Genomic DNA, 230,686 nt, shown 5'->3' with positions numbered 1-230,686 from the left:
CTGTTCCCATGGTCATCGCGCTTCCTTAATGTGTTTATCGAAAAAGCCGATCACCCGTTCTATCAGGCGCTGGGTGAGTTGGCGCGTCTGACGCTGGCACAGTGGCAATCACAGTTATTGATCCCGGTAGCCGATAAGCCTTTGTTTCGTTAATTTCGTCACAGGCAGGATGCATACTGCCTGTGGTGCATCCTGTTGCGCACGCTGAGCTTTTGCTTCTGTTGTTAAATAGCCGCAAAATAAAACGTCTGAAACTTCCTCTCTGGCCACACATGCATCATTTACATGCTTATCCTGACCTGCGCGCCATGTTCCGCCGTCTGCTGATCGCCGCGTTGATTGGCGTCCTTGCTGCGCTGGCCGTCGCAGGATTTCGTCATGCCATGCTGCTTCTCGAATGGTTGTTTCTGAGCAATAACACGGGGAGTCTGGTCAACGCTGCGACAAACCTTTCGCCTTTAAGGCGTATGCTGACACCTGCACTCGGCGGTCTGGCGGCTGGATTACTACTGTGGGGCTGGCAAAAATTTAACCGTTTACGCCCACAGGCTCCCACTGATTATATGGAAGCTCTACAAACCGACGGACAATTTGACGTCAGTGCAAGCCTGGTGAAATCGCTGGCCTCGTTACTGGTTGTCGCCAGCGGGAGCGCTATCGGACGCGAAGGTGCCATGATTTTACTGGCGGCGCTGGCGGCTTCCTGCTTTGCTCAACGCTTTACCCCACGTACAGAATGGAAGTTATGGATTGCCTGCGGCGCCGCTGCGGGTATGGCCGGAGCCTATCATGCCCCGCTGGCGGGCAGTTTATTTATTGCCGAAGTGTTGTTTGGCACGCTGATCCTCGCATCACTGGGACCGGTAGTGGTGTCCGCCGTAGTCGCATTACTCACCACCAATCTGCTTAGCGACAGCAATGCGCTGCTGTATACCGTTCACCTGTCTCGGGAATTGCATACTCTGGAATACGTTATGATTGTCAGCACCGGTCTGGCTGCTGGCATCTGCGGACCGCTCTTCATGTGGCTGATGACCACCAGCCATAATGGTTTTTTGCGCTTAAAACTCTCGCCGCCGTGGCAACTGGCGCTTGGTGGGTTGATCGTTGGCCTGCTTTCATTGCTCACGCCTGCGGTCTGGGGTAATGGCTACAGCGTGGTGCAGTCATATTTACTTTCGCCACCGCTGCTGGCCGTAGTTAGCGGGATTTTTATCTGCAAATTACTGGCGGTGCTTGCCAGCAGTGGATCCGGTGCGCCAGGTGGCGTGTTTACGCCAACGCTGTTTGTCGGCTTGTCGGTGGGCATGCTGCTGGGTCAGGTATGGGGATTATGGCTTCCGGGCTCAGATGAAATTGCTATTTTGCTGGGCTTAACGGGGATGGCCACGCTACTGGCTGCTACCACGCATGCACCAATAATGTCGACCTTGATGGTTTGTGAAATGACCGGGGAGTATCGCCTGCTCCCCGGATTACTGATTGCCTGTGTCCTGGCGTCGGTGCTGTCGCGTACGTTACGCCACGACTCTATCTACCGACAGCACGCTGCCGAGCATTGACAGACGGATGTACTGCGACAGCTCACGCTGCTCTGCACGAGGCAGATAAGGCAGTTCACCGATAAGCGGGGCAGGTAATTTTTTACCCAGCACATCAATGATTTCCGCATAATGCGCCAGCCCCGGGTTGATTCGGTTCGCGACCCAGCCAATCAGCGGCAGTCCGTCGCTGGCAATCGCCTGTGCGGTGAGGATGGCATGATTAATACAGCCTTCCTGGATACCCACCACCATCAGCACCGGCAGTTGTTCCTGCACCACCCACTCCGATAACGGACGCAGATCGTTCATCAAGCTCCGCCAGCCTCCGGTGCCTTCCACGACAACGTGATCGACTTTTTCGCTGAGGCTTGCGAGACCGTTGGATAACAGGGTGTAATTGACCGGACCACTATGCGCTACGCTACTTTCGTCTTCGCTGAGCGCAATCGGGTTGACCGCTTCGTAAGGCAGTTCGATAGTGGACACGCTTTGCAGCACCAGCGCATCTTTGTTGCGCAGACCTTCGGGCGTCTCTTTGCTGCCTTTGGCTACAGGTTTGTAACCCGCAACGCTTTTACCCCCTGACGCTAACGCTTGTAGTAATGCGCGGGAAACCACGGTCTTCCCAACAGAAGTGTCTGTACCTGTAATAAAGAAACGCTTCAGCATCACTAACTCCACCGTTATGCTTTGAAAATATAAGTCAGGAAAATAAAACAGTGGAGAAAGTCTAAGGTATGACGACCAGGATCAGCTTGAGATAGCGCAATTTTTCGTACGACAGTTAAAAAATGTTAACCCTGTAATAGACGAATCAACAAAGAACCGTTATACATCGCGTCCTTAACGAGCGCCGCCCCCGCCATCGTCCCCTGATTGGTAAACTGCGTACTTTCAACGACTATATGCTGACTGTAAGCCGGAAGTGCCTGCTGACGAATGCTGTCAGCGATGGTGGGGAACAAGATATCTGCCGCTTTACTGAGCGGAGACCCAATCAATATCTTTTGCGGGTTGAACAAATTCACCATGATGGCAAGAATTCTGCCGACGTGGGTCCCGACGCCGCTAATGATATCTTTCGCCAATAAATCACCCTGCATTGCCGCCAGACACAGTGCGTCTACCGTCAGCGGTTGTCCGTGTAAAGAAGAACTCATTGACTGCTTCAAGCGCACCTGCGCCAGTTCGAGCACGCTGTCGACGCTGGCGATCGTTTCCAGACAACCATGGTTACCGCAGTAGCAGCGTTTACCGTACGGATCCACCTGCGTATGGCCAATTTCCACCAGGCTACTGCTGCCTGCATGCAGTAAATGACCGTCAGTGATTACCCCGGCACCCACGTTATGATCGATCACCACCTGAATGACGTCGCGCGCACCACACGATGCGCCGAAAAGCGCCTCAGCCATGGTCCAGGCGCTAATATCATGCTGAATATAGACCGGTACGCCAGTATGGTTCTCAAGCGCCTGGCCCAGCGGCATCTCTTTGACATCTTCGTAAAATGGCATGCGATGCACGATACCGTTTTCAGTATCAATAATGCCGGGTAAGGTGATGGCGATGGAGGTTAAGCGTTCCAGCTTTTGTTGGTGGCGGATGAAAAACTGGTCGACCTGGGTAATAACACGTTCCAGAAGCGGTGTTTCACTGACCAGCTCCATTTCAAGGCAATCTTCTACCACCAGTTTGCTGCTCAGATCGCGCAGTGCCAGAAAGATCTCGCCGCGACTGATACGGATGGATAAATAGTGCCAGGCTTCCGTTTCAACAACCAGCCCAACTGCCGGACGCCCGCGGCTGCCCGCTTCCTTGATTTCCAGCTCTTGCACAAGGTGCGCTTCGAGCATTTCGCGGACAATTTTAGTAATACTGGCAGGCGCCAATTGCGCCAGGCGAGAGAGATCAATACGCGATACCGGACCCAGCTGATCAATCAGGCGATAAACCGCGCCTGCATTGGTCTGCTTAATTTGATCGATATGCCCAGGCTGACTATCAGCAACCACCACTTACTCCCTTTATTTTCGCGCTCCGAAATAATCTGCGGGCTATGGTGAAGCACTTCAATGGCTCCCGTCAACTTTTTACTTAGCCTTGTGATTTACTGCACATTTTCACTCATTTTTAAACTAAATTAATCGCCTGAACGGCCGCTAGCAGCTGCTCACGAAAGCGTTGCGCGGCGTGACTTTGCTCATGATGCTTTGGCCACACTAACCACATTTCCGAGACAGCATCTTCTTCCGCTATCGGGATCCAACACATTTCATATAGCTGCACCCGTTTAAAAGAAGCAGGAAGTATAGAAACCCCTAATCCTGCAGCCACCAGCCCGATGATAGTCATCGCTTCGCCAACCTCCTGCGCAATCGTCGGTTTTAATCCATAGCGACGCATCAGGCCAAGAATATCGTCATACAACCCTGTCCCCACATGGGGGTCAAAAAAGACAAATGGCTCATTCGCCAGCTCGGCCAACGTGACCACGGGTTTTTGCGCCAACGGATGCGCGCGTGGGATCATCGCCATCAGTGGTTCATGCAGAATGATTTCACGCTCCAGTGTTTCCGGAAGCTGCGTATTGCGCAGAAGTCCCAAATCCAGCGTCCCTTCATTGAGCGGGGCAATTTGCTCACGTGTGTTCATTTCGCGGGTTTGCATATGCACTGCCGGGTAGCTTTGACGAAACAGAGATAACGTATCTGAAACGGCTTTGATAAACGGCGCCGACGACGTAAAGCCGATACGCAATTCCCCTGCTTCTCCCAAATGCAAACGCTCAGCCCTGGCGGCGGCTTCATTAACCAGCCCGAGGATCTGCCGACTGTCTGCAAGAAACTGCTTTCCGGCAGAGGTCAGCGCCACGCTACGGTTAGTTCGGGCAAGTAACCGGGCGCCAACCTGCTGTTCAAGGATCTGGATCTGCTGGCTTAGCGGCGGTTGCGAAATGTTTAATCGTGCTGCCGCCCGACCAAAATGCAACTCTTCGGCAACGGCCACAAAGTAACGTAAATGACGCAGTTCGATATTCATATTTTTAAAATATTATTTGAGATTATTAATATATTAGACAGAATATTGTGATTTTCATACTCTTAAGGCTGGTCCTGTAGACGTAATTGGATGAGCAAGGATTTCAAGTGAGCCGTACAACAACTGTCGATACCGCGCCAACAAGCGATGTTGATGAACAGATAGTTACCCCGCCGGATGGTTTTATCAAACGCGGAACATCCCCATTTATGCGTGTCACGCTGGCGCTGTTTTCCGCCGGACTGGCGACTTTTGCCCTCCTCTATTGCGTACAACCCATACTGCCTGTGCTTTCGCACGAGTTTGGTGTCTCTCCTGCCAGCAGTAGTATTTCGCTCTCCATTTCAACGGCGATGCTGGCGATAGGGTTACTGTTTACCGGTCCACTTTCAGATGCTATTGGCCGCAAGCCGGTGATGGTTACCGCACTGCTGCTCGCCTCTTGTTGTACGCTCCTTTCAACAATGATGACCAGCTGGCACGGTATTTTAATCATGCGGGCGCTGATAGGACTTTCACTGAGCGGGGTCGCGGCGGTAGGGATGACCTATCTGAGTGAAGAGATTCATCCTAGTTTCGTCGCCTTCTCAATGGGCTTGTATATCAGCGGTAACTCGATTGGCGGTATGAGTGGTCGCTTGATCAGCGGCGTGTTTACCGACTTTTTTAACTGGCGTATCGCGCTGGCGGCGATCGGCTGTTTTGCCCTTGCCTCTGCGCTGATGTTCTGGAAAATCCTGCCGGAATCTCGTCATTTCAGACCAACGTCGCTGCGCCCGAAAACGTTGTTTATCAACTTCCGCTTGCACTGGCGCGACAGAGGCTTGCCGCTGCTGTTTGCGGAAGGTTTTTTACTGATGGGATCGTTTGTCACGCTGTTTAATTACATCGGCTACCGCCTGATGCTCTCTCCGTGGGAGCTCAGCCAGGCGGTTGTCGGTCTGTTATCTGTGGCGTATCTGACCGGGACCTGGAGTTCGCCAAAAGCAGGTTCTATGACCACTCGTTATGGCCGTGGCCCGGTAATGCTCTTTTCAACTGGCGTGATGCTGGTTGGACTGTTGATGACCCTGTTCACATCGCTATGGCTGATCTTCGCCGGGATGCTGCTCTTTTCAGCCGGTTTTTTTGCCGCGCACTCCGTAGCAAGCAGCTGGATTGGACCACGGGCAAAACGCGCTAAAGGCCAGGCTTCTTCCCTGTATCTGTTCAGCTATTATCTGGGATCCAGTATTGCCGGTACGCTCGGCGGCGTATTCTGGCACAGCTACGGCTGGAACGGCGTGGGCGGATTTATCGCCCTGATGCTGGTGCTGGCGTTGCTGGTCGGCGCACGTTTGCACCATCGTCTGCACGTATAATCCCCGATGCCCGGATTCCGGGCATCGCCTTTATGAATCAGGTAGTAACGTCTGGGCTCCCATTTGCAGAGCAATAACCGTCCCGTTCATCACTATATGCAGCATGATCGGCATCAACAGGCCGTTGCTTTTCAGTCTGGCGATGATCAAAACCTGCGACACAAGAAACAACATCAGCAACGTCCGTAGATCCACATACTGCGTATGCATGATGGCAAAAATGACCGATACCACCACTGACGACAGCCAGGTTTTATTATTGAACCAGTACTGGAACGCGTTGAATAAACAGCCTCTGAAAACAATTTCTTCATAAACTGGCGCAATAAATATCAGAGTCAACGTAGATAACCACAATGCGTAACTACTTAAAGATATTTGGCTGGTCACCCACGCTTCGGTTTGTCTGAGACCCAAAATCAATGGCAGGATAAGCTGAATAAACAGCAGCGCCGCAAACAAAATGGTAAACCACCTGGCGTTGAAAATGCCTTTGCCCAGCCCCTCTCTTTTTCTGAAGAAGAAGTAATACAGCGGAACCAGCACAACAAATTCCAATGCAAACAACAGCGGGAAAAGTAGCCCTTTGGCAAGCAGGTCCTGACTCGCGGGGAAAAACAACGGGGTAAACGTGAGGCCAAACATCAGTAAAAACATTGAAAAGCAGCCAGCTACTGCTTTGGTCCTGGCGATATACAGGTTGTCGGCATCCTGTGACATACAATCTCCTTGCGCTCATCGAAGATAAGTTGATGAATTACCGATACATGATAAAAATTCTCATTATCACTGACAACCTACCAACTTTTACGCAATGCCCATTGGGGCAATGCCAAAACCCTCTTTACTCCGGAACTTCACCGTCAACTACTCAGGGGAGAATCCGCCAGCGGCAACGAAAAACGGAAGCAGGCCCCTGCCGTTGAGCTAACCAGGCTGATATCCCCTCCATGCAGCTCGAGCATTCTACGCACGATCAGTAAGCCCAAGCCGCCGCGCTCAGCCCTCTGCTCACGGGGAACTAACGCGGTCGGGCGCTGAAACAATACTTCTCGCACAGCTTCTTCTACCCCAGGCCCGCTGTCCTGCACTTCGGCTAATAAACGGTCTGCATCACGCCAGACTTTTAGCCGCACTTCACCTCCGTCAGGCGTATGACGGATAGCGTTATCCAGCAGATTCGTCACAACTCTTTCTATCATCGATAAATCGGCATTCACCAGCGGTAACGGCCCCATTACGTCAAGGTGCAACTGCAAATGACGCGTGGCAACAGGGAGATCAAATTTCTGTGCCACATCCTGGATCAATTCACCAATAGCAAAACGTTCACGCTGCGGTTTTATACCGCCATGCTCCAGTCTTGCCAGCTCAAACAGCTGTTGTGACAGATGACGAACTTTATGTCCCTGGCGCAGCGCGATACTAAGATAATGCCGGTTTTCCTCCGGCGTCATCGTATCGGCTTTCAGCGACAGCATTTCCAGATACCCCAGCAATGAAGTCAGCGGCGTGCGTAAATCGTGCGAAATATTGGCTATAAACTCTCTGCGCTGACGATCGCTGTCCGCTAATAGATCCCACTGCTGCGCAATTTTCTGCGCTAACTCGATAAACGCATTGTTCAGCAACGCAATTTCATTTGCCGGGGCCGGATCGGGATTTTTTTGCGCCAGCTGTTTGATGACGCTAATGCTGTCCTGTTCCAGTTTGACCACCTGCCCAGTCAACCTTTTCACTGGATTCGTCACCCATCGCCACACCAGAAAACCTGCAATTCCGCCGGCTAATAAAACCAGTATTAACGTCCAGGCCACGGTATTCCAGAGCGTTTTTTGCCAGGCGGTATTCGCCAACATATTCAGATCTTCGCCCTGCAGAATAATGTACAAATAGCCATGCAGCTCACCGTTATATAAAACCGGCGCGGCGCTGAATACTTTTTGCTGGCTGCTGCGCGGATCGTTGCCATATACGGGCAACGCATCTGAGTTAAGGAAATCCTGAATCGGCTGCACGCTAATTTTCTGCCGCTGGATATGCCCCGGCGGTGCGGCATCAGCGAGTATTTCACCTGATGGTGAAACCAGATACAGCTCCACGCTGGGGTTGAGCGTCATCAGGTGATTAAACAATCCTTTTAAGGTCTGGCGATTAACCTGCCCGCTGGCATCAATAAGCGACTCACTTTTGACAATCTTGCTCGCCAGCTCCAGCGAGAGCCTTTGCACCATCGCGTCGCCATATTGTTTGCTACTGCGAACCTGGACAGCACTGACGGCAACCGCACAAATCAGCATAATGGCGGTAAAGACCAGAGTCAGACGCTGGCTCAGCGACAGGCGATAAATCATGGCTGATGCTCCGCATTAACCGCAGCAAGCTTATAGCCTCGTCCCCAAACCGTGAGAATAATTTCCGGCTCCGCAGCATCCTTTTCAATTTTGGTCCGCAGACGATTAATATGACTGTTCACCGTATGCTCATACCCTTCATGCTGGTAGCCCCACACCTGATCTAACAGCGCCTGGCGCGAAAAGACCTCGCCTGGATGACGGGCGAAAAAATAGAGCAGATCGAATTCTCGCGGTGTCAAATCGAGGGATTTACCATGCAGCCGAACTTCCCGGGCTAAAGGGTCAATCTCTACGCCATGAACGGTGATAATCCCCGCCTCCATACGCAGGTTCTGACTCATCGCTTCCTGACGGCGAAACAACGCCTTCACCCGAGCCATCAACTCCAGCACCGAGAAAGGCTTGGCCAGATAATCATCGGCCCCCATTTCCAACCCCAATACACGGTGCGTTTCGCTGGTCCGGGCGCTGATAATAATAACGGGCAAATAAAAACTCATTTGGCGAATGCGACGACAAATCTCCAGCCCGTCGACACCTGGCAGCATCAAATCGAGGATAACGGCATCCCAAACGTGTTTCTCCAGTTGTTCAAGCGCTCGCGTGCCGTCCGCTTCATGAACTATCTCGTAACCCTCATCCTTCAGGCTAAGCTGCAAAAGTGAGGCAATATCGCTGTCATCTTCCACCAAAAATATCTTTTTCGCGCCTGCCATCAGTGTCATCCCCCTCTCGTCGTGCTGAAAGCTTACCTCAGGCAAGGGGCGGAAGTTATCACAAAATTTTTAACTTTTCGTGAGGATCCAGGGATACGCATACGCGCAGTATGTCGTTATAGACACACCAGGCATCAACAGGGAAACGTCGCTTTGTTTTCCTTAACATGAAAATAAAAAGGAAAAGTTATGCAGAAAAAACGTCCACTTCGGGAAGCTGATGTTACAGCCGAATCAGTTTTTTTTATGCAACGACGACAAATCCTCAAAGCACTTGGGATAGGCGCGGCGGCGGCCACGCTGTCTTCCCCTACACAGGCTAATTTGTTGGATTGGTTTAAAGGCAACGATCGTCCACCAGCACCCGCAGGCAAAGCGCTCGAATTTACAAAGCCCGGGCGCTGGCAAAACAGCCTGCCTCTGACGCCAGAAGAGAAGGTGACGGGCTACAACAATTTCTATGAATTTGGTCTGGATAAAGCAGATCCCGCCGCCAATGCCGGTAGTCTGAAAACCGATCCCTGGACATTGACGATCAACGGTGAGGTCAACAAACCTTTAACCTTGGATCATGATGCTCTGACCACTCGCTTTCCGTTAGAAGAGCGTATTTACCGGATGCGTTGCGTTGAAGCATGGTCGATGGTTGTGCCGTGGGTCGGATTTCCTTTGCATAAATTATTGGCGCTGGTTGAGCCAACAAGTCACGCCAAATACGTCGCCTTTGAAACTCGCTACGCCCCTGATGAAATGCCCGGCCAGAAAGATCGCTTCATTGGCGGTGGGTTAAAATATCCCTATGTTGAAGGTCTGCGTTTGGATGAAGCCATGCATCCGCTAACACTGCTGACCGTAGGCGTATATGGCAAAGCATTGCCGCCGCAAAATGGGGCGCCGATACGCCTGACCGTACCCTGGAAGTACGGCTTCAAGGGCATTAAATCGATAGTCAGTATTACGCTGACGCGTGAGCAGCCACCGACGACCTGGAATATGTCAGCACCGAATGAATACGGTTTTTACGCCAACGTAAATCCGCAGGTCGATCACCCTCGTTGGTCTCAGGCTACTGAACGGTTTATCGGTTCGGGTGGCATTCTTGATGTGCAGCGACAGCCCACGTTACCTTTTAATGGTTATGCCGATGAGGTGGCATCGTTATATCGGGGTATGGATCTTCGGGAGTATTTTTAGTGAGATTGACCGCAAAACAGATAACCGGCCTGAAAGTGCTGCTGCATCTCGCCGGTTTTTTACCCCTGCTATGGCTCTTTTGGGCCGCGCAGCATGGCGGGTTGGGTGCCGACCCGGGAAAAGATATCCAGCACTTTACGGGTATTACCGCGCTAAAGTTTTTGCTTGCTACTTTGCTGGTATCCCCGCTTGCACGCTACGCAAAGCAGCCTTTGTTGTTTCGTACCCGGCGGTTGTTAGGTTTATGGTGTTTTGCATGGGCCACACTGCATATGGCCAGCTATGCTCTGCTGGAACTGGGTATACAAAATCTGGGATTGTTGGGTCGTGAACTGGTTTCACGCCCATGGCTATCCCTGGGCATGACCGGTTGGATTATCTTATTCCTGTTGACGTTGACCTCCACGCAAGCCGCGCAGCGTAAAATGGGCAAACGCTGGCAAACATTGCACAACTACGTCTACCTGGCCGCCATTTTGCTACCGCTGCATTACATATGGTCGGTAAAAGTGTTGTCACCGCTCCCTATTATCTACGCCATCTGTTTTGTGGTTCTGTTGGCTTTTCGCTATAAAAAACTTTTACGAAAAACCAGGTATAAAGGTGTGTTTATGAAAAGTGAGTGAATCACGGTAAACTTCTTAACCACACCTAAACAGAACGAGAACAAAAAATGAGTAGCAATGATAATTACCATCAGCTCACCCGCACGTTCCAGCGGCTATCTCGCTTCTCCCACCTCTCGGCAATCGCCAGTTGGGACATGTTTACCATGATGCCGTCAGGAGGAAGCAAAGCCCGCGGCGAAGCGCTGGCCGAGCTGAGCGTGCTTGAACACCAACTGTTAACCGATCCGAAAGTGGCAAGGTGGATCTCCGCAGCGCAACAGGCAGACCTCAACGATGTAGAACAGGCGAACCTGCGCGAAATGTCGCGACTGCATCACCAGGCATCCCTGCTGCCGGAATCGTTGGTAGAAGCAAAATCACTTGCGGGAAGCCGCTGCGAGCATGCCTGGCGTAGCCAGCGACCGGCAAATGACTGGGAAGGATTTTCCGAAAACCTGAAAGAGGTTGTGAAGTATAGCCGCGAAGAAGCCCGACTGCGCGCAGAAGCTAAAGGGTGTTCGCCGTATGACGCGTTACTGGACATTTTTGAACCGGGAATGACCAGCGCGCAGTTGGACAACCTTTTCGCGGACGTTAAAAGCTGGCTACCCGACCTGCTAAACAAGGTAGTGGCAAAGCAATCTCAACAGTCGCTCATCGCCCCGGTAGGCCCCTTCCCAACAGCTGTACAGCGAGAGTTGGGTCTTGAAACAATGGCACAGCTAGGTTTCGACTTTACCGCTGGTCGGCTGGATATCAGTGCACATCCCTTCTGTGGCGGCGTACCAGAAGATGTTCGCATTACCACCCGCTATGATGAAAACGAATTGCTCAGCGCGCTGTTTGGCGTGATCCATGAAACCGGTCACGCCCGCTATGAGCAAAATCTTCCGCGTAACTGGTCAGGGCAACCTATCGCTCTGGCACGTTCCACCGCCATTCATGAGTCCCAGAGTCTGTTCTTTGAGATGCAACTGGGACGCAGTAAAGCCTTTCTGACACGGTTAATTCCTGCTGTAACGCGCTACTTTGGCGATCAGGCTGCATTTGAAGAAAGCAATTTCATCGCCTGGAACCAGCAGGTCAAACCCGGGTTTATCCGTGTTGATGCCGACGAGGTGAGCTATCCCGCTCACGTGATCCTGCGTTATGAAATCGAACGTGCGCTCATTAATGGCGATATTGAAGTGGATGATATCCCGGCATTGTGGAATGAGAAAATGCAGGCCTGGCTGGGGCTGTCAACGATCGGAAACTATCGTAACGGTTGTATGCAGGATATTCACTGGACCGACGGCGGCTTTGGCTACTTCCCTTCCTATACCTTGGGCGCTATGTATGCGGCGCAGTTGTTCAGTGCCGCTAACCACGCATTACCTGATTTGAATCAGTCTATTGCGCAAGGTGAGTTTGGTCCCCTGTTTGACTGGTTACGTCAGAACATCTGGCAGCATGGCAGCCGTTTCACAACTGAACAGCTTATTACCCAGGCCACCGGAGAGCCGCTTAGCAGCCGTTATTTCCGCGCCCACCTGGAAGCCCGCTATTTGTAATCTCATACCGTGAGTCATTGTACATATCGTTACACGCCGATACCAATGACTCACGGAAGCCCTGTGATTACAGCGATATAGTTATTTCAACGGCCCCGCAGTGGGGTTGAATGAAAAACCAAATCGAGGGTATGAGAATGAAAAAAGTATTAGCTCTGGTTGTTGCCGCTGCTATGGGTCTGTCTTCTGCTGCATTTGCTGCTGAAACAACTGCTACAACCGCTCCGGCTGCTGCAGCAACCACTAAAGCTGCGCCGGCAAAAACCACGCATCATAAAAAACAGCACAAAGCAGCACCGCAGAAAGCACAGGCTGCCAAGAAACACGCTAAAAAATCCACCACAAAACCGGCTGTAGAACAGAAAGCACCAGAGCAGAAAGCTCAGGCTGCTAAAAAACACACCAAAAAAGCTGCAACCAAACCAGCTGCAGAACAAAAAGCGCCAGAGCAGAAAGCTCAGGCCGCTAAAAAACACACCAAAAAAGCAGTAAAACACGACACTGCTAAACCAGCAGCTCAACCTGCAGCATAACGCATTTGTAGTCACTATGGCGTCCCCCACGCCATAGCATACGGCGCTAGATCGACCTGATGTAGCGCCGCCTTTTCGGAGGGTAAAATGGTGTCACATTACCGCTTTGAGTTAATTCTTATTACGCTGATAATTTGCGCCATCATCGCCATGCGTTTTTATCTTGCCTGAATGTAGTTATCTGATTTTACTCCCACTTTCACGTCGTCCCGTCTATAGTATTAACTGAGGGTTTGCTGTTAATAATCATAATTCCCCACCAGAGCGTGATATGCATAAAACCATTGCTGTATTACTGGGTTCACTTTGTTTACTTCCTGTTGTTGCACATGCGGACAAGCCTGCAACGGACAGCGCTGAAGCAGAAAATATAAAAACGCTGTTTTTTGGTCATGACGATCGCATAAAGGTGACTGACCCTACACAATCGCCGTGGGACGCTATCGGGCAACTGGAAACCGCCAGCGGTAACCTGTGTACCGCCACGCTCATTTCGCCACATCTGGCCCTGACGGCCGGACACTGTTTACTCACCCCCCCGAAAGGTAAGCCGGACAAAGCCGTCGCATTGCGCTTCGTGTCTAAAAAGGGTCTCTGGCGCTATGAAATCCACGACATTGAAGGCCGGGTTGCGCCCTCACTTGCCAAACGTTTAAAAGCCGATGGTGATGGCTGGATAGTGCCGCCTGCCGCAGCCCCGTGGGATTTTGGTCTGGTGGTGCTGCGTAATCCGCCGTCTGGCATCACACCGCTGCCACTGTTTGATGGGGACAAAGACGCGTTAACCGCGGCGCTAAAAACTGCAGAGCGTAAAGTCACGCAGTCGGGCTATCCGGAAGATCATCTGGACGACCTGTACACACATCAGGATTGTGTGGTGACCGGCTGGGCGCAGAATACCGTCTTGTCACACCAGTGCGACACGCTCCCGGGCGACAGCGGTTCGCCATTGATGTTGCAGACAGAGTCTGGCTGGCAGTTGATTGGTGTGCAAAGCTCCGCTCCAGCAGCCAAAGATCGCTGGCGGGCAGATAATCGCGCCATATCCGTGACCGGTTTTCGCGAGAAGCTGGAAGCGTTAGCGCAGGAATAACACATGCTGCCCGCATTAACGGGCAGCATGGATATCAGGCAAGTTTTATCATTATCATTCCGGCCAGCAGCAGTATCACGCCGATCCAGCCCTTATTATTCAGACGCTGACCAAACAGCACCCAACCTGCCGCTAACGTCGCGGCAATACCGAATCCGCCCCACAAGGCGTAGGCAACAGAAAGGTCAATACCTTTTACCGCCTGCGACAGCGCGCTAAAGGCTGCTAACACGGCAGCTAACGACAGCACGCCATAAATCTTGCGGCGAAAACCATCGGAAAATTTCAAAAAGACGTTAGCGACGATTTCCAGCACGATGGCCATACCCAGCCAGGCACCGTGAACCCATTCAAACTGTTGCATGGGTCACCTCTTTGCCCGGTTTAACAGGCTTTCGGGTGCCGGATTTAATCAGCACAATGCCGACCACCAGTGAAGCCAGTCCTGCCACCTTCAATGTGGACAAGGTTTCGTCAAATAACAGCACGCTAAACAGCGTAATAAATAAAATACCGATCCCTTCCCACAGGGCATAGGCCACACCAAGGGCAATTTTTTTAACGGCAAAACTGAGAAAAATATACGATAAGGCGATCATTACCAGCATTAAAATAAAGCCCGAATTACCATGGCCGACGCTTGCCCATTTCATTGAAAGCGTACCAGTAATTTCAGCCGCGATGGCCAGACCTAATAATATCCAGTAAAACATGATGCTTCTCCTGCTTGAGAATATAGTCCTTTGGGCCTACTGCATGCAGTAAACCAAAAAATAAAATTAGTTAGCTCAGCGCACAGCGCCAGCTCAGGCAGAAGAAGGGACTAAAGCGCGTTGCGCCAGTGTTGCTCACCCGCAAGCAAGAAAGTGGAAGAGGTACGAAGAAGTGAAGGTAAACGCAAAAACATCCTGAACATATTGTCCATAATATTACAATTATCCGCAGTGTTGCTTCTCATCATCGCGGATGATAATTGTCCTCGGTAGTTAAACACAGATGATTTGTATCATAGCTTCAATACGAACTCAAAGTCTTTTCACTTCTTTACCTGCCCCGTTTGATTTTTGTTATAACGGCTCGACGCAAATCACACTATTATTCAGATTCAAAAATCAAAAACGCAGGAATACATATGGCGAAACCGATCATCACGCTTAACGGTCTAAAAATAGTCATTATGCTGGGCATGCTGGTTATCATTCTGAGCGGCATTCGCTTTGCCGCAGATATCATCGTCCCCTTTATTCTGGCGTTATTTATAGCCGTTGTGCTGAACCCCGTGGTGCAGCGGATGGTCAAGATTCGCATACCGCGCGTATTTGCGGTGTCATTGCTCATCGTTATTATTGTAATGCTAATGGTACTGCTGTTAGCGTATTTAGGTACATCCTTAAATGAGCTTGCGCGTACGCTACCGCAATATCGCTCTTCACTGGTTATTCCACTAAAAAATCTTGAACCATGGTTACAACGCGCAGGGATCGGCGTTTCCGTGGATGAGCTCGTCAAATATATCGATCCAAACGCGGCAATGACGCTGGTGACCAATTTGCTGGCGCAGCTTTCGAATGCTATGTCATCGATCTTTTTACTGCTACTGACGGTAGTTTTTATGCTGCTGGAAGTACCGCAACTGCCCAACAAACTAAAACAAATGATGAGTCGCCCCATTGAAGGTATGGCGGCGATTCAACGCGCCATCGACAGCGTCTCTCACTATCTGGTGCTTAAAACGGCAATCAGCATTGTGACCGGGTTGGTCGCCTGGGGCATGCTTGCTGCATTGGATGTGCGCTTTGCCTTTGTCTGGGGATTACTGGCCTTCGCCCTGAACTACATCCCTAATATCGGTTCGGTATTGGCGGCCATTCCCCCTATTGCTCAGGTGCTGGTATTTAGCGGCCTTTACGATGCGCTGGTGGTTCTGGCAGGCTATCTGGTCATCAACCTGGTATTCGGGAATATCCTCGAGCCGCGGATCATGGGGCGTGGACTTGGACTATCTACGCTGGTGGTTTTTTTGTCGTTAATCTTCTGGGGCTGGCTGCTCGGCCCTGTTGGGATGCTGCTTTCTGTTCCGCTAACCATCATTGTGAAAATCGCGCTAGAGCAAACCAATGGCGGTCAAAGCATTGCGGTGTTACTGAGCGATCTCAACAAAGAGTAAAATGCAAAACGGCCTCCGCAGAGGCCGTCTTAGTTTTCACTGACGATTACAACGCTTTCAGAATCGCATCCACGCTGGCTTTGGCATCGCCAAACAGCATATGAGTGTTTTCTTTAAAGAACAGCGGGTTCTGCACACCAGCATAGCCCGTGTTCATCGAACGTTTGAACACGATGACGTTCTGCGCTTTCCATACTTCAAGCACCGGCATACCGGCGATCGGGCTGTTCGGGTCATCCTGCGCCGCCGGGTTTACCGTATCGTTGGCACCAATCACCAGCACGGTATCGGTATCGGCGAAATCATCGTTGATCTCGTCCATTTCCAGCACGATGTCATAAGGGACTTTGGCTTCCGCCAGCAGTACGTTCATATGACCGGGCAAACGCCCTGCTACTGGGTGAATACCGAAGCGCACTTTGATGCCGCGTGCGCGCAGTTTCTCAGTGATTTCCGCGACCGGATACTGTGCCTGAGCCACTGCCATGCCGTAGCCCGGGGTGATGATCACGGAGTGCGAGTTCTTCAGCATTTCTGCTGTGTCTTCCGCAGTAATCTCACGGTGCTCACCGACTTCTTCATCTGATCCAGTAGAAGAACCGTCAGAACCAAAGCCACCTGCAATAACGCTGAAAAATGAACGGTTCATCGCCTTACACATAATGTAAGACAGGATCGCACCAGAAGAACCGACCAGCGCACCGGTAACGATCAGCAGATCGTTGCTCAGCATAAAGCCCGCCGCCGCCGCAGCCCATCCTGAATAGGAGTTGAGCATTGAAACGACCACCGGCATATCCGCACCACCGATGGAGGCCACCAGATGCCAGCCAAAAGCCAGTGCAATTATGGTCATCACCAGCAGCGCCAGAACCTGCAGGCCCACGCTTTCGGTACGGACAAATACCACCAGCAGCAGGAAAGAAACAACCAGCGCCGCCAGATTCATTTTGTGACGATTCGGCAGCATCAGCGGTTTAGAGGAGATCTTGCCGCGCAGTTTGCCAAAGGCCACCACAGAACCGGTAAAGGTTACCGCACCGATGAAGATACCCAGGAACACTTCCGTCAGGTGAATGTTCACCAGAATCGGCTCCAGGCCCGTGTCGTGATACAGGTAGCTGTTGAAGCCCACCAGTACCGCTGCCAGACCAACGAAGCTGTGCAGAATTGCCACCAGCTCCGGCATCTCGGTCATCTCAACTTTTTTCGCCAGACGAATACCAATCGCGCCGCCGATGATCATCGCCACCAGGATCCACGCAACATTGCCGGTATCCGGGCCAAAAATCGTGGCAATCAGCGCAATCGCCATCCCGGCGATACCGTAGTTGTTACCCTGCTGAGAGGTTTCGTGTTTCGAAAGCCCCGCCAGACTAAAAATAAACAGGATAGCGGCAACAATGTATGCAGCTGTAACTAATCCTCCAGACATATGTTACCCCTTAGTTTTTCCGGAACATTTTCAGCATGCGCTGAGTCACGGTGAAGCCACCGAAAATATTAATGCTGGCAATAAGCACCGCGATAAAGCTCAGGAAACTCACCCAGCCACCCTGGCCAATTTGCAATAACGCCCCAACCACGATAATCCCTGAGATAGCGTTAGTCACAGACATCAGCGGAGTATGCAACGCATGTGACACATTCCAGACCACGTAGTAACCCACCACGCAGGAAAGCGCGAACACCGTAAAGTGACCAAGGAACTCTTTCGGCGCAACGTCGGCGAGCCAGCCAAACAAAATCACCACCAGCGCCATCAGTGCATATTTGCGCCACGGAGAGACAGGTTTTTTCTCTTCTTTCGGTGCAGGTGCGGCTTTTTGCGCAGCCTGCGGCTGAGCAGAAACCTGGATAGGTGGCGCAGGCCAGGTGATTTCACCCTCGCGAACCACCGTGACACCGCGAACAACCACGTCGTCAAAATCGACGGTGATATTGCCGTCTTTCTCTTTGCACAACAGTTTGAGCAGGTTGACGAGGTTGGTGCCGTAAAGCTGGGAAGATTGCGTTGGCAAACGGCCAGGCAGGTCGGTATAGCCGATAACCTTCACCCCGTTCTCGGTGGTTGTCACCTGATTAGGCACGGTATATTCGCAGTTACCGCCGTTTTGCGCGGCAAGATCGACAATTACGCTGCCCGCTTTCATCGAATCGACCATTTCACGGGTGATCAGTTTCGGGGCCGGTTTGCCCGGGATCAGCGCAGTGGTAACAATAATGTCGACGTCTTTCGCCTGTGCAGCGAAGAGTTCCATTTCGGCTTTGATGAACGCCTCGGACATCACTTTGGCATAGCCATCACCGCTGCCCGCTTCTTCTTTAAAGTCCAGTTCAAGGAACTCGGCGCCCATACTCTGCACTTGTTCCTTCACTTCCGGACGGGTATCAAAAGCACGCACGATAGCGCCCAGGCTGTTTGCCGCACCGATCGCCGCAAGACCTGCCACACCCGCACCAATCACCATGACCTTGGCAGGTGGAACCTTGCCTGCGGCGGTGATCTGGCCGGTGAAGAAGCGACCGAATTCATGTGCAGCTTCAACAATAGCGCGATACCCGGCGATGTTCGCCATTGAGCTCAAAGCATCCAGCGACTGTGCGCGCGAAATACGCGGCACGGAGTCCATCGCCATAACTGTCACGTTTCGCTCTGCAAGCTTTTGCAACAGTTCAGGGTTTTGCGCGGGCCAAAGAAAACTCACCAGCGTCGTGCCCGGATTGAGTAACGGAATTTCCGCCTCCTCCGGCGCATTGACCTTCAGGATGATCTCTGACTGCCAGACTGCATTTCCATCAACAATTTCTGCGCCTGCTTGTACAAACGCCTTATCGTCAAAACTCGCCAGTTGACCTGCACCGCTTTCAACCGCGACGCTGAAACCTAACTTAAGCAGCTGCTCAACCGTCTTCGGCGTGGCTGCAACGCGGGTTTCATTGGTTAACCGTTCTCTTGGTATGCCAATTCGCATAATGTTCCCTTCCATCTGTAATTATGATGATGGTTTATCAATGTTCGCACGAGGCATGCGCGCACTCTCGAGAGAGGTCAGTGTTACCTCAATAAAATAAAACAGTAACAAACTCTGTATAACCTACTGAAAATGACGCCTGTGATCTAGCGCCAAAAAACAGTATTTATTATGAAATTCGCAAAATAGAGATGAATCGAACCTCAGACAGATAAAATGCCCTAAAAATAGCCCACAAAGGCTGATAATTCGCTTAAGCGAAGCGGCAAAACATGATTACGTACCTGCCAAAAACAATTAATTAACATTAAATTAACTTATGAAATTCAACTGCTTTATCAGTTTTGGTCACCAAACGCCGAATTTTTCGGCATATCACAAAATGTTATCGATGTTGTTAAGCCAGGTGGCACGATGAGTGAAAAATGACGCAGACACTGACGCAATTTAAATGCAATAATCAGCGACGTTTCTAGTCAATAACAATACCAGTACCTGGTTTGCGCAAGGCGAAGGATTATTTTTATGAAGCTTAAGAACACTCTCCTGGCGTCCGCACTTATTTCTGCGACTGCTTTTTCTGTCAATGCAGCGACAGAATTGACGCCGGAGCAAGCGGCTGCCCTGAAACCCTATGACCGCATTGTGGTCACCGGTCGTTTTAATGCTATCGGTGATGCAGTTGCTGCCGTATCACGCCGTGCAGATAAAGACGGTGCAGCCTCCTTTTATGTTGTTGATACTTCAGATTTTGGCAGCGGCGGTAACTGGCGCGTTGTTGCCGACGTCTATAAAGCTGACGCTGAAAAAGCGGAAGCGTCAAAAAACCGTATCATTAACGGCGTTATGGAATTGCCTAAAGATCAGGCCGTTCTGATTGAACCTTACGATACCGTTACGGTACAGGGTTTCTACCGTAGCCAGCCTGAAGTAAACGATGCAATCACCAAAGCTGCGAGAGAGAAAGGTGCATATTCCTTCTATATCGTGCGCCAGGTCGATGCCAACCAGGGCGGCAACCAGCGTATTACCGCATTCATCTACAAAGCTGATGCGAAAAAACGCGTCGTGCAAAGCCCTGATGCAATCCCAGCAGATTCTGATGCCGGACGCGCCGCATTAGCAGCAGGTGGCGAAGCCGCGAAGAAAGTTGAGATCCCAGGCGTTGCGACTACCGCTTCTCCGAGTGCTGAAGTCGGTCGCTTCTTCGAAACGCAATCCACCAAAGGCGGACGTTACACTGTCACGCTACCGGATGGAACCAAAGTTGAAGAACTGAACAAAGCGACCGCCGCCATGATGGTACCGTTCGACAGCATCAAGTTCACCGGTAACTACGGCAACATGACGGAAGTTTCTTATCAGGTAGCAAAACGCGCTGCGAAAAAAGGCGCGAAGTATTATCACATCACCCGCCAGTGGTCAGAACGTGGTAACAACGTGACAATCAGCGCCGATCTGTATAAGTAATACCCAATGTATTATCAGGTCTACAGTCCTTGTAGACCTGATAATTTCGCGCAGTTCTGCTCCCAGACAAAACAAAAACAGCAGTATTAAGACAACTTTTCACACTATTAGTCACAAATCTCTCTATCCCCATTGCATGCATTCTCTTCTCTCCGTAAAATCCCGCGCCTTAGTGGCTTTCACCATTTTTATGCGGTTTGCCAAAATAATTATTCTCTCACTCTCGTTTTTGTAACTGGATACAAATGGAAAAGAAATTGGGTCTGAGCGCACTGACCGCGCTGGTTTTAAGCTCAATGCTCGGCGCTGGCGTTTTCAGCCTGCCACAAAACATGGCGGCAGTAGCCAGCCCGGCTGCATTACTGATTGGTTGGGCGATTACCGGTGCGGGTATTCTTTTGCTCGCCTTTGCCATGCTGATCCTGACGCGTATCCGTCCTGAACTGGATGGCGGTATTTTTACCTATGCGCGTGAAGGTTTTGGCGAGCTGATTGGCTTCTGCTCCGCGTGGGGATACTGGCTGTGTGCCGTTATCGCCAACGTTTCGTATCTGGTCATTGTCTTCTCTGCACTCAGCTTCTTTACCGACACGCCTGAGTTACGTCTGTTTGGCGACGGTAATACCTGGCAGTCGATTGTGGGCGCATCGATGCTGCTGTGGATCGTACACTTCCTTGTGCTGCGCGGTGTGCAAACGGCAGCCAGTATTAACCTGGTCGCGACGCTGGCGAAATTACTGCCGCTGGGTCTGTTTATCGTGCTGGCGTTCATGCTGTTTAAGCTCGACACCTTTACTCTCGATTTTACCGGCGTAGCATTGGGCGTTCCCGTCTGGGAGCAGGTCAAAAACACCATGCTCATCACCTTGTGGGTATTCATCGGTGTGGAAGGCGCGGTGGTGGTTTCTGCCCGTGCCAGAAACAAACGCGATGTCGGACGCGCCACGCTGCTGGCGGTACTTGCCGCACTGGGCGTTTACCTGCTGGTCACCCTGTTGTCTCTGGGCGTTGTCGCACGTCCCGAACTGGCGGAGATCCGTAACCCGTCAATGGCCGGTCTGATGGTTAAAATGATGGGATCATGGGGCGAAATTATTATTGCCGCAGGTCTGATTGTTTCCGTGTGTGGTGCCTATCTAAGCTGGACGATTATGGCGGCGGAAGTGCCGTTCCTCGCCTCCACGCACAAAGCGTTTCCGCGCATTTTTGCGCGACAGAACGCGCAAGGCGCGCCATCGGCGTCGCTATGGCTGACCAACATCTGCGTACAGCTCTGCCTGGTGCTGATCTGGCTTACTGGTTCCGACTACAATACGTTATTGACTATCGCCTCAGAGATGATTCTGGTGCCCTATTTGCTGGTCGGCGCATTTCTGTTAAAAATTGCTACCCGTCCGATTCATAAGGCTGTCGGTATCGGGGCGAGTATTTATGGCATATGGTTATTGTATGCGTCAGGTCCGATGCACCTGCTGCTGTCCGTAGTGCTGTATGCGCCAGGACTGCTGGTTTTCCTTTATGCCCGTAAAACGCACGCGCATGAAAACGTATTAAAACGCCAGGAGATGGCGCTGATCGGCCTGCTGCTTGTTGCTGCTGTGCCGGCTACCTGGATGCTGATGGGGTAACGTTATACCCATCGTTCGCGACATATGGAGATTACGATGGGTAAAAAAAACCCTTTGCCAATTCTTATCACCGGAGGTGGTCGTCGTATCGGCCTCGCCGTCGCATGGCACTTTCTGAACCAAAAACAGCCAGTTATCGTCAGCTACCGTACGCACTATCCTGCCATTGACGGCCTGCGAGAAGCGGGCGCGATTTGTATCCCTGCTGACTTTTCCACGGATGAAGGCGTGCTGGCCTTTGCTGATGAGGTCAAAGCTCAGACGGATGGCTTGCGCGCTATTGTGCATAATGCCAGTGCCTGGCTTGCAGAAAAGCCTGGTACACCGCTGACCGATGTGCTGTCAGCCATGATGCAGATTCATGTCAATACGCCCTACCTGCTCAACCATGCACTGGAAGGATTGCTACGCGGTCATGGACACGCGGCCAGCGATATAATCCATTTTACTGATTATGTTGTGGAGCGCGGCAGCGACAAGCACATTGCTTATGCTGCCAGCAAAGCGGCGCTGGATAATATGACCCGCTCGTTCGCGCGCAAACTGGCACCGGAAGTGAAAGTGAACGCGATTGCCCCTTCACTTATCCTGTTTAACGAGGGTGATGATGCAGAGTATCGCCAGCAGGCACTGAACAAATCACTGATGAAAACCGCACCAGGTGAAAAAGAAGTCATTGATTTAATTGACTATCTGTTAACCAGCTGTTTTGTCACCGGACGTAGTTTTGCCCTTGATGGCGGGCGTCATCTGCGTTAGTGCAGTTTGATCCAACAAAAGATCAGCAACCACGCGCTCAGGCCCCAGCACACCACTGATCCGCCGAGCGCAACGGGTAAGCGCATAAATCCGGTGAAATACCACAGTGAAACGAGGTAGACAAAATAGGGAATAATCGACCACATGCTGAATATGATGGTTGTACGTAACGCCTCGATCCCACGTTCACTGGCCACGATATAGTGGGCAATCAACGCAAACGTCGGGAACAACGGAATTAATCCGGCAATATAGTAATTCTTTGTTTTCGCCAGCAAGCCAATCAACACCACCACCAGCGCACCGAGCGCCGCTTTTATAACGAGTCCCATCACTCTGCCTTAACACATCAATAACATCAGCCCCTAGCATAACGGAAGCGTTCTTGTTTAGAAAAGATTAATGGAAGGAAAAACCAGGGCGGTGTATGTTGGCGTTTTATATTCAAAAATTAATGATATGAACACCATCGTATTTGTTGAAGATGATCCCGAAGTTGGCTCACTGATTGCAGCCTATTTGGCCCGGCATGATATTGAGGTTATCCTTGAACCTCGTGGTGATTTGGCCGAGGAGAAAATCCTGCACGTTCAACCCGATCTGGTGTTATTAGATATCATGCTGCCGGGCAAAGACGGGATGACTATCTGCCGAGATTTACGCGGACGCTGGCAAGGCCCGATTGTCCTGCTCACCTCGCTGGATAGCGACATGAACCATATCCTGGCACTGGAAATGGGCGCCTGTGACTATATTCTGAAAACCACGCCGCCAGCGGTGCTGCTGGCTCGCCTGCGTCTGCACCTGCGTCAGAATGAGTACTCAACCCAGTCTAAAGGCATTCAATCGGCGACCATCACACCGCACACAACGCTGCGCTTCGGCACACTCACTATCGACCCAACCAACCGCTCCGTGCTGCTCGGCGGCGAGCAAGTTTCCCTTTCCACCGCTGATTTTGAATTACTGTGGGAGTTGGCAACCCATGCCGGGCAGATTATGGACCGCGATGCGTTGCTGAAGAACCTGCGTGGCGTAAGCTATGACGGCATGGATCGCAGCGTAGATGTCGCGATTTCCCGGTTACGCAAAAAACTGCTCGATAACGCGACTGAACCTTATCGAATCAAAACAGTGCGCAATAAAGGTTATCTCTTTGCACCCCACGCCTGGGACGACGAGCCACAGAAGTAATGCCACCGGGCCGATCTCATCGATCGGCTGGATTATTCACAATACGTTACACTGTCACTTAAAATCGTCTACAGAACAGGCATACAAACGCCATCCGACGCCGTTCCACACTTTTTGTGTGGCTGTTACCCTCCCCCCTCCCTATAATCCGTCGCGGTCCTGAACCCTTATGGTTCATCGGTTTTTTCGCACTAACAAAACTCTTTCCGGCATTTCAGGTGCTGAATGAGGCAAGAGGCTACAATATGTTCGTTTCGCTCGCGTATATCGCGTTCTTTTTGGTTTGTTCATGGGCAATTTTCAGAATCAACCAAAAAAGTCACTCTCTTTCAAAAAGCGTCTTCATCGCTATTTTTACGGGTGCCGTTATCGGTTTATCCCTGCATCTCATTGCTGCTGACGAAAGAAAAACAGTTATCGACTGGTACAATGTTATCGGCAACGGCTATGTGAATTTACTGAAGCTGGTTGCGGTACCGCTGATTTTCATCTCTATTCTCTCAGCCATTAATAAGCTCGAAAACAGCGCTGGCATTGGGAAAATGTCGTTAACCATCGTCGGATGCATGCTCTGTCTGGTAATGATTGCCGGTTTTATTGGGCTGTTGACTGCGCATGTATTATGCCTGGACGCCAGTGCGTTTGTTCATATGCAGTCCACGCTGACGGCAGACGATGTAAATAAAACAGCCGCCATTTCACTGCCTAAACTGGTTACATCTCTGATCCCCACGAATATCTTCCTCGATCTAACAGGGGCCAGAAGCGTTTCCGTCATTGGCATTGTTATTTTCACCCTACTTGCCGGCGTGGCATTATTAAAGGTCAAACAGGACGCCCCGCAAGAAGGTGAAAAATTAAGTGCTGGCATTAACGCTATCCAGATTTGGGTGATGAAAATGGTGCGTATCGTTATTGCTCTCACCCCTTATGGTGTGATGGCATTAATGGCAGGCGTATTTTCCGCGTATCGATTTGAACAATTTGCCAGTCTGTTAGGCTTTATTGCTGCCTGTTACCTTGCGATTCTGATGATGTTTATCGTCCACGCACTGATACTGGTTCTGAGCGGTAATAATCCCGTTCACTATTTTAAAACTGTCTGGCCAGTTTTAACCTTTGCATTTGTTTCACGCAGCAGTGCAGCATCTATTCCACTGGCTATTTCCGCACAAGAAAAATTTGGCGTGCAAAACACCATTGCCAATATTGCGGCTTCATTCGGCTCCAGCATGGGTCAAAATGGCTGTGCAGGGATCTATCCAGCTATTATGGTGGCGATGATTGCTCCAACAATTGGTATTGATCCGCTATCAGTACATTTTTTGCTCGCCATGCTACCTGCGATTGCGCTGGGTTCTATTGGGGTGGCGGGTGTAGGCGGTGGCGGAACATTTGCTGCGCTGATCGTCCTTTCAACACTGAACTTCCCGGTCGCGCTGGTGGGGATTTTCATTGCTATCGAGCCTGTCGTCGATATGGCCAGAACGGCATTAAACGTGAACGGTTCGATGATGTCTGGCGTGCTGGCTAACAGGCTCCTGAAAAAGAGTGCTGAAAAACCACAACCCGTGAACGCGAATTAGTCAGTCCTAAAAAGATCAAAGCCTTCCTGTTGCTGGAAGGCTTTCTTTTGTGTCAACTAAACGTCAGCCCGTCGTATTTTTTCCAACGGTAATTTACGGCAGAGATAATCCAGCAGCCGATAAAGACGCCAATAATCACAAAACCGACATTCCCCATATGGTCACTTAAATTGCTGACGGTATCCCACAAACCACCCTGAAGCGAAAACGCGTCAGAGAGAAGCCCCAGCGCCTCCAGTCCGCCAATAAATAGCGCCACAATCACGGAAGTCCCGGTAATGGTCATATTGTAATAGAGCTTGCGTTGCGGCTTATTGAACGCCCATCCGTAGGCCTCAACCATCAGAATACTGTCGAGACAATCAATTAACGCCATACCGCAGGTAAACAGCGCCGGGAACACGAGAATTGACCAAACAGACATGCCACTGGACGCGCTTGAAGCAGAAATTCCCAGCAAAGAAATTTCAGTGGCGGTATCAAAACCCAGACCAAAAAGAAAACCGACAAAATACATATGCCAGTCTTTGCCTACCAACCGAAACGCTGAGCGGAAAAGCCAGTTCAGAGGACCTGAAACTGTAATGTCTTCCGTGGTGCCATCGTAAGTACCGGTGCGTTTAAGATGGCGGAATGCCTTCCAGACCTGGCAGAAAATAATGAGATTAATGGTAGCCAGAATCAGCAAAAACACGGCAGAAACCGTAGTTCCTATCAGACCGCCGACATTCTGAAACCATGCCATATGTTGCTTAAACACGCTGGTGGTCAGTGCAATGCCAATGCTTGCCAGTACCACAATGGTGGAGTGCCCCAAAGAAAACCAGGCTCCCGTCGTCAGGGCGCGTTTTTTCTGCTGCATGAGTTTACGTGTAGCGCTGTCTATCGCGGCGATATGATCGGCATCGACAGCATGGCGCAAACCGTAGCACCACGCAATCAGACTCAGTGCAAGCAATGACGTGTTGTTACTAAACGCGGTGAAAGCCCACAGCCACGCCACGATGTTTGCCCCGATGAGTAAGACCATCAACAAAAGAATATTCGGGCGTTTTTTAAATAATGAAAACAATGCGTTCATTGTTTCCCGCCAATTAAATTTGAGCTAAACAACACACCACCACTCACTGATTAATTAATATAACGTTTATCAGGCTAATGATAACTCTTAAGAATTACTAACCCAGTGTCGTAGATCAAAGTTGATTATCACCTGAAGCAAGTTCCGCCATCGCTAGCTCCGCAATACGCAGAGGTACCGTTGCGCTGTCCCCCTCTTGCAGAAACCAGACGGACGACAACCCACACCAGGCAACAATCCACATCAGCAAACGTTGCCGTTCAATTCTTGCGATTTCAGACACAATGTTGACTCGTTGTGTGAATGTTTCCGGCTCAATGGCAACAGGTCTGGTGGGTTCGGCAAGATCAGGGTTAGTAAAAATATTGGCGTAATCAAAGCCACGCTCGCCCAGCAGCCCTTTGGGATCGATAGCCAGCCATCCTCTCGTTCCGAAATCAAGAATATTGCCGTGGTGTAGGTCACCGTGTAATACGACTTCATCATGGGGTGAAGATAGCAGTACATTTGCCACCGCTGCACAACGCGTCAGGATACCGCCATGCTTTTTCGCGGCAGGAGCCAGATCGCTAAACCAATGGTGTAGAGGTGTTAACGCTGGCGTAGACGCATTCCGGGAGAAATGGAGTCTACTGGCAGCATGGCAAATAATGCGACAAGCCTGCGCATCGTTACCAGTCCAGGACATGTCCGCTAAAGACCCTGTCCCTGTCGCACGTTCCAGCAGAATCGCCCCTGCTGCATGAGCAAGTACTTTCGCTGCGCCATTTCCGTTCCACCAGACCATGAGTTCACAGCCGATCCGTTCACTGTCATCGTCGGCGATTTTAAGTATGGCTTTCTGACCGTCCCTGATGACCACTACAGGCAAAAGCTGTGATGTGTGTGTTTCAACCGGTTCACCATCTGGAGTGAGTCCCCAACGGTTGAGCCAGGTGTTGAACAGGCGATTTTCCAAACAATATCCTCATTTTTCTCTGGAAGATGGTAACCAAAAGGATCCGTATCGGCATTATTCCTGTTTTCTTTTGGGTGAGCTACAACCTCCCACAGCCGTCATCACTGACTTAACGGGTTGAGCACTAACAGGCACATCCTTGTGTATCTGTGTGCCATGCTGACTGTGTTCGGTAAATAAGGAGGACACGATGATCACGTTATGCAAAACCTGTGGAACATCCTATGAGGTAACTGGTGCCCATCCGGAACAGTGCGATATCTGCCAGGATGAACGCCAGTATGTCCCTGCGAGCGGACAGGAATGGGTCGATTTTACCGCCCTGTGTGCATCGCATACAAATAAGTGGAAGCAACACGACAGTACTCTCCTCAGCATCCGCACCGTTCCTGATTTTGCAATTGATCAGCGCGCGTTTATTCTGCGTACCTCTGAAGGCAATATTTTATGGGACTGCATTGCCTCGCTCGACGATGCCACAAAAACGCTAATAACGTCCCTTGGCGGGCTTAAGGCTATCGCGATATCGCATCCTCATTACTACACCACCATGCAGGACTGGGCTGCAGAATTTAACGCACCGATTTACCTTCATGCCAGCGACAGAAGGTGGGTAATGCGCGACAGCCCGTGGATTAGATTCTGGGATGGCGACACCATTGAGTTAACCCGTGACGTCACGGTGATACGTCTCGGCGGACACTTTGCTGGCGGCTGCGTCCTGCACTGGGCGCGTGACGAAGGCGTGGTGCTTTCCGGCGACATCGTCCAGGTTACGCCAGGTGCGCATGCCGTCTCTTTTATGTGGAGCTACCCTAATATGCTACCGTTGCCAGCTGCAACGGTCAGCAACATTACCCAGAGACTGAGTACAGTGAAATTTAAGCAACTTTACGGCGCATTTGCAGGAAAAGATATTACGCAAAATGCCGATGAAATTGTGCGGCGTTCAGGTGAAAAGTATATTTCCTGCCTCAGATAAACCGGCAGTTTATTCACCAACCAGACTCAGGAAGGTAAAAATGGATAGAACTGATAAACCACGCCCATCACAGAAATACTCACTATCACACTGATAATGAAGTAGGTTTTGAAAGGCTGCTTTTGTGTTTTATGGCGAAAGATTTGTTGACCCGCTATCGCGCCACCCCATCCGCCCACAACGCCAAACACCAGCAATGTGGATTCCGGCACTCTACGCCAGTCCTTGCGTGCCGCCATTTTGTCCACGCCGTATAACAGCAACGTCAGTATGTTGGCGAGTAGAAACCATATGACAAGAGGGTGAGCGGTGAAAATGCAGCCGATCGCTGCAAAAATGAGTAGCGAATAACAACAGCGATTGAGATTCATATTTTCAGTCACAGCACTTTTCAGGAAGTTTCGTCACCCATTATACGCAAGGTCAGTCATCCCTGCCATGGGTGAGAATACCCCTTTTACTATTATGCCTATATCCCCAGAAATAGCGGAAATTCTCTGGTCTGCGGCGTACCTAACAATTCAAACAAGAGAACCGTTTTCATTATTCAGAACAAATGGTAATTTATTAAATCCAAATGGAGAAATTGTTCTGGAGTCGCAGGGATGAGAAAATACTCATATCCATATTTGTTTTTTGTCACCGTCTTATCTCTCGGCGCAATTTTTCTTTTTTACTGGTGGAAGGTAACGATATACAGAGCGACTTTTCTCTACCCGCTCACATCCAAATACCTCATACTTATTTCTCTGGCAGTGTCATTTTTAATTACCTTATTTCTGGTAGGTAATGGGATAATGAAAAAAAGTCCCTTCCAAACTTATCTGAAATTATTTGGTAGCATCAGCATTGTCATGGTGCTGTTTTCAGTGATCACAGTTATGGCGATAACCTGGTTCATTCCAGGTGTCCCCTCGTCCTATACCGCTCCATACACCTACTCTACAGGAAGTTCTAAAAGCTGTTCGGGGGCTGATGTTGACGATCCGGATCTCGGGACTAACATCAGAATTTGCTATCCCGAAGGTAACTACGAATATAACAACACAATCTATGTTGAGAAACGAAGTAACCTTTTAGGTGCGGTCGTAACATACGCCAGAACAACACCATCCCGATTTTGATTAACTTACCGCGTACAAAGCAATGCGTTATCAAGCGAAAGGTCATTTCGCCCCCGTAGGGGCCATAAGAATGCAGAAAAGAGTTATACAGTGTACTCTGCCTGGATAAACACGCCAGATGGTGATCAGATAACCTTTCTGCTCCCACGCATCGGCGGATACTGCTGTGCCCCTTTTCCCCTGAGGGACACGAGAACTCGCTAACTTATTGAGCGTTCGGTGATTTTTATGAAGAAACTGTTTGTGCAGTTTTACCTCCTGCTGTTTGTCTGCTTTTTGGTGATGACCCTGTTGGTCGGCCTGGTATACAAATTCACCGCAGAACGCGCAGGCAGACAATCGCTCGACGATTTGATGAAAAGCTCGTTGTACCTGATGCGCAGTGAACTACGCGAAATCCCGCCACGCGATTGGGGTAAGACGCTGAAGGAGATGGACTTAAACCTCTCATTTGACCTGCGTGTTGAACCGCTGAATAAGTACACACTGGATGCCCCAACCATGCAGCGTTTGCGCGAAGGCGATATTGTGGCTCTTGACGATCAATACACTTTTATTCAACGCATTCCTCGCAGCCATTATGTGCTGGCCGTCGGCCCGGTTCCTTACCTTTATTTTCTTCATCAAATGCGCCTGCTGGACATCGCGCTGATGGCGTTTATTGCTATCTCACTGGCCTTCCCGGTACTGATCTGGATGCGTCCACACTGGCAAGAAATGCTAAGACTCGAATCCGCCGCACAACGTTTTGGTGAAGGACATCTGAGTGAACGCCTTCATTTTGACAACGGTTCCAGCTTTGAGCGCCTGGGCGTAGCGTTTAACCAAATGGCCGACAATATCAATGCGCTGATCGCCAGTAAAAAACAGCTCATCGATGGTATTGCCCATGAGCTTCGTACTCCGCTGGTACGTTTACGTTACCGGCTGGAAATGAGTGATAACCTCACCGGGCAGGAATCTCAGGCGCTTAATCGTGATATCGGCCAACTGGAAGCGTTGATCGAAGAGTTACTGACCTACGCCCGCCTGGATCGCCCGCAAAATGAACTGAAGCTCAGTGTACCTGACCTGCCTGTTTGGTTGACAACCCATCTGGAGGATGTGCAAAGCGTGAATCCTGGCCGTACGGTGCACTTACGTCATCTCGAAACTGGCGACTACGGCGCGTTGGATATGCGCCTGATGGAGCGGGTCCTGGATAATTTGCTGAACAATGCCCTGCGCTATTGCCAGTCTACAGTGCAAGCCAGTCTGCTGCTGAACGGCAATCAAGCCACGCTGGTAGTGGAAGACGACGGTCCCGGTATTGCACCAGACGCTCGCGAACAGGTTTTTGAACCGTTTGTACGCCTTGACCCCAGCCGTGACCGGGCAACCGGGGGTTGTGGGCTTGGGTTAGCCATCGTCCACTCAATTGCTTTGGCTATGGGGGGGACGGTCGTCTGTGATGAAAGTGAACTTGGCGGCGCCCGGTTTACTTTCCGTTGGCCCGTCTGGCATAACATTCCCGAAATCTCAGCTGCCTGACCTTTTCTGCTCGGTGGTCAGGCGGCGGAGGTTGTGCTATAAAAAAGTATGTTGTAACTAAAATGGTAAACCTATGGCCCGTTACGATCTTGTTGACCGCCTGAACGGCACCTTTCGCCAGATGGAACAAGAACTGGCACTTTTGAACGAAAACCTGTTGCAGCAGACGCTGCTGATTGCGCGCGTATTCTCGTTACCGGAAGTGGTTAAAGAGGCAGAGCATGCCCCTCTGCAGAGCATTAATGTTAAGCAGCATTTAGGCAAAGAGGCTGAAGCGCTGGCACTGCTCCATTACCGTCACCTGTTTATTCAGCAGCAGTCCGAAAACCGCAGCAGCAAAGCAGCCGTCCGCCTACCGGGTGTATTGTGCTATCAGGTTGATAACGCGGCGCAATGTACTCTGGAAGAACAAATCCAGCGTATAAACCAGTTGAAAACCACCTTCGAGCGCATTGTTACAGTGGAATCAGGGCTGGCGCCGGCAGCACGTTTCGAATGGGTGCATCGTCATCTGCCAGGGCTGATTACTCTGAATGCCTATCGCACGCTAACCGTAGTCCGCGATCCGGCCACCCTACGATTTGGCTGGGCTAATAAGCACATCATTAAAAACCTGAAACGCGATGAAGTACTGCAGCAACTGGAAAAAAGCCTGACGTCACCGCGCAGCGTACATCCCTGGACACGTGAAGAATGGCAGGCGAAGCTTGAACGCGAATATCAGGATATCGCTGCCTTACCACAGCAGGCCCGCCTGAAGATTAAAAGGCCGGTAAAAGTGCAGCCTATCGCCCGCGTCTGGTACAAAGGAGAGCAAAAACAGGTGCAATATGCCTGCCCGACGCCACTGATTGCTTTGCTTAATAACGACAACGGTATGACCGTACCGGATATCGGCGAGTTACTTAATTACGATGCCGAAAACGTTCAGCATCGTTTTAAACCTCAGGCGCAGCCGTTGAGATTGATTATTCCCCGGCTGCACCTGTACGTTGCGGATTAACTGCCGGGCCGCATGCTGCCAACCATCAGCTCCGGGCGTACCCAACTGTCGAACTCCGCTTCGGTTAGATATCCCAGCGCCAGAGCGGAGGCTTTTAAGGTCAGCCCTTCTTTATGGGCTTTTTTGGCAATTTCAGCCGCTTTATCGTAACCGATATGGGTATTGAGCGCGGTCACCAGCATTAGCGACTCGTTGAGCAGTTGATCGATTCGTTCACGATTAGGCTCAATCCCCGTCGCGCAATGTTCATTGAAGCTTTCCATACCGTCCGCCAGCAGGCGTACCGATTGCAGGAAGTTGTGGATGACCATTGGTCGATAAACGTTGAGCTCAAAGTTACCTGACGCCCCGCCCATGTTGATGGCGACATCGTTGCCCATCACCTGGCAGCAAAGCATAGTCAGCGCTTCACACTGGGTTGGATTGACCTTGCCCGGCATGATCGAGCTGCCCGGTTCGTTTTCCGGAATTGAAATTTCGCCAATACCACACCGGGGACCGGATGCCAGCCAGCGTACATCGTTGGCGATTTTCATCAGCGACGCTGCCAGTCCTTTTAGCGCGCCGTGAGCATGAACCAGGGCATCGCAGGTGGCGAGCGCTTCAAATTTATTCGGTGCGGTAACGAACGGCGCACAGGTGATGACCCGCAGTTCATCCGCAACCCGGCGGGCGTATTCGGGATGAGTGTTCAGTCCGGTACCTACCGCGGTTCCCCCCAACGCCAGCTCCGCCACGTGTGGTAAGCTGTTTTCAATGTGTCTGAGGTTATGTTCTAGCATTGCTACCCAGCCGGAAATCTCCTGGCCAAGCGTAAGTGGAGTTGCATCTTGCAGATGTGTACGACCAATTTTAACGATATCGGCGAAAGCGTGGGACTTATCACTGAGCGTTTTGGTCAACACATTTAATTGAGGGATCAGTGATTTACGCAGCGCCAGCAGTGCGGCAACGTGCATTGCGGTCGGGAAGACATCGTTCGAGCTTTGGCTTTTATTGACATCATCGTTGGGGTGTACTTTTCGCTCCATCCCCCGCACGCCGCCCAGCAACTCGCTGGCCCGGTTTGCCAACACCTCGTTCATGTTCATATTGCTTTGCGTGCCGGACCCAGTTTGCCAGATGGCCAGCGGGAACTCATCGCGGTGTTTATCTGCCAACACCTCATCTGCAGCCTGCATAATAGCCCTGGCTTTATCCTCCGCCAGCAGCCCAAGATCCTGGTTAACCTTTGCCGCGGCGCATTTAGTCAGCGCCAGCGCATGGATCAACGAGACCGGCATTTTCTCCGTAGAGATACGAAAATGCTCCAGTGAACGTTGGGTTTGCGCGCCCCAAAGCTTATCGGCAGGAACATCTATCGTCCCCATTGAATCATTCTCGCGGCGTACCGTTACCATTACCTGCTCCTTACATTAACAATTGATTAGGTTATGTTTCGACATTGCCCACTTGCGTTGGTCTTATGAGTATTAACGAGGATAAAACTGTCGTTTGGTGGTTCGTGCGGTAAAAAAAACCGCCCCGAAGGGCGGTTGACGTTACTTAACGCAGCGTGCGCACTGCGACGTCTGAATTTGCTGGAAGAAATCATTGCCTTTGTCATCCACCAGGATAAACGCCGGGAAATCTTCCACTTCAATTTTCCAGATGGCTTCCATCCCGAGTTCCGGGTATTCCACGCACTCCAGACTCTTGATACTGCCCTGGGCCAGCACCGCGGCAGGGCCGCCAATACTGCCTAAATAGAAGCCGCCATGTTTATGGCAAGCATCGGTCACCTGCTGGCTACGGTTGCCTTTCGCCAGCATAATCATGCTCCCGCCTGCAGACTGAAGCTGGTCAACATACGAGTCCATACGTCCGGCCGTGGTTGGGCCAAGCGAACCAGAGGCGTAGCCTTCCGGCGTTTTTGCCGGACCGGCGTAATAGATCGGGTGATCTTTAACATACTGCGGCAAACTTTCACCGTTATCCAGACGTTCTTTCAGTTTCGCATGCGCAATATCTCGGCCAACGATGATTGTACCGTTGAGTGACAGACGCGTAGAGACCGGATACTGCGACAGCTGAGCCAGGATCTCTTTCATCGGACGATTGAGGTCAACGCGTACCGCTTCGCCCTCTCCCGCCTGGCGCAGCTCTTCCGGTATATATTTGCCAGGATTATGTTCCAGTTTTTCGATCCAGATACCTTCACGGTTGATCTTGGCTTTGATATTTCGATCGGCTGAGCAAGAGACGCCCATACCAACCGGGCACGACGCGCCGTGACGCGGCAGGCGGATCACGCGGATATCATGCGCGAAGTACTTCCCGCCAAACTGCGCACCCAGCCCCAAATTCTGCGCTTCAATCAGCAGCTCTTTTTCCAGCTCCACATCACGGAATGCCTGCCCATGTTCGTTACCTTCGGTCGGCAGCTCATCGTAGTATTTAGCCGAAGCCAGTTTCACCGTTTTCAGCGTAGCTTCCGCTGACGTTCCGCCGATCACAAACGCAATGTGATACGGCGGACAAGCCGCAGTACCCAGCGTACGCATCTTTTCAACCAGGTAATTTTTTAATTTGCCCGGCGTGAGCAGCGCTTTGGTTTCCTGGTACAGATAGGTTTTGTTCGCCGAACCGCCACCTTTGGCAATACACAGGAATTTGTATTCATCGCCGTCGACGGTATACAAATCAATCTGTGCTGGCAGGTTGGTGCCGGTGTTCACCTCTTTATACATATCCAGCGCTGCGTTTTGTGAATAGCGCAGGTTGTCTTCGATGTAGGTGTTATAGACGCCTCGAGCCAGCGCCTCCTCATCGCCACCACCGGTCCAGACACGCTGACCTTTTTTACCCACGATAATCGCGGTTCCGGTGTCCTGACAGGTCGGCAAAATGCCTTTTGCCGCGATGTCAGAGTTACGCAGAAATTGCAGGGCCACATACTTGTCGTTTTCGCTGGCCTCCGGGTCGCGCAGAATATCGGCTACCTGCTGTTGATGTGCGGGACGCAGCATAAACGACGCATCATGAAAGGCCTGACGAGCCAGCAGGGTTAAAGCTTGTGGCGCGACTTTAACAATCTCCTGCCCTTCAAATTCGGCAACAGAGACATAGTCGCTGGTCAGCAGATAGTATTCGGTATCATCCTTTTTGAGGGGGAAAGGATGCTGATAATGAAAGGGTTTGTTTGACATTGTGCTCTCACTTACTGCTCGGTCTGGTTATTCTCTGGGCAGATGTTCCGTTGCCCTGCTTCCCTGCCGCAGATCCGGTTGTAGAAGGAAGGGCTGTCTGCAACCGGAATCTCTCAGGGTATTAAAAGCGAGTCTCCATATCCTACACATTTTTTTAACAAAAACTGAGACAAGTACGACTTTTTACATGTGCAGGTTACTTCCCTCAGGGTTTCTTGGTTTAATAGCCGTAGAAAATTCCACATTGAAACAGGGCTTGATAATGCAAAAACTCATCAACTCAGTGCAAAACTACGCCTGGGGAAGTAAAACGGCGTTAACGGAACTCTATGGCATTGCCAACCCCACTCAGCAACCGATGGCTGAGCTGTGGATGGGTGCGCATCCGAAAAGCAGTTCGCAGGTTCTGGGCGCTGACGGCCAGACGGTTGCTCTGCGCGACGTTATCGAGCACGATAAATCCGCACTGCTGGGCGATGCCGTTGCGCAGCGTTTTGGTGAGCTGCCCTTCCTGTTTAAAGTGCTCTGCGCTGCACAACCGCTTTCGATTCAGGTTCATCCTAACAAGCACAACTCTGAAATTGGATTTGCCAAAGAAAACGCCGCAGGGATCCCGATGGATGCGGCTGAGCGCAACTACAAAGATCCTAACCACAAACCGGAACTGGTTTTTGCTTTGACGCCTTTCCTGGCGATGAACGCATTCCGCGAGTTCTCTGACATTGTTGCATTGTTACAACCCGTCTCCGCCGCACATCCGGCTATTGCGCATTTCCTGGAAGAGCCGAGTGCAGAACGTCTGAGCTATCTTTTCGCCAGCTTGCTGAATATGCAGGATGAGGAGAAATCCCATGCGTTGGCGATCCTGAAATCAGCGCTGAACAGCCAGCAGGGTGAACCCTGGCAAACCATCCGTCTGATCGCCGACGTCTACCCGAACGACAGTGGGCTCTTCTCCCCGCTGCTGCTCAATGTGGTGAAACTCAATCCAGGCGAAGCTATGTTCTTATTTGCCGAAACCCCGCACGCTTACCTGCAAGGTGTGGCGCTTGAGGTGATGGCTAACTCGGACAACGTGCTGCGTGCCGGACTGACGCCAAAATATATTGATATCCCGGAACTGGTCGCCAACGTGCAGTTTGTCGCCAAGCCAGCAAACCAGTTACTGACCACGCCGGTTAAGTCTGATGGCGAACTGGATTTCCCGATCCCGGTTGACGATTTTGCGTTCTCCCTGCATGAGCTTACTACCAGTGGCGCAGATATCAGCCAGCAAAGTGCGGCCATTTTGTTCTGCATCGAAGGTGAAGCTGTACTGAGCAAAGGCGAGCAACGTCTGGTTCTGCGACCGGGTGAATCGGCCTTTATTGGCGCGAATGAATCGCCGGTTAACATCAGTGGCGCAGGTCGTTTAGCCCGGGTTTATAACAAGCTTTAGCAAGATACTGATATTTTTAACAACTCTTGCTAAGCTGTAGTGAGTTAAAGACATGTCACTCCTCCAGGCGTCTTAAAACGCCTGGTTTTATTTTATGGATATCGAAATGAAAAAATCGCTGGTAGCTGCGGGTGTGGTGGTTGCGCTGGGTATCGTCTGGACGGGCGGCGCCTGGTACACAGGTAAGAAACTTGAAACGCATCTCGCCGAGATGGTGACGCAGGCAAACGATCAGTTAAAACGTTTCTCCCCTGAGGCGGGTATTGAACTGAGTTATCAAAACTACCAGCGCGGGGTGTTCAATAGCCAACTGCAATTGGTGGTGAAACCAATAGCCGGGCAGGCAGATTCCTGGCTGAAACCGGGGCAAAGTATTGTCCTGGATGAAACGGTGGATCACGGTCCCTTCCCACTGGCCCAACTGAAGTCACTGAATCTGGTTCCGGCTATGGCCTCCGTGAAAACGACGCTGGTGAATAACGACGTTACCAAACCGCTGTTTGATATTGCCAAGGGTGAGTCGCCATTTGTCATTAACTCCCGTATCAGCTACAGCGGCGATACCCGTTCCGATCTTTCCCTTAAACCACTGAACTACGAGAAAGGCGACGAAAAAGTAGCCTTCAGCGGCGGGGAATTCCAGTTTACCGCAGACAAAGAAGGTAACGCTGTCTCGCTGACAGGCAATGCGCAAAGCGGCGTGGTCAATGCGGTCAACGAGTATGACCAGAAAGTACAAATGACTTTCAATAATCTGAAGACTGAGGGTTCCAGCAGTATTGCCAGCTTTGGTGAGCGCATCGGCGACCAGAAATTGTCACTCGAAAAACTGTCGATCTCGGTCGAGGGCAAAGAGTTGGCGGTTCTGGAAGGCATGGGTATCGATGGCAAATCCGATCTGGTTAACGACGGTAAAACTGTCAACAGCCAGCTGGATTACACGCTGAACAGCCTTAAATTACAGGGCCAGGATATGGGTAGCGGTAAGCTGACGCTGAAAGTTGCCCAGATTGACGGTGAAGCCCTGCATCAGTTCAGTCAGCAGTATAGCGCCCAAACCAAGGCGCTGATGGCGCAGATCGATGTGGTACAAAATCCTGAGCTTTATCAGCAAAAAGTCACCGAAGCTTTCTTCAATGCGCTGCCGATACTGATGAAAGGCGAGCCGGTTATCACCATTGCCCCGCTGAGCTGGAAAAATGCGAAAGGTGAAACCGCATTTAATCTGTCACTGCTGCTAAAAGATCCGACAGCAAATACTGAGGAACCACAAACGCTGGCTCAGGAAGTGGATCGTTCGGTCAAATCACTGGATGCCAAGCTGACGATTCCGGTCGATATGGCGACTGAGTTCATGACGCAGATCGCCAAAATTGAAGGCTATCAGCAGGAGCAAGCGGCCGATCTTGCGAAGCAACAAGTGAATGGCTTGGCGGCAATGGGCCAGATGTTCCGTATTACAACGATGCAGGACAACGTCATCGGCTCCAGCCTGCAATACGCAAACGGACAGGTTACGTTAAACGGACAAAAAATGCCGCTGGATGAGTTTGTTGGCATGTTCGGTATGCCTTCTCTCGGCGAACCGGATGCCCCGGCTATCCCGCAACAGTAAATACGCGTGACAACAGGCCCGATAACCGTGTGTTTATCGGGCCTTTTTTATTTGGCCACCACCAGACGGGCGGAAAGCGTCAGGTTACGCGAATGACCATCATCGTGCCCAATGCGCTGCAGCATGCGCTCAGCAAGGGTATATCCCATTTCACGCGCAGGCGTGCAGGCCCAAATAATGGGGATATCGTCCAGTGCATTTTCCGCTACATCGGCAAATCCCGCTAAGGAGATCTGCTGTTCGAAATAGCGATCTACGCCAATTTCACCACTCTGACGCCCCGCTCTCATCAGGCCAAACCAGGCGCCAACGGCAATGGTTTCGTTGTAGCACACCACTGCGCTGATCGTTGGGTTACGACGTAACAGCGCGGTTACCTCCTCTGCGGCCTGCTTCTGGCTGGATGAACACTCCAGCACCCAGTCGCTATGAAACGGTAAACCATACTTTAGCAACGTCGTACAATAGCCGCCGACACGCTCTGCGCGAGTCAATGAGGAACTCTGCCCCCCCAACCACGCTATTCGCTGATGTCCGTGGCGGATAAGATGTTCAACCAGCAATTGCGAAGCCTGCATGTTGTCAGGTCTGACGGTGTCGACATCATCCAGGTAGCTTGCCCGAGAAGCAAACACCACCGGTATCCCCTTATCGGCGGCCAGTTGTTGTAGGTCGTCGCTACTGCCGGCAGCCCCGGCGATCACCACACCATCAACCCCTTGATTTAGCAACATAGCGAAACGCTGCGCGAGCTGTTCGCCATCTTTGCCACCATGTAATAAAAAGACCATGCGCCCCTGCGTTTCTAATGCTTCCGTCAGACCCGCCGTCAACTCGGCGTAAAACGGCGTAGAAAGATCGCGCACAATCAAACCAATGACCCCGCTCTGCCCGCCACGCAGCGCCGATGCCTGGCGATTACGCACAAACCCGAGTTGCTCAATAGCGGCATTCACGCGTTCGCCTGTCGCGGATGAAATACGACCTTTTCCACTAAGCACCAATGAGACAGTACTGACCGAAACGCCCGCGGCCAGCGCAACATCATGGATGGTTATTTTTTTGGCTATAGCCATAAAAACGGAAAACTCCCTGATAACGTGACGGATAAAACGTTTTATCAATCACTTATATTTATACGCCCTATTATCGTTCGATAATGTGATTTATACCGCACTAAAATTAGGTAAAACGTTTTATCTTCTCGCCATCATTAGTCAGCTAGCTTTTACGAGGAGTCGTTTGATGACGACGAGAACTACACCAAAAATAACGTTATGGGAATTTTTCCAGCAGTTGGGCAAAACCTTTATGCTCCCCGTAGCGCTACTCTCATTTTGCGGGATCATGTTGGGGATCGGCAGCTCGTTAAGCAGCCATGATGTCTTAACACTGATCCCGGCATTGGGTAATCCGGTACTGCAGGCCATCTTTACCTGGATGAGCAAAGTAGGCTCATTTGCGTTTAGTTTCTTACCGGTGATGTTCTGTATTGCCATACCTCTCGGCCTTGCTCGCGAGAACAAAGGCGTAGCGGCATTTGCCGGTTTTGTTGGTTATGCGGTCATGAACCTTGCCGTCAACTTCTGGTTAACCGCGAAAGGTATCTTACCTACCACGGATGCCGCGATCCTGAAGGCCAACAACGTGCAGAATATCCTGGGGATCCAGTCGATCGATACTGGGATCCTCGGTGCTGTTATTGCCGGGATCATCGTCTGGATGCTGCATGAACGTTTCCACAACATTCGTCTGCCGGATGCGCTGGCTTTCTTCGGCGGCACCCGCTTTGTGCCTATCATCTCCTCGGTGGTGATGGGGCTGGTCGGGCTGGTTATTCCCCTGATCTGGCCGGTTTTCGCCATGGGCATTACCGGGCTCGGCCACATCATCAACAGCGCGGGAGAATTTGGCCCAATGCTGTTTGGTACCGGTGAACGTCTGCTGCTGCCGTTTGGTCTGCATCATATTCTGGTGGCGCTCATTCGCTTCACCGAGGCTGGCGGCACGCAAGAAGTCTGCGGTCACAGCGTGAGCGGCGCACTGACTATTTTCCAGGCCCAACTGAGCTGCCCGACAACACAAGGTTTCTCTGAAAGCGCAACCCGCTTCCTGTCGCAGGGCAAAATGCCTGCGTTCCTCGGTGGTTTACCGGGGGCAGCGCTCGCTATGTACCACTGTGCTCGCTCTGAAAATCGTCATAAAATTAAAGGGTTATTAATTTCCGGTCTTATTGCCTGTGTGATCGGCGGTACCACCGAGCCCCTTGAGTTCTTATTCCTGTTCGTTGCCCCAGTTCTGTATGTGATCCACGCCCTGCTGACCGGTCTTGGCTTCACTGTGATGGCAGTGCTTGGCGTCACCATCGGTAACACCGACGGTAACCTGATTGACTTCGTGGTGTTCGGCATCCTGCATGGACTCTCTACCAAGTGGTATCTGGTCCCTGTTGTGGCGGCGATCTGGTTCGCGGTGTACTACGTCATCTTCCGTTTCGCCATCACACGCTTCAATTTGAAGACACCAGGTCGAGACGTCGAAATTGCCAGCAATATCGAAAAAGTAATGGCTGGAGCGCCGGGTAAATCCGGTTACAACGTCCCTGCCATTCTGGCGGCGCTTGGCGGTGCGGAAAACATCGTTAGCCTGGATAACTGTATTACCCGTCTGCGTTTGTCAGTGAAGGATATGTCTCTTGTGAATGTACAGGCACTGAAGGACAATCGCGCCATTGGCGTAGTGCAACTCAATCAGCATAATCTTCAGGTCGTTATTGGCCCACAGGTCCAGTCAGTGAAAGACGAGATCGCAGTTCTGATGAACACCGTACAAGCTTAAGGACAATGATATGTTTGATTTTTCAAAGGTTGTGGACAGGCATGGTACCTGGTGTACTCAGTGGGATTACGTTGCCGACCGTTTTGGTTCAGCCGACCTGCTGCCATTCACCATCTCCGATATGGATTTTGCCACCGCACCCTGTATTCTGGAGGCGCTGACTCAGCGCCTGTCACATGGCGTGTTGGGTTACAGTCGCTGGAAAAATGATGAATTTCTTGCGGCGATTAGTCACTGGTTTCTATCGCGTCATGATACCCAAATCGATCCTCACTCGCTGGTTTATGGCCCCTCGGTCATCTATATGGTATCGGAGCTGATCCGCCAGTGGTCTTCTGCGGGTGATGCGGTGGTGATTCATACGCCGGCGTACGACGCGTTTTACAAAGCAATTGAAGGTAATCAGCGCGTGGTGCGCGCTGTCGAACTGGAAAAACGCACTGACGGTTGGTACTGCGACATGGCCGCGCTGGAGAATGCCCTGTCTCGTCCAGAGAGCAAAATTCTTTTGCTCTGTAGCCCACAAAATCCGACGGGCAAAGTGTGGACGCATGATGAGCTGGAAACCATGGCAGAACTGTGTCAGCGCCATGGTGTAAAAGTTATTTCCGATGAGATCCATATGGATATGGTATGGGGGGATCACCCACATATCCCCTGGAGTAACGTCGCGCGTGACAGCTGGGCGCTGCTCACTTCCGGCTCAAAAAGTTTTAATATTCCGGCACTGACCGGGGCTTACGGAATTATTGAAGACGCTCAAAGCCGTAACGATTATCTCAGCGCATTAAAAGGTCGCGATGGTCTTTCCTCACCAGCAGTTCTCGCGCTGAGCGCACATATTGCCGCCTATCATCAGGGTGCAAGCTGGCTTGATGCGCTGCGGGATTACCTTACCAGCAATCTGCATTACGTCGCCCGCGAGCTTAATGCCGCATTCCCCGAACTGAACTGGCAGGTTCCGCAATCCACCTATCTGGCATGGATTGACCTGCGTCCGCTCAACATTGATGACCACGCATTGCAGGAAGCGCTCATCCACCAGCAGAAAGTCGCCATCATGCCCGGATACACATACGGCGAAGAAGGACGCGGTTTTGTGCGCCTGAATGCCGGATGTCCACGATCCAAACTTGAAAAAGGCGTTCAGGGGTTGATTAACGGCATACGTTCTGTACGCTAATAAAGTTTGCGCAATGAAATTATTCATTGCGCAACATAGATTTTTATCCCGATTTTTTCTTATAATACGACGCACTTTACCTAAATACACGAGTGCGACCATGATTGATACTTCCCTCCCCTTGACCGACGTCCATCGCCACCTTGATGGTAACATCCGTGCCCAAACGATTCTGGATCTGGGTCGTCAGTTCAATTTAACGCTCCCGGCACAAACGTTGGAAACGCTGATCCCTCATGTGCAAGTGACATCCACTGAGCCAGATTTAGTGAGTTTTTTATCCAAGCTCGACTGGGGCGTGAAGGTACTGGCCTCGCTGGATGCCTGTCGCCGCGTGGCATTTGAAAATATTGAGGATGCAGCACGTAACAGTCTGCACTATGTAGAATTACGTTTTTCACCAGGCTATATGGCGATGGCGCATCAACTCCCGGTGGCAGGTGTGGTTGAAGCCGTCATCGCAGGCGTGCGCGAGGGCTGCAAGACCTTTGGCGTCGAAGCACGCTTAATTGGCATTATGAGCCGTACTTTTGGCGAAGCCGCCTGTCTGCAGGAACTGGATGCGCTGTTAGCCCACCGAGATCATATTACGGCACTGGATCTAGCCGGTGACGAACTGGGATTCCCTGGCAGTCTGTTCCTGTCCCATTTCAACCAGGCACGCGACGCCGGCTGGCATATTACCGTGCATGCGGGCGAAGCCGCGGGACCAGAAAGCATCTGGCAGGCCATTAAAGAGCTGGGCGCTGAGCGTATTGGTCACGGCGTTAAAGCCGTTGAAGATCGTGCGTTGATGGATTACCTCGCCGAGCATCGTATCGGCATCGAATCCTGCCTGACATCAAACATTCAGACCAGCACCGTTGCCTCACTAGCGAACCATCCGCTGAAAACGTTCCTTGAGCATGGCGTTATTGCCAGTTTGAATACGGACGACCCGGCTGTTCAGGGTGTGGATATTATTCACGAGTACACCATTGCCGCACCAGCTGCAGGCCTAACGCGCGAACAGATCCGCCAGGCGCAAATCAACGGTCTGGAAATGGCATTCCTGAGTAACGAAGAAAAACGAGCCTTGCGCGAGAAAGTTGGCGCAGCGTAACGGGTAAAGTGCTGAATGGCGCTAACGCTTATCCGGCCTACGTTGGTTTTCATTGTAGGCCGGATAAAATGCCTGAGCATCTCCATCCGGCATTAGTCCAATCAAGCAAGGCACAGCGTCGAACGATGTTTCGCAGATTCGATACCCAGCTCAATCAGCTCCATAATTTGGATAGCCTGTCTCGCCGGTACCGGGTTTTCACCGTTACCGTTTAGCGCATCACGAATGCCAGCATAGTACGCCGGATAGTTGCCTGGTACAGTAAGCCAGGTTTCTTCAACCTGCTCTTCGCCTTCTACTCGCGTCAAAACGCCATCGCGCATATCATAACCCCAGTCTTCCTGTGGTAGTCGCTCGCCATTTTTCAGACGCTCTTCCTGCGGGTCAAGACCATACTTCACATAGCTGCCACGCGATCCGTGCACAATATAACGGGCCGATTCTGCGGCAGCGAGCATGGTGCCATGCAGGATCACACGACGCTGCGGATACGTCAGGATGGCATGGAAGTAATCCGTCGCCTGCGCGCCCGGACGCAACTGGGCCAGATCTACCGTCAGGCTGACGGGCAAACCAAACAGATTAATCGCCTGATCCAAAAGATGCGGTGCTAAATCGTACCAGATACCGCTTCCCGGACCGCCCTGTTCACGCCAACGGTCACGAACCTGCGGGCGGAAACGATCGAAATGGGATTCGAAATACGCCACCTCTCCCAAAACACCATCCGCCAGCAGAGCTTTCAGCGTCAGAAAATCACTGTCCCAGCGACGGTTATGGAACACAGACAGCACGCGCCCGAGGCTGCGCGCCAGCGTATCCAGCTCACGAGCTTGTGACAGTGTCACAGTAAAAGGCTTATCAACAACCACATGTTTGCCCGCTTCCAGCGCAGCTTTCGCTAATGGAAAGTGTGTGTCATTAGGCGTGGGGATCACAATCAGGTCGATATTTGGATCGTTAAAAAGATGCTTAGGCTCAGCAACAACCGCCACCGTAGGCCAGTCTGCCTTCACTTTTGCTTCATCACTACTGGAAACTGCAGCCAGTTCCAGGCCCGGCGTGCCCACAATCAGGGGGGCATGGAAGGTTTTACTGGCATAACCATAGCCAATTAGCCCAACGCGGATGTTGTCATTCATGTTATTGCCTCTCAATTCAGGACTGACCTATTTCACACCATACCTTGCAACGTCTCAATAGTTTAATAACCTTTGCGCTACAAAGGTTGCTTTTAACTTAAGTCAAACATATGCCACTTATGCTTAACTTGCAGCGAAAAAGAGGGAGAAATCGTTCCCAACCATCTTGCTGTATTAATGAGAGATTAGTAACATTTGCAGCCTGTGTTTATGGATAAATCAAAGCAAATGTCATCAGTAATGAATCGTCTTATTGAATTAACAGGTTGGATTGTTCTCGCCGTCTCCGTGATCCTGCTGGGTGTTGCCAATCATATTGACAATTACCAGCCACCAGAGCCCGTTGCGGCAGTGCAGAAGAAATAAGCATCCGCAACCTTTTATTGCCCGGCAATTAACATTGGTAGTTGCAGGGTTTGCCGGTAAAAGATCGCTTTCTGTCAAAAAAAGCGAATTATGCCGCATCCCGCTCCGCTGCATATTGCCAGCGATCGCTAAGCGCGTTACCCTTGCCGAAGACGCGCATAGCGCCTGCTTTTTCACAGGTATGAACACTCTTCTTACATTTGCACGTAAATCCGCTTTTACCTGTGCACGTTGTTTATTTTTATATTTTCTACTCCGTTGGTATTATTTTATTAATATGGATCTGCATTTATGACTGTTCAGGATTACTTATTAAAATTCCGCAAAATCAGTTCACTCGAAAGTCTGGAAAAACTTTTCGACCATTTAAACTACACGCTCACCGACGATAGCGACATGATCAATATGTACCGTGCCGCAGACCATCGCCGTGCGGAGCTTATATCCGGAGGCCGTCTGTTTGATGTTGGTCAGGTACCTAAATCAGTCTGGCATTACGTGCAATAGAGAAGAAAGTAGCGCTCAACGTTAAAAGCTTTATAATAATCGCCCCAAAATGAATGGCATGATTGATTGCGCGCGTAAAACTGGAGAAGAGATGACTACCACACCGGCACAACGTATCGGAGGCTGGCTACTTGGGCCACTGGCCTGGCTGTTAGTCGCGTTGTTGAGCGCTTCGCTGGCGTTATTACTTTATGTCACTGCGCTGGCAACACCGCAAACCTTCAAAACGCTGGGTGAGCAAAGTACAGCAAATTTGCTGTTATGGGGCGTCTCCTTTGTTACCGCGATCGCCATGTGGTATTACACACTGTGGCTGACAATTGCGTTTTTCAAACGCAGAGCCTGTGTGCCCAAGCATTACATTCTGTGGCTGCTGATCTCCGTGTTGCTGGCGATTAAAGCGTTTGCGTTTTCACCTGTCCCAGACGCTTTTGCGGTGCGCCAACTGCTGTTCCCATTACTGGCCGCAGCACTGTTGGTGCCCTACTTCAAGCGATCGCAGCGCGTTAAATCGACGTTTGTGAACCCGTAATAACCCTACAGTTAACCTGTTGTCGCCTGTTGTAGATTGTCAGATAATAGGCGGCTTTTTTATTTCAGGCCGAAAAATGACTGATTACCTGCTGCTGTTTGTCGGAACTGTACTGGTCAATAACTTTGTACTGGTCAAGTTTCTGGGCCTCTGCCCGTTTATGGGCGTTTCCAAAAAACTGGAAACCGCAATGGGTATGGGCCTTGCCACGACGTTTGTCATGACACTGGCATCCATCTGCGCATGGCTGATTGATACCTGGATCCTAATCCCGCTCAATCTCATCTATCTGCGCACGCTGGCTTTTATTCTGGTTATCGCCGTCGTCGTGCAGTTTACCGAAATGGTTGTGCGCAAAACCAGCCCTGCGCTGTACCGCCTGCTGGGGATCTTCCTACCGCTGATCACGACTAACTGCGCAGTGTTAGGTGTGGCGCTGCTGAACATCAACCTCGGCCATAACTTTTTACAGTCGGCGCTATACGGTTTTTCCGCCGCCGTCGGCTTCTCGCTGGTGATGGTACTGTTCGCCGCGATCCGCGAACGCCTCGCCGTGGCGGACGTCCCGGCGCCGTTTCGCGGGAATGCGATTGCGCTGATTACCGCTGGTTTAATGTCATTGGCCTTTATGGGCTTTAGTGGTTTGGTGAAGTTGTAATGAATGCTATCTGGATTGCCGTTGCCGCAGTGAGTGTACTGGGTCTGGCGTTCGGCGCTATTTTGGGGTACGCCTCACGACGTTTTGCCGTTGAAGATGATCCGGTCGTGGAGAAAATTGATGAAATTCTCCCGCAAAGCCAGTGTGGGCAGTGCGGCTATCCGGGCTGTCATCCTTACGCTGAAGCGATCGGCTCTCAGGGTGAAAAAATTAACCGTTGCGCCCCCGGTGGCGAAGCGGTGATGTTAAAAATTGCCGCCCTGCTGAACGTCGATCCGCAGCCTATTGATGGTGATGAACAAGACGTTACGCCGGTGCGTATGCTGGCGGTCATTGATGAAAATAACTGTATCGGGTGCACTAAGTGTATTCAGGCCTGCCCGGTCGATGCGATCGTGGGCGCGACCCGCGCCATGCACACGGTAATGAGCGATCTCTGCACTGGGTGCAACCTGTGTGTTGACCCGTGTCCGACGCAATGCATTGAATTACGCCCGGTAGCCGAGACACCCGATAGCTGGAAATGGGATTTAAACACCATCCCTGTGCGCATCATTCCCGTGGAACAACATGTTTAAGTTATTCTCTGCATTCAGAAAAAATAAAATCTGGGACTTTGATGGTGGCATTCATCCACCAGAAATGAAAACCCAGTCAAACGGAACACCGTTGCGACAGGTTCCGCTGGCACCGCGTTTCGTTATTCCGCTGAAACAACATATTGGTGCGGAGGGTGAACTGTGCGTAAACGTGGGTGACACCGTGCTGCGTGGTCAGGCATTAACCCGCGGGCGTGGCAAAATGCTTCCAGTCCATGCGCCAACATCAGGTACCGTGGTTGCCATTGCCCCGCACTCCACCGCACATCCTTCGGCACTGGCTGAGTTGAGCGTTATCATAGACGCCGATGGCGAAGACCGCTGGATTGAGCGAGACGGCTGGACCGATTACCGCTCCCACAGCCGGGAAGAGCTGATTGCGCGTATTCATCAGTTCGGCGTCGCCGGGCTGGGTGGCGCAGGTTTTCCCACCGGCGTTAAACTGCAGGGCGGCGGAGATAAAATTGAAACGCTGATCATTAACGCCGCTGAATGCGAGCCGTACATTACAGCAGATGACCGCCTGATGCAGGACTGTGCGGCGCAGGTCGTTGAAGGGATCCGCATCCTGGCGCACATTCTTCAGCCACGCGAGATCCTCCTCGGCATAGAAGATAACAAGCCGCAGGCAATATCTATGCTGCGCGCGGTGCTGGCTGATTCACACGACATCAGTTTGCGCGTGATCCCCACCAAGTACCCTTCCGGCGGGGCTAAACAGTTAACACAAATCCTGACTGGCAAGCAGGTTCCCCACGGTGGACGCTCCTCAGATATCGGCGTATTGATGCAAAACGTCGGAACCGCCTATGCAATTAAACGTGCAGTAATTGACGGTGAGCCGATCACCGAACGTGTCGTGACGCTTACCGGTGAGGCCGTCAGCCGTCCGGGCAACGTCTGGGCGCGTTTGGGCACGCCGGTTCGTCATCTGCTCAACGACGCGGGCTTCTGCCCTTCCGCCGACCAGATGGTGATTATGGGCGGACCGCTGATGGGGTTTACGCTGCCATGGCTGGAAGTCCCGGTGGTGAAGATTACCAACTGTCTTCTGGCCCCCTCTGCCAGTGAAATGGGTGAAACGCCGGAAGAGAAAGGCTGCATTCGCTGTAGCGCATGCGCCGATGCCTGTCCGGCGGATCTCCTGCCACAACAGCTTTATTGGTTCAGTAAAGGGCAACAGCACGAAAAAGCAACGGCCCACAATATCGCCGACTGCATTGAATGCGGTGCCTGCGCCTGGGTATGCCCAAGCAATATTCCGCTGGTGCAGTATTTCCGCCAGGAAAAAGCCGAGATTTACGCCATTAGCCAGGAAGAAAAACGAGCCGCTGAAGCGAAAGCACGGTTTGAAGCCCGACAGGCGCGCCTTGAACGTGAAAAAGCAGCGCGTCTTGAACGCCATAAGAGCGCCGCTGCTCAACCGGCGGCCAAAGACCATGATGCCATTGCCGCCGCGCTGGCTCGCGTAAAAGAAAAACAGGCTCAGGCGCTGCAGCCGGTAGTAATTCAGGCAGGTGAAAAACCTGACAATAGCGCAGTGATTGCCGCACGCGAGGCGCGTAAGGCGCAAGCTCGTGCTTCCCGTAAGGAAAATTCGCCGCAAAGTGAAGGCAGCAGCACGGGTACAGATCCGCGTAAAGCTGCCGTCGAAGCGGCAATTGCTCGCGCCAAAGCCCGCAAGCTCGAACAGCAGGCGGTACCGGAAACAGCCGAGCCGGTTGATCCACGCAAAGCCGCCGTGGAAGCGGCCATCGCCCGCGCCAAAGCCCGCAAGCTCGAGCAGCAGGTGGTACCGGAAACAGCCGAATCGGTTGATCCGCGTAAAGCCGCCGTGGAAGCTGCAATCGCCCGCGCTAAGGCCCGCAAGCTCGAGCAGCAGGCGGTACCGGAAACAGCCGAATCGGTTGATCCGCGTAAAGCCGCCGTGGAAGCAGCCATCGCCCGCGCCAAGGCCCGCAAGCTCGAACAGCAGGCGGTACCGGAAACAGCCGAGCCGGTTGATCCACGCAAAGCCGCCGTCGCGGCCGCTATCGCACGCGCTCAGGCAAAGAAAGCCGCACAGCAGCAGGTTGTTAACGAGGAATAAATGGTATTCAGAATAGCAAGCTCCCCTTATACCCATAACCAGCGCCAGACATCACGTATCATGATGTTGGTGTTACTTGCGGCATTGCCGGGAATCGCCGCACAGCTGTGGTTCTTCGGCTGGGGTACGTTGTTCCAGATAATTCTGGCCGCCATCAGCGCTATCGCAGCCGAAGCGGGCGTGCTTAAACTGCGTAAACAACCCATTGTGCCGATTTTAAAAGACAACTCTGCGTTACTCACCGGGTTGCTGCTGGCCGTGAGTATTCCCCCGCTCGCCCCCTGGTGGATGGTGGTATTGGGCACGGTATTCGCGGTTATCATTGCGAAACAACTGTATGGCGGTCTCGGTCAGAACCCGTTTAATCCTGCCATGATTGGTTACGTCGTGCTGCTAATCTCATTTCCAGTACAGATGACCAGTTGGCTGCCGCCGCACGAAATTGCGGCTACAGTGCCTGGGTTCTTTGACGCGCTGAACGTTATCCTTAGCGGCCATACCGTCAGCGGTGGGGATATGAATACACTGCGTATGGGCATTGATGGTATCAGCCAGGCAACGCCTCTCGATACCTTTAAGACATCACTGCATGCCGGGCATACCGTTGAACAGGTGATGCAATACCCGATTTACAGCGGTGTGCTGGCAGGCGCGGGCTGGCAGTGGGTTAATCTTGCCTGGCTGGCGGGTGGTATCGTTCTGTTATGGCAGGGGGCGATTCGCTGGCATATCCCGGTTAGCTTCCTGCTGTCGCTCGCCGTTTGCGCCACTCTGGGATGGTTGTTCTCACCTGAGTCACTCGCGTCTCCTCAGTTACACCTGCTTTCCGGCGCAACCATGCTGGGTGCATTCTTTATTCTTACCGACCCCGTTACGGCCTCGACAACTAACCGCGGCCGCCTGATTTTTGGCGCACTTGCGGGGTTGTTAGTATGGTTGATTCGCAGTTTTGGCGGTTATCCTGACGGTGTAGCCTTTGCTGTATTACTGGCAAATATCACGGTTCCCCTGATTGATTATTACACCCGCCCTCGCGTGTACGGACATCGCTAAGGACTCCCAATGCTGAAAACGATTCGTAAACACGGTATTACGCTGGCGCTGTTTGCTGCTGGTTCAACGGGATTAACCGCGGCAATCAATCAATTAACCAAGTCCACCATTGATGAACAGGCCGCGCTGCAGCAAAAAGCACTGTTCGATCAGGTGCTGCCTGGCGATCGCTACAATAATAACTTGTCTGAGAGCTGTTATCTGGTCAATGCGCAGGCATTGGGCAAAGGTACTCACCGCGTGTATATTGCCCGCCAGGACGACCGTCCCGTTGCAGCAATTCTTGAAGCTACGGCGCCAGATGGGTATTCCGGGGCGATTCAACTGCTGGTCGGTGTCGATTTTACGGGTACCGTGTTGGGTACGCGGGTAACCGAGCATCATGAAACCCCGGGACTGGGCGATAAAATCGAACTGCGACTGTCCGACTGGATCACCCACTTTAGCGGCAAAACGATCGCTACGGGTAACGATGCCCACTGGGCTGTGAAAAAAGACGGCGGCGACTTTGACCAGTTTACTGGCGCAACCATTACGCCGCGGGCGGTAGTGAACGCAGTAAAACGCGCCGGTTTGTATGCGCAGACGCTACCCGCGCAGCTTCCTCAACTTAGCGCCTGTGGAGAATAAACCATGAGCGAAATTAAAGACGTTATTGTCCAGGGGTTATGGAAAAATAACTCCGCGCTTGTGCAGCTACTCGGGATGTGTCCGCTGTTGGCTGTTACCTCTACCGCCACTAACGCGCTGGGGCTGGGGCTCGCGACGACGCTCGTTCTGACGCTGACCAACCTGACGATTTCGGCCCTTCGTCGCTGGACTCCGCCTGAAATCCGTATTCCAATTTATGTCATGATCATCGCCTCCGTGGTGAGTGCGGTGCAGATGCTGATCAATGCCTATGCCTTTGGCCTGTATCAGTCTCTGGGCATCTTTATCCCGCTGATTGTGACCAACTGTATTGTTGTTGGCCGCGCAGAAGCCTTCGCCGCCAAAAAAGGCCCTGCATTATCCGCACTCGATGGTTTTTCCATCGGTATGGGGGCGACCGGCGCCATGTTTGTTCTGGGCTCGCTGCGTGAAATAATTGGTAACGGTACACTGTTTGATGGCGCAGACGGTTTGTTGGGTAACTGGGCCAAAGTATTGCGCGTTGAGATCTTCCATACTGATACGCCGTTTCTGCTGGCCATGCTGCCACCAGGCGCGTTTATTGGTCTGGGCTTGATGCTGGCAGTTAAGTACCTGATTGATGAGAGAATGAAGAAACGTCGTGCCGAAGCGGCTGTCGCGGACAGTCCGGCTGGTGAAACAGGGAATGTCTCATGAACAAAGCAAAACGTCTGGAAATACTGACTCGCCTGCGGGATAACAACCCGCATCCGACAACCGAGCTTAATTTTACATCGCCGTTTGAACTGCTGATTTCGGTCTTGCTATCCGCTCAGGCCACCGATGTCAGCGTCAATAAAGCGACGGCTAAACTATACCCCGTCGCCAATACGCCTGCTGCGATGCTGGAGCTCGGAGTTGAAGGTGTTAAGTCCTACATCAAGACAATCGGTTTGTTTAACAGCAAAGCGGAAAACGTAATTAAAACCTGCCGCATTCTGCTGGAACAACATAATGGTGAAGTGCCTGAAGACCGTGCTGCGTTAGAAGCTCTCCCCGGCGTTGGGCGCAAGACGGCTAATGTGGTGTTAAATACCGCCTTTGGCTGGCCCACTATTGCCGTAGATACCCACATTTTCCGGGTATGTAACCGGACACAATTCGCCCCAGGTAAAAACGTCGAGCAGGTAGAAGAAAAGCTACTGAAAGTCGTACCCAGTGAATTTAAAGTCGATTGCCACCACTGGTTAATTCTTCATGGCCGCTACACCTGTATAGCCAGAAAGCCACGTTGTGGTTCCTGTATCATCGAAGATCTCTGCGAATTCAAAGAGAAAGTCGATATCTAATGCTGCCGGGGCATCCTCTTTGCCCCATACATACATAACGTTTAGTTATGCACTCCCCAATGTTTCTTTTCCCGACAATGATGCCATTCAATTGCTCAAATCTAATGCAATATTCTTGTTAATTAACACCTGAGCAGGTTAATCGTTTTTTTAGCAAAAGAAATTTCTATCTATACGTGATCCAGATCATCCAGCTAACACAATGTTAATAAGTTTTTATTTTTTAGTTAAGATGACAATTAGATGACCTAACTGCACAGTTTCTAAACAAAACATTACACTGCCTATTTTTCAGATAATGGCCTATATCACTGGATTCAACCTTAAATAGCAGAACATATCGCCACATTGCGGTTTTAGCGGTGATTAAACAGTGTAAAAATCTGCCATTTTACAAATGAAGAAATTTAACGCTAGATAACATTTCGCGGCCCCGACGATTTCACCAGTTATGATATATGTAACAGATTATTACAAACCACTTGTCTGAATGGTCAAGATAGTGAACATTACTTGCCGTTTCCCCTCCCACTATAACAATCGGACGGATGAACTTGACTCATCACGTACCTGAACACCCCCGTTGATATGGGATGTAAAAAAAGAGGTAAAAGTGTCTACTGCAAACAATAAACCAACAGAAAGCGTAAGTTTAAACGCCTTCAAACAACCAAAAGCGTTCTATCTCATTTTCTCTATTGAGCTGTGGGAACGTTTTGGTTATTACGGCCTGCAAGGGATTATGGCCGTCTACCTGGTTAAACAGCTGGGTATGTCAGAAGCGGATTCCATCACCCTTTTCTCGTCCTTTAGCGCCCTGGTGTACGGTCTGGTTGCCATTGGCGGCTGGTTAGGTGATAAAGTTCTGGGAACAAAACGTGTCATTATGCTGGGTGCCGTTGTCCTGGCCATCGGTTATGCGTTGGTAGCATGGTCCGGTCACGATGCGGGTATCGTTTATATGGGCATGGCGGCTATCGCGGTCGGTAACGGCCTGTTTAAAGCAAACCCATCCTCCCTGCTCTCTACCTGCTATGCCAAAGATGACCCGCGTCTTGATGGTGCATTTACCATGTACTACATGTCCGTCAACATCGGTTCATTCTTCTCTATGCTGGCAACGCCATGGTTAGCTGCGCGTTACGGCTGGAGCACTGCGTTCGCGCTGAGCGTCGTAGGTATGCTGATTACCGTTGTTAACTTCGCATTCTGTCAGCGCTGGGTTAAACAATACGGTTCTAAACCTGACTTTGAACCAATCAACTTCCGTAACCTGCTGCTGACTATCGTTGGCGTTGTGGTTCTGATCGCGATTGCGACCTGGCTGCTGCACAACCAGCAGATCGCACGTATGGTTCTGGGTGTAATTGCTATCGGTATCGTGTTTATCTTCGGTAAAGAAGCCTTCACCATGAAAGGTGCTGCGCGTCGTAAAATGATCGTCGCCTTCATTCTGATGCTGGAAGCGATTATCTTCTTCGTGCTGTACAGCCAGATGCCGACCTCACTGAACTTCTTTGCGATTCGTAACGTTGAGCACTCTATTCTTGGCATTGCTTTCGAACCTGAACAGTACCAGGCGCTGAACCCCTTCTGGATCATCATTGGTAGCCCAATCCTCGCCGCTATCTATAACAAGATGGGCGATACCCTGCCGATGCCGACCAAGTTTGCGATTGGTATGGTTCTGTGTTCCGGTGCATTCCTGATCCTGCCGCTGGGCGCGAAATTCGCTACCGATGCGGGCATCGTTTCCGTTAACTGGCTGATTATCTGCTATGGCCTGCAAAGTATCGGTGAGCTGATGATCTCCGGTCTGGGTCTGGCAATGGTGGCACAGCTGGTTCCGCAACGCCTGATGGGCTTCATCATGGGTAGCTGGTTCCTGACCACTGCCGGTGCAAACATCATCGGTGGCTACGTCGCTAACATGATGGCTGTACCAGAGAACGTGACTGACCCGCTGATGTCCCTTGAAGTCTACGGTCGTGTGTTCCTGCAGATTGGTGTTGCGACGGCTGTTATCGCTGTTCTGATGCTGCTGACGGCTCCGAAACTGAACCGTATGACTCAGGATGACGAAGCCGATGAGAAAGCCGCTAAGGCCGCGACAGCGTAATTCTCAGGGAAACTCATTTTCAGGCCGCTAACTGTTGTTAGCGGCTTTTTTTTTGCATGAGGTAGCACTACCATACGATATACCTCAGCCAAAAGGAGTTACCGATGAAACTGTTCTACAAACCGGGCGCTTGTTCTCTCGCTTCCCACATCACACTTCGTGAGAGCGGTAAAGATTTCACGCTGGATGGTGTTGATCTGATGAAGAAACGTCTGGAAAATGGCGATGATTTTTTCGCGGTAAACCCAAAAGGGCAAGTTCCCGCACTGCTGCTGGATGATGGTACGCTACTTACCGAAGGTGTCGCCATCATGCAATACCTGGCGGACAGCGTGCCAGACCGTCAGCTCCTTGCCCCTACCAGCAGCCTCTCCCGTTACAAAACCATCGAATGGCTTAACTACATTGCGACAGAACTGCATAAAGGTTTTACGCCACTGTTCCGTCCCGATACGCCGGAAGACTTCAAGCCAACCGTTCGTGCGCTGCTGGAGAAAAAAATGCAGTATGTGAACGACTCGCTAAAAGATAACCAATGGATCTGCGGCCCGCGCTTCAGCATCGCCGATGCCTACCTGTTTACCGTACTGCGTTGGGCCTATGCGGTTAAGCTGAATATGGCAGGATTAAGCCATATTGACGCGTATATGGCGCGTATGGCTGAACGCCCGGCGGTTGCCGCGGCGCTTAAAGCAGAAGGGTTAAATTAATTGTTGCTGCCGGGTGGTGCTTGCGCTTGCCCGGCCTACAGCTAAAAATATGCCCGATAAGCGTGAACGCCATCGGGCATTGATTACAACTGCGTTGCGCTGAAGTAGTGCTCAGGCTTCGCGATGCGATCCTGCGCGGCCACCACCTGCAACTCATACTCGTGCATCTCTTTGGTGGCGATCATCACTTCGTACACTGCCGCAGTCACATGCTCAAGCGCCTGCTGTAAAGACGCGCCCTGTAACAGTTTCACCAGCAACAAGCCACTGGTAACATCACCCACACCAACCGGTTGACGTGCGCCAAAATCGACCAGCGGGCGACTGATATGCCACGCCTGTTCAGCGGTGACCAGCAGCATCTCGAAACGGTCGGTGCTAATACCTGCGCGTGCCAGATGCTTCACCAGTACAATTTCAGGTCCCTGAGCGATCAGTTCACGCGCCGCCGCAACAGCCTCATCAACATTGTTCACCGCATGCTCGCACAGAATTTCGAGCTCAACCAAATTCGGGGCAATAATGTCACTAGCCGGAAGTGCATGACGTACATGAAATTCCGCCACACCCGGAGCTACGATACACCCCTTTTCAGGGTGTCCCATCACCGGATCGCAAAAGTATTTTGCCTGCGGGTTGGCCGCTTTTACTTTACGTACAATACCCAGAATATGCTCGCCCTGTTCAGCTGAGCCAAGATAGCCGCTCAGTACTGCGTCACAGGTCTGGAGTTTATCAATATCAGCAATGCCCTGGACAATTTCAGTCAGATGGCTCGGCAGCATAACGCAACCGGTCCATTTGCCATACTGCGTGTGGTTTGAAAACTGGACGGTATTCAACGGCCAGACGTTTGCGCCAAGACGACGCATCGGAAATTCTGCTGCACTGTTGCCCGCATGGCCAAAAACAACGTGGGACTGGATGGCGAGGATATTCTTCATTTTACTTATCACAACCCTGAAAAAATAAAGGGGCGTAGTTTCCCACGCCCCTGCTAACGCAATCTTACTTCCAGCAAATCAGACAATAGTTCTTCTTGCCACGGCGCAGTAAGGTATAGCGCCCGAACAGGATATCACTCTCCTGGAAGAAATATTCCGGATCGGACTGCTTCTCACCGTTGATGGTCACCGCGTTAGACGCAATGGTCTTACGGGCCTGACCGCGAGAAGGTTGCAGCTCGGAGTCTACCAGCGCCTGCATCAAATCGGCACCTTTATCCATCTCGATCATCGGCACGCCATCCTGCGCCAGCTGTTCGAAATCTGCTTCACTCAAATCGCTGAGATTGCCATTGAACAAGCTTTCGGTAATGCGTTTTGCCGCGACCAGACCTTCTTCACCGTGAACCAGACGCGTAACCTGTTCGGCCAGAACATACTGGGCACGCGGCGCTTTACCGCTGTTTTTATCTTCTTCTTCCAGCGCATTGATCTCTTCAATATCCATGAAAGTGAAGAATTTCAGGAAGCGATAAACGTCCGCATCGGCGGTGTTGATCCAGAACTGGTAGAATTTGTACGGACTGGTTTTCTTCGGATCCAGCCACACTGCGCCGCCTTCCGTCTTACCGAATTTGGTGCCATCAGCTTTAGTAATCAGTGGTACGGTCAGACCAAACACCTGATTCTGGTGCAGACGACGGGTCAAATCGATACCCGAAGTAATGTTACCCCACTGGTCAGAACCACCAATCTGCAGTGCCACGCCGTGCAGCTTATTCAGGCAGGCAAAGTCATAACCCTGCAGCAGGTTGTAAGAAAACTCGGTAAAGGAGATCCCCTGATCGTCACGGTTCAGACGCTGCTTAACCGCTTCTTTGTTGATCATCTGGTTAACGGAGAAGTGTTTGCCGATATCACGCAGGAAAGTCAGTACGTTCATACCGCCAAACCAGTCGTAGTTGTTCGCAGCAATCGCCGAGTTGTCGCCACAGTCGAAATCGAGGAACGGTGCAACCTGTTTGCGGATTTTATCCACCCACTCCTGCACAGTGTCTTCGGTATTCAGTTTACGCTCGGCGGCTTTAAAGCTCGGGTCACCAATCAGACCGGTTGCGCCACCTACCAGTGCGACAGGCTTATGGCCTGCCTGCTGGAAGCGTTTCAGGCATAACAATGGAACCAGATGCCCCAAATGCAAGCTGTCAGCGGTAGGATCGAAGCCGCAATAGAGCGCGATCGGGCCTTGCGCCAGTCGCTCTGCTAACGCTTCCTCGTCCGTCACCTGGGCCACCAGCCCCCGCTCTTGCAATTGTTTAATCAAGTTACTGCTTGCCATCAAAATCTCCATGTATAAAACGACTGCACCTTTGCCGGTACACGACTTTTCGCCTGATGCGAAAGAAACATAGAATAAAGCGCCGGATTGATCAGCACCAGCGCTTAAAACAAGAAATTTGCATCTTTAAGGGGCCAGGCGATCAATTTTCCACGCGTTATCTTCGCGTTGGTATAAAAAACGATCGTGTAAGCGGTTTTCACCACCTTGCCAGAACTCCATTTGCTCAATACTCACGCGAAAGCCGCCCCAGAAACTGGGCAGTGGAACTTCTCCTTGCTGAAACTTCTGCTTCAGTTCGAGAAATTTACTTTCGAGAATACCACGAGCTGAGATCCTGCTGGATTGCTTAGAGACCCAGGCGCCAATCTGGCTGTCGCGTGGGCGACTGTGGAAGTATTTCACTACTTCTAACGTGGAGAGACGCTCAGCCTTACCGATCACCATCACCTGTCTTTCCAGCGTATGCCAGGGAAATAAAAGGCTGATGCGTGGGTTTTTCTCGATCTGATGCGCCTTACGGCTGCCAAGGTTGGTATAGAACACCAGCCCTTTGTCATCATAATGTTTGAGTAACACGATACGCTGATACGGCTGGCCATTTTCATCGACGGTCGCAACGACCATCGCGGTGGGATCGGCCAGTTTGGCGTCACAGGCTTGCCCCAGCCAGCGCTCAAACAGCGCAAGGGGTTCGGCGGGAAGATCGCGGCGGCGAAGACCGCCTTTCGTGTATTCACGGCGCAGATGCGCGATTTGCTGCAATTCGTCGTTATCAGACATGATCTTGGGCTACGGATTGTCAGTGGGTGACGCTATTGTGCGCCGCCCAGGTGAAAATCTCAACGCTTCGGGTTCTGTAACTGACAGTTATTTAGCACAATTCTGTCTCGTTTATAGACCGTTGCCTCGTCGCCTTTAGACCAGAAAACGTAGATCCCATCGGTATAGCGCGCACCTGATGCCGACACGCCCTGTTTGAGGTTCAATAGCTGATTATCATAAACAAAGCTTGCCGTCTGGCGGGTATTGTTCAGCTTGACGGTAAGCGGTTTTTCGTCGCAGCGGTATTCGAGCGTATCCGTTTGCATACGCTCAACAAATTGGTTGTATACGCTACACCCGCTAAGCAGTACCGGCAGACACACTAACAATAGTTTTTTCATAGCCATATCCTGAAGACTTTCCTGGTCCCGGAGGGTAATGGAACCCTCCCTAATATCCCTAGTTTACCGGCATACGGTGCTGAATAATTTCAGTTAACTCTGAGTTCGTGGGTTAGCAGGATAAATCGCCCCTAAAACGCTCGGCTCTGATGCGCCAGTCACAGAAGGCAGATTTCCAGGTAATCCGGCCAGTGTCCGCCACGCCAGCCAGGCAAAGGCTAACGCTTCCATATCATCGCCGCTGATCCCGGCTTCATCCGTTGAGGTGACCTCTGTTCCCGGCAATAGTGCCGCCAGACGCATCATCAGCAGCGGATTACGGCTTCCTCCACCGCAGACCATGAGCCGTTCACAACCGCCGCTTAGCAAGACCTGCTCTGAAATGGTCACCGCGGTCAGTTCGGCAAGCGTCGCCTGCACATCCCGCGGACTAATCCCCGGGAACTGCACCAGATGACGTTCTATCCAGCCATAATTAAAATACTCACGACCAGTGCTTTTCGGCGCAGGCGCGGAAAAATAAGGGTCGTTAAGCATATTTTGCAGTAACGGCAGGATAACCATTCCCGAAATGGCCCACTGCGCATCTTTGTCGTAAGGTTGACCGCATTGCCGCCAGATCCAGGCATCCATCAGCATATTGCCCGGCCCGGTGTCGTATCCGCGAACGGGTTGTTGCGGAATAAGCAGAGACAGATTGGCAATCCCGCCGATATTTAACACCATCCGCCGTTCCGTTGGATGTGCCAGCAGTGCCTGATGAAACGCGGGAACGAGCGGTGCACCCTGCCCGCCAAGTGCAATATCACGTCGACGAAAATCGCCGACTACGGTTATCCCTGTACGCGCAACAATCTGGTTGTTATCGCCAATTTGCAGCGTGTGTGGCGCAGCACCGTTCGGTTCATGCCACACGGTTTGCCCGTGGCAACCAATCGCAACGATATCCTGCGGTTTCAATTTTTCTTGCGCCAATAACGCATTCACCGCCTCAGCAAATAAATAACCGAGCTGCGCGTCCAACTGACCAAACTGAGAAAGTGTAAGCTGCTGCCCCTGGCAGATATCCAGAATCGCTTGTTTAACATGAATGGGGATGGGCCAGGTCAGACTCGCCTGCTGCGCAACCATCGTTTCATCTATTGTCGCCAGCACAACATCGACGCCATCAAGGCTGGTTCCAGACATTACACCGATAAAACGGCCCGATTTCATAGGTCATCCTTTTAAGCAAATTAGCCTTGACACTCAACCATAAAGTGTCGACTAATGCCATGCTTCCTTAATGATTTTTGGTGGCTAATCATTACAATGATCGTTTAATTACATCAATTACATGAATGATTCGTTTATACTCGGTTGATCCGATTTCGGTTAAGATTTTCATATTGTTCCAGTAGAACATGTGATCTTAGGCTCACAAATGCCATATAATTTAACCATGAAGGGTGCTTTATTAGCGTTTCGTGGTGACAAAGGAGATTTGTAAATGATTAAACGTGTGCTGATTGTTTCATTAATGGGCGTATCTTTAGCGGGTTGCGTTAACAATGATAGCCTTTCAGGTGACGTGTATACCGCATCCGAAGCGAAACAAGTTCAGAACGTTACCTACGGTACGATTGTTCATGTTCGTCCGGTGCAAATCCAGGGTGGCGATGACGCAAACGTGATTGGTGCTATTGGTGGTGCGGTACTCGGCGGGTTCCTCGGTAACACCGTCGGTGGCGGTACGGGTCGTTCATTAGCGACGGCTGCAGGCGCAGTTGCCGGTGGCGTAGCGGGTCAAGGCGTACAAGGTGCGATGAATAAAACCCAGGGTGTGGAACTGGAAATCCGTAAGGATGATGGTAATACCATCATGGTGGTTCAGAAACAGGGTGCGACCAAGTTTTCAGCCGGCCAGCGCGTTGTTATGGCTAACAACGGCAGCCAGGTTACCGTGTCTCCACGCTAATCAAATTCACGTGTGGTCAGCCCCTGGCCACACGTCATTTTTTTGCTTCAGCCCTGTGACTGCAGCTCAATAATATTGTGTTCCAGCCTGGCGACCAGTTTAATCAGCAGATCAATTTCCTCAGCTGAAATCCCTTCCAAAATTTCTCCACGCGTCTTGTTGATAACCGCTTCCATATCAGCGATCAGCGGCTCTGCTTTTTCTGTCAGTTTAATTCTCTTTGCCCGGCGATCGCTGGCGCAAGTCTGTCGTGAAATGAGTCCCTTTTCCTCTAACTGGTCAAGCGTACGTACCAACGAAGGCTGCTCGATGCCAATCGCTTTAGCCAACTGAATCTGCGATTGATCCGGCGGCAACTGATGAATGTTGTGCAGCGTAACCCAATGCGTCTGCGTCAACTCCAGAGGTTTCAGGCGATGGTCAATCAGAGCACGCCAAATGCGCACCAACCGTGCCAGATCAGAACCTAATGGCGATTCCAATTTCATCTCCTTATAATTAGCTTGCTAAGTTATTGTGCTGATTTTAGAATAGTGTGCAGCATTTGTATTCCCAAAACAAATGTATTGCCAAATTTGCTTACCGGCTGACATTTTTTCAGACATTATGCGTTACGGAGACTCATTGTCTCTTTTTTGCTAAACCTATAGCAATGCTCTCTTCCGCCAAGGATTTTGCCCGTGAAGTTTATGTTTAATGCAACAGGATTGCCCCTACAAGATTTAATGATCGGCGCATCTGTCTACTTCCCTCCTGTTTTCAAGGCGATTGTAGCAGGATTTATTCTCTGGCTGGTTGTTCATCGCCTACTGCGCGACTGGATTTACTCTGGCGAAATCTGGCATCCCTTGTTAATGGATCTTTCACTCTTTACGCTTTGCGTATGTCTGGCCTTTGTTATGCTGATAGCGTGGTGATTATGTCGCTTAAAATCGTTAAATACTTCTCCACTATTATAGTCGCTGCAATCGCAGTTTTCGCCGGATGGTGGATGTGGAATTACTATATGCAATCGCCCTGGACACGTGATGGCAAAGTGCGAGCAGAGCAGGTCAGCATTACGCCACAGGTGTCAGGTAGCATTAGCGAACTCTATATAAAAGATAACCAGTTTGTGAATAAAGGCGATGTCCTTTTTATTATCGACAAGACGCCATTTCACATTGCTGAACTGAATGCGCAAGCGCAACTCGCAAAAGCGCAGTCTGACCTGGCGAAAGCCAATAACGAAGCCAACCGCCGCCGTCATTTATCGCAAAATTACATCTCAGCCGAGGATCTGGATACCGCAAATCTCAACGTGAAAGCCATGCAGGCGAGTGTTGAAGCAGCAGAGGCCAGTCTGCGTCAGGCACAGTGGCAATTGACGCAAACGGTGGTCAAAGCCCCCGTAGCGGGCTGGGTCACCAATCTTTCAACCCGTCCCGGAGACTACGCTTCAACCGGGAAACCTCTGTTTGCTCTCGTCGACAGTCACTCTTTTTATGTAATGGGGTATTTTGAAGAAACTAAGTTGCGCCACATTCGCGAAGGTGCACCTGCCCTCATCACGCTCTACAGCGGTGATATAAAGTTACAGGGTCACGTTTCCAGTATTGGTCGTGCTATCTACGATCAAAGTGTGGAAAGTGATTCCGGCCTGATTCCAGATATCAAGCCCAACGTGCCGTGGGTGCGTCTGGCGCAGCGTATCCCGGTACGCATCGAATTCGACGCCCTGCCGCGGGATGTCACGCTGGTATCAGGTACAACCTGCAGCGTATCCATCGGCCAGCGTAAATGAAACTACCCCGCCTGACACCTGGCAATTTGCCGTGGTTTAAAGCCACGGCGGCACAGTGGCGTTATGCGCTGCGTAACACCATTGCGATGTGTCTGGCGTTAACTTTTGCTTATTATCTGAATCTGGACGAACCCTATTGGGCGATGACCTCAGCGGCGGTGGTCAGTTTTCCCACCGTTGGCGGGGTTATCAGCAAAAGTCTGGGGCGCGTGGCGGGGAGCTTACTGGGTGCCACCGCCGCATTGATTATTGCCGGTCATACCCTTAATGAGCCGTGGTTGTTCTTGCTGAGCATGTCGGTGTGGATCGGTTTTTGTACCTGGGCCTGTGCGCATTTCACCAATAACGTTGCCTACGCCTTTCAACTGGCAGGTTATACGGCGGCAATCATTGCGTTTCCCATGGTCAATACCGTGGAAATTACGCAGTTATGGGATATCGCGCAGGCACGCGTGTGCGAAGTCATCGTCGGTATCTTGTGTGGCGGTGTGATGATGATGATCCTGCCCAGCACCTCCGATGGCATCACGTTACTGACTGCATTGAAAAACATGCATTCACGTTTACTGGAACATGCCAGCCTACTCTGGCAACCAGAAACCACGGACGCCATTCGCACAGCCCATGAAGGTGTTATCGGTCAGATTCTTACCATGAACCTGCTGCGTATTCAGGCGTTCTGGAGCCACTACCGTTTTCGCCGACAAAATGCTTTGCTCAATTCGCTGTTGCATCAACAGTTAAGGATGACCAGCGTGATTTCCAGTCTGCGCAGGATGCTGCTGAACTGGCCTAATCCCCCGTCCAATACCCGGGAAATTATCGAGCAGTTGCTCAGCGAACTGATAAAATCAAATGCTAATAGCTACACCGTTGCACGTATTATTGCCCCACTGCGACCCGTCGATGCACGCGACTATCGACACGTCGCCTTCTGGCAACGACTGCGTTATTTTTGTCGGCTCTACCTGCGCAGCAGTCATTATCTGCATTTACTGGAAAATGGCGTTACCGCCGAGCGTATTAATATCGTCCGCACGCCGGGGCTTGCCCGTCATACCGATAATGCGGAAGCTATCTGGAGCGGGTTACGTACGTTCTGTACTTTGATGCTTATCGGCGCATGGAGCATTGGCGCACAATGGGAATCAGGCTCTGGCGCCCTCACGCTCGCCGCCATCAGCAGTGTGCTGTATTCCGCCGTTGCCACGCCGTTCAAGTCGCTTTCTTTGCTGATGCGCACACTGGTTCTGCTGTCGCTGTTTAGCTTTGTGGTTAAGTTTGGCCTGATGGTGCAAATTTCCGACCTCTGGCAATTCATTCTTTTTCTCTTCCCGCTACTCGCCACCATGCAACTGTTGAAGCTGCAAATGCCAGCCCTGGCAGGTCTTTGGGGGCAACTGATTGTATTTATGGGTTCGTTTATCGCGGTGACCAATCCGCCGGTATATGATTTTGCTGATTTCCTGAATGACAATATGGCGAAAATCGCTGGCGTGGCGCTGTCATGGCTGGCCTTCGCCATTCTGCGGCCCGGTTCGGATGCACGGAAAAGTCGCCGCCATATTCGCGCCCTGCGCCGGGATTTTGTCGATCAGCTCAGCCGACACCCATCACTCAGTGAAAACGAATTTGAATCGCTGACCTATCATCACGTCAGCCAGCTCAGCAGCAGTCAGGATGCGCTGGCGCGACGCTGGTTATTACGTTGGGGGGTCGTATTGCTGAACTGCTCGCACGTGGTGTGGCAACTGCGCACCTGGGAGGCGCGTTCGGATCCGCTGGCTCGCGTCAGGGACGTGTGTATCTCTCTGCTGCGCGATGTAATGAGCGAACGTGGCGTCCAGCAACGACCACTGAATGCCACGCTGAGTGAGCTACAACGCATTTGCGATGCGCTTGCCCACCATCATCAACCTGCTGCACAGGAGTTATCGGCATTGATCTGGCGGCTACACTGCTCGCTTTCACAACTCGAACAGGCGCCACCGCCGGGCACTCTCAGTAGTTGATTATTTGATAACACCACAGGCGTAGCGCGCTCCGCCACCGCCAAGCGGTTTCGGTTGATCGGACATATTATCGCCGCCCACATGGATCATCAGCGCTTTGCCTTTAACCTCATCGAGCGTTTTGAGGCGCGGCGCAATGACCGGTGTTGTAGCGTTTCCGTCGTTATTCACCACCAGCAGCGGCAGGTCACCCATATGACCTGCGCCTTCCGGGCCTTCGTGTTTGCCGGTTTGGTGCGGATCATAATGGCCTCCAGCCGATTCCGCGGCTGAGGCTTTCCCTTCTTTAATCGCCGGTTGGCAGCTGCCGTTCATATGCACATGGAAACCATGTTCTCCCGGCGGCAACGCTTTCAGATCGGGCGAAAACTCCAGCCCCTTTGCGGTTTCAGCAATAGTGACCGTACCAATCGCCTGGCCAACGCCTTGCGACGTGACCAGATTCATCGTCACTTTTTCTTCAATGGCAGCCTGCGCACCTGCACAGGCGAGTAGAGTGATGATGGCCAAACTCAAACGCTTCATAAGACCTCCGTCCAAAAGGTGTCTGATTGTTAAGTGTAAACCAGTGACACAATTTTGAACGGAGATGCACCAAAAACGCGATTAAGGTACGTCGTAACCCAGTGCCGCTTTACGAATGCGGAACCATTGCTGGCGAGACATGTTCAGCGTCTCAGACTCAATGGCGGCGCGTACGCGCTCTATTTTTCCTGAGCCTATAATCGGCAGCGGCTGAGACGGCAAACGTAAAATCCAGGCGTACACCACCTGTTCAATAGACTGCGCGTTTAGCTCTTCTGCGATCGCGGCAAGTTCATTTCGTAATGGCTGGAACGCATCGTCATTAAACAAGCGACCGCCGCCGAGGCAGGACCAGGCCATTGGACGAATACGCAACTGTTGCAGTTGATCTAAAGTGCCATCCAGCAGGAGCGGCTGATGTACCGGAGAGATTTCAACCTGGTTGGTCGCCAGCGTAAACGGCAGACGCGATTGCAACAATGAGAACTGTGCCGGGGTGAAATTAGAGACACCAAAGTGACGCACTTTGCCACTGTGGTGCAATTTTTTGAAAGCGTCGGCGACGTCGTCAGCATCCATAAGCGGATCGGGGCGGTGGATCAGCAACAGATCAATATGATCGGTCGCCAGCAGCTTCAGCGATTCTTCCGCACTGGCAATAATATGCGCGCTGTCGGTAATGTAATGGCCCAGCGCATTTTCCGCGCGCGCCGTCGTCGCGATCCCGCATTTGGTCACAATCTGCATTTTTTCACGCAAATGGGGAGCCAGTTTCATAGCCTCACCAAACGCCGCTTCACACTGATATCCACCGTAGATATCGGCGTGATCGACGGTGGTCACGCCCAGATCCAGATGCTCTTCAATAAAGCTGACTAGCTGGCGCGCGGACATATTCCAGTCCATCAGGCGCCAGTACCCCATCACAAAGCGAGAAAATTCCGGGCCTTGCGGCGCAATAGTAATACGCTGAACCATAGCAGCTTCCTTTTAAGTGAATGTGCCTCGAGTATACGCAATTACGCTTTTAAAAGAGTGAAGGTTGTTGCGGTTCTTCCGAAGGGTTGGCTTTGTTCGCACGTAATTTACGCATCAGGCGCTGACGACAAAGCCGTAGCACTTCCTGCTTTTGGGCATCGCTCATCTTTTGCCAGTTAAAACGCTCATCCCGACTGCGAAAACAGCCACGGCAAAATCCGCGTTCGTCAGACTGACATATTCCACGGCATGGGCTCTGGACGGGGAAAAACTCCAGCTGTTCGGCCACATCCCCTCCTTTAGTAAGATTGATATACTTATTGAAGACGTTAACTGAATTTCTCGCAAGCGCTATTGCATTAGACCGACTGGTCTATTACACTCCTTTTCATGAACAAAATCACTGAACACGATACACGCGAACATCTGCTGGCGACTGGCGAACTGCTGTGTATGCAGCGCGGCTTCACCGGCATGGGTTTAAGCGAACTACTGAAAACCGCTGAAGTACCCAAAGGTTCGTTTTATCATTACTTTCGCTCTAAAGAAGCGTTCGGTGTCGCGATGCTGGAACGCCACTACGCGGCCTATCATCAGCGACTGGCTACACACTTTGATACGGGTGCGGGAAACTACCGCGACCGCATTCTGGCCTACTATCAGGAAACCCTGAACCAGTTTAGCCAGCACGGCATTATTAGCGGCTGTTTAACTGTAAAACTGTCTGCCGAAGTGTGCGATCTGTCAGAAGATATGCGCACAGCGATGGATAAAGGCGCGCGGCACATTATTGTGCTGTTAGCGCAGGCGCTGGAGAAAGGTCAGGCCAACCATTGCCTGTCTTTTGTTGGCGAGCCGTTACAGCAGGCGCAGGTACTGTATGCGCTGTGGCTTGGCGCCAACCTGCAGGCCAAGATTTCTCGTAGCGCCACTCCGCTGGAAAATGCGCTGGCGCACGTTAAAAACATCATCACAACGCCTGCCGTTTAACAGGCGTTTTTATTTTCCTTATTACTAGACGACCGGTCTATTCAGGAGTGCCACATGTCATCTGAAAAACTGTTTTCCCCACTGAAAGTGGGTGCCATTACGGCAGCAAACCGCGTATTCATGGCGCCACTGACGCGTCTGCGCAGTATTGAGCCTGGCGACATCCCTACTCCGCTGATGGCCGAGTATTACCGTCAACGCGCCAGCGCGGGTCTTATTATCAGCGAAGCGACGCAGATTTCCGCACAGGCGAAAGGTTATGCCGGAGCACCCGGCTTACACAGCGAAGCGCAAATTGCCGCATGGAAGAAAATCACCGCTGCCGTACACGCTGAGCAAGGTCATATTGCTGTCCAGTTGTGGCACACCGGACGCATCTCTCACGCCAGTCTGCAGCCAAATGGTCAAGCTCCAGTTGCACCTTCCGCGATCAGTGCTGGAACCCGCACCTCGCTGCGCGATGAAAACGGCCTGGCAACGCGTGCCGATACCTCAATGCCACGTGCGCTGGAAACCGAAGAGATTCCGGGCATCGTTAATGACTTCCGTCAGGCGATAGCCAACGCGCGCGAAGCGGGTTTCGACATGGTTGAACTGCACTCTGCCCACGGCTACCTGCTGCACCAGTTCCTGTCGCCAACCTCTAATCAGCGAACCGATCAATACGGCGGTAGCGTCGAAAATCGTGCGCGTCTTGTGCTGGAAGTGGTTGATGCCGGTATTAAAGAATGGGGTGCCGATCGTATTGGTATTCGCGTCTCCCCGATTGGCTCATTCCAGAACGTTGACAACGGTCCGAACGAAGAAGCCGATGCGCTGTATCTGATTGAACAATTGGGCAAGCGTGGAATCGCTTACCTGCACATGTCTGAGCCGGACTGGGCCGGTGGCGAGCCGTATTCCGATGCGTTCCGCGAAAAAGTTCGCGCGCGCTTCCACGGTCCTATCATTGGTGCTGGTGCCTACACCCCTGAAAAGGCAGAAGCGCTGATCGAGAAAGGTCTGATCGACGCCGTTGCTTTTGGTCGTGCCTATATTGCTAACCCGGATCTGGTGGCGCGTCTGCAACGCAAAGCGGAGCTGAATCCACAACGTGCTGAGAGCTTCTACGGCGGCGGCGCGGAAGGTTACACCGACTATCCTACCCTCTAACGTCACAATCTCCGTTCTGCCATTGATAGCGGCGTAACAACGCCGCTATACTAAAACAACATTTTGAATGTATTAGCCATTTTCGAAGGGGAAAAAGATGCGTTTACTCCATACCATGCTGCGCGTGGGTGACCTGCAGCGTTCCATCGAGTTTTATACCAACGTGCTGGGCATGAAGCTGCTGCGTACCAGCGAAAACCCTGAATACAAGTACTCTCTGGCTTTTGTCGGCTACGGTCCTGAAACCAGTGAAGCCGTAATCGAACTGACCTATAACTGGGGTGTCGACAAGTATGAGCTGGGTACTGCCTATGGCCATATCGCCCTGAGCGTAGACAACGCGGCTGAAGCCTGTGAACGTATTCGCCAGAATGGCGGTAACGTAACGCGTGAAGCGGGTCCGGTAAAAGGCGGCACCACAGTGATTGCGTTCGTTGAAGATCCGGACGGCTATAAAATTGAGCTGATCGAAGAGAAAGACGCCGGGCGCGGCCTGGGCGACTAACCTCCCCTCGGGCGCAGATCGTCTGTGCCCGTAGTTTTATACTCATCATTTTGCCATAATACGCGCTGCAATTTTCCCGTATTAAGAGACCCAGATGTCCGATAACGCTCAACTTTCCGGTCTGTGTGACCGTTTTCGTGGTTTTTATCCTGTCGTCATTGATGTCGAAACCGCAGGGTTCAATGCCAAAACCGATGCGCTGCTTGAGATTGCAGCCATCACACTGAAAATGGATGAACAAGGCTGGCTGATGCCGGACACGACGTTACATTTCCACGTAGAGCCGTTTGAAGGCGCGAATCTGCAGCCGGAGGCCCTCGCCTTTAACGGTATTGACCCGAACAATCCGCTACGCGGCGCGGTCAGCGAATATGACGCTCTGCATGCCATCTTCAAAATGGTGCGTAAAGGCATTAAAGACAGCGGCTGCAATCGGGCAATCATGGTGGCGCATAACGCTACGTTCGACCACAGTTTCATGATGGCAGCGGCAGAACGCGCCTCGCTGAAACGGAATCCGTTTCATCCGTTTGTCACCTTTGATACGGCGGCATTAAGCGGTCTGTCATTGGGGCAAACGGTGTTGTCAAAAGCGTGCCTGGCGGCGGGAATGGAGTTTGACGGGAATCAGGCACACTCGGCACTGTATGACACCGAACGTACGGCCGTGCTGTTTTGCGAAATCGTTAACCGCTGGAAACGTCTCGGTGGTTGGCCTCTTCCCGTGCCTGAAGAAGCATAACGGCGACATAAAAAAAGCGACCATTTCAGGTCGCTTTTTTACTTCTGCTGATATTACTCAGCGTCCGGCTCTTCGGTTTTGTATTTCGCAGCTGTTTCTTTAATCAGCTGCTGCAACTCACCGCGCTGGTACATTTCGATCAAAATGTCACAACCGCCAACCAGATCACCATCAACCCACAGTTGTGGGAAAGTTGGCCAGTTTGCGTATTTCGGCAGTTCGGCGCGAATATCCGGGTTCTGCAGAATATCAACGTAAGCAAAGCGTTCACCACAGGCTGACAGCGCCTGCACAGCCTGAGCGGAGAAACCGCAGCTTGGCAGTTTAGGAGAACCTTTCATGTACAGGAGAATCGGGTTTTCAGCGATCTGGCGCTGGATTTTTTCGATAGTGGTGCTCATTATCTTGCTTCCTTAAACTTCTTTTACGGCAGTAGTCTGACATTGTAACGGGTCAGACAGGCAACGGAAAATAACATTTTCATTACGCGTTATTATTTTATCCCCTGACGCTAAAAGTTGCATTCATAATCTCACTTATCCCCTTCAAACATGTGGTTTTGATTATCTGTTCACCAACTCCAACGTTAATTGATGTTTTTTTTTGCGGTCGGTTACGAAACATAGTTTTAAACAAAAAAAGCTATTAACTTTCCCTCTTTCTATAGATTAGAATCGTCAAGTTTTGAAAATCACACGCAGGCACGATAGACCTGCCTTACCAGAGGACTGCTCAGTGGCGCGGATAAACCGAATCTCGATCACGCTCTGTGCTTTACTTTTTACTACACTGCCCTTTACGCCTATGGCTCATGCTTCCAAGCAAGCCAGGGTGACACCTACCAATTCTCACACCATCAAAACGGTAGATAAAAAGAAAAGCGCAACAACCAGCCAAAAAACAACAAAGACCAGCAAGAAAACGGCGACAAAAACCACCAGTAAAACCAGCACCAAAACCGCTTCCTCTTCTAAAAAACGCACTGCCACTTCGGCAAAGTCGACTAAAACTGCAAATCGTCGTGGTAAAACTGCCGTAGCACAAACCGCAGCTGTTACCTGGACTGAAAAATGCACACCGCGCAAAGGTCATAAACCACGCTGCGTGAAGGTGAAAACCACTGCACCAACTACGCTTGCTGACGCCCATAAAGTGAAAGTGCAGAAAGCGACTAAAACCGCTATGTCCACCTTGATGAACCAAATCGGTAAACCTTATCGTTGGGGCGGCACCTCGCCAAGAACCGGGTTTGACTGCAGCGGTCTGGTTTATTATGCCTATAAAGATCTGGTGAAGTTCCGCATTCCGCGTACCGCGAACGAAATGTATCATCTGCGTGATGCAGCACCGATTGAACGTGGCGAACTGAAAAATGGCGATCTGGTCTTCTTTCGTACCCAGGGCCGCGGAACGGCCGATCACGTCGGCGTCTACGTCGGAAACGGTAAGTTTATTCAGTCACCGCGTAGCGGGCAGGAAATTCAAATCACCTCTCTGAGCGAAGATTACTGGCAGCGCCACTATGTGGGCGCTCGTCGGGTAATGACGCCAAAAACAATTCGCTAAAAACTTACCCTACAGAACACACTGTAGGGTAAGTTCTTCTTTTGCATAACCTTTCAATTTGCTACCCTATCCTTACTCACAATGAGGCTATTGTGTGTACTCAATATAAATAATAAGGAGAGAAGCAATGTCGTTTGAATTACCTGCATTACCGTATGCCAAAGATGCTCTGGCACCGCACATTTCTGCTGAAACGCTGGAATATCACTATGGCAAACACCATCAAACCTACGTGACCAATCTGAACAATCTGATTAAAGGCACGGCGTTTGAAGGCAAATCACTGGAAGAGATCGTTCGTAGCTCTGAAGGCGGTGTATTCAATAACGCAGCACAAGTATGGAACCACACGTTCTACTGGAACTGCCTGGCACCAAACGCAGGTGGCGAACCAACCGGTAAACTGGCCGATGCAATTGCCGCCTCCTTTGGCAGCTTTGCAGATTTCAAAGCGCAGTTCACCGATGCCGCTATCAAAAACTTCGGTTCTGGCTGGACCTGGCTGGTTAAAGGAACTGATGGCAAACTGGCTATCGTCTCCACCTCCAACGCAGGTACTCCGCTGACCACCGACGCGACGCCGCTGATGACCGTTGACGTATGGGAACACGCCTACTACATCGACTATCGCAATGCCCGTCCTGGCTACCTGGAACATTTCTGGGCGCTGGTGAACTGGGAATTTGTTGCGAAGAACTTCGCAGCATAAAAAAGATAACGCAGAAGGGCTTCCTTCTGCGTTTTTGCATTAATTCGTGGTCGTGAAAGCCTCTTCTGGCTGTCTTCTTGCGGAAATAAACACCAGCAGCAGCGCAAGACCCGCCACAATCGCCCCCATCACTGGCACAAAACTGTAGCCCAGGCCGCCTGATATCACCGCCCCACCGGCCGCTGCACCCAGAGCGTTCCCCAGATTAAACGCGCCAATATTGACTGACGATGATAATCCAGGTGCTTCACTGGCAACGCGCATCACACGCATCTGCAACGGTGGAACGACCGCGAACGTCGCCGCGCCCCAGACCACCATACTGATCGCCGCCCCCAGCTCATTACTCGCAAGGAAAGGAATGGCCAGCATAATAACCATCAGCAGCAGTAAAAAGCCTTTCAACGTACCGTTGACTGAACGGTCAGCAAACTTGCCACCAAAGTAGTTACCGATCGAGAAACCAATGCCTATCAACACCAGCATCCCGGTAACAAATGCCGGAGTGGCATGAGTGATAGTATGCAGAACCGGCGAGATGTAGGTATAAAGCGTGAACATCGCCCCAGCACCCAGTACGGTAGTCAGTAACGCCGACAACACCTGTGGGCGCATAAGTACCGCCAGTTCGCTGCGAACATCCGGGCGCTCTCCCGCTCCCCCCTTGGGTAAGGAGAAGAACAGGCTGACCATAGCAATGACGCCCAGACCCGCAGTGGCCATAAATGACATGCGCCAGCCGATGGTTTCACCAAGCCATGTCGTCGCCGGAACGCCGCCAATATTGGCGATGGTTAACCCCATAAACATCGTTGCTACGGCGCTGGCCTGCTTATGTTTGGGTACAACACTGGCAGCAACCACTGAACCGAGACCAAAAAAGGCCCCATGGTTAAGACTGGTCAAAATACGCGATAGCATTAGCGTGGTGTAATCCGGCGAGATAGCAGAAAGCACATTACCCAGCGTGAAAATCGCCATCAGGAATATCAAAGCATTACGTCGCGCGCGATGAGACAGCAGCAATGTCATCAGCGGTGCACCTACCATCACACCTACCGCATAGGCGCTGATCAGCATGCCGGCCGCCGGAATCGAGACATCCACACCTTTGGCTATGACGGGCAATAATCCCATTGGCGAAAATTCGGTGGTGCCAATGCCAAACGCTCCGATCGCCAGCGCCAGTAAAGGATAATTGAGTTTCATATTGCGACTCCGTAACGTCGAGCCGTGGCGCGACATAAAATAAGAGTCAAAAGCATGACATTGATCGCAAAATTAATAAAGTTAACAAAATTGCAAAAGACTTTTGCTAATTCGCAAACAATAGAAGAGATAGACGAGCGGAAAGAGTGAGGGAGAGCTAACTCCCTCGGGGGAAATCAATGCAGCGCTGCGGTCAGGCCACCCGCGACGATCAAACCCAGAACAATAATGGTAGTCACTAACGAAAATTTCAGATCGGTGCTCATCAAGTTTTCTCCTTTTTATTCCCACACAAAAAGTGATATTGCGCATTTTTACACACTTGAAAGCAAAAATCTCTCACGATTTATATTGATAACTGCTTTTAACTCTTCCCCTTTTCGTTAAGATCAGACAAAATTCCACGCTTACTTGATTAGCGTACCGGCCATTGACCCCTTCCTGACGTTCCGTGTCGTTTTCCCGGCGTGCCGCAACCCTTACGTTGCGCTAAGGGTGTGTAAAGGCAAACGTTTACCTGGAGTATTCTCAGGAGCTTAGGATATGGTCTGGAGTGAGATGTAATGGCAACAATTAAAGATGTAGCGAAGCGAGCAAACGTTTCCACTACAACCGTATCACACGTAATTAACAAGACGCGCTTTGTCGCGGAAGAAACGCGTAATGCTGTCTGGGCAGCGATCAAAGAACTGCACTATTCTCCGAGCGCAGTTGCCCGCAGCCTGAAGGTGAATCACACCAAGTCTATTGGCTTGCTGGCGACCAGCAGCGAAGCGGCCTATTTCGCAGAAATTATCGAAGCCGTGGAGAAAAACTGTTTCCAGAAAGGCTATACGCTGATTCTGGGTAACGCATGGAACAGTCTCGAAAAGCAGCAGGCCTATCTGTCGATGATGGCGCAAAAGCGCGTTGATGGTCTGCTGGTGATGTGTTCTGAGTATCCGGAGTCGCTGCTTTCGATGCTCGAAGAGTATCGCCATATTCCGATGGTCGTCATGGACTGGGGCGAAGCTAAAGCCGACTTTACCGATACGGTCATTGATAACGCCTTCGAAGGCGGTTACATGGCGGGTCGGTATCTGGTAGAACGCGGTCATCGTGAAATTGGCGTGATCCCAGGTCCAATGGAACGTAATACCGGGGCCGGGCGTCTGGCGGGCTTTATGAAAGCGATGGAAGAAGCGCTGATTAAAGTGCCTGATAACTGGATTGTCCAGGGCGATTTCGAGCCTGAGTCCGGCTATCGCGCCATGCAGCAAATTCTGTCGCAATCGCATCGTCCGACCGCTGTCTTCTGCGGTGGCGATATTATGGCGATGGGTGCGCTGTGCGCCGCTGACGAAATGGGTCTGCGCGTACCACAGGATGTCTCACTCATCGGCTACGACAACGTGCGCAACGCCCGCTTCTTCACGCCGGCCTTAACGACCATTCACCAGCCGAAGGATTCACTAGGTGAAACGGCCTTCAACATGCTGTTAGACCGTATCGTGAATAAACGTGAAGAGTCACAGTCTATCGAGGTGCATCCACGTCTGGTTGAGCGTCGCTCCGTTGCCGACGGTCCGTTCCGAGATTACCGCCGTTAAGCCTGTTGTGCGGGAGTCTCATCTGGCTCCCGCAGCCATTCCTTGTTCAACGTTTCACTATCCCCTAAATAGTCCAGCAGCCAACTCAATGCCGGTGACGTATCGTTCTGCTGCCATGTCAGACAGCATGCAGCATCAGGAAAGGGGTTCTCCAGTTGCAGCGCAACCCACTTGCCGCTATCGATCCACGGCTTGGCAAAATGCGTCGGTACCATGCCAACACACAGCCCTGCTGATAAGCAGGTAGCGGATGATTCCCAGTCAGGCACCACGACGCGTTTTTGGTTATCCAGCAGCCAGGTAATACGCTTTGGCAGCGTACGGGAGGTATCTTCGCGTACCAGTGACGGCCAGTTGCGCAACGTATCATCACTTAGCGGTCCGGGCATTGACGCCAGTGGATGATGGCTGGCTACCACGCAGCTCCAGCTCAGCATTCCCATATCGCGGAAGGTATAGCGCCCCCCTACCGGAATCGCCTGTGTGGCACCGATGGCCAGCTCCACGCGTCCATCGGACAGCGCGTCCCATACGCCGTTAAACACTTCCTGAAAAACTAACAACTCCACATCATCAAAGTGACGGTAAAAATCCACGATCATCTGTCGGGTACGATCCGGGCGGACAATGTTATCGACTGCGATCGCCAGCTGTCCGCGCCAGCCGTTGGCAATTTGCTGGCATTGCTGGCGCGTGATCTGCATTTTTTTGATAACAGAGCGACCTTCTTTTAAAAACCATGCCCCGGCAGGCGTTAATTCCACATCCCGATGGCGTCGCTCAAAAAGTGGTACCGCCAGCCACTCTTCCAGTTGGCGCACAGTGTAGCTTACCGCCGAAGGTACACGGTGTAACTCCTGCGCGGCCGAACTAAAGCTACCGTTACGCGCAACCGCATCAACCACTTCAAGTGAATATTCCGACCACATATTCTGCCTGCAAAAATTTTGAAATCAGTAAGCAAATATTAGCGTTTCACAGCGAGAATTACACTCACTACACTCAGCGGCATTGTTCTACTGCTAAAAAAAGAGAAATGATGATGCAACCTGGGAAAGGGTTTTTAGTCTGGCTGGCGGGCCTTAGCGTGCTCGGCTTTCTGGCAACAGATATGTATCTGCCCGCCTTCGCCGCAATTCAGTCCGATCTGCAAACGCCTGCATCTGCCGTCAGCGCTAGCCTGAGCTTGTTCTTAGCTGGTTTTGCCGTCGCACAACTGCTGTGGGGACCGCTCTCTGACCACTATGGTCGCAAGCCTATTTTGCTGCTGGGTTTATCTATCTTCGCACTGGGCAGTCTGGGCATGCTGTGGGTTGAAAACGCCACAGGCCTGCTGGTACTGCGATTTGTTCAGGCCGTTGGCGTCTGTGCAGCATCGGTTATCTGGCAAGCGCTGGTTACCGACTATTATCCTTCACAAAAAGTAAACCGCATCTTTGCCACCATTATGCCGCTGGTCGGGTTATCACCTGCCCTCGCCCCGTTATTAGGTAGTTGGATCCTGGTACATTTTTCCTGGCAGGCCATTTTTGCCACCCTGTTCGCCATTACTCTGATTCTGATGCTTCCGGCGCTGCGTTTAAAGCCTACAGCTAAAGCACGCGATGACAGCCAAGATAAACTGACTTTCGCCACCTTGCTGCGCTCGAAAACTTACCGTGGAAACGTGCTGATTTATGCCGCCTGTTCCGCGAGCTTTTTTGCATGGCTGACGGGTTCCCCGTTCATCCTTAGCGAAATGGGTTATAGCCCAGCGGTAATTGGTCTGAGCTATGTTCCGCAAACTATCGCCTTTTTAATCGGTGGTTACGGCTGTCGTGCTGCGCTGCAAAAATGGCAGGGTCGTCAGCTGCTGCCCTGGTTACTCATTCTGTATGCCTTCAGCGTTGTGGGCACCTGGGCGACCGGCTTTATTCATCATGTCGCATTGGCTGAAATCCTGATCCCATTCTGCGTTATGGCGATTGCGAACGGCGCAATCTACCCTATCGTTGTCGCGCAGGCATTACGCCCTTTCCCACAGGCCACTGGACGCGCTGCCGCATTGCAGAATACGCTGCAACTGGGTTTATGCTTCCTGGCAAGCCTTGTCGTTTCCTGGTTGATTGCTACCCCGCTGCTCACCACTACCAGCGTTATGCTGACCACGGTATTGCTGGCTGCTGTGGGTTACAAAATGCAATCGCAGAAAACTGACGCCCCGCAAACAGATGACCGCGCGCAAATTGCCCACGGAGAGTCTCACTAATAATTGTCGCGGGCAATTAATTAGCCCGCTAAGAATTATCGGTTGAATCGTCAAAAATTCAGGCCTATACTGATTTCCGGATGTTAAAAAAACGATAATTTTTATGTGTTAACGGGAACAAGAATGTTCCCGTATTCCCACGGATGGTCTTTTCGGCAAGGGTTCCTCCCTTCCTCTGTTCTACGTCGGATTATAGATTCACGGATTAATTCCGTGAGATTTCTCACAAAGCCCAAAAAAGCGTCTACGCTGTTTTAAGGTTCTGATCACCGACCAGTGATGGAGAAGCTATGAGTTCATCGTGTATAGAAGACGTCAGCGTACCGGATGATGACTGGTACCGCATCACCAATGAATTATTGAGCCGTGCAGGCATTACCATTAATGGTCCGGCACCGGCGGATATTCGCGTAAAGAACCCCGATTTTTTCAAACGAGTATTGCAGGAAGGATCGTTAGGGTTGGGTGAAAGTTATATGGATGGCTGGTGGGAATGTGACCGGCTGGATATGTTTTTTAGTAAAGTCCTGCGCGCCGGTCTTGAAAACCAACTCCCCCGCCACTTCAAAGATACGTTACGAATTGCCGCTGCTCGCTTGTTCAATTTGCAGACCAAAAAGCGTGCATGGGTTGTCGGCAAAGAACATTACGATTTAGGCAACGATCTCTTTACTCGCATGTTGGACCCCTATATGCAGTATTCCTGCGCCTACTGGAAAGATGCCGACACCCTGGAATCTGCCCAGCAGGCGAAGCTAAAAATGATTGCTGAAAAGCTGCAGTTGAAGCCAGGGATGCGGGTGCTCGATATAGGCTGCGGCTGGGGCGGCTTATCCCAGTTTATGGCATCGCAATATGGCGTAAGCGTGGTGGGTGTAACCATTTCGGCAGAACAGCAGAAAATGGCGCAGTCACGGTGTGCGGGGCTTGATGTCACGATTTTGCTGCAGGATTATCGTGACCTGAATGACAAATTCGATCGTATTGTTTCCGTCGGCATGTTTGAGCATGTAGGGCCGAAAAACTACGCCACCTATTTTGACGTGGTCGATCGCAATTTAAAACCGGATGGTCTCTTTTTACTGCATAGCATCGGCTCCAAAAAGACCGACAATAACGTTGATCCGTGGATCAATAAATATATCTTCCCGAACGGCTGTTTACCATCAGTTCGCCAGATTGCCAACGCCAGCGAGCCACATTTTGTAATGGAAGACTGGCATAATTTTGGCGCGGATTACGACACGACGCTGATGGCCTGGCACGAACGTTTCATTAACTCCTGGCCTGAAATCGCCGATAACTATACCGAACGTTTCAAGCGGATGTTCAGCTATTATCTGAACGCTTGTGCCGGAGCGTTTCGAGCTCGCGATATTCAGTTATGGCAGGTGGTATTTTCTCGCGGCGTTGAACACGGCCTGCGCGTTCCCCGTTAATCGTTATCGCCCCCGTATCAACGAGGGCTTAACTCTCAGGCTTAGGCTCCCGCTTCGCCCGTTATGTTGCTGATGGCGCTTTCACGCGCCGCCAGTACACGCTCAACAGTATCAACCACCGCCTGCGTTTGGGGATCGATTTCGATATTGACCTTTGCGCCCAGCTTTTTCTTGCCAAGCGTCGTACGCTCCAGCGTTTCCGGGATCAAGTGCACACAGAAACGCGTCGGCGTCACTTCACCGACCGTCAGACTGATACCGTCAATACCAATAAATCCTTTGTACAGGATATATTTCATCAGCGACGGGTCCTGGACTTTAAACCACACCTGACGGTTATTCTCCGAGGTCAGAATTTTCGACACTTCGGCAGTGGTCATAATATGGCCCGACATTAAATGTCCGCCAATCTCATCACTGAATTTTGCCGCACGCTCAACGTTAACCAAATCACCGACCTTCAGATCGCCCAGATTGGTGATACGCAGCGTTTCTTTCATCAGGTCAAAGCTTATCTGGTTACCGTTAATTTCGGTGACCGTCAGGCAGCACCCATTGTGGGCAACCGATGCGCCGGTCTCCAGCGCATCCAGCATATATTCAGGCAACTCCACAACATGCGTACGAAAATTTGGTTTTTCATCAATGGACACCAATTTTGCGGTGCCCTGCACAATACCCGTAAACATACTTCCTACTCCTGAACTCAATTAAGACATCTCTGCACAGCACAATAGCAGGTGGAAATTCAGGTTGCCAGCAATGCGCCACCAGCGCCTGTTTTTTCACTGGAGAATTACGTATTCCTCGCTACAATAGACTGAAATTTCCCCTGCTTTTTCTCCTTGCTGCCATATAAGGCGGCTTTTTTAGTCTCTCAAATAACAACAATATAGTGGTGTACACGTGCAAAAGTATGTAAGTGAAGCGCGTCAGTTATTAGCTCTGGCAATACCGGTGATTCTTGCGCAAATCGCTCAAACCGCAATGGGATTCGTTGATACCGTCATGGCGGGCGGATACAGCGCTACTGATATGGCGGCAGTCGCCATTGGTACCTCTATCTGGTTACCTGCCATTCTGTTTGGTCATGGACTACTGCTGGCTTTGACGCCGGTCATTGCGCAACTCAATGGTTCCGGACGCCGCGACCGTATCGCCCATCAAATACGTCAGGGATTCTGGCTGGCGGGCAGCGTCTCCGTGCTGATTATGGTTGTGCTATGGAACGCAGGGTACATTATTCGCTCCATGCATAACATTGACCCGGCGCTGGCGGATAAAGCCGTTGGCTACCTGCGTGCCTTGCTGTGGGGTGCACCGGGGTATTTGTTCTTCCAGGTAGCTCGTAACCAGTGCGAAGGATTAGCCAAAACTAAACCAGCGATGGTGATGGGCTTTCTCGGCCTGCTGGTGAACATTCCGGTTAACTACGTTTTCATTTATGGACATTTAGGCATGCCGGAACTGGGCGGCGTAGGCTGCGGCGTGGCTACGGCGGCTGTTTACTGGGTGATGTTTATCGCCATGCTCTCTTACATCAAACGAGCGCGCTCAATGCGCGATATCCGTAATGAGCGTGGTTTCCAGAAACCTGACACCGCAGTAATGAAGCGTCTGGTGCAACTGGGTTTACCTATCGCGCTGGCGTTATTTTTCGAGGTAACGCTGTTTGCGGTGGTCGCTCTGCTGGTATCCCCGCTGGGGATTATCGACGTGGCCGGACACCAGATAGCACTGAACTTCAGTTCGTTAATGTTCGTCCTGCCGATGTCTCTGGCTGCTGCCGTCACCATTCGTGTCGGTTATCGTCTGGGCCAGGGCTCCACGCTGGATGCACAAACTGCAGCCAGAACGGGCCTGGGTGTCGGTGTCTGCATGGCGGTCGTAACGGCGCTTTTCACCGTGACATTCCGCGAGCATATTGCCCTGCTCTACAACAATAATCCGGAAGTTGTCGCCCTGGCCGCGCAGCTCATGTTACTGGCCGCGGTGTATCAAATATCGGACTCTATCCAGGTTATTGGCAGCGGGATCCTGCGTGGTTATAAAGATACGCGTTCCATTTTCTTTATAACCTTTACAGCCTACTGGGTGCTGGGTCTGCCGAGTGGCTATATTCTGGCGCTGACCGATCTGGTGGTTGACCGCATGGGGCCAGCAGGATTCTGGATGGGCTTTATTATCGGCCTGACCTCTGCGGCGGTGCTGATGATGCTGCGGATGCGCTTTCTGCAACGCCAGCCGTCAGCGGTTATATTGCAACGAGCTGCACGATAATGCCTAAATAGCCGCCGTCTGGCGGCTTTTTTTACATCCTCAGAACGGACTGGCGTTTTGGGCGTTCATCCACGCTTCACTAATGGGATGCCTGAAGTGCAGTTCACTGGCATGCAGCATCAGTCGCGACACCCTTTCAGTGCCAGGCAGCAGACGCCCGCCATACAAATCACAGCCTAAAATCGGATGTCCCAACAGCTGACAGTGGATCCGCAGTTGGTGGGTTCGCCCGGTTTCAGGCATTAGTTGTACCCGCGTCAAGGGGAGCAACGCCCCCTTTTCCTGACGATGATAAAAGCGCTCGACAACCTGATAGCGCGAGCGTGCGGGTTTGCCGTTGAGAGCACAAATTGACATTAATGGAAACAGCTCCGGGTCTTTGGCAATCGCTGCATCGATAACTCCCTCGTCGTTTTCCAGATGCCCGCATAACAGCGCGCTGTACACCTTAGTGACCGTACGCTGGCTGAACTGCTGGCAAAGCGCAGCGTTGATAGCCTTGTTACGGGCGACCACCATCAGTCCAGAAGTGCCGAAATCAAGCCGATGTACCAGCGTGCAGCCAGGGTAAATCTGTACCAGCCGATGATGTACCGAATCGAGATTCTGCGGATTTTTGCCCGACAAGCTAAGTAACCCGCTGGGTTTATTGATTAGCACCAGATGCTCGTCCCGATAGAGGATCTCTATCTCGTCATGACAAGGCGGGGCAATAAAGGTATCGAGGATCGTAGACATCAGGCGGCCAGAATGAGGTGTGGGGACGGATGATAACGAATTTTCACCGCAGTGGCGAATCGGAGCGCTGACCCAATGGCTGGCATGGTAGAGTGTGATTTATCCTGAGTGCGATGAGAGGGTTATTCTGTGCAACAAATCGATTTTTACATGGTGGATGCTTTTACCACCACGACGTTTGGCGGTAATGCCGCAGCAGTCTGTCCGCTCACGGACTGGTTGCCCGATGAAACATTATTAAAGATGGCGCAGCAGCATAACCAGTCAGAAACCGCTTTTTTTGTCGCCAATGAGAATGGTTTTGAGCTGCGTTGGTTTACCACTCAGGGTGAAATCAATCTGTGTGGGCATGCCACGCTTGCCGCCGCGCATGTCATCTTTGAACATCTGGATTACCCGGATACAAAAATCCATTTTGCTACCCGCTTTGTGGGACCGCTGACGGTCACGCGCAGCGGTGAATGGCTGACGCTCGATTTTCCAGCCTGGCAAAGCGAATCTGCCATGCCGCCCGCTTTACTGCTGGAAACATTAGGCATCACCGAATACAAAGAGATGCGCGTGGCACGCGATTACATGGTGGTGTTGGAAAATCAACAGCAGGTTGAGGCTGTTCGCCCAAACATCCACGCCATGCTTCCGCTGGGGAAAATGGTGTGCATCACCGCGCCGGGTGACGGGGAATACGATTTTGTCAGCCGTTTCTTCTGCCCGGGTGAAGCCGTCGCTGAAGACCCGGTCACAGGCTCGGCACATAGCATGCTGATCCCTTACTGGGCTGCAAAACTGAATAAAACACAGATGCTGGCGCGCCAGGTCTCTGAGCGCGGCGGGGATTTACGCTGTCAGTTAGCAGGAACGCGTGTTTATATCAGTGGACAGGCAATAACTTATCTGACCGGTAAAGTGCTGCTGCGCTAGCAGCCTTACCCGAAATAACCAATCCATGGAGGATTTATGTCGAACAAACTCGTGCAGATACACTTTGATTTTCATGGTCCGTTTGGGGCTGAGATGTCGAGTCAGCTCGTTGAACTGGCCGAATCAATCAACCAGGAGCCGGGGTTCATCTGGAAAATCTGGACCGAGAACGAAGCAAATCACGAAGCGGGTGGCATCTACCTGTTCCGGGACGAAGACACCGCTCAGGCCTATATCAAAAAGCATACCGCCCGTCTGAAGCATCTGGGTGTGGAAGACGTGACGTTCAAAATCTTCGATATCAATGAACCGTTAACTAAAATTAACCACGGTCACATCGGCTAGTATTTTGCCTTAGACGCCCCGACCGGGGCGTTTCTTCACTCTCCTGCCTTCCCCTCTTCGTTCCTACCCAGGTTAGCGATTTACGTTAGCCACATTTGCAATAGTTCGCAAAATCATCACCCGCGAAAATTATCTCTAGCCGAAAGTGGCATATAGGCGTATAAAATAATACAAATTGTATTATTTTATACAAAGTGAATCATTAGCTACAGGAGGTTTATTATGTCCGCGGACATTACACTGAACTCATCTGCTGGAAGCTTCCCGCCAGCAGGTCATTACTCGCACAGTACAACGGCTGGCGGTTTCGTCTTCATTTCTGGGCAATTGCCGGTCACTTTCGACGGCGAGAAAAAAGCGGATGCCTCTTTTGAAGATCAAACCCGGCTGGTGCTACAGAATATTGATGCTTGTCTGGCAGGTGCTGGAGTTTCCCGCCAGCATCTGGTGTCAGTTCGCGTATATGTGACGGATATGAATCAGTGGCCGACGTTTAACAAAATCTATGGGGAGTGGATCGGTGATTTCCGTCCATCCCGTGCAGTAGCCGGTGTTGCGGAACTTCATTATGGTTTTGCGCTGGAAGTTGAAGCTATGGCGTTGGCCCCGCAAGCGTGACATTTAACAACACACAGGTGAACAACAATGACTGAAATGACACTGCCTGATTATAACGATGTTGCCGCTGCGGCAGCGCGCATCGCAGATTATGCTAACAAAACACCGGTGATGACATCCCGAACGGTTAATGAAGAATTTGGCGCGAAAGTCTTCTTTAAGTGCGAAAACTTCCAGAGAATGGGCGCCTTCAAATTTCGCGGCGCTATGAATGCGCTACGCCAGTTCACACCACAACAACGTGCTGCGGGCGTCGTGACGTTTTCTTCCGGTAACCATGCGCAGGCCATTGCACTGTCGGCAAAATTATTGGGGATTCCAGCAACAATTATCATGCCGCATGATGCTCCGGTAGCTAAAGTTGCAGCAACAAAAGGCTATGGCGGAAAGGTGGTAACTTACGATCGCTATACTGAAGATCGTGAAAAAATTGGTCGGGACCTGGCAGAGAAACAGGGGTTAACGCTGATCCCCCCTTACGACCATCCGCACGTGATTGCAGGCCAGGGCACCGCCACAAAAGAGCTGATTGAAGAAGTGGGTCAGTTAGACGCCCTTTTCGTTTGTCTGGGCGGTGGCGGCCTGCTCTCAGGATCCGCTCTGGCGGCCAGACATCTGTCTCCTGACTGCATCGTCTATGGTGTTGAACCTGAGGCGGGTAACGATGGTCAACAGTCGTTTCGTAGCGGAAAAATTGTTCATATCGATACGCCCAAAACCATTGCTGACGGTGCTCAGACCCAACATCTCGGGAACTATACGTTTCAGATTATCCAGCAAAACGTGAACGATATTCTGACGGTTTCAGACGCTGAATTAATCACCTCAATGAAATTTATCGCTGAACGCATGAAAATCGTCGTAGAGCCGACCGGGTGTCTGGGTTTTGCTGCGGCCAGAGCGCGCAAAGCTGAACTTCGCGGCAAGAAAGTCGGCATTATCATCAGCGGCGGAAACGTGGATATCAGCCGCTACAGTGAATTTCTGGCCAGATGATAAACAGGGTATCTGTCATGCAGATACCCTAATGTTACTGTCTGTACATTGCCGTCTGGAAAAACGATCCCAGGTCACTGTAAACTGCTCGCAATCATGGCAACAGGCATCACCGCAGGAGACTGGCATGCCAAAAACCGACAATAACTCGCTTCTCAGCCAAATTGATACTATCGCCAGGGGATTGAGTGAGACCTTCTCTCCGTTTTGCGAAGTGGTGGTTCATGACCTCAAAAATCCTGAACATGCCATTTTATCCATCCATAATAATCTGTCCGGACGTCAACCCGGCCAGCCAGCAACCGAGCTTGGCCTGGCGAGAATCGCATCGCCTGACTTTCCCAGCATCATTGCGAACTACAGTAATCAGTTTGCCGATGGTCGCCCGGTGAAAAGTACCTCAATTGGCATCAAGGATGAAGAAGGCAGATACGTAGCAGCTCTCTGTCTGAATGTAGATATGACGCTGTTTCGTGGTATGCAGAGTGCTCTTGCGCGTTTTACTGAAACCGAAAACTCCCCCATTAAGGAACATATCGATCCCGGCAGTAACGAAGTCATCCGCCAGCGTATTGATGACTTTGCCGCTAAACGCGCTACGACGGCCCGAGCCCTTAAACCTCAAGACCGTAAGCTGCTGATTCAACAATTACGCCAGGACGGTTTGCTGAACGTACGCAAATCTATGGATACGGTGGCACAGCATCTGGGCGTATCAAGGGCCACCGCCTACCTGTATGCCCGCCAGTCAGTTCAGGCGGGTGAATAAACGGGTTCAGTTGAACTGCACCAGCCGCAGCATAAAAAGTCTGATCTTGATTACCGACACGAAGCGCTCCCGCTATACTTTGGCCCGCTTCGTATCCGATATAGCCACCAACCAGTAAACAACGCCCCGCCGCTGGGAAAAATAAACCTTTATTTTCGTAGGTATTTATTGGCACTGAGTCAATAAATGATTTATTTTTGTACATACATAGTGAGATTACGTTTTCCTCAAATAACACCATCAGCATTGATTAAACATCATAATAAAACAAACAAAATCTAACCCATTGATTTAGAGGAATAAAAATAAAGCTGAATTTATTGCATCAATAATACCTATGCAATATATATAAATAGAGTGATATCTAAATTATAATTCTTTTACATCCGGCTGATTGGTGAGGTAAGAATGCGGTTAATCGTAATGTTAGTAAGCTTTGTGCTCACCACCCAGCTCTGGGCAGGTGAACTTCCCCAGCCTTCCGGTACAGTTCTTTTAACGCTGTCCGGTAATATTGAAAATACAAATGCAGACGGGAAAGCCGTTTTTGATACCGCCAGCCTTGAGAAGCTGGGCATGGTCAGTTTCCAGACCACCTCCCCCTGGTATAATGGACGCACTACTTTTACGGGTATTCCACTACAAAAGCTCATGGATTACGTCGGCGCGAGCGGCTCGGTTGTAAAGGTCACTGCGCTCAATGACTACACCACCGTAATCCCTCTCAGTGATTTCAAAAAATACAATGCCATCCTTGCGTTAAAAATCAACGGAAAATATATGCGCATCCGTGATAAAGGTCCTTTATTCATTGTGTACCCCTATGACAGCATGCCGGAACTGAATAATCAGATTTATTATTCAAGGTCTGCTTGGCAGGTCAGTAGTATGGATATTGAGTAAACGTTCAGAGGAACATCATGAACAGAATACTGGCTGGCATCATCTTTTTTCTTTTTATATCTACCGGATATATCTCTTTCCTCGTGCATGAACGGCAACAAGAGTTACAGAAACTGACTCACTACACCGATTCCTGGTCTGCTGCTCAGCTGGTATCACAATATTACCGATTCGAGTCATTGCTGGGTCTTTACACTATCGATGATACGATGAATCTCGATGATGTACGCATGCGCCTCGACATTATGCTCAGCCAGAGTGATTTAATAAAAGAAGGTGACCTGGGGCGCTACATAGAAAGCAATATAGCCCACCGTGAGCTGGCGGTAAAACTTGAAAACACTCTTAGTTTTCTGGATGTTAATCTAGAGAAAATGAACCGTTCAGCACTCCAGGCTTATCTGAAAAAAATGCATACTCTGGATGCGCCACTGGGTCGTCTTTCATCTGGTGCGTTAAACAAAGATGTTAACTCGATCAATAACGCCAACCAAAAAATTCAAACGCTGTACTATATTTACTCAGCAACCTCGGTGCTGCTGATAATACTGAGTGCGATCCTGGGCGTGCTCATTTTCTATCAAAACAGAAATATTCTGCGGGCGCACCTGCAGGTCAAGAGTCTTGCCGAAGAACTGCAGAAATCTAAAGAAAAGCTGCAAATCCAGAATGCTAAACTGGAATATGACGTCTACCATGACTCTCTTACCGAGATGAATAATCGTCAACTATTCTGGAGCGATTTAAATAAAACAATTGAGATAGCAGAAAAAAATCACGATTCTGTGACTGTGATGTTGTTTGATTTAGATCGATTCAAAGAGGTAAATGATACGTATGGTCATGATGCCGGTGATATGTTGCTACGCCAGATATCAGACCGACTGGTTTCAATGAGCCTTACTTCGGATACGCTGTATCGCCTGGGTGGAGATGAATTTGCGTTTCTCTCAAGTGGCCTGACAGAAAGCCACGCCGTTTCGCGGGCCCAGAAAATATGTGAATTTATCAGCCAGCCCTACACTATTTATAACACGATTATCAACATAACCACCTGTGTTGGCATTGTTATCTCAGACACTGAACGTCGTTCCGACTATCTTTATAAATTTGCCGATCTGGCCCTTTATGAAGCCAAAGGTGAAGGCTCAGGTAAGATAAAAGTCTTCCGACAACGAATGTTAGAAAAGCTACAAGAAAGCAGAACGCTTGAGCATGATATGGCATTGGCAATAGTGAACAAAGAATTCGTGGTTTATTACCAGCCCATTGTTGACTCCTTCAGCCAGGAAATTTATAGCTATGAAGCCCTAATTCGTTGGCTCCATCCTCTGAAGGGCCTCCTGTCGCCGGATAGCTTTATTCCTGTTGCTGAAAAAACCGGAATGATTAATGAGATGGGGAAAGCAGTGCTTGAAATTGCCTGCAGGGAAGCGGCTTGTTGGGCGGTTCCTGCTAAAATTTCAGTAAATGTCTCTCCTGTCCAGCTAAGCAGCAAAGCCTTTGTCGGTATCGTACTGTCTATTCTGAAAGAAACTGGACTCCCAGCCGATCGTCTTGAACTGGAAGTAACAGAGTCCTCTCTCTTCACTGAGAGTACGACGCCGATGAATACGCTTAATAAGCTCAGAGCCCTGGGCGTAAAAATTTCCATCGATGATTTTGGTACCGGATATTCTTCTCTTTCGCGCCTGAGCAAGCTTGCCTTCGATAAAATTAAAATAGACAAGTCTTTTGTGCATTCAATATCCACACATGAAGATGCGCTTAATATCATCAAACTGATCACGGGCATGGCGAAATCCCTCAATATGAAGGCTGTTGCTGAAGGTGTTGAAACGCAGGAACAACTAAAAAGCCTTCAGGCGCTGGGCTGCGATTTCGCCCAAGGATATCTGTTTGGTAAACCTCAACCTTGTGTCAATGAGGAAATCAGAAATGGTCAAGTTGTGCCAATAAACAACAGAAAAACGATGCCATGAAGATTTTCTATCAGGCTTCAACTGCCCGTAACGCGCTGAGTGGCAATGTCGACGCTAAAATCACCCTGACCTGAGGTTTAAAAAATGAGCACTTTTCATCAACTTACCGCCACCAGCCTGAATGGTCAGCTTATTTCAATGGCCGACTATGCAGGCAAACTGGTACTGGTGGTTAATACCGCCAGCCATTGTGGCTTTACGCCACAATATGCGGGCCTTGAAGCACTGTATAAGAAATACGACACACAGGGCCTGGTGGTGCTTGGTTTCCCCTGCAACCAGTTTGGTAAGCAGGAACCCGGTGGGGCCGACGAAATCGCGCAGACCTGCTACGTCAACTACGGCGTGAGTTTTCCAATGTTTGAGAAAGTGGAGGTTAACGGTGCCGCTACACACCCGGTATTTCGTTACCTGAAAGATGAATTACCCGGCATACTGGGTGGGAGGATCAAGTGGAACTTCACTAAATTCCTGGTCGGACGCGACGGAAAACCGCTTAAGCGTTTTGCCCCCTTCACCACTCCAGAAAAAATAGAAACCGTCATCCTTGATGCACTAAAAATCTAATGGTTGCTGTCATTCGAATATCACATTAATACTGTGGATATTCATTGGTTTTTATCTTCAGTAAGTCACCGTTTTAGCCAAAATAAGCGGCAATCTTCAGCTAAAGTTGGTAAATCCCCTGAACGGTTCTATAGTCTGGACTGCTTTTCATTACAGGGTTCACTAATGCGATTTAACGGACTGACTAAAGGTTTCTTCATTTTCATACTTGCCCTCGTGACCTGGGCGTTCTTCGATGTGCTGTCCCCCTACTTTTCCGCCATTTTGTGGGCCGCGATATTAACGACTATCTTTAACCCGATAAAAAACAGACTGCGCAGCGCGCTTGGCGAACGCAACGGACTGGCATCGTTGATTACCATCGTCATTATCTGTCTGATTGTCTTTATCCCGCTGATGGTAATCCTGTCATCGCTGGCCATTGAACTGAACGTGGTGTACACCAAACTGCAACAGAATGACACGCAGTTCCCGGAGGTCGTCGCTTCTGTTCTTTCGTATCTTCCTGACTGGGCCAGAGGTTTTCTGGCAGAACACAATCTGGATGATGTCGCGCAGATCCAGAAAAAACTGTCCGATGTCGTGCTGCAGGGTGGACAATACCTCGCCGGCAGCGCGTTCCTGATTGGTAAAGGAACATTCGGCTTTGCTATTAGCTTTGGCATCATGCTGTATCTACTGTTCTTCTTACTGAAGGACGGACCGTACCTGGTGCGCCAGATTCTGGACTCATTACCGCTTTCTGATTTTGCCAAACAGCACCTGTTTGCAAAATTCGTCGGCGTGACGCGGGCAACCGTCAAGGGCACGGCGGTCGTCGCTTTGGTTCAGGGTATTCTTGGCGGCATCGCGTTTGCGATTGTAGATATCGACGGTAGCGTTCTGTGGGGCGCGTTGATGGCGTTTCTCTCCCTCGTGCCCGCCGTCGGTTCAGCGATCGTCTGGGTACCAGCAGCAATATTTCTGTTCGCCACCCATCAGCTATGGCAAGGGCTGTTTATCGTTGGCTTCTTTGTGATTATCGTTGGGCTGGTGGACAATATCCTGCGCCCGCTGCTGGTAGGTAAAGACACCAAAATGCCGGACTATCTGATTTTGATTACCACTCTCGGCGGCATGGAGATCTACGGTATTAACGGCTTTGTGATTGGCCCCCTGGTTGCTGCACTTTTCATAACCTGCTGGAACCTGTTTTCCGGGCGTGACCATGAAGGTAACGTGGAAGGAATCGACGAAGCCTTTATGGAAGAAGGAAAAAATCCTCCAGATTTTTGATTGCAGGACGATAACAGAAGGCGGTTTCGGGACCGCCTTTTTTATTTTCACGCAAAATCATACGTTTTCTATAATTTCAATCATGCGTATTCATTAATCGTCGCAGAAGGAACTAATCAGTGCGAATTGCCACAATCACCAACTGGGCCTATAGCGCGACGGTATGTCTGACCATCGCCTCCGGTATTGTCATGCTGATGGCATCCAGCGCCGATAACACCGAACGCCAGGTGGTAGAGCAGCGTTATCAATTCGATCAGTTGACCGAAGAAGTGGAGCTTGACGCCTGGTCTCTGTCCGACCTGGCGCGCGACTATGTTATTGCAAAAGATCCTGAGGTGCTCAACGCCTACCGTCAGAAAGAAGCGTCGCTGAAAGCCGTTGAGCATCGTCTGTCGAAGCTCAAAGACCTTGGTGCAACGGATGAAGAGCTGGCGCTATTGCACGAAGGGCTGCAGATTGTGGATGCTCTGCAGGATGAGCAGGCCGAGGCGCTTGCCAGCGTCGCGCGTGGAGAAGAGTCGCAGGCTATCCCCCTGCTGTACGGGAAAGCCTATGAACAGGAACTGGAGCGAGCCCAGGACCGTATAGATCATTTCCGCCAGTTACTCGATAGCCGCGTACGCAACACGATTGAAGATGCAACCCAGTCATCCCGCATGCTGCGGACGGCTTCCGAAGTGATGGTCGGTCTGACGGCGCTGCTGTTTTTATTCGTTCTCGGTTTCATTTTAAAGCGTCGTGTCCTGCGCCCCGTCGTGCGTTTGAGCGATGTCGTAAACCGTCTCGCATCGCAGGATTATGCCGTTGAGACGCCCAGCTTTAACCAGATAGACGAAATAGGCGACATGGCACAGGCGATCCGGATCTTCCGCGAGAACGGTCTGGCTCGTCAGAGACTGGAGAAGGAGCGAGATGCCGACTGGGCAATCCGCGATCTGCTGGCACGTATGACGCAGCGCCTGCAGGGCTGCGAGAATTTTGCCGATGTCATCAATGTGGCGGAACTGTTTGCACCAAATATTGCCCCAGGTATTGCCGGGCGGCTTTACATACTGGACCGGGAACCCTGGCAAATGCGCTGCGTTGCACAATGGCTCTCACCGCAGGGTAAAGCGGATGCGTTCCACCCGGACGAATGCTGGGCTGTGCGCCGCGGCCAGAGCCACCCTCCGGTACAAGGTGAACCCGATATCGCCTGCTACCATCTGCCGGACTCATGCCAGCAGCATACCCTGTGCGTTCCACTGATTGCCCAGGGAGAAGCCATCGGTCTGCTCTCATTCCAGAACCTTAGCGATGATTCCACCCCTTCTCGTGCGTATCTGGAGCTAATGGCAGAAGCACTCGGCCTCGCATTAGCCAACCAGCGTCTGCGTGACGCCCTGCTGGAGAAAGCGCTCTACGATCCGCTAACTGGTCTGCGTAACCGTCATCATCTGGAAGATACCTTACGCACTCAGATGAGCCAGGCCGTCCGCAACAAGGAGCCGATCAGTTGCCTGATGATCGATATCGACCATTTTAAAAATATTAACGATCGCTTTGGTCACGAGGCGGGAGACAGCGTGATAAAAAGTATCGCCGCCACCATTCAGCGCGTGGTTCACGACAGCGGCATGGCCTTCCGCTATGGCGGTGAGGAGTTTCTGGTGCTGCTGGCCAATACGGATGAACAGGCCGCCAACCGCCTTGCGACGGATATTTATAACGGCGTACGCGAACTGTCGCTGCGCTTTGGCGTCTCTGAAATTGGTCACGTCGATGTCTCTATTGGCGTAGCCAGCTATCCGCAGCACGCCCAGAGCGACAACCTGCTGCGTGCTGCAGACGTGGCGCTGTATCGCGCTAAAGAGCTGGGACGTTCGCGCATCGTGAGCTTTGGCATGCTGGAGGCCAGTTGAACATGGCTTTACCTCAACGCCAGGCGGTGATATGTTAATTCAATGAACACAAAACACGATATCACCGCTTTTAATTACAACCTGTGGTGGCTGTCTTCTTAAAGGCGGTCAGAATGTGTTTTTCCCATTTTTAGATAACCGCCGAAAGGCGGTTATTTGCATTTAGAGACCCCTTTCGGTTTTATGACTAAGGAGTCTTACATGAACAATAAAACCATCATCCTCACTGGCGATCGTCCCACCGGCCCGCTGCATCTTGGCCATTATGTGGGGTCATTGCGCCAGCGCGCCGCGCTGCAACATGATTATCGGCAGTTTATATTGGTGGCTGACCTGCAAGGACTAACCGATAACGGCAGCACACCGCAAAAGATCCGCGACAATATTCCCGAGGTACTTGCCGACTATCTTGCCGCAGGAATAGATCCTTCACTGACCACTATTTGTTTGCAATCGGCCCTGCCTGCCCTTGCGGAATTGACCGCGCTTTATATGAATATCGTCACCGTGGCTCGCGTAGAGCGTAATCCTACGGTTAAAAACGAAATTGCGCAGATAGGCTTTGCCCGCTCGTTACCGGTTGGTTTTCTGGTTTATCCCATCAGTCAGGCGGCAGATATTACGGCCTTCAAAGCCGAAGTGGTTCCCGTCGGCGACGATCAGTTGCCAATGATTGAGCAGACTAATGAAATCGTGCACAAGATGAATAGCCTGTTACCGGCCCCCGTCTTATCGCACTGCAAAGCGCTGCTGAGTGAAACCAGCCGCCTACCAGGGATCGACGGGAATGCCAAAATGTCAAAATCGCTTGGTAATACATTGCTCCTGTCAGCCAGCGAAGAAACCATTCATCACGCGGTCAGTGCAATGTACACCGACCCCAATCATCTGAAAGTATCCGACCCGGGGCAAATCGACGGCAATATGGTATTCACTTACCTCGACGCTTTTCATCCGGATAAAGCAAAAGTGGCGGAAATGAAAGCGCATTACCAACGGGGTGGGCTGGGTGACCGGACATGCAAAAACGAGCTGGAGGTGTGCTTGCAGGAACTCATCGCCCCAATGCGCGAGCTGCGGGCAACCTACATTCAGGATAAAGGCATGCTGATGGCAATGCTCAAAAAAGGCAGCGAACAGGCGCACGAGATGACACAGCAGACATTAAGAGAAGTGAAGCAAGGGCTGGGTTTGCCGGTGTTCTGAACTCGACCTATTACAGTCGGCCCAATAAATAAAGACAGCTCCCAACGAGTTACCTTCGCCGGGAGCTTTCAGAATCTTCCCCACGTTTTATCAGCAAAATGCACTAATGTTTTATTTCGAAATCAAAACCTCATTTCAGGCGATGGCCCCTCTGAGAAAAGGCATGGATTGTCGCCGAAGAGACTATGCTACTCAACGAGTGGCAAAAGGAAGCATTTCATCTGTATCTACAGACAAAGATGCCCGTTTTTCAATGTGAGTTAAACCAATGGAAAGTCGATCATTTATTCTCATATTAGTTCAAACTGGAGATGCTGTTATCATTACCCCTATAATAGGAGCATTAAATATATTATAACGCTCCTATTGAACCTACCGCTTTGGTTAGGTAATGCTTATAGTTTAAAACGTTAGAGAAATTTACTCGGCTAAATATCCACCATCAATTGGATAAACTCCTCCGGTACAGAATGCGGATTTGTCTGATAGCAAAAACAATATGAAGTCTGCTATTTCTTGCATTTTTGCCATCCTTTTCATAGGGTGGCTATTGGCGAAGCTATGTACGATATTTTCAGGAAGTGCACTCATTCGCGGGGTCTGGACATAACCAGGAGCGACTGCATTTACTCGAATTCCTTGACATGCAAATTCTAGCGCTGCGGTTTGGGTTAAACCAATTATACCATGCTTAGCCACGGTGTAAGGCGCTAATCCAGGAATGCCAACCAGGCCATTTACGGCAGATAAATTCACTATTGAGCCACCAAACTTCATCATCTGAGGTATTTCATATTTTAGGCAGTAAAAAACTCCGCTCAATGAGGTGGCAATAACCTTATCCCAGTTCTCAACTGTTTGCTCTGTTATGTTTTTACCATGATCACCTGTTAAGCCTGCATTATTTACAGCATAATCAAGTCTGCCGAAGCGTTCGATAACCTCATCGATCATTTGTCGTACTTGTTCGGGCTGTGATACATCACATCCGATCCCCATCGCTTGTTGACCCTGTGAAGATAATTGTTTCGCTTTTTGTTTAGCCTGCTCTGACGAACGGGCGACAATAATGACCTTAGCACCATGTATGTGTAATTGCTTTGCGACGGCCTCACCTATTCCTGTAGTGCTTCCTGTTATCACAGCAATTTTATTTTGGAAATTCATACTCCCCCCAAAGATGTAGAATTGAACCTTTCATCTGGGTTAGTATACAAATGAGCTGTGACAGTTTTTGTCAGTACTCTTTCTCCTCGCTAATCCCTTCTTTTACTCTCCATTTTTTCAATAAAACCGCCCTGCTTTCACTATAAAAGGAATCCAGTTGCTCAATTTCCTTAATTTTGTCAGTCCTAAAGTGGCGAAAATCATTTCTCATCTCACACCATGCAACCAAAAGCCAACATGACTCCATGTATACCAACCCAATGGGCCATATGACTCGAGAAGAGTAAGAGTCTTTCTTATCACAATACTTTATTTTGATTCTCTTTCGCTTTTTAATAGCATTGCGAATATCTTCAAAAAACATCTCATTTTTTTCTGAAGGACCAATCAGATAGGATTGACTTTCAATAAGATTTTTCAACTCACCGGAAATGACGGTATGTATTTTGGCAAGTGCATTCTTAGCGATAATTTTGAAATCATGGTCCGTATTATGAGAGACCCAATTCAATCCAAGCGTAATAGCATTGACTTCTTCATGAGACAGGTTTAAGGGTGGCAAATGAAAATCAGATTTAACGATATAACCAATTCCAGCACCACCTTCAATGCATACCCCTTGATGCTGCAGCGTTTTTATATCTCTGTAAAGGGAACGCACACTTATCCCTAATCTTTCTGAGAGTGTGGATGCAGTGATCGGATATCTTTGTGCCCTTAATATCTGTAGTAATTCGAGAAGCCTTTCTGTTCTAGTCATAGTGATAAATCCATCATGATCCTGAGACGATTTCTTAAAGCATCTATTAGATAAGCATCTTAGTACAAAGCAAGTGTAGATGGCTAAGTTGAACTGCCCCAAGGTCTGATACCGCGCTAAGTTCGTAATGCGTTCATCAGTGCGTCTGTTTTGAGGACACATTTCATCTCATTGCAGGTGGGTTGTAGCCATTCATCGCTTTTGTCGCCGGCAATACTGTGTCGGAAAGGCCACGGACTCCGACCAACTGCGGGGGATCTGTGGGGGATGAAATCAACGGCACGATCCGGAAAGAAGCGGAAAAGCAGCCCGTCCTGTGTCCACTCAGGCGCGGTACACTGGAGCCAACAATGGATATCCTTACGCATCACGCGATATGGACATGGAACCGCAAGGCGTCATTACAAAACATTCGTAAAGCTTTTCGGATAGTATATCGTGCTGTGGGTGTGAGTGAATTCAGGCAACGGGCAGATATCACCGCAATTTTTACTCTGAACTATCAATTATGAGTCCCCTTTAATCATCAATATTATTGTTGAGACCTGACAATGGTCATTACAGGCTTTATTTCTAATTTTCAGCACCAGATACCCGCTGATATTTATAGAACACATCTGTAATTTACTCCTTATTGGTGTAACGTGTAACTATATATTTCACTGAGTAACCAAATAATAGTAATTATGATTGCGCGTGAAACTATTAGTGTATTCATGACTGTGAGATAAGTAGATCGTTATCATATATTATCTTTATATTTCATGAAGATACAACCAAACCTCAAATTCATTTAATTTATTGAAACAATCGTTTAACCTGTTTTGATAGCTTTATTCTATTGATGATTTACTGACCGATCGATATTAACTTGTTTTAAGAGTAAAGGATGTTTGCAATACTTTTATGGCCGAAATATATTTCAACAAATAAATCAACATAAACAAATAGTAAACGGAGTCGCTAATGCACTTGAAATACAATATATCTAACGTTAACGCCAGAATCGGTCGATTCGTTCGTAGCAACCGACAAAAAATGAATATGAGCGCAGAAGAGTTAGCTGTTGAGTTAAATATATGTCAGCAGCATGTATCACGGTTTGAACGGGGGCAGTGCGCTTTTACGTTAGAGTTTATTCTGCGAATTCTGAACGTTTTTAACATAAGACTGAGTCATCTTGTCAGTGAAGTTTTCTATGAGGATTCACAGGTATTTAGCAAGGCCAGAAACATTATCCAAAACAATTCAATGACTAAGACCATTAATTAACGAGCTTGATTTTTTAAAAACAGCATTTACTGGACAATATTCTTCAAGAGAAACTAAATACAACATATTGCTTTTGTATTTCTCTAATTTTTACCGGGTGTGAATATCTAAAACCTGCTACGTGAAGAAAGTCATGCTCCGCATCGCCATGTTTACTTGAATAAAGTGAACATGGCGCTGCACAGGCGTTGTATTTTTAAATCCATAATTAGGAATATTACTTAAATGAAATTAAATAAACTACTGGTTGCTTTATCACTTACTTTTATTTCCGGCTCAGTCCTTGCGGCAGGTGGAGACACGGCCACGCTTAAAGTCACCGGAAAATTAGTGCCGGGCGCATGCGCCGTCAATCTGGATAACGCCGGTATTGTTGACTACGGAACAATGTTAATGACGAACCTGTCTGCAACTGAAGACAATCAACTGCCGGAAAAACGTATTAATATGGGTATTAAATGCAATTCCGAACGACTTGTTGCGTATACCCTTCATGATGAACGTAGAGATTCTCTTTATAATGGTGTGATTAAAAATGCCACCGTTGATGGCAGCGATATACCCGCAAGCAGCAATCAATTTGGTCTGGGGCTTACGAACGACGGTGAAACAACACTGGGGGCATATACTGTTATTAACTGGTTCCCTGATATGACTTATTCGGGTAGCACTGACAATCTGGTGTTTATCAGTAAAAAAATTACCAGCGACGACTGGTCACGCACGGCCTCTGGCAGCACCGTAAACGGCGTGGATGTTGCGGCCAGGTTACACACCTTAGGAAATCCTGATACATTAACCCCGGCAGCTTTCTCTGAATTGAAAGTCCCATTATCTATTAAAGGAGTTCTTCGCAAAGGGGAAGACCTTAAGATTACGGATGAAACGAATCTCGACGGTGAGGCAACGATTTCTCTGGTTTATCTTTAATAATATCCCGTAAATTAATACGATAAAATCAATTTTATCGACTCTGTTTATTACCGGGCCATGTTCTAATGGCCCGGTAAATATACTGGAATAACTACAATGCGTCAGCCATTTTTCTTCTGGAAAGTTCTTTTCATTCTTTCACTTTTCCTGATATGCGTCCCACAGGTTAGTATGGCCACCGGAATGCAGCCTGACAGTTCCCTTTTACTGATCCAGGAAAAGGAAAGCGGAGGCAGCATGAATGTCACCAATACAGACAATATCCCTTCCCTGCTTTACACACAGGTCATTAATGTTGACGGTGAGGATGACACGATTAAACTCCTGCCGACTCAGCCGGTAGTCCGGGTTGAAGGAGGTAAGACTCAGCAAGTTCGATTTATTCTTAAAACGGAAAAGCCGCTAATTACTGAGCATCTTAAACGTGTCATTTTCGAAGGTATCCCCCCAAAAATTCCCGGTAGTAACAAAATTGGTATTACCATACGTCAGAATTTACCCGTACTTATTCATCCAGAAGGATTACCGGAACGAAAAGATCCCTGGACGTTACTTACATGGCATAAAGAAGGCAATCAGCTGAAAGTTACTAATCCAGGCCCCTATGTCGTCCGCCTGGCCCAGCAGTTTGTCACACTACCGTCGAAGACACAATTTGACCTCGGGAGAACGTATTTACTGCCGGGCCAGCATATAACCTTATCATCAGCATCCTCGCTTACGGCTGATAACGAAGTACGTTTTGTTCCAGTCAGCCGTTACGGTGTTCAGGTGTCGGAGTTTATTGCTTCGCTAAATTGAAAGAAACTTTAGCGCCAGACCGGATGTCAGGTTTCAACGCTGAATATTTATTATAAAAACCTATTTCGCATCAGAACGATTTATATCCGAGCTCCTGCAAGGATAGCTATAAGGTTAATAAATGCCCTTTAATTTAATCAGAACATTGCCTGTTCACAGGTATGCATATTATTTATTTCTCGGTCTACTTGGTAGTTACAGTATGATGTTATCCGCCGAACCTTTACTATTTGATGACGGAAGATTAAAAAACCGTGGACTGGATGCTGGTCTGAGTCATTATTTTTCTCACGCCGCACGTTTTTCACCAGGCGAATATCCTGTTAGTTGGGTGATTAACGGGCGCAATAAACGTCAGCTTATGACGCGATTTAATGCGCAGGGCGAACCCTGTATAACCCCTGAAACATCCCGAAATCTCGGACTTGCGTATGAGTTTAATCAAGGATGTCTGGATTATCAGACGCTTTATCCCGCAGCACAGTTAACGGCAGACCCGTATAAAAATCAGATTAGTATTACAGTTCCGACATCTGCGCTGACGCCAGAAAGCATCTTATTACGGAAGGATATTATTCAGGGAGGCACATCGGGGCTGCTTAATTATAATCTGCAGTCGTCAACCACAGTTCAGTCCGGAAAGCACGAAACTTATCAACTGGGACTATTTGAATCAGGACTGAATCTGAATGACTGGCTGCTTCGCAGTCGTCATACGGTATCGTACAGTGACGGAACACGTCGTTCTCAGCGACTATATACTTATGTCCAGAAGACGTTTCAGTCGCTACAACAGACCTTTCAGGCAGGAGAGATATACGCTCGTCAGACGCTACTCGCCATTCCTGGATTAACGGGGCTTCAACTGTTTCCTGATAGTGCACTGCGTCCTGCTCGTAGCGGCGTTTCTGTTCAGGGAATAGCGCGTTCCGCGCAGGCTCGTGTTGAGGTTTATCAAAACGGACAGTTAATCGAGGCAACACAGGTTCCTGAAGGACCGTTTTCATTAGATAACATTTCCATGCTCAGCACGCAGTTTCCGCTGGATGTGAAAGTGACGGAACAGGATGGTCAGTTAACAACGTTTTCAGTACCTGTCACGGCCTTACAAACTCCGGCCGACGCTCCCCTTTATGGTTCTGTGGCACTCGGTAAAGTGCGCGAGACAGTTGCCAGCGATGAATCGGCCCCCTGGCTCATTACCGGAAGTCAGGGAATGCGGATTTCCCGACAGGCAACGCTAAGCGGTAGCGCTCTGGCCTCAGCACAGTATCAATCCGCGGCGGCATCCCTGAGTTTTATTCCGATACCGGCATGGTCACTGTCGCTGCAAACCACGATGGCACAGGAACAGTACACGCATCATGCGGGCAGCAAGGAAAGCCTCAGTCTCCGCTACCAGCTTAACCCTTCCGCCAGTATTCAGGCGGCCTGGACCACAACATCTGCGGGATTTCGTGAGCTCAGCGACGCTGTAAATCATACGACTTCCACAGCGAACAGTTACTACAATGTGGGAGGTAACTGGGCTCATGAACATTTAGGTCTGTTTTCGCTGAGTTACTCGACCTCCTCCGCGCGTGACCATGCCGCCACACCGAAATCATGGTATGCCTCATGGTCAAAAAACTGGCGCTGGGCTGGACATGGTCAGATTAACCTTTCGGCCACATGGCAACGTGTTTCTGGCTCCCGGACGAGTACGCAACGTGACGATGATGTTTTTTATATCCGACTTGGGCTGCCTCTGGGACACGATCGCGTAAATCTGTCCCTTCGTCGACAGGGCTCCCGGACTTATAACGATGTTCAGACCAGCGGACAATGGGACGATATGTCATATTCGCTATCGGCAGGACGGGACTGGCAAAATGCCCAAAATACCATCAGCGGCAGTTTTGGGCAGAATTTGCATTATGCCCAGATGAGTGGGTATGCCAGCCAGACCGCCAATTATTGGGGGTATGGCGGTTCGCTAAGCGGTGGGATTTCCGTTAATCAGGAAGGGATACTTTTTTCACCTTATGCGATTCAGGAATCATACGGCGCGCTTTCATTAAATTCTCCGCTTTCCGGGATCAAAGTATCTACCCCGCAGGGCCCCGTCTGGACTGATTATCGCGGCAAAGCGCTGGTTCCCGGCTTAACACCGTGGCAGCCCTCTCGTCTCAATATTGATGTTAAAACGTTGCCCAGACATGTCGACTTAACCAATGGTGCCGCGGAGCTTACCGTTTCGCGAGGAGCCGTCGCATTCACACAATTCAGGGTATCAGACACCCGCAGGGTACTCATGACAGTCAGACGTATTGACGGAAAGCTTCTGTCTAAAGGAAAAGGGATCGTAGACAGCGATGGGCAGTACGTGACGAATTCTCTGGAAAAAGGCCTGGTTTTCTTTAGCAACCTGCAGCCCGGTGAGTCGTTCTTTGTGGGGGATGACAACGGTAGCCCCATGTGCCAGCTACAGTATTCCCTGCCCCCAACACCACCTCAGGATGGTTTATATGAAGAGTTAACGGGAGTATGCGAATGATTCGTTTAATATCATTATGTTGCGGCATCTATTTTATTGTCAGTCCGGTCGTTCAAGCGCAGTGCAATATTATTGCCAGCCAGTTGCGCCACGAATACGGCAAAGTCCGGTTTCAGGATACTGAGCCCACCGGGCAGGTACAATGGCAGCAGTTGCCCGCCCGTCAGGTACAGGTACAGGTGCGGTGTGATGTTCCTCAACCCATACATATCCGGTTTGATGACAATGACCGTCGAGGACTCGACTTCAGTTTCGGTGAGGAGGGACGGGCAACGGTGATGTTCAGTGAAGCGTTTGTCGATAATAAGAGCAGCCAGTTCGTTGTTCACCACGAGCTTAATAAATCGTCTGAATCACGGTCGCAGACCCCTATTGCTGTTCTCAACGGAGACACAGTTGAGCTCCAGCAGCATCATCAGCCCGTGAACGGGATGTCGGCCACTTTCCTGCTTACGGTTATTCCCCGTGTACAGGCCCGCAGCTTTCAGGTTTCAGATCAGCAGGCGTCAACATTGTCATTACGTATGACCGTACCAGAGAGAGAATAACTCGATGATTTCATTTTGGTTCAAGGAAATTTTTCAGCGTGTTATATACCACCAGTCAAGTGTTACAGGAAAGATGCGCCTGATTTCGCTTATTAAAAGCCGGATACATCGGTGGCTTTGTTGTGCCGGGGGGATATTTTGCCTGTTGATTACGAAGGCGTATGCGGAAAATACGGTGGATGTGAGCTTTTCAGCTGAAATGATCCCGGCGGCATGCCGGGTATCGCTGGATAATGGCGGCACTGTGGATTACGGTACGCTGAGTCTCTCATCGATCCGTTCTTCATCTCCCTATCTGTTGACGCCACGTGTTATCGGCTTGCATATACAGTGCGAGAGCCTGCGACAGGTGGCATGGATGGTCAATGATGAAAAAGCGGAAACCCGGGTCCGTAACCTGATAATTGACTCTCACGATGATAAGACATCTGGTCGGCATTCATCTGACACCCTCTTTGGACTGGGTGTTACCTCAGGTCAAAAACCGATTGGTGGTTACCTGATAACCGCATTAGCCGGGGAGAGCGCCGTGGAAGGCGATATCGCGTCATGGGGGTATCAGACGGGGGAACAAGAACGGAGCATGTGGCAATCAGCCGGGACAGCACTAACACTGATTTCAGGCATCATGAGACTGACTCCGGTGGATGCGAAAAATAATCCCGTGGCAATTCGTCAGTTGACAATCCCCCTCAGGATCTCTGCCGCCATTGCCTCCGATGGCCTGAGCTTACAGGATGAGACTGAGTTACAGGGCGAGGCCACAATCAGCCTGATTTATTTGTAATATTGGGACAAGAATAGTATCCCGCAACACATGTCTGTTGACTTATTTTGTAAAAAGACTACTTTTCAGGACATGAAGAAGATACTCATCATTGTTCCCGATGGCGGCATGCTGTTTGAATCCGCCGGTATTGCCGACATCATGATGCAGGCCAACCGCCTGCATCCCAAAAGCGCTACGGAAACCTGTTATCAGGTTCAGTTAGCCACAACGCAACCACATCAGGTGATCCATGGTCAGTCCGGCCTGAACCTACTGGCAGATCATCGCCTGCATGAGATAGATCCTCGCGAACCTCTCGATACCATCATTATCACCGGCAGAGGTCAAAATCCGCAGGAAGGAATTGCTGTGGTTGACTGGCTGCGCCTTGCCGCTCCCCACGCCCGCCGCATTGCATCCATTTGCGGCGGTGCGATGCTGCTGGCACAAACCGGGCTGCTGGACGGCAGACGAGCCACCACCCACTGGAAACTACTTGAAACCATGCAGGCAGAATTCCCTCAGGTGCGCGTCGAAAGCGGTCCGCTTTATATTCAGGACGAACACATCTGGACATCGGGTGGCGTGAGCTCCGGCTTTGATCTAACGCTAGCGCTGGTTGAAGAGGATTATGGTTTCAGTCTGGCGCGCGACGTCGCTCAAGACTTCGTCATGTACCTGCGCCGTCCTGGGGGCCAGCTGCAGTTTAGCCGCTACAACCTTCAGCATACCAGTACTCTGGGCCCGATTAACGATCTGCTGGTCTGGCTGCTTGAGAACCTCACCGCCGACCTCAGCGTGGATAAACTGGCGGAAAAAGTCGCCATGAGTCCACGTAACTTCACCCGCGTGTTTACCCGGGAAACAGGAGCTTCACCGGCGCGCTATGTAGCTGAAGCTCGTCTGGCCGCCGCCCGGCAGCGTCTGGAGCAGACCAACGAGACGCTGGAGCGTATTGCCGAACAAACGGGATTCGGCAGCAGCATCAACCTGCGACGACTATTCGAAAAACAGCTTCACCTGACCCCGGGCGAATATCGCCAGCGTTTTCATTGTCGTAAAATGGCCTAAAGTGATCCTTTTTTGTCGTTTACGCCAAGCAGTGATCGGCCTAAATTTATGCCAGAGACAACAGATAAGGAGTTGATCATGGTAAAGGTCGGTATTAACGGTTTTGGCCGTATCGGACGTAACGTACTGCGTGCTGCACTGGGTAACTCGGATATTCAGATTGTGGCAATCAACGATCTGACTGACAGTAAAACATTGGCGCACCTGCTGAAATACGATTCGCTGCTGGGTAAACTCGATGCCGACGTCGCCGCCAGTGAGGGGCAACTGGTCGTTAACGGTAATTCCATTACTGTTTTTAGCGAACGCGACCCAGCCAAAATCCCCTGGCGTCAACGTGAAGTCGATATTGTCATTGAAGCAACCGGCTTCTTCACTGAACGAGACAAGGCGGCAGTACATATCCACAGCGGTGGCGCAAAGCGCGTAATTATCTCTGCTCCAGGTAAAAACGATGATTTAACCATCGTGATGGGCGTTAACGATCATCTCTACTCGGCGGATAAACACTTTGTCGTCAGCAACGGTAGCTGCACCACCAACGGTCTGGCACCTGCCGCGCAGGTTTTGCACCAACATTTCGGTATTAAGCATGGTCTGATGAACACCACCCATGCCTACACCAACAGCCAGGCGCTGCACGACCAACCGGAAAAAGATCTTCGTGGCGCCCGCGCCGCTGCATTGTCGATAGTGCCCTACTCAAGCGGTGCTGCAAAGGCGCTTGGCAAAGTCATCCCTGAGCTGGATGGTCGCTTAACCGGTTATTCGCTGCGCGTACCAGTTCCGGTAGTGTCAATTGTCGACCTGACCGTCACGCTTGAGCGGGATGTAACGGAAGAAGAAGTCAATAATGCATTTCGTAACGCCGCCGCGACGGGGCCGCTGAAAGGGATCCTGGGCTATAGCGATGAACCGCTCGTTTCAAGCGACTACCAGGGTGACCCGCGTTCATCCATTATCGACGGCCTGTCAACGTTGGTAATTGGTGGCAATATGGTCAAAATTCTCGCCTGGTACGATAACGAATGGGGATTCTCCAATCGGCTCGTCGACCTGGCGCTGTTAATGGCAAAAAACGAGCGCTAACTCCTGCTTCCCACGCCCTCTTAAAATCCACGCCTGGCGTGGATTTTTTAACTCTGCCACGGCAGATTAAATGTGAGTTTGATGGCGGAGCAATTCCTCTCAACTTAGTCATTTTATTAATCTTACGGTTGCTACCATAATAAAAAGTCACTAAGCGAAGCCTATAACCCGCAGGCAATATGAGTAATGTGAACTTAATTGAGGATTCCGGTATGACCACCTTTCATCAACTTACTGCCACCAGTCTCAATGGCCAACCCATCTCGATGGCCGATTACGCTGGCAAACTGGTGCTGGTGGTTAATACCGCCAGTCATTGTGGATTCACGCCACAATAGCAGGCCTCAAAGTGCTCTATAAGAAGTACGCCGCACAGGGTCTGGCGGTGCTGGGTTTCACCTGCAACCAGTTCGGTAAACAGGAACCTGGTGGAGCCGATGAAATCGCACAAACCTGTCACATCAACTACGGTGTGAGCTTCCCGATGTTTGAGAAAGTGGACGTCAACGGCGCTGGGACGCATCCGGTGTTTCGTTTCCTGAAAGATGAATTACCCGGCGTGCTGGGTGGATCAAGTGGAACTTCACTAAATTCCTGATCGGGCGCGACGGTAAGCCGCTTAAGCGTTTTGCCCCCTACACGACTCAAGAGAAAATAGAAGCCACGATCCTTGCAACGCTAAAAGACTGAGTGCTCATGTCATTCAAACCGTTCCCATTATGCCCCTGCCTGCTGCCTGAATAAAAAACACGCTGCAAAATCAACAAAATATAATCAACTTGCTTAATTACTCTGCAATCGCGTGAGATCAGGAAGAAAAATGCCATTTCCCTCTTGCCTCATTCGGTCTGTGCCGCTAATATTCGTCCCCGTTGTCACCTACAACGTTGCGTTCATAGCTCAGTTGGTTAGAGCACCACCTTGACATGGTGGGGGTCGTTGGTTCGAGTCCAATTGAACGCACCATCTTGCGTCCGTAGCTCAGTTGGTTAGAGCACCACCTTGACATGGTGGGGGTCGGTGGTTCGAGTCCACTCGGACGCACCAAATCATCTCTTCGATTTGGTGCTATTTCCCCTCAAAACTATCGTTTATCTTCAGTTTTATCATTTCCTACGTTGCTACAATAGCAATGCGTTAAATCATTCTAAATTCCATGCTCAACGCGTATCATTCATCTTCTTCGTATAATGTCTTTCGTCAGAGCCCGGATACCATGCCCTCTTCCATTCTCCTGTTCGCCGCGGGCAGTTTACGCCCAGCATTTACCCCGCTGATAAGCCAGTTCACGCGCATGAGTGGAATAGACGTCAAGATTGAATATGGTCCGGCCGGTTTACTGCGCGAGCGTATTGAAACGGGTGAACCGTGTGCGCTCTTTGCCTCCGCCAACCGGGAACATCCGCAAAACCTGCTGGTACGTAATAAAGCCGTCTCAACGCACACCTTTTGCTGGAACAAACTGAGCCTTGTCAGCAACCGAATCGGAACCTGGCTGGATTTACTCCGCGACCCAACGCTGCGACCAGGGACATCAACGCCCGGCTGCGACCCTTCCGGAGACTATACCTGGGCATTTTTCGACAATATGGATGTACTGGAACCAGGACTCGGGCAGCAACTTCGGGCGCGCGCTATCCCACTGGTTGGTGGCCGTGATACGATAAAAATCCCGCAAGGAGAACTGGCGAGCGCCTGGATCCTGCGCCAGGGGCTGGCCGATCTGTTTATCGGTTACGCGCATTACGCACACGCGCTGCACGCGATGACCGACGTACATTACGTGGCTATTCCGGACGAGCACAATATTTGCTGCGAATACCAACTGGCGGTGCTTGATGCATCCAAAGAAGTCATGGCGCTGGTTGAATTCATACTTTCCCGCAGCGGTCAGGCGTTCCTTACCGCCGCAGGATTCTTACCGCTTAACGCCGAATAGAAAACAACGGTGCGATAAACGGCGTAGGGTGATTCTCCACGCTAAGTTTTCGCAGCGGTAAGCCATAGGCCAGAAACAGATTCTCTTCGGTCACAATGCTGTCCGTTGGCCCTGCCCGCCATTTACCTTCAGGGAGTAGCAGCAAAGTATGGGAAGCAACCTGCAACGCATGAAGCGGATCGTGGGTCGAAAAGAGAATGCTGCATCCCTGTTGATGGGCCAAATCGCTGATGAGCTGGAGCACCACCTGCTGATTGGCGAGATCCAGCGCGGAACACGGTTCATCAAGTAACAACGTTTGACACTCAGTCACCAGAGCCCGGGCAATCATCACTAACTGTTGCTGCCCGCCAGAAAGTGAGCCAAATGAGCTGGAGGCAAGATGCGCAATACTCAACTGCTCTAATGCCTGCATTGCTCTTTGTTGATCCTGCTGGCTGGGTTGCGCAAAAAGCTTCACGTGCTGTGCTCGCCCCATCAGCACCACATCGCTGACCGTATAAGGAAACGGTAGATGGCTATGCTGTGCCACAATTCCTATCCCACCGTTATTTTCAATACTCCCGCCTAAAGCAGGCAGCGTGCCGGTTAGCGTATCAAGCAGCGTACTTTTACCCAGACCGTTACGTCCAAGCACGGCCCAGATATCACCTTTCTGGCAACAGAACGTTAGCGGCTCAAATAGCGGCGCGCGATACCCATAAGAAAGCTGATTTACGCGCAGTGCGGCAGGTATCATGATTTCTCCCGACGGCTGGTACGAATGAGCAAGAAAGCAAACAACGGCGCACCGAACAATGCGGTGATGATCCCCAGCGGTATCTCCGCGTGCATCAGGGTGCGGGCAATATCATCCACGACAATCATAAAACCGCCCCCCAACCAGAAGGCGCACGGCAGTAGACGACGATGATCAACGCCCACCAGCAAACGCGCCAGATGCGGAATAACCAACCCAACCCAGGCAATACTGCCGCTGACCGCCACCTGAGCGGCGACCAAAAATGCGCAGCACACCAAAACGCTGCGTCGCAGAGGAACCACCGCCACCCCCAGTGCTCTGGCATCTTTGTCATTGAGCGATAACAGGTTTATCCGCCAGCGTAGCTGGAACAAAACCGTCGCGGCGATACCGACTGGAACCGCCAATAGCAGTACTTTATGCCAGTTGGCCGTCGCGAAGCTCCCCAGCAGCCAGAACACAATATTAGGTAACGTCTCTTCGGTATCAGCCTGATATTGGATCAGGCTCACCAGCGCGGCAAAAAAACCGCTCAAAATGATACCTGACAGGATCAACACCAGCGTATTCTCCAGCCCCTGTAACGCAGCAATGGCATACACCAGGATCAATGCCGTCAGACCGAAGAAAAACGTTGACCCCATCATCAGCAAGGGCGAAAGACCGAGCAGGATGGCCAGCGTTCCGCCAAAGGCCGCCCCCGACGTCACACCGATAATATGCGGGTCGACCAGCGGATTATGAAATACTCCTTGCAACGTCGCCCCGCATAACCCCAGCGCGCCCCCCGCCAGCAACGCCATCAGAATACGCGGTAATCTGACCGTCCAGATCACCTGGCTGGCTATTCCCTCAGCGTCGCTATAGTGCGTCAGGTGGTAAAACACCTCGCTTAACGACAGCGGATATTGTCCGAGGCATAGCGAACTGACGCCCAGCAACAGGACCACAACGATTAAGAGCGGTTGCTGGGGCAAAAAACGGTTACTTAGCTGCATCAGACTGCCAGTTCACACGATAAAAACGCTGATAGTAATCATGCGCCTGCGCATCAACGTCCACATCTTTATAGGCATCCGGATACAGTTTTTTGGCCATCCACAGTTCACCGATCGCCAACGCCTCCGGCATCGGATAGCCCCAGGCTTTGGCGTATTCAGGCATCAACCAGACACGATGATTTTTCACCGCATCAATCCCCTGCCAGTTCGGATCGTTTTGGATCTGAGTTACCACCTGCGGATAGCGATCCTGGACAAAAATCACCTGCGGGTTCCACGCTAATACCTGCTCCAGCGCAACCTGACGGGCCCCTTTCACACTGGCAGCCGCCACGTTCAATCCCCCCGCGTGCTGCATCATCAGTCCGGTGTACTTCCCGGAGCCGTAAGTCATCAGGTCGGGGTTAGCCATATAAATACGGACTTTTTGCGCATCCGGGATGTTTGCAACCGGCGCATTGAATTTTGCTCGTGCCGCAAAAACGTAGTCGATTAACGTTTCAGCCTGCGGTTTGCGCCCCACGACATCCGCAATCAGGCGAATACCCTGCTTTAACCCTTCGTTGTAGACCTGCTCTTCATTGGCCATAGTCGGGTTCATTTTATTCTGTTGCCCGTCGGCATCTTTGCGCAATGAGATAGCCACGACCGGAATACCGGCGTTCTGAATCTGCTGGATCATCTCCGCGGGCGCATAGTTGGCGACAAACACCACCTGTGGATGAATTGCCAGCAGGCTTTCGATGTTCACGCTGGTGAGATCACCCGGCGTCGGCAATGTAGTAATCGTCGGCATAAAGCGCGCAAATTCAGGCCCGAGCTGTTTTTTCCAGCTCGACATCACGCCAACAATGTCCTGCTGCGCATTGAGCTGGACCAGAATATTCAACGTCTGGTGTTGCAGCACGACCACTTTGTCCACATGGTCAGGAATCGTGACCTGACGACCAAGCTGATCGGTGATCGTACGGTCGGCCTGCGCAGAAAACGCAAACAACATGCTGGCGCATACCAGCACAAAAGAGCGGAAAGTTAACATGGGATACCATCTGAATAGAGGAGTAAAAACGATATGCATTAAATTATATAACGTAATGACTGGCAACCCATTCGCGATAAATACCGCGCTACACACGAGGAAGATCAATTTATGCCGGCAATAATAAAGCCGACGGTGATGACAACCGTCGGCTTTATGTCTTTTCTGCGGTATACGGGACTATTTCGTCGCCGCTTTGATGATCTGAAGCGCTTTGGCGAACTGATCCTGCGGAATCGTCAGCGGGTAAAGGAAACGAATAACGTTGCCATACTGACCGCAGGTCAGCAGCAGCAGTCCTTGCTCAAGGGCTTTCTTCTGCACGCGTTGTGCGGCGGAAGCGTTGGGTTCCCCTGTCGCTGGATCACAGAATTCAGCAGCAATCATAGAACCTAAACCACGCACTTCGGCCAGTTCAGGACACCCTGCTTGCGCATCTGTCAGAGCGGCGCGCAGCTGTTCGCCGAGGGCCGCCGCACGCTGGCACAGCTGTTCATCATGAATAATGTCCAGTACTGCATGGGCCGCCGCGATCGACAGCGGGTTCCCGGCGTAAGTTCCACCCAGACCACCCGGCGCAGGTGCATCCATGATTTCGGCTTTGCCCACGACGCCAGATAGCGGCATACCGCCCGCGAGGCTTTTCGCCATGGTCATCAGGTCCGCTTTATCGGCGTAATGATCCATCGCAAACAGCTGGCCCGTACGGGCAAACCCGCTTTGTACTTCATCGGCGATCATCACGATGCCATGCTCGTCGCAAATACGGCGGATGGCAGCCACAAATTCCGGCGGTGCCACCACGAAGCCCCCTTCGCCCTGGACGGGTTCGAAGATAATCGCCGCAACCTGGGTTGGATCGATATCGGCTTTAAACAGACGCTCAATCGCTTTTAGGGAATCCGCCGTGGAAATACCCTGCAATTCAGAAGGATACGGAGCATGGTAAACAGAGCCAGGGAACGGACCGAAACCTTTTTTATAAGGTGCCACCTTGCCAGTTAACGCCATCGTCATGTAAGTACGACCATGAAAACCACCGCCAAATGCGATAACGCCAGGACGCCCGGTATGTGCGCGCGCAATTTTCACCGCGTTTTCTACCGCTTCAGCCCCGGTGGTGAAGAATGTGGTTTTACGCTTGCCATCGATTGGCGCGACGGCGTTGATTTTCTCAGCCAAAGACACATAGCTTTCGTACGGGACAATCTGATAAGCCGTATGGGTAAAAGCCTGAAGTTGCGCTTCGACTGCCTGCACCAGGCGAGGATGGCGGTGTCCGGTGTTCAGCACAGCAATCCCGGCGGCAAAATCAATGTACTGATTGCCTTCGATATCGGTAATCGTGCTGTTTTCTGCCGACTGGGCATAAAAATCACACATCACACCCACGCCACGCGGGGTGGCATCCAGACGACGTTGTTGCAGGTTTTTATTGTTCATTCTCTACACCTTGTCCATTAATACATTTCGGTTGAATTACCCTTTAAATTTAGACGCCGTCTGGTACTTTAATCGAGAGCCAAATCGTTTTATTTTAAGGATCCAAATGCGTTCACTTGCCGGAGATGTGATCAAGCATGCATTTAGTCAGCAGACTGACGAAAAACTACATCGCCGCCTGTATGCCGCCATTTGTAGTTGCATCCTCGAAGGTAGCCTGAAACCGGCTACCCGAATGCCTCCGTCGCGTGACCTGGCAGGAGAGCTGATGCTATCGCGCAATACCGTCCTGCGGGTTTACGAGCAGTTGCAGGCCGAAGGTTATATTTCTGCGCGTACCAGTAGCGGCACATTTGTCACTGACAGCGTGCTGGACAATCTCAACCTGCGTCCCAATAAAGAACCTGTTGCTGCGGCTCTGGAGGATCACACCCGCTTATCTGCCCGCTGCCTTGAGCTGTTAGGTAATGCCAGCGCCAGTCCCCGTCAGTGGGGCGCGTTTATTCCAGGCGTACCTGATGTAGAGCATTTCCCACACCGGGTGCTCAAAAAAATTCAGGACAGGCTGGCAAGACGATTGCGCCCGGAGTTTCTCACTTACGATGCCGCAGGCGGTGTGAATGAGCTGAAAGAAGCGCTGGCGGACTATCTGCGCACCGCTCGCGGCGTGCGGTGTTCGCCGGAGCAAATTCTGATTACCGAAGGTATTCACCAGGCGCTGGATCTGGTGACCCGAACGTTATGCAACCCGGGCGATCACGCCTGGATTGAGGAGCCGGGCTACTGGGGAATCAAAAATATTCTGCGTATCAATGCGGTAAATTTTTCGGCTATTCCTGTTGATGAACAAGGTATGGTCCCGCCGGATGCAGGCGAAACACCGCCAAAACTGATTTTTGTGACACCGTCACATCAATACCCTCTCGGTTCGGTGATGAGCCTCAGTCGCCGCCGGCAACTTATCTTTCGCGCACGTGAAACGCGAAGTTGGATAGTGGAAGATGATTACGACAGTGAGTTCCGCTTTTCCGGCCAGCCGATCCCCTCTTTGCAGGGGCTGGAAGAAGAGACACCGGTCATCTACATCGGGACATTCAGTAAAACACTCTATCCCGCACTGCGACTCGGGTATGTCGTGCTACCTAAATCGTTAGCCGCTCCGCTGAAAAAGGTTCATAACGACCTCTATCGTGGTGGACATCTGTTGATTCAGGCCGCGCTGGCGGAGTTTATTCGCGAGGGTTATTACGCAGCGCACATTCGGAAAATGCGCCAACTATACAGTCGTCGTCGCCAGATGCTGGTAGAGCTTATCAGCCGCCAGCTTGGTGAACATTATCTTGGTTCCTTCAGCAGCAACGCCGGGCTGCATATGATCTTACAGTTACCCGCAGGGAGCGATGACGCGGTCATTGCCCAACAAGCGAATGCGCAAGGGTTGTTGGTGCGCCCGTTATCACGCTATTACGTGAATGAAGAGAAACGCAGCGGCCTGTTGCTGGGGTTTGCAAGTATTGAAGAGCATGAAATGTCGGCGGCGTTTACCCGACTCGCGGATATTTTCAGGGTAAACACCGTGTAAGCACTGCCGGATGGTGGTGCAAGCACCTTATCCGGCATACTGTTTAATGTGATGCTTTTTTAATCCCAGCCAGATCTTCATGGCTTACTTCGCCATTCCCTTCACCCCAGGTCTTACGCACGTAATTAATCACGTCGCGCATTTCGTTGTCACTTAACATGCCTCCGTAAGCGGGCATCTTGAAGGAGACGCTGCCACGCGTTGTCGGTGTTTCTGCGCCGTGGGCAATCACTCTGAACAGCGGCGTCGGGTCATCAACCATGACCAGCGGATTGTTGACCAAAGAAGGTGCGTTATCATCCGTACCTTTCCCTTCCAGACCGTGACAAGTTGAACAGTAACGGTTATAGGTCACTTTGCCCGCCTCTGGTGAATTCGACCAGGATGCTGTAGTCGCAGCAGCACGCACCGTTTCAGGCTTCGCGCTTTTCAGACTCAGCAGATATTGGGCGATCGCCGTGGCATCTTCGTCGGTCAGATACTGTGTACTCTGCGTGACGACTTCAGCCATCGAACCTGAAACCGCAGCATGCTTGCTCTTACCGGTCAGCAACAGCGATTTTAACGCCTGCTCAGACATTCCGCTGCCCCGCAGCGAAGGTGCATACCAGCCGTCAATCATCGCTCCGCTCAGGTACTCGGCATCTGCATGAGTATAGGCTTTTTCATTCATCGCCATGCCTCTCGGTGTATGGCAAGAACCGCAGTGCCCGGGACCTTCCACCAGATAAGCGCCCCGTTTTATCAGGGCTGCGTTTTCATCTGGTTTCGCGCTATCTACTGTCGTCGCTGGCGCGTCGGTAAACAGCCAGTTCCAGATATGCAGTGGCCAGCGGGCGGAGAGTAGCCACGGAATGGCATTCTCTTTATTGGGTTGCGCAGACGGTGTGACATCATGCATAAAATAGCGATACAGCGCCTGAACATCCTCGTCAGAAAGTTTTGCATAAGAGGGATAAGGCATGGCCGGATAGAGCGGATGACCGTCTTTGGCAATTCCCTGGCGTACCGCCTTTTCAAAATCCTCGTATGAGTAATTACCAATACCCTGTGCCTTGTCTGGGGTTATGTTGGTCGAATAAATATCCCCCACCGGAGTAGGAAACTTTTTGCCCCCCGCCATCGCCGCACCACCTTCAGCGGTATGACAGGCGACGCAGTCTGAAATTCGCGCGATGTATTCACCGTTAGATTCAGCAGCGCTTACCGAAGCGGTAAATAAACAGGCGGCGAGAATGGTTACGTTACGCATAGATCACCCCATATCCTTGAGTTCATTAACCGCACGCCATGCCTGATCGATTGCTGTGTGGGCATAAGCACTCCAGTCAGAATCTGAGTTAGCGATGGCAATGCGACCGACTGGCTGACGCGCCCGCTCGATAATTTCTGGCATTTTATCCATATCATCGAACAGTGAATTGGCGTAGTACGCATAGCCATGCGCCCAGCGGTTAACGGTAATGGCGGAGATATCGCGTTGATTATCAAAGCCTGTTGAGCCAAACATCTCCTGCAACTGGGAGCGAATCATCTCCTCATGCGCCGCAAAAGTGGTCCCCAGCAAATAGGCTCGTCCCAGGCGGAACTGCTCTCTGGCCGATAGGTTACTGCCCGGGTAGGTCGGCACATAGACCATGTGAATGACCATCGGATCGTCCGGGGAGGCCGGATGCTGATACCCACCAATACTGACCGGATAGTCGAGCTTAACCCGGCTGTAAGGTGCCGCTGGAGAATAAAATTCATGTACGCCAAGCTGTTTGAACGCCTGCCAGTTTTTTACCACCACGTTGGTGTACACCAGCGGAGCCTTGACGTTCAGTTTGAGATCCGCCTGCTGCTGTTCCGGCATCTCAGGCACCAGATACGGGATCATCATGTTATAGCCTGCCATGATGGTGTTCTTACCGCGCACACGGTGCATTTTACCGTCACGCAGGTAGGTCACCACAACGCCATCCTGCACGTTGGCCGCATTAATCACTGTACTGTTCAGGCGCAGGCGCGTGGTGTTTTCTGGTAGATCCAGCTTTTCATAATGCAATCTGGCGAGAACAGAGTCTTCCATCGTGTTACCCGGTAGCGCATCCGGCAGCATATACCTGACTAACAGTCGGGCCAGACCGGCGTTACCGTCCGGGAAATGGTAAACATACGGCTCTTCGAGGTCGGCCAGCGACTCTCCGTCCAACGGCGGTAACCCCATCCCTTCCATGCCGGGTAAGGCGCACGCCCTGGCATCGCTGCAGGAGATGCCTTCAATGCCGATGGCAAAGAAGTCATTGGAACGCTGCTGAAAATAGAGCAGCGCCATTTTGCTCAAACCCACTTTTGTTGCTAAAAATTCACTGTAGCTGTGGGTATCCAGCCATTCCATTTTCTCATCGACCGTCATCCCCGGAAGGTAATCGCCAGGGCGTACATGCAGGTCGATCAGCGATTTTCTGTCGTTCTCACCTAGCGGAAAATCATTGATAAAGTCTTCAATTTTACGGCCATTGAGCCTGTCCGGCGGAATATCATCAGATACCGCGCGGCCCGGATCGCCGCTGACGATTTTTGTTACGCCAAAATTCTTCTTGTCGAAAAAAACCCCGCGACTGAGCTGCCAGTCGGGGTAGAAGTTTACGTCAAAACTCTCTTTTAACCGCGTGACGCTGACGCCCACGGTTTCCATCAGTTTTTGTACTTCAGGGCTGAAATTATGCGCGGGTGACTGGAATGCTTCGCTGCCGCCATAACCGAGTAATTTCTTGCCCGAGCTGGTAAATTCATTACGTTTGGCGTGTCCGCCAAAATCGTCATGGTTATCGAGGATCAGGATCCGGCTATTTTGCCCGGCAACTTGACGCCAAAAACAACCGGCAGCTAACCCGCTAATCCCGCCCCCAACAATCACCAGATCGTACTCTTCCTCAACGGGCAGAGCGTTTAAATCAAAATGCTTCTGCTCGCGGCCTAGCGCATGCGCCATTTCAAATGATCCAGGATGATTACCCCGCAGCCCTGTCAGCGCAGGAGGATAATAATTTCCATCTATAAATGCGTTTCCCTTTCCTGTCGCCCTGACCCACTCCAGCGGGGTAAGTCCCGCCGCAATAGTCACCGCGACGCCGTTGAGAAAATCACGTCTGGTAATTGCCATTAACTTTTTTCCTTATTGCTACACACTGCCTTTAATACGACAAAAATAAGAGAAATACCCCTTCTTATTTATAAAGGGGTACAACCGACTACTTCACTGGCTTTAACTCTTCATCCAGTTTTTTAGAATCATAATAATCACCCTGCCAGGTGATTTTTCCTGCTTTAACATGAATATAGCTTACGCCTTCAAATTTGATCGGATTATTTGTCGGCGGACTCCCTGCCCATTCACCACTATTTTTGCCTGAAAATTCCCAACGAAAGGCCACGGTATCTTCGTCATAAACGGGTTTTCCAACCATTTTCCAGCTAAGATCTGGAACTGCCTTAATAAAAGCGCCGATAACCTCTTTTTCCGCTTTTTCTCTACCGTTTACCGGTTCACCCGCGGCGGCATCATAATAAACCGCATCATCCGCAAGATATTGAGCGGCTCGTGAAGCATCATGCGCATTCCACGCCGCCATATATTCTTTTACGGTATTCAGCGATGTACTTTCTGCAAGGCTATAGCCAGAGAGCATCACTAATGAAAGAACCGCAATTTTTACTGTTTTCATCGTAATCCTCTCTATTCAGAAATGTCACACATGATATGTTTCACCCGAGTATATTCTTCGAGTGAATAGGATGAGAGATCTTTGCCATAACCCGATTTTTTGAACCCGCCGTGCGGCATTTCGGCACACAGAGGAATGTGATTGTTAATCCACACCGTGCCAAAATCGAGGTCAATGCTGAAGCGCTGCGCGCGACCATGGTTACTGGTCCAGACGCTGGCGGCAAGACCATACTCCACATCATTCGCTTTGTGTAGTGCCTCTTCGTCAGTAGAAAACGACTGAATGGTCATTACCGGACCAAATACTTCATGCTGAATAGCTTCATCATTTTGATGCAATCCGGAGACAATCGTCGGCTCAAAATAGAAGCCCGGACCTGGCCCGGCGCGCCCACCGGTTTCAATTTTTGCATGTGCCGGTAAACGCTCAATAAAACCTTTTACCTGCTCCAGTTGATTCCGGCTATTCAATGCGCCGTACAGCGCATTCTGATCTTCTGGCGGCCCAAATTTGATACTTTTTGTTTTCTGGATCAGTTTTTCCAGAAACTCAGCATAGATGGATTGCTCTACCAGGATCCGTGTAGCCGCTGTGCAATCCTGCCCGGCATTAAAAAAGCCTGCCGTAGTGATTGTCGCTATCGCCTTGTCCATATCCGCATCGGCGAACACGACTGCAGGCGCTTTTCCACCCAATTCCAGGTGTGCTCTGGTCAGGTTTGCCGCCGCCGAAGCCGCAACCTGCAAACCCGCGCGGACCGAACCGGTAATCGAAACCAGTGAAGCCTTCGGATTTGAAACCACCAGCGAACCGGTGCTGGCTTTGCCCAACACGACGTTAAACGCCCCCCTCGGAAACAAAGGTGCGGCCAGTTCAGCCAACAGCAGCGTACTAACTGGTGTGGTGTCGCTTGGCTTTAACACGACCGTGTTGCCTGCCGCCAGCGCTGGTGCAATCTTCCACACCGCCATCATGAACGGGTAGTTCCACGGCGTAACTTGCCCAACGATACCCAGCGGTTCACGACGGATGGTCGATGTAAACCCGGCGGAATATTCTCCGGCCGCCTTCCCTTCAAGACAGCGCGCCGCGCCAGCAAAAAAGCGGATGGCATCGCAGGATGCCGCAATCTCCTCTTTCTCAATAAAATGGCGAAGCTGACCGGTTTCCTGACTCTGCGCGGTTACCAGCCACTCAACGTTGCGTTCAATCTCATCGGCCAGCAGCAATAACGCCTTTTGCCGCTGTGCTGGCGTCGATTTTCTCCAGATGCTAAACGCCGCTTCCGCTGCTGAGTAGGCTTGCTCTACCTCCGCCTCGTTAGCGTTGGGAGAAATTGCGTATGTTTCACCGTCAACCGGACTCACCAGTTCGAAGCTATCTTCGCTGCTGCCTGCTACATAGTGCCCATTAATAAAATGCTTCAGGGTTTTCATGCTTGTCTCCTGCCAATTAATACATAAAGAATCTTATGTAATATATATATTGTAAAATTTTTTCAAATGCGCAACATTGACACTATGATAAGCCTCGCATTTTTAACTTAATTTTCACATTTGTAAGGTAAGGCTTTTCATTGCCAGCTGACGCGTTATGCTCAGCTCATCATGAGGTTATCGGGACACACATCCGCTTGTGCAGTGACGTTGCGCCCAGGCATGTAAAATAACTCGGCCATTCTTACCTTCCTTGCCCGACGGGCATGTGTTAAAAATGGTCGTTGTTTCAGGGAATTGAGTACAGAAAAGATTATGATTACTCACGCGGTCATATTTGCGCCTATCGGGCAGGTCAGTCGTTCAGACCAGATAGTCCAGCGCCTTTCAAATGCCATTATCACGGGGTTGCTGGAGCCAAAAGAACAGCTTCCCAACGAAACTGATTTGGCAAAAATGATGGGTGTCTCACATATCACTATCAGAGAAGCGCTAAACACGCTTCGGGCTAATAATCTTATCCATACGGTTCGTGGTCGTAATGGCGGGAGCTTCGTTTGCGAAAATATCGATGGCAAAAATAGCGCCCTGCACCCGTTCAAAGCGATCAGTACGGATTATCTGTCTGATCTGGGTGAAATGCATTGTGCCATTATTAGCCATAGCGCGAGGCTGGCTTCCCGACGGATGACCGGTGCGGATATCGCCAAATTTCGCGAGTTTGTCGAGATACTCAGAAAGGCAAACTCACCTGAGCTGATGACCCAGGCCGATATGCGTTGTCTGCTGGCGATTGCCGCCAGTTCGCATTCAGCGCGACTGGCCAATCAGGAGCTGCAAGTTCAGGCTGAATGGGCATCACTTGTGGCGATACTTTATCGCACAGACAGTATTCATGCGGAAATTATCGCGCTTTATTCAGCGCTGGCCGATGCACTGGCTGCTCACAACGAGGCAGAGTCAGTACAGTTTGCTACACGGATCATCGACACGTTTACCTACTACCTTATTGAAAAAAAGCTGAAATATAACTCGAACTGACAATCAGTGAAGGCAGGACAGACAATGAGCTCTTCGACATCCCTAAGCGCATTAATCCGTAAAATTGATGACATAACTGTTTCTACCGTAGATTCTACCGTTGCGCTAGCGAGGAGCATCCATGAGGCGATTTCAGGGGTACAAAAGGCCTCAGCCGAGGTCGTTCTCGACCCATCAGTAAGATCCACCGTTCAACAGCACATCAAGCGCACGCTCAGTGACAACCATTACTGTTCAGGAGCGGGATTCGCCAGCCATATTGAGAGCACCGCAAACACAAAAGAGTACTGGTTGCTGGAGTGGTGGTATAAGAAAGATAATGGTTTGAGCCAGGCGCATCTGGATTTGGATCAGGCCACGCAACAACGACTGGATTTCAGAACCTTTGAGTGGTTTAAGCATTCTCCTCCGGCTGGCAAAGCCTATATCCACGGTCCCTACGTCGACTATATTTGCAATATCTCCTATACCCTAACGTCAGCCGTCCCGGTCTACTACAACGACCAGTTTCTCGGTGTTGCCGCGGTCGATTTGCTGGTCAGTCAGATAGAAGCCGAACTGCTCTCCTGCGCTCATCCTGATTATGTGATTCTGACCAATCTGGAAAACAGGATCATTTTCTCCAGTTGGCCACGTTTTCGCGTGGGTGAATTGCTGTCACCTGCAAATAGTACCGTGGTGTATCAGAGCGACTACTTTATCCTTTATCACTATCAAAACTAAGGGCCCGAAGGCCCTTAGTTTTTAGTTATCCTGCCCCATATTGAGCTTACTGGCATACGCAATGGCGTCGTTTTCCGGCGCCGCTGAACGACCAAACGGACGGGTCAGGAACATATAAATAAGTCCTGAGCCAACGACAATCGCCAGGCCGAACAGGACCGTCCAACGGTCAATGAAGTCGCTGCTGTCTGCCGGTTGCGCCAGTAACCAGATCCCGCACAATCCGTAAGCTAACGCCAGCACATTCACGATTACGCCCCAACCGCCAATGGTCCACTCCCCCGCCGGTTTCCAGCCTTTCAGGCGCTGACGCAGCGCGGCCAGCACAACCATCTGGAACGAGATGTAAATCCCGATAACAGCAAACGCGGTGATACGCGACAGGTTATCTGGCTGGAAATAAACCCAAACACAGATGATCACTGGCAGTAGGCAACTGACGACCATGGCATTATCCGGAACACCATTTTTAGAGATTTTGGCCATCCATTCACTTCCCGGCAGCATTCTGTCGCGGGAGAAAGAAAAGATAAGACGGCTTAACGCAGCCTGGAGAGACAAACTGCACGACAACATGGCGATAATCGCGACGACGATAAAGACAGTCGCGCCGGTTTCACCCAGAGCTTCATTAAGGATTGCCGGGATCGGATCGGACGTTTTGCCATTCACGATGCTGACCAGATTCGGTGAAGCCAACAGATAACCCATAACAGAAATAATGGCGGAAATCGCGCCGAATACGATGCTTAAAATCATCGCCACTGGGATCTTTTTACTGGGATTCTGCACCTCTTCCGCAACGTTACCGCAGGCCTCAAAGCCAAAGAACATAAACAGTCCCATCAGCGCAGCAGACATAAATGCGGTGGAATAGCTGCCGTCATGAGCCAGCACACCCATCGAGTCAAAAATTACAGAGAACGGCTGCGAACGGTGGAAAATCAGCAGATAAATCCCCAGCGCGATCACGCTGACAATTTCACACCAGAAACCAATTTTCGCCACCCGGGCCAGATTTTTAGTCCCGGACAAATTAACCGCCATCATCAACAGCAGCAGCAGAACGGAAGTCACCAACATCGTGGCTGGAGTCTGACCATAATGGAAGAGTGATTCAACAAACGTTGATGTATATTCCGCGATCGACGTAATGGTGACCACCAGTGCCCACAGGTAGATCCAGGCGGCGATCCACGCATATTTCTTGCCCCACAACCTTCTGGCCCAAGGGTAAAGCCCGCCGGTTATCGGATACTGGGAAGCGACCTCACCAAACACCAGCGCCACCAAAAGTTGCCCACATGCGACGATTAAAATCCACCATACTGCAGGCGGCCCCGCCAGCGTTACGGCCAGCGCAAACAGCGAGTAGACGGCGGTAAGCGGCGACAGGTAGGTAAAACCCAACGCAAAGTTTGAAATTAAACCGATCGATCTATTGAACTGTTCTTTGCCATCTTTTTGAAAATTATGGTTTTTCTTATCAGGTGTCTGTTCCATATAGCTTTCTCTTTTGTGGAATAGTCGCAGGGTTGAACAATTAATGTATAAAAAATATTAAGTTATATGTATAGTGATTTTGTCGCAGATTTGTTAAAAATGATCGCGCATCACGTTAATGAAAAAGTGGGAATAAAACGGTAGAGAGAGCGAGAATTTTGCGGTATTTACAACCAACAATTCTTTAGCAATTGCGAACCGTGGGCCACTTTGGCGGATAAATACGCACAGCGGATTGCGTTCGATGCTAAGTAGCAAGAATCGCTGCTGTTAAGCAACATTTTTGCAATATAATAACGTGATGTTAAACGCTGAACCTGAGCAGGTGAATGATGGAAATTGATCTCGATAATCTGGTCTTTGATGGACTAGAAGAAGCGCAAGAGCGTAACGCTGAACGTCTGGAAGATGCAGACAAGAAAGCGCAAGAAATTATTGCTGATAATGATTGCGGTGACGCCTGCAAAATCTGATTTCCGAACCGGCGCAATGCCGGTTTTTTTTTACCTCCTGGCTATGCCCTCTCGCCTGGCTACATATCGCATTGCGTTTACCCATTGTTAACACCTTTTTCACTAATAACATTTTGTAAATAGATAAGAATTTTTTCTTATTTTGTCCTGAACCTGAGTTATGGGAGCGTAAAAAGCACAAACCAAAAAAAACGACAGGGACTTACAAAATGATGGTAACAAAAACTCACAGCGCGAAAAAAACACTGCTGGCACTCGGCATCCTGCTGGCATCAGGCATTAGCGTCTCACTGGCTCAGGCCGACCAACTGGCCGATATCAAAGCCGCAGGCGTAGTAAAAGTCGCAACATTTGACGCGAACCCGCCGTTTGGCTCCATCGATGCCAAAACGCATAAGATTGTCGGCTACGACATCGATTTTGCCGAAGCGCTGGCTAAATCTCTTGGTGTAAAACTGGAACTGGTGGCGACCAATCCGGCAAACCGAATTCCGTTATTACAATCTGGTAAAGCCGATTTAATCGTTGCGGATATCACGATCACGCCTGAGCGGTCGCAGGTAATAGATTTCTCCGTCCCCTATTTTGTTACCGGCCAGCAGTTCCTTGTGCCAGCAAAATCTCCGGATAAGCTCGATCAATACAGCAAAGCACGCATCGGCGCGGTAAAAGGCACTACTGGTGAACAGGCACTGCATCAGCGCTTCCCGCAGTCGCGCGTACTGGCCTATGACGATATCCCGCTGGCGTTAACCGCACTGCGCAACGGCAATGTTCAGGCCATCACCCAGGACAGTACGATTCTGGCCGGTTTATTAGGCGGTGCGCCGGATAAAGCAGATTTCAAAATTCTACCGGACCTGCTGAGCAAAGAAGAGATTGGGGTGGGGGTGAAAAAAGGTGAGCCAGCGTTGTTAAAAGCCGTCAACGATGAACTTTTGAAGCTGGAATCTACCGGGCAGGCGGCCAAAATTTATGATGTCTGGTTTGGTCCTGAAACCAAAAGTCCACAAGCCCGCGCCTTTAAAATAGAAGCCAAATAATATGCTCTCAGCCCTTTTTCATCGATCCGCAGCTTCGGCTGCGGATTTTACCCATTTGCGTCAGGCGAGCGTCGAACTACGCAATGTGGTTAAAGAGTATGGCGCTCAAACTGTACTTAACGGCGTCAACCTGGCAGTTGAGCCCGGTGAAGTGGTGACCATTCTGGGGCCTTCCGGCTCTGGAAAGTCCACTCTTATACGTCTTATCAACCAGTTGGAGTCGCTCAGCGATGGCGAAATCTTCATTGATGGTAAACCGATTAGCCAGTTGCGCGGGGCGGCATTACGCCAGCTACGCAGCCGTATCGGTTTCGTATTTCAGCAATTCAATCTCTATTCGCATCTGACTGCGCTGCAAAACATCGCGCTGGCGCTGGAATATGTTCACGGCTGGAATAAGACGGAAGCGGATCGCCGGGCACTTGAGTTGCTGGAAAAGGTGGGACTGGCGGAAAAAGCCAATGCCTATGCCGCACAGTTGTCCGGTGGACAGCAGCAGCGCGTGGCCATCGCCCGCGCGCTGGCTTCATCACCGCAAATTATTCTGTTTGATGAACCCACCTCCGCGCTGGATCCTGAAATGATCGGCGAGGTATTGCAGGTGATGAAAAATCTCGCCCACAGCGGTATCACCATGATCGTCGTGACCCACGAAATGCATTTCGCCCGCGAGATTGCCGATCGTGTGGTTTTCATCGATGGTGGCGATATTCTTGAAGTGGCCCCGCCGGAGGATTTTTTCGTCCAACCACAGCACCCGAGAACCCAGCGTTTCCTGAAAAAAGTGCTCGACCCGTTACACCAGGAGTCATCATCATAATGCATGCAATGGACTGGCAGGGAGTGCTGAGCGGGCAACCCCTGCAATGGATAATTTCTGGTTTTCTTACCACGCTTTGGGTGACGCTGGCAGGTATCGTGCTCGCCACGCTCATTGCCATCTCACTGCTCAGCCTGCGACTGACGGGCAATCGTCTCGCTAAAACGATGGTCGGGGTGTGGGTCTCGGTGTTTCGCAATACACCTTTACTGGTGCAACTGATGTTCTGGTATTTTGCCGCATGGAACTGGCTTCCCCGTGACGTCATTAGCTTCATCAATGCTGATCATCCATGGTCAATTCTGCCGGGTGATGTCTGGTGGTTAACACCGGAGTTTATCTGTTCAGCATGGGGACTGGGCGTATTTACCTCAGCATTTTTGGTCGAAGAGATCGCCTCAGGTTTACAGGCAGTTTCTGCCGGACAACGCGAGGCTGCCGTGGCGCAGGGGTTTTCATCCTGGGCGATATTTCGTCACATTCTACTGCCTCAGGGACTGGCAAACGCCTGGCAACCCATTGTTGGGCAATATCTCAACCTGATGAAGCTTTCCTCGCTTGCCAGCGGTATTGGATTTGCTGAGCTCACCTACCAGGTACGGCAAATTGAGAGCTACAACGCGCACGCGCTGGAAGCCTTTGCCGTTGGCACCGCACTCTATCTGTTTACCGGCATCGTGCTGGGTATGTTGCTTACGCGTCTTGGCCCGCGGCCGGCGGCGGGTAAATCGTCAAAGGTAAGAATGCGCATCTTCAGCGTCAGGAGCATACTGCATGATCGCTAATATTTCGGTCATTACCGACAATCTTGACTATCTCCTGTGGGGACGTGTAGCTGAGGGGCAACCCGGCGGTGTACTGCTCACTTTGCTGATGGCTATCGGTGCGGCTTTGCTGGCGCTGCCTGGCGGGATCGTTCTTGCCTGCTGCGCCTGGCGATTTCCTGGCGCGGTTCGCAACGGGTTGTTTATCTGGGCGGAATTTATTCGCGGCATTCCGCTCATCTTTGTGATTTTCTGGATGTGGTATTTGCTACCCATGCTGACCGGAAGCGATCTACCCGGTGCCGTTACCGTGACGCTGGCGCTGGCATGGTTCACCACCGCTTCGGTGATGCACTCGGTGTATGCTGGAATTAGCGCACTGCCTGGTGGGCAATATGAAGCGGCAGTCGTTCAGGGGTTTCGCCGGGATCAGGCCCTGTGGCTTATCTTGCTGCCGCAGGTGCTGCGTAACGTACTGCCGTCGTTGACGGGGATTTTCATTGGGCTACTGAAGGACACGTCACTGGCATTTATCGTTAACGTACCGGAACTCACGACGGTTGCCGGTCAGGTTAACAGCCGGGTGCAAATCTACCCGACAGCCATTTTTATCTTTACCGGACTGGTCTATTACCTGCTGTGCTTTAGCCTGGAGAAAATCACCCAGCGCCGCTTCGCACTAAAATGACCTCTCGGCTCAACATTCCACAAACTGATGGTCTTCGTTGAGCCGATATTTCACGCCCGCCCGAATGTTTTTTTCCCCTTCAACGGCAAGCGCAAAGCGCATTCTCTCGCCATCGTGATAAGCCAGCGCCGCACATCCGCCGGGACCGAGCGTTATCGAATCTACAGTACCGGTACTGGCAACAACGGCGTTCTCTCCGCTGGCAATAATGTGGATATTGTCCGCGCAGTTAGCGATTTTTGCCTCTGCGCCAAAACAGGCTACCTGGGTTAAATCACCGCTACTGGCAACCCGGTTTCGGTCGCCAAGCGAACTGATGCGTACGCGCATGCCGGTACTGGCGATACGCGTTCCGTCGCCCACACTGCTGATACGCGCCGAATTTCCCGCAATCGCTATTCGCCCACGATCGCCTGAACTGCCGATATGCGTGTTATAGCCTACACTGCCAATCCGTGCGCTGTAACCGGCACTGGCGATCTGTGCGGCATACCCGGCGCTGGCAATTTTAACGTTGTCACCCGCACTGCTAAATCGGGCATAATCTTCCGCACTCGCCAACGGACGACTGGTTTCCTCCGCGGCTTGCTCACAGGAAATATTCCCCATTGCGTCAATATCCTGCTGAGCAAAACTCGCCTCTTCCCGCCATTTCGACCAGCCGTATTCCACCAGGCTATTTGCCCAATCGGTATACCCTTCCCGCTGGAGCGCGCGATGAACATCGGCATAGCTTCCTCCTGCGGGAAACGCGCGTAGAAACCAGCGATACATGACGGGCCCAACACGCCAGGCCCGTAAGTCACTTCGTGTAATCATCATCGCTTAATGCCGGTGGTAGCCATCCACCATACACTTGAAGGTTTCGCCCGGCGTGCGGCCCGTAGTGCAAAGATAAAGATGCCCAAAAATGAAAAACAGACTGACAATTGCCAGCGCAAAGTGCGCCTGAAGCAGCCAGTAACGCACACCAGGAAACAGATCTCCGACGACCGTCGGGTAAAGCGATAACAACCCAGAAATCAGCAGTAGTGGCAGCAACCCATACATCACGCCAACGTAGGCCGCCTGCTGTAGCGGATTGAATTTAGAACGCGGTGATGCCGGGAATGGGTGTGACTCGCCCTGCATAATGCCAAACAGGTAAAAACGTGTTTGTCTTTGCGCGCGAGCGATCCAGCCCTGACGTTGAATAATATAGTGATGTCCGTTGCCGCCAATCAGGTTGATCAGCACAAAACCAACCCAGCAGGCAAGTAGCAAAAAGCCGCAAACCTCATGAACGGTAAGCAGGCTTTTCATTACCGGTGCGCTGACGGCAGAGAAGTGATTGACCAGGCCACTGACCAGAAGTAGCAAAAACAACAGCGCATTCGACCAGTGCCACAAACGAACAGCCTTCGAATATAAATAGACCTTCTCACCGTGCCCTGCCGACGTTTTATGTGCCGCCCGAAAGCGCAGCATGGCGTGAAGCGCCAGCACCAGCCACATTCCCACCAGCATTAACCCGGCAACGACTAACCACACGGGCCAGTAGTCCGGTGAAAACAGGGGAACATACTGCGCAAGCTGGGCGTGAAACTGTTCGGCATTTTGCGACGCGTTCATACATTTTCCTTTTTAATCAAATGTTGACCGAACCGACGATACAGATGGGGTTTCCCGGCGCCTGCAAGTTGATATTCGTAATACTTGTTTTCTCGCAACCAGGTCTGAATTTCCGGGCTATCTTCACGGCCAAAAATCAGCGCATGTTCCGGGCAAGCGTTAACACAGATCGGTGGAAAACCTTTCGCCAGGCGTGATTCAGCGCAAAAGTCGCATTTATCCGCCACTTTGGTATGCGGGTTGAGATAACGAACCTGATAAGGACACGCACCAATACAGTAACTGCAGCCGATACAGGAAGACGTATCTACTCGCACAATACCGTTCTCATCCCGCCAGGAGGCACCGGTCGGACACACCTCAATACAAGGCGCATCATCACAATGCTGGCAGGATTGACGGAAGTAGTGATACAGCGTTTCGTTGTCGTTGTCTGAGACTGGAATATGCGCTATCGACAAACGGCTGCCCTGGGCAGGAACATGGTTGGTTTTCCTGCAGGCCCGCGCGCAGATATTACATCCGTTACACAGTGATTCGTCGTGAATCATGACGTAACGAACGGCTTTAGGGCTCCTGGTACTCGCTAACAGATTTTGACCTGGGCCGGTGAAAAAAATCACCGTCCCCATGCCAATGACAAATTTTCGTCGGGTGAAGGACATCGGGTTATCCTCTAAACTGTGACAGTGGTCGTCCACACGTTCCATGACATCAACCTGAATAATTCAGGGGTTCTGATACTGCTCAACCTCAAGCCATTCACACAGGCCGTACGCTTTGCCATAACTCATAAAACGTTCGCTAAACAGATAAGGTTCCGCATTTGACGATTCCACAGTACGTATATCTGCGTAATCGGGATGCGTTTCCATAGCCGTTAGCGCCGCTGTAATCTGCTGAGATTCAAAGCTATACGGCGGTTGCGTCAACATGGCGACCTTATAGGGGCGAGGATACGTGCGGCCGTCGAAGCGTACCGCCTCGGCAATCGCACGGCAGATGTCGTTTTCCACCACCTGCACACACATGTCGGCGTAGTTTGCCGTCATGGTTTGCGTTGAGTAGAAATAGACATCTTCCGCGCCCTGCACACGGGTGATATCCGCGTTAATTGCGTCCTGACACAGCGCATCCAGCAGCACGGATAGATCGGTTTCAGGGACGGAATAAGGTGGCTGCAGAAACACGCTGCGCCCCACCAATTGCCCCGATGCCGAATGCTGGCGGATAAAATCTGCCACAATCGACTCCGGGCTGGCAGGATCCTGAACCTGCGGCGCAGTCACCTGCTCTACCGACGGGTGAAACGCCTGCAGCCAGTGTCTCTTTTGACTATCAACCTCGTCAGGAAGCGCCTCTACGGGTGCCAGAACGTTGCTCACGTTAGTCATCTCACGTTCCTTACGCTGGCAACAGATCTTGCGCCGCCAAATCAGCTGCCACGTCTTCAAGTCCGAGTCGGTTCAGGGTTTCACGCGTTGGGCAACCCAGCTCTGGATCCCAGCCCATTTCCTGATAGAACATCGTCAATGACTGACGCATATCCTCCCTGTCCATCTTGTCGGTTCCTTCAGTGAAGACCGGGATCTTCGGATCTTTATCGAATACCCAGGAGCAGATGAGATCGTGCTCATTGCGCATATCCTTGGTTTGCATCAGTTTGACCGTATAAGCGCGATGCAGGGTAAAGATGCGTTCAGCGGCAAGGTCCAGACTCGCCTGCGTGGTTTCATCACCGGTGACTGCCTGGAAGAACTTCGCCTCCAGATCCAAGTCTCCGCGATAGTTACGGCTCTTGAGTGGTGAAACCGTCATCGGCCAAACCCAGTTACACAACGTAACCGCGTTATGCAGACAGACTTTCAGCAGCGTCCATTTGGCATATTTGATCTTGGCAGCATTGATCGGGGTGTAGTTTTTGGTTTCATCGTAGGCATCCTGTGAACCAAACAGCTCGCCCGCCACTTCGCGCTGCAATTTCAACGGCAAACCGGAGCCGATGAAGTTGATATGGGTGTGCGCCATGCAGTCACGGTTAAACATACAGTTGGTGATCGCCCCCACCTGCGCTGAAGCCTCGTTCGCATGGTGAACAGGAAAACCGAACGGCGACCACAGTTTATTTTTGGCATAACCCCAGTACTCTTCGCCCAAATCCCAGCGTTCAGCAATGGCATACGAGCCGTCCGCAAGGTGACTGAGTTCCCCCACGCGATGCGCCAACCGATAGTAGAAGTCTTTAATAAAATTAGGATCACCCGCTTCCAACTGATCCCAGCGGATTTCCGCATACTCTTCAGCCGGCAGTACGCGCTTAAAGACGCCTTTCGAATAGCAATAAGTAAAATCACGGTGCAACTGGCCGTAGTTACACCAGATACCGTAATCGTCAAACAGGTTCAGACCAATCAGGTTTCCCACCACACGCCCATCGTCTTTATCGTCAAAATCTTTCGGGCCATTGGGGAAAATGGTGGTGTGTACAAAGTTCGCCACACAAGTGTTGCCGCCGGTACTCGGCACGCCAAAATCTTTCACCCGCGGAACATTGAGCTGTGACATACAACGAATAGGGCATGAATGACAGCCGCTCATTTTGACCGTGTATTTTTCTGCGGCTGGCCCCAGATCGAACACCGATTTATAGGTACGGAAACCTACCGTATTTTGGTTGCCCGGCGGGATTTCCCCGGTTTCGATTGGTCCGCCTTCTGCTGCGCCCCAGAACAGCCCTTTACGCGCCGTCCAGCGCGAGTTTGGCGAAGAGTATTCTGCCCAGGCCTGCGGGGTGCTTGGCACAACGTGGTTGTTGTTAGCGCCGATGAGCTCGGTCATCATGTAGTCATTGAGCCGCTTCATCTCTTTGCGATCGGCAATATTGACGCCTTTGGTCCCTTCTACCGCAATAGCCTTCAGGTTTTTCGAGCCCATTACTGCGCCAGTACCAGCTCCGCCGCTGTGGTTGCGACTGTTGATCATGCAGGAGAGCGGCACCAGATTTTCCCCCGCCTGGCCAATCGCGGCGACGCAGGTTTCCGGGCTGGTGATGCGACAAATTTCTTCAGTTGTAGCTCGCGTCCCCTTACCCCACAGGAAATCGGCTTTTTCGATGCTAACCTTATCGTCTTTAATGTTGATCCAGACCGGCGATGCGGACTTGCCTTCAATAATAATGGCGTCGTAACCGGCGAATTTCATTTGTGCAGCAAAGAAACCGCCCATATGAGCATCCACGACTAAATTGCCTTTGGTAAAAGTCGATAAGGAGGTGATATTGACGCGGGAGCTACAGGGAGCGCCAGAACCCGTTAATGGTCCGGTGGCAAAAACCAACTTATTCCCTTCATCAAAAGGCATGGTGCCTGGCGGGACTTCGTCGTACATAATTTTATAACCAAAGCCCATCCCACCGACAAATTTTTTAAATTTACTGGAATCTTCAAGGGTGATATTACCCGTGGTGAGATTGACCCGTAAAATAGTACCTGTCCAACCATTAGCCATCATGTTTTCCTTTGCAAGAAGGTTTAATAGATATACCCGCCATTCTTCAGGCAGCTTTTTTATCCAAAACTGCGGTATTTTTGGCAATTAATGGCGCGAATCAGGTATGCCTGCTATCTATCAAACAGTAATATCTTTCCACTCGATAATTTTTAATGCCCCAGTCGGACAAGCATTGGCGCATTCCCCGCATAACACACATTTTGAGGACTTTTTCGTTTCGGTATTTACGGTCGCCATCATCCACGGGCAGGCTGTGGTACACGCGCTACAGCCAATACAGCGTTTGTGGTCCACCGCAATACAACCGTCTTCCTGCTTCCAGGTAATTGCACCTATCGGGCAGACCTTCATACACTGCGGATCTTTGCATTGCCGGCAGGTATCAGCGGTATAGTTTAAATCGCCATACAGCCCACCACCGGACCCGACACCATCATCGCCAAAGAAGAAATTGCGATGGATTTTTATCCGGGAAAAGAAGGTACCCACCGCACCATCGTTATAATTGGTACAGGAAATTTCGCAGCGGTGACAGCCCGTACAGCGAGCTCGCTGGGTCACCAAAACCCCTTTAGGCGTATTGATAAGCCCAACAGTCCCACTATCGACATCTTCCTGCTTACAACCAAAAAGGGATAACAGCGCGGGAGCAATCGTTAATCCCGCCAGTCCTTTTCCTGATATCCGCAGAAATTCTAGTCGCGTTAAACCACAATCTAAAAATGGACGATCAACCTGGTTCATTTATTTCGCATCCTCTTCGCAAATGCTGTGGTAGCAACACCTTCAGGCTAATTTAAACCAGCGCAGGTCAAGCCATATCGGGCGGTTAATGTTGCCAACAACACGTAAATTTTTGCCCTAACCTGATCGCATAAATGACGGTGGTTAAACTGAATGAATCTAATCCTTTAGGGTTAGGCACAGAAATAATGTGGTTATTCAGCATGCATAGTCTTGATCGTCATCAATTAAAAAACGGAAGGGATATAATTAATGCGGAGTGAGATTTATTATCATTAAGATAAATTGAAATAGCACTTCATATGTATTGCAAATATTTGTGACTCCACTCTCATATATATTTTTATATATCATCCGATATACAATTAAATATATAGCGAGTTTGATAGCATTAATTGCAACGCTAAATTATAATTATTGATAGATTAACGTAATGAGAATAAGAGGACGGCGAGAGAAACTACCGCCCTCTTTTTGCGGATTATCCGGCCAATGCTTTAATTACGGTCTCAATAGCCTGTTTTTCTAACTCACTGCGCTTCACACGCTGGTTCGCAAGGGTGGTTCTCAGTACTCCCGCAATGACGATATGCTTAGGCTCTTGTCCCAGATCGCGCATTTCCAGCACTACTTTACCGACTACTCTGCACATTTCACGGTACAACTCGTCGTCTTTCGTCTGATTTCCCATTTTTGCCCGCTCGTCATTAACTCAAACCAACAGCATATATCACTCTGAGTATTTAGACAAAATTCAATGAAAATCAAAGAAATGTCATCATTCTACTGAACTCTCTGAAGTCGATTTACAAGCTCAGCAAGACTTCCCGCCTGCATTTTTTCCATCACCCGCGCCCGGTGCACTTCAACCGTACGCACGGCAATATTCATGGCATCAGCAATTTCCCGATTCATTAATCCTTTTGCTACCAGATGCGCCAGTTCCCGTTCTTTTGGCGTAAGCTGTTGATAGCAGCAGATGATCTCTTGTCGCGAGAACGCCGCTGCCGAGACCTGCAAGGCATGTTCTAATGCTGCCTGAAGCGGCACGGCTGACACCGGTTTTTGCAAAAAATCGACCGCGCCACGTTTCATTTGCTCAACCGCCATCGGCACATCGCCATGCCCGGTGAGAAAGACCACCGCCAGCGTGCTTGCTTTCTGACGCATGATTTCATGCACAGCGTGCCCATCCAGTACCGGCATACGCATATCCAGCAGCAGTACACCCACCTGGTGCAGATTTGCCTCAGCGAGGAATTTCTCACCTTGCTCCCAGCAAGACACTTCATATCCCAGACTTTCCAATAAAAACGCACAGGCCTGGGTGACGGCAATGTCGTCATCCAGCAGATGAATTATCGCCACTACGGCCTCCTTCCCGATTTGGTTTAAAATATAATGTCACTCTCGCCCCCGCTTTTCCGTCCGGGGCCTGCTGATTGTTGATCTCAATATCTCCGTTTGCGTAGCGCACCAGTCGCTGACAAATGACCAGTCCTAGTCCCATGCCTTCTTTGCGAGTGGTCATAAACGGCTGAAACGCCTGATACAACTGCCCCTCGTCAATTCCTCCGGCATTATCCTGCACCTGAATACTCACACCACCATCCTTATGCAGGGCGCTAAACCATACTGTGGTAGCCCCTGCCTGGGCGGCATTGAGTACCAGATTGGCCAGCACCTGCTCAAGAAGAACGCTTGGCAGCGTCAATGTTAACGCCTTGCTGACCTGTGTGTGCAGCGTTACCGCCGGGAATTGCTGGGGCATGCGCAGTAATTGCCAGACGTGATGGATAGCATCGTGAACGTTGATGGCTTGCCAGTCATCGGGAAGTACCGGATTGCCCTGTGCCTGGCTGACCCACTGCCGGAGATTGCGCAGCGTATCGGCCCCCCTTTGTGCCTGGGTGTCGATGTGCTCAAGCACGGGCAGCAACGGATGCTGCTCATCCTGACCGCGCAGGCGAATCAGACAGCCTTGGGCATAATGGCGGATAGCCGACAACGGCTGATTGAGCTCATGGGCAAAACCGGAGGTCATCTCCCCCAGCACGCTCATTTGTCGGGCAGTCTCCAGCGCCTGTTCCTGTTTGTGCAACAACACATTGTTCCGCTCTAGCTGCCTGCCGCGTCGGCGAACCAACAGCATTACCCAGATGTAATTGAGCGTCAGCAACAGCAACACGATGGCCACGCCCCCCATTGCCAGTCGGTGTTGAATAAACCAGCTTTTGACATCCAGCCACAGCTGACGCTGCTGCGGATGCTGGCGGACATCGCGCAACAACGCTTCCACCTCGCGGGTCGAGGCGGGCGCTCCCCAGCGAAATGTCGCGTTTTGCGGTGCATTGAACAGCACCCGCGTGACGCGATCGGCCAGCTCGTCACTCACTGCAGGTAGTGCGGCAAATGACCAGTCAGGATAGAGCGGTGTACTGGTCAGACAGGGAATTGAGGTCGGATGGTTCAACACGGTCATAAAATCGGTTTTACGAATGAGGCCTTCTTCATCCATTTTTTCCAGCAGACACACCGGCACGATCACCGCCTGCACGGCTTTTTCACGTAATAAATAGAGTAAGGCATCGGCGGGAAATCCGGTAAACGTCAGACGTAAATCGCGTTCAGGGCGCAGACCGGCATCACTGAGCGCTTTATATCCCAGCAAATAGCCGCCAAAAGCCTGAGCATCAATGGCGCCAACCGTTTTGCCGATCAGATCGTGTGGGGAGGTTATCCCGCTGTCGCGTCTGACGAGGATCGCGCTGCCGATCACGTTACTGGTGGCTTTCCCACCACGGGTGGAGCGTAGCGAAGCCAGCCAGCGCAGCGCAGAACGGCTGTTTAGCTGAACAAACTGCGCCGGATTAGTAACAACAAACTGCACCGTTCCACGATTCACCGCCTCCTGCATCTGGTGCAGATCCAGCGGTTGAATATGAAACTGTTCGCCGGGGATTTGCTGATTCAACAATGTTTCCAGCGGCTGCCAGTGATTACGTGTAGAAACCTCCCCGCGCATCGCCAAAACGCCAATGTTCCATGTCTGCGCCCTGACCGCGCCGCTTAGCATCCACAGCGACGCCAGCACTGTCAGACATCTTACTACGTTGCGTCCCACTCAATTGTCCCTGTCAATTATGTTGTTTTAGATCAACAACAAGCCGGGTATGTGGTTAACCACAATAGAGTATACCCCGTCACGATTTTTACACTGTAAATCATTGAGATTCTTTATTCATCACACGCAAATCAACGGCGTGACCAATGTTTCGTTGTTGCATCGTGACGGGAGAAAATATGGACAGCAGTAAACGGCAGTTTCTCCAGCAACTGGGCGTCCTGACCGCTGGCGCATCACTGGTACCGCTGGCTCAGGCACAATTTCCCTTTTCGCCTGAACGCCATGAAGGCTCACAACAGCATCGCTACGCCATGCTGGTTGACCTGCGACGCTGTATTGGCTGCCAGGCCTGTACCGTCAGTTGCGCCATTGAAAACCAGACGCCACAGGGCGAATTTCGTACCCTCGTCAACCAGTATCAAGTACAGATTGAAGGTCAGCAAAGCGTCACCAACGTCCTGCTGCCGCGACTATGCAACCATTGTGATAATCCCCCTTGCGTGCCCGTTTGCCCGGTACAGGCCACTTTCCAACGCGAAGACGGCATCGTGGTGGTCGACAACACACGCTGCGTTGGCTGCGCCTATTGCGTGCAGGCCTGCCCTTATGATGCGCGATTCATCAACCATGAAACGCAAACCGCCGATAAATGTACCTTCTGCGTTCACCGCCTCGAAGCGGGGCTGCTTCCGGCCTGTGTAGAATCCTGCGTCGGCGGCGCGCGCATCATTGGTAATATTAAAGATCCACACAGCCGCATTTCACAAATGCTGCATGAACACCATGACACCATCAAAGTCCTGAAGCCGGAAAGCGGTACGTCTCCTCACGTGTTCTATCTGGGACTGGATGAGGCGTTTGTCACCCCATTGATTGGACGTGCTCAACCCGCTCTCTGGCAGGAGGTTTAAATGAACCATTCACTAATTATCGACGAGGTTCTGGCCCATCCCCAGGACGTAAGTTGGTTACCCTGGGCCGTACAATATTTCTTTTTCATCGGCATTGCCGCCTGCGCCGCACTGTTCGCCTGCGTTCTCCACTGGCGCAAAAAAGAAACGGCAGATCTGGAGAATCTGACGCTGTTAATCGCCCTGACCTGCGCGATTACCGCACCGCTGGCGCTGACCGCTGATCTACACCAAACCGCCCGCGTCTGGCATTTCTATGCGTATCCGACGCCCTGGTCCTGGATGCCGTGGGGCGCACTGTTCTTACCGCTGTTTACCGGTTTTTTAGGTCTGTGGTTTCTGGCGCAGCACGTTAAACGACTAACGCTAAGAAGTTACAACGTCACAAAGTGGTTAGCACTTGGTAGCGCGCTGTCCGCCATCGGATTGCTGGTTTACACCGGCCGTGAAGTGTCGGTGGTGCAGGCGCGTCCCATCTGGTTCAGTTACGCCTTTCCGATTGCGATGTTCCTCAGCGCGCTGCAAATGTTTCTTGCCCTGCTTATTGCCACGACAAATAGCAAGGACGTACTGCCGCGTAAGCTAGCGTGGGGGCAAATGGTCACGTTGATCGCACTGGCTATCGTGGTGTTGATCTGGGTGAGCGGTAATACGCTTTCCGGTTCGGCTATCCGCCAATGGCTGGATGTTGCTTCTTCAGCACAACACTACGCTATCGGTTGGGTTGCGTTATGGCTTGTTTCACTTGTTCTTTGCGGGTTGGTTGTACGTTACCCCTTGTCGCTACCGCTGCGCATATTACTCGCCTTTAGCGCCATGGCGCTGTGCTGGCTAATGCGCTGGACGTTACTCATCCAGGTGCAGACCGTACCGAAATTTAACGCGCAGTTTAATCCCTACACCCTGCCCGGCGGCACCGATGGCTGGCTGGCCATTGTGGGTACCTTCGGCCTATGGATAGCACTGATTATTATTGTTCGTGAAGCCCTGAACGCGATCGCAAGGAGAATGCAACATGGCTAATTTAACCCGTCGTCAGTGGCTTAAAGTGGGCCTTGCCGTAGGTGGCATGGTGACTTTTGGCCTGAGTTATCGGGATGTGGCAAAGCGCGCGATAGACGGTTTGCTGGACGGAACCTCGGGCAAAATTACCCGTGACCGCATCTTTGCAAACGCGCTCATCCCTGAAGCCAACGCCCGGCCGCACTGGCAGCAAAACCCGCAGCAGGTGATCTCAATGACACAGTGTTTTGGTTGCTGGACGCAGTGTGGCGTGCGGGTTCGCGTTGACACTGAGCAAGGCAAGGTGCTGCGCATTGCGGGCAACCCTTATCATCCGTTGTCGCACGAGCACCATATAGACGCCTCCGTCCCCTTTACCACGGCAATGGAACAGTTGGCCGGGGAGTCAGGTCTTGACGCACGTTCCACCGCCTGCGCCCGTGGTGCAACTTTACTCGAAGGTCTGTACAGCCCGTTACGTATTCTGGAGCCCATGAAGCGCGTCGGTAAGCGCGGTGAGGGAAAATGGCAGCGCATCAGCTTCGAACAGTTGATCAAAGAGGTGGTGGAAGGCGGAGATCTGTTTGGTGAAGGCCACGTTGATGGTCTGAGAGCCATCCACGATCCCGCTACACCGCTTGATGCGAAACATCCCGGCTTTGGCCCAAAATCCAATCAACTGCTGGTCACTAATACCAGCGATGAAGGACGTGATACCTTTTTACGTCGCTTCGCACTGAACAGTTTCGGCAGTAAAAATTTCGGTGCTCATGGCGCTTACTGCGGGCTGGCCTATCGGGCCGGTTCCGGCGCGTTAATGGGCGATTTGGATAAAAATACCCACGTGAAACCCGACTGGGATAACGTCGAATTCGCGCTGTTTATGGGCACCTCTCCGGCGCAATCCGGCAACCCGTTTAAGCGCCAGGCCCGCCAGTTGGCCAGCGCCCGTTTACGTGACGACTTCCGCTATGTTGTGGTAGCACCCGCCCTGCCATTAACCACGGTGCTGGCTGACGATCGCGGCCACTGGCAGCCCGTACGACCGGGAAGCGACTCCGCGCTGGCGATGGGGATGATAAGCTGGATTATCGATAAACAACGCTATAACGCTGATTATCTCGCCATTCCCGGCGTGCAGGCCATGCAGCAGGCAGGAGAAAAAAGCTGGACTAACGCCACTCATCTTGTGATTACCGATGAAATTCCAACGCTTGCCGGACAACACCTGACCCTCGCCCATCTGAGCACAAACGCCGTCCAGGAGCCGGTGGTCGTCAACGAGGCCGGTGAGATTGTCGCCGCCAACAGTTGCCCGCGTGCGCAACTGTTTGTTACCCGCGAGGTGACGCTGGCTGACGGGCAGACGGTAACGGTAAAAAGCAGCTTCCAGTGTCTGCGAGAGTCCGCAGAGAAACTGTCGCTAACGCAGTACAGCCAGCAGTGTGGGGTGTCAGAAGCAGACATTGGCGCTCTGGCCGACGCATTCACCCGCCACGGACGTAAAGCGGCAGTAATTACGCACGGCGGAATGATGGCAGGCAATGGATTTTATAACGCCTGGTCGGTAATGATGCTCAATGCGCTGATTGGCAACCTCAGTCTTGAAGGCGGTGTGTTTGTTGGTGGCGGCAAATTCAATGGTGCCACCGACGGTCCGCGCTACAACATGGACAGCTTCGCCGGGAAGGTAAAGCCGAAAGGGTTAAGCATCGCGCGCAGTAAAACCGCTTATGAGTCTTCCGAAGAGTACCGCAATAAGGTAGCTGCCGGACAATCCCCCTTCCCGGCTAAGGCCCCGTGGTATCCGTTTGTCGCAGGTCAGCTTACCGAACTCCTCGTCTCAGCGCTTGAAGGTTACCCTTATCCGCTGAAAGCATGGATCTCAAACATGACCAACCCGTTTTACGGCATTGCGGGATTACGTGGCGTGGCGGAAGAAAAGCTCAAGGATCCTGCTCGCTTGCCGCTGTTTATCGCGATTGACGCCTTTATGAACGAAACCACGGCGCTGGCAGATTACATCGTGCCGGATACCCACAACTTCGAAAGCTGGGGATTTAGCGCTCCGTGGGCAGGCGTGGCCAGCAAAGCCACCACCGCGCGTTGGCCTGTCGTCAGACCTGCGACCAGCCTCACGGCTGACGGTCAATCGGCCTCGATGGAATCTTTCTGTATCGCAGTGGCAAAGCGCATTGGGCTACCTGGATTCGGCGACAATGCGATTACCGATCCGCAAGGTAATCACTATCCGTTGAATCGTGCGGAAGATTACTACCTGCGCCTCGCCGCCAATATTGCGTTTATGGGCAAAGCCCCGGTTGCAGAGGCACAGCCGGAAGACATAGCGCTGACCGGAGTACAGCGGATCATGCCTGTGATGACCCAAACGCTGAAACCCGATGAAATCAGCCGAGTTGCGTTTATCTACTCCCGCGGCGGGCGCTTTGCGCCGGACATCAGCGGACGAGTTGATAACCGCGTCGGCAATGCCTGGGAAAAACCGCTCCAAATCTGGAATGCGAACGTCGCCGCGCACCGTCATGCAATTACCGGCGAGCGCTACAGCGGTTGCCCGGCCTGGTATCCTTCACGTCTGTCTGATGGACGTGCGGTCGAGGAGTTGTTCCCGGAACAAGAGTGGCCGTTGAAACTGATTTCCTTTAAATCCAATACCATGTCCAGCGCCACGGCGGTTATCCCACGCCTTCATCATCTGAAACCGGTTAATCTGGTGGCGCTCAATCCGCAGGATGGTCAGCGGTATGGTTTAGCACATGGCGATATCGTGCGTATCACCACCCCTGGCGGTCAGGCGCAAGCGCAGATAAGTCTGCTGCATGGCGTCATGCCGGGTGTCATCGCCATTGAACACGGTTACGGGCATAAAGAGATGGGCGCAGCTCAGCATACGCTCGACGGCAAGCCAATGGCATTTGATGCACAGATAAAGTCAGGGATTAATCTCAATGATTTGGGCTTTGCGGATCCTACCCGGCAGGTTGCCAATACCTGGCTTGACTGGGTGTCGGGTGCGTCGGTGCGTCAGGGGTTGCCAGCGAGAATTGAGCGTATATAACTTTAGCGCCGGATGACAACGCTAACGCGATTTATCCGGCCTATGACGTTCAAAGTCATTGGCTATAGAGATAACTCCAACAGAAGTTACTCAATGACGGCAAAGTTGGGTCAAAAGAGGTTTTCTGGCACAAACTAATAAAGTAAGGAACAAATCACATGCTGTCTTCGCTTACGGTTTGGTTGCTGATAATGATTCATTAGGCGATTCAGTATCAAATGGCAGAGTTGGTGAAATAGAGTTAATTATTGATACAAGCCGAATTTTATAATTCATTTATCCGATAAATAGATAAACCCTTGAATATTTAAAACCTAAATTTCACATACGGAATTTAGGTTTTTTTGTGTAATTTGAGAACATAGTCACATTAATTAAATGTGAAATAGTTTGATATCATATACCCATTAGTCTGGATATTTAAAATAGGGACTTAATCTATGAACTTCTGGGATGAAGATAAGCAAGGCTTTTTATTATCTCCTGGAGATAGAACAAGTTGCGGTGGTTATATTTTGGAAAATACTGGTCTCCCTCGTATCAGAGGAATTAACATAGCATGCGAAGGAGATGAATATATATGCGGCCTTGATGGTCAACGATATAAAATTGAAGGCAGCGTACCAAATGGTTCATATATAGAGGTAGGTAGAAATATAATTAGAAATACCTTCAAGAATACCTTTGATGATGACATCGATTATGAAGGTCGAAAAATAACACCAGCCTCAGAGAGACTGAGGAAAATGCAGGAGGAATCAGGTTTACAAAGATGTTCATATGATTCACTTAGAGACCTCAATGAAAGATTTGAACATGATGATTTTATTGGTTCTGCAGGAGGTATAATATCAGGGAGAAAAACAATCATTTCTGGAGATAAGGACAATAAATTCTTAACTTCAAATTTCAGCACGGGTTTTCGAACACGGATTTCCAGGCATTTATTTGATACTTACGCAAGGATGGGGAAAGATTTATCAGGTTATGAAACAGAAATAATATGTCTCCTTGCAGGTTCCGCACACAGTAGAGGTTCATGCAAATGTCATTGCAGGTTTACACCACGTTTTAATTTAACATACAGATATGATGAATATCTTTTGTCCAGTTTTCAGTCAGTAAATAACACCAGTAATTCAAAACCGGAGACACCACCTGTACGGCATCAACACCCCTCTGAAGCAAGACAATCGGTTGAACCCGGTTTTTGTGTCGTGCCAGATCAAACATCACCTAAGAAATATGAGTGTGAGTTAATAGTCAATCCACCATCGGGAGTAAGAGAGTTATACCGCCAACTAAATCCAGAAAGAGGAAAAAAACCAGGTTCAATATTGATTGTTGCTGATCCTGAAAAAATTGATACCGATAAAATAAATCATATTAAAGTTGCCAGAGATAAAATTGATCTGGCTTTAGCACCATTAACAAATGAAGAGGCTAAACTTCTATTTGAAAACAGAACCCCGGTAGATATATTCGCATCAAATTTATACAGTGATGCACTAGGAACAAGTGGCGACATTTTGGGTTATATAAAGGACGCGGGAGGAAACTATTATGAAGAAATTAATAAAAAATTAAATCAAATTCAGGGTCTATACCAAAGAACTTATAGCGAAAATGCTGGTCGTATTTCTGGTGAGGAATTTTTTGGTCAGCGAAAGCGGTTGTTTAAAGAGCTTGATGCTATTATGAATAGATTATCAAAAGAGCAATTAGATCTAAAACAATATGATAATATAAAACAGGCACTAGGACTATCAACAAAATCAATTATACATAAATGGGATCAAACTGGTATAAATGATATTGAAGGGTATGCAAGTTATATAGAAAAATCCGCAAAGTTATTTAAAATAATGAAAACCGTAGGTTATGTTGGTGTCGGCCTCGATTTTGCTAGTTACACTACAAATGTATACGATGCTTGCGCAAAAGGCCGTGAAAGTGAATGTAGAAAAGCCGCTATCTCTGAATATAGTAAGTTTGGTGGTAAACAAACTGCAAGTATGTTTGCCAGTGGTGCTGCTGGCACAGCTTCCAGAGCTGTTTGCATGTGGGCAATGGGTTTTGCTAGCGCAGAATTTGCAGGCGCTGGTGCTGCATTATGTTTAGCGATCGGCACTGGTGCTGGAATCTTAGCAGGTAAAGGTGCTGAAAAATATGGAGAAAAAGCAGGAGAGTATGTGGGGGAAATTATAATTAATAGTCCAGAAAAGCTTACCTACTCGCCCGAGACATTTATGGAAGAATCAGGAATCCTTATATATGAAAAGTTATTTGATAGAAAATTATGCTAATTTACAAGGTTTGATAGGAATAAGTTTTATGTTTTTAATGCTAGCAATAATCTTTATATCTTATGTTATTAATGGTTATAATTACAAGATAATTGCAAAAGCATATGAGAATAAATTTGGTTTGCTTCCTCAAACAGCACGACTGGCAAGAGGGGCGAGTTTGATTGGCACTCCTGCGGCATATTTCGCAAAAATAGATTTTATTATGGGGAGCCTTATATTCCCATATAATAGAGTAATCAATCATGATATGAGTATTGAATCTTATAATTATATTAGAAACCTTCCAGGTCATTTGACTACCGGGTTTAAAATAGAAGCAGCCCTATGGCTTGCTGAGTTAGTATTAGCGATGGCTTTTATGCTAATAGAGTTTATTGTTTAAAAACAGGGACTCCGGTGGAGTCCCTTTTTAACTTTTATTTCAATGTGCCATATGTTTGAACAACAATCCAGCCATATGGTTAACCGGATCGATTGACGTCAACGTTCCGGTCCATCCTGTATGACTATAGGTTTCTGAAATGGTTAACACACCGGACGTTGACGGCATCGATGCGTTACCGTTCATACGCCACTCAGCAAAAAGCGGATCAGTTATTAACCGGGATCACCGCGCCTTTATATTTAGTACGGATCCAGTCCTGGATTTCTTTGGAGTGCAGGACATCGACCAATGCGACGATATCCTTCTTCTTCTCGTCGCCACGATGCACGGTAATGATGTTGGCGTACGGGTTGTTTTCACCGCTTTCAACGGCAATCGGATCTTTCACCGGATCCAGCCCGGCGTCGATGGCGTAGTTGGCGTTAATCACCACCGCATCGCCTTCGTCGTTGTTATACATCTGCGGTAACAGCGCGGCTTCCACGTTTGGCAGGAACTTCAGCTTTTTCGGGTTTTCGACGATATCGCTAATGCGCGCGGTTACTTTATCCACGCCCGGCTTCAGCTTAATAACACCCTCTTTTTCGAAAATCGACAGAATACGGCCTTCCTCAGATACCGCATCGCGCATGATGACTTTGCCGCCTTCCGGTAGTTCTTTAAGCGATTTCACTTTTTTCGAATAGATACCAATTGGCTCAATGTGAATTGCTCCGGCGCTGACGAAGTCATACGTTTTATCGCCCGCATGATCTTTAATCACACTGTTCAGGTACGGAATATGCTGGAAGTAGTTAGCGTCAATCTCACGACCAGCCAGCGCGGTGTTCGGCAGAATGTAATCCTGGAACGGTTTAATCTCCAGATCGATCCCCTGTTTCGCCAGAATCGGTTTGGCCTGTTCAAGGATCTCCGCGTGCGGCACGTTAGATGCACCAACGGTCAGAGTGTCTGCCCAGGAGGCGAAGCTCAGGGCGCTTAAGGTTGCTGCGGCGAGTAACGTCAGTGATTTTTTCATGATAATGGTTTCCGTATTTTATTAGCGTTTATCTAACAGAGAGGTGATCACATCGCCGCAAAGCTGGATGATGAAGACAATGAGCAAAATCGTCACCGTCGCCACCAGCGTGACGTCGCTGTGGTTGCGCTGGAATCCTTCCAGATAGGCCAAATTCCCTAAACCACCGGCACCAATTACCCCTGCCATCGCGCTGTAGCTAACCAGCGCAATTAGCGTCACGGTGATCCCGGACACCAGAGCAGGAGAGGATTCCGGCAGTAAAACCCGAAAAATAAGCGTGCTCAGCCGTGCGCCCATCGAACGTGTCGCTTCAATAACGCCTTTATCCACTTCACGCAGAGCGATTTCGACCAGACGTGCATAAAACGGCGCAGCACCGACGATCAGCGCAGGCAACGCGGCATTGGCGCCGAGAATGGTGCCTACCATCGCTTTGGTAAACGGGATCAGCAGCACGATCAAAATGATGAATGGGATTGAACGAAAGATATTCACCACCAGCGAAATAGCGCTATATACCGCTCGGTTGGGGAACAATCCGCCGCGCGCGGTCAGGAACAATGCCAGACCAAGCGCGATGCCCAGAATAAAGGTCGCAGCACCCGAAAGAGCTGTCATATACAGCGTTTCCTGGGTTGCCGCTAACAGTTGCTCCCACTTCAGATGGGGAAACAGTTCTTCAGCCATGTTGAATCACCTCGCCTTCAATGTCGCTCTGGCGCAGGTCGGCCAAAATATTGTTCAATTGTTCCTCAGAGGCCACCACGTGCACCCAAAGTTGACCAAACACACCGTGTGCGGTTTGCGCCATTTTGCCGTGCAAGATGTTGAATGGCAGGCCATAGCGCAGGGTCAACTCGCCAACCACAGGCCGGTGCGTGCGTTGCCCGGTAAACGTAAGCTTGATAACTACGCCGCCAAGCTCACTTGCCAACTGCGGATTAAACTCGTCTTCCTCGGTGTACTGACTCACCTGACGAACGAACTGTCGGGTGATCGGCTGCTGTGGATGGGTAAAGACGCTGAGTACGTCGCCTTCCTCAACAACTTTGCCATTTTCCATTACCGCCACGCGATCGCAGATTTTGCGTACTACGTGCATTTCATGAGTGATCAGCACAATGGTCAATTTGAAGCGACGGTTAATATCGAGGAGTAAATCGAGGATCTGATCGGTAGTTTGCGGATCCAGCGCCGAGGTGGCTTCGTCACACAACAGGACATCCGGATTGTTCGCCAGCGCGCGGGCAATTCCTACACGCTGTTTTTGCCCGCCGCTGAGCTGGGACGGATACGCATTTTCACGACCGCTCAGCCCAACCAGCGTAATCAGTTCAGCAACCCGCTGTTTGATTGACGCTTTGGACGCGCCAGCGATTTGCATAGAGAAAGCAATATTTTCGCTAACGGTCCGTGACCACAGCAAATTGAAGTGTTGAAACACCATGCTGATTTTCAGTCGTGCCTGGCGTAACGATTCCCCACGGGCGGCAGAGATATCGTGGCCGTTAATCATCACGCTGCCGGAGGTCGGTTTTTCCAGCCCATTGAGCAAACGAATTAAGGTGCTTTTACCTGCCCCGCTGTAACCAATAATGCCGTAAATCTGTCCCTGTTCAACCGTCAGGTTGACGTTATCGACAGCGGTGATGGCAAGCCTTCCTGGCGTAAACACTTTCGAAATATTTTTCAGGACAATCATGTCGTTTGGGTATCCGCTGCTGCTTATTGTTCTTCTGCTATCGCTTTTGGCTGTTTAGCAGTATGGATGTCCAAACGAGTGTAATCAGCGGAATTGTCTTTTAAAATGAATTAAAAAGTATTTGATATAACATTTAGATATATATGTCGCGAACACTGAACAGATATCCGTTCTATCCCAGCCACGATGATGGAAAAACTCCTGACATTTTTGTTCACTGTTTTTTTTATCTCAACCCATCTCAATTTATAACTGAATCGAGCAAGCCAGCATCTTTTAAATGAGACATAGGAAATTGCAAAACTAATACATGACTGTGCTCACAAGATATCTTGCGTTAATTGTAAACATATAAAAATAAAGAACGTGTAATCCACTTTTTATTATTCTCAATAATTTGGTTTTGCTTCCGGTTTACAGCATGATCTGTGATTCATTTCACCACATGGCAACATTACTATAAATACAATTCAGCAAAATACACGGAGGCTTTAATGTTTAAAGAAGAAAGGCGTACATCTATTCTTAACTTGCTCATCAAAGATCATAGTGTCAGCGTGAGCAAACTCGCCGTTCTTTTTAATGTTAGCCAGGAGACTATTCGTTCAGATCTTTGTTATTTTCAGAAAACAGGTATGCTTTTGCGTTGTTACGGCGGTGGTATTGTTAACCGCCAGGCATTAAGCAAGTTGATAACAGAAAATAAAATTGATATCTCCGGCACAATTTCAACTCCGGCAAACAAAGATTTTCGATTACATAGAGAAGTCACGAAAATGTCGGGAAAAGTTTGTATTTTAGGTTCATTTAATATTGATGTATCGGCTACCGTCCCCTGGCTTCCGCAAAGCGGTGAATCAATCCTCGCAAGCCAGTTCGGTTTTTATCCAGGAGGTAAAGGTGCTAATCAGGCATTGGCCGCAAATAATGCTGGCACCGACGTCCACTTTATTTTTAAAGTAGGTAAAGATCAGTTTAGCTCTTTTGCCCTCAATCATATTATCCAATCTGGTATAAATTCATATTGTGCTTATCAGACTGATGATGCACCCACCGGAAGTGCATTAATTTATGTTTCAGAGCAGGATGGTGATAATATCATTGCTATCTATCCTGGTGCCAATATGATGCTAACCAGGCACGAAATTAATGAACAGCAGGGTCATATATCTGAAGCTAACGTTTTGCTAATGCAACTGGAGACTAATATCGATGCTATTGAAGAATTTGTTCGCTTAGGTAAATTAGCAAACAAGACAATTATTTTGAATCCGGCACCTTATACCAAAAATGTTAGCCGTTTATTACCTTCAATAGATATTTTAACACCTAACGAAACAGAAGCATCATTTTTATCGGGTATTACAATATTAAATATTGATGATGCTCAAAAAGCAGGGAATATCATTCTTCAATCAGGCGTTGAGAAGGTCATTATCACTCTCGGCGCACAAGGATCATTACTGTGCGAACGCCACCGTACTTTGTTTATCCCAGCCTGGAGTGCCGTCGTCAAAGATGCTGCGGGCGCGGGTGATGCATTTAATGGCGCACTGGCCGCTTCACTTGCCCGTAAATCAGACCTTGTATCAGCCATTCAGTATGCCTCTGCCTTTGCTTCACTGGCAGTTGAACAAGAAGGCGCATCGAGCATGCCGCAGCATGAGCTGGTACTACACCGGATGCGCACTCAATCGCATGATATTATTAATATCAAATAATAGGATCTCAGTATGAAAATTTTATTTATCGGTGAGTCATGGCATATTCATATGATTCATTCTAAGGGATATGACAGCTTCACATCCAGTAAATACGAAGAAGGCGCTGACTATCTATTATCCTGTCTGCGCCAGCAAAATATCACTATCGACTACATGCCAGCGCATATTGTACAAACCCACTTCCCGCAGACGGTAGAGGAACTTGATATATACGATGCTATCGTGATTAGCGATATAGGCAGCAATACCTTTTTGTTGCAAAACAAAACTTTTTATCACATGAATATCATCCCGAATGCGTTAGCGCTGATTAAAGAATATGTCTCAAATGGCGGCGGTCTGTTAATGATTGGTGGATACCTTTCCTTCACCGGCATTGAAGCGAAAGCAAATTATAAAAACACCCTGCTGGCCGAAGTTTTGCCTGTCGAAATGCTGGAACATGATGATCGCGTTGAAATTCCGGAAGGATGCTGCCCAATCAACACGGAGGAACAGCATGTCATTACGCAAGACCTGACACAGTGGCCCCCCTTGCTCGGTTATAACAAATTGCGTGCCAAGGTAAACAGCATCACGTTGGTCAAAATAAATGACGACCCACTATTAGTTCTCGGTGAGTACAATAAAGGCAAAGTCGGCTGTTTTGCCAGTGATTGCGCACCGCACTGGGGAAGTCCGCAATTTATGCAATGGGAACATTACAAGTCATTCTGGTGTAACGTTCTGCAAGCAATTAAAAAATAAATGCCAATCTGCAGGTGATTATTGAATCACCTGCCCTTTTTCTTCCGTATCGGTTAAAAATATGCAAAGTCACTACAAATATGGTGAAATGTTTTGCGATAGCATATTAACCAGCTATCGTATTTATGGCGACCCGGCATCTCAATTAATGCCATTAATTATCTTACACGGCGGTCCATCAGGCGGTTTTGATTATCTATTAAATTATCATGAGCTGTCTGATGATGGACGCATGGTGATATTTTACGATCAATATGGCTGTGGTCGTTCGACGCATTTTCCGCTGGCGGATGCCTCATTCTGGACAATAGAACGTTATCTTCAGCAACTTCGCCAATTAATCAGTCATCTGAATATTGGTCGGCGATATTCATTACTCGGACATTCCTGGGGAGGTATGCTGGCAGCAGAGCACGCCTGCACGCAACCGGAAGGGTTGAGTGGTGTGATATATGCCAGCGCTCCCGCCAGCATCCCACTTTGGCAAAGCGAAGTACTGCGATTGTTTAAAGAACTCACGACTGGCGCTGATGCAATGTCAGACGATGCCATTATGCAGGCAAAAATCTATCAGCATCCGCCTGAACAACTTATTGCCTACTACAAAAAACATGTTTATTCCCTGGCGCAAGAACCGCTGCATATTCAGCGGTCTGATGCGCAATTTGCCGCCGAGCCCACCGCCTACCATGTGCTATGGGGCGCGAATGAACTTGCGGTGAATGGCTTGCTGGCGCAGTGGGACATCACCCGTTCATTGCACAAGATTCGATGCCCAGGATTAGTCCTTCATGGTGAGTATGATCAGGCGACATCACAGGTCGTTCAACCGCTTATTACCCATATAACCCACTGTCGGGGTGTCACGATTCCTGACAGCAGCCATAACCCACATGAAGAAAATACCGAGCCTTGCCTCACTGCTGTCCGTGAGTTTTTACGAGGCCTTGATTAACACGAATTGAGGTGTTTACTATGAGTAAAATAAAAAAGTTATCTCTCACAGATTTGGTGCTGTACGGGCTGGTATTTATGGTGCCGATCGCGCCGGTTTCTCTCTATGGCGTCGTATATAATTTATCTCATGGCATGGTCGCGCTCGTGTATATTATTGGCGCTATAGCGATGTTTTTTACCGCCCACAGCTATTCAACATTATCAAAGCACATCTCATCCTCCGGGTCGGCTTATACCTATGCAGGCGTGTGCATCAACCCCGCTGTGGGTTTTCTCACCGGATGGATTTTGTTGCTGGATTATCTGTTATTCCCTACGCTGGTTGCCGTCCTGGGCGGTGTTGCTGTTCATGCAATACTTCCGCAAATACCGATTTGGGTATGGCCGTTAATTTATGTGGCTATCGGAACGGGCATAAATTATTTGGGAATACAACAAACGGCTAAATTCGACAAACTGCTGGTCTTTATTCAACTCGGTATTCTGGCCATTTTTGTGGTGCTGATTTTGCGACTGCTGATGCTTGATAGCAGCCACGTGTCATTTTCTTTCAAACCTTTTTTTGATTCTCAGTGGTTTACGCCTGGCTTAATTGCTACCGCGATCTCTGTTGCGGCGCTCAACTTCCTCGGATTTGATGCCATTAGTACCCTAAGTGAAGAAAGCGAAGGCGGCGGGAAAGCAGTCAGTAAGGCAACCCTTCTCGCCCTTATCCTGGCCACCGTGCTGTTTATTATTGTGGTGACCTTTGCCGCATTCGCTACGGGTAAAATCGACAGTTTTGCGGAAGGTACAGAAACTAACGAGGCTTTTTTCACGATTGCAGGCGATGTTGGCGGCATCTGGCTTAAAGTTGCATTTTCTATCATCGTAGCGTTCGTTTGCGCAGTCGGGAATATCATTACGGCGCAAACCGCCGTATCGCGCGTCCTGTTCTCTATGGGGCGAGATAAAATGTTACCCACATTTCTGGCGCATGTGCACAGTAAAAGAAAAACACCTGACTATGCAATTCTGTTCACCGGGGCTGTGACACTATTCCTTAGTTACTTGTTTTCCGGGAAAATTGAATCCATATCCACCCTTGTCAACTTCGGTGCGCTTTTCGCATTCTTTATGGTGAACCTGAGTGTCTTCGTGCTCTACAACGTAAAGATGAAACAGCATCGTCGTTTTGTCCCTCATGTGATTTCTCCTGTGCTGGGGATGGTCGTCATTGGTTATGTCTGTCTGAATATGAACATTCACGCGCTGACGCTCGGGGTTATCTGGTCTGTAATCGGTCTGGCGGTTCTGTGGTATCGGAAAGCGCATAAGCAGGACATCCATATCGATCTTGAGGGGCGAAAGCTGCTCGACTAAGGCTGAATGCTGAGTTTGCAACACGTTATTTTTTTCTTGTTGCGCAACACCGTCTGAAGTTGGGCGGTGTTTTGTTAACCAACCCGAAACAATTTAATGCTGATTCTTTGTAAAACTGCACAGAAGTGTTTTGAAACGCTGTTTTCATTTTCCTTTTTGATAATTTTCAGCGTATAATGCGCGCCAATTGTCTCTTGAATGGTTTCAGCACATTGACCTGTAAAACTCAACGACTACAAAACTCACCATCCCGTTGGGCTGAAACACAAGCACACATTCCTCTGCACGCTCTTTCGATGTCACCTATCCTTAGAGCGAGGCATCACAACTTTCGTAACTCAGGTTTAGCTTCCCGTCCGTGCGCGGCGGGAGCCAGATTTCCATATCCTTCTCAACTTAAAGACTAAGACTGTCATGAAAAAGACGAAAATTGTTTGCACCATCGGTCCGAAAACCGAATCCGAAGAGATGTTAACCAAAATGCTGGACGCGGGCATGAACGTCATGCGTCTGAACTTCTCTCACGGTGATTACGCAGAACACGGTCAGCGCATCAAGAATTTGCGCAACGTCATGAGCAAAACCGGCAAGAAAGCAGCAATCCTGCTCGACACCAAAGGTCCGGAAATCCGTACCATCAAACTGGAAGGCGGTAACGACGTTTCCCTGAAAGCGGGCCAGACCTTCACCTTCACCACCGACAAATCTGTCGTAGGCAACAACGAAATCGTTGCTGTTACTTATGAAGGCTTCACGAAAGATCTGTCCGTCGGCAACACCGTTTTGGTTGACGATGGTCTGATCGGCATGGAAGTTACCGCCATCGAAGGTAACAAAGTTATCTGTAAAGTGCTGAACAACGGCGACCTGGGCGAAAACAAAGGTGTTAACCTGCCGGGCGTTTCCATCGCACTGCCAGCACTGGCTGAAAAAGACAAACAAGACCTTATCTTCGGTTGCGAGCAAGGCGTTGACTTCGTTGCAGCGTCCTTTATCCGTAAACGTTCTGACGTCGTTGAAATCCGTGAGCACCTGAAAGCGCACGGCGGCGAAAACATCCAGATCATCTCCAAAATCGAAAACCAGGAAGGCCTGAACAACTTCGACGAAATCCTCGAAGCGTCTGACGGCATCATGGTTGCGCGTGGCGATATGGGCGTTGAGATCCCGGTTGAAGAAGTTATCTTCGCGCAGAAAATGATCATCGAAAAATGTATCCGCGCACGTAAAGTCGTTATCACTGCGACCCAGATGCTGGACTCCATGATCAAAAACCCGCGTCCGACCCGTGCAGAAGCCGGTGACGTAGCGAACGCCATCCTCGACGGTACCGACGCAGTAATGCTGTCTGGCGAATCAGCAAAAGGTAAATACCCGCTGGAAGCCGTTACCATCATGGCGACCATCTGTGAGCGTACTGACCGTGTGATGACCAGCCGTCTGGACTTCAACAATGACAGCCGCAAACTGCGCATCACCGAAGCCGTTTGCCGTGGCGCGGTTGAAACTGCTGAAAAACTGGATGCTCCGCTGATCGTTGTCGCAACCCAGGGTGGTAAATCTGCTCGCGCAGTACGTAAATACTTCCCGGATGCCACCATTCTGGCGCTGACCACCAATGAAACTACCGCGCGTCAGCTGGTGCTGAGCAAAGGCGTTGTTGCACAGGTTGTTAAAGAAATCAGCTCTACCGATGATTTCTACCGCCTGGGCAAAGAAGTTGCTCTGGAAAGCGGTCTGGCTCAGAAAGGTGACGTTGTGGTTATGGTTTCTGGTGCACTGGTTCCGAGCGGCACCACCAACACTGCATCCGTTCACGTGCTGTAATAATTCCATCGCGAATTAATTTGCTTAAAAAAGCGCCCTGGTGGCGCTTTTTTTATTTAATCGATAGCCACAATTAATAAAAAATCAAATCGGATTTCACTATCTAATCCGTGATTATCTAAGATGAATCCGATGGAAGCTTTCTGTTTTCACTCGGTTTTTTAGCCGTTTTTGCACAATTCGATGCTTCTTTGAGCGAACGATCAAAAATAAGTGCATTCCCATCAAAAAAATATTCTCAACATAAAAAACTTTGTGTAATACTTGTAACGCTACATGGAGATTAACTCAATCTAGAGGGTATTAATAATGAATCGTACTAAACTGGTACTGGGCGCGGTAATCCTGGGTTCTACTCTGCTGGCAGGTTGCTCCAGCAACGCTAAAATCGATCAGCTGTCTTCTGACGTTCAGACTCTGAACGCTAAAGTTGACCAGCTGAGCAACGACGTGAACGCAATGCGTTCCGACGTTCAGGCTGCTAAAGATGACGCAGCTCGCGCTAACCAGCGTCTGGACAACGCAGCTACTAAATACCGCAAGTAATAGTATCTGTGTAATAAAAATGGCGCACATTGTGCGCCATTTTTTTTGCTCTGAATTCTCCTTCCCTGTTATTGCGTAGCGCGCACCTCAGCATCTTCTCCCGGCACACCATTTTGCGCAGACTTCACTTCTGGCCCATTGCTCGCGACCGATGCTTGCCCGGCAGTGACGGTGACCGGATAACCTGCACGACGATACAACGCCCTTTCCACCAGACTGTTGTCCACCGCTTTATTGTCTTTAAACTGGGTAAAGCCGGCTGGTAACACATACGGCATGGTCTGGACGTTTTGTTCCTCTTCTGGCGACAGCGGTCGATGCACTTCGACATACCTCATGCCGTTCGGCTCTATCGAATATTTTATCGGCTCATTAATCACCCTGACCGGCGTGCCTGTGCGGACCTGAGCAAACAACGCTTTGATATCCGGCGCGTTCATGCGAATACACCCAGAACTCACTCGCAGGCCCACGCTGTCCGGCGCGCTGGTGCCATGAATCAGATATTCACCGTTTCCATGCGCCAGACGCAGTGCAAAGCGTCCTAACGGGTTATTTGGTCCGGCAGGTACAACAGGCGGTAATGTGATGCCACGCTCCAGAGAGCGTTTACGGATGCCTGGTGTAGGGGTCCAGGTTGGATTCGGGATTTTCTGCCCAACCCGGGTTTCCATTACCGGCGTTTCCAGCCCCTGCAAACCGATACCAATCGGGAATACCTGAACAATATTCTCTCCCGGCGGGAAGTAATACAGACGCAGTTCCGCCAGATTCACAATAATGCCTTCGCGTGGTGCATCCGGTAGCAGTAATTGTGAGGGAATAGTGATCAGCGTTCCGGGTTTAGGTACGGGGGCAATAGTATTGTTGGCTTCAAGGATCAGCATTGCAGCGGTATCAAACTTACGGGCTATCGCCTGTAGGTTTTTATCGCCTTCCTGCACGGTGTAGGTTTGGTTTTGCCCAACAAGGCGGCTGTTCGCCTGGGGCAAAGGATAATCGACCGCCCATGCGGCCTGAATAGCGCTGTAGGCGCCGATTAGCATTAACGTAATAACAGACGCGCGTTTCATACTCACTCACCCCCCTGGCGTTCTTGCCGGACGGCGGCGAGCGCCCGATCCGGCCTACGAGTCACTGCGTTGCCTTACACGAACGCTTTCAAGTCGGTCTGAAAGTTGACGTGTTTTATCAGTTTAGCTAAGAGTTGCGGCTTTGGCGCGAATAGCCCGAATCATCGCCTCCAGCCCTTGTGAACGAGACGGTGTGAGATGCTGTGCGAGCGCCATTTTTTCAAACCACGGGCGCACATCAAAATTCACAATATCCTGAGCCGTCATGCGATCATACAAAATGAATACCACGGCAATAAGCCCTTTCACAATTGCCGCATCACTGTCGCCCTGTAATTCAATAATCCCTTCACCATTCTGACGCATAACAATCCATACCTGGCTTTGGCATCCCTGAATGCTATTTTCCGGGCAGCGTAAGTCATCGTTTAGTTCCGGCAAACGCTGACCCAGTTCAATAATGTACAGGTATTTCTCTTCCCAATTAGCGCAACGCAGAAAATTACGCAACAACTTTTCTTTATCCGGTAGCGCAGCCATAACGCCTCCCTGTTAGCCCAGTAAATGGTGAATACGCTTGAGGCCCGTTACCAGGCGATCCACTTCTTCATGGGTGTTATACATTGCAATCGACGCCCGGCACATCGCGGGAACGTTATAAAAGGCCATCAGCGGCATTGCGCAGTGATGCCCCGTCCGCACGGCGATGCCATAGTTATCGAGAAAACTCCCGACGTCATAGGCGTGATGCTTGCCGAGGTTAAACGCAATCACACCCAGACGGTTATCCGGTCCGTAGATTGTTAAATCCGGCACATCCGCCAGCTGTTCCAACGCATAGCGCATCATGAACTGTTCATATTCGCTGATTTCAGTCAGCCCCAGCGCTGAAACATATTCAATAGCCGCGCCGAGTCCGATAATGCCCCCGGTGTTTGGCGTTCCGGCTTCAAACCGCCAGGGCGCTTTGGCCCACGTCGTTCCCTGACTCAAACTCACCGTCGCAATCATTGAACCACCGCCTTCCCACGGCGGCATCTCCTGCAGCAGCGACTCTCTGGCATACAGAACGCCAATACCGGTTGGACCGTAAAGTTTATGCCCGGAGAAAACATAAAAATCGCAATCCAGCGCCTGCACATCCACCTGATGATGCATCACCGCCTGCGCACCATCTACCAGCACTATCGCGCCGTATTGATGCGCCAGCGCGATCATCTCACCCAACGGGTTTTCCGTGCCCAGCACGTTAGATACGTGGGTAATCGCCAGCAGCTTCGTGCGATCGTCAAACAGCGTCGGCAGCGTTTCCTGCTGCAACGTACCATCGGCATTGAGCGGGATAACGCGCAGTTCTGCACCTACGCGGGCACACAGCATCTGCCAGGGCACAATATTGGCATGGTGCTCCATTTCGCTGATGATAATGTTATCGCCCGCCCGCACATTGCTGCTGCCCCAGCTGTTCGCCACCAGATTGATGCCCTCCGTCGTACCGCGAACAAACACCAGCTCTTCGGCGGAGCGGGCGTTAATAAACAGCGAAACGAGCTTGCGCACATTCTCCATTTTTTCCGTAGCCTGAGCGCTCAGCGTATGGATACCGCGGTGGACCGCCGCATAGCCGTGACGGTAGAACTCGGCTTCGGCATCAATCACCTGGTTCGGCTTTTGCGCGCTGGCCGCGCTATCCAGATACGCCAACGGTAAACCATTCACTTCACGCGTCAGAACCGGAAAATCGGCCCGCACTTTTTCAATGGGAAATGTCATGCTACGCCTCCCGGCAAGCGTTGGGCGATCCGTGCCAGTACCTGTTGTTTCAGCGTTTCCTCGCCCAGGGCTTCCGTTAGCTCAGCGGCAAACGCATAGAGAATCATTTGTTGGGCATCTTGCTGGCCGATCCCGCGCGAACGCAAATAGAACATCTGCTCGTCGTCGATCCGCCCTACCGTCGCCCCGTGACTGCATTTCACGTCGTCGGCATAGATTTCAAGCTGCGGCTTGGTATCCACTTCCGCCAGTTTACCGAGCAGCAAATTATTGTTGGTCATCTGGCCATCAGTTTTAATAGCGTGCTGAGCGACGTTGATCAGGCCATTGAATACCGCCCGCCCCTTATCGCTGACGATCGTTTTATGCAGCTGGCGGCTGTTGCAATATCCTTTGTTATGCTCAAGCCAGGTGCGGGTGTCGCAGACTTCATTTTTCACCGGCATTGCCAGGCTGTTGAGCCGAAGCGTGGTGTTTTCGCCGTTAAGCTGGGTGCTGGTGTTATGACGCAGCACCGCATCACCGAGTAAAAAACTGTGGCTGGCGGCCGTGGCATCCGCCCCCAATTGAATGTCATTGTGCGCGAAATGGTGGCTCTGTGGGTTCTCAAACGCCAGTTTGATGTGGCGCAAGTGCGCATTCGCCGCGACATTCATGGTTAAACGTGCGCCAGTGAAATGGCGAAGCTCGCTGAGGCTGACATAGTGTTCAATAACGGTGGCTTCTGCGCCTTCCGCCAGCTCCAGATGGTGGCGATAGTGCGCCGTGTTCACCTCATCGCCCGCCAGCCCCTGGGTAATGTGCAGTAGCAGCAGCGGTTTCGCTGGGCGCTGGTTACGCTTCACCTGAATGTGAGTGACGCTACGCGACAGGCTTTCGGTCAGGTGCAGAAACACTTCCGGTTGGATAGCCGCTGGCAGCATCTGGCGCGCATCGTCAATGGTAATGTCAAAACCACTACCTTCCGCTCTGTCGCTCAGCGTTGGAGAGAATTGCCCGTCGACAAATACCAGTCGTATGGCATCAATTGCCGGCGCTAACGCTTCACACTGGGCTGACGTTATCTCAGTGACATGACTGACAAACTGGCTATTGGTTAACCCCTCCAGCGGCGTGTATTTCCAGTCCTCATGCTTACGCGTTGGCAGCCCCAGACGCAGCATCTGCTGCAGATGCTGCTGGGCATGTTGCGAGCGCGTCTCACCTTGCGTTTCAAACAGATGGTGCCACTGTTGCAGCACGTTACTGCTGTTCGCTAAGCCAGCCATAACCTTGCTCCTCAAGTTGTTTGACCAGCGTAAAATCACCGGACTTCACTATTCGCCCCTGGTAGAGAACGTGAACATAATCGGGTTTGATATAGTCCAGGATGCGTTGATAATGGGTGACGATAATGAATGAACGTTGCCCGTCGCGTAGTGAGTTCACGCCGTCTGCGACGATTTTCAGCGCATCGATATCCAGCCCGGAGTCCGACTCATCCAGAATGCACAACTGAGGCTCCAGCACCGCCATTTGCAATATGTCATTACGCTTTTTCTCACCGCCGGAGAAACCAACGTTGACCGAACGCGTGAGCAAATCTTCCGGCATCTTCAGCAACGCAATTTTTTCTTCCATCAGATCCTGTAAGTCAAACCTGTCCAGCGACTCTTCACCACGGTAGGTGCGCACCGCATTCAGTGCCGTTTGCAGGAAAAACTGATTACTGACGCCGGGGATTTCCACCGGATACTGGAATGCCATAAAGATCCCTTCGCCGGCCCGGTCTTCCGGTGACAGTTCCAGTAAATCCTTACCGTTGAATTCTACCGTCCCGCCGGTGACTTCATAGTCATCACGTCCGGCCAGGGTGGCGGAAAGCGTACTTTTCCCGGAACCATTTGGCCCCATAATGGCGTGCACTTCTCCGGGGCGAATTTCAAGACTCAGCCCACGCAGGATCGCCTTATCTTCCACACTGACCTGTAAATCTTTGATGCTTAACATGTGCTTTCCTTAAATTTTAACCGACGCTGTGTTCAAGACTTATGGCGAGAAGTTTTTGCGCTTCCACAGCAAATTCCAGCGGCAGTTCAGAGAACACGTCTTTACAGAAACCATTCACGATCATCGAAATGGCATCCTCTTCGCTGATACCGCGCTGCAGGCAGTAAAACAGCTGATCTTCGCCAATGCGCGACGTCGTGGCTTCGTGCTCGAGCTGGGCGCTGTTGTTACGACACTCCACATATGGGAATGTGTGCGCTCCGCAATCCGCCCCGATCAGCATCGAGTCACATTGGGTATAGTTGCGGGCGTTGGTGGCGGTCGGCATGATTTTCACTAAACCGCGATAGCTGTTCTGGCTGTGTCCGGCGGAGATCCCTTTCGAGATAATGGTCGATTTGGTGTTTTTACCGATGTGGATCATCTTGGTGCCTGTATCGGCCTGCTGATGACCACTTGTCAGGGCCACGGAGTAGAATTCGCCGATAGAGTTGTCGCCACGCAAAATGCAGCTTGGGTATTTCCAGGTAATGGCCGAGCCGGTTTCCGACTGCGTCCACGACATTTTGCTGTTTTCACCTTCGCACAGAGCGCGCTTGGTGACGAAGTTCAAAATGCCGCCGGTGTTACCATCCCCGGGGAACCAGTTTTGCACCGTCGAGTATTTCACTTCGGCATCTTTGTGGATGATGACTTCTACCACCGCGGCATGCAGCTGGTAGCTGTCGCGCACCGGAGCCGAACAGCCCTCGATATAGCTGACGTAGCTGCCCTCATCCGCGACCAGAATGGTGCGTTCAAACTGCCCGGTTTTTTCCGCATTGATACGGAAATAGGTCGACAGTTCCATGGGGCAACGCACGCCTTTCGGTACATAAATAAACGTGCCGTCAGATGCCACCGCTGCATTCAGCGCGGCAAAGAAGTTGTCATTACCTGGAACCACGGTGCCCAGATATTGTTTTACCAGCTCAGGATGATCGTGAATCGCCTCACCGAACGAACAGAAAATAATGCCCTGTTCCGCCAGTTTGTCGCGATAGGTGGTCGCCACCGATACCGAGTCAAAAATAGCATCAACCGCCACCTCTTTGCCTTCACGGACCGGTACGCCAAGCTGTTCAAAGGCATCCTCAACCTCTTTGCTTAAAAACGCATTCGCCCCCGTTTGCTGCACCGCTCCCGGCTCAGACGCGCAGGTTTCATCGCAGTTACCGCAGGACGGTGCGGAATAATAGCTGTACTCCTGATAATTCAGCTTGTCGTAGTGCGCTTTTAGCCAGTGCGGCTCTTCCATCGTCAGCCATGCCCGAAAGGCATTCAGGCGGAATTCCAGCATCCAGTCGGGTTCATTACGTTTTGCCGAAATCGCGCGCACGACCTCTTCGTTGATCCCTTTCGCCAGCTCATCGGTTTGCAGTTGGGTGAAGAAGCCCTCTTTGTAATTAAGGTGCCCGCCAGCCCAGGTGTTGACATCGTCAGTTGCTTCAGTATTACGAGACATAGTACCGCCTATACCCCAAAACTTTCGCCACAGCCGCATTCGTTCTGGGCTTTCGGGTTATGAAATTTAAATAACTGATTTAATCCTTCGCGAACGAAATCGACTTCTGTGCCGTCGATGAACGGCATCGCCTGTAAAGGCACATACAGTCTGGCGCCATCCGTTTCAAACAGGAGATCGTCTTTTTGGGCCTCGCGCACGGTATCCAGCACGTAGCCGAATCCCGCGCATCCCGTTTGCTTCACGCCCAGGCGCACGCCCAACATGTCGGGTTGCTTTGCCACCAGTTCACGGATATGCGCCGCAGCCGCAGGTGTTAACGTCAGTCCACGCCAGGCAAAATCGTCCGGGTTAAATGTTCCTGAATGCAATTCCATAGGGTTACCTCGAGTCACTAGCTTTTAAGCTATAACAACATGTTAGTGATAATGATTATCACTTCAACCCCTCAACAGCAGGGGCATTCGGGTTAACCGCCCTTTTTGACTACTTTTACTAAGCATAGACCCTGCAGCGAGGGTTTACAGGAATGGAATTATTTGTTCAATGCATTGATTAATAATGGATTATAGAAATCTAATCGTTCAGGCAGGTCAAAGATTAAAAGATGTATAGATAATGTCTATTTAAGGGATAGGTAGGGATAAAAACAGGGAAAACAACTATTCAAATAATATGCTAATGACAAAAAACCCTTAAGTCTGCTTGCTGGCAGGCTTAAGGGTTCCGGCCCCATCCGGCGCTTATCTCCGGCACTCACGATGGCTTAGCTCTTGAAGGGGCGATAAGAATAATCTCATACACCGTTAAGTTTTTTTTAACACAACTTGCGGTTTGACTATTTTGTGAGCACGTTTAGCTACCTTTTTAGCATTGCGCCGCCCCACTAAGCGCATCCAGCAGCAAACGTAGCCCCGCAGGCTGATGCTCCCGAGAAAGGTATAAGCCATAAATTGGTAAGCATTTAGGTTGAAGTTCTGGCAGTAATCGAATTAACGCTCCCTGCGCCAGCCCTTCCTGCGCTTCCAGTTCTGGCACCAACGCGATTCCCATTCCTGCCACCGCCGACTCGCAGAGCAGCGAAGAGATCCCTGCACTCAAATTCCCTTTGATTGCAACGGAGACAGACTGCCCCTGGGCATCCAAAAAGTGCCAGGATTGTCCGGCAAAACCGCTGTAGTACAGGCAATTGTGCCGAGTGAGATCGTCGACTGCCTCAGGCGTGCCATGTTGATGCAGATAATCTGCGGACGCGCAAAGTACCGATTTACAGTCGCCCAACCGACGGGCGATGGTTCCTGGCTCGGGATTATCCGTTATGCGGATCGCCACATCGATGCGTTCCCCCACAAGGCTTACCGGTTGATTATTGATCTCCACCTCAATACGTAATTGCGGATATTGCTCCATAAACGCCGGCAGAACCGGAGCAAGAATATGCATGGCGGTAAAATGGGCGCAGGCCACACGTAGCGTGCCGGAGGGAATTTGCGCGCCACTGGCGGCACCAATATCCAGCGAAAGTTGCGCCAGAGAACGCGTTTTCAGTAATGCCTCTTCACCCGCCGGCGTGATCGTCAAGCGACGCGATGAGCGATGGATAAGCCTTACGCCTGCCCATTTTTCCATCTCGTCGAGGTAGCGACTGACCATCGGACGGGAAAGCCCCAATGCACGTGCAGCGGCGCTCAGACTGCCCAAATCACAGATATGGTTAAATACCGTTGCCGCCATCACTCTGTCCATTGCATCCCATCCGATCGTTTTATGAAACTCAGCATGTCCTAATGAGGGAATTCTAACAGATACGAATATGCTTAAAATACGGGAACTATCAAAAGACAATTCCCTGCATAAGGTTACCTGGTATGAAAGTTAAATCTCTGGCCCTGCTGTTACCTCTGTTTTCGTCTTCAGCTTTCGCCGCACCGCTACAGCTGGACGTCTATAATCCGCAGGAGAAGGGTATTTTCCCGGTCTCTTCGACGCTGGTGTCTGGCCCCAAAGAGGCGATTTTGTTTGACGCCCAGTTCAGCACCAAAGATGGCGAACAGCTGGTGCAGATGATTCGCGCCAGCGGTAAAACGCTGAAGGCTATCGTGATCACTTCCGGCGATCCGGATTTCTATTTCGGTCTGCAACCCATCGTCAACGCTTTCCCACAGGTAAAAGTTCTGGCAACACCGCAGGTGGTAGACCATATCCGCGCCACCAAAGAGGCCAAACTGCAATTCTGGGGCCCGCAAATGAAGGACGGCGCGCCAACATCGCTCACTGTTCCGCAGGCGACGACGCAAACGCAGTTCACGGTTGATGGTGAACCGCTGGAACTGCGTCACTCCAACGATTATGCAGCGTATATCTGGATCCCGGCGAATCGGGCCATTATTGGCGGCACAGGCGTGGCTTCAGGTATTCACGTCTGGACGGCGGATACACAATCTGAAGAACAGCGTAGTACATGGCGTAACGTACTGAGCGAAATGCAGAGCTTACAGCCCACTCAAGTGGTCCCGGGTCATTACATTGGCGAACGCCCAACCGGCGATAAAGCTATTCGCTTCACCCAGGACTATTTGCAGTCGTTTGAGCAGGTGTTAGGGGCGAAGAAAGGATCGGATTATGTGATTAAAACCATGACGGCAGCATGGCCAGGTCTGGCGGACGCAAGCTCGCTGGAACTAAGTGCGAAGGTTAACAGCGGTGAGATGAAGTGGTAATGAAGATTTAAGGCAAAAATAACCCCGAACACGTGTCGGGGTTTCGTTACGATAAGCATACCGGAATCAATGAACGCCCATGCGCCAGGCAAAATAGATCTCTTCTTTCAGTTCCATCGAGGAGAGCGCCAGTAAATCAGCAAACTCCAGTTCGAGCTGTTTCAGCCTTTTCAGGTACTGAGCCGGTGAAAGATCGGTTTTATCACGACGTAAAAATTCTATTGCCAGTTGGGCAGGGTCTAATTGGGTAGACATATCATCCTCGCTTGTGTTCAAAACCTGCACAGTATAACACCATTCCCTGTGCAGATAATGACCAAAAGCAATATGCATCACAAAATTGCGGTCGTCAGACGCGAAGTACAGCACAATCGTCCCTGCTCATCGAAGATCTCTATTTGCCAAACCTGGTGACGAGAGCCGGTATGTAACGCGCGACATACGCCCCTGACGTGCCCTTCCCGCGCAGAACGGATATGGTTGGCGTTGATCTCCAGGCCCACCACTTTCTGCTCACCCTGAGTACACAGGTATCCCGCTACCGAACCAATACTTTCCGCCAGCACCACGGATGCGCCGCCGTGCAGCAACCCAAAGGGTTGTTTGGTGCGATGGTCCACCGGCATTGTAGCTTCCAGCGTATCGTCACCAATGTGCACAAAACGAATATCTAGCAACCCAACCATATTTCCTTCACCCATGGCATTGAGCGCCTCGAGTGTGACTTCACGTTTCCAGATCATCCTATAATCTCCAGCAGTGCCTGTAATGGGTGGCGAACGCCCGTACCTTCAACGCGTTTAACCTGACTGCGACAGGAGTACCCGGTAGCCAGACAACGGTTACGTGGCAATCGTTGCATTGCCTGGTGCCATGATAACTCATAGATCCCCAATGAGTTTTGGTGATTCTTCACTTCGTGGCCGTAGGTGCCAGCCATACCACAGCATCCCACGCTGACGTTCTCCAGCTTTGCGCCAAAGCGAGCAAAAATAGCCGCCCACTGTGCAGGCGCGCCCGGCAAGGCCGTCACTTCGGTACAGTGACCAAAGAAATACCACGGTTCACCGCCAACAGCGACTGGCTGCTGTGCTTCCACAGCTTTCGATAACCATTCGTTGGCTAGCAACACATGGAAATCCCCCCGTTGTTCACCCAGCACCATCTTGTATTCATCGCGATAACAAAGCACCAGCGCCGGATCAACACCCACCATCGGAATATTCAGCTTCGCTACCCGGTTAAGAAACTCGGATGTCTTTTTCGCCGTTTTGGCAAAACGGTTTAAGAAGCCTTTAATGTGCTGCGCCTTGCCGTTTGGCGAAAACGGCAGCAGTACCGGCTGCATGCCCAGCTTCTCTACCAGACGTATAAAGTCAGCAACCACCTGCGCATCGTAATAGCTGGTGAAAGGGTCCTGCACCACCAGCACCGTACGGGCTTTTTGCTCAAGGCTGAGTAATTCGAGCTGTTCCAACGTCATATTGGCGGAGCGATGCCCCACCAGTTGGCGTTGCAGCGACGGTGCAGACAACAGAGGTAAATCAACCATTCCAATGTGCTTTTTAGCCAGGTTTCGCACCAGCGGCTGGTTGATGAAGAAGTTAAACGTTTTGGGCGCTCGTGCCATTAACGGCGCATAGCTCTCAACGGTCGCCACCATGTGATCGCGCAACGGGCGCAGATAACGCGTGTGGTACAGCTGGAGGAAGCGCGAACGGAACTCCGGTACATCAATTTTAATTGGACACTGGGTGGAACAGGCTTTACACGCCAGGCAACCTGACATCGCCTCTTTTACTTCGTGTGAGAAATCGTATTCACCCTTGCGCGCATGCCAGCTGTTGCGGGTACGGGCAATCAGCGAACGTAAACTGGCGCGTTTTTCCGGTAGCTCTTTTTCCAGCTGTATTGGGTCAATCCCGCGATCCGCTAACAAACGCAGCCATTCACGCACTAACGTGGCTCGCCCTTTTGGCGAATGAATACGGTTGAGGCTGATTTTCATCGACGGACACATAGGGCTTTTCGCATCGAAGTTAAAGCATAACCCGTTGCCGTTACACTCCATTGCCCCGCGCCACTCCTGGCGTACGGCCAGAGGGATCTGACGGTCATACGTTCCGCGTTTCACCGCGTCCACTTTCATCATCGGCGCATCTACGTCTTCCGGTGGACAGATTTTCCCAGGATTCAGCCGGTTTTGCGGATCAAACACCGATTTCACTTTGCGCAGTTCGCGATACAGCTCCTCGCCGAAGAACGCCGGGCTATATTCTGCACGAAAACCTTTCCCATGCTCGCCCCACAGCAAACCGCCATATTTCGCCGTCAGCGCCACAACATCATCAGAAATGCGTTTCATCAGCACTTCCTGCTGCGGGTCACACATATCCAACGCCGGTCTGACATGCAGCACGCCTGCGTCTACGTGACCAAACATGCCGTAACTCAGGGCGTGGCTGTCGAGTAGCGCGCGGAACTCGGCAATATAGTCCGCCAGATGCTCCGGCGGAACGCAGGTATCCTCGGCGAACGGAATTGGCTTCGCGGAACCTTTTGCATTGCCCAGCAGACCGACTGCCTTTTTGCGCATGGCGTAAATTCGTTCGACTCCCGCCAGTTCGGTACACAGCTGCCAGCCAATGACACCCGCTTCCTGACGAGCGATTAAGCCATCCAGACGTTCACACAGTGCGCTGACCTGCGAATTAATCAATACTTCGTCGTCACCGGCAAACTCTACAATGTTCAGACCCAGCATCTCTTTATCAGGTACATCGGTAATCAATTCACTTACCGAGTGCCAGACGATATCTTCCCGCGCCAGATTGAGTACTTTGGAGTCAACAGTTTCTACCGACAATGCGCGTGCTTCCACCATCACCGGCGCATTACGCAACGCCGAGTCGAAAGAGTCGTACTTGACGTTAACCAGTTGTCTGACTTTTGGCAGCGGCGTGATATCCAGACGGGCTTCGGTGATAAACGCCAGCGTACCTTCAGAGCCGGTGAGAATGCGGGTTAAATCAAATTCGGTCATCTCATCGTTAAAGACGTGCCGTAGATCGTACCCGGTCAGGAAGCGATTAAGTTTCGGGAATTTATCCATGATCAGCTGTCGGTTATCACGACAACGTTCATAAACGGTCTTATAGATGCGGCCAATGGTGGTATTGCTTTTCCCCAGCATTTCGGCAAGCTCGATCGGCATTGGCTGAGTATCAAGAATATCGCCGCCCATCAGCACCGCACGGATGCCCAACACATGATCGGAAGTTTTACCGTAAACCAACGATCCTTGCCCGGACGCATCGGTGTTGATCATCCCGCCGAGCGTTGCCCGGTTACTGGTGGATAATTCCGGGGCAAAGAAATAGCCGTAAGGCTTCAGAAACTGGTTGAGCTGATCTTTTATCACCCCGGCTTCTACCCGCACCCAACCTTCTTGCGGGTTGATTTCAATAATGCGGCTCATATAGCGGGACATATCAACAATAATGCCCTGGTTCAGCGCCTGACCGTTGGTCCCGGTGCCGCCGCCGCGCGGGGTAAAAATCAACGACGAGAAAAGCGGTTCTGCCGCCAGACGGGCGATTAGCGCCACATCTGCGGTTGAACGAGGGAAAACGACAGCATCAGGTAGCAGCTGATAAATACTGTTATCCGTCGACATTGTCAGACGATCGGCATAGCTCGTTGCCGTATCGCCCGTAAATCCTTGCTGCTCCAGCGCCTGCAAAAAGTTGAGCACCAGTTGAACGACACCTGGTGCCTGAGAAATTTGTGGAATCATTATAGTGACCCTTTCCTGCGGTCTGTGTTGTGAATTTAATCGTTTGCGTGTTGCTTTGTTTGTTGTATCACATTTTTTTCTAATACGCTCAGCAGATTTACAGGCAGAATCCGCCTGTTCAAAACCGCTGAAATTGCTCATCATTACAGGGTGTGATTTAAGTATTCACGTCGCGTCAACGTTCTGGCGCAAAGACAAAGGTGAAAAGTATTTATGGTAAATTTCCGTCAGCCCAGGGATATTGCACAAGTGCTGCTATCGGTGCTGTTTTTAGCCATCCTGATTGTGGCCTGTCTCTGGATTGTTCAGCCCTTTATCCTCGGTTTTGCCTGGGCAGGCACGATTGTCATTGCAACCTGGCCTATCCTGCTACGCTTACAAAAATTGCTCTGGGGACGCCGTTCACTTGCCGTACTGGTGATGACACTGTTGCTGGTGCTGTTGTTCATCATCCCCATCGCGCTGCTGGTTAACAGCATCGTCGATGGCAGTGGGCCGCTGATCCATGCCGTAACCGCAGGTGATATGACACTACCGGATCTGGCATGGTTGAACAGCATTCCACTGGTGGGTGCCAAAATGTATGGCGCATGGCACAGCTTACTGGATATGGGCGGTTCGGCGATTATGGCCAAGGTTCGTCCTTATATCGGCACCACCACCACCTGGTTCGTCGGTCAGGCCGCGCATATCGGCCGCTTTATGATGCACTGTGGCCTGATGCTGCTGTTCAGTGCCCTGTTGTACTGGCGCGGTGAACAAGTCGCATTAGGTATTCGTCACTTCGCCTGCCGTCTTGCCTCAAAACGTGGAGATGCTGCCATTCTGCTGGCAGCACAAGCCATTCGCGCCGTCGCATTAGGCGTTGTGGTCACCGCTCTGGTACAGGCAGTGCTCGGGGGTATTGGTCTGGCGGTAACCGGTGTGCCGTATGCCACACTGCTGGCGGTATTGATGATCCTGTCATGTCTGGTGCAACTGGGGCCGCTACCGGTACTGATTCCGGCCATTATCTGGCTATACTGGACGGGGGATTCAACCTGGGGCACCGTGCTGCTGGTGTGGAGCGGCGTGGTCGGAACACTGGATAACGTGATTCGACCGATGCTGATTCGCATGGGTGCCGATTTGCCACTGCTCCTGATTCTCTCCGGAGTCATCGGCGGATTGATTGCCTTCGGCATGATTGGTCTGTTTATCGGTCCAGTAGTACTGGCCGTTTCCTGGCGTCTGTTCTCCGCCTGGGTAAACGAAGCCCCTGCGCCAGGTACCAATCCGGATGAAATCCTCGAAGAAATTGCTGAAATCGAACGCAATAAGTAATCCAACATCAGGCGGCAACGCCGCCTGATTGTTTAACAATACTAATCAATCCCTCCCTCTTACGGGATTAGAACCAACTTCTTCCCTCTTTCAATACTCATTTGTGTCGCAAATTCTTTACAGTTTTTAAACTATTGAGATGAATCTGATCGACGTAAAAAATCAGTATGCCTACTATTAGCCCATGGCTTTAGATCAACACATTGATTTATAAGCATGGAAATCCCCTGAGTGAAACAACGAATTGCTGTGTGTAGTCTTTGCCCATCTCCCACGATGGGCTTTTTTTTGTCCTTCGCGCGCCACTCCACCAACCTTAACGCACCAACACATTATCTTCCCCGTCAAGGACCAAATAATATTGCACAAAATACTGTGACTCTCTTCAAGCCGAAATATCCACAGCAATGTTATTACTATTCCACCGTCTTTTATGAAGCGACCAAATAATGAACGCATTAGAGCTACAGGCGATCCGCCATATTTTTGCTATGACGGTGGAAGAAAGCGCCAGGTATATCGCGCGCGATGACAATGTTGTCGCCTGGCAACAATGGGAAAAGGGTGAAAGAGAAATTCCAGACGACATTGTCCGCATTTGTTCAGAAATGAAAGCCAAGAGGAAGTTAAGAATTAATGCAATTATCGACAAAATAAATAACCGCATTGGTAATAACACCATGCGTTTTTTCCCCGATCTGAACGCTTTTCAGGCGGTTTATCACCACGATGGTTTTCTCGACTGGAAAATCTATCAGTCGGCAGCTGTTGAACTCTATGCTCACGATCTCGAGCGTATGTGTTAAGAGATCGCAACGCCATACCTATTTAGCCTCTTCGCTGAGTAACACATTATGAAAAACACCTATTTCTCCACTGCGATAGGGCTGTACCTAAATTACCTGGTGCACGGCATGGGGGTCATTCTGATGAGCCTCAATATGTCTTCACTGGAACAACAGTGGCAAACCAATACCGCGGGCGTCTCGATTGTTATTTCCTCACTCGGTATCGGCCGCTTAAGCGTTTTATTAGTAGCAGGGATGCTTTCCGATAGCTATGGTCGCAGACCATTTATTATCCTTGGTATGACCTGCTACCTGATTTTCTTTATTGGCATCATAAATACTCACAGTATTTTTCTTGCCTATGCTTTTGGTTTTTTAGCGGGAATGGCAAACAGTTTTCTCGATGCCGGAACCTATCCCAGCCTGATGGAGGCATTCCCCCGCTCACCCAGCACGGCCAATATTTTGATAAAAGCCTTCGTCTCCAGCGGTCAGTTCCTGCTGCCAATGATTATCAGTCTGCTGGTATGGGCCGAACTTTGGTTTGGCTGGTCCTTCCTGCTGGCGGCAGCCGTTATGATACTCAACGGTGTGTTTTTATTTCGCTGTCGGTTTCCGCCACATCCCGGGCCTCATACCGTCATCCGGGCTCAACCGGCTGAACGGGAAACCGGACAACCTGAACATCGTTGCTCCCTGCTCGACCTTGCCAGTTACACCCTGTACGGCTACATCGCAATGGCGACATTTTACCTGGTAAGCCAGTGGCTGGCGCAATACGGACAGTTTGTCGCCGGAATGCCCTATACGTTATCTATCAAACTGTTAAGCATTTATACCTGCGGCTCTCTACTGTGCGTGCTGATCACCGCCCCGCTGGCGCGAAAAGCAGAACGCGCGACATCGATGCTGATGCTGTATACGTTTATCTCATTTGTCGCACTGCTGATGGTTTGTCTGCATCCGACACCTATCGTTGTCATTATCTTTGCGTTTGTCATCGGTTTTTCTTCCGCAGGGGGCGTTGTGCAAATCGGTTTAACGCTGATGGCCGCACGCTTTCCGCATGCGAAGGGCAAAGCGACCGGTATTTACTACAGCGCGGGCAGCATTGCGACCTTCACCATTCCATTGATAACAGCAAAACTCTCTGAAACCAGTATTGCTCACATCATGTGGTTTGATACTGGCATAGCCGCTGTTGGATTCCTGTTGGCGTTGTTTATTGGTTATCGCAGCCACATCACGTCAAAACATCAGCTAAAGATGATACAAGCCGTAAAATAAGCGTGGATGCAATATTGTTCCCCTCTTCTGCAAAATAATTGACTTCAGTTTTAAAACATCAGCAAAACACCGGCCGGCAGAGTTCGATTTCACAGTGTGTTATGCAATATACCTGGTAACTTAAACGCCATGCTATGTAGGTTCTGTGGCTGCCGCCCAGTATATTAATTACAAGGTCGCCGCAATTTAAACAATATCGACGAGCACAGAACAATTTTAAAATCCGCAAGGAGTTGTGAAAATGTCTCAAAGCAAGACCTTTAATACGCCATTTCTTTTGGCGATAATCTGTATTTATTTAAGTTATTTCCTACACGGCATTAGCGTCATTACACTGGCGCAAAATATGACCTCTCTTGCAGAAAAGTTTTCCACCGACAATGCAGGAATTGCCTATTTGATTTCAGGCATTGGTCTGGGGCGACTGGTGAGCATCTTATTCTTTGGCGTGCTCTCAGATAAATTTGGTCGTCGGGCTATCATTCTGTTAGGCGCTATTCTTTATATACTGTTCTTCTTCGGTATTCCCGCCAGCCCTAATCTGATGATTGCCTTTATTCTGGCCGTTTGCGTTGGCGTGGCAAACTCGGCACTGGATACCGGCGGGTACCCGGCGTTAATGGAATGCTTCCCTAAAGCCTCTGGCTCAGCCGTTATCCTGGTGAAAGCTATGGTCTCGTTTGGGCAGATGATCTACCCCATCGTCGTCAGCACCATGCTGCTCAACCATATCTGGTACGGTTATGCGGTCATTATCCCGGGTGCGTTGTTTGTCGTCATTACCTTGATGCTGCTAAGAAGTCGCTTCCCTGGCCAGATGGTGGATGCTGGCATCGCGAAAGATCTGCCACAGATGAACAGTAAACCGTTGGTCTGGCTGGAAGGTGTGGCATCCGTCATGTTTGGTGTTGCTGCCTTTTCGACTTTTTACGTCATCGTGGTCTGGATGCCAAAATATGCGATGGCCTTTGCCGGCATGGCAGAATCTGACGCACTGAAGACAATCTCTTACTACAGTATGGGATCATTGGTCTGCGTATTTATTTTTGCCGCTCTGTTAAAAAAATGGGTTCGGCCTATTTGGGCAAATGTGTTTAACGCCGGGCTGGCAACCATCACCGCAGCCGTCATCTACTTATATCCCTCTCCGCTGGTGTGTAACGTCGGTTCATTTCTCATTGGATTCTCTGCCGCTGGCGGTATTTTACAGCTCGGTGTCTCGGTGATGTCTGAATTCTTTCCCAAGAGCAAAGCCAAAGTCACCAGTATTTATATGATGATGGGTGGCGTAGCCAACTTTATTATCCCATTAATCACCGGATACCTCTCTAACATTGGTCTGCAGTACATCATTTTGCTGGACTTTGCATTTGCTCTGCTGGCCTTCATCACCGCCATCATCGTCTTTATTCGTTACTACCGCGTATTTGATATCCCCAAAAATGATGTGCGGTTGGGCGAACGTTATTTTCAATAAATTGTTTAGAAGGAGTATCAAATGGACGTAACTGCTAAATATGAACTAATTGGATTGATGGCCTACCCTATCAGACACAGTCTGTCGCCTGAAATGCAAAATAAGGCATTAGAAAAAGCGGGATTGCCATTCACTTATATGGCATTTGAAGTCGATAACTCAACGTTTGCTAATGCAATTGCCGGGCTGAAGGCCTTAAAGATGCGTGGTACAGGGGTCTCAATGCCCAACAAGCAGCTAGCATGTGAATATGTTGATGAATTAACACCTGCCGCCAAACTGGTCGGTGCAATTAATACTATCGTCAATGATGATGGTTACCTGCGTGGTTACAATACCGATGGCACGGGTCATATTCGTGCAATTAAGGAAAGTGGTTTCGATATCAAAGGTAAAACCATGGTACTGTTGGGCGCAGGCGGTGCGTCGACAGCCATTGGTGCACAGGCAGCGATTGAAGGCATCAAAGAAATTAAACTCTTTAACCGCCAGGATGAGTTTTTTGCCAAAGCGCAGGAGTTTGCCAAACGCGTCAATGAAAACACCGACTGCGTGGTCACTGTTATCGATCTCGCCGATCGTCAGGCTTTTGCTGACGCACTTGCCAGCGCGGATATTTTAACCAACGGAACAAAAGTCGGCATGAAGCCGCTGGAAAATGAATCTCTCGTGACCGACGCTTCCCTGCTACGTCCGGAACTGCTGGTAACCGAATGCGTCTACAACCCGCATATGACCAAATTATTGCAGCAGGCACAAAGTGCTGGTTGCAAAACAATTGATGGTTACGGCATGTTGTTATGGCAAGGGGCTGAACAGTTCAAGCTCTGGACCGGGAAAGATTTCCCGCTGGAGTATGTGAAACAGGTTATGGGTTTTGCCGCCTGACGGGCAAGCATTTGTAGAATAGTTAAAGGGTAATCAATGAAAACCGTAACCGTAAGAAATCTCGTTATTGGCGATGGTGCGCCGAAGATCATTGTGTCGCTGATGGGTATAGACATCGCAACGGTAAAAAGCGAAGCGCTGGCCTATCGCGAAGCGGATTTCGACATTCTGGAATGGCGCGTTGACCATTTCGGCGATGTCTCTTCCACAGATGCCGTGCTGGAAGCGGCTCGCGCCATCCGCGATGTGATAGCGGACAAACCGCTACTTTTCACCTTCCGCAGCGCCAAAGAAGGCGGTGAACAGGCACTGTCTGTCGAAAACTATATTGCACTTAACCGCGCGGCGGTAGACAGCGGTCTGGTGGATATGATCGATCTGGAACTGTTTACCGGAGACGAACTGGTCAAAGCGACCGTCGAGCATGCGCACGCGAAAAATGTCTTTGTGATTATGTCCAATCACGATTTTCATAAGACACCAGCTGCAGAAGAGATTGTCCAGCGCCTGCGTAAAATGCAGGAACTAGGCGCAGACATCCCCAAAATTGCCTTGATGCCGCAAAATAAAGCGGATGTTCTGACGCTGCTTAGCGCCACGCTGGAAATGCAAGAACGCTATGCCGATCGCCCGATAATCACCATGTCGATGGCTAAAACAGGGGTGATTTCACGTCTGTCTGGTGAAGTTTTCGGTTCAGCGGCAACCTTTGGGGCAGTAAAAAAAGCCTCCGCCCCAGGACAAATTTCGGTCACCGACCTGCGTACTGTATTGACAATATTGCATCAGGCTTAATTACAGATATATCCATATTAATATCAGTAATGCCCTATCCCAGATATTCGTCTAACCACGGATATCTGGCCGATGATTAAACGTTATTAAATAACTCACAATATTATTGTCGAATATAGCGACAGGTAGTCGCACGCATATAATCTGGAGTTCACATGAAATTTTCAAGACCAAATCGTATAGATGGTCGGGTACCCGTATTATCCGCAGCAGATGCAGTTAATTATATTCCTGATGAAGCAACTCTTTGTGTATTAGGTGCAGGTGGCGGTATTCTCGAAGCAACAACATTAATTAACGCGCTGGCTGAAAAATATAAAAACTCTCAGTCACCACGAAATCTAGCGTTGATTAGCCCTACAGGTCTGGGTGACCGTGCCGACCGGGGAATTAGCCCGCTGGCACAGGAAGGCTTAGTCAAATGGGCATTATGCGGACACTGGGGACAATCACCACGAATCTCCGACTTGGCGGAACAAAATAAAATTGCCGCCTATAACTATCCTCAGGGCGTATTAACCCAAACCCTGCGTGCATCGGCAGCCCACCAGCCTGGGATCCTCAGTGATATCGGCATCGGTACATTTGTTGACCCTCGCCAACAGGGCGGTAAGCTGAATGAAGTGACCACCGAAGATCTGATCAAATTGGTGGAAATTGATAACAAAGAGTACCTGTATTACAAAGCCATTGCGCCAAACATCGCCTTTATTCGCGCCACCACCTGTGACAGCGAAGGCTATGCCACCTTTGAAGATGAAGTTATGTATCTTGATGCGCTGGTGATTGCCCAGGCCGTACACAATAACGGCGGCATCGTTATGATGCAGGTGCAAAAAATGGTGAAGAAAGCCACTTTGCATCCGAAGTCGGTACGTATTCCCGGCTATCTGGTCGATATTGTGGTCATCGACCCCGACCAAACGCAACTGTACGGTGGTGCGCCGGTTAACCGCTTTATCTCTGGCGATTTTGTGCTCGATGACAGCCAACAAACTGCCCTGCCGCTCAATCAGCGTAAACTGGTGGCCCGACGCGCCCTGTTTGAAATGCGCAAAGGTGCGGTCGGCAACGTTGGCGTAGGTATTGCCGATGGCATTGGTCTCGTCGCGCGCGAAGAAGGCTGTGCTGACGATTTTATTCTGACAGTCGAAACGGGTCCGATTGGCGGCATCACCTCTCAAGGCATTGCTTTCGGTGCCAACGTCAACACTCGCGCCATTCTGGATATGACGTCCCAGTTTGACTTCTATCACGGTGGCGGGCTGGATGTGTGCTATTTAAGTTTTGCCGAAGTGGATCGCCACGGCAACGTCGGCGTACACAAATTCAATGGCAAAATCATGGGTACCGGCGGTTTTATCGATATTAGCGCCACTTCCAAAAAAATTATTTTCTGCGGCACGTTAACTGCCGGAAGTCTGAAAACGGAAGTTGCGGACGGTAAGTTAAATATCGTGCAGGAAGGTCGGGTGAAAAAATTCGTTAATGAATTACCTGAAGTGACTTTCAGCGGAAAAATTGCCCTCGAACGTGGACTTGATGTGCGTTACATCACTGAACGCGCTGTATTTACGTTAAAAGCAGATGGTCTTCATTTAATCGAAATTGCACCGGGAGTCTCTTTACAGGAAGACATCCTGGACAAAATGGATTTCACACCGATTATTTCCCCAGACCTGAAATTGATGGACGAAAGATTATTTATCGATGCCTCGATGGGCTTTGTATTACCCGACGCAGCCAATTAAAAGGAGTACCCTGATAAACTTTTCATTAACTGAAGAACAAGAACTGTTGCTTGCCAGCATTCGTGAGCTGATTACCAGCAATTTCCCGGAGGAGTATTTCCGTACCTGCGATCAGACGGCGACTTATCCGAAGGAATTTATGCGAGCCCTTGCGGACAACGGCATTTCGATGCTGGGCGTTCCGGAAGAGTTTGGCGGCATACCGGCTGATTACGTCACCCAGATGCTGGCGCTGATGGAAGTGTCAAAATGTGGCGCGCCCGCTTTTTTGATCACTAACGGTCAGTGCATCCACAGCATGCGACGTTTTGGCTCCGCCGAGCAGCTGCGTAAAACAGCAGAAAGCACCATGGAAACGGGCGATCCGGCGTATGCGCTGGCATTAACCGAGCCGGGAGCAGGCTCCGATAATAATAGTGCCACCACCAGCTACACCCGCAAAAATGGCAAGGTGTATCTCAACGGGCAAAAAACGTTTATCACTGGCGCTAAAGAGTATCCATACATGCTGGTACTGGCTCGCGACCCGGAGCCGAAAGATCCGAAGAAAGCCTTTACGTTGTGGTGGGTGGATTCTAAGAAACCGGGCATTAAGGTTAACCCGCTGCATAAAATCGGCTGGCACATGTTAAGCACCTGCGAAGTCTATCTTGATGACGTTGAAGTGGACGAAAGCGATATGGTCGGCGAAGAAGGCATGGGCTTCCTCAACGTAATGTACAACTTCGAAATGGAACGCCTGATCAACGCCGCGCGCAGCACGGGTTTTGCCGAATGCGCCTTCGAAGATGCCGCCCGCTACGCTAACCAGCGCATCGCATTTGGTAAGCCGATCGGTCATAACCAGATGATCCAGGAAAAACTGGCGCTGATGGCAATCAAAATTGAAAACATGCGCAATATGGTGCTGAAGGTCGCCTGGCAGGCCGATCAGGAACAGTCGCTGCGAACCAGTGCGGCACTGGCAAAACTGTATTGTGCACGTACGGCAATGGAAGTGATTGACGACGCAATTCAGATCATGGGCGGACTGGGTTACACCGATGAAGCACGCGTATCCCGATTCTGGCGCGATGTCCGCTGTGAGCGCATTGGCGGTGGTACCGATGAAATCATGATTTACGTCGCCGGTCGCCAAATCCTAAAGGATTATCAGAATAAGTAAGCGGTATAACTGACCGGATAGCGCAGATACGCTATCCGGGACGGTGCGGGAGAATCAAACTTCAGGCATCAAGCATTCCTGCTCAGCAAGGTTATTTTTAAACTGCTTACGATAATCGCTGGGCGTACACCCCACATGCCGCTGAAAAAGTTTGGCAAAATGATCGACGTTTTCATACCCTACCCGCCACGAAATTTCCGCCAACGAGGCCTCCGTATTGGTCAGGGAAAATTTCGCTTCTGTCATTCGCCGTTGAATAACATAATTGATGGGTGATATACGATACTCGCGGGTAAATTCATGGCAGATATAGCTCACGCTGGCGCGGAATTTTTTAGATAACTGTTCGAGAGTAATTTTTTCGCGGAAGTTGTTATTTAAATAGACCAATACATCTTTAATTAAGACATCTTTTTTAATATATCCCTGTTCAGAGCGGTAAGCATTTTTAAAGTTTTCGTAATATAACACGGTTAATGCATACGCGAATGCGTCATAAGCGGAAGACGTCAGGTTGTTCTTGCTCTGCGGGAGCATCACCCCCAGCTCATTAAAAATACTCTTAATAACCTCTTTACCCTGGCTGACGCTAATGACCGGACACGAGTGCATCTGCAATAGCTGATTGTCCTGCCAACTGTTAAACCGGAAACCGTAGAGTGCGCAGGTGTAAGTGGTAGCAGGTGCGCTGCTATCAGATGCAACCGCATGCAATCGCCCTTGCTCAATCACCACAATGTCCCCGGCATGCGCGACATACAGCGAAGAGTCGATGATTAATCTTGCAACCCCCTTTTTAACATAGATAAGCTCCGTTTCATTATCATGAACATGATGTCCGGACTCCCAGTTAGGATCATCGCTAATGACGAATCGGGAAAATCTCGGCGTTTTCCCCTGCTCAAAAAGGGTCTCAATGGCATTATCAAAGCAGCGTTGATACATGACAACCTCCACCTAAAGGCAGTAATTTTGTGAATAATGAATATCGAAAAGTGAAAACGATAATAACGTTATACAACGTTATTCCTTGCTGGCGAAACAAAATTATTTGCGTCGACTGCAAGATGATACCTCCTGCCTCATTGCGTTGTTTTCCACGTTTATTTCCGTTTGATAAAAAACGAAAAGAATAAATGTTATTAATTCAACATTAACAATTTACATATCAGAAACAATTTAAGCGTAAAAACGATAAAAAACATGATGCATTTCGCAATTATCCTTCCCTGGTTTGTTTGCTCTTTTTTCTCTTCAGTACACAAGGCCGAGCTCTCGTTTATAAAACAAGCATTCCCGCAGCACTTTTTTTGCAAGATTGTTGGGAATGAAAACAGATTGCCCCGTCGAAAACTGTCCCCTCTCTGCCGCAAACTATTTTCAGTTAATTTTCCCTACTGTGGATGACTGGAGATGCCATGAAAATAATAACCTGCTTTAAGTTGGTGCCTGAAGAACAGGACATTGTTGTTACCCCACAGCATTCGCTTAACTTTGACCGGGCCGATGCCAAAATCAGCCAGTTTGATCTGAATGCGATTGAGGCCGCGGCGCAACTGAGTGCGGAGGGTGATGAAATCGTCGCTTTAACCGTGGGCGGATCGCTACTGCAAAATTCCAAAGTGCGTAAAGACGTGCTGTCACGTGGACCGGACAGTTTGTTCATGGTGCAGGATCCGCAATTGGAGCATTCATTGCCCCGCGACACCGCTCAAGCGCTGGCCTGCGCGGCCAAAAATATGAATTTCGACCTGATGCTGTTCGGAGAAGGATCGGGGGATATCTATGCCCAACAGGTTGGCTTACTGGTTGGCGAACTGTTGCAACTCCCGGTGATTAACGCCGTCAGCAACATCCAACGTAACGGCGACCGCATTGTGGTTGAGCGCGTGCTGGAAGACGAGGTTGAAGTGATCGACCTGCCGCTCCCCGCCGTACTCTGCGTAACCTCGGATATCAACACGCCGCGTATTCCCTCAATGAAAGCCATTCTCGGCGCGGGTAAAAAGCCCGTCACACCATGGCAAGCCAGCAATATTGGCTGGACGCCTGCGTCACCGTTAGCGGAACTGGTAAGCCTCACTGTACCGCCACAAACAGAACGTAAGCACATCATTCTGGAAAATGACTCGGCTGAAGCCATTGCCGAACTGGCTGAACACCTTAAAAAAGCCCTGAACTAAGCTCAACGGAGAGAAATTGTCATGAGTAAATTAGCTAACGTATGGGTGTTCAGCGATAACGTAGAACGCTACGCAGAATTAATGACCGGCGCACGTCAGTGGGGTGAGCATGTCCATCTTATTGTACAAGGCAGCGAACAGGCTAATCAGGTTAAACCTCTGGGTGCCGATGAAATAATCGTGCTCGAAGCCCCCTCCGGTTTACAGCGTGTAGAAAATTACGCCGAAACCATCGCGGCGCTGATGCAAGAACACGCCGGAATGCTGTTGATGTCAGCCACAAAGCGCGCGAAATCACTTGGGGCACGGTTAAGCATCCAACTCAATGCCGCGATGGTGAACGACGCAATATCGGTGACTCTTGAGGATGGCACAGTGTTCGCAGAGCACCGAATGTATGGTGGGCTGGCATTCGGCAAAGAAAAAATCAAAAGCGCGCTGGCAATTATCACTCTTGCCCCTGGCCTGCTTGAACCTGTAGCGGAAAACGCCTCGCACAACTGCCCTGTTGTCCTAGCAGCTTACATCGCACCGCTTCATGAAATTATGTGCCAGGAACGTCGCGCTAAATCCGTGAGCAGCGTGGACCTCAGTAAAGCCAAACGTGTGGTTGGCGTGGGTCGCGGCCTGGTTGCGCAACACGATCTGGAGATGGTGCATCAGTTGGCATCGGTACTGGGGGCAGAAGTGGGCTGCTCGCGCCCGATCGCCGAAGGCGAAAACTGGATGGAGCGCGAACGCTACATTGGCGTTTCTGGTGTGTTACTGAAGTCAGACCTTTATCTGACGTTGGGCATTTCAGGACAAATTCAGCATATGGTCGGTGGTAACGGCGCGAAAGTCATTGTTGCTATCAACAAAGACAAGAAAGCCCCTATTTTCAATTATGCCGATTACGGCCTGGTAGGCGACATCTACAAAGTTGTTCCGGCCCTTATCGAACATCTCAGCCGCTAATCCCCCCATTTAACGCACATCTCCCGCTGCCCTTGCAGCGGGAAAGGAGCATAAAGCATGTCAGATGAAAAATTTGATGCCATTGTGGTCGGTGCTGGCGTGGCGGGTACGGTTGCAGGCTACGTTATGGCTCAGGCCGGACTGGACGTGCTGGTCATTGAGCGCGGAAACAGTGCAGGCAGTAAAAATATGACCGGCGGAAGACTCTATGCGCATAGCCTTGAGCGCATCATGCCAGGGTTCGCGCAGGAGGCGCCGCTCGAGCGTAAAGTCACCCGCGAAAAAATCTCCTTTCTGACCGAAGAAAGCGCCGTCACTCTCGATTTCCATCGTGAAAAAGCTGACGCACCAACGCAGGATTCGTATACCGTTTTGCGCAACAGACTCGACCCATGGCTAATGGAAAAAGCGGAACAAGCTGGCGTGCAGTTCATCCCCGGTGTGCGCGTCGATGCTCTGATCCGCGAAGGTAATAAGGTCACCGGAGTCCATGCCGGTGACGATATACTGGAAGCCAATATTGTCATCCTGGCCGATGGCGTCAACTCTATGTTGGGGCGGTCCCTGGGGATGGTTCCTCCCTCTTCTGCACATCACTATGCCGTTGGCGTAAAAGAGCTGATCGGCTTACCTCCAGCGGTCATTGCAGATCGCTTCAACCTTTCAGGTAATGAGGGCGCGGCCTGGCTGTTTGCAGGCTCACCGTCTGATGGATTGATGGGAGGAGGTTTTTTGTATACCAACCAGGACTCCATCTCTCTGGGGCTGGTGTGTGGTCTGGGGGATATTGCCCATGCCACAAAAAGTATTCCACAAATGCTGGAAGACTTTAAGCAACATCCAACTATTCGACCATTGATTGCCGGTGGTGTATTACTGGAGTATTCCGCGCATATGGTGCCGGAAGGCGGTCTGGCAATGGTTCCAAAGCTGGTCGATGACGGTGTGATGATCGTCGGTGATGCCGCCGGTTTCTGTTTGAACCTGGGTTTCACGGTGCGAGGTATGGATTTGGCCATCGCTTCCGCAGAAGCCGCTGCCCAAACAGCCATTGCAGCAAAAGAACGACAGGATTTCTCTGCCAGCAGCCTGATGGACTACAAACGCGCGCTTGAACAAGGCTGTGTGATGCGTGATTTACAACATTTTCGCAAGATCCCGGCGTTGATGGAAAACCCACGTCTGTTCACCCAGTATCCGCGTATGGTGGCCGACATCATGAGCGATATGTTCACCGTTGACGGACGTCCAAATCAACCGGTTCGCAAGATGATTATGTCCCATGCCAAACAAATCGGACTGATGAACTTACTGAAAGACGGTATCAAGGGGGCAACTGCACTATGAGTCAGGACAATACTGTTAACGTTGACGTCAAACTGGGCGTCAATAAATTCAATGTCGATGAAGGCCACCCGCACATCATCCTGGCCGAACATCCAGACCTTAATGAATTTCGCAAGCTGCTGAAAGCCTGCCCCGCCGGGCTGTATAAGCAGGACGAGAGTGGAAACATTCATTTTGATTCTGCTGGTTGCCTGGAGTGCGGAACGTGTCGAGTACTGTGCGGCGACACGATCCTCGACCAATGGGAATATCCGGTCGGAACATTTGGCATTGATTTTCGCTACGGCTAACGGATTTTGCCTGTAGTACACCGGTTCGGCCACGCCGGCCATCCGGTCAGATGTATGCCGAAATCATCCAGGGAATAACTTCATGAGTATCACACTAACGTTTAACGCCGAACGTCGCGAAGTCTGGCGGCAACAGGGTTTATGGGGAGATGCTTCGCTTGGCGATTACTGGAACCAAACTGCCAGAGCCATGCCAGATAAAATCGCGGTGGTTGATAACCATGGCGCTTCATACACCTATGCTGCACTCGATAGCGCGGCCAGCAGTCTGGCAACCTGGTTTTTAGCCTGCGGTATTCAACCTGGCGATCGCATTGCCTTCCAGCTACCGGGCTGGTGCGAGTTTACGATTATCTACCTGGCCTGCCTGAAAACCGGGGCCGTTTCCGTACCGCTGCTGCCAGCGTGGCGTGAAGCAGAGATGGTATGGGTGTTGAATAAGTGCAAGGCGAAGATTTTTTTCGCACCGACGCTGTTTAAACAGACCCGACCGGTCGATCTGATCCTGCCCTTACAAAACCAGTTGCCACATCTGCAACAGATCGTTGCCGTGGATAAACTGGCTCCGGCAACGACCTCGCTAGCGCTCAGCCAACTGCTTTTAGCTCCGCCATTAACCCAAACGATTAATGTTCACGCCGATGAACTGGCGGCGGTGTTGTTTACCTCCGGTACCGAGGGAATGCCAAAAGGCGTAATGCTGACCCACAACAACATCCTTGCCAGCGAGCGCGCCTACTGTGCCCGCCTTAATCTCACCTGGCAGGATGTGTTTTTAATGCCAGCACCACTGGGACACGCTACCGGTTTTCTGCATGGCGTTACCGCACCGTTTTTAATCGGCGCACGCAGCGTATTGTTAGATATTTTCACCCCAGCCGCCTGTCTTGAACTGCTGGAACAACAACGCTGTACCTGTGTGCTCGGCGCAACGCCCTTCGTCTACGACATGTTGTGTAGCATGGATAAACGGCCAAGCGTTCTCTCATCGCTACGCTTTTTCTTATGTGGGGGCACAACCATTCCACAGAAGATTGCCCGTGACTGCCAGCAGCTCGGCATAAAATTATTAAGCATTTATGGCTCGACAGAGAGTTCCCCGCATGCGCTGGTCAATCTCGATGATTCGCTTTCTCGCATGATGGATACCGACGGATATGCTGCTGCAGGCGTCGAAATTAAAGTGGTCGATGAAGCACGCAATACGTTGCCTGCGGGTGTAGAAGGCGAAGAAGCCTCACGCGGTCCCAATGTGTTTATGGGCTATCTCGATGAACCCGAACTCACCGCCCGTGCGCTGGATCAAGACGGCTGGTATTACAGCGGCGACTTATGCCGAATGGACGATGCGGGGTACATCAAAATCACCGGACGGAAAAAAGATATCATTGTCCGCGGTGGAGAAAACATCAGCAGCCGCGAAGTTGAGGATATTTTATTGCAGCACCCCCGCATTCACGATGCCTGCGTTGTCGCGATGCCGGACGAACGCTTAGGTGAAAGGTCATGTGCTTATGTGGTGCTAAAACCGCCGCATCATTCGCTGTCACTGGAGTCAGTGGTAGCCTTTTTTAGTCGCAAGCGGGTGGCAAAGTACAAATACCCTGAGCACATTGTGATCGTGGAGAAATTACCACGCACAGCGTCCGGTAAAGTACAAAAATACCAACTGCGTCAGGATATTATTCAGCGTTTGAGCGTGGAGAGTGTTGCAGGATAAAGTGCCGGATGGCGACGCTAGCGTATCTTATCCGGCCTATGTTGAATAGGCCGGATAAGGCATGATGTTACTTGTTCAGTTCAGCCAGACTTAGCCAGGTCTGTACGACAGTGTCCGGGTTCAGCGACAGGCTGTCGATCCCCTCTTCCATCAGCCAGGCCGCAAAGTCTTCATGGTCAGATGGGCCCTGACCGCAAATACCCACGTATTTGCCCTGTTTCTTGGCTGCACGAATCGCCATTGACAGCAGCGCTTTCACCGCGTCGTTACGCTCATCAAACAGTTCAGAAACCACACCAGAGTCACGATCCAGACCCAGCGCCAACTGCGTCATGTCGTTTGAGCCGATGGAGAAGCCGTCGAAGTACTCGAGGAACTGCTCGGCCAGCAAGGCGTTAGACGGGATCTCACACATCATGATGATCTTCAGTCCGTTCTCACCGCGTTTCAGCCCCTGGCGTGCCAGCTCTTCCACCACCGCTTTCGCCTGGGCAACGGTACGTACAAACGGTACCATCACTTCAACGTTAGTCAGGCCCATGTCGTTACGGACACGTTTTACTGCGTCGCATTCCAGCGCGAAGCAGTCGCGGAAGCTATCGGCAACATAACGGCCCGCCCCACGGAAGCCCAGCATCGGGTTCTCTTCATGCGGTTCATAACGCTCACCACCGACCAGGTTGGCATATTCGTTGGACTTAAAGTCAGACATACGCACGATGACGCGTTTAGGATAAAACGCCGCTCCCAGCGTCGCGATCCCTTCCGTCAGACGACCAACGTAGAATTCACGCGGAGAATCGAAACCTTTCATCATGGCGCGGATTTCATTTTGCAGCTCAGGCGTCTGGTCATCAAACTCCAGCAGTGCACGCGGGTGTACGCCAATCATGCGGTTGATGATAAATTCCAGACGCGCCAGACCGACACCTTCGTTTGGCAGGCAGGCGAAGTCGAAAGCGCGGTCCGGGTTACCGACGTTCATCATCACCTTCAACGGCAGATCCGGCATGGTCTCCACGCTGGAACTCTTCACGCTAAAGTCGAGCATGTCAGCGTAAACATAACCGGTGTCGCCTTCGGCACAAGAGACAGTAACCTTCTCACCATCTTTCATGCGCTCGGTCGCATCGCCACAGCCCACCACGGCGGGGATCCCCAGCTCACGGGCAATGATTGCCGCGTGACAGGTACGACCGCCACGGTTGGTGACAATCGCCGCTGCTTTCTTCATGATCGGTTCCCAGTCCGGATCGGTCATGTCGGTAACCAGTACGTCGCCTGGTTCGATACGGTTCATTTCGCTGATGTCCTGGATGACTTTAACCGGACCCGCGCCAATGCGGTGACCGATGGCACGACCTTCAGCAATAATTTTACCCTGCGCATGCAGCGTATAACGCTCCATCACCTGGCCACGAGAACGCACGGTTTCAGGGCGCGCCTGCACAATGAACAGCTTACCGGTATGACCGTCTTTCGCCCATTCGATATCCATCGGACGGCCGTAGTGCTTCTCGATCTGCACCGCCTGCTTGGCCAGTTCCTGCACTTCTTCGTTAGTCAGGGAGAAAATGTCGCGTTGTTCCTGCGGCACATCTTCGATCGTTACCTGCTTACCGTGTTCCTGAGTCGGCGCGTAGATCATGCGGATTTTTTTCGAACCCATGGTGCGACGAACGATAGCCGGACGATTAGCCGCCAGCGTCGGTTTATGCACGTAAAATTCATCCGGGTTAACGGCCCCCTGCACGACCATCTCGCCCAGGCCCCATGCAGAGGTAATAAACACTACCTGATCGAAACCGGATTCGGTATCGATGGAGAACATGACGCCGGAAGACGCGAGGTCAGAACGCACCATCCGCTGCACACCCGCAGAGAGCGCTACGCCACGATGGTCATAACCCTGGTGGACACGATAAGAGATCGCACGGTCGTTAAACAGCGAGGCAAATACGTGTTTGATGGCAACCAGCACGGCATCAAATCCCTGGACGTTGAGGAAGGTTTCCTGCTGACCGGCAAATGACGCATCTGGCATATCTTCTGCGGTAGCGGAAGATCGCACAGCAAAAGAGGCATGGGCATCGTCCGCTGACAGCTGCGCGTAGGCATCGCGGACGGCATTTTCCAGCTCCGGCTGGAAAGGAGTGTCGATAATCCACTGGCGGATCTGCGCGCCGGCTTTTGCAAGCTCGGTGACATCGTCAATATCCGTTTTATCCAGCAGCTCATAAATGCGCTGGTTTACACCGCTCTGGTCCAGAAACTGGTTAAACGCGTCGGCGGTCGTTGCAAAACCATTCGGTACGGAAACACCCATACCTGAAAGGTTAGTAATCATTTCACCCAGGGAGGCATTTTTGCCCCCAACTCTGTCTACATCATTCATGCCGAGTTGGTTATACCAAAGCACCAGCGGTGACGAGCCATTGTTGGACATCGAACAATCCTTATATTTGAACGAGGTTAGGAAACTCAATTTTGCGTAATTATCTTTGCATATTTACTCCAGCGAAAAAAACGGTGAATCGTTCAAGCAACTTTATTTTTTATTTTTTCAGATTGTTTCCGCATTTGCGCAAACCCGCGAGCCACAGGGGATCTCCACAAAAACTACCGGTATAAACATTTGTTCCGAAAAATGAAATGTACTTTTCATTAATTATAAAAATACCGTTTCATTTTATAAAAAAGATGCAGCAATATTCGCTTCTGGCGAATTTTAATTTATGCTTTCAGAGAATTATGTCTGCCCAGGATGAGCAAAATGGATAATGCTGTTGATCGTCACGTATTTTATATTTCTGATGGTACGGCCATCACCGCCGAGGTCTTGGGTCACGCGGTGATGTCGCAATTTCCGGTCACGATCAGCAGCATTACGCTGCCGTTTGTGGAAAATGAGAGTCGTGCGCGCGCGGTTAAAGACCAGATTGACGCGATCTACCAACAAACTGGCGTGCGCCCTTTGGTGTTTTACTCCATCGTCCTGCCCGAAATTCGCTCAATCATTCTGCAAAGCGAGGGATTTTGTCAGGATATAGTACAGGCGCTGGTTGCCCCACTACAACACGAGATGAAGCTCGACCCTACACCTATCGCCCATCGCACGCACGGTCTGAATCCCGGTAACCTCAACAAGTACGACGCGCGCATTGCCGCCATTGACTACACCCTCGCCCACGACGACGGTATTTCGTTGCGCAACCTTGATCAGGCCCAGGTGATCCTGCTTGGTGTTTCTCGTTGCGGCAAAACCCCAACCAGTTTGTATCTGGCCATGCAGTTTGGTATCCGCGCCGCCAACTACCCCTTTATTGCCGATGATATGGATAATTTGGTGCTGCCCGCCTCCCTGAAGCCGTTGCAGCATAAGCTGTTCGGTCTGACTATCGACCCTGAGCGCCTGGCGGCCATCCGCGAAGAGCGCCGTGAGAACAGCCGTTACGCCTCGCTGCGACAGTGCCGAATGGAAGTTGCTGAGGTAGAAGCGCTGTACCGGAAAAACCAGATCCCCTGGCTGAACAGTACCAATTATTCGGTAGAAGAGATTGCTACCAAGATCCTCGATATCATGGGACTGAATCGCCGCATGTACTAGAATGCTAGTGCATTGGTTCGATTTTTTGTTATTATGCTCGCCACCAGGCAGGATGAGTGTGATATTGTGATGTACATCACTTCCCGGTAGTCCTGCCGTTGAAGCAACAAATTTCTGAGACAAGTAATGAACAGAACCGATGAACTCCGTACTGCGCGTATTGACAACCTGGTCACTCCAGCAGAGCTTGCGCAACGGCATCCTGTTTCATCCTCCGTCGCCCGTCATGTTACGGACTCCCGACGTCGGATAGAAAAAATTTTAAATGGTGAAGACCCCCGTTTACTGGTGATCGTAGGTCCCTGCTCGATTCACGATCTTGATGCCGCGATGGAATACGCGACACGATTACAGGCGCTGCGCACAAAGCACCAGGCGCGTCTGGAAATCGTGATGCGTACCTATTTTGAAAAGCCACGCACCGTCGTGGGCTGGAAAGGCCTAATTTCCGACCCGGATTTGAACGGCAGTTATCGTGTAAACCACGGTATTGAACTGGCGCGAAAACTGCTGTTGCAGGTCAACGAACTGGGCGTCCCCACGGCGACTGAATTCCTCGACATGGTGACCGGCCAGTTTATTGCCGATTTAATCAGTTGGGGAGCTATTGGCGCGCGCACCACCGAAAGTCAGATCCATCGTGAAATGGCCTCCGCGCTCTCCTGCCCGGTCGGTTTTAAGAACGGAACGGATGGCAACACGCGCATCGCCGTCGATGCGATTCGCGCCTCCCGCGCCAGTCACATGTTCCTCTCGCCGGATAAAACCGGTCAGATGACCATTTATCAGACCAGCGGTAACCCTTACGGGCATATCATCATGCGTGGCGGTAAAAAGCCGAATTATTATGCTGAAGATATTGCCGCCGCCTGCGATACCCTGCACGAATTTTCCCTGCCTGAGCATCTGGTGGTCGATTTTAGCCACGGCAATTGCCAGAAGCAGCATCGTCGTCAGTTGGACGTTTGTGACGACGTGTGCCAGCAAATTCGTAACGGTTCGACGGCAATTGCCGGGATCATGGCGGAGAGTTTCCTGCGTGAAGGTACGCAAAAAATCGTTAGCGGCCAGCCGTTGGTTTACGGTCAGTCTATTACCGACCCGTGCCTGAACTGGGAAGATACTGAACTGTTGGTTGAAAAACTCGCCTCTGCGGTTGATAGCCGTTTTTAATGCTGTTCACCGGGCAATATCACTTTGCCCGGTGCTAATCCTTTGTTTTTCCCCAATTGTTGTGCAAAAAACGTTCTCGTCACAATTATTTCACAAAAACGCTTGCCGCAAATTTGCAGTTTGATGATAATGATTATCATTGTTACATTGATTGTTATTTTTAAACACTATGTCACGTATGGATAACACAACGGCTACGCCTACAAAAGACACAACACCGCCTTCCGTCGCGCCAAACGAGCGACGAATTGACAGTAAAACCCTGCTGGGTAACGAAGGACGCGTGATCATAGAACATGATGGTCAGCACTACCTGCTGCGCCAGACGCAAGCCGGAAAACTCATTCTGACTAAATAAACAACACATTTCGCCAGCCACCCAGGTCATACCCAGGCAGCCAGCGCTTTTCGATTTCCTAATGGAGAGTTGCTATGCCTTACCTGCACACCGCTTCCCTGCGCCCATCGCTGTTGGCGCTGGCGATTGTCAGTAACCTGCCCGCCGTAGCCTATGCGGCGGTCGAGGATATGACCGTCACCGCCACCGGCAATGCCCGTAGTGCCTTTGAAGCGCCGATGATGGTCAGCGTGATTGATGCCACCGCCCCGGAAAACCAGACCGCCAGTTCGGCAGCCGATCTGTTGCGGACGGTTCCGGGTCTAACCCTCGATGGAACGGGTCGTACCAACGGCCAGGACGTGAATCTGCGCGGCTACGATCGACGTGGCGTTCTGGTACTGGTTGACGGCGTTCGTCAGGGAACTGACACCGGACACCTGAACAGCACCTTCCTCGACCCGGCGCTTATCAAACGTATCGAAGTCGTGCGTGGCCCTTCCGCACTACTGTACGGTAGCGGCGCGCTGGGCGGCGTGATCGCCTATGACACTGCGGATGCCAAAGATCTGCTGGAAGCCGGACAAAACAGCGGTTACCGCGTGTTCGGTACTGCGGCAACCGGCGATCACAGCCTCGGTATGGGCGCCAGCGCATTTGGGCGCACCGATACGCTGGACGGACTGCTTGCATGGTCGAGTCGCGATCGCGGTGATTTGCGCCAAAGCGACGGTACTACAGCGCCAAACGATGAAGCGATCAACAATATGCTGGCGAAAGGTAGCTGGAAAATTGACAGCGCCCAGACGTTGGCCGGCTCGCTGCGATACTACAACAATGACGCCCGGGAACCTAAAAACCCGCAGACCAGTGCAGCTGATGCCAGCAACCCGATGACCAACCGTTCAACGATCCAGCGTGATGCGCAACTGACCTACTCGCTTGCTCCTGCGGACAATGACTGGCTGAACGCGGATGCCCGTATCTACTGGTCCGAAGCGCGCATTAATGCTCAGAACGCAGATAACACTGGCGAATTTCGCAAGCAAACCACCAAAGGCGGGAAGATCGACAACCGCAGCCGCCTGTTTACCGACTCTTTTGCATCTCACCTGCTGACCTACGGCGGTGAGTACTATCGCCAGGAACAACAACCGGGTGGTTCAACCACCGGTTTCCCGGAGGCAAAGATCGATTTCAGCTCCGGCTGGCTACAGGATGAAATCACCCTGCGTGACCTGCCGGTTACGCTGCTGGGCGGTACCCGTTATGACTCTTATCGCGGCAGCAGCGACGGCTATGAAGATGTTGATGCTGACAAATGGTCGTCCCGCGCCGGACTCACCGTTACGCCAGCCGACTGGCTGATGCTGTTCGGTTCATACGCTCAGGCCTTCCGTGCGCCAACCATGGGCGAAATGTATAACGATGCGAAACACTTCTCGATTGGTCGTTTCTACACTAACTACTGGGTGCCAAACCCTAACCTGCGCCCGGAAACCAACGAAACACAGGAATACGGATTTGGCCTGCGCTTTGACGATCTGCTGATGGCGAGCGATGCGCTCGAATTTAAAGCCAGCTATTTCGACACCAAAGCAAAAGATTACATCTCCACCAGCGTCGACTTCGCCGCTGCGACAACCATGTCCTATAACGTTCCCAATGCCAAAATCTGGGGTTGGGACGTGATGGCGAAATATACCGCCGACCTGTTCAGCCTCGACATGGCCTATAACCGCACACGCGGCAAAGATACTGACACAGGTGAATACATTTCCAGCATTAACCCGGACACCGTCACCAGCAAACTGAATGTGCCGGTTGCGCACAGCGGTTTCTCCGTAGGCTGGATCGGGACATTTGCTGACCGTTCAACGCATATCAGCAGCACCTACGCTAAACAGCCTGGCTATGCGGTAAACGATTTTTACGTGAGCTATCAGGGCCAACAAGCACTGAAAGGCATGACCACCACGCTGGTACTGGGCAACGCCTTTGACAAAGAGTACTGGTCGCCGCAAGGCATTCCGCAGGATGGTCGTAATGGCAAAATTTTCGTGAGTTATCAGTGGTAATCACTTTTCCCCGGTTCGCCGGGGCCGCAATCTGGAAGGAAGAGACAATGAATCATTACACACGCTGGCTGGAACTGAAGAAAGAAAATCCCGGAAAATACGCACGTGACATTGCAGGATTGATGAATATTAGCGAAGCCGAACTGACCTTTGCGCGCGTCGGCCATGACGCCTGGCGCTTACGTGGCGAAGTCCGCGAAATCCTCGGCGCACTGGAAGCGGTTGGTGAAACCAAATGCATTTGCCGCAACGAATATGCGGTGCATGAACAGGTTGGCGCTTTTACCAATCAGCACCTGAACGGCCATGCCGGGCTGGTTCTTAATCCGCGTGCACTCGACCTGCGTCTGTTCTTAAATCAGTGGGCAAGCGCTTTTCATATCAGTGAGACCACCGCCCACGGCGAGCGTCAGAGCATTCAATTCTTTGACCATCAGGGAGACGCACTGATGAAGGTCTATACCACACAAAATACCCTCGTTGAGGAATGGGCGGCGTTGCTGACCCGTTTCATCTTTGCAGAAAACCCGCCGCTGGTGCTGCAACCCGTCAACAATTCTGTGCCTGCCGCCGTCACTGTCGACGCACAGACCGTTGATCAAGAGTGGCGAGCGATGACCGATGTCCATCAGTTCTTCGGTCTGCTGAAACGCCACGATCTCACCCGCCAACAGGCGTTTAATCTGGTTGGCGACGATCTGGCCTGTAAGGTTTCTAATAGCGCACTGGCGCAATTACTCGACACCGCGCGTCAGGATGGCAACGAAATTATGGTTTTTGTGGGTAATCGCGGCTGTGTACAGATATTTACCGGCGTGATTGAAAAACTGGTACCGATGAAAGGCTGGCTGAACATCTTCAACCCAACCTTTACCCTGCATCTACTGGAAGAGAGCGTGGCAGAAACGTGGGTGACGCGTAAACCGACCGCCGATGGTCACGTCACCAGTCTGGAGCTGTTTGCTGCCGACGGCACGCAAATCGCCCAGCTGTATGGTCAACGTACGGAAGGCGAGCCGGAGCAGACACAATGGCGCGCACAGATTGACGCACTGACGCCGAAAGGACTGGCCGCATGAAAAAACTGCTGGCCCTGATCGCGCTGCTGCCCTTCGCGGCGCTGGCTGCGCCCGAGGAACGGGTTGTTGCGCTCGGTGGCGATGTCACCGAGATTGTCTACGCACTGGGAGCACAACCCTCCCTTGTGGCGAGAGACAGCACCAGCCAGTGGCCTGTTGCGGCAACCGCGTTACCTGATGTTGGTTATTTGCGCCAGCTCAACGCCGAAGGGATCCTGGCTACCCGCCCTACGCTGGTCCTTGCCAGCGCGCAGGCACAGCCCTCTTTAGCGCTAAAACAGCTTGAGCAGAGCAACGTCAGGGTTGTCGCGATCCCAGCAAGCAACGATCTTAACGCGATTGATGAAAAAGTTCGGGTTATCGCTGAGGCTACTCATCGGGAGGCCGACGGCGAAACTCTGCGCGCAACGTTACGTCAGGAACTGGCGACGCTCCCGTCTTCTGAACTTAATAAACGTGTGCTGTTTATTCTCAATCATGGCGGGATGACCGCGATGGCGGCGGGCCAGCAAACCGGAGCCGATGCGGCGATTCGTGCCGCAGGTCTACGCAACGCGATGCAGGGCGTTAATCGCTATCAGCCGCTGTCACAAGAAGGCGTCATTGCCAGCCAGCCCGATCTGGTGGTGATTTCGCAGGACGGCGTTAAGGCGATGGGTGGCGAAGATAACCTGTGGGCGCTACCGGGACTTGCGCAAACACCTGCCGGAAGGAATAAACAGGTATTGCAGGTTGACGATATGGCGCTGTTGGGCTTCAGCGTTCGCACGCCACAGGCTATTTTGCAGCTTCGTGCTAAAGCGGAGCAATTGCCCTGATGTCCCGGCGGATCACCTGTTCGTTGTTGATGTTGGCATTGATGCTGATTGCAATGACGGTTCTGGCTACCGGTTTTGGCGCGTTGCGCCTGCCAGTAAGTCTGCTCTGGCGTGATGGCGATGAGGCACTGCGTCAAATCTGGCTCACGATTCGTCTTCCCCGCGTCCTGCTGGCACTGGTGATTGGCGGCTCTCTGGCGCTCGCTGGCTGCGTGATGCAGGGACTGTTTCGCAATCCGCTTGCAGACCCTGGATTACTGGGAATAAGCAGCGGCGCCGCCTGCGCTGTGGCACTGTGGGTGGTGCTGCCTGTCTCTTTGCCCGCGCTGATGATGTTGTATGCTCCAATGCTGGCCGCTTTTTTCGGCGCGCTAGCGGCAACAGTAGTGATTTTTATCCTCAGCCAACAGCGCGACGGTTCGCTCTCCCGCCTGCTGCTGGTCGGCATTGCCATCAACGCGCTCTGCGGGGCGGCGGTTGGCGTACTGTCGTGGGTCAGTAATGATGCGCAACTGCGCCAGCTGTCGCTATGGGGAATGGGAAGTCTGGGGGCTGCACAGTGGTCCACGCTGTTGGCTGTCACTTCACTGACAATCCCGACAGTGCTGATCATCTGGCGACTTGCTCCGGCGCTGAATCTTCTGCAACTGGGTGAGGAAGAGGCGCATTATCTCGGCGTTGATGTACGTACAATCCAGCGTATTTTGCTGCTTTGTAGCGCATTACTGGTTGCCTCAGCCGTGGCGGTAAGCGGGGTGATTGGCTTTATCGGGTTGGTAATCCCACATTTAATACGTATGTGGCTCGGCTCAGACCATCGGGCCGTTATTCCGGGTTCCGTGCTGGCGGGCGCGTTTTTATTGCTGATTGCCGACACCCTGGCCCGTACTGCGGTTGCGCCTGCGGAGATGCCGGTCGGTCTGTTGACCAGTCTTCTCGGCGCACCGTGGTTTTTATGGCTTATTTTTCGTCAGCGAGGAGCGCATGGCTGAACATTTCATCGCTGAAGGGCTTCACTATCACGTAGCTGGCAGAGCGGTGATTGACGACGTATCGCTCGCCCTTACAAAAGGTGAACTGGTTGCGCTCATCGGCCCAAACGGTGCGGGGAAATCCACCCTGCTGCGCCTGCTGACCGGTTTTCTCAAACCAGCAACCGGGCGTTGCGTGCTGGCGGGCAAACCGCTGCATGAATGGTCTACCCAGACCCTGTCGCGGCATCGGGCAGTGATGCGCCAGCAAACACAGTTGGGATTCGACTGGCCGGTAGAGGCCGTCATCGCGATGGGCCGCGCGCCGTGGACCCAACAGCAGGAGCCCCGGCTTATCGCTCAGGTGATGGAAATGACCGGATGCACACCTTTGGCGGGTCGGCAATACGCCGCGCTTTCCGGCGGCGAGCAACAGCGAGTACAGTTAGCCCGTGCGCTGGCACAACTCTGGTGCGACGGTGCGCCTCGTGGTTGGTTATTCCTTGATGAACCGACCTCCGCGCTGGATCTTTACCACCAGCAGCATCTGTTGCGCATGCTAAAAACGCTTACCTCTTCGGGAGAGCTGCATGTGTGCATTGTGCTTCACGATCTGAACCTCGCCGCACTGTGGGCAGACAGAATAGTGCTGCTGCACAACGGCAGGCTGGTATCGCAGGGAACACCGGAAACTGTGTTACAGGCCGATGACCTGAAGCGCTGGTACGGTGCTCAGGTACACGTTGGCCAGCATCCGGCCAACGCCTCCCCGCAGGTATTTCTGGCCCCTTAGCTTGAACAACTCACTTCCAGCCGTTTTCCCCAGTCAGGTGGACGGCTGACATAGTCATCATCACGATCGGCAAACGGGGTACGCAACGCCTGGTGCAACCGATGCAGCTCGGCGTAATCCCCCTGCTCTGCCTGACTAATCGCCCGTTGCGCCAGCCAGTTACGTAATACCATCGCCGGGTTAGCCGCCTTCATCTGGGTTTGTCTGGCAGCATCGGCAATATTGTCTTGCTGAAGGCGCGAGCGATATCGCGTGAACCAGTCGTCAAACGCTGCGCGGTCGATAAACTCATCGCGCAACGGAGATTGCGCACTGTGTTGTTCCGTTTGGCTGAGCATGCGAAACGTTCGCGTATAGTCGCTTCTTTCCCGCGACATCAGACTAAACAGCTCGCTAAGCAGTTCGTTATCGTCTTTCTGCTCGCTAAAGAAGCCGAGCTTTTGCCGCATCCGCTGACCGTAGCGAGTTAACAGCGCCATCTGGTAACTGTCCAGCGCATCATTGAGCGCCTCGACCGGGATAAACGGCGACAGGGTTTGCGCCAGACGTTGCAGGTTCCACAACGCGGCGGCCGGTTGATTATCGAAACTGTATCGCCCCTGGTTGTCAGAGTGATTGCAGATATAATCGGGCACGTAATCATCAAGAAAACCGAATGGACCGTAATCCATCGTCAGACCCAGAATCGACATGTTGTCCGTGTTCATAACACCATGCGCAAATCCTACCGCCTGCCAGTCAGCGATTAACGTCGCAGTACGCGTGACAACATCGTTAAACCACAGCTGATATTTATCGGCGTCTTCCTGCCATTGCGGCCAGTAATGGCGAATCGCAAAGTCAGCCAACTGGCGCACTTTTTCCGGCTCCCGGCGATAGTAAAAATGCTCAAAATGGCCAAACCGCATATGGCTTTGCGCCACGCGGATAAGCATCGCCCCCGCTTCGACCGTTTCGCGATACACCGGCGTGTCGCTGGTGACAATCGACAATGCCCGCGTGGTCGGTATTCCCAGGTAGTGCATCGCTTCGCTAGCAAGGCTTTCGCGAATGGTCGAGCGCAGCACGGCGCGCCCATCACCCATGCGGGAATACGGCGTGAGTCCGGCGCCTTTCAGGTGCCAGTCAAACGTTGAACCATCCGCGAGCTGTTGTTCGCCCAGCAGGATCCCACGTCCGTCGCCAAGCTGACCTGCCCAGACGCCGAACTGATGTCCACTATAAACCTGGGCTAAAGGCGACATCCCGGGAAGCAGCGATTCGCCTCCCCAAACGCCCGCACCAGTTGAAATATCAAATAGCGCCGCAGGAATAGCTAATTGCTCCGCCAGCGCATCGTTATGCCAGATAAGGCGCGCATTTTTCAAAGGGGTGGGTGAAAGCGCGGTATAAGTTGCTGGTAGTTCATCACGCCAGCGAGTGGTAAAAGACAGGGTCATAGGGCCTCCTGCCTCTAGTGTAGACTGTTAATAGCCTGTTAAACACCAGCAAATAAAAGGGTTATATCTTAGCAAGCGAAATTATCTGCGCAGGAGGCACTGCAGGCCACAATCCTCCCTGCATGGCACTGAATCCCACAGGCAAAACACGCTCCAGCATCTCTTGTGTATCAATTCCGCTAATGATTATTGACTCACAACTGGGAGATAGTTGCGCCAGAATAGCCCGCATAAACGGCTCAAACGAAATATGTGCAATCCTTTGTTGAACAAAGTTTTTATCCAGAACGACGCGTTTGAACAGGCCGTCAAAAATTGCCCGGGTTGATATACCGCCAGCACCATAGTTTGTCAGGACTAATGGAAATCGCGCAGCAAGTGCGGCCAATGTTGGATTATCTTTACCTTTGTTTAACTCCGGATAGCTTTCATTAATAGTCAGCTCCAGAAATGAAAATCGTTCAACTTGTGAAGCAAGTTCAGTATCTGATAATAAAGTATTAGCAATTGCTGGCGTTAAATTAATCCAGGCAAATACTTTTCGCTGAATAAAAAAATGTTGGCACGTTTCGATTAATTCTAGTTTTTCTACAAATAAACGACATTGTTCGTCGTCTGACATCCGAGGTAGGACCAGCTCGGTGGGTATACGCACATCCCCATGTGCACTGGCGAAATTGGTGATGATGTCGACGAATTCAAGATCGCCTTTTTCGCTTCTCGCAGGAAGAAAAGAGAACTCAGAATGGTAAAGATTATCCAGTGAAACAATCATCGTGCCAGCCCCGCTGCATGGGTGTTATCCGGCATCCTGTAGCAAAGGATGAAGAAATACGTTACTGCTGATGCAAGTAGAGGCCCTTTCATTTTTCCCTTTTTAGCCGGTAAATCGAATCCTTTTTTTTAGCTTATCCTGATTATAAGCGAATATCCAGCTTTGCACTTTTTAATATCTCGGAATAAATCATATTTTTAGCAAGATACGCTCTTAATGTTCATGGGTATTGTCTAACCAAAAGCAGAAATAAAAGTTAACTTTCAAACGGTGATGTCGATGCTGCCACTCGATGGCAGCCTCGGAGTTGTGAGGATTAAATACGTCGCGCCTGCCAAAAGTTTTTACGCCAGTAAACGTTATCCAGAGACGAGCGCATCACTCCACGGCTGGTTGAAGCATGAATAAATTGATTATTGGTATCGTAAATACCGACATGCAGACCGCTTTCACCAGACCCGGTTTTAAAGAAAACCAGATCGCCGGGCAGCAAATCGTCTTTATCAATTTCGGTACCAATCTTTGATTGCGTACGCGTATCGCGTGGGAGTTGCAGATCGAATTTATCGCGCATCGTCATCAAAACAAATCCAGAACAATCCACCCCGCTACGACTCATACCACCATAACGATAGGGTGTGCCATGCCAGGTTTGTAGCTGATCATTAAGACCGGCAATAACGGCGATTGAATCCGACAAGCGGGCATTTGGCGCAGGCGCACGATGGCTGCTGCAGCCCGCCAAAAACAATGCTGTGATTAAAAGGAGCCAAAAGCGCATTCAGTACGAATCCTCTGAATTTTATTTTTATACCAATTTAGCGTGGAAATTATATGATTTTCAAGAACCCATTTAACTTAAGTGGTTGATATGAGCATTCTATGCCCTTCAATATCCAAACGTCGGAAGTTGACACCATAGGCCGCAGACAGATTGGCCGGCGTCAGTACCGCATCTCGAGAACCACTGGCAAGCAGTTTCCCACGTTTGAGTAGCCAGGCTTTATGCGCATGGCGTAAGGTGTGATTAAGGTCGTGACTACTCATCACAATCGCTATGCCCTGCAAACACAGCTGACTCAACAATCGATCCAGTGCGTTTTGTTGCGCGACGTCCAGACTGTTCATCGGCTCATCCAGGAGTAAAAGCTGACCTAATGGATTCGCTTGTGGGCAAATCTGCAGAATAACCGCAGCCAGGCGCACACGCTGCCACTCACCGCCGGAGAGTTGGTTCACGCCGCGCCCCAGTTTATCTCCCAGGCCGAGCGCATCGGCGACCTCCTGTAACAGATCGGTACGTGCTTTGTCGGGTTGATGCAGCGTCAGAAAATGCCAGACCGGCATCGCAAACGGGGGATTTTGCTGTTGCGCAAGATAGGCACGATATTGCGCCAGCCTGGCAGCCGGCCATTCCTCCAACGGCATATCACCAAAAGTGATGCTGCCCTCTCCGTTCGTCAGACCCGCCATACGCGCCAACAGCGTACTTTTTCCGGCACCGTTTGGTCCCACTAAATGCAGGATCTCTCCTGCTTTTATCTCACCAGAAAGCGGGCCAAGACGGGTCGATTCCGCGACGTCCTGTAGCTGCATCAATCGAGACATTAGTTTGCCAGCGCCTGCTTGATGGTTTGCACCAGAATGGGATCCTCAGGCGTCATATCCGGTGAGAATCGTTGCAGCACTTTTCCATCGCGACCCACTAAAAACTTCTCGAAATTCCACAGAATATCGTCCGGGTAGAGCGGCGCACGACCTTTGCTCGCCATTCGCTCATAGAACCCACTGTCCGCAGGTGCAACGGCCGTTGGTGCGGCATCAATCAGCTTCTGATACAGCGGATGGCGTCCCTCGCCGTTGACGTCAATTTTGCTGAACATCGGGAAAGTTACGCCCCAGGTGGTACTGCAGTACGTTTTTATTTCCTCTTCGCTGCCCGGCTCCTGGCCCAGAAACTGATTGCAAGGGAAACCAAGAACGCTGAAGCCCTGTTGGTGCCAGGTTTTCTGCAGATTCTCCAGTTGCTCGTACTGCGGCGTCAGTCCACATTTTGAAGCAACGTTGACGATTAACAGCACATTTCCGGAATACGGCTGCAGTGAGGTAACCTCGCCGTCGATGGTCGTCACTTCTGTATCAAGGATAGTGTTTTGCATAGCATCTCCAGAACAACAGGTGGATTTTCAGTTTTTAATCATAGACCGAACCAACGCGTTCTAGCGCGCGGCTTTTAACAATAGCCAGATAAATACCGGTGCGCCCATGGTGGCCGTCACCACGCCGATAGGTAACTCAGCCGAGGCCAGCACCAGACGCGCGACAACATCAGCAAACAGTAATGCGATTGCACCAGCCAACGCACAACCTGGCAATAAAACACGGTGATCGGTGAGGCCGCACAGTCGCAAAATATGCGGTATCACAAGCCCAATAAAACCAATCGCCCCTGCCAGAGCCACGCTCACGCCGACCATCCAGCCCGTGGCGACCACCAGCAGGTTGCGCCAGAACCATAGTGGCAGCCCCAGCTGACGAGCAGACGTCTCTCCTAATGCCAGCATATTCATCGGCTGCGACTGACAGCAGATCCACACCAGTACCGGAATCAACGCCACCATGAGCCAGGCCTGATGCCAGTCTACGCCACCGAAGCCCCCCATCATCCAGTACATCAGCTGTCGTAAGTCAAATGAGGTGGAGAAGTAGATGGCCCATGTCATCAGCGCGCTACAGATAATCCCCAGCGCCACCCCTGCCAGCAGCAGACGGCTGGTAGACAAATGGCGGCGGGCGAAACGTAGCAGTATGAGCGTGATAATCAGCGCCCCGGCAATGGCGCAAAGGCCCAATGCCCAGCCGGGAAGTTGCCCCTGCCCCAGCAGCACCGCCGCGATGAGCCCGACTCCCGCGCCGTTAGACACGCCTAATAATCCCGGCTCGGCGAGCGGATTTTCAAAGAGAGCTTGCATCACTGCGCCTGATAAGGCCAACGCAGCGCCTACCAGCAAAACGGCAAGGGTACGGGGAAGTCGGATTTGCCAGACGAATAGATCGCCGCGGGCGCTGAACCAGTCGCCGGGAGCGATCCATTGTTCTCCTGCGCACAAGCTTAGAATCGTTGCCAGTAGCATAAGTACTGACAGTGACAGTATCCAGCGCACATTTCGACGCTGCTGTTGATGGGCGAAAGTCAGCATGTTTTCCATTCTGCTGAAAAGAGATGAAGGTGATTCTACGGTGCTGATTCGGTAGTGAAAAGGAAAAAGGCCGCAGAGCGGCCTTTTTAGTTATATATCATGGTTTGCGCTGCCGCTTTGATGGCAGAGCAAGTGACTTAACGGATCGTTAAATCACTCTTCTTTGGGCGTTGCGTTTTCGACCCGGCTTTTTAACTTCTGTCCGGGTCTGAAGGTCACCACGCGCCGTGCTGTAATGGGAATATCTTCGCCCGTTTTCGGGTTACGGCCCGGACGTTGATTCTTATCACGCAGATCGAAGTTACCAAAACCAGAGAGTTTTACCTGCTCACCATTTTCCAGAGCACGACGGATCTCTTCGAAAAACAGCTCGACCAGTTCTTTGGCATCCCGCTTGCTAAGCCCAAGCTTATCAAACAGATATTCTGACATTTCAGCTTTTGTAAGCGCCATAGGTTCAATCCCTCAATGATGCCTGGAATCGCTCTTTTAATGCCTCTACACATTTGGCGACGGTAGCGGCAATCTCCTCTTCTTCAAGTGTACGGCTGGTATCCTGAAGGATCAGGCTGATAGCGAGGCTCTTATAACCCTCCGCAACACCCTTACCGCGGTACACGTCAAATAAGTTTACGCCAACTACCTGATTTACGCCAACTTTCTTACACTCGGATAAAATATCCGCAGCGGGAACGTTTTCGGCCACAACAACCGCGATGTCGCGACGGTTCGCCGGGAAGCGAGAAACTTCACGCGCCTGAGGCACCACGCGGTCTGCGAGCTTATTCCACTCCAGTTCAAACACCAGAGTGCGACCGTTCAGATCCAGTTTACGTTCCAGTTCAGGATGAACAACCCCAATGAAACCAATACGTTCACCTTTCAGATAAATCGCTGCAGACTGACCCGGATGCAGTGCTGGATTCGCTTCAGCTTTGAACTGAATGTCTGCCAGTTTGCCGGTCAGGTCGAGAACCGCTTCCAGATCGCCTTTCAGATCATAGAAATCAACGGTCTCTTTTGCCAGATTCCAGTGTTCATCATGACGGTTACCGCAGATCACGCCCGCCAGCATCAGATCCTGACGGATCCCGAGATTGGCCTGTGTATCCGGTACGAAACGTAAACCCGTTTCAAAAATACGTACGCGGTTCTGCTGACGGTTCTGGTTATACACTACCGTAGACAGCAAGCCGGTCCACAGGGACAAACGCATAGCCGACATATCAATAGAAATTGGGCTTGGCAGCAGCAGCGCTTCTTCACCCGGGTGCAGCAGCGACTGGACTTTCGGGTCGACGAAGCTGTAGGTAATTACTTCCTGGTAGCCTTTGTCATTCAGCATGGTTTTTACACGTTTCAGCGACAAATCCGCTTCACGATGCGTACCCATGATAAGACCCGCCTGAATCGGCGTGTTCGGGATATTGTCATAACCGTATACGCGGGCGACTTCTTCGACCAGGTCTTCTTCGATTTCCATATCGAAACGCCAGCTCGGCGCGACCGCTTTCCACTCATCCTGCCCTTCCGTCACGTCACAACCCAGACGACGCAGAATGTCGCTCACCTGCTCATCCGCAATATGGTGTCCGATCAGACGATCCAGTTTGCTACGACGAAGCGTAATGGTTGCGCGTTTTGGCAGCGTGTCTTCGTTCGTCACGTCAATGACTGGACCCGCTTCACCGCCGCAGATATCGATCAGCAGGCGCGTTGCACGTTCCATGGCCTTATGTTGCAGAGCCGGATCAACACCACGCTCATAGCGGTGAGAAGCATCGGTGTGCAGACCGTGACGACGTGCGCGACCGGTAATAGACAGCGGGCTGAAGAATGCACATTCCAGCAGGACGTTTTGCGTTTCATCATTCACGCCGGAATGTTCGCCACCAAAGATGCCGCCCATCGCCAGCGCTTTGTTATGGTCCGCAATCACCAGCGTATCCGCATTCAGCTTCGCTTCGCTGCCATCCAGCAATACCAGGGTCTCACCCTCTTTTGCCATACGGACAACAATTCCGCCTTCAATGCGGTCTTTGTCGAATGCGTGCATCGGCTGGCCCAGTTCGAGCAGCACATAGTTAGTCACGTCAACCACGGCATCGATTGAACGAATACCGCAACGACGCAGTTTTTCTTTCATCCACAGCGGGGTCGGCGCTTTAACATTGATGCCTTTAACCACGCGGCCCAGATAGCGTGGACAGGCTTCCACGGCTTCGACCTGAATCGGCAGGACGTCGCTAATGGTTGCCGCTACAGGCGCGATTTCCGGCTCAACCAGCGGAGCTTTATTCAGCACAGCAACATCACGTGCGACACCGATAATGCCTAAGCAGTCGGCGCGGTTCGGCGTGACGCTGATTTCGATAGTGTTGTCGTCAAGCTTCAGGTATTCACGGATATCGGTGCCAATTGGCGCATCGGCCGGCAGTTCGATAATCCCGTTATGATCGTCGGAAATACCCAGCTCAGAGAATGAGCACAGCATACCTTCAGACGGCTCACCGCGCAGTTTCGCGGCTTTGATTTTGAAATCGCCCGGCAGAACGGCACCAACGGTTGCCACAGCCACTTTCAACCCCTGACGGCAGTTTGGCGCACCGCAGACGATATCCAGCAGACGGTCGCCGCCTACATTCACTTTGGTGACACGCAGTTTGTCAGCGTTCGGGTGCTGGCCACATTCAACCACTTCACCCACCACAACGCCGTTGAACGCGCCGGAAACAGGTTCCACACCGTCAACTTCCAGACCTGCCATTGTGATTTGGTTTGACAGAGCATCGCTATCAATCGCCGGGTTTACCCATTCGCGTAACCACAGTTCACTGAATTTCATTGTTTTATCCTGCCTTTATTTAAACTGTTTGAGGAAACGCAGATCGTTTTCGAAGAAAGAACGCAGATCGGTAACACCGTAACGCAGCATGGTCAGACGCTCCATCCCCATACCAAATGCAAAGCCCGAGTAGATTTCCGGATCGATGCCAACATTACGCAGCACGTTCGGGTGAACCATCCCGCAACCCAGTACTTCCAGCCACTTACCGTTTTTGCCCATCACGTCTACTTCCGCAGAAGGTTCAGTGAACGGGAAGTAGGAAGGACGGAAACGAACCTGCAGGTCTTCTTCAAAGAAGTTACGCAGGAAATCGTGCAGCGTGCCTTTCAGGTTGGTGAAGTTGATGTTGGTATCAACAATCAGCCCTTCCATCTGATGGAACATCGGGGTGTGAGTCTGATCGTAATCGTTACGATATACACGGCCCGGGGCGATAATACGGATCGGCGGCTGTTTTTCCTTCATGGTGCGGATCTGCACGCCGGAAGTCTGCGTACGCAGCAAACGCGTCGCGTCAAACCAGAAAGTGTCGTGGTCAGCGCGCGCCGGATGATGGCCAGGAATGTTCAGCGCATCGAAGTTATGATAGTCATCTTCGATTTCCGGACCAGTCGCCACGGTAAAGCCCAGCTCACCAAAGAAACTTTCAATCCTGTCAATTGTACGCGTTACAGGATGCAGACCGCCGTTTTCGATACGACGCCCTGGCAGGGAGATATCGATAGTTTCTTCTGCCAGACGAGCATTCAGGGCAGCACTTTCTAATTCGGCCTTACGCGCGTTCAGCGCTTGCTGCACCTGCTCTTTGGCTTCGTTTATCACCGCACCTGCTGCCGGGCGCTCTTCTGGCGGCAGTTCGCGCAGGGTTGTCATCTGAAGGGTCAGGTGCCCTTTCTTGCCCAAATATTCGACGCGGACATTGTCTAACGCGGCAACATCTGAAGCCTGGTTAATGGCGGCCGTTGCACTGGCAACCAGCTCTGCGAGATGTGACATGGTTTTCCTCGTTATGTTGCGATATTCACTAGTCGCTCATATATACGCAAAATCATTCAAGTTGTATCAACGCAGCAAAAGAGCGAATGCAGCCAATACAGAGACAACTTGAAGGATGACGCGTATAAAAAAAGCCTCCACCAGGGAGGCTTTTAGGCGCTGTTTTCCGTTTCTTCTTTCACGCGCAAGCCTCCTGATTTCAGGTGCTAAAGTAAAAGAAGAAGCGGAAAATAGCAGCATTCATGCTTGCGTTACCTTGTGTGGTAAAAACCGGACAACCTTTATTGAAAAGGCTTACGGATAAATTGTCAACTAATTGATTGTACTGCAAATAAAAGAGAGGGAGCCAGGCTCCCTCTTTTCACCGGCTTATGCCAGAGCTGCTTTCGCTTTTTCGACCAGAGCGGTGAACGCTACTTTGTCGAATACTGCGATGTCAGCCAGGATCTTACGGTCGATTTCAACAGAGGCTTTTTTCAGGCCGTTGATGAATTTGCTGTAAGAAATACCGTTCTGACGTGCTGCTGCGTTGATACGCGCAATCCACAGTTGACGGAACTGACGCTTTTTCTGACGACGGTCACGATAAGCGTACTGACCAGCTTTGATAACAGCCTGGAAGGCAACGCGGTATACGCGAGAACGCGCACCGTAGTAGCCTTTAGCTTGTTTCAAAATTTTCTTGTGACGTGCACGGGCAACTACACCACGTTTTACGCGAGCCATATGTGCTCTCCTGTATCTATATTCTTAGTAAAAAAATGAATTAAACGTTAACGGCTTATGCGTACGGCAGGCACGCGATAACCAGACCCAGATCGCCTTTAGACACGAGGCCTTTTGGACGCAGGTGACGTTTACGCTTAGTAGATTTTTTGGTCAGAATATGACGCAGGTTTGCGTGCTTACGCTTAAATCCACCACCACCGGTTTTTTTGAAACGCTTAGCAGCACCGCGTACGGTCTTAATTTTTGGCATTTTAATAACTTCCACTTCGCATTGTTAATAAACGAAACGTAGGCGAACAACGGCTGTGGAACCCGTAGGCTCCACAGACATTGCTACTTGAAGGCCTTACTGTTTCTTCTTAGGAGCGAGCACCATGATCATCTGGCGGCCTTCGATCTTCGTAGGGAAGGATTCGACTACTGCCAGTTCACTCAGATCGTCACGGACGCGGTTGAGCACTTCCATACCGATCTGTTGGTGGGCCATCTCACGACCGCGAAAACGCAGCGTGATCTTAGCCTTATCGCCATCTTCCAGAAAGCGTACCAGGCTGCGGAGTTTTACCTGGTAATCGCCATCGTCGGTGCCAGGACGGAATTTAATTTCCTTAACCTGGATAACTTTTTGCTTTTTCTTCTGTTCCTTAGAAGACTTACTCTTTTCATAAAGGAACTTGCCGTAGTCCATAATACGACAAACTGGCGGTTCGGCGTTAGGGCTGATTTCAACTAAATCTACTCCAGCTTCTTCAGCTTTTTCGATCGCTTCTCTCAGACTCACAATACCCAAAGCTTCGCCTTCCAGACCTGTTAAGCGAACTTCCAGGGCGCGAATCTCGCCATTGATACGATTCGGACGTGCCGTTTGAACTCGTTTTCCGCCTTTAATACCTTATTCCTCCAGTTGTTGAAGACTGCGGCTGCGAATCTCTTGTTGCAGCTTCTCAATCACTTCATTTACGTCCAGGCTGCCCAAGTCTTTGCCACGACGGGTGCGCACGGCAACTTTGCCTGCTTCTACCTCTTTGTCGCCACAGACCAACATGTAAGGGACACGACGTAAAGTGTGCTCGCGGATTTTAAAGCCAATCTTCTCATTTCTCAAGTCTGCTTTTACACGAATACCCGCATTTTGTAGTTTCTGCGTTAATTCGTTAACGTATTCAGACTGAGAATCGGTGATGTTCATGACCACAACCTGAACCGGCGCAAGCCAGGTCGGGAAGAAGCCAGCGAACTCTTCGGTCAGGATACCGATGAAACGTTCCATCGACCCAAGAATTGCACGGTGAATCATAACCGGCACCTGACGTTCGTTGTTTTCGCCAACGTAAGAGGCGCTTAAACGGGACGGCAGGGAGAAGTCCAGCTGTACAGTACCGCACTGCCATGCACGATCGAGGCAGTCATACAGGGTAAATTCAATTTTCGGACCGTAGAACGCGCCCTCACCCAGTTGGAACTCAAACGGGATGTTGTTTTCTTCCAGCGCAACGGCCAGGTCAGCTTCAGCACGGTCCCACATTTCATCGCTACCGATACGTTTTTCGGGGCGAGTGGACAGTTTGACGACGATTTTCTCGAAGCCAAAGGTGCTGTACATATCGTAGACCATACGAATGCACGCGTTAACTTCATCACGAATCTGCTCTTCAGTACAGAAGATATGCGCATCATCTTGAGTGAAGCCACGAACACGCATCAGTCCATGCAGCGCACCTGACGGTTCATTACGGTGGCAGCTACCAAACTCAGCCATACGCAGCGGCAGATCGCGATAGGATTTCAGACCCTGATTAAAGATCTGTACGTGGCCAGGGCAGTTCATTGGCTTAATGCAGTATTCACGGTTCTCAGAAGAGGTGGTGAACATCGCATCTTTGTAGTTGTCCCAGTGACCTGTTTTTTCCCACAGCACGCGGTCCATCATGAACGGACCTTTCACTTCCTGATACTGGTATTCTTTCAGTTTTGAGCGAACAAAGACTTCCAGTTCACGGAAGATAGTCCAGCCATCGTTGTGCCAGAACACCATACCCGGCGCTTCTTCCTGCATGTGATACAGGTCAAGCTGCTTGCCGATTTTACGGTGGTCGCGTTTGGCCGCTTCTTCCAGACGTTGCAGGTAGGCATTCAGGGCTTTTTTATCTGCCCATGCAGTACCATAAATACGCTGCAGCATCTTGTTATTGCTGTCGCCACGCCAGTATGCCCCAGCGGTCTTCATCAGTTTGAAGTGATGGCAGAAACGCATATTCGGCACGTGCGGGCCACGGCACATATCGACATATTCTTCATGATGGTACAAGCCAGGCTTGTCATCATGGGCAATGTTTTCATCAAGAATGGAGACTTTATAGGTCTCGCCACGCTTCACGAAGGTTTCACGCGCTTCGTACCAGCTGACTTTCTTCTTAATGACATCGTAGTTTTTCTCAGCGAGCTCGTGCATCCGCTTCTCAAGCGCGTCGACGTCTTCCTGGGTTAACGTACGGTCAAGATCGATATCGTAGTAAAAACCGTTATCAACAACCGGTCCGATCGCCATTTTGGTGTGCGGCCAGAGTTGTTTGATCGCGTGCCCTAACAGGTGCGCACAGGAGTGACGAATGATCTCCAGACCTTCTTCATCCTTCGCGGTGATGATGGAGAGCTTCGCATCATGCTCAATCAGATCGGAAGCATCTACCAGCTCACCGTCAACACGGCCAGCAATAGTGGCTTTCGCCAGGCCTGGACCGATGTCCAGCGCAACATCCATGGGGCTTACAGCGTGGTCGTAATGGCGTTGGCTGCCATCAGGAAGAGTAATAACAGGCATGTTATATCCTTATTTGCAGTGGTGACCCACACGTAAGATCACATACAAAGATTCAATATTTAAAATTATCAAAAAGGTGTGGGCTGATTCCCGCTTCACTCTGCGAAATATGTCACTGGTCGCCTTAAAGACCACACTGGACCTACACCCGCTTTTTGATAACACCGTTTGACAGTGTACACGGCATTACGGGTCGATCAAAGCAGCAATCAACGCGCGCTCTATGATGTAAATCAATTCACTGACACCCAACCATCTTTGTTACACTTGCACAAAGTCATCTAACCTGAGCAGGAAAAAAACAATGCCCACAAATCGCTTTGCGAAGAAACACTGGAAGATGGTTGTGATTCTGCTCGTTATTTGTGCGGCCATGTTGATGCTGCGCTGGGCTGCGATGATCTGGGGCTAAATGACGCTCACCCGCTGTTCCGATTTCGTTTATTTATCGATTAATCGAATTCGTCTGAAAATAACGCGTTATGGCCAGGTAGAAAAATAAAACGCAAATTAAATATTAAATAAACTTAACTTTAATTTAGAAAAGCCAGGCCATTTATTTGACCCGGCTTGTCACTACATCCGATAACCGAGAGAAACTGTCGTGCGGCGATCGGTATGCTCCGGCGCTGTTGCCGGTGGTTCAGAGTTCCAGGTCACGTTGTAAGCCACCTTTAACCCAAAGTGTTCGTTGATGGCAACGTTCAGGGCAGTTTCAGAGTTGAGTGTGGTATCGTCAGCGCCGAATACCGACACACCCTGAGTAAACTTGGTATTGTCCGTCATCTGCCATGCGTAGGCCCCGGACGCATAGCCCAGCGGCTGTGTTTCGGTGGTGCCATCCGTGTGCTCGTCATAGCGCACGCCAGGACCGAATTCGAAACGGAAGCTGTGCACAGGCCCGTTGAGGAACTGACGACCATAACCCGCGGTCAGCACATCACGCTCGCGGTAGCCGTTGTAGCGGTCGGTCAACCAGCTTGCCTGTCCAAAGAGATAGTCATAGTCGGTCATGTTGTAACGACTACGGCCACCTACGGCATATTTCTCCGATGAACGCTCATCATTTGAGGAGGTATTACTGGCATTTCCCCACAGAGACCATGCGGTCGTTTGGCCGTACCAGGTCATGGTGGTATCTGCGGTTAAAGAAGAACTTTTTGTGTTGCCTGACTGGGCGAGATATCCCGCGTTCAGGTTACCTTCAAAGGGTTTTTTCGCGCTGGAAGGGTCATCCATGACAGTAAAAACGGAATCATCGGCGGCAGCATGCATTGACGCAAGCAGGCCTCCCGTCAGCAGTAATGCTGCGGGCACTGTCTTCAAAAGCTTCATTTATTAAGAGTCCGTACAACAAAAAAAGAGACCATTACGGTCTCGGAAACTTTCATATGGATCAATGACAAAAGACCCTTGAAAGGTAACAAATTATAAAAAGACTCGAATAACATAGCAATAAATTCTTATTTCATTTTTTGAATAAGAGCGTTCCTAAACCTTTATTTTATTTATATAACTTTATGACGATAATTTTAAATAAAGATATGAAAAATCATGTTGTTAATTACTTCACTTTCGGGAGGTTAAGTGCCAGACTGAGGACAGCCTAACAGGAGGTAAAGATGGTACGTATCTATACGTTAACACTTGCGCCCTCTCTCGATAGCGCAACAATCACCCCGCAAATTTACCCGGAAGGTAAGCTTCGTTGTACCTCGCCAGTTTTTGAACCCGGCGGTGGCGGCATCAACGTCGCTCGCGCAATTGCCCATCTTGGCGGAACCGCAACGGCGATTTTCCCCGCGGGGGGTGCAACCGGAGAGCATCTTGTTGCATTGCTCGCCGACGAAAATGTTCCCGTATCCACTGTCGAAGCCAAAGATTGGACCCGACAAAATCTTCATGTCCACGTTGAGTCCAGCGGCGAACAGTATCGTTTTGTCATGCCTGGCGCTGCGCTGACCGATGACGAGTTCTACCAACTTCAGGATCAGGTGCTGGAAATTGAATCTGGTGCATTGCTGGTCATCAGCGGTAGTTTGCCGCCCGGCGTACAGCTTGAGAAGTTGACCCGACTGATTACCACCGCACAAAAACAGGGGATCCGCTGTATTGTCGACAGTTCAGGTGAAGCACTGACGGCGGCGTTAGCCATCGGCAATATCGAACTGGTTAAACCTAACCTCAAAGAACTGAGTGCGCTGGTAAATCGAGAACTGACACAGCCCGATGATGTGCGCAAGGCCGCACAGGAAATCGTACATAGTGGAAAAGCGCACCGCGTTGTGGTCTCGCTTGGGCCGCAAGGGGCGCTGGGCGTAGATCGAGATACCTGCGTTCAGGTGGTTCCGCCACCGGTGAAAAGTCAAAGCACCGTAGGCGCGGGCGACAGTATGGTCGGGGCCATGACGCTTAAACTGGCTGAGAATGCACCTTTTGAGGATATTGTCCGTTACGGCGTCGCCGCAGGTAGCGCTGCAACGCTAAATCAGGGTACGCGCCTGTGCTCTTTGGACGACACGCAAAAAATTAATTCGTATCTCACTCAGTAATGACACCGTCCCTCTTTTGAAGAGAAAGGGGGATTCTCGCGTAAAACTGTCAGCATGGGTGTTATGCGACTATGATAAAAAATCACGTGATTACAAAGAAGTGAATCATGTGCAGTCAGACGTCTCCACAACGGTACGGGGTGAAAAAGAGCGACAAACATTAAGTGCCTTTCCAGCGATGACGCGTCCGTGGTGTGCGTCAGTTCGTGTTTTTTAACCGCATTCTTGCGCTAACCTTATGATCTGGCAGACAACATGGGGAGAGACATCATGTGGCAGGCTATCAGTCGTCTTTTAAGCGAGCAATTAGGTGAAGGCGAAATCGAACTGCGTAATGAACTGCCCGGCGGAGAGATTCACGCCGCATGGCATTTACGCTATGCGGGGCGAGATTTTTTCGTCAAATGCGATGAAAGAGAGCTGTTAACCGGCTTTACGGCAGAAGCCGATCAGCTGGAGCTACTTTCCCGCAGTCAAACTGTATCGGTACCGAAAGTCTGGGCAGTAGGCGCAGACAGAGATTACAGCTTTCTGGTGATGGATTTCCTCCCTCCCCGTCCGCTTGATGCGCATAACGCGTTTATCCTCGGTCAACAGCTTGCGCATTTGCACGAATGGAGCGACCAGCCTCAGTTTGGTCTCGACTTTGATAACGCGCTCTCTACCACGCCGCAGCCCAATACCTGGCAACGTCGCTGGTCAACCTTTTTCGCCGAGCAGCGTATAGGCTGGCAACTGGAACTCGCCGCTGAAAAAGGCATTGCGTTTGGCAATATTGATGCCATCGTCGAACATGTCCAGCAACGTCTCTCTTCTCATCAGCCGCAGCCGTCTCTCCTGCACGGTGATTTGTGGTCCGGGAACTGCGCCCTCGGTCCTAACGGTCCGTACATCTTTGACCCTGCCTGCTACTGGGGGGACAGAGAGTGCGACCTGGCAATGCTGCCGTTACATATCGATCAGCCGCCGCAAATTTATGACGGTTACCAGTCTGTCTCACCACTACCGCTGGACTTTCTCGACAGGCAGCCAATCTACCAGTTCTATACGCTGCTGAATCGAGCAATTCTGTTCGGAGGACAGCATCTGGTTGTGGCGCAGAAAGCGCTGGATAGATTACTCGCTGCTTAACTACGTACCGCGTTGCTTATCAGGCCTGCCGTTTCGCAACGTGGCAGGCCCGATAGAGCGGCACTTACAAAAAGCCCAGCAATGAGAAGAAGAAGTAGCCGATCACGATAACGATCACCGGCAAAATATAAAGCGGGAAAATTTGTAAGAAGATCGTATGGTGCGGTACCACAATTCGCGACTCAAGTTGCTCGCGGGATAATCCTTCACTGCCTTTTGCCTGTTCCAGAATCAGCTGATCCTCAACGCCTTCGCGTAAGAAACGTGCCTGGCGGCTCATTCTGGCGCCTGAATCTTGCAACGCCAGACCGATAAAAATCAGGATGAATATCAGCCAAAAAACGAGATTCAGTCCACTTTGAAAATCGGGCGTTGGCGAGTTATACCAGAACACGTTAAGAAAAGGTGTATTAACCCGCATCATATCGATCATCACGTGAGCAAAATCGAGCATGACCGCGTTAATTCCCTCCTGCTTTTCGCTGTGCGCATACATAAACTTCAGTACAGAAACCAGTGTTGAAATCAGCGCGGGAATGAAAATTACCCATCCCGCCAGCCTTTTCAAGACGGCAATGCGTCCAGCTTGTTGATACGTCATGAGTTCCCCTTGATAAAGACGTGTCATTTTGGCCTAAGTTTACCCGCTGATAACCGTTTTCGCCTGATCTTTAAAGGCGGTATACTGCTGAATTAGCCATAATGAACGCTCAGAGCCTGTTTTGACTGGCTCTTAATCCCTTTTATCACCGTAAAGGAGAGGTTGTAATGTCAACCCCGCGTCAAATTCTTGCTGCAATTTTCGATATGGATGGATTACTGGTCGATTCTGAACCGCTTTGGGATCAGGCTGAACTGGATGTGATAGCAAGTTTAGGCGTTGATATCTCCCGCCGCCATGAACTTCCCGACACCCTTGGCTTACGCATCGATATGGTGGTCGATTTGTGGTTTGCGCAGCAACCGTGGAACGGTCCCTCACGTCAGGAGGTCACCGAGCGCATCATCACCCGGGCCATTGCGTTAGTGGAAGAAACAAAACCACTGCTGCCGGGTGTGCGTGAAGCCGTGGCGTTGTGCAAATCTCAGGGAATCAAAGTAGGACTGGCATCCGCCTCGCCGCTGCATATGCTGGAAAAAGTGCTGACCATGTTTGATCTGCGCAGCAGCTTCGACGCGTTGGCTTCTGCAGAAAAACTGCCCTACAGCAAACCGCACCCGCAGGTTTATCTCGATTGCGCCACAAAACTGGGCATTGACCCGTTAAACTGCGTAGCACTGGAAGACTCGGTAAACGGCATGATTGCTTCGAAAGCCGCCCGTATGCGTTCCATCGTGGTACCTGCACATGAGAATCAGGACGATCCCCGCTTCGTCCTTGCCGACGTCAAACTAACCTCGCTCACCGAACTTACTGCCGCTCATCTGCGCGGCTAATCCTGTAACTGGCAATGATCGTATTGCCCGCTTTCTCAGTTCCTTATTTTTAAAACAGCGTTTCATTTTTAATTGAATTTCTGTTTAACCTCTCCTATTCTTGCCCTATAGAGCAAGCGTTAATGACATAAATAGTTGAGGTGAGCATGATTCAGGAAGCTTTTCGTCTCGAAGGTAAAGTAGCCATCGTCACTGGATGTGACACCGGCCTTGGGCAGGGTATGGCAGTGGCGCTGGCTGAAGCGGGCTGCGATGTAGTCGGCGTGAATCGTAAAATACCACATGAAACCGCAGAGAAAATTAACGCCCTCGGTCGACGTTTTATGGCTATTCAGGCCGACCTCAGCCAACAAGATGCTCTCACCAGCATCGTGACACAATCGGTGTCGGCGTTTGGCCGGATCGATATTCTGGTCAACAATGCGGGAACCATACGCCGTCAGGATGCGCTGGACTTCAGTGAAAAGGATTGGGATGACGTGATGAATCTGAATCTCAAATCTGTTTTCTTTCTGTCACAGGCCGTGGCGCGCCAGTTTCTGGCTCAGGGCAATGGCGGAAAAATTATTAACATTGCCTCGATGCTCTCTTTTCAGGGCGGAATCCGCGTCCCTTCCTATACAGCATCAAAAAGCGGTGTACTGGGCATCACTCGCCTGCTCGCCAATGAATGGGCGGCCAAAGGAATTAATGTCAATGCTATCGCACCCGGCTATATGGCGACCAATAATACCCAGCAGCTGCGCGCAGACAGCGAGCGCAATCAGGAGATTATCGATCGTATTCCCGCAGGGCGCTGGGGCACGCCAAATGATCTGAAAGGCCCGGTCGTATTCCTCGCAAGTTCCGCCTCTGACTATATTCATGGCTATACGCTAGCCGTGGATGGCGGTTGGCTGGCGCGGTAATGGCGCACTTGTGACAAAGGGTTACAACGTCACCTCTTCCGCCTACTGTATAAAACCCCTATACTGTATGAATCGACAGTTTATTGGGTTTTATCATGACGGCGGAAGGCCACCTTCTTTTTTCTATTGCCTGCGCGGTATTTGCCAAGAATGCCGAGCTAACGCCCGTTCTTGCGCAGGGTGACTGGTGGCATATTGTTCCTTCCGCCATTTTAACGTGCCTGCTGCCGGATATTGATCATCCCAAATCCCTGCTGGGGCAGCGTCTGAAGTGGATATCAAAACCCATTGCCCGGGCATTTGGTCATCGCGGGTTTACGCATAGCCTGCTTGCAGTCTTTGCCCTGCTGACCACGTTTTACCTGAAAGTCCCGGACACCTGGATAATACCGGCTGATGCCTTACAAGGTATGGTTCTCGGTTATCTCAGCCATATTCTGGCCGATATGCTGACCCCAGCGGGCGTTCCCCTGCTTTGGCCCTGCCGCTGGCGTTTTCGTCTGCCCATTCTCGTGCCGCAAAAAGGCAACCAACTGGAGCGGTTTCTGTGCATGGCACTGTTCGCATGGGCAATCTGGATGCCGCAGACCGTACAAGAGAACAGCGCTGTACGCTGGTCTTCGCAGATGATTAATACGCTACAAATGCAGTTCAATCGTTTCATAACGCATCAGATTGACTAATAAATCAGCCAAAAAGTCATTTTCGGTATAAACAATTCCATTTGAATATAAGAGGCATGTCACAGTTCTGCTAATCTTGCGCCAACAGAATCACCTTTAAACGGTGATACGCATAATAAGATCAGGAGAACGGGGATGAACTTTCCTTTAATCGCGAACATTATCGTGTTCATAGTGCTGCTGTTCGTGCTGGCGCAAGCCCGGCACAAACAGTGGAGTCTGGCCAAAAAAGTACTGGTCGGTCTGGTCATGGGTGTCGTGTTCGGCCTTGCCCTGCACACCATTTATGGTTCCGACAGCCAGGTTCTTAAAGATTCCGTACAGTGGTTCAACATTGTCGGCAACGGTTATGTCCAGTTGCTGCAGATGATTGTTATGCCGCTGGTATTTGCATCTATTCTCAGCGCCGTTGCGCGTCTGCACAATGCCTCTCAGTTAGGTAAAATCAGCTTCCTGACCATCGGAACGCTACTGTTTACCACGCTGATTGCCGCACTGGTTGGGGTTCTGGTGACCAACCTGTTCGGCCTGACCGCCGAAGGTCTGGTGCAAGGTGGTGCCGAGACGGCCCGTCTGAACGCGATTGAAACCAACTATGTTGGCAAAGTGGCTGACCTCAGCGTTCCGCAACTGGTGCTGTCGTTTATTCCGAAAAACCCGTTTGCCGATCTGACTGGCGCCAACCCGACGTCGATTATCAGCGTAGTTATCTTCGCAGCATTCCTGGGTGTAGCCGCACTGAAACTGCTAAAAGATGATGCACCAAAAGGCGAGCGCGTTCTGGTGGCTATCGATACCCTGCAAAGCTGGGTGATGAAGCTGGTTCGTCTGGTGATGCAGTTGACGCCGTACGGTGTTCTGGCGCTGATGACCAAAGTGGTTGCCGGTTCCAACCTTCAGGACATCATTAAGCTGGGTAGCTTCGTCGTGGCCTCTTATCTCGGTCTGGGCATTATGTTCGTGGTTCACGGGATCCTCTTGGGTATTAACGGCGTTAGCCCGCTGAAATACTTCCGTAAGGTATGGCCGGTGCTGACTTTCGCCTTCACCAGCCGTTCCAGCGCAGCCTCAATTCCGCTGAACGTTGAAGCGCAAACCCGTCGTCTGGGCGTGCCTGAATCCATCGCCTCTTTCGCCGCCTCTTTTGGCGCCACGATTGGCCAGAATGGTTGTGCGGGTCTGTACCCGGCAATGCTGGCAGTAATGGTCGCGCCGACCGTTGGAATCAACCCGCTGGACCCAATGTGGATTGCCACGCTGGTTGGTATCGTGACCGTAAGTTCCGCAGGGGTTGCGGGTGTCGGTGGCGGTGCAACATTTGCCGCGCTGATCGTTCTGCCTGCTATGGGTCTGCCGGTCACGCTGGTTGCGCTGTTGATCTCCGTTGAACCGCTGATCGACATGGGTCGTACTGCGTTGAACGTAAGCGGTTCCATGACTGCCGGTACGCTGACCAGTCAATGGCTGAAGCAGACCGATAAAACTATTCTGGACAGCGACGATAACGCCGAACTGGCGCATCGCTAAGTCTGTCAGCTAAAAAACAAAAAACCGCCGGAGTATCATGCTCCGGCGGTTTTTTTATATCCATTAATCGCTTAGTTCATTTTCCTGACGAACCTGATTAGCCCAGCGCTGCGCTGATTCCGGGACCGTAAATGCAGGCGAACGTTGAAACGACTCCCCCATTAAGACAAAAGCGACATATTTTCCGCGCAGTATCCATACGTCACGAAACGCATCCATTTTAATCGCATGCTCTGGTGGAGCGGGCTCCACGCGAGGAACATAGCTGATAACCGGACGATTTTGTTGGCGAAGAGGTTTCATAATCAGTTGCTTCACTAAAGACAAATTCTAAAAATCAGAAAACTGCTATCTTAGCCGATTTTGCCTCCTGACGTCCTGCCTTGCGTGCGCTGTTTGCCTGGTTCATCGCGCTTTACGTCATCGACCTGTACCTGCGCCGCTGAATGAGTGGTCTATAGTTAAAGTTTTTGACAGCAACAACGACCCTTTCAGCGATGAAAACAGGAGACGAGTTTAATGTCACAGAACGATAAGCACCCACTCCATCACTCAGCGCCGGTTCATGATGCCAGCGAATCCCAGCCAGGACTTGACTCACTGGCGCCAGCAGACGGTTCACATCAGCCAGCACCTGAACCCACACCACCAGGCATGCAACCCACCACATCCGGCAGCTTAAAAGCGCCTGACGTCACAAGTGACAAACTCAACGCGCTGGACAGTTTTCGCAAAGGAAGCGAGGATTTTGCCCTGACCACCAATCAGGGCGTGCGCATTGCGGACGATCAAAACTCTCTGCGCGCCGGAAACCGTGGGCCAACTCTGCTGGAAGACTTCATCCTGCGGGAAAAAATCACCCATTTTGATCATGAACGCATCCCGGAGAGGATCGTACATGCCCGAGGTTCTGCCGCTCACGGTTACTTTCAGCCCTATGCCAGTCTCAGCGCGACGACGAAAGCGGACTTTCTGAGTGATGAAAATAAAATCACCCCGGTTTTTGTCCGATTCTCTACGGTTCAGGGCGGCGCAGGCTCTGCGGATACGGTCAGAGATATACGGGGATTTGCGACCAAGTTTTACACTGAAGAGGGCATTTTCGACCTGGTGGGAAACAATACTCCCATCTTCTTTATTCAGGATGCCCATAAATTCCCAGATTTCGTCCATGCAGTTAAACCGGAGCCGCATTGGGCCATCCCGCAGGGCCAAAGCGCCCATGACACCTTCTGGGATTATGTCTCATTACAGCCTGAAACGTTGCACAACGTCATATGGGCAATGTCCGATCGGGGTATTCCGCGCAGCTATCGCACGATGGAAGGCTTTGGTATTCACACATTTCGGTTGATTAATGCGCAAGGGAAAGCCACCTTTGTCCGTTTCCACTGGAAACCGCTGGCAGGCAAAGCTTCGCTGGTATGGGATGAAGCGCAAAAACTTACCGGTCGGGATCCCGACTTTCATCGCCGCGATCTGTGGGAGGCGATTGAAGCGGGCGATTATCCGGAATATGAACTGGGGCTACAGCTCATTCCTGAAGAGGACGAATTCAAGTTCGATTTTGACCTGCTCGATCCAACGAAATTGATACCTGAAGAACTGGTTCCGGTACAACTCGTCGGTAAAATGGTGCTAAACCGCAATCCGGACAATTTTTTCGCCGAAAATGAGCAAGTAGCTTTTCATCCCGGACACATCGTCCCGGGCATCGATTTTACTAACGATCCCTTGTTGCAGGGCCGCTTGTTCTCCTATACCGATACCCAGATCAGTCGTCTGGGCGGGCCCAACTTCCATGAAATCCCAATTAATCGCCCAACCTGTCCGTATCATAATTTCCAGCGTGACGGCATGCATCGCATGGACATCGATACTAACCCGGCCAACTATGAACCGAATTCCATCAATGATAACTGGCCGCGTGAAACACCTCCGGGGCCAAAACGCGGTGGATTTGAGTCGTACCAGGAACGGATTGAAGGAAACAAAATCCGCGAACGCAGCCCCTCTTTCGGCGAATACTATGCGCAGCCTCGTCTGTTCTGGCTAAGTCAGACGCCAATTGAACAGCAGCATATTATAGGCGGATTCAGTTTCGAACTTAGCAAAGTTACGCGCCCCTATATCAGAGAAAGAGTGGTCGAACAGTTAGCTCATATTGATACTGCCCTCGCCACGGCGGTTGCCGGGAATCTCGGTTTTGAACTCACTGAGGAACAAACCAAAATTATACCGCCGGCCAACGTCAACGGTTTGAAAAATGCGCCGTCACTCAGTTTATATGCAGGTGCGCAAGGTGAGATTAAGGGCCGTGTGGTCGCCATTTTACTTAATGACCAGGTGAAATCGGCCGATCTGCTCGCCATCATGCAAGCCCTACAGGCCGAAGGTGTTCATGCCAAACTGCTCTATTCCCGAATGGGGAATGTGGTTGCCGACGATGGCTCCGTTCTGACAATCGCCGGTACCTTTGCGGGTTCGCCATCCCTGACGGTCGATGCAGTCATTGTTCCATGTGGGAATATTGCGGATATCGCAATGAACGGAGATGCCCGATATTACTTACTCGAAGCGTATAAACACTTAAAACCTATCGCCCTGGCTGGCGATGCTCGTCGGTTTAAAGCAACGTTGAATATCAAAAAGGAAGGAGAAGAAGGCGTGGTGGAAGCGGACAGTGCAGACACACAGTTCATGGATACCCTGCTGACGCTGATGACCGCGCACCGCGTCTGGTCACGCGCCGGAAAAATAGACACGATTCCGGCCTAAAAAAATGCGGCGCATCAAGCGCCGCAAACTCAGGAATTACACGTTTAGAAAACTGCCAAGACGATAACCGCGCTCCGCAATAGCATATTTCAGTGACGAAGACGTCAGCACGTCGAGCTCAGTTAAGCGGGGGTAACAGTAGGCACTTTGACGAATAATGTCATCGATAAAAGCCGGATGACACATCACTTCCAGCGAGGATTCTCCGCGATCGGCTGACGCATCAAGCATCTGCAAAAACAGAGCTTCAGAAATCGCCTCACCGTAAAACTCGCTGCTGAATCCCTGGGAAGTCCGTAAGGTTTCCGGTAAGTCAGACGCCTGGAATACCGCCTGACGATCGATACGCAACGCAATCCCCTTCTGGGCAGCAAACCCTGCTACGATAGGGAAAATTTGCGGGAACATATGCACATGGTGATGGCTATCCAGATGCGTCGGCTCTCGCCCGAACAGGTCAATAAAACGCTGATACTGTGCGGCCAGTTCCTGAGAAATTTCATCCAGCGGCAGAGTGTCTTCCTCCGCCATCTGCCAGATCCATTTCCCCAGTACACCGTCACGAGTAAGGCCTGGCATTGCCGTCAACGGCCTGCCCAGCGTCAGAACAAAGTGCATTCCGACGGCAAGTTCAGGTATGTCGCGACTCAGCTGTACCGCATGGTCAATTGCCGCACCGTTAACCAGCGCCGTGGTCGAGGTGACAACACCATTGCGACAAGCTTCAACAATGCCGTAGTTTTGTCCTTTACTCAGGCCAAAATCATCCGCATTTACAATCAGTACGCGTTCCATAGCCGACCTCGGTTAGTGTTGTTCGCTTTTGAGTTTCTCAATGCACCCGGCGAAGTTTGGCAGCCATTTTTCATGCGCCAGAATCAGCTCACGCGCCAGAATTTCGGCATCGCTGTCAGAATGCACCAGCGGGCTCAGGTTCAGCGCCAGCAGCACATCATTCAACTCACCGCTCAACGCTGCGTTGCTCGCCGCCACTTCAAAACCTTTAATGGTATAGATAAGGCCGAGCACTTTCTCATCAAAATGGGTAATTCGCGGATGCGGCGTAGCACCGTTACGCCCCAGCGTACAGGTCATCTCAACCGCCCAGTCCGCAGGAATATTATCAACATGCCCATGATGTGGAATGTTGACATAGTGCTCAGTCTGTTTGTCGTTGTAGATGGCATTGATCACTTCACAGGCCGCATCGGAGTAATAGGCCCCGCCGCGCTGCTCCAGCTCTTTCGGTTTAACGTTTAGCTCAGGATTTTTATAGAGATCAAACAGTTGTTTTTCTACTTTTTGTACTACCTGAGCACGTGCGCCACCCTTATAGTACTCGCCCATTTCGATCGCCAGCATCTCTTTTGGCTTGAAGTAGTACAGCAGATACGAGCACGGCAGCAGCTTCAGCGAACGAATCAACCCTTCGCTGAACGGCAGGTCGAAGATGTTCTTCACGCCAGAGGCTTTCAACTGACCCGAAGCAACGCCGTCCAGCAGTTCATCAAAGCGTGACACACCGTTGACCAGAACATCCTTAATGAAGACCATATGATTCAGACCAAACAGGTCGATAGATAAGTCATCACTCTCTTTCAGCGCCAGCACGTCGCTGATGAACATTTTCATGCCGATCGGAATATTACATACGCCGATGAATTTCTTGAAATTCGTATGGCGATAAACCGCCTCAGTCACCATCCCGGCTGGGTTAGTGAAGTTGATCACCCACGCATTCGGGCACAATTCTTCCACATCTTTAACAATATCAAAGATAACCGGAATGGTACGCAGGCCTTTGAACAGCCCGCCAGCGCCGTTGGTTTCCTGCCCCAGATACCCGTGGCTCAGCGGAATGCGTTCATCCTTTTCACGGGCTTGCAGTTGCCCTACACGCAGCTGGGTGGTAACGAAATCAGCATCTTTCAGTGCTTCACGGCGATCCAGAGTTTTAAACAACTTCATCGGTACGCCGGCTTTATCGATCATGCGCTGGCATAGGTCAAAAATAATGTCCAGTTTCTCTTTTCCACCGTCGACATCAACCAGCCACAACTCAGAAACCGGTAATTCATGATAGCGCTTAATAAAGCCTTCAAGTAATTCAGGGGTGTAGCTGCTCCCGCCACCGATAGTGACGACTTTTAATTTCTGGCTCATACTTTCTCCCTTCAGTGTCAAAACACTGACGTGTATTATGCTCAACCCGTATGTCAGGTATAGCGTGGCTGTCCCGACGCTATTTTGGGCAAGCTATAAAAAATGGGTTATTGGCAAATAATTTCTACTGATTAAATTCAGTTAATTTCTTACGGTAGCTATTCGGTGTAAACGACGTCAGCTTTTTAAACGTTTTAATAAACAGGCTTGGACTACTGTAGCCAGACTCGTAAGCAATATCCGTTACAGAATAGTTCGTCATTTCCAGCTGTTTTTTAGCAAAGTTAATGCGGATTTCATTAATAATCTGCATCGGCGTTTTGCTGTAATAACGCTGGGTTGCACGGGTCAGATACTCCTGGGATTTCGCGGACAGGTGTACCATATTTTCCAGCGCGTTCTCGCTAAACTGCCGTTTGTCGTGCATGGTCTCGACGGTGGTTTTAAGCCACTGCGGAATATCATCCAACACCTGCTCTTCGCGATGATGACGTAACCGATTAATAATATAGAAGGTGACCACTTCTACAAATTCATCCAGTCCGCTCTCGCGAAAGTTAAGTGATGCAATAACCGTTTCAATATAGGTAAGAAACGAGTTATTCGCCCGATAGACCTGCGATGCAACGAAACAAAATGGCAGTAGCGGGTGATAGTGCTGTTCAAAAAAACGTTTACTGATGCCGACGTTAAGGATCCTTGTCGCACCAAAATCATAAAAACTTTGGTGGTGCGATCCCAACGGGATAAAGACAAAGTCTCCACGTTCGAGTAGTACGCGTTTACCGTTGATTTCCTGATAATAGCGCCCGGTTAAAACCAGGGTAAATTCATAGTAGTCATGCTGATGCAGCCCGCTGATACTCTCAGTTTTGTTATAGATGAACACATGGAAATTTTTGCCATTAAACAGTTGCTGTTCATAAACAGTTTTGATTTCCGGTGCGTTAATCTGTAGCTGCATTATGCACTCCTCGCTATTTCAGCTTTTCGTGAAGTTCAATCAGTTCAGTCACCAGCTCACGCGCCAGCATTGATGTCATCAGGTGGTCCTGCGCGTGGACCAGCACCAGGCTAACTTTCATTTTACCTTCACCCTGATCGCCTTCAATCAGTTTCGTTTGCACGAGGTGCGCTTCGTTCAGAGCCAGACGAGACTGGTCCATCATCGCCTTGGCCGACTCGAAATCGCCTTGCTTGGCCATTTTAAGTGCGCCGTACGCCAGGCTACGCGCCTGACCGGAGTTGATGATGAGGCCCATCACCACTTCTTCAAGTTCTTCTGCTTCGGACTGCGTGTCGACGATATTCTCGATATCCAACATACTTTTTTCCTCTGGTTCAGTCCGGCATGACCGTGAAGCCATGCCGGATTAAATTTAGAATTTCAATGCGTTAGCGATATCTTCTTCGCTTTCTTCTTGGTCAATAACGTTCTGCGCTTTGTTGGCTACCACCACGAACGGCAGGTAAACCAGCGTTGCGATACCGAGGTTGAACAGCGCGACCAGCAGAGCAGCGACACTACCGTTGGTGTTAAAGAACGCGCCCAAACCGGTTGGCATGGTCCACGGTGCAATGTTGGTAATCGGTGGAATAATGCCTGAGTAATAAGCTGCCAGCGTAATCGCCGCCAGTATCGGTTGCACCAGGATGAACGGGATAAACATCACCGGGTTCATGATGATCGGCAGACCGAACAGGATAGGTTCGTTAATCTGGAACAGACCTGATGGCAGTGCCAGTTTAGCAACCTGACGATAGTCAGGACGACGCGATGCCAGGAAGATAGCGATAATCAGACCCAGCGTTGCCCCGCTACCCCCAAGGAAAATATAGGAGTCGAGCATCGGTTTCGCCCAGACGTGGAACGTCTTACCGGCTTCCAGCGCGGCATCTACGGAACCAAACTGTTGGTAGATAGAGATGTTTTCCAGCGCCCATGGCGTCATGATACCGCTGTCCAGCGCAGTCAGCGCCAGTGAACCGTGAATACCAAAGAACCACAGCAGCGGAACAAAAATCACGTAGGCCCAGCCCACCACGCTGCCCAACGACGCCAGCGGAGTTGAAATGGAATCCATAATGATCTGGTGGAAGTTCGTACCCCAGGTGTTCAATGCCCAGGCAATGATCCCCATAATGGAGAGGATAAGGAAGCCAGGAATCAGCGCAGAGAAAGAGCGCGATACAGATGTCGGTACGCTATCAGGTAATTTAATGACCCAATTGCGACGAACCACAAAGGTGAACATTTCCGCGACCGCGAGGCCGATAATGATACCGGAAATAATATTGGCACCGCCGAGCCAGTTCGCGCCAACGGCATAGGCTTCACCCACGCTATAAGGCGTTACGGTCATAAACGCGGCGACAGATAACAGCCCGGCAGCCAGTGAGTCGACTTTACGTTCTTCTGCCAGCGCCATGCCGATAAAGAACGGTGCCATCAATGACATGATACCCAGCGTACCGTTATAGACGTTTCCACCAATGCCTTTCAAGCTATTCAGCGTTTCAATAGTTGAAGCATCAAGTCGAATGCCCATTGAATAAAAAAACGACCCCTCCCCAAAGCTCAGGAAAACGTTATTGATTAATACAAACATGGCCCCTGCGAGGGTTAACGGCATTAAACGAATAAAACCGTTCTTGATTGCATTAACGTGTGGCTGCTTTCCAATTTTTACAGCAAAAGGAAGGAGTACCTTTTCAAGTGAAGCAATAGCGTTACTCATAGAAAAATACCCTTAAATACCGCAATTAATAATTGCGGTGAATGTTAATGAAATAACTCTTTGACGGGAAAAATTAAAATAAAATAATTAATTTGCTGCGGCTTTTTTAATTGCTGCAACAGCAGCCTTAAGCACGCCTAAACCATCGACTTTGCCATACAGCAGCGAGTCAATCACTTCCACAGGCTTGTTGGGTAACAAACGCTGAATTTCGGGCAACATATAAGCAATTTGTGGACCTAATAACACGACATCGGCCGTTGGACCTTTTTCTCCGGCCAGCGTTTCAGGAAACGCTTCAATAATAACCGGCACTTCGTATTTTTCGGCCTGAGCACGCATCTTCGAAACCAACAATGAAGTCGACATGCCCGCAGAACAAAACAGATAAATGTGTTTCTTTTCCATTAAAACGATCCTCATATGCGATTATCTGTCAACCAGACACTCCGCAAGCCATAACCTGCATCCATGCTCTGGGTAACTTGCGTCAGCTAAATTACTTTTTTAGGTGGCTGAAATGAGTATACGGGATTGCACCAGTGGATGGTATTTCCTTGACCAACTAAATTGTCTCTCCTTGACCTGTCGTTATGACCCCCCTCACATTTCGGGCAAATAATTCGCGGCAATAAATAAGATCGTTCGGCACAAAAAAACCGGCACGATGGCCGGTTCGTCTGAATGCTCAGGCAATAAGCAGTTGTTACTTCTTCGCCGCCTGCGGGTCGGTGTCGTACTCTGCGCAGGTCTGGTAACCGGAGTTAATCACATGTCCGGTGTCATCTAAAGCAACAAAATAGGTTTCAGCTTTACCATCTCGTTGACCCAGGATGTAGGTCTGGCATGTCCCTCGCGCATGAATCATGCTGACTTCAGAAGAAGGTTTACCGGCAATCTGCGCCACCTGCGCCCGGCTCATCCCTTTCTTCACATCTTTCACCACGGGCTGAACAAATTGGTCTTTGGTACGATCGTAAGCCGTACACCCTGCCAGCATAGTCAAAACAGCCGCTGCACTCAGAATTCCTGTTAGGTTCTTGTTCATATTCCGTCCTCTTGTATTTCAGCGTGTTATATAAGCCTGGAGCACAACAACGCATTTTTCAAGCAATCAGATGATACTTAGGCAGTTTCGGAAAATTCTATTAAAACAAAATGATGCTCGCATCCCTTGTCGTTTGGGCCTCAACGCGATAATTTTAACACATCATTTTTTTGATCATTTTATTTTCCATAGGGGGTTAAATGACTCTGCAGCAAGAGATAATCCAGGCGCTTGGCGCAAAACCGCACATCAATGCAGAAGAAGAAATTCGCCGCAGCGTGGATTTCCTTAAATCTTATCTGCAGACCTACCCCTTTCTGAAATCACTGGTATTAGGGATTAGCGGCGGGCAGGACTCAACGCTCGCGGGAAAACTATGCCAGATGGCTATTTCCGAGCTTCGCGAAGAAACGGGGAATGACGCGCTGCAGTTTATTGCCGTACGTCTGCCATATGGCGTTCAGGCTGATGAACAGGACTGTCAGGATGCCATCGCCTTTATCCAACCGGACCGCGTACTCACCGTCAATATTAAGGGTGCGGTACTGGCCAGTGAACAGGCCCTGCGTGAAGCGGGTATTGAACTGAGCGATTTTGTCCGTGGCAATGAAAAAGCCCGTGAACGTATGAAGGCTCAGTACAGTATCGCCGGCATGACCAGCGGCGTTGTCGTGGGAACCGATCATGCAGCAGAAGCCATCACCGGATTTTTCACCAAATACGGCGATGGCGGTACTGACATTAACCCTATTTTCCGTTTGAACAAGCGTCAGGGTAAGCAACTGCTTGCCGCGCTGGGTTGCCCGGAACATTTATATAAGAAAGCACCAACCGCCGACCTCGAAGACGATCGTCCTTCTCTGCCGGATGAAGCCGCATTAGGCGTCACCTATGACAACATCGACGATTATCTGGAAGGAAAAACGCTGACTGCCGACATCGCGAAAAAAATTGAAGGTTGGTATCTGAAGACCGAGCACAAACGTCGCACACCGATTACGGTGTTTGATGACTTCTGGAAAAAAGCGTAATTCTTTTAGTCACATATTGCCGGATAGCACTGGGATCACCGCTGTCCGGTCCCTCCTCCTGATCTGATGCCGCTTTTTTAATCGGTTCCAAACTGTTATACTGGATGGATAACCAGCATCCGGAGTGAGAAGTGGTACGGCGTCAATCAGCCCCGCGCCTGACATTTGAGGCAGCGGCAATCTATGAATATCCTGAGCACCTGCGTCCATTTTTGAGTGCGCTTCCCGCTGTGCCAGGCGTCTATCTGTTTCACAGTGAAAGCGACACTATGCCGCTCTATATTGGTAAAAGCGTCAATATTCGCAGCCGCGTGATGGCACACCTGCGTACCGCAAACGAAGCAGCAATGCTGCGTCAGGCCAAACGCATTAGCTGGATTTGTACCGCGGGAGAAATTGGTGCCCTGCTGCTGGAAGCGCGATTGATCAAAGAACAACAGCCGTTGTTTAATAAACGACTGCGGCGCAATCGTCAGCTTTGCGCCTTGCAGCTTACCGACCGAACTGTTCAGGTTGTCTACGCACGAGATATTGATTTCTCCCATGCCCCCAATCTGTTTGGCCTGTTTGCCAATCGTCGCGCAGCGCTACAAGCGTTGCAAAGCCTCGCGGATGAACAACAGCTGTGCTACGGCCTGTTGGGGCTGGAACCCCTGAGTCGCGGGCGCGCCTGTTTTCGCTCCGCGCTTAAGCGATGCGCCGGAGCGTGCTGCGGGAAAGAGAGTCATGAAGCCCATCATTTGCGTCTGTTAGAGGCGCTGGAAAGAGTGAGAGTGATTTGCTGGCCATGGAGCAATGCCATTGCGCTGCAGGAAACCCGCGCTGAAATGACACAGTACCATATCATCAACAACTGGCTGTGGCTGGGAGCCGTTTCAACGCTGGATGAAGCGGCTACCCTGGCGCGTATGCCGGCCGGCTTTGACCATGATGGCTACAAAATTCTCTGTCGGCCTGTTCTGTCTGGTCAATATGACATTATTGAACTGCGTCCGGAGAATGGCCCGGCATCCAGTTAATCTCGCTGAACAGCAGTTTTCCCTCGCGCTCCAGCAGTCGTAAGGTGTGTTTACCGTCGTGCCAGCTTGCACCCTGATCGGCGGTCAGTAGCTTATCGCCCAGTTGCCAGGCACCGCTGATAACAAATACCACGCCGCCGCGCGAACCAAAAGTCGTAAACGTGCGGTCGGCAACTCTGACTTTCGCCTGGCAGACATCCCGTCGGGTCATGATATTGAAATCCATCGACATCTGCCCTTCTGTCAGCTTCGCTTTTACCACCTTGTCACCGGCAAAGGTAAAAGGCTGATGCTGTTTCAGAGTATGTGTGAAGGTGTTTGACTCTTCCAGGGTCACTTCTCCACCTTCCAGCAGGGTAATCACGCGTTCTACGCCGGGAAAGAGAGAAAACTCTCCGTTGGCTGCAATGGAGGCGATACTCGCCCGCCAGTGAAAATCTCGTGTTGCTGGCGGAAAACAGCAAATCTCACGGGTTTCTCCCGCACCATTTCGCCACAGATTGACCGGCATTTTGCGGATATCAAAGTATTCCATCATCCCTCCAGAAAGACGCAGCACGGCAACCCGCCGTAAACAGGCAGCCATAAATCATGATTGGTATGTTCACCCTGCAGATTATTGTTATCGGCAGCAGAGTTGATTTGCCTTAGCGATGAACCCGGTGTTTTGCAAAAAAGAATAACGCGCTGATCCAGGTAGAATTTTCACGGGCTTCAGGAGAATAGCGTGTCGTGTGTCCGGTGCAATAGGCAGGAAAGAAAAAACCGCCGATCCTGCCCACATCGTTAAACGTGTTGTGGACAAGAGCGGCGGTCTTGAGTTTGGTTTCACGCTGTGCGGCAATCAGTGCAACACAGCATGAATGATTTAGTGTAGACGCTGATCGATTACTCGGCAGCTTGTGGCATTTTACCTTTCTGCGCTGCACGTTCTGTCAGACGCTTCTCAAAATTGGCATTAAACTGCTTTTTCTGTTCCGGGGTTAGAATGTTGTAAATCTTGTTCTGAGTTTCCATATGCGCCAGCATGTTGGCTTTGCGCTGTTCTTCCATCTTCGCAATCTGCGCTTCGGCTTTCGCTTTATCGAAACTATCGCTGGCAATAATGTCGTGCATCGCGCGACGCTCTTCCAGCGGCGGACGTTTCATCTGGTCGCGTTGACCTTTCATGATCTCGCGAATCTGCTGTTTCTGAGCATCGGTCAGGTTCAGGTCTTTGAACATCATGTCGTGATGCGGGGCGAATTTACCGTTGTGGTGCATCATCGGTTTGGCATCAGCTGGCGCAGCTGTTGTCGTGTCAGCGGCGTGAGCCAGGTTGGCAGCACCCAGGGCCAGAGTAGAGGCAACAAACAGAGCAGTCAGTTTACGCATAATTTCTATCCTTTCTTTCAGTTATTTTTACGACACTCATGCGACTCTTATGCAATGTGATGTCGTGTTGACGAGATTAACTTTACCGGCTTAAGCGTCAATTAATCAGAGCAACGGTAAAACAGTGAAAGTATAAAAAACAAATTTTCATCAATTATGAAGAAAAAAAGAATAAATTGCGCAGAGTTGCAATAAAAAATTACAACAGGATGATTTTGAAAGGATTATGAAGAACTATACCTGAAACCTGATTATTAAGAAAGCAATTCACCAGGAATAATCCGTAATAAATAAAAACAGCACGCAAAAATAAGCCCTGAAGGATAAACCTGCAAGGCATATATATTTATCACATTTTTTGGAGCATCAGCCCGGCACGTAAACCACAGGCCACGTTGGGATTCGGAAAGAGAACGTATTCAACATCATGGGTGACAATAAAACGTTCATCACCGTCCTTCGCCAGCAAGGTTCCCTCTTTAAAAGGGGTAAAGTTGAGCGTCTGGTTATCCATATGAAGAATGAAATCGTCGCTACGTCGCGTGATTTGCGACACTACGCGGTAGCGCAGCGGAGATGTTTCTCCCGTCGATACTCGCTCGCCTCGCAGCAACTGCGCCAGTGCGTCTGCTGTTTGCGCAAACTGGGACAGATCGTTTTGTCCAAACGGCAGCGCTTTACCGAGTTCCAGCGTACAGGCCAGTGCGCCAAAATGTTCCCCGCTAAAATGGGTGAACGTACCGCCAGGCGTCTGATGAAAAACCAGCGCCTCCAGTCCCGCATCTCCCAGCCATTCAAGAAAACCCTCATCCCAGGCAACGTTGCGTTGTGGCAACACGCCAAAGCGCAGATGCAGTGAACCGCGAATCGCGGTGTGCAGATCCAGATGCCAGCGTGCTGGCTCTTTCGCCCGCGAATAAAAATCTTCCAGACACAGCTCAAGCTCATGGGCTCGGCGCGTTTCTTCACTCGCGGTAAAAATCTGCCACCGGCCGCCAAACATACGATTCAGGTCGCTATGACAATACCGTTTTCCCGCAGCAAGCGCCTGCGGGTTTCCCAGAATCACCAGTAGCCGCCATGTTAGTGCCAGCTCGCCGCTAAATAACCGGGACAAGAATGAGTCGAGTATCTCTACCGGCGCGGTTTCATTGCCATGGATCCCCGCAGACAGCACCAGAGAATGTTCAACGGGTGCAAGCGGCGTCAGTTCCAGAATTCCGTGACCGATCCACTGCCAGTCAAAACCATGAATGGTTCCTTGCGTTTCCTCCGGAGTGGCACCTGCGAGCGTGATAGCCAGCAAGTTATCCATGGCGTATCCCCTCCAACTGGAAAGGATACACAGAGCCGAGGTTAAGCAATTGCGTCAGCGTATCCAGCGCTTCACGCCCCTCGCGCAACAGCTGTGGGTCGGCAAGGTCGGCAGCGGTAAGACGATCGCGATAGTAACGGTCAACCCAGTTATTCAACGTGTTAAACAGCATATCGTTCATGATAACCGCCGGATTCACCGCCTGCTGTTCCTGCAAGGTGAGCACCACTCTCAGGCGCAAGCATGCCGGACCGCCGCCGTTGGACATACTTTCACGCAGATCGAATACCCGCAGGTCATCGATCGGATTGTCTTCCTCGAGAAGACGGTTCAGATACCGCCACACGCCAGTATGCTCCCGGCACTCCTGCGGCAGGACCAGCATCATCGAACCGTCGTCACGACTCAGCAACTGACTGTTAAACAGATAGGTAGTCACCGCATCCTGCACCGAAACCTCCGCAGTCGGGACTTCCAGCGGGGTAAAACCTGCCACCTGACTACGCAACTGCTCTAATAACGCCTGCTGTCTGACAAACGCCTGCTGATGACAAAACAACACCTGGCGATTCGACACCGCAATCACATCGTTATGAAACACACCAAGATCGATGACATCCGGATTTTGCTGAGCAAAAATACACTGATGCGGGTTAACCTGATTCAGTCGTGCGACCGCCTCACTGGCCTCACGGGATTGCCTTGCCGGATAGCGCTTCGGCTGGGATGCATTGCCTTCTTCACGACCGTAAACAAATAGCTGTACACCGGGATCGCCGTAATCTCCACCAAGGCGGTTATGGTTTGCCGCCCCTTCATCACCGAAAAGCGCAACCTGGGGTAACGCACCGTGGACAGCAAAACTATTCTCATCACGGAAAATCGCCCGTAGCAACGCTTCGGTAGTAGGAGCTTCCAGCGAACGGTGGAACTTATTATTCAGATTCGCCACCGTCAGATGCACTTTCCCGTCCAGCGAATCTGCTGAAGGGCAAACCGTTGCCGCATTCGCTACCCACATAGGCGATGCGGAGCTGGCACTGGAGAGCCAGTGAGGTGCCTGACGCGCCACTTTCTCCAGCACCTGTTCATCACTGCCGCTAAAACCCAACTGACGCAGAACCGGAATAAAAGGCCGCTCGTGGGGGGGATCACCGCCTGAGGAAAACCCGCATCCGCCAACGCTTTCATCTTTAGCAGACCTTGCTTCGCCGCCAGACGCGGGTTCGACACCTGAAATCGATGTTTGGTTGAGGCCTCATTACCAAATGACAATCCAGCATAGTGGTGAGTCAGTCCCACCAGGCCATCAAAATTTACCTCACGGGCTTTCATAGATTATCCTCGCGAGAAAAATCCAGCCCGGGGCTAAGCGCCGTTGGCAGCGTTAAGACCGGTGATTCCAGACTTGCCATCGGCCAGGCGCAATAATCTGCGGCATACCACGCGCTGGCGCGATGGTTCCCGGAAGCGCCAACGCCGCCAAACGGTGCGGTACTCGCAGCGCCGGTTAACGGCTTATTCCAGTTGACGATCCCTGCTCGTGCCTCCAGCAGTAGCTGTTCAAACTGGCCGCGATCGGGCGAAACTAACCCACACGACAGTCCAAAGCGGGTGTTGTTCGCCACACGAATCGCCTCATCAAAACTGTCATAACGCCATACGCCAAGCAGCGGCCCAAAAACCTCTTCATCAGGTACGTTCGCCGCCCCGGTCAGTTCAATGATTCCAGGGGTCAGCAGTGACGTTCCGGCTTTCACCAGACGTGGCGCCAACAGCGTACGTCCCCCCAACGACGCCAGACGCTGCCAGGCATCATAGACATGCTGCGCGGCCTGTTCGGAAATCAGTCCGCCCATAAACGGCTGCGGTTCCGCATCCCAGTTACCGGGCATTAAACGCTGACTAACCTCTACCAGACGCGTCAGGAACGCATCACCCTGCGCGCCTTTTTTAACTAACAGGCGGCGGGCACAGGTACAGCGCTGTCCGGCGGTGACAAATGCGGACTGAATGGTCAGATGTACCGCGGCATCAATATCCTCCGGATTCTCAATAATCAGCGGATTATTACCCCCCATCTCGAGGGCGAGGATTTTTTCCGGTTGACCGGATAACTGCCGATGCAACTGATAACCGGTATTGGCACTGCCGGTAAACAGCAGACCATCGAGGTCTTCCAGCGCACTCAGCGCCTGCCCTGTTTCACGTCCGCCCTGCACCAGGTTCAGCACGCCCGGCGGCAATCCCGCCTGTTCCCACAGCTTTGTTACTGTTTCACCGGTCCACGGCGTCAACTCGCTGGGTTTGAAAATCAACGTATTGCCTGCCAGCAATGCCGGAACAATATGGCCATTGGGTAAATGACCTGGGAAGTTATACGGACCAAAAACCGCCAGCACGCCGTGTGGGCGATGGCGCAACGTTGCCGCGCCATCCGGTAGTTCGCTGTGCTGCTCTCCGGTACGGGCATGGTAAGCTTTGACGGAGATGGCGATTTTATTGATCATCGCCGTCAGTTCAGTCGCGGCTTCCCAGCGTGGTTTGCCGGTTTCCCTGGCGATAATCTGGGTTAGCTCGGACTTATTGCTTTCCAGCAATGAAGCAAACTTTTCAACAATCGCCTGGCGTTCACTGAAGGGCTGTTTAGCCCAACCGGCAAAAGCTGCACGCGCAGCCTGGCACGCTTGCGTCACCTGCGTGGCATCGGCATCATTGCCGTGCCACAGCACATCACCACCTACTGGGTTGGTTTTCACCCGGCGCTCGCCCAGTCCCGTCACCCAGTCACCGTTTATCCATAGTGTCATGCTGTTTTCTCCTCTGCACAAAGACGCACAAAACGTACATGGTCGCCCGCGTGGCATTTCAGGGCATCCAGTTGTGCCGCCGTCAGTACCAGACGTTGGGTATCCGGGTCTGCGCGAACCAGCATGACGCGGAAGTTTTGATAGTTTTCATTGGCAACCAGACAGGCCGGATAATCGCCGGTTGCTGGCTGACCTTCCGCCACTTCCACCAGCCTGCTTTTACGAATCGCCCGCACCCGGTCAATATCGCATTCCAGCGTCGGTCCGCCGTCGAAAATATCGACATAGTTGCGATAGCGAAAGCCCTCTTTCTCCAGCACCGCCCGCGCGGGCGCCGTTTGCGGATGAACCTGACCAATCACGCTTTGTGCTTCATCAGACAGGAAATCGGTGTAAATAGGATGCTTGGGCATTAATTCAGCAATAAACGCTTTTTGCCCTGTTCCGCAGAGAAAATCCGCCCGGCTGAATTCCATTGAAAAAAAGCGTTTGCCGAGGCTTTGCCAAAACGGCGAGTAACCGTGTTCATCAATCACGCCGCGCATCTCAGCCACGACCTTCTCATTAAACTTGTCACGAAACGCGGCCATAAACATAAAGCGTGATTTTGACAACAAATAGCCGTTGCCTTCTTTTCGCCAGTCCGGATCGAGAAACAGCGTACAAAGCTCGCTGCTACCCGTGTGATCGTTACTCAGAAACAACGTCGGCAGCGCGTTATACACATTCAGCTCTTTCGAGGCGTGGACCAGTGTGCCGACCCGATAGTTGTACCAGGGATCGTTAAGTCCTACCGCCACCTCAATGGCGCAAATCCCGGCCACAGTTCCGCTGGCGCTGTCTTCCAGCACAAACACATATCCCTGCTCACTTTTGGGCAACTCACCGCGCCAGGTTTGTAGCGAACGTTCGATACGCGCCATTAGCGTCGCTTCATTCGCCGGTAGCGAGGTCAATCCGCCGCCGGTCTTACCGGCAAGCTGCATCAACGCGGTGATATCAGCACGTTCAATGGGACGAATCACCATCATGATGAACCTCCTGCTTTAATGCGTTCGCAGGCCAGCGCAAAGCGATCCAGTCCGGTGGCAACTTCTTCTTCGCTGACATTGAGCGCTGGCGCAAAACGCACCACGTTAGCGCCAGCAATCAGTACCATCACCCCGGCAACAGCCGCTTCTTGCGAGATGAGTTTCGCTTTCCCGGCAAATTCCGCGTTCAGCACGCAGCCGATCAGCAGCCCGAGTCCTCGAATTTCACTAAACAGTCCAAAACGTTCGTTAATGGCGTTAATACGCTCCACAAACCAGTCGTGGCGCTGTTTTACTCCGTTGAGCACTTCCGGCGTGTTAACAATTTCCAGCAGTTTACCCGCCACCGCCGTCGCCAGCGGGTTGCCGCCGTACGTTGTACCGTGCGTACCCACCGTCATCACACTGGCGCAATGCTCTGTCGCCAGCAGTGCGCCGATGGGGAAACCACCGCCCAGCGCTTTAGCTGTCGTCAGCAGGTCCGGCGTAACGCCGTAATGCATATAGGCATACAGCTCGCCAGTACGGCCAACCCCGGTCTGAACCTCATCAAAAATCAGCAGCGCATTATGGCGATCGCATAATTCACGCAACCCCTGCAAAAACGCGTTTGTTGCCGGCACCACGCCGCCTTCGCCCTGGACAGGCTCGACGATGACCGCACAGGTCGTGTCATCAATCAGTTGGCTGGCAGAATCGAGATCGTTATACACGGCATGGCGGATATCCGGCGGCAGCGGCGCGAAATCCTGTGAATAGGCGGGCTGACCACCGGCGCTGACGGTAAACAGCGTGCGGCCATGGAAGGCATTTTTAAACGCCACAATCCCGCTCTTCTGGCTGCCAAAACGATCGTGGGCATATTTACGCGCCAGTTTTAGTGCCGCTTCGTTGGCTTCTGCGCCGGAGTTACAGAAGAAAATGCGCTCGGCGAAGGTGGCGTCAATCAGCTTTTTCGCCAGACGCAATACCGGCTCGTTGGTGTAGCCATTTCCGGTATGCCAGAATTTGCTCGCCTGGTCGTTTAATGCCTCGCGCAATGCCGGATGGGCGTGACCCAGTGCGTTAACCGCAATGCCTCCCGCGAAATCGATATACTCTTTACCCTGCTGATCCCACAGACGTGAACCTTCACCCCGCACCGGAATAAAAGGGGCCGGAGCGTATACAGGCATCATCCATTCATCAAAATTTTCACGCGTAATTGACAGAGACATAGCGACCTCAACGGTAAATAAAAGGTTATTTATATGTTAATAAATATAGTGTTTGCGGTGTAAATGTAGATTGCAGGGTTCGTGCCAGCCAGCGAAAAAAGTGCATAAACGGAGGGCGAGAACGGAATATCAACAGGTTACAACGTGACGATATTCACTATACGTGCATATAAAGTGAATATGTTTGCGCATCAGGTGACTAAACAGAGGAAAAAACGCAGTTTTATTCAGTCGCCAAATATAATTCTGGAATTGTGATCGTATACGAAATTTTTCGGAAATTATTGCTCCATTCCGACGCGCTTCGCGCCAAAACGGTGCAGTTTTTGCTCCATCGTTAACACCATTAGCAATCATTGTTGGAATCAGGTGACAAGAAGCAGTCAGTCTGCAGAAATTCTGCTACCATCCTTGCACTATTCATCTTGCAAAGTGGCAGTGACTATGAAATTTGTCTCTTTTAATATCAACGGCCTGCGTGCCCGTCCCCATCAACTGGCAGCCATTGTCGAAAAACACCAACCGGATGTTATTGGCTTACAGGAGACAAAAGTCCACGACGATATGTTCCCTCTCGAAGAGGTAGCAAAGCTCGGTTACAACGTCTTTTATCACGGCCAGAAAGGCCATTACGGCGTCGCGTTGTTAACGAAAGAAACGCCAATTGCGGTACGTCGTGGCTTCCCGGGCGATGACGAAGAAGCGCAGCGTCGTATCATCATGGCAGAAATTCCGTCCCCTCTGGGCAGCATCACTGTGATCAACGGCTATTTCCCGCAGGGCGAAAGTCGTGACCATGAAACTAAATTCCCGGCCAAAGCCGCGTTTTATCAGAACCTGCAAAACTATCTTGAGACAGAGCTGAAGCGCGACAATCCGGTATTGATCATGGGCGACATGAATATTAGCCCAACCGATCTCGATATCGGCATTGGCGAAGAGAACCGTAAACGCTGGCTGCGTACCGGAAAATGTTCCTTCCTGCCGGAGGAGCGTGAGTGGATGGAACGCCTGCTGGGCTGGGGTCTGGTGGATACCTACCGTCACGCAAATCCTGAA

General features: G+C 50.9%; 220 protein-coding genes, 2 tRNA genes, 1 other RNA gene, 5 pseudogenes and 1 other annotated feature (2 of these 229 cut by a window edge). Of the genes and pseudogenes, 126 read left to right on the top strand and 102 right to left on the bottom strand.

The features are described from left to right. Positions 1-153 carry the end of a Tat proofreading chaperone DmsD gene (gene dmsD, locus WN16_RS15000; protein WP_003028918.1) on the top strand. The gene continues 462 nt to the left of window position 1, outside the view, so the window shows 153 of its 615 coding nt (coding positions 463-615); its start codon lies beyond the left edge, outside the window; its stop codon occupies positions 151-153. Between the two features lie 119 nt (positions 154-272). Further along, positions 273-1,562: a voltage-gated ClC-type chloride channel ClcB gene (clcB, locus tag WN16_RS14995; RefSeq protein ID WP_044700060.1), complete on the top strand. Its 1,290-nt coding sequence runs from the start codon at positions 273-275 to the stop codon at positions 1,560-1,562. Here clcB and bioD read toward each other — a convergent pair. The 3 genes from bioD to WN16_RS14980 all read right to left on the bottom strand — a co-directional run bounded on the left by bioD (position 1,518) and on the right by WN16_RS14980 (position 4,586). Continuing rightward, on the bottom strand, positions 1,518-2,213 hold the full coding sequence (gene bioD / locus WN16_RS14990; protein WP_003028922.1) for a dethiobiotin synthase: 696 nt from the start codon (positions 2,211-2,213) through the stop codon (positions 1,518-1,520). The two genes, clcB and bioD, sit on opposite strands and share 45 nt — an antisense overlap. Before the next feature lie 125 nt (positions 2,214-2,338). Then, positions 2,339-3,559, bottom strand: coding sequence for a sugar metabolism global transcriptional regulator Mlc (gene mlc / locus WN16_RS14985; protein WP_044699862.1), 1,221 nt, complete (start codon positions 3,557-3,559; stop codon positions 2,339-2,341). Between the two features lie 118 nt (positions 3,560-3,677). Then, positions 3,678-4,586: a LysR family transcriptional regulator gene (locus WN16_RS14980; RefSeq protein WP_003836337.1), complete on the bottom strand. Its 909-nt coding sequence runs from the start codon at positions 4,584-4,586 to the stop codon at positions 3,678-3,680. Between the two features lie 107 nt (positions 4,587-4,693). On the opposite strand from WN16_RS14980, the gene WN16_RS14975 reads away from it, so the two are divergent. Next, positions 4,694-5,947 (top strand): MFS transporter, encoded by a 1,254-nt coding sequence (locus tag WN16_RS14975; RefSeq protein ID WP_003028925.1) that lies wholly within the window; start codon positions 4,694-4,696, stop codon positions 5,945-5,947. 30 nt (positions 5,948-5,977) lie between these two features. Here the strand turns inward: WN16_RS14975 and WN16_RS14970 are convergent, their stop codons facing one another. The 3 genes from WN16_RS14970 to WN16_RS14960 form a co-directional block, all read right to left on the bottom strand. After that, positions 5,978-6,667, bottom strand: coding sequence for a type II CAAX endopeptidase family protein (locus WN16_RS14970; protein ID WP_003028926.1), 690 nt, complete (start codon positions 6,665-6,667; stop codon positions 5,978-5,980). A 143-nt stretch (positions 6,668-6,810) separates the two neighbouring features. Then, a complete protein-coding gene (locus tag WN16_RS14965) occupies positions 6,811-8,301 on the bottom strand; it encodes an ATP-binding protein (RefSeq protein WP_003028927.1) in 1,491 nt (496 codons plus the stop codon). Further along, the gene (locus WN16_RS14960; protein ID WP_003028928.1) at positions 8,298-9,020 is read right to left on the bottom strand and encodes a response regulator transcription factor; all 723 of its coding nucleotides are present in this window, start codon (positions 9,018-9,020) and stop codon (positions 8,298-8,300) included. Before WN16_RS14960 ends, WN16_RS14965 begins: the two co-directional genes overlap by 4 nt. A gap of 189 nt (positions 9,021-9,209) precedes the next feature. On the opposite strand from WN16_RS14960, the gene msrP reads away from it, so the two are divergent. The 5 genes from msrP (at position 9,210) to WN16_RS14935 (ending at position 14,001) form a co-directional block, all read left to right on the top strand. Beyond that, positions 9,210-10,214, top strand: a complete 1,005-nt coding sequence (gene msrP / locus WN16_RS14955; RefSeq protein ID WP_044699866.1) for a protein-methionine-sulfoxide reductase catalytic subunit MsrP — start codon at positions 9,210-9,212, stop codon at positions 10,212-10,214. Beyond that, entirely contained in the window at positions 10,214-10,840 is a 627-nt protein-coding gene (gene msrQ / locus WN16_RS14950; RefSeq protein WP_003843582.1) for a protein-methionine-sulfoxide reductase heme-binding subunit MsrQ, read from the top strand. Before msrP ends, msrQ begins: the two co-directional genes overlap by 1 nt. A gap of 47 nt (positions 10,841-10,887) precedes the next feature. After that, a complete protein-coding gene (locus WN16_RS14945; protein ID WP_044699870.1) occupies positions 10,888-12,375 on the top strand; it encodes a carboxypeptidase M32 in 1,488 nt (495 codons plus the stop codon). A 137-nt stretch (positions 12,376-12,512) separates the two neighbouring features. Continuing rightward, on the top strand, positions 12,513-12,908 hold the full coding sequence (gene asr / locus WN16_RS14940) for an acid resistance repetitive basic protein Asr (protein WP_003028934.1): 396 nt from the start codon (positions 12,513-12,515) through the stop codon (positions 12,906-12,908). Between the two features lie 271 nt (positions 12,909-13,179). After that, the gene (locus WN16_RS14935) at positions 13,180-14,001 is read left to right on the top strand and encodes a serine protease (RefSeq protein WP_003843576.1); all 822 of its coding nucleotides are present in this window, start codon (positions 13,180-13,182) and stop codon (positions 13,999-14,001) included. 34 nt (positions 14,002-14,035) lie between these two features. Here the strand turns inward: WN16_RS14935 and mdtI are convergent, their stop codons facing one another. Both mdtI and mdtJ read right to left on the bottom strand, forming a co-directional pair. Next, positions 14,036-14,365: a multidrug/spermidine efflux SMR transporter subunit MdtI gene (gene mdtI, locus WN16_RS14930; RefSeq protein ID WP_003028939.1), complete on the bottom strand. Its 330-nt coding sequence runs from the start codon at positions 14,363-14,365 to the stop codon at positions 14,036-14,038. After that, the gene (gene mdtJ, locus WN16_RS14925) at positions 14,352-14,717 is read right to left on the bottom strand and encodes a multidrug/spermidine efflux SMR transporter subunit MdtJ (protein ID WP_161799268.1); all 366 of its coding nucleotides are present in this window, start codon (positions 14,715-14,717) and stop codon (positions 14,352-14,354) included. The genes mdtI and mdtJ overlap by 14 nt, the downstream gene beginning before the upstream one ends. 416 nt (positions 14,718-15,133) lie before the next feature. On the opposite strand from mdtJ, the gene WN16_RS14915 reads away from it, so the two are divergent. Beyond that, positions 15,134-16,168 (top strand): AI-2E family transporter, encoded by a 1,035-nt coding sequence (locus tag WN16_RS14915; RefSeq protein ID WP_016150211.1) that lies wholly within the window; start codon positions 15,134-15,136, stop codon positions 16,166-16,168. Between the two features lie 46 nt (positions 16,169-16,214). On the opposite strand, the gene pntB is transcribed toward WN16_RS14915, so the two are convergent. Beyond that, entirely contained in the window at positions 16,215-17,603 is a 1,389-nt protein-coding gene (pntB, locus tag WN16_RS14910; RefSeq protein ID WP_032935797.1) for a Re/Si-specific NAD(P)(+) transhydrogenase subunit beta, read from the bottom strand. Positions 17,604-17,613: 10 nt separating this feature from the next. Next, entirely contained in the window at positions 17,614-19,143 is a 1,530-nt protein-coding gene (gene pntA, locus WN16_RS14905; protein ID WP_016150210.1) for a Re/Si-specific NAD(P)(+) transhydrogenase subunit alpha, read from the bottom strand. Positions 19,144-19,668: 525 nt separating this feature from the next. Here pntA and ydgH point away from each other — a divergent pair. From ydgH to folM, 3 genes are all read left to right on the top strand, one after another. Beyond that, complete coding sequence (gene ydgH / locus WN16_RS14900; protein ID WP_003028946.1) at positions 19,669-20,613, top strand: DUF1471 family protein YdgH; 945 nt, start codon at positions 19,669-19,671, stop codon at positions 20,611-20,613. A 245-nt stretch (positions 20,614-20,858) separates the two neighbouring features. Continuing rightward, entirely contained in the window at positions 20,859-22,241 is a 1,383-nt protein-coding gene (locus tag WN16_RS14895; protein ID WP_003836385.1) for an amino acid permease, read from the top strand. A 36-nt stretch (positions 22,242-22,277) separates the two neighbouring features. Continuing rightward, positions 22,278-23,000 (top strand): dihydromonapterin reductase, encoded by a 723-nt coding sequence (gene folM, locus WN16_RS14890; RefSeq protein WP_016150208.1) that lies wholly within the window; start codon positions 22,278-22,280, stop codon positions 22,998-23,000. On the opposite strand, the gene WN16_RS14885 is transcribed toward folM, so the two are convergent. Next, on the bottom strand, positions 22,997-23,332 hold the full coding sequence (locus tag WN16_RS14885; RefSeq protein WP_003028950.1) for a GlpM family protein: 336 nt from the start codon (positions 23,330-23,332) through the stop codon (positions 22,997-22,999). The two genes, folM and WN16_RS14885, sit on opposite strands and share 4 nt — an antisense overlap. Before the next feature lie 118 nt (positions 23,333-23,450). Between WN16_RS14885 and rstA the strand changes: the two genes are divergently transcribed. Both rstA and WN16_RS14875 read left to right on the top strand, forming a co-directional pair. After that, positions 23,451-24,194: a two-component system response regulator RstA gene (gene rstA, locus WN16_RS14880; RefSeq protein WP_170864051.1), complete on the top strand. Its 744-nt coding sequence runs from the start codon at positions 23,451-23,453 to the stop codon at positions 24,192-24,194. Between the two features lie 245 nt (positions 24,195-24,439). Then, positions 24,440-25,780: an L-cystine transporter gene (locus WN16_RS14875; RefSeq protein ID WP_044699873.1), complete on the top strand. Its 1,341-nt coding sequence runs from the start codon at positions 24,440-24,442 to the stop codon at positions 25,778-25,780. A 52-nt stretch (positions 25,781-25,832) separates the two neighbouring features. Here the strand turns inward: WN16_RS14875 and WN16_RS14870 are convergent, their stop codons facing one another. Both WN16_RS14870 and WN16_RS14865 read right to left on the bottom strand, forming a co-directional pair. Continuing rightward, complete coding sequence (locus WN16_RS14870) at positions 25,833-26,861, bottom strand: HoxN/HupN/NixA family nickel/cobalt transporter (RefSeq protein WP_003843565.1); 1,029 nt, start codon at positions 26,859-26,861, stop codon at positions 25,833-25,835. 115 nt (positions 26,862-26,976) lie between these two features. After that, on the bottom strand, positions 26,977-27,819 hold the full coding sequence (locus WN16_RS14865) for an aminoglycoside phosphotransferase family protein (protein ID WP_044699875.1): 843 nt from the start codon (positions 27,817-27,819) through the stop codon (positions 26,977-26,979). Between the two features lie 190 nt (positions 27,820-28,009). On the opposite strand from WN16_RS14865, the gene WN16_RS14860 reads away from it, so the two are divergent. Beyond that, positions 28,010-28,801 carry an MBL fold metallo-hydrolase gene (locus WN16_RS14860; RefSeq protein WP_003028958.1) on the top strand — a complete coding sequence of 264 codons (792 nt, stop codon included), beginning with the start codon at positions 28,010-28,012 and terminating at the stop codon, positions 28,799-28,801. A 26-nt stretch (positions 28,802-28,827) separates the two neighbouring features. Here the strand turns inward: WN16_RS14860 and WN16_RS14855 are convergent, their stop codons facing one another. Further along, positions 28,828-29,172, bottom strand: a complete 345-nt coding sequence (locus WN16_RS14855; RefSeq protein ID WP_003028959.1) for a DUF1294 domain-containing protein — start codon at positions 29,170-29,172, stop codon at positions 28,828-28,830. A 234-nt stretch (positions 29,173-29,406) separates the two neighbouring features. On the opposite strand from WN16_RS14855, the gene WN16_RS24700 reads away from it, so the two are divergent. The 3 genes from WN16_RS24700 to tus all read left to right on the top strand — a co-directional run bounded on the left by WN16_RS24700 (position 29,407) and on the right by tus (position 32,458). Continuing rightward, positions 29,407-29,925, top strand: coding sequence for a hypothetical protein (locus tag WN16_RS24700; RefSeq protein ID WP_003836400.1), 519 nt, complete (start codon positions 29,407-29,409; stop codon positions 29,923-29,925). A gap of 228 nt (positions 29,926-30,153) precedes the next feature. Then, a complete protein-coding gene (gene rstB, locus WN16_RS14845) occupies positions 30,154-31,455 on the top strand; it encodes a two-component system sensor histidine kinase RstB (protein WP_003028962.1) in 1,302 nt (433 codons plus the stop codon). Positions 31,456-31,528: 73 nt separating this feature from the next. Further along, complete coding sequence (gene tus, locus WN16_RS14840; RefSeq protein WP_044699878.1) at positions 31,529-32,458, top strand: DNA replication terminus site-binding protein; 930 nt, start codon at positions 31,529-31,531, stop codon at positions 32,456-32,458. Here tus and fumC read toward each other — a convergent pair. Beyond that, positions 32,455-33,858, bottom strand: a complete 1,404-nt coding sequence (gene fumC, locus WN16_RS14835; protein WP_044699880.1) for a class II fumarate hydratase — start codon at positions 33,856-33,858, stop codon at positions 32,455-32,457. The genes tus and fumC overlap by 4 nt on opposite strands. A 141-nt stretch (positions 33,859-33,999) precedes the next feature. Then, positions 34,000-35,646, bottom strand: a complete 1,647-nt coding sequence (fumB, locus tag WN16_RS14830; RefSeq protein ID WP_044699883.1) for a class I fumarate hydratase — start codon at positions 35,644-35,646, stop codon at positions 34,000-34,002. 262 nt (positions 35,647-35,908) lie between these two features. On the opposite strand from fumB, the gene manA reads away from it, so the two are divergent. Both manA and WN16_RS14820 read left to right on the top strand, forming a co-directional pair. Next, complete coding sequence (manA, locus tag WN16_RS14825; protein WP_032949235.1) at positions 35,909-37,084, top strand: mannose-6-phosphate isomerase; 1,176 nt, start codon at positions 35,909-35,911, stop codon at positions 37,082-37,084. A 106-nt stretch (positions 37,085-37,190) separates the two neighbouring features. After that, positions 37,191-38,699: a YdgA family protein gene (locus tag WN16_RS14820; RefSeq protein WP_003028973.1), complete on the top strand. Its 1,509-nt coding sequence runs from the start codon at positions 37,191-37,193 to the stop codon at positions 38,697-38,699. Positions 38,700-38,746: 47 nt separating this feature from the next. On the opposite strand, the gene WN16_RS14815 is transcribed toward WN16_RS14820, so the two are convergent. Then, complete coding sequence (locus tag WN16_RS14815) at positions 38,747-39,775, bottom strand: Mal regulon transcriptional regulator MalI (RefSeq protein WP_003843556.1); 1,029 nt, start codon at positions 39,773-39,775, stop codon at positions 38,747-38,749. Between the two features lie 169 nt (positions 39,776-39,944). On the opposite strand from WN16_RS14815, the gene malX reads away from it, so the two are divergent. The 3 genes from malX (at position 39,945) to add (ending at position 43,822) form a co-directional block, all read left to right on the top strand. Next, positions 39,945-41,537 (top strand): maltose/glucose-specific PTS transporter subunit IIBC, encoded by a 1,593-nt coding sequence (gene malX / locus WN16_RS14810; protein ID WP_044699884.1) that lies wholly within the window; start codon positions 39,945-39,947, stop codon positions 41,535-41,537. Positions 41,538-41,547: 10 nt separating this feature from the next. Continuing rightward, positions 41,548-42,720, top strand: a complete 1,173-nt coding sequence (locus WN16_RS14805; protein ID WP_044699886.1) for a MalY/PatB family protein — start codon at positions 41,548-41,550, stop codon at positions 42,718-42,720. A gap of 100 nt (positions 42,721-42,820) precedes the next feature. Beyond that, the gene (add, locus tag WN16_RS14800) at positions 42,821-43,822 is read left to right on the top strand and encodes an adenosine deaminase (protein WP_044699889.1); all 1,002 of its coding nucleotides are present in this window, start codon (positions 42,821-42,823) and stop codon (positions 43,820-43,822) included. Between the two features lie 101 nt (positions 43,823-43,923). Here the strand turns inward: add and WN16_RS14795 are convergent, their stop codons facing one another. Further along, the gene (locus tag WN16_RS14795; protein ID WP_032935818.1) at positions 43,924-44,964 is read right to left on the bottom strand and encodes an oxidoreductase; all 1,041 of its coding nucleotides are present in this window, start codon (positions 44,962-44,964) and stop codon (positions 43,924-43,926) included. A 240-nt stretch (positions 44,965-45,204) separates the two neighbouring features. On the opposite strand from WN16_RS14795, the gene blr reads away from it, so the two are divergent. The 12 genes from blr to gstA all read left to right on the top strand — a co-directional run bounded on the left by blr (position 45,205) and on the right by gstA (position 55,558). Beyond that, complete coding sequence (gene blr, locus WN16_RS14790; RefSeq protein WP_003029134.1) at positions 45,205-45,330, top strand: division septum protein Blr; 126 nt, start codon at positions 45,205-45,207, stop codon at positions 45,328-45,330. Between the two features lie 291 nt (positions 45,331-45,621). Next, positions 45,622-45,837 carry a transcription modulator YdgT gene (gene ydgT, locus WN16_RS14785; RefSeq protein ID WP_003029138.1) on the top strand — a complete coding sequence of 72 codons (216 nt, stop codon included), beginning with the start codon at positions 45,622-45,624 and terminating at the stop codon, positions 45,835-45,837. 91 nt (positions 45,838-45,928) lie between these two features. After that, the gene (locus tag WN16_RS14780; protein WP_003832803.1) at positions 45,929-46,369 is read left to right on the top strand and encodes a DUF2569 domain-containing protein; all 441 of its coding nucleotides are present in this window, start codon (positions 45,929-45,931) and stop codon (positions 46,367-46,369) included. Between the two features lie 76 nt (positions 46,370-46,445). Further along, a complete protein-coding gene (rsxA, locus tag WN16_RS14775) occupies positions 46,446-47,027 on the top strand; it encodes an electron transport complex subunit RsxA (protein ID WP_003029144.1) in 582 nt (193 codons plus the stop codon). Continuing rightward, a complete protein-coding gene (gene rsxB / locus WN16_RS14770) occupies positions 47,027-47,605 on the top strand; it encodes an electron transport complex subunit RsxB (RefSeq protein ID WP_003029148.1) in 579 nt (192 codons plus the stop codon). The genes rsxA and rsxB overlap by 1 nt, the downstream gene beginning before the upstream one ends. Next, positions 47,598-49,715, top strand: a complete 2,118-nt coding sequence (gene rsxC / locus WN16_RS14765; protein WP_044699894.1) for an electron transport complex subunit RsxC — start codon at positions 47,598-47,600, stop codon at positions 49,713-49,715. The genes rsxB and rsxC overlap by 8 nt, the downstream gene beginning before the upstream one ends. Further along, entirely contained in the window at positions 49,716-50,768 is a 1,053-nt protein-coding gene (gene rsxD / locus WN16_RS14760; protein WP_003836424.1) for an electron transport complex subunit RsxD, read from the top strand. Positions 50,769-50,777: 9 nt separating this feature from the next. Next, positions 50,778-51,398: an electron transport complex subunit RsxG gene (gene rsxG / locus WN16_RS14755; protein WP_003029155.1), complete on the top strand. Its 621-nt coding sequence runs from the start codon at positions 50,778-50,780 to the stop codon at positions 51,396-51,398. Positions 51,399-51,401: 3 nt separating this feature from the next. Next, the gene (locus tag WN16_RS14750) at positions 51,402-52,097 is read left to right on the top strand and encodes an electron transport complex subunit E (RefSeq protein WP_003029158.1); all 696 of its coding nucleotides are present in this window, start codon (positions 51,402-51,404) and stop codon (positions 52,095-52,097) included. Further along, positions 52,094-52,729 (top strand): endonuclease III, encoded by a 636-nt coding sequence (gene nth, locus WN16_RS14745; protein WP_003029161.1) that lies wholly within the window; start codon positions 52,094-52,096, stop codon positions 52,727-52,729. The genes WN16_RS14750 and nth overlap by 4 nt, the downstream gene beginning before the upstream one ends. A 613-nt stretch (positions 52,730-53,342) precedes the next feature. After that, entirely contained in the window at positions 53,343-54,848 is a 1,506-nt protein-coding gene (gene dtpA, locus WN16_RS14735; protein ID WP_003029162.1) for a dipeptide/tripeptide permease DtpA, read from the top strand. Between the two features lie 104 nt (positions 54,849-54,952). After that, entirely contained in the window at positions 54,953-55,558 is a 606-nt protein-coding gene (gene gstA, locus WN16_RS14730; protein ID WP_003029164.1) for a glutathione transferase GstA, read from the top strand. 83 nt (positions 55,559-55,641) lie between these two features. Here gstA and pdxY read toward each other — a convergent pair whose 3' ends face one another. The 5 genes from pdxY to anmK form a co-directional block, all read right to left on the bottom strand. Next, the gene (gene pdxY, locus WN16_RS14725) at positions 55,642-56,502 is read right to left on the bottom strand and encodes a pyridoxal kinase PdxY (RefSeq protein WP_044699898.1); all 861 of its coding nucleotides are present in this window, start codon (positions 56,500-56,502) and stop codon (positions 55,642-55,644) included. 64 nt (positions 56,503-56,566) lie between these two features. After that, positions 56,567-57,841, bottom strand: a complete 1,275-nt coding sequence (gene tyrS, locus WN16_RS14720) for a tyrosine--tRNA ligase (RefSeq protein WP_003029168.1) — start codon at positions 57,839-57,841, stop codon at positions 56,567-56,569. A 126-nt stretch (positions 57,842-57,967) separates the two neighbouring features. Further along, positions 57,968-58,624: a pyridoxamine 5'-phosphate oxidase gene (pdxH, locus tag WN16_RS14715; RefSeq protein WP_003029169.1), complete on the bottom strand. Its 657-nt coding sequence runs from the start codon at positions 58,622-58,624 to the stop codon at positions 57,968-57,970. Between the two features lie 59 nt (positions 58,625-58,683). Then, entirely contained in the window at positions 58,684-59,013 is a 330-nt protein-coding gene (gene mliC, locus WN16_RS14710; protein WP_003029170.1) for a C-type lysozyme inhibitor, read from the bottom strand. 87 nt (positions 59,014-59,100) lie between these two features. Continuing rightward, the gene (gene anmK, locus WN16_RS14705) at positions 59,101-60,222 is read right to left on the bottom strand and encodes an anhydro-N-acetylmuramic acid kinase (protein WP_003029171.1); all 1,122 of its coding nucleotides are present in this window, start codon (positions 60,220-60,222) and stop codon (positions 59,101-59,103) included. Positions 60,223-60,496: 274 nt separating this feature from the next. Here anmK and slyB point away from each other — a divergent pair, with 274 nt between their 5' ends. Beyond that, positions 60,497-60,964, top strand: coding sequence for an outer membrane lipoprotein SlyB (slyB, locus tag WN16_RS14700; protein ID WP_003029175.1), 468 nt, complete (start codon positions 60,497-60,499; stop codon positions 60,962-60,964). A gap of 47 nt (positions 60,965-61,011) precedes the next feature. On the opposite strand, the gene slyA is transcribed toward slyB, so the two are convergent. Then, positions 61,012-61,452, bottom strand: a complete 441-nt coding sequence (gene slyA, locus WN16_RS14695; RefSeq protein ID WP_019076732.1) for a transcriptional regulator SlyA — start codon at positions 61,450-61,452, stop codon at positions 61,012-61,014. A gap of 192 nt (positions 61,453-61,644) precedes the next feature. Between slyA and WN16_RS14690 the strand changes: the two genes are divergently transcribed. The 3 genes and pseudogenes from WN16_RS14690 to WN16_RS14680 all read left to right on the top strand — a co-directional run bounded on the left by WN16_RS14690 (position 61,645) and on the right by WN16_RS14680 (position 64,784). Next, a complete protein-coding gene (locus tag WN16_RS14690; protein WP_003029180.1) occupies positions 61,645-61,881 on the top strand; it encodes a DUF1656 domain-containing protein in 237 nt (78 codons plus the stop codon). A gap of 2 nt (positions 61,882-61,883) precedes the next feature. After that, positions 61,884-62,747 (top strand): HlyD family secretion protein, encoded by an 864-nt coding sequence (locus tag WN16_RS14685; protein ID WP_199996545.1) that lies wholly within the window; start codon positions 61,884-61,886, stop codon positions 62,745-62,747. Continuing rightward, a pseudogene (locus WN16_RS14680) lies at positions 62,744-64,784 on the top strand (FUSC family protein). The gene WN16_RS14685 and the pseudogene WN16_RS14680 overlap by 4 nt, the downstream one beginning before the upstream one ends. On the opposite strand, the gene sodC reads toward WN16_RS14680, so the two are convergent. The 3 genes from sodC to WN16_RS14665 all read right to left on the bottom strand — a co-directional run bounded on the left by sodC (position 64,760) and on the right by WN16_RS14665 (position 66,551). Beyond that, complete coding sequence (sodC, locus tag WN16_RS14675; protein ID WP_003029187.1) at positions 64,760-65,284, bottom strand: superoxide dismutase [Cu-Zn] SodC; 525 nt, start codon at positions 65,282-65,284, stop codon at positions 64,760-64,762. The pseudogene WN16_RS14680 and the gene sodC sit on opposite strands and share 25 nt — an antisense overlap. An 81-nt stretch (positions 65,285-65,365) precedes the next feature. Further along, complete coding sequence (locus WN16_RS14670; protein WP_003029189.1) at positions 65,366-66,262, bottom strand: aldo/keto reductase family oxidoreductase; 897 nt, start codon at positions 66,260-66,262, stop codon at positions 65,366-65,368. 49 nt (positions 66,263-66,311) lie between these two features. Next, positions 66,312-66,551: a DUF1289 domain-containing protein gene (locus tag WN16_RS14665; RefSeq protein WP_003029191.1), complete on the bottom strand. Its 240-nt coding sequence runs from the start codon at positions 66,549-66,551 to the stop codon at positions 66,312-66,314. A 101-nt stretch (positions 66,552-66,652) separates the two neighbouring features. Between WN16_RS14665 and WN16_RS14660 the strand changes: the two genes are divergently transcribed. From WN16_RS14660 to rnt, 4 genes are all read left to right on the top strand, one after another. Next, positions 66,653-67,252, top strand: coding sequence for a TetR/AcrR family transcriptional regulator (locus WN16_RS14660; protein WP_016150191.1), 600 nt, complete (start codon positions 66,653-66,655; stop codon positions 67,250-67,252). Between the two features lie 54 nt (positions 67,253-67,306). Beyond that, positions 67,307-68,404, top strand: coding sequence for an alkene reductase (locus tag WN16_RS14655; protein ID WP_003029197.1), 1,098 nt, complete (start codon positions 67,307-67,309; stop codon positions 68,402-68,404). 97 nt (positions 68,405-68,501) lie between these two features. Beyond that, the gene (gene gloA / locus WN16_RS14650; RefSeq protein ID WP_003029198.1) at positions 68,502-68,909 is read left to right on the top strand and encodes a lactoylglutathione lyase; all 408 of its coding nucleotides are present in this window, start codon (positions 68,502-68,504) and stop codon (positions 68,907-68,909) included. Between the two features lie 94 nt (positions 68,910-69,003). Beyond that, a complete protein-coding gene (rnt, locus tag WN16_RS14645; RefSeq protein WP_003029200.1) occupies positions 69,004-69,651 on the top strand; it encodes a ribonuclease T in 648 nt (215 codons plus the stop codon). Positions 69,652-69,704: 53 nt separating this feature from the next. Here the strand turns inward: rnt and grxD are convergent, their stop codons facing one another. Beyond that, the gene (gene grxD, locus WN16_RS14640) at positions 69,705-70,052 is read right to left on the bottom strand and encodes a monothiol glutaredoxin 4 (RefSeq protein ID WP_044699904.1); all 348 of its coding nucleotides are present in this window, start codon (positions 70,050-70,052) and stop codon (positions 69,705-69,707) included. Between the two features lie 334 nt (positions 70,053-70,386). On the opposite strand from grxD, the gene WN16_RS14635 reads away from it, so the two are divergent. Both WN16_RS14635 and sodB read left to right on the top strand, forming a co-directional pair. Beyond that, on the top strand, positions 70,387-71,217 hold the full coding sequence (locus WN16_RS14635; protein WP_044699906.1) for a C40 family peptidase: 831 nt from the start codon (positions 70,387-70,389) through the stop codon (positions 71,215-71,217). A 127-nt stretch (positions 71,218-71,344) separates the two neighbouring features. Beyond that, complete coding sequence (gene sodB / locus WN16_RS14630; RefSeq protein ID WP_003029205.1) at positions 71,345-71,926, top strand: superoxide dismutase [Fe]; 582 nt, start codon at positions 71,345-71,347, stop codon at positions 71,924-71,926. A gap of 39 nt (positions 71,927-71,965) precedes the next feature. On the opposite strand, the gene WN16_RS14625 is transcribed toward sodB, so the two are convergent. Together WN16_RS14625 and cydH are read right to left on the bottom strand one after the other, a co-directional pair. After that, complete coding sequence (locus tag WN16_RS14625; RefSeq protein ID WP_044699907.1) at positions 71,966-73,135, bottom strand: MFS transporter; 1,170 nt, start codon at positions 73,133-73,135, stop codon at positions 71,966-71,968. A gap of 176 nt (positions 73,136-73,311) precedes the next feature. Further along, on the bottom strand, positions 73,312-73,401 hold the full coding sequence (cydH, locus tag WN16_RS14620) for a cytochrome bd-I accessory subunit CydH (RefSeq protein ID WP_003029209.1): 90 nt from the start codon (positions 73,399-73,401) through the stop codon (positions 73,312-73,314). Between the two features lie 297 nt (positions 73,402-73,698). On the opposite strand from cydH, the gene purR reads away from it, so the two are divergent. Continuing rightward, positions 73,699-74,724, top strand: a complete 1,026-nt coding sequence (purR, locus tag WN16_RS14615; protein ID WP_003029211.1) for an HTH-type transcriptional repressor PurR — start codon at positions 73,699-73,701, stop codon at positions 74,722-74,724. Here purR and punR read toward each other — a convergent pair. After that, the gene (gene punR / locus WN16_RS14610; RefSeq protein WP_003029215.1) at positions 74,721-75,653 is read right to left on the bottom strand and encodes a DNA-binding transcriptional activator PunR; all 933 of its coding nucleotides are present in this window, start codon (positions 75,651-75,653) and stop codon (positions 74,721-74,723) included. The two genes, purR and punR, sit on opposite strands and share 4 nt — an antisense overlap. Positions 75,654-75,766: 113 nt before the next feature. Here punR and punC point away from each other — a divergent pair, with 113 nt between their 5' ends. After that, positions 75,767-76,972, top strand: a complete 1,206-nt coding sequence (punC, locus tag WN16_RS14605; RefSeq protein WP_003843529.1) for a purine nucleoside transporter PunC — start codon at positions 75,767-75,769, stop codon at positions 76,970-76,972. A gap of 290 nt (positions 76,973-77,262) precedes the next feature. Next, on the top strand, positions 77,263-78,411 hold the full coding sequence (gene cfa, locus WN16_RS14600; protein ID WP_044699909.1) for a cyclopropane fatty acyl phospholipid synthase: 1,149 nt from the start codon (positions 77,263-77,265) through the stop codon (positions 78,409-78,411). Positions 78,412-78,452: 41 nt separating this feature from the next. On the opposite strand, the gene WN16_RS14595 is transcribed toward cfa, so the two are convergent. Further along, a complete protein-coding gene (locus tag WN16_RS14595) occupies positions 78,453-79,100 on the bottom strand; it encodes a riboflavin synthase (RefSeq protein WP_044699911.1) in 648 nt (215 codons plus the stop codon). A 217-nt stretch (positions 79,101-79,317) separates the two neighbouring features. Here WN16_RS14595 and mdtK point away from each other — a divergent pair, with 217 nt between their 5' ends. Then, on the top strand, positions 79,318-80,691 hold the full coding sequence (mdtK, locus tag WN16_RS14590; protein ID WP_044699913.1) for a multidrug efflux MATE transporter MdtK: 1,374 nt from the start codon (positions 79,318-79,320) through the stop codon (positions 80,689-80,691). A gap of 39 nt (positions 80,692-80,730) precedes the next feature. Here mdtK and WN16_RS14585 read toward each other — a convergent pair whose 3' ends face one another. Further along, positions 80,731-81,429 (bottom strand): RluA family pseudouridine synthase, encoded by a 699-nt coding sequence (locus tag WN16_RS14585; protein WP_044699916.1) that lies wholly within the window; start codon positions 81,427-81,429, stop codon positions 80,731-80,733. A gap of 129 nt (positions 81,430-81,558) precedes the next feature. Here WN16_RS14585 and WN16_RS14580 point away from each other — a divergent pair, with 129 nt between their 5' ends. The 11 genes from WN16_RS14580 to trpS all read left to right on the top strand — a co-directional run bounded on the left by WN16_RS14580 (position 81,559) and on the right by trpS (position 92,915). Next, positions 81,559-82,350 (top strand): PhzF family phenazine biosynthesis protein, encoded by a 792-nt coding sequence (locus WN16_RS14580; RefSeq protein ID WP_044699919.1) that lies wholly within the window; start codon positions 81,559-81,561, stop codon positions 82,348-82,350. 36 nt (positions 82,351-82,386) lie between these two features. Beyond that, positions 82,387-82,695 carry a monooxygenase gene (locus WN16_RS14575; protein WP_003836470.1) on the top strand — a complete coding sequence of 103 codons (309 nt, stop codon included), beginning with the start codon at positions 82,387-82,389 and terminating at the stop codon, positions 82,693-82,695. 222 nt (positions 82,696-82,917) lie between these two features. After that, positions 82,918-83,313: a RidA family protein gene (locus tag WN16_RS14570; RefSeq protein WP_003029233.1), complete on the top strand. Its 396-nt coding sequence runs from the start codon at positions 82,918-82,920 to the stop codon at positions 83,311-83,313. A 27-nt stretch (positions 83,314-83,340) separates the two neighbouring features. Then, a complete protein-coding gene (locus WN16_RS14565; RefSeq protein ID WP_044699921.1) occupies positions 83,341-84,309 on the top strand; it encodes a threo-3-hydroxy-L-aspartate ammonia-lyase in 969 nt (322 codons plus the stop codon). A 127-nt stretch (positions 84,310-84,436) separates the two neighbouring features. Beyond that, positions 84,437-85,078 (top strand): PAS domain-containing protein, encoded by a 642-nt coding sequence (locus tag WN16_RS14560; RefSeq protein ID WP_003029239.1) that lies wholly within the window; start codon positions 84,437-84,439, stop codon positions 85,076-85,078. 408 nt (positions 85,079-85,486) lie between these two features. Further along, positions 85,487-85,981 carry a molybdopterin-dependent oxidoreductase gene (locus WN16_RS14555; RefSeq protein ID WP_003029241.1) on the top strand — a complete coding sequence of 165 codons (495 nt, stop codon included), beginning with the start codon at positions 85,487-85,489 and terminating at the stop codon, positions 85,979-85,981. Positions 85,982-85,998: 17 nt separating this feature from the next. Further along, a complete protein-coding gene (locus tag WN16_RS14550; protein ID WP_003029244.1) occupies positions 85,999-87,963 on the top strand; it encodes a GGDEF domain-containing phosphodiesterase in 1,965 nt (654 codons plus the stop codon). Between the two features lie 84 nt (positions 87,964-88,047). Beyond that, the gene (locus tag WN16_RS14545) at positions 88,048-88,530 is read left to right on the top strand and encodes a glutathione peroxidase (protein WP_003843523.1); all 483 of its coding nucleotides are present in this window, start codon (positions 88,048-88,050) and stop codon (positions 88,528-88,530) included. Positions 88,531-88,695: 165 nt separating this feature from the next. After that, entirely contained in the window at positions 88,696-89,805 is a 1,110-nt protein-coding gene (locus tag WN16_RS14540; protein WP_044699926.1) for an AI-2E family transporter, read from the top strand. 119 nt (positions 89,806-89,924) lie between these two features. Continuing rightward, entirely contained in the window at positions 89,925-91,709 is a 1,785-nt protein-coding gene (locus tag WN16_RS14535; protein ID WP_044699928.1) for a diguanylate cyclase, read from the top strand. A gap of 201 nt (positions 91,710-91,910) precedes the next feature. Then, a complete protein-coding gene (trpS, locus tag WN16_RS14530; RefSeq protein ID WP_103790815.1) occupies positions 91,911-92,915 on the top strand; it encodes a tryptophan--tRNA ligase in 1,005 nt (334 codons plus the stop codon). Between the two features lie 420 nt (positions 92,916-93,335). On the opposite strand, the gene WN16_RS14525 is transcribed toward trpS, so the two are convergent. The 3 genes and pseudogenes from WN16_RS14525 to WN16_RS24565 all read right to left on the bottom strand — a co-directional run. Then, the gene (locus WN16_RS14525) at positions 93,336-94,082 is read right to left on the bottom strand and encodes an SDR family NAD(P)-dependent oxidoreductase (protein ID WP_003029256.1); all 747 of its coding nucleotides are present in this window, start codon (positions 94,080-94,082) and stop codon (positions 93,336-93,338) included. A gap of 70 nt (positions 94,083-94,152) precedes the next feature. After that, positions 94,153-94,842: a YafY family protein gene (locus tag WN16_RS14520; RefSeq protein WP_003836487.1), complete on the bottom strand. Its 690-nt coding sequence runs from the start codon at positions 94,840-94,842 to the stop codon at positions 94,153-94,155. A gap of 134 nt (positions 94,843-94,976) precedes the next feature. Next, a pseudogene (locus WN16_RS24565) lies at positions 94,977-95,060 on the bottom strand (DNA methylase); the annotation flags it as partial. 748 nt (positions 95,061-95,808) lie between these two features. Between WN16_RS24565 and WN16_RS14510 the strand changes: the two are divergent. The 12 genes and pseudogenes from WN16_RS14510 (at position 95,809) to WN16_RS14450 (ending at position 105,800) form a co-directional block, all read left to right on the top strand. After that, positions 95,809-96,114 carry a helix-turn-helix transcriptional regulator gene (locus tag WN16_RS14510; RefSeq protein ID WP_003836489.1) on the top strand — a complete coding sequence of 102 codons (306 nt, stop codon included), beginning with the start codon at positions 95,809-95,811 and terminating at the stop codon, positions 96,112-96,114. 225 nt (positions 96,115-96,339) lie between these two features. After that, on the top strand, positions 96,340-97,044 hold the full coding sequence (locus WN16_RS14505; RefSeq protein WP_016150178.1) for a DUF1120 domain-containing protein: 705 nt from the start codon (positions 96,340-96,342) through the stop codon (positions 97,042-97,044). Between the two features lie 99 nt (positions 97,045-97,143). Continuing rightward, a complete protein-coding gene (locus WN16_RS14500; RefSeq protein WP_003029264.1) occupies positions 97,144-97,848 on the top strand; it encodes a fimbria/pilus chaperone family protein in 705 nt (234 codons plus the stop codon). Positions 97,849-98,050: 202 nt separating this feature from the next. Continuing rightward, entirely contained in the window at positions 98,051-100,384 is a 2,334-nt protein-coding gene (locus WN16_RS14495) for a fimbrial biogenesis usher protein (protein WP_127676421.1), read from the top strand. Then, positions 100,381-100,932, top strand: coding sequence for a hypothetical protein (locus WN16_RS14490; RefSeq protein WP_044699932.1), 552 nt, complete (start codon positions 100,381-100,383; stop codon positions 100,930-100,932). Before WN16_RS14495 ends, WN16_RS14490 begins: the two co-directional genes overlap by 4 nt. Before the next feature lie 4 nt (positions 100,933-100,936). Continuing rightward, positions 100,937-101,719, top strand: coding sequence for a DUF1120 domain-containing protein (locus WN16_RS14485; RefSeq protein ID WP_032941311.1), 783 nt, complete (start codon positions 100,937-100,939; stop codon positions 101,717-101,719). A 72-nt stretch (positions 101,720-101,791) separates the two neighbouring features. Further along, entirely contained in the window at positions 101,792-102,772 is a 981-nt protein-coding gene (locus WN16_RS14480) for a helix-turn-helix domain-containing protein (RefSeq protein WP_003029273.1), read from the top strand. A 78-nt stretch (positions 102,773-102,850) separates the two neighbouring features. Then, positions 102,851-103,861 (top strand): type I glyceraldehyde-3-phosphate dehydrogenase, encoded by a 1,011-nt coding sequence (gap, locus tag WN16_RS14475; RefSeq protein ID WP_016150174.1) that lies wholly within the window; start codon positions 102,851-102,853, stop codon positions 103,859-103,861. 212 nt (positions 103,862-104,073) lie between these two features. Next, positions 104,074-104,551, top strand: a pseudogene (locus tag WN16_RS14470) (glutathione peroxidase). Positions 104,552-104,750: 199 nt separating this feature from the next. After that, a tRNA-Val gene (locus WN16_RS14460) sits at positions 104,751-104,827 on the top strand. 4 nt (positions 104,828-104,831) lie between these two features. Beyond that, positions 104,832-104,908: transfer RNA gene (locus WN16_RS14455), tRNA-Val, on the top strand. A gap of 169 nt (positions 104,909-105,077) precedes the next feature. After that, entirely contained in the window at positions 105,078-105,800 is a 723-nt protein-coding gene (locus tag WN16_RS14450; protein ID WP_044699935.1) for a substrate-binding domain-containing protein, read from the top strand. Here WN16_RS14450 and WN16_RS14445 read toward each other — a convergent pair. The 4 genes from WN16_RS14445 to puuE all read right to left on the bottom strand — a co-directional run bounded on the left by WN16_RS14445 (position 105,787) and on the right by puuE (position 110,025). Then, positions 105,787-106,539 carry an ABC transporter ATP-binding protein gene (locus tag WN16_RS14445; RefSeq protein ID WP_003836510.1) on the bottom strand — a complete coding sequence of 251 codons (753 nt, stop codon included), beginning with the start codon at positions 106,537-106,539 and terminating at the stop codon, positions 105,787-105,789. The two genes, WN16_RS14450 and WN16_RS14445, sit on opposite strands and share 14 nt — an antisense overlap. After that, positions 106,536-107,540: an iron ABC transporter permease gene (locus WN16_RS14440; protein ID WP_003029283.1), complete on the bottom strand. Its 1,005-nt coding sequence runs from the start codon at positions 107,538-107,540 to the stop codon at positions 106,536-106,538. The genes WN16_RS14445 and WN16_RS14440 overlap by 4 nt, the downstream gene beginning before the upstream one ends. Further along, a complete protein-coding gene (locus tag WN16_RS14435) occupies positions 107,527-108,582 on the bottom strand; it encodes an ABC transporter substrate-binding protein (protein WP_032935872.1) in 1,056 nt (351 codons plus the stop codon). The genes WN16_RS14440 and WN16_RS14435 overlap by 14 nt, the downstream gene beginning before the upstream one ends. Positions 108,583-108,762: 180 nt before the next feature. Then, entirely contained in the window at positions 108,763-110,025 is a 1,263-nt protein-coding gene (puuE, locus tag WN16_RS14430; protein WP_032935874.1) for a 4-aminobutyrate transaminase, read from the bottom strand. Between the two features lie 106 nt (positions 110,026-110,131). Between puuE and WN16_RS14425 the strand changes: the two genes are divergently transcribed. Beyond that, entirely contained in the window at positions 110,132-111,607 is a 1,476-nt protein-coding gene (locus WN16_RS14425; protein ID WP_044699937.1) for a PLP-dependent aminotransferase family protein, read from the top strand. A gap of 43 nt (positions 111,608-111,650) precedes the next feature. On the opposite strand, the gene WN16_RS14420 is transcribed toward WN16_RS14425, so the two are convergent. From WN16_RS14420 to WN16_RS14405, 4 genes are all read right to left on the bottom strand, one after another. Beyond that, positions 111,651-112,859, bottom strand: coding sequence for a cytochrome c (locus tag WN16_RS14420; protein WP_044699939.1), 1,209 nt, complete (start codon positions 112,857-112,859; stop codon positions 111,651-111,653). Between the two features lie 3 nt (positions 112,860-112,862). Next, positions 112,863-114,755 (bottom strand): FAD/NAD(P)-binding protein, encoded by a 1,893-nt coding sequence (locus WN16_RS14415; RefSeq protein ID WP_044699940.1) that lies wholly within the window; start codon positions 114,753-114,755, stop codon positions 112,863-112,865. A gap of 88 nt (positions 114,756-114,843) precedes the next feature. Continuing rightward, on the bottom strand, positions 114,844-115,317 hold the full coding sequence (locus tag WN16_RS14410; protein ID WP_003843506.1) for an ester cyclase: 474 nt from the start codon (positions 115,315-115,317) through the stop codon (positions 114,844-114,846). A gap of 11 nt (positions 115,318-115,328) precedes the next feature. After that, positions 115,329-116,756, bottom strand: coding sequence for a gamma-aminobutyraldehyde dehydrogenase (locus WN16_RS14405; RefSeq protein WP_032935879.1), 1,428 nt, complete (start codon positions 116,754-116,756; stop codon positions 115,329-115,331). 315 nt (positions 116,757-117,071) lie between these two features. On the opposite strand from WN16_RS14405, the gene WN16_RS14400 reads away from it, so the two are divergent. Further along, a complete protein-coding gene (locus WN16_RS14400) occupies positions 117,072-117,797 on the top strand; it encodes a GntR family transcriptional regulator (protein WP_044699942.1) in 726 nt (241 codons plus the stop codon). A 24-nt stretch (positions 117,798-117,821) separates the two neighbouring features. Then, positions 117,822-118,520, top strand: a complete 699-nt coding sequence (locus WN16_RS14395) for a cache domain-containing protein (RefSeq protein WP_003029308.1) — start codon at positions 117,822-117,824, stop codon at positions 118,518-118,520. 21 nt (positions 118,521-118,541) lie between these two features. Here the strand turns inward: WN16_RS14395 and WN16_RS14390 are convergent, their stop codons facing one another. Further along, the gene (locus WN16_RS14390; RefSeq protein WP_044699946.1) at positions 118,542-120,023 is read right to left on the bottom strand and encodes an APC family permease; all 1,482 of its coding nucleotides are present in this window, start codon (positions 120,021-120,023) and stop codon (positions 118,542-118,544) included. 332 nt (positions 120,024-120,355) lie between these two features. On the opposite strand from WN16_RS14390, the gene WN16_RS14385 reads away from it, so the two are divergent. From WN16_RS14385 to WN16_RS14365, 5 genes are all read left to right on the top strand, one after another. Next, complete coding sequence (locus tag WN16_RS14385) at positions 120,356-120,496, top strand: hypothetical protein (protein WP_003832695.1); 141 nt, start codon at positions 120,356-120,358, stop codon at positions 120,494-120,496. 209 nt (positions 120,497-120,705) lie between these two features. Next, on the top strand, positions 120,706-121,539 hold the full coding sequence (locus WN16_RS14380) for an ABC transporter substrate-binding protein (protein ID WP_103790814.1): 834 nt from the start codon (positions 120,706-120,708) through the stop codon (positions 121,537-121,539). A 1-nt stretch (position 121,540) separates the two neighbouring features. Next, on the top strand, positions 121,541-122,359 hold the full coding sequence (locus tag WN16_RS14375) for an amino acid ABC transporter ATP-binding protein (RefSeq protein WP_003029322.1): 819 nt from the start codon (positions 121,541-121,543) through the stop codon (positions 122,357-122,359). After that, positions 122,359-123,144, top strand: a complete 786-nt coding sequence (locus WN16_RS14370; protein ID WP_003029324.1) for an amino acid ABC transporter permease — start codon at positions 122,359-122,361, stop codon at positions 123,142-123,144. Before WN16_RS14375 ends, WN16_RS14370 begins: the two co-directional genes overlap by 1 nt. Further along, positions 123,134-123,811, top strand: a complete 678-nt coding sequence (locus WN16_RS14365) for an amino acid ABC transporter permease (protein ID WP_032935888.1) — start codon at positions 123,134-123,136, stop codon at positions 123,809-123,811. The genes WN16_RS14370 and WN16_RS14365 overlap by 11 nt, the downstream gene beginning before the upstream one ends. 9 nt (positions 123,812-123,820) lie before the next feature. Here WN16_RS14365 and ydhT read toward each other — a convergent pair whose 3' ends face one another. From ydhT to ttrS, 9 genes are all read right to left on the bottom strand, one after another. Continuing rightward, positions 123,821-124,633 (bottom strand): protein YdhT, encoded by an 813-nt coding sequence (gene ydhT / locus WN16_RS14360; RefSeq protein ID WP_003836540.1) that lies wholly within the window; start codon positions 124,631-124,633, stop codon positions 123,821-123,823. Between the two features lie 3 nt (positions 124,634-124,636). After that, positions 124,637-125,422, bottom strand: coding sequence for a thiosulfate reductase cytochrome B subunit (gene phsC, locus WN16_RS14355; RefSeq protein WP_003029330.1), 786 nt, complete (start codon positions 125,420-125,422; stop codon positions 124,637-124,639). Beyond that, a complete protein-coding gene (locus tag WN16_RS14350; protein WP_003029332.1) occupies positions 125,419-126,087 on the bottom strand; it encodes a 4Fe-4S dicluster domain-containing protein in 669 nt (222 codons plus the stop codon). Before WN16_RS14350 ends, phsC begins: the two co-directional genes overlap by 4 nt. Positions 126,088-126,150: 63 nt before the next feature. Then, entirely contained in the window at positions 126,151-126,816 is a 666-nt protein-coding gene (locus tag WN16_RS14345) for a YdhW family putative oxidoreductase system protein (protein WP_044699947.1), read from the bottom strand. 10 nt (positions 126,817-126,826) lie between these two features. Next, complete coding sequence (locus tag WN16_RS14340) at positions 126,827-128,929, bottom strand: aldehyde ferredoxin oxidoreductase (RefSeq protein WP_003029336.1); 2,103 nt, start codon at positions 128,927-128,929, stop codon at positions 126,827-126,829. Between the two features lie 120 nt (positions 128,930-129,049). Continuing rightward, a complete protein-coding gene (locus tag WN16_RS14335; RefSeq protein WP_003029338.1) occupies positions 129,050-129,676 on the bottom strand; it encodes a ferredoxin-like protein in 627 nt (208 codons plus the stop codon). A 481-nt stretch (positions 129,677-130,157) separates the two neighbouring features. Continuing rightward, on the bottom strand, positions 130,158-130,367 hold the full coding sequence (gene fumD / locus WN16_RS14330; protein ID WP_003029345.1) for a fumarate hydratase FumD: 210 nt from the start codon (positions 130,365-130,367) through the stop codon (positions 130,158-130,160). A gap of 92 nt (positions 130,368-130,459) precedes the next feature. Then, entirely contained in the window at positions 130,460-131,044 is a 585-nt protein-coding gene (gene ttrR, locus WN16_RS14325; protein ID WP_003836549.1) for a tetrathionate respiration response regulator TtrR, read from the bottom strand. After that, positions 131,019-132,752, bottom strand: a complete 1,734-nt coding sequence (gene ttrS / locus WN16_RS14320; RefSeq protein WP_088169118.1) for a tetrathionate respiration histidine kinase TtrS — start codon at positions 132,750-132,752, stop codon at positions 131,019-131,021. Before ttrS ends, ttrR begins: the two co-directional genes overlap by 26 nt. 227 nt (positions 132,753-132,979) lie before the next feature. Here ttrS and ttrB point away from each other — a divergent pair, with 227 nt between their 5' ends. The 5 genes from ttrB to WN16_RS14295 all read left to right on the top strand — a co-directional run bounded on the left by ttrB (position 132,980) and on the right by WN16_RS14295 (position 140,486). Further along, complete coding sequence (gene ttrB, locus WN16_RS14315) at positions 132,980-133,714, top strand: tetrathionate reductase subunit TtrB (RefSeq protein WP_044699953.1); 735 nt, start codon at positions 132,980-132,982, stop codon at positions 133,712-133,714. Then, entirely contained in the window at positions 133,715-134,737 is a 1,023-nt protein-coding gene (gene ttrC / locus WN16_RS14310) for a tetrathionate reductase subunit TtrC (RefSeq protein ID WP_044699954.1), read from the top strand. Beyond that, a complete protein-coding gene (gene ttrA, locus WN16_RS14305) occupies positions 134,730-137,795 on the top strand; it encodes a tetrathionate reductase subunit TtrA (protein ID WP_044699957.1) in 3,066 nt (1,021 codons plus the stop codon). Before ttrC ends, ttrA begins: the two co-directional genes overlap by 8 nt. Positions 137,796-138,235: 440 nt before the next feature. Next, a complete protein-coding gene (locus tag WN16_RS24560) occupies positions 138,236-140,101 on the top strand; it encodes a hypothetical protein (protein ID WP_225622166.1) in 1,866 nt (621 codons plus the stop codon). Continuing rightward, the gene (locus WN16_RS14295; protein ID WP_003836560.1) at positions 140,070-140,486 is read left to right on the top strand and encodes a hypothetical protein; all 417 of its coding nucleotides are present in this window, start codon (positions 140,070-140,072) and stop codon (positions 140,484-140,486) included. The genes WN16_RS24560 and WN16_RS14295 overlap by 32 nt, the downstream gene beginning before the upstream one ends. A 69-nt stretch (positions 140,487-140,555) precedes the next feature. On the opposite strand, the pseudogene WN16_RS14290 reads toward WN16_RS14295, so the two are convergent. The 4 genes and pseudogenes from WN16_RS14290 to WN16_RS14275 form a co-directional block, all read right to left on the bottom strand. Next, a pseudogene (locus WN16_RS14290) lies at positions 140,556-140,678 on the bottom strand (hypothetical protein); the annotation flags it as partial. Positions 140,679-140,694: 16 nt separating this feature from the next. Further along, positions 140,695-141,507 carry a MetQ/NlpA family ABC transporter substrate-binding protein gene (locus tag WN16_RS14285; RefSeq protein ID WP_016150148.1) on the bottom strand — a complete coding sequence of 271 codons (813 nt, stop codon included), beginning with the start codon at positions 141,505-141,507 and terminating at the stop codon, positions 140,695-140,697. 21 nt (positions 141,508-141,528) lie between these two features. After that, a complete protein-coding gene (locus WN16_RS14280) occupies positions 141,529-142,197 on the bottom strand; it encodes a methionine ABC transporter permease (RefSeq protein WP_003029361.1) in 669 nt (222 codons plus the stop codon). Next, positions 142,190-143,212, bottom strand: coding sequence for an ATP-binding cassette domain-containing protein (locus tag WN16_RS14275; RefSeq protein WP_016150147.1), 1,023 nt, complete (start codon positions 143,210-143,212; stop codon positions 142,190-142,192). Before WN16_RS14275 ends, WN16_RS14280 begins: the two co-directional genes overlap by 8 nt. 494 nt (positions 143,213-143,706) lie before the next feature. On the opposite strand from WN16_RS14275, the gene WN16_RS14270 reads away from it, so the two are divergent. The 7 genes from WN16_RS14270 to lpp all read left to right on the top strand — a co-directional run bounded on the left by WN16_RS14270 (position 143,707) and on the right by lpp (position 150,375). Continuing rightward, on the top strand, positions 143,707-144,933 hold the full coding sequence (locus tag WN16_RS14270) for a PfkB family carbohydrate kinase (protein WP_044699960.1): 1,227 nt from the start codon (positions 143,707-143,709) through the stop codon (positions 144,931-144,933). A gap of 12 nt (positions 144,934-144,945) precedes the next feature. Continuing rightward, a complete protein-coding gene (locus tag WN16_RS14265; protein ID WP_044699962.1) occupies positions 144,946-145,683 on the top strand; it encodes a glutamine amidotransferase in 738 nt (245 codons plus the stop codon). A 61-nt stretch (positions 145,684-145,744) separates the two neighbouring features. Then, on the top strand, positions 145,745-146,638 hold the full coding sequence (locus WN16_RS14260; protein ID WP_044699964.1) for a proline iminopeptidase-family hydrolase: 894 nt from the start codon (positions 145,745-145,747) through the stop codon (positions 146,636-146,638). A 20-nt stretch (positions 146,639-146,658) separates the two neighbouring features. After that, positions 146,659-148,002, top strand: a complete 1,344-nt coding sequence (locus tag WN16_RS14255; RefSeq protein ID WP_016150144.1) for an APC family permease — start codon at positions 146,659-146,661, stop codon at positions 148,000-148,002. Positions 148,003-148,214: 212 nt separating this feature from the next. After that, a complete protein-coding gene (locus WN16_RS24555; RefSeq protein WP_242637968.1) occupies positions 148,215-148,409 on the top strand; it encodes a hypothetical protein in 195 nt (64 codons plus the stop codon). 7 nt (positions 148,410-148,416) lie between these two features. Beyond that, positions 148,417-149,829, top strand: a complete 1,413-nt coding sequence (pykF, locus tag WN16_RS14250) for a pyruvate kinase PykF (protein ID WP_003029366.1) — start codon at positions 148,417-148,419, stop codon at positions 149,827-149,829. A gap of 309 nt (positions 149,830-150,138) precedes the next feature. Then, entirely contained in the window at positions 150,139-150,375 is a 237-nt protein-coding gene (lpp, locus tag WN16_RS14245; protein ID WP_003029373.1) for a murein lipoprotein Lpp, read from the top strand. A gap of 68 nt (positions 150,376-150,443) precedes the next feature. Here the strand turns inward: lpp and WN16_RS14240 are convergent, their stop codons facing one another. The 8 genes from WN16_RS14240 to WN16_RS14205 form a co-directional block, all read right to left on the bottom strand. Further along, positions 150,444-151,448 (bottom strand): L,D-transpeptidase family protein, encoded by a 1,005-nt coding sequence (locus tag WN16_RS14240; protein WP_003029376.1) that lies wholly within the window; start codon positions 151,446-151,448, stop codon positions 150,444-150,446. Between the two features lie 123 nt (positions 151,449-151,571). Then, entirely contained in the window at positions 151,572-151,988 is a 417-nt protein-coding gene (gene sufE, locus WN16_RS14235) for a cysteine desulfuration protein SufE (RefSeq protein ID WP_003029378.1), read from the bottom strand. A gap of 12 nt (positions 151,989-152,000) precedes the next feature. Then, a complete protein-coding gene (gene sufS / locus WN16_RS14230) occupies positions 152,001-153,221 on the bottom strand; it encodes a cysteine desulfurase SufS (protein WP_044699968.1) in 1,221 nt (406 codons plus the stop codon). Next, complete coding sequence (sufD, locus tag WN16_RS14225; RefSeq protein ID WP_003836582.1) at positions 153,218-154,489, bottom strand: Fe-S cluster assembly protein SufD; 1,272 nt, start codon at positions 154,487-154,489, stop codon at positions 153,218-153,220. The genes sufS and sufD overlap by 4 nt, the downstream gene beginning before the upstream one ends. After that, complete coding sequence (gene sufC, locus WN16_RS14220) at positions 154,464-155,210, bottom strand: Fe-S cluster assembly ATPase SufC (RefSeq protein ID WP_044699970.1); 747 nt, start codon at positions 155,208-155,210, stop codon at positions 154,464-154,466. The genes sufD and sufC overlap by 26 nt, the downstream gene beginning before the upstream one ends. A gap of 16 nt (positions 155,211-155,226) precedes the next feature. Then, complete coding sequence (sufB, locus tag WN16_RS14215) at positions 155,227-156,714, bottom strand: Fe-S cluster assembly protein SufB (protein WP_003836585.1); 1,488 nt, start codon at positions 156,712-156,714, stop codon at positions 155,227-155,229. Between the two features lie 8 nt (positions 156,715-156,722). Continuing rightward, the gene (sufA, locus tag WN16_RS14210) at positions 156,723-157,091 is read right to left on the bottom strand and encodes a Fe-S cluster assembly scaffold SufA (RefSeq protein WP_003029385.1); all 369 of its coding nucleotides are present in this window, start codon (positions 157,089-157,091) and stop codon (positions 156,723-156,725) included. 490 nt (positions 157,092-157,581) lie between these two features. Continuing rightward, a complete protein-coding gene (locus WN16_RS14205) occupies positions 157,582-158,460 on the bottom strand; it encodes a LysR family transcriptional regulator (protein WP_044699972.1) in 879 nt (292 codons plus the stop codon). 122 nt (positions 158,461-158,582) lie between these two features. Here WN16_RS14205 and WN16_RS14200 point away from each other — a divergent pair, with 122 nt between their 5' ends. Further along, entirely contained in the window at positions 158,583-159,434 is an 852-nt protein-coding gene (locus WN16_RS14200) for a Vmh family MBL fold metallo-hydrolase (protein WP_003836590.1), read from the top strand. A 66-nt stretch (positions 159,435-159,500) separates the two neighbouring features. Here the strand turns inward: WN16_RS14200 and WN16_RS14195 are convergent, their stop codons facing one another. From WN16_RS14195 to WN16_RS14185, 3 genes are all read right to left on the bottom strand, one after another. Then, positions 159,501-159,689, bottom strand: coding sequence for a YdiH family protein (locus tag WN16_RS14195; RefSeq protein WP_003836591.1), 189 nt, complete (start codon positions 159,687-159,689; stop codon positions 159,501-159,503). Positions 159,690-159,766: 77 nt separating this feature from the next. Next, complete coding sequence (gene menI, locus WN16_RS14190) at positions 159,767-160,177, bottom strand: 1,4-dihydroxy-2-naphthoyl-CoA hydrolase (protein WP_003030541.1); 411 nt, start codon at positions 160,175-160,177, stop codon at positions 159,767-159,769. Beyond that, positions 160,174-163,230, bottom strand: a complete 3,057-nt coding sequence (locus tag WN16_RS14185; RefSeq protein WP_003836595.1) for an FAD-binding and (Fe-S)-binding domain-containing protein — start codon at positions 163,228-163,230, stop codon at positions 160,174-160,176. The genes menI and WN16_RS14185 overlap by 4 nt, the downstream gene beginning before the upstream one ends. Positions 163,231-163,443: 213 nt before the next feature. On the opposite strand from WN16_RS14185, the gene ydiK reads away from it, so the two are divergent. The 9 genes from ydiK (at position 163,444) to WN16_RS14135 (ending at position 172,704) form a co-directional block, all read left to right on the top strand. Continuing rightward, positions 163,444-164,553, top strand: coding sequence for an AI-2E family transporter YdiK (gene ydiK / locus WN16_RS14175; protein WP_003030544.1), 1,110 nt, complete (start codon positions 163,444-163,446; stop codon positions 164,551-164,553). Positions 164,554-164,737: 184 nt separating this feature from the next. Then, an RNA gene (gene rprA, locus WN16_RS14170) (antisense sRNA RprA) lies at positions 164,738-164,845 on the top strand. A 157-nt stretch (positions 164,846-165,002) separates the two neighbouring features. Beyond that, complete coding sequence (locus tag WN16_RS14165; RefSeq protein ID WP_003836596.1) at positions 165,003-165,359, top strand: YdiL family protein; 357 nt, start codon at positions 165,003-165,005, stop codon at positions 165,357-165,359. A 48-nt stretch (positions 165,360-165,407) separates the two neighbouring features. Then, positions 165,408-166,628 (top strand): MFS transporter, encoded by a 1,221-nt coding sequence (locus tag WN16_RS14160; RefSeq protein ID WP_003836599.1) that lies wholly within the window; start codon positions 165,408-165,410, stop codon positions 166,626-166,628. A 241-nt stretch (positions 166,629-166,869) separates the two neighbouring features. Beyond that, positions 166,870-168,105, top strand: a complete 1,236-nt coding sequence (locus WN16_RS14155; protein ID WP_003836601.1) for an MFS transporter — start codon at positions 166,870-166,872, stop codon at positions 168,103-168,105. A 21-nt stretch (positions 168,106-168,126) separates the two neighbouring features. Next, the gene (gene ydiB / locus WN16_RS14150) at positions 168,127-168,993 is read left to right on the top strand and encodes a quinate/shikimate dehydrogenase (protein ID WP_003836604.1); all 867 of its coding nucleotides are present in this window, start codon (positions 168,127-168,129) and stop codon (positions 168,991-168,993) included. Positions 168,994-169,029: 36 nt separating this feature from the next. Further along, positions 169,030-169,788, top strand: a complete 759-nt coding sequence (gene aroD / locus WN16_RS14145) for a type I 3-dehydroquinate dehydratase (protein ID WP_003836605.1) — start codon at positions 169,030-169,032, stop codon at positions 169,786-169,788. Positions 169,789-169,943: 155 nt separating this feature from the next. After that, positions 169,944-171,539, top strand: a complete 1,596-nt coding sequence (locus WN16_RS14140; protein ID WP_003843475.1) for an acyl CoA:acetate/3-ketoacid CoA transferase — start codon at positions 169,944-169,946, stop codon at positions 171,537-171,539. Positions 171,540-171,552: 13 nt separating this feature from the next. Further along, positions 171,553-172,704, top strand: a complete 1,152-nt coding sequence (locus WN16_RS14135) for an acyl-CoA dehydrogenase (RefSeq protein WP_088169120.1) — start codon at positions 171,553-171,555, stop codon at positions 172,702-172,704. Between the two features lie 54 nt (positions 172,705-172,758). Here WN16_RS14135 and WN16_RS14130 read toward each other — a convergent pair whose 3' ends face one another. Further along, complete coding sequence (locus WN16_RS14130; RefSeq protein WP_003836612.1) at positions 172,759-173,649, bottom strand: AraC family transcriptional regulator; 891 nt, start codon at positions 173,647-173,649, stop codon at positions 172,759-172,761. Between the two features lie 473 nt (positions 173,650-174,122). Here WN16_RS14130 and WN16_RS14125 point away from each other — a divergent pair, with 473 nt between their 5' ends. The 5 genes from WN16_RS14125 (at position 174,123) to fadK (ending at position 179,201) form a co-directional block, all read left to right on the top strand. After that, a complete protein-coding gene (locus tag WN16_RS14125; protein WP_003843472.1) occupies positions 174,123-174,887 on the top strand; it encodes an electron transfer flavoprotein in 765 nt (254 codons plus the stop codon). Positions 174,888-174,908: 21 nt separating this feature from the next. After that, on the top strand, positions 174,909-175,844 hold the full coding sequence (locus WN16_RS14120; RefSeq protein ID WP_044699977.1) for an electron transfer flavoprotein subunit alpha: 936 nt from the start codon (positions 174,909-174,911) through the stop codon (positions 175,842-175,844). Between the two features lie 57 nt (positions 175,845-175,901). Further along, on the top strand, positions 175,902-177,191 hold the full coding sequence (locus WN16_RS14115; protein WP_103790813.1) for an FAD-dependent oxidoreductase: 1,290 nt from the start codon (positions 175,902-175,904) through the stop codon (positions 177,189-177,191). Further along, complete coding sequence (locus WN16_RS14110) at positions 177,188-177,481, top strand: 4Fe-4S ferredoxin (RefSeq protein WP_003836621.1); 294 nt, start codon at positions 177,188-177,190, stop codon at positions 177,479-177,481. The genes WN16_RS14115 and WN16_RS14110 overlap by 4 nt, the downstream gene beginning before the upstream one ends. Positions 177,482-177,563: 82 nt before the next feature. Further along, positions 177,564-179,201 carry a medium-chain fatty-acid--CoA ligase gene (gene fadK, locus WN16_RS14105; RefSeq protein WP_044699981.1) on the top strand — a complete coding sequence of 546 codons (1,638 nt, stop codon included), beginning with the start codon at positions 177,564-177,566 and terminating at the stop codon, positions 179,199-179,201. Positions 179,202-179,268: 67 nt separating this feature from the next. On the opposite strand, the gene ppsA is transcribed toward fadK, so the two are convergent. Next, the gene (gene ppsA / locus WN16_RS14100) at positions 179,269-181,647 is read right to left on the bottom strand and encodes a phosphoenolpyruvate synthase (protein ID WP_003030548.1); all 2,379 of its coding nucleotides are present in this window, start codon (positions 181,645-181,647) and stop codon (positions 179,269-179,271) included. A gap of 327 nt (positions 181,648-181,974) precedes the next feature. Here ppsA and ppsR point away from each other — a divergent pair, with 327 nt between their 5' ends. From ppsR to WN16_RS14060, 8 genes are all read left to right on the top strand, one after another. Continuing rightward, entirely contained in the window at positions 181,975-182,808 is an 834-nt protein-coding gene (ppsR, locus tag WN16_RS14095) for a posphoenolpyruvate synthetase regulatory kinase/phosphorylase PpsR (RefSeq protein WP_003030553.1), read from the top strand. 126 nt (positions 182,809-182,934) lie between these two features. Then, a complete protein-coding gene (gene aroH, locus WN16_RS14090) occupies positions 182,935-183,981 on the top strand; it encodes a 3-deoxy-7-phosphoheptulonate synthase AroH (RefSeq protein ID WP_003030555.1) in 1,047 nt (348 codons plus the stop codon). A gap of 169 nt (positions 183,982-184,150) precedes the next feature. Next, positions 184,151-184,339: a hemin uptake protein HemP gene (gene hemP / locus WN16_RS14085; RefSeq protein WP_003030556.1), complete on the top strand. Its 189-nt coding sequence runs from the start codon at positions 184,151-184,153 to the stop codon at positions 184,337-184,339. Between the two features lie 74 nt (positions 184,340-184,413). Continuing rightward, entirely contained in the window at positions 184,414-186,396 is a 1,983-nt protein-coding gene (locus WN16_RS14080) for a TonB-dependent hemoglobin/transferrin/lactoferrin family receptor (RefSeq protein ID WP_003030557.1), read from the top strand. A 47-nt stretch (positions 186,397-186,443) separates the two neighbouring features. Then, positions 186,444-187,475 (top strand): hematinate-forming heme oxygenase ChuS, encoded by a 1,032-nt coding sequence (gene chuS / locus WN16_RS14075; protein ID WP_044699984.1) that lies wholly within the window; start codon positions 186,444-186,446, stop codon positions 187,473-187,475. Beyond that, positions 187,472-188,293, top strand: coding sequence for a hemin ABC transporter substrate-binding protein (locus WN16_RS14070; protein WP_044699985.1), 822 nt, complete (start codon positions 187,472-187,474; stop codon positions 188,291-188,293). Before chuS ends, WN16_RS14070 begins: the two co-directional genes overlap by 4 nt. Then, the gene (locus tag WN16_RS14065; protein ID WP_044699988.1) at positions 188,293-189,285 is read left to right on the top strand and encodes an iron ABC transporter permease; all 993 of its coding nucleotides are present in this window, start codon (positions 188,293-188,295) and stop codon (positions 189,283-189,285) included. The genes WN16_RS14070 and WN16_RS14065 overlap by 1 nt, the downstream gene beginning before the upstream one ends. Continuing rightward, positions 189,278-190,057 (top strand): heme ABC transporter ATP-binding protein, encoded by a 780-nt coding sequence (locus WN16_RS14060; protein ID WP_003836641.1) that lies wholly within the window; start codon positions 189,278-189,280, stop codon positions 190,055-190,057. Before WN16_RS14065 ends, WN16_RS14060 begins: the two co-directional genes overlap by 8 nt. Here WN16_RS14060 and selO read toward each other — a convergent pair. The 14 genes from selO to thrS form a co-directional block, all read right to left on the bottom strand. Further along, positions 190,054-191,496, bottom strand: coding sequence for a protein adenylyltransferase SelO (gene selO / locus WN16_RS14055; protein ID WP_044699989.1), 1,443 nt, complete (start codon positions 191,494-191,496; stop codon positions 190,054-190,056). The genes WN16_RS14060 and selO overlap by 4 nt on opposite strands. A 61-nt stretch (positions 191,497-191,557) precedes the next feature. Next, positions 191,558-192,271, bottom strand: a complete 714-nt coding sequence (locus tag WN16_RS14050) for an EAL domain-containing protein (protein ID WP_003836643.1) — start codon at positions 192,269-192,271, stop codon at positions 191,558-191,560. A gap of 316 nt (positions 192,272-192,587) precedes the next feature. Further along, entirely contained in the window at positions 192,588-193,052 is a 465-nt protein-coding gene (locus tag WN16_RS14045) for an NlpC/P60 family protein (RefSeq protein ID WP_003836644.1), read from the bottom strand. 77 nt (positions 193,053-193,129) lie between these two features. Then, the gene (gene btuD / locus WN16_RS14040; RefSeq protein WP_003030567.1) at positions 193,130-193,879 is read right to left on the bottom strand and encodes a vitamin B12 ABC transporter ATP-binding protein BtuD; all 750 of its coding nucleotides are present in this window, start codon (positions 193,877-193,879) and stop codon (positions 193,130-193,132) included. Further along, positions 193,879-194,430, bottom strand: a complete 552-nt coding sequence (locus WN16_RS14035) for a glutathione peroxidase (protein ID WP_003030569.1) — start codon at positions 194,428-194,430, stop codon at positions 193,879-193,881. Before WN16_RS14035 ends, btuD begins: the two co-directional genes overlap by 1 nt. Positions 194,431-194,490: 60 nt before the next feature. Then, positions 194,491-195,471: a vitamin B12 ABC transporter permease BtuC gene (gene btuC / locus WN16_RS14030; RefSeq protein ID WP_003832584.1), complete on the bottom strand. Its 981-nt coding sequence runs from the start codon at positions 195,469-195,471 to the stop codon at positions 194,491-194,493. Positions 195,472-195,624: 153 nt separating this feature from the next. Beyond that, complete coding sequence (gene ihfA, locus WN16_RS14025; protein ID WP_003030571.1) at positions 195,625-195,924, bottom strand: integration host factor subunit alpha; 300 nt, start codon at positions 195,922-195,924, stop codon at positions 195,625-195,627. Positions 195,925-195,928: 4 nt separating this feature from the next. Then, complete coding sequence (gene pheT, locus WN16_RS14020; protein WP_003030574.1) at positions 195,929-198,316, bottom strand: phenylalanine--tRNA ligase subunit beta; 2,388 nt, start codon at positions 198,314-198,316, stop codon at positions 195,929-195,931. 15 nt (positions 198,317-198,331) lie between these two features. After that, a complete protein-coding gene (gene pheS, locus WN16_RS14015) occupies positions 198,332-199,315 on the bottom strand; it encodes a phenylalanine--tRNA ligase subunit alpha (protein WP_003832580.1) in 984 nt (327 codons plus the stop codon). Between the two features lie 124 nt (positions 199,316-199,439). Further along, positions 199,440-199,564: a sequence feature (Phe leader region), on the bottom strand. Then, complete coding sequence (pheM, locus tag WN16_RS24435; protein WP_001386830.1) at positions 199,515-199,559, bottom strand: pheST operon leader peptide PheM; 45 nt, start codon at positions 199,557-199,559, stop codon at positions 199,515-199,517. Its footprint overlaps the feature before it by 45 nt. Positions 199,565-199,684: 120 nt before the next feature. Continuing rightward, positions 199,685-200,041, bottom strand: coding sequence for a 50S ribosomal protein L20 (gene rplT / locus WN16_RS14005; protein WP_003030578.1), 357 nt, complete (start codon positions 200,039-200,041; stop codon positions 199,685-199,687). Positions 200,042-200,096: 55 nt separating this feature from the next. After that, the gene (rpmI, locus tag WN16_RS14000) at positions 200,097-200,294 is read right to left on the bottom strand and encodes a 50S ribosomal protein L35 (protein WP_003030583.1); all 198 of its coding nucleotides are present in this window, start codon (positions 200,292-200,294) and stop codon (positions 200,097-200,099) included. A gap of 96 nt (positions 200,295-200,390) precedes the next feature. Then, positions 200,391-200,933 carry a translation initiation factor IF-3 gene (infC, locus tag WN16_RS13995; RefSeq protein ID WP_048997935.1) on the bottom strand — a complete coding sequence of 181 codons (543 nt, stop codon included), beginning with the start codon at positions 200,931-200,933 and terminating at the stop codon, positions 200,391-200,393. A 3-nt stretch (positions 200,934-200,936) separates the two neighbouring features. Then, positions 200,937-202,865: a threonine--tRNA ligase gene (gene thrS / locus WN16_RS13990; RefSeq protein WP_003832572.1), complete on the bottom strand. Its 1,929-nt coding sequence runs from the start codon at positions 202,863-202,865 to the stop codon at positions 200,937-200,939. Between the two features lie 304 nt (positions 202,866-203,169). Here thrS and yniD point away from each other — a divergent pair, with 304 nt between their 5' ends. Continuing rightward, positions 203,170-203,277 (top strand): small membrane protein YniD, encoded by a 108-nt coding sequence (gene yniD / locus WN16_RS13985; protein ID WP_003030590.1) that lies wholly within the window; start codon positions 203,170-203,172, stop codon positions 203,275-203,277. Between the two features lie 164 nt (positions 203,278-203,441). Here yniD and WN16_RS13980 read toward each other — a convergent pair whose 3' ends face one another. Continuing rightward, entirely contained in the window at positions 203,442-204,200 is a 759-nt protein-coding gene (locus WN16_RS13980) for a YdiY family protein (protein ID WP_003840911.1), read from the bottom strand. Positions 204,201-204,487: 287 nt separating this feature from the next. Here WN16_RS13980 and pfkB point away from each other — a divergent pair, with 287 nt between their 5' ends. Both pfkB and WN16_RS13970 read left to right on the top strand, forming a co-directional pair. Beyond that, positions 204,488-205,417, top strand: a complete 930-nt coding sequence (gene pfkB / locus WN16_RS13975; protein WP_044699994.1) for a 6-phosphofructokinase II — start codon at positions 204,488-204,490, stop codon at positions 205,415-205,417. A gap of 270 nt (positions 205,418-205,687) precedes the next feature. Continuing rightward, on the top strand, positions 205,688-206,548 hold the full coding sequence (locus WN16_RS13970) for a fructosamine kinase family protein (protein WP_044699997.1): 861 nt from the start codon (positions 205,688-205,690) through the stop codon (positions 206,546-206,548). A 64-nt stretch (positions 206,549-206,612) separates the two neighbouring features. Here WN16_RS13970 and WN16_RS13965 read toward each other — a convergent pair whose 3' ends face one another. After that, positions 206,613-207,149: a YniB family protein gene (locus WN16_RS13965; protein WP_003030600.1), complete on the bottom strand. Its 537-nt coding sequence runs from the start codon at positions 207,147-207,149 to the stop codon at positions 206,613-206,615. 167 nt (positions 207,150-207,316) lie between these two features. Between WN16_RS13965 and hxpB the strand changes: the two genes are divergently transcribed. The 4 genes from hxpB to tcyP all read left to right on the top strand — a co-directional run bounded on the left by hxpB (position 207,317) and on the right by tcyP (position 211,103). Next, positions 207,317-207,985: a hexitol phosphatase HxpB gene (gene hxpB, locus WN16_RS13960; protein WP_003030602.1), complete on the top strand. Its 669-nt coding sequence runs from the start codon at positions 207,317-207,319 to the stop codon at positions 207,983-207,985. 146 nt (positions 207,986-208,131) lie between these two features. Further along, positions 208,132-208,893, top strand: a complete 762-nt coding sequence (kduD, locus tag WN16_RS13955; protein ID WP_003840907.1) for a 2-dehydro-3-deoxy-D-gluconate 5-dehydrogenase KduD — start codon at positions 208,132-208,134, stop codon at positions 208,891-208,893. An 83-nt stretch (positions 208,894-208,976) separates the two neighbouring features. Continuing rightward, the gene (locus WN16_RS13950; protein ID WP_086551139.1) at positions 208,977-209,576 is read left to right on the top strand and encodes a metal-dependent hydrolase; all 600 of its coding nucleotides are present in this window, start codon (positions 208,977-208,979) and stop codon (positions 209,574-209,576) included. 135 nt (positions 209,577-209,711) lie between these two features. After that, on the top strand, positions 209,712-211,103 hold the full coding sequence (gene tcyP, locus WN16_RS13945; RefSeq protein ID WP_003843455.1) for a cystine/sulfocysteine:cation symporter: 1,392 nt from the start codon (positions 209,712-209,714) through the stop codon (positions 211,101-211,103). Positions 211,104-211,166: 63 nt separating this feature from the next. Here tcyP and cedA read toward each other — a convergent pair whose 3' ends face one another. After that, the gene (gene cedA, locus WN16_RS13940; protein WP_229235686.1) at positions 211,167-211,409 is read right to left on the bottom strand and encodes a cell division activator CedA; all 243 of its coding nucleotides are present in this window, start codon (positions 211,407-211,409) and stop codon (positions 211,167-211,169) included. Between the two features lie 213 nt (positions 211,410-211,622). Between cedA and katE the strand changes: the two genes are divergently transcribed. Next, a complete protein-coding gene (gene katE, locus WN16_RS13935) occupies positions 211,623-213,881 on the top strand; it encodes a catalase HPII (RefSeq protein ID WP_003843454.1) in 2,259 nt (752 codons plus the stop codon). A 36-nt stretch (positions 213,882-213,917) separates the two neighbouring features. Here the strand turns inward: katE and chbG are convergent, their stop codons facing one another. The 7 genes from chbG to osmE all read right to left on the bottom strand — a co-directional run bounded on the left by chbG (position 213,918) and on the right by osmE (position 219,830). Next, the gene (chbG, locus tag WN16_RS13930) at positions 213,918-214,676 is read right to left on the bottom strand and encodes a chitin disaccharide deacetylase (protein ID WP_044700002.1); all 759 of its coding nucleotides are present in this window, start codon (positions 214,674-214,676) and stop codon (positions 213,918-213,920) included. Positions 214,677-214,688: 12 nt separating this feature from the next. Further along, positions 214,689-216,044 carry a 6-phospho-beta-glucosidase gene (locus tag WN16_RS13925; protein ID WP_003030616.1) on the bottom strand — a complete coding sequence of 452 codons (1,356 nt, stop codon included), beginning with the start codon at positions 216,042-216,044 and terminating at the stop codon, positions 214,689-214,691. 124 nt (positions 216,045-216,168) lie between these two features. Beyond that, on the bottom strand, positions 216,169-217,011 hold the full coding sequence (gene chbR / locus WN16_RS13920; RefSeq protein WP_085951046.1) for a transcriptional regulator ChbR: 843 nt from the start codon (positions 217,009-217,011) through the stop codon (positions 216,169-216,171). Positions 217,012-217,021: 10 nt separating this feature from the next. Further along, on the bottom strand, positions 217,022-217,369 hold the full coding sequence (chbA, locus tag WN16_RS13915) for a PTS N,N'-diacetylchitobiose transporter subunit IIA (protein WP_003030618.1): 348 nt from the start codon (positions 217,367-217,369) through the stop codon (positions 217,022-217,024). A gap of 54 nt (positions 217,370-217,423) precedes the next feature. Next, positions 217,424-218,782, bottom strand: coding sequence for a PTS N,N'-diacetylchitobiose transporter subunit IIC (gene chbC, locus WN16_RS13910; RefSeq protein ID WP_003030619.1), 1,359 nt, complete (start codon positions 218,780-218,782; stop codon positions 217,424-217,426). A gap of 87 nt (positions 218,783-218,869) precedes the next feature. Next, positions 218,870-219,190: a PTS N,N'-diacetylchitobiose transporter subunit IIB gene (chbB, locus tag WN16_RS13905; protein WP_003840900.1), complete on the bottom strand. Its 321-nt coding sequence runs from the start codon at positions 219,188-219,190 to the stop codon at positions 218,870-218,872. Between the two features lie 298 nt (positions 219,191-219,488). Next, a complete protein-coding gene (gene osmE, locus WN16_RS13895; protein WP_003030621.1) occupies positions 219,489-219,830 on the bottom strand; it encodes an osmotically-inducible lipoprotein OsmE in 342 nt (113 codons plus the stop codon). 200 nt (positions 219,831-220,030) lie between these two features. Here osmE and nadE point away from each other — a divergent pair, with 200 nt between their 5' ends. Together nadE and cho are read left to right on the top strand one after the other, a co-directional pair. Further along, positions 220,031-220,861 (top strand): ammonia-dependent NAD(+) synthetase, encoded by an 831-nt coding sequence (gene nadE / locus WN16_RS13890; RefSeq protein WP_003840899.1) that lies wholly within the window; start codon positions 220,031-220,033, stop codon positions 220,859-220,861. A gap of 131 nt (positions 220,862-220,992) precedes the next feature. Beyond that, positions 220,993-221,880 carry an excinuclease Cho gene (gene cho / locus WN16_RS13885; RefSeq protein WP_003030624.1) on the top strand — a complete coding sequence of 296 codons (888 nt, stop codon included), beginning with the start codon at positions 220,993-220,995 and terminating at the stop codon, positions 221,878-221,880. Here cho and ves read toward each other — a convergent pair. From ves to WN16_RS13850, 7 genes and pseudogenes are all read right to left on the bottom strand, one after another. Then, positions 221,840-222,415, bottom strand: coding sequence for an environmental stress-induced protein Ves (gene ves, locus WN16_RS13880; RefSeq protein ID WP_003030626.1), 576 nt, complete (start codon positions 222,413-222,415; stop codon positions 221,840-221,842). The two genes, cho and ves, sit on opposite strands and share 41 nt — an antisense overlap. Before the next feature lie 353 nt (positions 222,416-222,768). After that, the gene (spy, locus tag WN16_RS13875; protein WP_003030629.1) at positions 222,769-223,254 is read right to left on the bottom strand and encodes an ATP-independent periplasmic protein-refolding chaperone Spy; all 486 of its coding nucleotides are present in this window, start codon (positions 223,252-223,254) and stop codon (positions 222,769-222,771) included. A 349-nt stretch (positions 223,255-223,603) separates the two neighbouring features. Next, on the bottom strand, positions 223,604-224,569 hold the full coding sequence (gene astE / locus WN16_RS13870) for a succinylglutamate desuccinylase (RefSeq protein ID WP_044700003.1): 966 nt from the start codon (positions 224,567-224,569) through the stop codon (positions 223,604-223,606). Beyond that, positions 224,562-225,904 (bottom strand): annotated as a pseudogene (astB, locus tag WN16_RS13865) (N-succinylarginine dihydrolase). Before astB ends, astE begins: the two are co-directional and overlap by 8 nt. Further along, positions 225,901-227,379: a succinylglutamate-semialdehyde dehydrogenase gene (gene astD / locus WN16_RS13860; protein WP_016150120.1), complete on the bottom strand. Its 1,479-nt coding sequence runs from the start codon at positions 227,377-227,379 to the stop codon at positions 225,901-225,903. The pseudogene astB and the gene astD overlap by 4 nt, the downstream one beginning before the upstream one ends. Continuing rightward, the gene (gene astA / locus WN16_RS13855) at positions 227,376-228,410 is read right to left on the bottom strand and encodes an arginine N-succinyltransferase (protein WP_003030637.1); all 1,035 of its coding nucleotides are present in this window, start codon (positions 228,408-228,410) and stop codon (positions 227,376-227,378) included. Before astA ends, astD begins: the two co-directional genes overlap by 4 nt. Continuing rightward, positions 228,407-229,627, bottom strand: coding sequence for an aspartate aminotransferase family protein (locus WN16_RS13850; protein WP_003840894.1), 1,221 nt, complete (start codon positions 229,625-229,627; stop codon positions 228,407-228,409). Before WN16_RS13850 ends, astA begins: the two co-directional genes overlap by 4 nt. A gap of 444 nt (positions 229,628-230,071) precedes the next feature. Between WN16_RS13850 and xthA the strand changes: the two genes are divergently transcribed. Then, positions 230,072-230,686, top strand: partial view of an exodeoxyribonuclease III gene (xthA, locus tag WN16_RS13840; protein ID WP_003030642.1) — the 5' portion only. It continues 192 nt past the right edge of the window; only the first 615 of its 807 coding nucleotides appear in the window; it begins with the start codon at positions 230,072-230,074; its stop codon lies beyond the right edge, outside the window.

This window comes from Citrobacter sp. ABFQG (assembly GCF_004322975.1).
GTDB lineage: Bacteria > Pseudomonadota > Gammaproteobacteria > Enterobacterales > Enterobacteriaceae > Citrobacter > Citrobacter freundii.
This window is presented reverse-complemented; position numbering and strand designations above follow the sequence as displayed.

Bases quoted from the DNA above. Each gene is read 5' to 3' on its own strand.
- clcB (WP_044700060.1), top strand. From the start codon at position 273: ATGCATCATTTACATGCTTATCCTGACCTGCGCGCCATGTTCCGCCGT.
- bioD (WP_003028922.1), bottom strand. From the start codon at position 2,213: ATGCTGAAGCGTTTCTTTATTACAGGTACAGACACTTCTGTTGGGAAG.
- WN16_RS14980 (WP_003836337.1), bottom strand. From the start codon at position 4,586: ATGAATATCGAACTGCGTCATTTACGTTACTTTGTGGCCGTTGCCGAA.
- WN16_RS14970 (WP_003028926.1), bottom strand. From the start codon at position 6,667: ATGTCACAGGATGCCGACAACCTGTATATCGCCAGGACCAAAGCAGTA.
- WN16_RS14965 (WP_003028927.1), bottom strand. From the start codon at position 8,301: ATGATTTATCGCCTGTCGCTGAGCCAGCGTCTGACTCTGGTCTTTACC.
- WN16_RS14960 (WP_003028928.1), bottom strand. From the start codon at position 9,020: ATGGCAGGCGCGAAAAAGATATTTTTGGTGGAAGATGACAGCGATATT.
- msrP (WP_044699866.1), top strand. From the start codon at position 9,210: ATGCAGAAAAAACGTCCACTTCGGGAAGCTGATGTTACAGCCGAATCA.
- WN16_RS14945 (WP_044699870.1), top strand. From the start codon at position 10,888: ATGAGTAGCAATGATAATTACCATCAGCTCACCCGCACGTTCCAGCGG.
- asr (WP_003028934.1), top strand. From the start codon at position 12,513: ATGAAAAAAGTATTAGCTCTGGTTGTTGCCGCTGCTATGGGTCTGTCT.
- WN16_RS14935 (WP_003843576.1), top strand. From the start codon at position 13,180: ATGCATAAAACCATTGCTGTATTACTGGGTTCACTTTGTTTACTTCCT.
- mdtI (WP_003028939.1), bottom strand. From the start codon at position 14,365: ATGCAACAGTTTGAATGGGTTCACGGTGCCTGGCTGGGTATGGCCATC.
- WN16_RS14915 (WP_016150211.1), top strand. From the start codon at position 15,134: ATGGCGAAACCGATCATCACGCTTAACGGTCTAAAAATAGTCATTATG.
- pntB (WP_032935797.1), bottom strand. From the start codon at position 17,603: ATGTCTGGAGGATTAGTTACAGCTGCATACATTGTTGCCGCTATCCTG.
- pntA (WP_016150210.1), bottom strand. From the start codon at position 19,143: ATGCGAATTGGCATACCAAGAGAACGGTTAACCAATGAAACCCGCGTT.
- ydgH (WP_003028946.1), top strand. From the start codon at position 19,669: ATGAAGCTTAAGAACACTCTCCTGGCGTCCGCACTTATTTCTGCGACT.
- WN16_RS14895 (WP_003836385.1), top strand. From the start codon at position 20,859: ATGGAAAAGAAATTGGGTCTGAGCGCACTGACCGCGCTGGTTTTAAGC.
- folM (WP_016150208.1), top strand. From the start codon at position 22,278: ATGGGTAAAAAAAACCCTTTGCCAATTCTTATCACCGGAGGTGGTCGT.
- WN16_RS14885 (WP_003028950.1), bottom strand. From the start codon at position 23,332: ATGGGACTCGTTATAAAAGCGGCGCTCGGTGCGCTGGTGGTGGTGTTG.
- WN16_RS14875 (WP_044699873.1), top strand. From the start codon at position 24,440: ATGTTCGTTTCGCTCGCGTATATCGCGTTCTTTTTGGTTTGTTCATGG.
- WN16_RS14870 (WP_003843565.1), bottom strand. From the start codon at position 26,861: ATGAACGCATTGTTTTCATTATTTAAAAAACGCCCGAATATTCTTTTG.
- WN16_RS14860 (WP_003028958.1), top strand. From the start codon at position 28,010: ATGATCACGTTATGCAAAACCTGTGGAACATCCTATGAGGTAACTGGT.
- WN16_RS14855 (WP_003028959.1), bottom strand. From the start codon at position 29,172: ATGAATCTCAATCGCTGTTGTTATTCGCTACTCATTTTTGCAGCGATC.
- WN16_RS24700 (WP_003836400.1), top strand. From the start codon at position 29,407: ATGAGAAAATACTCATATCCATATTTGTTTTTTGTCACCGTCTTATCT.
- rstB (WP_003028962.1), top strand. From the start codon at position 30,154: ATGAAGAAACTGTTTGTGCAGTTTTACCTCCTGCTGTTTGTCTGCTTT.
- tus (WP_044699878.1), top strand. From the start codon at position 31,529: ATGGCCCGTTACGATCTTGTTGACCGCCTGAACGGCACCTTTCGCCAG.
- fumC (WP_044699880.1), bottom strand. From the start codon at position 33,858: ATGGTAACGGTACGCCGCGAGAATGATTCAATGGGGACGATAGATGTT.
- fumB (WP_044699883.1), bottom strand. From the start codon at position 35,646: ATGTCAAACAAACCCTTTCATTATCAGCATCCTTTCCCCCTCAAAAAG.
- manA (WP_032949235.1), top strand. From the start codon at position 35,909: ATGCAAAAACTCATCAACTCAGTGCAAAACTACGCCTGGGGAAGTAAA.
- WN16_RS14820 (WP_003028973.1), top strand. From the start codon at position 37,191: ATGAAAAAATCGCTGGTAGCTGCGGGTGTGGTGGTTGCGCTGGGTATC.
- WN16_RS14815 (WP_003843556.1), bottom strand. From the start codon at position 39,775: ATGGCTATAGCCAAAAAAATAACCATCCATGATGTTGCGCTGGCCGCG.
- malX (WP_044699884.1), top strand. From the start codon at position 39,945: ATGACGACGAGAACTACACCAAAAATAACGTTATGGGAATTTTTCCAG.
- WN16_RS14805 (WP_044699886.1), top strand. From the start codon at position 41,548: ATGTTTGATTTTTCAAAGGTTGTGGACAGGCATGGTACCTGGTGTACT.
- add (WP_044699889.1), top strand. From the start codon at position 42,821: ATGATTGATACTTCCCTCCCCTTGACCGACGTCCATCGCCACCTTGAT.
- WN16_RS14795 (WP_032935818.1), bottom strand. From the start codon at position 44,964: ATGAATGACAACATCCGCGTTGGGCTAATTGGCTATGGTTATGCCAGT.
- blr (WP_003029134.1), top strand. From the start codon at position 45,205: ATGAATCGTCTTATTGAATTAACAGGTTGGATTGTTCTCGCCGTCTCC.
- ydgT (WP_003029138.1), top strand. From the start codon at position 45,622: ATGACTGTTCAGGATTACTTATTAAAATTCCGCAAAATCAGTTCACTC.
- WN16_RS14780 (WP_003832803.1), top strand. From the start codon at position 45,929: ATGACTACCACACCGGCACAACGTATCGGAGGCTGGCTACTTGGGCCA.
- rsxA (WP_003029144.1), top strand. From the start codon at position 46,446: ATGACTGATTACCTGCTGCTGTTTGTCGGAACTGTACTGGTCAATAAC.
- rsxB (WP_003029148.1), top strand. From the start codon at position 47,027: ATGAATGCTATCTGGATTGCCGTTGCCGCAGTGAGTGTACTGGGTCTG.
- rsxC (WP_044699894.1), top strand. From the start codon at position 47,598: ATGTTTAAGTTATTCTCTGCATTCAGAAAAAATAAAATCTGGGACTTT.
- rsxD (WP_003836424.1), top strand. From the start codon at position 49,716: ATGGTATTCAGAATAGCAAGCTCCCCTTATACCCATAACCAGCGCCAG.
- rsxG (WP_003029155.1), top strand. From the start codon at position 50,778: ATGCTGAAAACGATTCGTAAACACGGTATTACGCTGGCGCTGTTTGCT.
- WN16_RS14750 (WP_003029158.1), top strand. From the start codon at position 51,402: ATGAGCGAAATTAAAGACGTTATTGTCCAGGGGTTATGGAAAAATAAC.
- nth (WP_003029161.1), top strand. From the start codon at position 52,094: ATGAACAAAGCAAAACGTCTGGAAATACTGACTCGCCTGCGGGATAAC.
- gstA (WP_003029164.1), top strand. From the start codon at position 54,953: ATGAAACTGTTCTACAAACCGGGCGCTTGTTCTCTCGCTTCCCACATC.
- pdxY (WP_044699898.1), bottom strand. From the start codon at position 56,502: ATGAAGAATATCCTCGCCATCCAGTCCCACGTTGTTTTTGGCCATGCG.
- tyrS (WP_003029168.1), bottom strand. From the start codon at position 57,841: ATGGCAAGCAGTAACTTGATTAAACAATTGCAAGAGCGGGGGCTGGTG.
- pdxH (WP_003029169.1), bottom strand. From the start codon at position 58,624: ATGTCTGATAACGACGAATTGCAGCAAATCGCGCATCTGCGCCGTGAA.
- mliC (WP_003029170.1), bottom strand. From the start codon at position 59,013: ATGGCTATGAAAAAACTATTGTTAGTGTGTCTGCCGGTACTGCTTAGC.
- anmK (WP_003029171.1), bottom strand. From the start codon at position 60,222: ATGAAATCGGGCCGTTTTATCGGTGTAATGTCTGGAACCAGCCTTGAT.
- slyB (WP_003029175.1), top strand. From the start codon at position 60,497: ATGATTAAACGTGTGCTGATTGTTTCATTAATGGGCGTATCTTTAGCG.
- slyA (WP_019076732.1), bottom strand. From the start codon at position 61,452: ATGAAATTGGAATCGCCATTAGGTTCTGATCTGGCACGGTTGGTGCGC.
- WN16_RS14685 (WP_199996545.1), top strand. From the start codon at position 61,884: ATGTCGCTTAAAATCGTTAAATACTTCTCCACTATTATAGTCGCTGCA.
- sodC (WP_003029187.1), bottom strand. From the start codon at position 65,284: ATGAAGCGTTTGAGTTTGGCCATCATCACTCTACTCGCCTGTGCAGGT.
- WN16_RS14670 (WP_003029189.1), bottom strand. From the start codon at position 66,262: ATGGTTCAGCGTATTACTATTGCGCCGCAAGGCCCGGAATTTTCTCGC.
- WN16_RS14660 (WP_016150191.1), top strand. From the start codon at position 66,653: ATGAACAAAATCACTGAACACGATACACGCGAACATCTGCTGGCGACT.
- WN16_RS14655 (WP_003029197.1), top strand. From the start codon at position 67,307: ATGTCATCTGAAAAACTGTTTTCCCCACTGAAAGTGGGTGCCATTACG.
- gloA (WP_003029198.1), top strand. From the start codon at position 68,502: ATGCGTTTACTCCATACCATGCTGCGCGTGGGTGACCTGCAGCGTTCC.
- rnt (WP_003029200.1), top strand. From the start codon at position 69,004: ATGTCCGATAACGCTCAACTTTCCGGTCTGTGTGACCGTTTTCGTGGT.
- grxD (WP_044699904.1), bottom strand. From the start codon at position 70,052: ATGAGCACCACTATCGAAAAAATCCAGCGCCAGATCGCTGAAAACCCG.
- sodB (WP_003029205.1), top strand. From the start codon at position 71,345: ATGTCGTTTGAATTACCTGCATTACCGTATGCCAAAGATGCTCTGGCA.
- WN16_RS14625 (WP_044699907.1), bottom strand. From the start codon at position 73,135: ATGAAACTCAATTATCCTTTACTGGCGCTGGCGATCGGAGCGTTTGGC.
- cydH (WP_003029209.1), bottom strand. From the start codon at position 73,401: ATGAGCACCGATCTGAAATTTTCGTTAGTGACTACCATTATTGTTCTG.
- purR (WP_003029211.1), top strand. From the start codon at position 73,699: ATGGCAACAATTAAAGATGTAGCGAAGCGAGCAAACGTTTCCACTACA.
- punR (WP_003029215.1), bottom strand. From the start codon at position 75,653: ATGTGGTCGGAATATTCACTTGAAGTGGTTGATGCGGTTGCGCGTAAC.
- punC (WP_003843529.1), top strand. From the start codon at position 75,767: ATGCAACCTGGGAAAGGGTTTTTAGTCTGGCTGGCGGGCCTTAGCGTG.
- cfa (WP_044699909.1), top strand. From the start codon at position 77,263: ATGAGTTCATCGTGTATAGAAGACGTCAGCGTACCGGATGATGACTGG.
- WN16_RS14595 (WP_044699911.1), bottom strand. From the start codon at position 79,100: ATGTTTACGGGTATTGTGCAGGGCACCGCAAAATTGGTGTCCATTGAT.
- WN16_RS14585 (WP_044699916.1), bottom strand. From the start codon at position 81,429: ATGTCTACGATCCTCGATACCTTTATTGCCCCGCCTTGTCATGACGAG.
- WN16_RS14575 (WP_003836470.1), top strand. From the start codon at position 82,387: ATGTCGAACAAACTCGTGCAGATACACTTTGATTTTCATGGTCCGTTT.
- WN16_RS14570 (WP_003029233.1), top strand. From the start codon at position 82,918: ATGTCCGCGGACATTACACTGAACTCATCTGCTGGAAGCTTCCCGCCA.
- WN16_RS14565 (WP_044699921.1), top strand. From the start codon at position 83,341: ATGACTGAAATGACACTGCCTGATTATAACGATGTTGCCGCTGCGGCA.
- WN16_RS14560 (WP_003029239.1), top strand. From the start codon at position 84,437: ATGCCAAAAACCGACAATAACTCGCTTCTCAGCCAAATTGATACTATC.
- WN16_RS14555 (WP_003029241.1), top strand. From the start codon at position 85,487: ATGCGGTTAATCGTAATGTTAGTAAGCTTTGTGCTCACCACCCAGCTC.
- WN16_RS14550 (WP_003029244.1), top strand. From the start codon at position 85,999: ATGAACAGAATACTGGCTGGCATCATCTTTTTTCTTTTTATATCTACC.
- WN16_RS14545 (WP_003843523.1), top strand. From the start codon at position 88,048: ATGAGCACTTTTCATCAACTTACCGCCACCAGCCTGAATGGTCAGCTT.
- WN16_RS14540 (WP_044699926.1), top strand. From the start codon at position 88,696: ATGCGATTTAACGGACTGACTAAAGGTTTCTTCATTTTCATACTTGCC.
- trpS (WP_103790815.1), top strand. From the start codon at position 91,911: ATGAACAATAAAACCATCATCCTCACTGGCGATCGTCCCACCGGCCCG.
- WN16_RS14525 (WP_003029256.1), bottom strand. From the start codon at position 94,082: ATGAATTTCCAAAATAAAATTGCTGTGATAACAGGAAGCACTACAGGA.
- WN16_RS14520 (WP_003836487.1), bottom strand. From the start codon at position 94,842: ATGACTAGAACAGAAAGGCTTCTCGAATTACTACAGATATTAAGGGCA.
- WN16_RS14510 (WP_003836489.1), top strand. From the start codon at position 95,809: ATGCACTTGAAATACAATATATCTAACGTTAACGCCAGAATCGGTCGA.
- WN16_RS14505 (WP_016150178.1), top strand. From the start codon at position 96,340: ATGAAATTAAATAAACTACTGGTTGCTTTATCACTTACTTTTATTTCC.
- WN16_RS14500 (WP_003029264.1), top strand. From the start codon at position 97,144: ATGCGTCAGCCATTTTTCTTCTGGAAAGTTCTTTTCATTCTTTCACTT.
- WN16_RS14495 (WP_127676421.1), top strand. From the start codon at position 98,051: ATGATGTTATCCGCCGAACCTTTACTATTTGATGACGGAAGATTAAAA.
- WN16_RS14490 (WP_044699932.1), top strand. From the start codon at position 100,381: ATGATTCGTTTAATATCATTATGTTGCGGCATCTATTTTATTGTCAGT.
- WN16_RS14485 (WP_032941311.1), top strand. From the start codon at position 100,937: ATGATTTCATTTTGGTTCAAGGAAATTTTTCAGCGTGTTATATACCAC.
- WN16_RS14480 (WP_003029273.1), top strand. From the start codon at position 101,792: ATGAAGAAGATACTCATCATTGTTCCCGATGGCGGCATGCTGTTTGAA.
- gap (WP_016150174.1), top strand. From the start codon at position 102,851: ATGGTAAAGGTCGGTATTAACGGTTTTGGCCGTATCGGACGTAACGTA.
- WN16_RS14450 (WP_044699935.1), top strand. From the start codon at position 105,078: ATGCCCTCTTCCATTCTCCTGTTCGCCGCGGGCAGTTTACGCCCAGCA.
- WN16_RS14445 (WP_003836510.1), bottom strand. From the start codon at position 106,539: ATGATACCTGCCGCACTGCGCGTAAATCAGCTTTCTTATGGGTATCGC.
- WN16_RS14440 (WP_003029283.1), bottom strand. From the start codon at position 107,540: ATGCAGCTAAGTAACCGTTTTTTGCCCCAGCAACCGCTCTTAATCGTT.
- WN16_RS14435 (WP_032935872.1), bottom strand. From the start codon at position 108,582: ATGTTAACTTTCCGCTCTTTTGTGCTGGTATGCGCCAGCATGTTGTTT.
- puuE (WP_032935874.1), bottom strand. From the start codon at position 110,025: ATGAACAATAAAAACCTGCAACAACGTCGTCTGGATGCCACCCCGCGT.
- WN16_RS14425 (WP_044699937.1), top strand. From the start codon at position 110,132: ATGCGTTCACTTGCCGGAGATGTGATCAAGCATGCATTTAGTCAGCAG.
- WN16_RS14420 (WP_044699939.1), bottom strand. From the start codon at position 112,859: ATGCGTAACGTAACCATTCTCGCCGCCTGTTTATTTACCGCTTCGGTA.
- WN16_RS14415 (WP_044699940.1), bottom strand. From the start codon at position 114,755: ATGGCAATTACCAGACGTGATTTTCTCAACGGCGTCGCGGTGACTATT.
- WN16_RS14410 (WP_003843506.1), bottom strand. From the start codon at position 115,317: ATGAAAACAGTAAAAATTGCGGTTCTTTCATTAGTGATGCTCTCTGGC.
- WN16_RS14405 (WP_032935879.1), bottom strand. From the start codon at position 116,756: ATGAAAACCCTGAAGCATTTTATTAATGGGCACTATGTAGCAGGCAGC.
- WN16_RS14400 (WP_044699942.1), top strand. From the start codon at position 117,072: ATGATTACTCACGCGGTCATATTTGCGCCTATCGGGCAGGTCAGTCGT.
- WN16_RS14395 (WP_003029308.1), top strand. From the start codon at position 117,822: ATGAGCTCTTCGACATCCCTAAGCGCATTAATCCGTAAAATTGATGAC.
- WN16_RS14390 (WP_044699946.1), bottom strand. From the start codon at position 120,023: ATGGAACAGACACCTGATAAGAAAAACCATAATTTTCAAAAAGATGGC.
- WN16_RS14385 (WP_003832695.1), top strand. From the start codon at position 120,356: ATGGAAATTGATCTCGATAATCTGGTCTTTGATGGACTAGAAGAAGCG.
- WN16_RS14380 (WP_103790814.1), top strand. From the start codon at position 120,706: ATGATGGTAACAAAAACTCACAGCGCGAAAAAAACACTGCTGGCACTC.
- WN16_RS14375 (WP_003029322.1), top strand. From the start codon at position 121,541: ATGCTCTCAGCCCTTTTTCATCGATCCGCAGCTTCGGCTGCGGATTTT.
- WN16_RS14370 (WP_003029324.1), top strand. From the start codon at position 122,359: ATGCATGCAATGGACTGGCAGGGAGTGCTGAGCGGGCAACCCCTGCAA.
- WN16_RS14365 (WP_032935888.1), top strand. From the start codon at position 123,134: ATGATCGCTAATATTTCGGTCATTACCGACAATCTTGACTATCTCCTG.
- ydhT (WP_003836540.1), bottom strand. From the start codon at position 124,633: ATGATGATTACACGAAGTGACTTACGGGCCTGGCGTGTTGGGCCCGTC.
- phsC (WP_003029330.1), bottom strand. From the start codon at position 125,422: ATGAACGCGTCGCAAAATGCCGAACAGTTTCACGCCCAGCTTGCGCAG.
- WN16_RS14350 (WP_003029332.1), bottom strand. From the start codon at position 126,087: ATGTCCTTCACCCGACGAAAATTTGTCATTGGCATGGGGACGGTGATT.
- WN16_RS14345 (WP_044699947.1), bottom strand. From the start codon at position 126,816: ATGACTAACGTGAGCAACGTTCTGGCACCCGTAGAGGCGCTTCCTGAC.
- WN16_RS14340 (WP_003029336.1), bottom strand. From the start codon at position 128,929: ATGGCTAATGGTTGGACAGGTACTATTTTACGGGTCAATCTCACCACG.
- WN16_RS14335 (WP_003029338.1), bottom strand. From the start codon at position 129,676: ATGAACCAGGTTGATCGTCCATTTTTAGATTGTGGTTTAACGCGACTA.
- fumD (WP_003029345.1), bottom strand. From the start codon at position 130,367: ATGGGAAATCAGACGAAAGACGACGAGTTGTACCGTGAAATGTGCAGA.
- ttrS (WP_088169118.1), bottom strand. From the start codon at position 132,752: ATGCTAAGCGGCGCGGTCAGGGCGCAGACATGGAACATTGGCGTTTTG.
- ttrB (WP_044699953.1), top strand. From the start codon at position 132,980: ATGGACAGCAGTAAACGGCAGTTTCTCCAGCAACTGGGCGTCCTGACC.
- ttrC (WP_044699954.1), top strand. From the start codon at position 133,715: ATGAACCATTCACTAATTATCGACGAGGTTCTGGCCCATCCCCAGGAC.
- ttrA (WP_044699957.1), top strand. From the start codon at position 134,730: ATGGCTAATTTAACCCGTCGTCAGTGGCTTAAAGTGGGCCTTGCCGTA.
- WN16_RS24560 (WP_225622166.1), top strand. From the start codon at position 138,236: ATGAACTTCTGGGATGAAGATAAGCAAGGCTTTTTATTATCTCCTGGA.
- WN16_RS14295 (WP_003836560.1), top strand. From the start codon at position 140,070: ATGAAAAGTTATTTGATAGAAAATTATGCTAATTTACAAGGTTTGATA.
- WN16_RS14285 (WP_016150148.1), bottom strand. From the start codon at position 141,507: ATGAAAAAATCACTGACGTTACTCGCCGCAGCAACCTTAAGCGCCCTG.
- WN16_RS14280 (WP_003029361.1), bottom strand. From the start codon at position 142,197: ATGGCTGAAGAACTGTTTCCCCATCTGAAGTGGGAGCAACTGTTAGCG.
- WN16_RS14275 (WP_016150147.1), bottom strand. From the start codon at position 143,212: ATGATTGTCCTGAAAAATATTTCGAAAGTGTTTACGCCAGGAAGGCTT.
- WN16_RS14270 (WP_044699960.1), top strand. From the start codon at position 143,707: ATGTTTAAAGAAGAAAGGCGTACATCTATTCTTAACTTGCTCATCAAA.
- WN16_RS14265 (WP_044699962.1), top strand. From the start codon at position 144,946: ATGAAAATTTTATTTATCGGTGAGTCATGGCATATTCATATGATTCAT.
- WN16_RS14260 (WP_044699964.1), top strand. From the start codon at position 145,745: ATGCAAAGTCACTACAAATATGGTGAAATGTTTTGCGATAGCATATTA.
- WN16_RS14255 (WP_016150144.1), top strand. From the start codon at position 146,659: ATGAGTAAAATAAAAAAGTTATCTCTCACAGATTTGGTGCTGTACGGG.
- pykF (WP_003029366.1), top strand. From the start codon at position 148,417: ATGAAAAAGACGAAAATTGTTTGCACCATCGGTCCGAAAACCGAATCC.
- lpp (WP_003029373.1), top strand. From the start codon at position 150,139: ATGAATCGTACTAAACTGGTACTGGGCGCGGTAATCCTGGGTTCTACT.
- WN16_RS14240 (WP_003029376.1), bottom strand. From the start codon at position 151,448: ATGAAACGCGCGTCTGTTATTACGTTAATGCTAATCGGCGCCTACAGC.
- sufE (WP_003029378.1), bottom strand. From the start codon at position 151,988: ATGGCTGCGCTACCGGATAAAGAAAAGTTGTTGCGTAATTTTCTGCGT.
- sufS (WP_044699968.1), bottom strand. From the start codon at position 153,221: ATGACATTTCCCATTGAAAAAGTGCGGGCCGATTTTCCGGTTCTGACG.
- sufD (WP_003836582.1), bottom strand. From the start codon at position 154,489: ATGGCTGGCTTAGCGAACAGCAGTAACGTGCTGCAACAGTGGCACCAT.
- sufC (WP_044699970.1), bottom strand. From the start codon at position 155,210: ATGTTAAGCATCAAAGATTTACAGGTCAGTGTGGAAGATAAGGCGATC.
- sufB (WP_003836585.1), bottom strand. From the start codon at position 156,714: ATGTCTCGTAATACTGAAGCAACTGACGATGTCAACACCTGGGCTGGC.
- sufA (WP_003029385.1), bottom strand. From the start codon at position 157,091: ATGGAATTGCATTCAGGAACATTTAACCCGGACGATTTTGCCTGGCGT.
- WN16_RS14205 (WP_044699972.1), bottom strand. From the start codon at position 158,460: ATGGACAGAGTGATGGCGGCAACGGTATTTAACCATATCTGTGATTTG.
- WN16_RS14200 (WP_003836590.1), top strand. From the start codon at position 158,583: ATGAAAGTTAAATCTCTGGCCCTGCTGTTACCTCTGTTTTCGTCTTCA.
- WN16_RS14195 (WP_003836591.1), bottom strand. From the start codon at position 159,689: ATGTCTACCCAATTAGACCCTGCCCAACTGGCAATAGAATTTTTACGT.
- menI (WP_003030541.1), bottom strand. From the start codon at position 160,177: ATGATCTGGAAACGTGAAGTCACACTCGAGGCGCTCAATGCCATGGGT.
- WN16_RS14185 (WP_003836595.1), bottom strand. From the start codon at position 163,230: ATGATTCCACAAATTTCTCAGGCACCAGGTGTCGTTCAACTGGTGCTC.
- ydiK (WP_003030544.1), top strand. From the start codon at position 163,444: ATGGTAAATTTCCGTCAGCCCAGGGATATTGCACAAGTGCTGCTATCG.
- WN16_RS14165 (WP_003836596.1), top strand. From the start codon at position 165,003: ATGAACGCATTAGAGCTACAGGCGATCCGCCATATTTTTGCTATGACG.
- WN16_RS14160 (WP_003836599.1), top strand. From the start codon at position 165,408: ATGAAAAACACCTATTTCTCCACTGCGATAGGGCTGTACCTAAATTAC.
- WN16_RS14155 (WP_003836601.1), top strand. From the start codon at position 166,870: ATGTCTCAAAGCAAGACCTTTAATACGCCATTTCTTTTGGCGATAATC.
- ydiB (WP_003836604.1), top strand. From the start codon at position 168,127: ATGGACGTAACTGCTAAATATGAACTAATTGGATTGATGGCCTACCCT.
- aroD (WP_003836605.1), top strand. From the start codon at position 169,030: ATGAAAACCGTAACCGTAAGAAATCTCGTTATTGGCGATGGTGCGCCG.
- WN16_RS14140 (WP_003843475.1), top strand. From the start codon at position 169,944: ATGAAATTTTCAAGACCAAATCGTATAGATGGTCGGGTACCCGTATTA.
- WN16_RS14130 (WP_003836612.1), bottom strand. From the start codon at position 173,649: ATGTATCAACGCTGCTTTGATAATGCCATTGAGACCCTTTTTGAGCAG.
- WN16_RS14125 (WP_003843472.1), top strand. From the start codon at position 174,123: ATGAAAATAATAACCTGCTTTAAGTTGGTGCCTGAAGAACAGGACATT.
- WN16_RS14120 (WP_044699977.1), top strand. From the start codon at position 174,909: ATGAGTAAATTAGCTAACGTATGGGTGTTCAGCGATAACGTAGAACGC.
- WN16_RS14115 (WP_103790813.1), top strand. From the start codon at position 175,902: ATGTCAGATGAAAAATTTGATGCCATTGTGGTCGGTGCTGGCGTGGCG.
- WN16_RS14110 (WP_003836621.1), top strand. From the start codon at position 177,188: ATGAGTCAGGACAATACTGTTAACGTTGACGTCAAACTGGGCGTCAAT.
- fadK (WP_044699981.1), top strand. From the start codon at position 177,564: ATGAGTATCACACTAACGTTTAACGCCGAACGTCGCGAAGTCTGGCGG.
- ppsA (WP_003030548.1), bottom strand. From the start codon at position 181,647: ATGTCCAACAATGGCTCGTCACCGCTGGTGCTTTGGTATAACCAACTC.
- ppsR (WP_003030553.1), top strand. From the start codon at position 181,975: ATGGATAATGCTGTTGATCGTCACGTATTTTATATTTCTGATGGTACG.
- aroH (WP_003030555.1), top strand. From the start codon at position 182,935: ATGAACAGAACCGATGAACTCCGTACTGCGCGTATTGACAACCTGGTC.
- hemP (WP_003030556.1), top strand. From the start codon at position 184,151: ATGTCACGTATGGATAACACAACGGCTACGCCTACAAAAGACACAACA.
- WN16_RS14080 (WP_003030557.1), top strand. From the start codon at position 184,414: ATGCCTTACCTGCACACCGCTTCCCTGCGCCCATCGCTGTTGGCGCTG.
- chuS (WP_044699984.1), top strand. From the start codon at position 186,444: ATGAATCATTACACACGCTGGCTGGAACTGAAGAAAGAAAATCCCGGA.
- WN16_RS14070 (WP_044699985.1), top strand. From the start codon at position 187,472: ATGAAAAAACTGCTGGCCCTGATCGCGCTGCTGCCCTTCGCGGCGCTG.
- WN16_RS14065 (WP_044699988.1), top strand. From the start codon at position 188,293: ATGTCCCGGCGGATCACCTGTTCGTTGTTGATGTTGGCATTGATGCTG.
- WN16_RS14060 (WP_003836641.1), top strand. From the start codon at position 189,278: ATGGCTGAACATTTCATCGCTGAAGGGCTTCACTATCACGTAGCTGGC.
- selO (WP_044699989.1), bottom strand. From the start codon at position 191,496: ATGACCCTGTCTTTTACCACTCGCTGGCGTGATGAACTACCAGCAACT.
- WN16_RS14050 (WP_003836643.1), bottom strand. From the start codon at position 192,271: ATGATTGTTTCACTGGATAATCTTTACCATTCTGAGTTCTCTTTTCTT.
- WN16_RS14045 (WP_003836644.1), bottom strand. From the start codon at position 193,052: ATGCGCTTTTGGCTCCTTTTAATCACAGCATTGTTTTTGGCGGGCTGC.
- btuD (WP_003030567.1), bottom strand. From the start codon at position 193,879: ATGTCTCGATTGATGCAGCTACAGGACGTCGCGGAATCGACCCGTCTT.
- WN16_RS14035 (WP_003030569.1), bottom strand. From the start codon at position 194,430: ATGCAAAACACTATCCTTGATACAGAAGTGACGACCATCGACGGCGAG.
- btuC (WP_003832584.1), bottom strand. From the start codon at position 195,471: ATGCTGACTTTCGCCCATCAACAGCAGCGTCGAAATGTGCGCTGGATA.
- ihfA (WP_003030571.1), bottom strand. From the start codon at position 195,924: ATGGCGCTTACAAAAGCTGAAATGTCAGAATATCTGTTTGATAAGCTT.
- pheT (WP_003030574.1), bottom strand. From the start codon at position 198,316: ATGAAATTCAGTGAACTGTGGTTACGCGAATGGGTAAACCCGGCGATT.
- pheS (WP_003832580.1), bottom strand. From the start codon at position 199,315: ATGTCACATCTCGCAGAGCTGGTTGCCAGTGCAACGGCCGCCATTAAC.
- rplT (WP_003030578.1), bottom strand. From the start codon at position 200,041: ATGGCTCGCGTAAAACGTGGTGTAGTTGCCCGTGCACGTCACAAGAAA.
- rpmI (WP_003030583.1), bottom strand. From the start codon at position 200,294: ATGCCAAAAATTAAGACCGTACGCGGTGCTGCTAAGCGTTTCAAAAAA.
- thrS (WP_003832572.1), bottom strand. From the start codon at position 202,865: ATGCCTGTTATTACTCTTCCTGATGGCAGCCAACGCCATTACGACCAC.
- yniD (WP_003030590.1), top strand. From the start codon at position 203,170: ATGCCCACAAATCGCTTTGCGAAGAAACACTGGAAGATGGTTGTGATT.
- WN16_RS13980 (WP_003840911.1), bottom strand. From the start codon at position 204,200: ATGAAGCTTTTGAAGACAGTGCCCGCAGCATTACTGCTGACGGGAGGC.
- pfkB (WP_044699994.1), top strand. From the start codon at position 204,488: ATGGTACGTATCTATACGTTAACACTTGCGCCCTCTCTCGATAGCGCA.
- WN16_RS13970 (WP_044699997.1), top strand. From the start codon at position 205,688: ATGTGGCAGGCTATCAGTCGTCTTTTAAGCGAGCAATTAGGTGAAGGC.
- WN16_RS13965 (WP_003030600.1), bottom strand. From the start codon at position 207,149: ATGACGTATCAACAAGCTGGACGCATTGCCGTCTTGAAAAGGCTGGCG.
- hxpB (WP_003030602.1), top strand. From the start codon at position 207,317: ATGTCAACCCCGCGTCAAATTCTTGCTGCAATTTTCGATATGGATGGA.
- kduD (WP_003840907.1), top strand. From the start codon at position 208,132: ATGATTCAGGAAGCTTTTCGTCTCGAAGGTAAAGTAGCCATCGTCACT.
- tcyP (WP_003843455.1), top strand. From the start codon at position 209,712: ATGAACTTTCCTTTAATCGCGAACATTATCGTGTTCATAGTGCTGCTG.
- katE (WP_003843454.1), top strand. From the start codon at position 211,623: ATGTCACAGAACGATAAGCACCCACTCCATCACTCAGCGCCGGTTCAT.
- chbG (WP_044700002.1), bottom strand. From the start codon at position 214,676: ATGGAACGCGTACTGATTGTAAATGCGGATGATTTTGGCCTGAGTAAA.
- WN16_RS13925 (WP_003030616.1), bottom strand. From the start codon at position 216,044: ATGAGCCAGAAATTAAAAGTCGTCACTATCGGTGGCGGGAGCAGCTAC.
- chbA (WP_003030618.1), bottom strand. From the start codon at position 217,369: ATGTTGGATATCGAGAATATCGTCGACACGCAGTCCGAAGCAGAAGAA.
- chbC (WP_003030619.1), bottom strand. From the start codon at position 218,782: ATGAGTAACGCTATTGCTTCACTTGAAAAGGTACTCCTTCCTTTTGCT.
- chbB (WP_003840900.1), bottom strand. From the start codon at position 219,190: ATGGAAAAGAAACACATTTATCTGTTTTGTTCTGCGGGCATGTCGACT.
- osmE (WP_003030621.1), bottom strand. From the start codon at position 219,830: ATGAACAAGAACCTAACAGGAATTCTGAGTGCAGCGGCTGTTTTGACT.
- nadE (WP_003840899.1), top strand. From the start codon at position 220,031: ATGACTCTGCAGCAAGAGATAATCCAGGCGCTTGGCGCAAAACCGCAC.
- ves (WP_003030626.1), bottom strand. From the start codon at position 222,415: ATGGAATACTTTGATATCCGCAAAATGCCGGTCAATCTGTGGCGAAAT.
- spy (WP_003030629.1), bottom strand. From the start codon at position 223,254: ATGCGTAAACTGACTGCTCTGTTTGTTGCCTCTACTCTGGCCCTGGGT.
- astE (WP_044700003.1), bottom strand. From the start codon at position 224,569: ATGGATAACTTGCTGGCTATCACGCTCGCAGGTGCCACTCCGGAGGAA.
- astD (WP_016150120.1), bottom strand. From the start codon at position 227,379: ATGACACTATGGATAAACGGTGACTGGGTGACGGGACTGGGCGAGCGC.
- astA (WP_003030637.1), bottom strand. From the start codon at position 228,410: ATGATGGTGATTCGTCCCATTGAACGTGCTGATATCACCGCGTTGATG.
- WN16_RS13850 (WP_003840894.1), bottom strand. From the start codon at position 229,627: ATGTCTCTGTCAATTACGCGTGAAAATTTTGATGAATGGATGATGCCT.